General features: G+C 63.3%; 211 protein-coding genes, 16 pseudogenes and 2 riboswitches (1 of these 229 only partly in view). Of the genes and pseudogenes, 155 read left to right on the top strand and 72 right to left on the bottom strand.

Going from position 1 to position 227913, the window contains the following annotated elements:
• Positions 1-778: 778 nt before the first annotated feature.
• The 7 genes and pseudogenes from AUC68_RS13735 to AUC68_RS13765 all read left to right on the top strand — a co-directional run bounded on the left by AUC68_RS13735 (position 779) and on the right by AUC68_RS13765 (position 9339).
• The gene (locus tag AUC68_RS13735; RefSeq protein ID WP_069438193.1) at positions 779-868 is read left to right on the top strand and encodes a potassium-transporting ATPase subunit F; all 90 of its coding nucleotides are present in this window, start codon (positions 779-781) and stop codon (positions 866-868) included.
• Between the two features lie 37 nt (positions 869-905).
• The gene (gene kdpB, locus AUC68_RS13740; protein ID WP_244500535.1) at positions 906-2978 is read left to right on the top strand and encodes a potassium-transporting ATPase subunit KdpB; all 2073 of its coding nucleotides are present in this window, start codon (positions 906-908) and stop codon (positions 2976-2978) included.
• A gap of 122 nt (positions 2979-3100) precedes the next feature.
• Positions 3101-4786 carry a potassium-transporting ATPase subunit KdpA gene (gene kdpA, locus AUC68_RS13745; protein WP_083240753.1) on the top strand — a complete coding sequence of 562 codons (1686 nt, stop codon included), beginning with the start codon at positions 3101-3103 and terminating at the stop codon, positions 4784-4786.
• 20 nt (positions 4787-4806) lie between these two features.
• Positions 4807-5370 carry a potassium-transporting ATPase subunit C gene (locus tag AUC68_RS13750; protein ID WP_069438195.1) on the top strand — a complete coding sequence of 188 codons (564 nt, stop codon included), beginning with the start codon at positions 4807-4809 and terminating at the stop codon, positions 5368-5370.
• A 65-nt stretch (positions 5371-5435) separates the two neighbouring features.
• Positions 5436-8158, top strand: a pseudogene (locus AUC68_RS13755) (DUF4118 domain-containing protein).
• A pseudogene (locus AUC68_RS13760) lies at positions 8155-8841 on the top strand (response regulator). Before AUC68_RS13755 ends, AUC68_RS13760 begins: the two co-directional pseudogenes overlap by 4 nt.
• 51 nt (positions 8842-8892) lie before the next feature.
• Positions 8893-9339 (top strand): PTS sugar transporter subunit IIA, encoded by a 447-nt coding sequence (locus AUC68_RS13765; RefSeq protein ID WP_069438196.1) that lies wholly within the window; start codon positions 8893-8895, stop codon positions 9337-9339.
• Here the strand turns inward: AUC68_RS13765 and AUC68_RS13770 are convergent.
• The 3 genes from AUC68_RS13770 to AUC68_RS13785 form a co-directional block, all read right to left on the bottom strand.
• Positions 9326-9781, bottom strand: coding sequence for a ParB/Srx family N-terminal domain-containing protein (locus AUC68_RS13770; RefSeq protein ID WP_069438197.1), 456 nt, complete (start codon positions 9779-9781; stop codon positions 9326-9328). The two genes, AUC68_RS13765 and AUC68_RS13770, sit on opposite strands and share 14 nt — an antisense overlap.
• A 526-nt stretch (positions 9782-10307) precedes the next feature.
• Positions 10308-11552, bottom strand: a complete 1245-nt coding sequence (locus tag AUC68_RS13775; RefSeq protein ID WP_069438198.1) for a serine hydrolase domain-containing protein — start codon at positions 11550-11552, stop codon at positions 10308-10310.
• Positions 11553-12506: 954 nt separating this feature from the next.
• Positions 12507-12905 (bottom strand): helix-turn-helix domain-containing protein, encoded by a 399-nt coding sequence (locus AUC68_RS13785; RefSeq protein ID WP_069438200.1) that lies wholly within the window; start codon positions 12903-12905, stop codon positions 12507-12509.
• 163 nt (positions 12906-13068) lie between these two features.
• Between AUC68_RS13785 and AUC68_RS18815 the strand changes: the two genes are divergently transcribed.
• Positions 13069-14001 (top strand): helix-turn-helix domain-containing protein, encoded by a 933-nt coding sequence (locus tag AUC68_RS18815; RefSeq protein ID WP_425283237.1) that lies wholly within the window; start codon positions 13069-13071, stop codon positions 13999-14001.
• A gap of 156 nt (positions 14002-14157) precedes the next feature.
• Here the strand turns inward: AUC68_RS18815 and AUC68_RS13795 are convergent, their stop codons facing one another.
• The 3 genes from AUC68_RS13795 to AUC68_RS13805 form a co-directional block, all read right to left on the bottom strand.
• Positions 14158-15147 carry an efflux RND transporter periplasmic adaptor subunit gene (locus AUC68_RS13795; protein ID WP_158008323.1) on the bottom strand — a complete coding sequence of 330 codons (990 nt, stop codon included), beginning with the start codon at positions 15145-15147 and terminating at the stop codon, positions 14158-14160.
• A 58-nt stretch (positions 15148-15205) separates the two neighbouring features.
• Complete coding sequence (locus AUC68_RS13800) at positions 15206-18598, bottom strand: efflux RND transporter permease subunit (RefSeq protein WP_069438202.1); 3393 nt, start codon at positions 18596-18598, stop codon at positions 15206-15208.
• Between the two features lie 362 nt (positions 18599-18960).
• Positions 18961-19854, bottom strand: coding sequence for a LysR family transcriptional regulator (locus tag AUC68_RS13805; RefSeq protein WP_069438203.1), 894 nt, complete (start codon positions 19852-19854; stop codon positions 18961-18963).
• Between the two features lie 135 nt (positions 19855-19989).
• On the opposite strand from AUC68_RS13805, the gene AUC68_RS13810 reads away from it, so the two are divergent.
• The 20 genes and pseudogenes from AUC68_RS13810 to AUC68_RS13905 all read left to right on the top strand — a co-directional run bounded on the left by AUC68_RS13810 (position 19990) and on the right by AUC68_RS13905 (position 46183).
• Complete coding sequence (locus tag AUC68_RS13810; RefSeq protein ID WP_069438204.1) at positions 19990-20865, top strand: SMP-30/gluconolactonase/LRE family protein; 876 nt, start codon at positions 19990-19992, stop codon at positions 20863-20865.
• Between the two features lie 35 nt (positions 20866-20900).
• Entirely contained in the window at positions 20901-22619 is a 1719-nt protein-coding gene (locus tag AUC68_RS13815) for a PQQ-dependent sugar dehydrogenase (protein WP_244500537.1), read from the top strand.
• Positions 22620-22801: 182 nt separating this feature from the next.
• On the top strand, positions 22802-23857 hold the full coding sequence (locus AUC68_RS13820) for an efflux RND transporter periplasmic adaptor subunit (protein ID WP_069438205.1): 1056 nt from the start codon (positions 22802-22804) through the stop codon (positions 23855-23857).
• Between the two features lie 2 nt (positions 23858-23859).
• Positions 23860-26955: an efflux RND transporter permease subunit gene (locus AUC68_RS13825; RefSeq protein ID WP_069438206.1), complete on the top strand. Its 3096-nt coding sequence runs from the start codon at positions 23860-23862 to the stop codon at positions 26953-26955.
• 592 nt (positions 26956-27547) lie between these two features.
• Positions 27548-28015 (top strand): RrF2 family transcriptional regulator, encoded by a 468-nt coding sequence (locus tag AUC68_RS17895; RefSeq protein ID WP_069438445.1) that lies wholly within the window; start codon positions 27548-27550, stop codon positions 28013-28015.
• Positions 28016-28174: 159 nt separating this feature from the next.
• Positions 28175-29197: a sulfate ABC transporter substrate-binding protein gene (locus tag AUC68_RS13835; protein ID WP_083240755.1), complete on the top strand. Its 1023-nt coding sequence runs from the start codon at positions 28175-28177 to the stop codon at positions 29195-29197.
• An 8-nt stretch (positions 29198-29205) separates the two neighbouring features.
• Positions 29206-29961, top strand: a pseudogene (cysT, locus tag AUC68_RS17205) (sulfate ABC transporter permease subunit CysT); the annotation flags it as partial.
• An 84-nt stretch (positions 29962-30045) separates the two neighbouring features.
• Positions 30046-30930 (top strand): sulfate ABC transporter permease subunit CysW, encoded by an 885-nt coding sequence (cysW, locus tag AUC68_RS17210; RefSeq protein ID WP_069438447.1) that lies wholly within the window; start codon positions 30046-30048, stop codon positions 30928-30930.
• A gap of 84 nt (positions 30931-31014) precedes the next feature.
• Positions 31015-32049 (top strand): sulfate/molybdate ABC transporter ATP-binding protein, encoded by a 1035-nt coding sequence (locus AUC68_RS13845; RefSeq protein WP_069438448.1) that lies wholly within the window; start codon positions 31015-31017, stop codon positions 32047-32049.
• A 67-nt stretch (positions 32050-32116) separates the two neighbouring features.
• Positions 32117-33862: an SLC13 family permease gene (locus AUC68_RS13850; RefSeq protein ID WP_069438207.1), complete on the top strand. Its 1746-nt coding sequence runs from the start codon at positions 32117-32119 to the stop codon at positions 33860-33862.
• A gap of 177 nt (positions 33863-34039) precedes the next feature.
• Complete coding sequence (locus tag AUC68_RS13855) at positions 34040-35392, top strand: OprO/OprP family phosphate-selective porin (protein ID WP_083240759.1); 1353 nt, start codon at positions 34040-34042, stop codon at positions 35390-35392.
• 419 nt (positions 35393-35811) lie between these two features.
• Positions 35812-36444 carry an RBBP9/YdeN family alpha/beta hydrolase gene (locus AUC68_RS13860; protein WP_069438209.1) on the top strand — a complete coding sequence of 211 codons (633 nt, stop codon included), beginning with the start codon at positions 35812-35814 and terminating at the stop codon, positions 36442-36444.
• 10 nt (positions 36445-36454) lie between these two features.
• The gene (locus tag AUC68_RS13865) at positions 36455-37465 is read left to right on the top strand and encodes a sulfate ABC transporter substrate-binding protein (RefSeq protein WP_069438449.1); all 1011 of its coding nucleotides are present in this window, start codon (positions 36455-36457) and stop codon (positions 37463-37465) included.
• Between the two features lie 147 nt (positions 37466-37612).
• Positions 37613-37816, top strand: a complete 204-nt coding sequence (locus AUC68_RS13870) for a hypothetical protein (RefSeq protein WP_141701294.1) — start codon at positions 37613-37615, stop codon at positions 37814-37816.
• Positions 37817-38350: 534 nt separating this feature from the next.
• Complete coding sequence (locus tag AUC68_RS13880; RefSeq protein ID WP_069438212.1) at positions 38351-39208, top strand: FAD/NAD(P)-binding protein; 858 nt, start codon at positions 38351-38353, stop codon at positions 39206-39208.
• Positions 39209-39419: 211 nt separating this feature from the next.
• Positions 39420-39737 (top strand): FAD/NAD(P)-binding protein, encoded by a 318-nt coding sequence (locus AUC68_RS16565; RefSeq protein WP_141701295.1) that lies wholly within the window; start codon positions 39420-39422, stop codon positions 39735-39737.
• A 147-nt stretch (positions 39738-39884) separates the two neighbouring features.
• A riboswitch (glycine riboswitch) is annotated at positions 39885-39973 on the top strand.
• 153 nt (positions 39974-40126) lie between these two features.
• Positions 40127-41284: a glycine cleavage system aminomethyltransferase GcvT gene (gcvT, locus tag AUC68_RS13890; protein ID WP_244500538.1), complete on the top strand. Its 1158-nt coding sequence runs from the start codon at positions 40127-40129 to the stop codon at positions 41282-41284.
• An 18-nt stretch (positions 41285-41302) separates the two neighbouring features.
• Positions 41303-41665 carry a glycine cleavage system protein GcvH gene (gene gcvH, locus AUC68_RS13895; RefSeq protein WP_069438214.1) on the top strand — a complete coding sequence of 121 codons (363 nt, stop codon included), beginning with the start codon at positions 41303-41305 and terminating at the stop codon, positions 41663-41665.
• Positions 41666-44529 (top strand): annotated as a pseudogene (gcvP, locus tag AUC68_RS13900) (aminomethyl-transferring glycine dehydrogenase); the annotation flags it as partial.
• A gap of 325 nt (positions 44530-44854) precedes the next feature.
• Positions 44855-46183: a spinster family MFS transporter gene (locus tag AUC68_RS13905; RefSeq protein ID WP_083240760.1), complete on the top strand. Its 1329-nt coding sequence runs from the start codon at positions 44855-44857 to the stop codon at positions 46181-46183.
• On the opposite strand, the gene AUC68_RS13910 is transcribed toward AUC68_RS13905, so the two are convergent.
• On the bottom strand, positions 46160-47050 hold the full coding sequence (locus AUC68_RS13910) for a LysR family transcriptional regulator (protein WP_158008324.1): 891 nt from the start codon (positions 47048-47050) through the stop codon (positions 46160-46162). The genes AUC68_RS13905 and AUC68_RS13910 overlap by 24 nt on opposite strands.
• A 352-nt stretch (positions 47051-47402) precedes the next feature.
• On the opposite strand from AUC68_RS13910, the gene AUC68_RS13915 reads away from it, so the two are divergent.
• Positions 47403-48398, top strand: a complete 996-nt coding sequence (locus tag AUC68_RS13915; RefSeq protein WP_069438217.1) for a hypothetical protein — start codon at positions 47403-47405, stop codon at positions 48396-48398.
• A gap of 166 nt (positions 48399-48564) precedes the next feature.
• On the top strand, positions 48565-51273 hold the full coding sequence (locus AUC68_RS13920) for an autotransporter family protein (protein ID WP_069438218.1): 2709 nt from the start codon (positions 48565-48567) through the stop codon (positions 51271-51273).
• Between the two features lie 132 nt (positions 51274-51405).
• On the opposite strand, the gene AUC68_RS13925 is transcribed toward AUC68_RS13920, so the two are convergent.
• Together AUC68_RS13925 and AUC68_RS13930 are read right to left on the bottom strand one after the other, a co-directional pair.
• Entirely contained in the window at positions 51406-52662 is a 1257-nt protein-coding gene (locus AUC68_RS13925) for a glycosyltransferase (RefSeq protein ID WP_069438219.1), read from the bottom strand.
• Positions 52659-53606 (bottom strand): MGH1-like glycoside hydrolase domain-containing protein, encoded by a 948-nt coding sequence (locus AUC68_RS13930; RefSeq protein ID WP_083240762.1) that lies wholly within the window; start codon positions 53604-53606, stop codon positions 52659-52661. Before AUC68_RS13930 ends, AUC68_RS13925 begins: the two co-directional genes overlap by 4 nt.
• Positions 53607-53947: 341 nt before the next feature.
• Between AUC68_RS13930 and AUC68_RS13935 the strand changes: the two genes are divergently transcribed.
• Positions 53948-54172 carry a hypothetical protein gene (locus AUC68_RS13935; RefSeq protein WP_069438221.1) on the top strand — a complete coding sequence of 75 codons (225 nt, stop codon included), beginning with the start codon at positions 53948-53950 and terminating at the stop codon, positions 54170-54172.
• Positions 54173-54457: 285 nt separating this feature from the next.
• Here AUC68_RS13935 and AUC68_RS13940 read toward each other — a convergent pair whose 3' ends face one another.
• The 3 genes and pseudogenes from AUC68_RS13940 to AUC68_RS18215 all read right to left on the bottom strand — a co-directional run.
• A complete protein-coding gene (locus tag AUC68_RS13940) occupies positions 54458-55189 on the bottom strand; it encodes a c-type cytochrome (protein WP_069438222.1) in 732 nt (243 codons plus the stop codon).
• A 7-nt stretch (positions 55190-55196) separates the two neighbouring features.
• Positions 55197-55628, bottom strand: a complete 432-nt coding sequence (locus AUC68_RS18210; protein WP_425283238.1) for a molybdopterin-binding protein — start codon at positions 55626-55628, stop codon at positions 55197-55199.
• 66 nt (positions 55629-55694) lie between these two features.
• Positions 55695-56506: pseudogene (locus tag AUC68_RS18215) on the bottom strand (molybdopterin-dependent oxidoreductase); the annotation flags it as partial.
• 398 nt (positions 56507-56904) lie between these two features.
• On the opposite strand from AUC68_RS18215, the gene AUC68_RS13950 reads away from it, so the two are divergent.
• Both AUC68_RS13950 and AUC68_RS13955 read left to right on the top strand, forming a co-directional pair.
• Positions 56905-57276 carry a hypothetical protein gene (locus AUC68_RS13950; protein ID WP_069438223.1) on the top strand — a complete coding sequence of 124 codons (372 nt, stop codon included), beginning with the start codon at positions 56905-56907 and terminating at the stop codon, positions 57274-57276.
• Positions 57263-57748, top strand: a complete 486-nt coding sequence (locus AUC68_RS13955; RefSeq protein WP_193407095.1) for a hypothetical protein — start codon at positions 57263-57265, stop codon at positions 57746-57748. The genes AUC68_RS13950 and AUC68_RS13955 overlap by 14 nt, the downstream gene beginning before the upstream one ends.
• Here the strand turns inward: AUC68_RS13955 and metK are convergent.
• The 6 genes and pseudogenes from metK to AUC68_RS13980 form a co-directional block, all read right to left on the bottom strand.
• Positions 57745-58929 (bottom strand): methionine adenosyltransferase, encoded by a 1185-nt coding sequence (gene metK, locus AUC68_RS13960; protein ID WP_244500539.1) that lies wholly within the window; start codon positions 58927-58929, stop codon positions 57745-57747. The genes AUC68_RS13955 and metK overlap by 4 nt on opposite strands.
• 2 nt (positions 58930-58931) lie before the next feature.
• Positions 58932-61589: a cation-translocating P-type ATPase gene (locus tag AUC68_RS13965; RefSeq protein WP_069438224.1), complete on the bottom strand. Its 2658-nt coding sequence runs from the start codon at positions 61587-61589 to the stop codon at positions 58932-58934.
• 220 nt (positions 61590-61809) lie between these two features.
• Positions 61810-61974: pseudogene (locus tag AUC68_RS18460) on the bottom strand (hypothetical protein); the annotation flags it as partial.
• A 309-nt stretch (positions 61975-62283) separates the two neighbouring features.
• Positions 62284-62559 carry a hypothetical protein gene (locus AUC68_RS13970; RefSeq protein ID WP_069438225.1) on the bottom strand — a complete coding sequence of 92 codons (276 nt, stop codon included), beginning with the start codon at positions 62557-62559 and terminating at the stop codon, positions 62284-62286.
• Between the two features lie 92 nt (positions 62560-62651).
• Entirely contained in the window at positions 62652-64154 is a 1503-nt protein-coding gene (locus tag AUC68_RS13975; RefSeq protein ID WP_069438226.1) for an adenylate/guanylate cyclase domain-containing protein, read from the bottom strand.
• Positions 64155-64159: 5 nt separating this feature from the next.
• Entirely contained in the window at positions 64160-64438 is a 279-nt protein-coding gene (locus AUC68_RS13980; protein ID WP_069438227.1) for a hypothetical protein, read from the bottom strand.
• Between the two features lie 262 nt (positions 64439-64700).
• Here AUC68_RS13980 and AUC68_RS13985 point away from each other — a divergent pair, with 262 nt between their 5' ends.
• Positions 64701-65771, top strand: coding sequence for an AI-2E family transporter (locus AUC68_RS13985; RefSeq protein WP_069438228.1), 1071 nt, complete (start codon positions 64701-64703; stop codon positions 65769-65771).
• 32 nt (positions 65772-65803) lie between these two features.
• Here the strand turns inward: AUC68_RS13985 and AUC68_RS13990 are convergent, their stop codons facing one another.
• The 7 genes from AUC68_RS13990 to AUC68_RS14020 form a co-directional block, all read right to left on the bottom strand.
• Positions 65804-66457: an energy-coupling factor ABC transporter ATP-binding protein gene (locus AUC68_RS13990; protein WP_069438229.1), complete on the bottom strand. Its 654-nt coding sequence runs from the start codon at positions 66455-66457 to the stop codon at positions 65804-65806.
• 16 nt (positions 66458-66473) lie between these two features.
• A complete protein-coding gene (gene cbiQ / locus AUC68_RS13995; RefSeq protein ID WP_069438230.1) occupies positions 66474-67259 on the bottom strand; it encodes a cobalt ECF transporter T component CbiQ in 786 nt (261 codons plus the stop codon).
• Between the two features lie 3 nt (positions 67260-67262).
• On the bottom strand, positions 67263-67868 hold the full coding sequence (locus AUC68_RS14000; protein ID WP_069438231.1) for a hypothetical protein: 606 nt from the start codon (positions 67866-67868) through the stop codon (positions 67263-67265).
• Positions 67865-68497 (bottom strand): cobalt transporter CbiM, encoded by a 633-nt coding sequence (gene cbiM, locus AUC68_RS14005; protein ID WP_069438232.1) that lies wholly within the window; start codon positions 68495-68497, stop codon positions 67865-67867. Before cbiM ends, AUC68_RS14000 begins: the two co-directional genes overlap by 4 nt.
• Before the next feature lie 39 nt (positions 68498-68536).
• Positions 68537-69334 carry a DUF4198 domain-containing protein gene (locus AUC68_RS14010; protein ID WP_069438233.1) on the bottom strand — a complete coding sequence of 266 codons (798 nt, stop codon included), beginning with the start codon at positions 69332-69334 and terminating at the stop codon, positions 68537-68539.
• A gap of 173 nt (positions 69335-69507) precedes the next feature.
• Positions 69508-69731: riboswitch (cobalamin riboswitch) on the bottom strand.
• 96 nt (positions 69732-69827) lie between these two features.
• Positions 69828-70592 (bottom strand): precorrin-6A synthase (deacetylating), encoded by a 765-nt coding sequence (gene cobF, locus AUC68_RS14015; RefSeq protein ID WP_069438234.1) that lies wholly within the window; start codon positions 70590-70592, stop codon positions 69828-69830.
• On the bottom strand, positions 70593-71411 hold the full coding sequence (locus AUC68_RS14020) for a cobalamin-binding protein (protein ID WP_069438451.1): 819 nt from the start codon (positions 71409-71411) through the stop codon (positions 70593-70595).
• A gap of 328 nt (positions 71412-71739) precedes the next feature.
• Here AUC68_RS14020 and AUC68_RS14025 point away from each other — a divergent pair, with 328 nt between their 5' ends.
• The 28 genes and pseudogenes from AUC68_RS14025 to AUC68_RS14145 all read left to right on the top strand — a co-directional run bounded on the left by AUC68_RS14025 (position 71740) and on the right by AUC68_RS14145 (position 93512).
• Positions 71740-74169 (top strand): mechanosensitive ion channel domain-containing protein, encoded by a 2430-nt coding sequence (locus AUC68_RS14025; protein ID WP_069438235.1) that lies wholly within the window; start codon positions 71740-71742, stop codon positions 74167-74169.
• 128 nt (positions 74170-74297) lie between these two features.
• The gene (locus AUC68_RS14030) at positions 74298-74996 is read left to right on the top strand and encodes a c-type cytochrome (RefSeq protein ID WP_069438236.1); all 699 of its coding nucleotides are present in this window, start codon (positions 74298-74300) and stop codon (positions 74994-74996) included.
• A 98-nt stretch (positions 74997-75094) separates the two neighbouring features.
• Positions 75095-75427, top strand: a complete 333-nt coding sequence (locus AUC68_RS14035; RefSeq protein WP_069438237.1) for a DUF6156 family protein — start codon at positions 75095-75097, stop codon at positions 75425-75427.
• A complete protein-coding gene (locus AUC68_RS17000) occupies positions 75424-75588 on the top strand; it encodes a hypothetical protein (protein WP_193407096.1) in 165 nt (54 codons plus the stop codon). Before AUC68_RS14035 ends, AUC68_RS17000 begins: the two co-directional genes overlap by 4 nt.
• Before the next feature lie 22 nt (positions 75589-75610).
• Positions 75611-76123, top strand: a complete 513-nt coding sequence (locus AUC68_RS14040; protein WP_244500540.1) for a group II truncated hemoglobin — start codon at positions 75611-75613, stop codon at positions 76121-76123.
• A 12-nt stretch (positions 76124-76135) separates the two neighbouring features.
• Complete coding sequence (modD, locus tag AUC68_RS14045) at positions 76136-77002, top strand: ModD protein (protein ID WP_069438238.1); 867 nt, start codon at positions 76136-76138, stop codon at positions 77000-77002.
• A gap of 342 nt (positions 77003-77344) precedes the next feature.
• Positions 77345-79088, top strand: a pseudogene (nifA, locus tag AUC68_RS14050) (nif-specific transcriptional activator NifA).
• A gap of 277 nt (positions 79089-79365) precedes the next feature.
• A complete protein-coding gene (locus tag AUC68_RS16160) occupies positions 79366-79560 on the top strand; it encodes a 4Fe-4S binding protein (RefSeq protein WP_083240765.1) in 195 nt (64 codons plus the stop codon).
• 33 nt (positions 79561-79593) lie between these two features.
• Positions 79594-80034 (top strand): 4Fe4S-binding leucine-rich repeat protein, encoded by a 441-nt coding sequence (locus AUC68_RS17915; RefSeq protein WP_244500541.1) that lies wholly within the window; start codon positions 79594-79596, stop codon positions 80032-80034.
• A complete protein-coding gene (locus tag AUC68_RS17920; RefSeq protein WP_244500542.1) occupies positions 80031-80333 on the top strand; it encodes a HEAT repeat domain-containing protein in 303 nt (100 codons plus the stop codon). The genes AUC68_RS17915 and AUC68_RS17920 overlap by 4 nt, the downstream gene beginning before the upstream one ends.
• 12 nt (positions 80334-80345) lie before the next feature.
• Positions 80346-81866, top strand: a complete 1521-nt coding sequence (sufB, locus tag AUC68_RS14060) for a Fe-S cluster assembly protein SufB (RefSeq protein ID WP_069438239.1) — start codon at positions 80346-80348, stop codon at positions 81864-81866.
• Positions 81867-81928: 62 nt separating this feature from the next.
• The gene (gene sufC / locus AUC68_RS14065) at positions 81929-82687 is read left to right on the top strand and encodes a Fe-S cluster assembly ATPase SufC (RefSeq protein ID WP_069438240.1); all 759 of its coding nucleotides are present in this window, start codon (positions 81929-81931) and stop codon (positions 82685-82687) included.
• 4 nt (positions 82688-82691) lie between these two features.
• Positions 82692-84035 carry a Fe-S cluster assembly protein SufD gene (gene sufD, locus AUC68_RS14070; RefSeq protein WP_069438241.1) on the top strand — a complete coding sequence of 448 codons (1344 nt, stop codon included), beginning with the start codon at positions 82692-82694 and terminating at the stop codon, positions 84033-84035.
• Positions 84028-85268 (top strand): annotated as a pseudogene (locus tag AUC68_RS14075) (cysteine desulfurase). Before sufD ends, AUC68_RS14075 begins: the two are co-directional and overlap by 8 nt.
• 315 nt (positions 85269-85583) lie before the next feature.
• On the top strand, positions 85584-87092 hold the full coding sequence (gene nifB, locus AUC68_RS14080; protein ID WP_244500562.1) for a nitrogenase cofactor biosynthesis protein NifB: 1509 nt from the start codon (positions 85584-85586) through the stop codon (positions 87090-87092).
• Between the two features lie 107 nt (positions 87093-87199).
• Positions 87200-87421: a 4Fe-4S binding protein gene (locus tag AUC68_RS14085; protein ID WP_069438243.1), complete on the top strand. Its 222-nt coding sequence runs from the start codon at positions 87200-87202 to the stop codon at positions 87419-87421.
• Positions 87422-87432: 11 nt separating this feature from the next.
• Positions 87433-87774, top strand: a complete 342-nt coding sequence (locus tag AUC68_RS14090) for a HesB/IscA family protein (RefSeq protein WP_069438244.1) — start codon at positions 87433-87435, stop codon at positions 87772-87774.
• A 13-nt stretch (positions 87775-87787) separates the two neighbouring features.
• Complete coding sequence (locus AUC68_RS14095; RefSeq protein WP_069438245.1) at positions 87788-88324, top strand: hypothetical protein; 537 nt, start codon at positions 87788-87790, stop codon at positions 88322-88324.
• Complete coding sequence (locus tag AUC68_RS14100; protein WP_069438246.1) at positions 88314-89144, top strand: 4Fe4S-binding leucine-rich repeat protein; 831 nt, start codon at positions 88314-88316, stop codon at positions 89142-89144. The genes AUC68_RS14095 and AUC68_RS14100 overlap by 11 nt, the downstream gene beginning before the upstream one ends.
• Positions 89141-89464: a nitrogen fixation protein NifZ gene (locus AUC68_RS14105; RefSeq protein ID WP_069438247.1), complete on the top strand. Its 324-nt coding sequence runs from the start codon at positions 89141-89143 to the stop codon at positions 89462-89464. The genes AUC68_RS14100 and AUC68_RS14105 overlap by 4 nt, the downstream gene beginning before the upstream one ends.
• 50 nt (positions 89465-89514) lie before the next feature.
• On the top strand, positions 89515-89760 hold the full coding sequence (locus AUC68_RS14110) for a nitrogen fixation protein NifZ (RefSeq protein WP_069438453.1): 246 nt from the start codon (positions 89515-89517) through the stop codon (positions 89758-89760).
• Positions 89761-89795: 35 nt separating this feature from the next.
• Positions 89796-90005: a putative nitrogen fixation protein NifT gene (gene nifT / locus AUC68_RS14115; RefSeq protein ID WP_069438248.1), complete on the top strand. Its 210-nt coding sequence runs from the start codon at positions 89796-89798 to the stop codon at positions 90003-90005.
• Between the two features lie 2 nt (positions 90006-90007).
• Entirely contained in the window at positions 90008-90280 is a 273-nt protein-coding gene (locus AUC68_RS14120; protein WP_069438249.1) for a hypothetical protein, read from the top strand.
• Positions 90277-91428, top strand: coding sequence for a DegT/DnrJ/EryC1/StrS family aminotransferase (locus tag AUC68_RS14125; RefSeq protein ID WP_083240766.1), 1152 nt, complete (start codon positions 90277-90279; stop codon positions 91426-91428). The genes AUC68_RS14120 and AUC68_RS14125 overlap by 4 nt, the downstream gene beginning before the upstream one ends.
• Positions 91429-91443: 15 nt before the next feature.
• The gene (locus AUC68_RS14130) at positions 91444-91749 is read left to right on the top strand and encodes a 2Fe-2S iron-sulfur cluster-binding protein (RefSeq protein ID WP_069438250.1); all 306 of its coding nucleotides are present in this window, start codon (positions 91444-91446) and stop codon (positions 91747-91749) included.
• A gap of 20 nt (positions 91750-91769) precedes the next feature.
• Positions 91770-92063 carry a hypothetical protein gene (locus tag AUC68_RS14135; RefSeq protein WP_342027501.1) on the top strand — a complete coding sequence of 98 codons (294 nt, stop codon included), beginning with the start codon at positions 91770-91772 and terminating at the stop codon, positions 92061-92063.
• Between the two features lie 66 nt (positions 92064-92129).
• Entirely contained in the window at positions 92130-93002 is an 873-nt protein-coding gene (locus AUC68_RS14140) for an SIR2 family protein (RefSeq protein WP_069438251.1), read from the top strand.
• A gap of 18 nt (positions 93003-93020) precedes the next feature.
• Positions 93021-93512: a hypothetical protein gene (locus AUC68_RS14145; protein WP_141701296.1), complete on the top strand. Its 492-nt coding sequence runs from the start codon at positions 93021-93023 to the stop codon at positions 93510-93512.
• Between the two features lie 3 nt (positions 93513-93515).
• On the opposite strand, the gene AUC68_RS14150 is transcribed toward AUC68_RS14145, so the two are convergent.
• Together AUC68_RS14150 and AUC68_RS14155 are read right to left on the bottom strand one after the other, a co-directional pair.
• Positions 93516-93998, bottom strand: a complete 483-nt coding sequence (locus tag AUC68_RS14150) for a hypothetical protein (RefSeq protein WP_083240767.1) — start codon at positions 93996-93998, stop codon at positions 93516-93518.
• Positions 93995-94423, bottom strand: a complete 429-nt coding sequence (locus AUC68_RS14155) for a response regulator (RefSeq protein ID WP_069438253.1) — start codon at positions 94421-94423, stop codon at positions 93995-93997. Before AUC68_RS14155 ends, AUC68_RS14150 begins: the two co-directional genes overlap by 4 nt.
• A 454-nt stretch (positions 94424-94877) precedes the next feature.
• Here AUC68_RS14155 and nifH point away from each other — a divergent pair, with 454 nt between their 5' ends.
• The 25 genes and pseudogenes from nifH to modC all read left to right on the top strand — a co-directional run bounded on the left by nifH (position 94878) and on the right by modC (position 117281).
• Positions 94878-95765, top strand: coding sequence for a nitrogenase iron protein (nifH, locus tag AUC68_RS14160; protein ID WP_069438254.1), 888 nt, complete (start codon positions 94878-94880; stop codon positions 95763-95765).
• Between the two features lie 82 nt (positions 95766-95847).
• Positions 95848-97314 (top strand): nitrogenase molybdenum-iron protein alpha chain, encoded by a 1467-nt coding sequence (gene nifD / locus AUC68_RS14165; protein WP_069438255.1) that lies wholly within the window; start codon positions 95848-95850, stop codon positions 97312-97314.
• Positions 97315-97391: 77 nt separating this feature from the next.
• Complete coding sequence (nifK, locus tag AUC68_RS14170; protein ID WP_069438256.1) at positions 97392-98951, top strand: nitrogenase molybdenum-iron protein subunit beta; 1560 nt, start codon at positions 97392-97394, stop codon at positions 98949-98951.
• Between the two features lie 44 nt (positions 98952-98995).
• Entirely contained in the window at positions 98996-100675 is a 1680-nt protein-coding gene (gene nifE, locus AUC68_RS14175; RefSeq protein WP_069438257.1) for a nitrogenase iron-molybdenum cofactor biosynthesis protein NifE, read from the top strand.
• The gene (gene nifN / locus AUC68_RS14180; protein WP_069438258.1) at positions 100668-102041 is read left to right on the top strand and encodes a nitrogenase iron-molybdenum cofactor biosynthesis protein NifN; all 1374 of its coding nucleotides are present in this window, start codon (positions 100668-100670) and stop codon (positions 102039-102041) included. The genes nifE and nifN overlap by 8 nt, the downstream gene beginning before the upstream one ends.
• Before the next feature lie 46 nt (positions 102042-102087).
• Positions 102088-102498 carry a nitrogen fixation protein NifX gene (gene nifX / locus AUC68_RS14185; protein WP_069438456.1) on the top strand — a complete coding sequence of 137 codons (411 nt, stop codon included), beginning with the start codon at positions 102088-102090 and terminating at the stop codon, positions 102496-102498.
• Positions 102491-102991, top strand: coding sequence for a NifX-associated nitrogen fixation protein (locus AUC68_RS14190; protein WP_083240768.1), 501 nt, complete (start codon positions 102491-102493; stop codon positions 102989-102991). The genes nifX and AUC68_RS14190 overlap by 8 nt, the downstream gene beginning before the upstream one ends.
• 34 nt (positions 102992-103025) lie before the next feature.
• Positions 103026-103232: a CCE_0567 family metalloprotein gene (locus AUC68_RS14195; protein ID WP_069438259.1), complete on the top strand. Its 207-nt coding sequence runs from the start codon at positions 103026-103028 to the stop codon at positions 103230-103232.
• Positions 103233-103272: 40 nt separating this feature from the next.
• Positions 103273-103584 carry a ferredoxin III, nif-specific gene (gene fdxB, locus AUC68_RS14200; protein WP_069438260.1) on the top strand — a complete coding sequence of 104 codons (312 nt, stop codon included), beginning with the start codon at positions 103273-103275 and terminating at the stop codon, positions 103582-103584.
• A gap of 11 nt (positions 103585-103595) precedes the next feature.
• A complete protein-coding gene (locus AUC68_RS14205) occupies positions 103596-104312 on the top strand; it encodes a nitrogen fixation protein NifQ (protein ID WP_069438261.1) in 717 nt (238 codons plus the stop codon).
• Between the two features lie 24 nt (positions 104313-104336).
• Positions 104337-104855: an iron response transcriptional regulator IrrA gene (gene irrA, locus AUC68_RS14210; RefSeq protein WP_083240769.1), complete on the top strand. Its 519-nt coding sequence runs from the start codon at positions 104337-104339 to the stop codon at positions 104853-104855.
• Between the two features lie 160 nt (positions 104856-105015).
• Positions 105016-105336, top strand: coding sequence for a HesB/IscA family protein (locus tag AUC68_RS14215; RefSeq protein ID WP_069438262.1), 321 nt, complete (start codon positions 105016-105018; stop codon positions 105334-105336).
• 25 nt (positions 105337-105361) lie between these two features.
• Positions 105362-106390, top strand: coding sequence for an iron-sulfur cluster assembly scaffold protein (locus AUC68_RS14220; protein ID WP_069438263.1), 1029 nt, complete (start codon positions 105362-105364; stop codon positions 106388-106390).
• A pseudogene (nifS, locus tag AUC68_RS14225) lies at positions 106387-107576 on the top strand (cysteine desulfurase NifS). The gene AUC68_RS14220 and the pseudogene nifS overlap by 4 nt, the downstream one beginning before the upstream one ends.
• Complete coding sequence (gene nifV, locus AUC68_RS14230; RefSeq protein ID WP_083240770.1) at positions 107569-108732, top strand: homocitrate synthase; 1164 nt, start codon at positions 107569-107571, stop codon at positions 108730-108732. The pseudogene nifS and the gene nifV overlap by 8 nt, the downstream one beginning before the upstream one ends.
• Positions 108733-108772: 40 nt before the next feature.
• Positions 108773-109537 carry a serine O-acetyltransferase gene (gene cysE / locus AUC68_RS14235; protein WP_069438459.1) on the top strand — a complete coding sequence of 255 codons (765 nt, stop codon included), beginning with the start codon at positions 108773-108775 and terminating at the stop codon, positions 109535-109537.
• Positions 109524-109868: a nitrogenase stabilizing/protective protein NifW gene (gene nifW / locus AUC68_RS14240; protein ID WP_069438265.1), complete on the top strand. Its 345-nt coding sequence runs from the start codon at positions 109524-109526 to the stop codon at positions 109866-109868. The genes cysE and nifW overlap by 14 nt, the downstream gene beginning before the upstream one ends.
• Before the next feature lie 215 nt (positions 109869-110083).
• On the top strand, positions 110084-110929 hold the full coding sequence (locus tag AUC68_RS14245) for an electron transfer flavoprotein subunit beta/FixA family protein (protein ID WP_069438266.1): 846 nt from the start codon (positions 110084-110086) through the stop codon (positions 110927-110929).
• Positions 110930-110947: 18 nt separating this feature from the next.
• Positions 110948-112075 (top strand): electron transfer flavoprotein subunit alpha/FixB family protein, encoded by a 1128-nt coding sequence (locus tag AUC68_RS14250; RefSeq protein ID WP_069438267.1) that lies wholly within the window; start codon positions 110948-110950, stop codon positions 112073-112075.
• The gene (locus tag AUC68_RS14255) at positions 112072-113379 is read left to right on the top strand and encodes an FAD-dependent oxidoreductase (RefSeq protein ID WP_069438268.1); all 1308 of its coding nucleotides are present in this window, start codon (positions 112072-112074) and stop codon (positions 113377-113379) included. The genes AUC68_RS14250 and AUC68_RS14255 overlap by 4 nt, the downstream gene beginning before the upstream one ends.
• 48 nt (positions 113380-113427) lie before the next feature.
• Positions 113428-113721, top strand: coding sequence for a ferredoxin family protein (locus AUC68_RS14260; protein WP_069438269.1), 294 nt, complete (start codon positions 113428-113430; stop codon positions 113719-113721).
• A 464-nt stretch (positions 113722-114185) separates the two neighbouring features.
• A complete protein-coding gene (bfr, locus tag AUC68_RS14270) occupies positions 114186-114680 on the top strand; it encodes a bacterioferritin (protein WP_069438271.1) in 495 nt (164 codons plus the stop codon).
• 72 nt (positions 114681-114752) lie between these two features.
• Positions 114753-115523, top strand: coding sequence for a molybdate ABC transporter substrate-binding protein (gene modA / locus AUC68_RS14275; RefSeq protein ID WP_069438272.1), 771 nt, complete (start codon positions 114753-114755; stop codon positions 115521-115523).
• Positions 115524-115537: 14 nt separating this feature from the next.
• On the top strand, positions 115538-116206 hold the full coding sequence (modB, locus tag AUC68_RS14280; RefSeq protein ID WP_204377040.1) for a molybdate ABC transporter permease subunit: 669 nt from the start codon (positions 115538-115540) through the stop codon (positions 116204-116206).
• Positions 116203-117281, top strand: a pseudogene (modC, locus tag AUC68_RS16165) (molybdenum ABC transporter ATP-binding protein). Before modB ends, modC begins: the two are co-directional and overlap by 4 nt.
• Before the next feature lie 333 nt (positions 117282-117614).
• On the opposite strand, the pseudogene AUC68_RS16175 reads toward modC, so the two are convergent.
• A pseudogene (locus AUC68_RS16175) lies at positions 117615-118931 on the bottom strand (MFS transporter); the annotation flags it as partial.
• Between the two features lie 143 nt (positions 118932-119074).
• Here AUC68_RS16175 and AUC68_RS14290 point away from each other — a divergent pair.
• Together AUC68_RS14290 and AUC68_RS14295 are read left to right on the top strand one after the other, a co-directional pair.
• Positions 119075-119353 carry a hypothetical protein gene (locus tag AUC68_RS14290; RefSeq protein ID WP_069438274.1) on the top strand — a complete coding sequence of 93 codons (279 nt, stop codon included), beginning with the start codon at positions 119075-119077 and terminating at the stop codon, positions 119351-119353.
• A 488-nt stretch (positions 119354-119841) separates the two neighbouring features.
• Positions 119842-120906 (top strand): LOG family protein, encoded by a 1065-nt coding sequence (locus AUC68_RS14295; protein ID WP_069438275.1) that lies wholly within the window; start codon positions 119842-119844, stop codon positions 120904-120906.
• Here AUC68_RS14295 and AUC68_RS14300 read toward each other — a convergent pair.
• From AUC68_RS14300 to AUC68_RS16180, 3 genes are read right to left on the bottom strand one after another with little or no spacing between them, the layout of a single operon-like run.
• The gene (locus AUC68_RS14300) at positions 120807-121460 is read right to left on the bottom strand and encodes a response regulator transcription factor (RefSeq protein ID WP_069438276.1); all 654 of its coding nucleotides are present in this window, start codon (positions 121458-121460) and stop codon (positions 120807-120809) included. The two genes, AUC68_RS14295 and AUC68_RS14300, sit on opposite strands and share 100 nt — an antisense overlap.
• Positions 121461-122981 carry a histidine kinase gene (locus AUC68_RS14305; protein ID WP_069438277.1) on the bottom strand — a complete coding sequence of 507 codons (1521 nt, stop codon included), beginning with the start codon at positions 122979-122981 and terminating at the stop codon, positions 121461-121463.
• Entirely contained in the window at positions 122974-123525 is a 552-nt protein-coding gene (locus AUC68_RS16180) for a hypothetical protein (RefSeq protein WP_141701297.1), read from the bottom strand. Before AUC68_RS16180 ends, AUC68_RS14305 begins: the two co-directional genes overlap by 8 nt.
• A 553-nt stretch (positions 123526-124078) precedes the next feature.
• On the opposite strand from AUC68_RS16180, the gene AUC68_RS14315 reads away from it, so the two are divergent.
• The 13 genes and pseudogenes from AUC68_RS14315 (at position 124079) to AUC68_RS14375 (ending at position 137002) form a co-directional block, all read left to right on the top strand.
• On the top strand, positions 124079-125986 hold the full coding sequence (locus AUC68_RS14315) for a methanol/ethanol family PQQ-dependent dehydrogenase (RefSeq protein ID WP_069438278.1): 1908 nt from the start codon (positions 124079-124081) through the stop codon (positions 125984-125986).
• 238 nt (positions 125987-126224) lie between these two features.
• Positions 126225-127112, top strand: a complete 888-nt coding sequence (gene moxJ, locus AUC68_RS14320; RefSeq protein ID WP_244500543.1) for a methanol oxidation system protein MoxJ — start codon at positions 126225-126227, stop codon at positions 127110-127112.
• A 149-nt stretch (positions 127113-127261) separates the two neighbouring features.
• Positions 127262-127771, top strand: a complete 510-nt coding sequence (gene moxG, locus AUC68_RS14325; RefSeq protein ID WP_244500544.1) for a cytochrome c(L), periplasmic — start codon at positions 127262-127264, stop codon at positions 127769-127771.
• A gap of 81 nt (positions 127772-127852) precedes the next feature.
• Positions 127853-128149, top strand: a complete 297-nt coding sequence (locus tag AUC68_RS14330; RefSeq protein WP_069438280.1) for a methanol dehydrogenase [cytochrome c] subunit — start codon at positions 127853-127855, stop codon at positions 128147-128149.
• A 168-nt stretch (positions 128150-128317) separates the two neighbouring features.
• The gene (locus AUC68_RS14335) at positions 128318-129376 is read left to right on the top strand and encodes an AAA family ATPase (RefSeq protein WP_069438281.1); all 1059 of its coding nucleotides are present in this window, start codon (positions 128318-128320) and stop codon (positions 129374-129376) included.
• Between the two features lie 94 nt (positions 129377-129470).
• On the top strand, positions 129471-130259 hold the full coding sequence (locus AUC68_RS14340) for a DUF58 domain-containing protein (protein ID WP_244500545.1): 789 nt from the start codon (positions 129471-129473) through the stop codon (positions 130257-130259).
• Between the two features lie 1191 nt (positions 130260-131450).
• Positions 131451-132563, top strand: a pseudogene (locus AUC68_RS18820) (pentapeptide repeat-containing protein); the annotation flags it as partial.
• 257 nt (positions 132564-132820) lie between these two features.
• Entirely contained in the window at positions 132821-132937 is a 117-nt protein-coding gene (locus AUC68_RS18825) for a pentapeptide repeat-containing protein (protein ID WP_483127783.1), read from the top strand.
• Complete coding sequence (locus AUC68_RS14355; RefSeq protein WP_083240774.1) at positions 132934-133551, top strand: hypothetical protein; 618 nt, start codon at positions 132934-132936, stop codon at positions 133549-133551. The genes AUC68_RS18825 and AUC68_RS14355 overlap by 4 nt, the downstream gene beginning before the upstream one ends.
• Complete coding sequence (locus AUC68_RS14360; RefSeq protein WP_069438284.1) at positions 133548-134561, top strand: vWA domain-containing protein; 1014 nt, start codon at positions 133548-133550, stop codon at positions 134559-134561. Before AUC68_RS14355 ends, AUC68_RS14360 begins: the two co-directional genes overlap by 4 nt.
• Positions 134562-134578: 17 nt before the next feature.
• Positions 134579-135091 carry an SRPBCC family protein gene (locus AUC68_RS14365; protein ID WP_244500546.1) on the top strand — a complete coding sequence of 171 codons (513 nt, stop codon included), beginning with the start codon at positions 134579-134581 and terminating at the stop codon, positions 135089-135091.
• Between the two features lie 2 nt (positions 135092-135093).
• The gene (locus AUC68_RS14370; protein WP_083240775.1) at positions 135094-136089 is read left to right on the top strand and encodes a YncE family protein; all 996 of its coding nucleotides are present in this window, start codon (positions 135094-135096) and stop codon (positions 136087-136089) included.
• Positions 136090-136108: 19 nt separating this feature from the next.
• Positions 136109-137002 carry a trypsin-like serine protease gene (locus AUC68_RS14375; protein ID WP_158008325.1) on the top strand — a complete coding sequence of 298 codons (894 nt, stop codon included), beginning with the start codon at positions 136109-136111 and terminating at the stop codon, positions 137000-137002.
• Here AUC68_RS14375 and AUC68_RS16570 read toward each other — a convergent pair.
• Together AUC68_RS16570 and AUC68_RS14380 are read right to left on the bottom strand one after the other, a co-directional pair.
• A complete protein-coding gene (locus AUC68_RS16570) occupies positions 136986-137162 on the bottom strand; it encodes a hypothetical protein (RefSeq protein ID WP_158008326.1) in 177 nt (58 codons plus the stop codon). The two genes, AUC68_RS14375 and AUC68_RS16570, sit on opposite strands and share 17 nt — an antisense overlap.
• The gene (locus tag AUC68_RS14380) at positions 137159-137665 is read right to left on the bottom strand and encodes a hypothetical protein (protein ID WP_141701299.1); all 507 of its coding nucleotides are present in this window, start codon (positions 137663-137665) and stop codon (positions 137159-137161) included. Before AUC68_RS14380 ends, AUC68_RS16570 begins: the two co-directional genes overlap by 4 nt.
• 307 nt (positions 137666-137972) lie before the next feature.
• Here AUC68_RS14380 and AUC68_RS14385 point away from each other — a divergent pair, with 307 nt between their 5' ends.
• The 14 genes from AUC68_RS14385 (at position 137973) to ccoS (ending at position 150426) form a co-directional block, all read left to right on the top strand.
• Positions 137973-138347, top strand: a complete 375-nt coding sequence (locus AUC68_RS14385; RefSeq protein ID WP_141701300.1) for a hypothetical protein — start codon at positions 137973-137975, stop codon at positions 138345-138347.
• 165 nt (positions 138348-138512) lie between these two features.
• Complete coding sequence (locus AUC68_RS14390) at positions 138513-140042, top strand: two-component system sensor histidine kinase NtrB (protein WP_158008327.1); 1530 nt, start codon at positions 138513-138515, stop codon at positions 140040-140042.
• Positions 140042-140668: a response regulator FixJ gene (fixJ, locus tag AUC68_RS14395; RefSeq protein ID WP_069438289.1), complete on the top strand. Its 627-nt coding sequence runs from the start codon at positions 140042-140044 to the stop codon at positions 140666-140668. Before AUC68_RS14390 ends, fixJ begins: the two co-directional genes overlap by 1 nt.
• A 133-nt stretch (positions 140669-140801) precedes the next feature.
• Positions 140802-141203, top strand: coding sequence for a DNA-binding transcriptional response regulator (locus AUC68_RS14400; RefSeq protein ID WP_069438290.1), 402 nt, complete (start codon positions 140802-140804; stop codon positions 141201-141203).
• Between the two features lie 106 nt (positions 141204-141309).
• Positions 141310-141990 (top strand): helix-turn-helix domain-containing protein, encoded by a 681-nt coding sequence (locus tag AUC68_RS14405; protein ID WP_069438291.1) that lies wholly within the window; start codon positions 141310-141312, stop codon positions 141988-141990.
• Positions 141987-142346 carry a c-type cytochrome gene (locus AUC68_RS14410; protein WP_141701301.1) on the top strand — a complete coding sequence of 120 codons (360 nt, stop codon included), beginning with the start codon at positions 141987-141989 and terminating at the stop codon, positions 142344-142346. The genes AUC68_RS14405 and AUC68_RS14410 overlap by 4 nt, the downstream gene beginning before the upstream one ends.
• Positions 142347-142569: 223 nt before the next feature.
• Entirely contained in the window at positions 142570-144243 is a 1674-nt protein-coding gene (gene ccoN, locus AUC68_RS14415) for a cytochrome-c oxidase, cbb3-type subunit I (RefSeq protein WP_083240777.1), read from the top strand.
• 10 nt (positions 144244-144253) lie between these two features.
• Positions 144254-144988 carry a cytochrome-c oxidase, cbb3-type subunit II gene (ccoO, locus tag AUC68_RS14420; protein ID WP_069438293.1) on the top strand — a complete coding sequence of 245 codons (735 nt, stop codon included), beginning with the start codon at positions 144254-144256 and terminating at the stop codon, positions 144986-144988.
• A 10-nt stretch (positions 144989-144998) separates the two neighbouring features.
• On the top strand, positions 144999-145175 hold the full coding sequence (locus AUC68_RS14425; protein WP_069438294.1) for a cbb3-type cytochrome oxidase subunit 3: 177 nt from the start codon (positions 144999-145001) through the stop codon (positions 145173-145175).
• Between the two features lie 3 nt (positions 145176-145178).
• A complete protein-coding gene (ccoP, locus tag AUC68_RS14430; RefSeq protein WP_069438295.1) occupies positions 145179-146045 on the top strand; it encodes a cytochrome-c oxidase, cbb3-type subunit III in 867 nt (288 codons plus the stop codon).
• A 25-nt stretch (positions 146046-146070) separates the two neighbouring features.
• On the top strand, positions 146071-147534 hold the full coding sequence (ccoG, locus tag AUC68_RS14435) for a cytochrome c oxidase accessory protein CcoG (RefSeq protein ID WP_244500547.1): 1464 nt from the start codon (positions 146071-146073) through the stop codon (positions 147532-147534).
• Complete coding sequence (locus AUC68_RS14440) at positions 147531-148034, top strand: FixH family protein (RefSeq protein WP_083240778.1); 504 nt, start codon at positions 147531-147533, stop codon at positions 148032-148034. The genes ccoG and AUC68_RS14440 overlap by 4 nt, the downstream gene beginning before the upstream one ends.
• Positions 148031-150262, top strand: a complete 2232-nt coding sequence (locus AUC68_RS14445; protein WP_083240779.1) for a heavy metal translocating P-type ATPase — start codon at positions 148031-148033, stop codon at positions 150260-150262. The genes AUC68_RS14440 and AUC68_RS14445 overlap by 4 nt, the downstream gene beginning before the upstream one ends.
• On the top strand, positions 150259-150426 hold the full coding sequence (gene ccoS / locus AUC68_RS14450) for a cbb3-type cytochrome oxidase assembly protein CcoS (RefSeq protein ID WP_069438298.1): 168 nt from the start codon (positions 150259-150261) through the stop codon (positions 150424-150426). The genes AUC68_RS14445 and ccoS overlap by 4 nt, the downstream gene beginning before the upstream one ends.
• Positions 150427-150441: 15 nt before the next feature.
• On the opposite strand, the gene AUC68_RS14455 is transcribed toward ccoS, so the two are convergent.
• Positions 150442-151536, bottom strand: a complete 1095-nt coding sequence (locus tag AUC68_RS14455) for an alkane 1-monooxygenase (protein WP_069438299.1) — start codon at positions 151534-151536, stop codon at positions 150442-150444.
• 220 nt (positions 151537-151756) lie between these two features.
• On the opposite strand from AUC68_RS14455, the gene AUC68_RS14460 reads away from it, so the two are divergent.
• Positions 151757-152602 (top strand): SDR family oxidoreductase, encoded by an 846-nt coding sequence (locus AUC68_RS14460; protein WP_069438300.1) that lies wholly within the window; start codon positions 151757-151759, stop codon positions 152600-152602.
• 1 nt (position 152603) lies between these two features.
• Here AUC68_RS14460 and AUC68_RS14465 read toward each other — a convergent pair whose 3' ends face one another.
• Positions 152604-154979, bottom strand: a complete 2376-nt coding sequence (locus AUC68_RS14465; protein WP_083240780.1) for an efflux RND transporter permease subunit — start codon at positions 154977-154979, stop codon at positions 152604-152606.
• Positions 154980-155497: 518 nt separating this feature from the next.
• Between AUC68_RS14465 and AUC68_RS14470 the strand changes: the two genes are divergently transcribed.
• Positions 155498-156154 (top strand): 3-oxoacid CoA-transferase subunit A, encoded by a 657-nt coding sequence (locus AUC68_RS14470; protein WP_069438302.1) that lies wholly within the window; start codon positions 155498-155500, stop codon positions 156152-156154.
• Entirely contained in the window at positions 156151-156804 is a 654-nt protein-coding gene (locus tag AUC68_RS14475) for a 3-oxoacid CoA-transferase subunit B (protein WP_069438303.1), read from the top strand. The genes AUC68_RS14470 and AUC68_RS14475 overlap by 4 nt, the downstream gene beginning before the upstream one ends.
• Before the next feature lie 259 nt (positions 156805-157063).
• On the opposite strand, the gene AUC68_RS14480 is transcribed toward AUC68_RS14475, so the two are convergent.
• A complete protein-coding gene (locus AUC68_RS14480) occupies positions 157064-157750 on the bottom strand; it encodes a hypothetical protein (protein WP_141701302.1) in 687 nt (228 codons plus the stop codon).
• Positions 157751-158112: 362 nt separating this feature from the next.
• Here AUC68_RS14480 and serA point away from each other — a divergent pair, with 362 nt between their 5' ends.
• Positions 158113-159705: a phosphoglycerate dehydrogenase gene (gene serA / locus AUC68_RS14485; RefSeq protein WP_069438305.1), complete on the top strand. Its 1593-nt coding sequence runs from the start codon at positions 158113-158115 to the stop codon at positions 159703-159705.
• 378 nt (positions 159706-160083) lie between these two features.
• Positions 160084-160359 (top strand): HAD family hydrolase, encoded by a 276-nt coding sequence (locus AUC68_RS17215; RefSeq protein ID WP_204377042.1) that lies wholly within the window; start codon positions 160084-160086, stop codon positions 160357-160359.
• 138 nt (positions 160360-160497) lie between these two features.
• Here the strand turns inward: AUC68_RS17215 and AUC68_RS14495 are convergent, their stop codons facing one another.
• Entirely contained in the window at positions 160498-160923 is a 426-nt protein-coding gene (locus AUC68_RS14495) for a hypothetical protein (protein WP_069438306.1), read from the bottom strand.
• Positions 160920-161114, bottom strand: a complete 195-nt coding sequence (locus AUC68_RS16575; protein ID WP_141701303.1) for a hypothetical protein — start codon at positions 161112-161114, stop codon at positions 160920-160922. Before AUC68_RS16575 ends, AUC68_RS14495 begins: the two co-directional genes overlap by 4 nt.
• A gap of 428 nt (positions 161115-161542) precedes the next feature.
• On the opposite strand from AUC68_RS16575, the gene AUC68_RS16185 reads away from it, so the two are divergent.
• On the top strand, positions 161543-162310 hold the full coding sequence (locus AUC68_RS16185; RefSeq protein ID WP_083240781.1) for a TetR/AcrR family transcriptional regulator: 768 nt from the start codon (positions 161543-161545) through the stop codon (positions 162308-162310).
• Here the strand turns inward: AUC68_RS16185 and AUC68_RS14505 are convergent.
• The 5 genes and pseudogenes from AUC68_RS14505 to AUC68_RS14525 all read right to left on the bottom strand — a co-directional run bounded on the left by AUC68_RS14505 (position 162207) and on the right by AUC68_RS14525 (position 165917).
• Positions 162207-163124 (bottom strand): tetratricopeptide repeat protein, encoded by a 918-nt coding sequence (locus AUC68_RS14505; RefSeq protein ID WP_069438308.1) that lies wholly within the window; start codon positions 163122-163124, stop codon positions 162207-162209. The genes AUC68_RS16185 and AUC68_RS14505 overlap by 104 nt on opposite strands.
• A 151-nt stretch (positions 163125-163275) precedes the next feature.
• Positions 163276-163716, bottom strand: a pseudogene (locus AUC68_RS17935) (tetratricopeptide repeat protein); the annotation flags it as partial.
• Entirely contained in the window at positions 163611-164036 is a 426-nt protein-coding gene (locus AUC68_RS17940) for a hypothetical protein (RefSeq protein WP_244500548.1), read from the bottom strand. The pseudogene AUC68_RS17935 and the gene AUC68_RS17940, both read right to left, overlap by 106 nt.
• A 98-nt stretch (positions 164037-164134) precedes the next feature.
• A complete protein-coding gene (locus AUC68_RS14520) occupies positions 164135-165391 on the bottom strand; it encodes a DUF937 domain-containing protein (protein ID WP_069438311.1) in 1257 nt (418 codons plus the stop codon).
• A 31-nt stretch (positions 165392-165422) separates the two neighbouring features.
• Positions 165423-165917: a hypothetical protein gene (locus AUC68_RS14525; protein WP_069438312.1), complete on the bottom strand. Its 495-nt coding sequence runs from the start codon at positions 165915-165917 to the stop codon at positions 165423-165425.
• 271 nt (positions 165918-166188) lie between these two features.
• On the opposite strand from AUC68_RS14525, the gene AUC68_RS14530 reads away from it, so the two are divergent.
• From AUC68_RS14530 to AUC68_RS18830, 4 genes are all read left to right on the top strand, one after another.
• Complete coding sequence (locus tag AUC68_RS14530; RefSeq protein ID WP_083240784.1) at positions 166189-166644, top strand: hypothetical protein; 456 nt, start codon at positions 166189-166191, stop codon at positions 166642-166644.
• Between the two features lie 221 nt (positions 166645-166865).
• Positions 166866-167294: a hypothetical protein gene (locus AUC68_RS14535; RefSeq protein ID WP_141701304.1), complete on the top strand. Its 429-nt coding sequence runs from the start codon at positions 166866-166868 to the stop codon at positions 167292-167294.
• Between the two features lie 8 nt (positions 167295-167302).
• On the top strand, positions 167303-167545 hold the full coding sequence (locus tag AUC68_RS17220) for a L,D-transpeptidase family protein (protein WP_069438314.1): 243 nt from the start codon (positions 167303-167305) through the stop codon (positions 167543-167545).
• On the top strand, positions 167446-168336 hold the full coding sequence (locus AUC68_RS18830) for a L,D-transpeptidase family protein (RefSeq protein ID WP_425283240.1): 891 nt from the start codon (positions 167446-167448) through the stop codon (positions 168334-168336). Before AUC68_RS17220 ends, AUC68_RS18830 begins: the two co-directional genes overlap by 100 nt.
• A 325-nt stretch (positions 168337-168661) precedes the next feature.
• On the opposite strand, the gene AUC68_RS18220 is transcribed toward AUC68_RS18830, so the two are convergent.
• The 3 genes and pseudogenes from AUC68_RS18220 to AUC68_RS18225 form a co-directional block, all read right to left on the bottom strand.
• Positions 168662-169255, bottom strand: a complete 594-nt coding sequence (locus AUC68_RS18220) for a class I adenylate-forming enzyme family protein (protein ID WP_204377045.1) — start codon at positions 169253-169255, stop codon at positions 168662-168664.
• A gap of 74 nt (positions 169256-169329) precedes the next feature.
• Positions 169330-169563, bottom strand: a pseudogene (locus AUC68_RS18835) (AMP-dependent synthetase); the annotation flags it as partial.
• A complete protein-coding gene (locus AUC68_RS18225) occupies positions 169460-170173 on the bottom strand; it encodes an AMP-binding protein (RefSeq protein WP_204377047.1) in 714 nt (237 codons plus the stop codon). The pseudogene AUC68_RS18835 and the gene AUC68_RS18225, both read right to left, overlap by 104 nt.
• Before the next feature lie 165 nt (positions 170174-170338).
• On the opposite strand from AUC68_RS18225, the gene AUC68_RS14560 reads away from it, so the two are divergent.
• Positions 170339-171841, top strand: a complete 1503-nt coding sequence (locus AUC68_RS14560; RefSeq protein WP_204377049.1) for an FMN-binding glutamate synthase family protein — start codon at positions 170339-170341, stop codon at positions 171839-171841.
• Positions 171842-171849: 8 nt separating this feature from the next.
• Here AUC68_RS14560 and glgB read toward each other — a convergent pair whose 3' ends face one another.
• The 4 genes from glgB to pgl all read right to left on the bottom strand — a co-directional run bounded on the left by glgB (position 171850) and on the right by pgl (position 176036).
• A complete protein-coding gene (gene glgB / locus AUC68_RS14565) occupies positions 171850-174027 on the bottom strand; it encodes a 1,4-alpha-glucan branching protein GlgB (RefSeq protein WP_069438469.1) in 2178 nt (725 codons plus the stop codon).
• 162 nt (positions 174028-174189) lie between these two features.
• A complete protein-coding gene (locus tag AUC68_RS14570) occupies positions 174190-174867 on the bottom strand; it encodes a Crp/Fnr family transcriptional regulator (RefSeq protein WP_069438318.1) in 678 nt (225 codons plus the stop codon).
• Positions 174868-174895: 28 nt separating this feature from the next.
• Positions 174896-175198 (bottom strand): DUF4242 domain-containing protein, encoded by a 303-nt coding sequence (locus AUC68_RS14575; protein ID WP_069438319.1) that lies wholly within the window; start codon positions 175196-175198, stop codon positions 174896-174898.
• Positions 175199-175304: 106 nt separating this feature from the next.
• Complete coding sequence (gene pgl, locus AUC68_RS14580; RefSeq protein ID WP_069438320.1) at positions 175305-176036, bottom strand: 6-phosphogluconolactonase; 732 nt, start codon at positions 176034-176036, stop codon at positions 175305-175307.
• 158 nt (positions 176037-176194) lie between these two features.
• On the opposite strand from pgl, the gene rpe reads away from it, so the two are divergent.
• The 4 genes from rpe (at position 176195) to AUC68_RS17005 (ending at position 177859) form a co-directional block, all read left to right on the top strand.
• The gene (rpe, locus tag AUC68_RS14585) at positions 176195-176866 is read left to right on the top strand and encodes a ribulose-phosphate 3-epimerase (protein ID WP_069438321.1); all 672 of its coding nucleotides are present in this window, start codon (positions 176195-176197) and stop codon (positions 176864-176866) included.
• A 229-nt stretch (positions 176867-177095) separates the two neighbouring features.
• A complete protein-coding gene (locus AUC68_RS14590; RefSeq protein WP_069438322.1) occupies positions 177096-177305 on the top strand; it encodes a cold-shock protein in 210 nt (69 codons plus the stop codon).
• A gap of 107 nt (positions 177306-177412) precedes the next feature.
• The gene (locus AUC68_RS16590) at positions 177413-177658 is read left to right on the top strand and encodes a hypothetical protein (protein ID WP_141701306.1); all 246 of its coding nucleotides are present in this window, start codon (positions 177413-177415) and stop codon (positions 177656-177658) included.
• A gap of 30 nt (positions 177659-177688) precedes the next feature.
• On the top strand, positions 177689-177859 hold the full coding sequence (locus AUC68_RS17005) for a hypothetical protein (RefSeq protein WP_193407097.1): 171 nt from the start codon (positions 177689-177691) through the stop codon (positions 177857-177859).
• A 251-nt stretch (positions 177860-178110) separates the two neighbouring features.
• Here AUC68_RS17005 and pgi read toward each other — a convergent pair whose 3' ends face one another.
• The 6 genes from pgi to tkt all read right to left on the bottom strand — a co-directional run bounded on the left by pgi (position 178111) and on the right by tkt (position 186096).
• Positions 178111-179733, bottom strand: a complete 1623-nt coding sequence (gene pgi, locus AUC68_RS14595) for a glucose-6-phosphate isomerase (protein WP_069438323.1) — start codon at positions 179731-179733, stop codon at positions 178111-178113.
• Positions 179734-179747: 14 nt separating this feature from the next.
• Entirely contained in the window at positions 179748-180824 is a 1077-nt protein-coding gene (tal, locus tag AUC68_RS14600) for a transaldolase (protein ID WP_069438324.1), read from the bottom strand.
• The gene (locus tag AUC68_RS14605) at positions 180821-181513 is read right to left on the bottom strand and encodes an HAD family hydrolase (protein ID WP_069438325.1); all 693 of its coding nucleotides are present in this window, start codon (positions 181511-181513) and stop codon (positions 180821-180823) included. The genes tal and AUC68_RS14605 overlap by 4 nt, the downstream gene beginning before the upstream one ends.
• 10 nt (positions 181514-181523) lie before the next feature.
• A complete protein-coding gene (gene zwf / locus AUC68_RS14610; RefSeq protein ID WP_069438326.1) occupies positions 181524-182912 on the bottom strand; it encodes a glucose-6-phosphate dehydrogenase in 1389 nt (462 codons plus the stop codon).
• Positions 182913-182924: 12 nt separating this feature from the next.
• A complete protein-coding gene (gene gnd, locus AUC68_RS14615; RefSeq protein ID WP_069438327.1) occupies positions 182925-183938 on the bottom strand; it encodes a phosphogluconate dehydrogenase (NAD(+)-dependent, decarboxylating) in 1014 nt (337 codons plus the stop codon).
• Positions 183939-184002: 64 nt separating this feature from the next.
• Positions 184003-186096, bottom strand: a complete 2094-nt coding sequence (tkt, locus tag AUC68_RS14620; protein WP_425283241.1) for a transketolase — start codon at positions 186094-186096, stop codon at positions 184003-184005.
• 305 nt (positions 186097-186401) lie between these two features.
• On the opposite strand from tkt, the gene AUC68_RS14625 reads away from it, so the two are divergent.
• The gene (locus AUC68_RS14625; protein ID WP_083240785.1) at positions 186402-188924 is read left to right on the top strand and encodes a plasma-membrane proton-efflux P-type ATPase; all 2523 of its coding nucleotides are present in this window, start codon (positions 186402-186404) and stop codon (positions 188922-188924) included.
• Positions 188925-188953: 29 nt separating this feature from the next.
• On the opposite strand, the gene AUC68_RS14630 is transcribed toward AUC68_RS14625, so the two are convergent.
• Complete coding sequence (locus tag AUC68_RS14630; protein WP_069438328.1) at positions 188954-189454, bottom strand: DUF4405 domain-containing protein; 501 nt, start codon at positions 189452-189454, stop codon at positions 188954-188956.
• Complete coding sequence (locus tag AUC68_RS16865) at positions 189451-189612, bottom strand: hypothetical protein (RefSeq protein ID WP_158008328.1); 162 nt, start codon at positions 189610-189612, stop codon at positions 189451-189453. The genes AUC68_RS14630 and AUC68_RS16865 overlap by 4 nt, the downstream gene beginning before the upstream one ends.
• Positions 189613-189846: 234 nt before the next feature.
• Here AUC68_RS16865 and AUC68_RS14635 point away from each other — a divergent pair, with 234 nt between their 5' ends.
• From AUC68_RS14635 to AUC68_RS14640, 4 genes and pseudogenes are all read left to right on the top strand, one after another.
• Positions 189847-190938 (top strand): efflux RND transporter periplasmic adaptor subunit, encoded by a 1092-nt coding sequence (locus AUC68_RS14635; protein ID WP_244500550.1) that lies wholly within the window; start codon positions 189847-189849, stop codon positions 190936-190938.
• Complete coding sequence (locus AUC68_RS17955) at positions 190938-191141, top strand: permuted SH3 domain-containing protein (protein WP_244500551.1); 204 nt, start codon at positions 190938-190940, stop codon at positions 191139-191141. The genes AUC68_RS14635 and AUC68_RS17955 overlap by 1 nt, the downstream gene beginning before the upstream one ends.
• A pseudogene (locus tag AUC68_RS17960) lies at positions 191141-191659 on the top strand (ABC transporter ATP-binding protein); the annotation flags it as partial. The gene AUC68_RS17955 and the pseudogene AUC68_RS17960, both read left to right, overlap by 1 nt.
• A gap of 183 nt (positions 191660-191842) precedes the next feature.
• Positions 191843-193057, top strand: a complete 1215-nt coding sequence (locus AUC68_RS14640; protein ID WP_244500565.1) for an ABC transporter permease — start codon at positions 191843-191845, stop codon at positions 193055-193057.
• A gap of 4 nt (positions 193058-193061) precedes the next feature.
• Here the strand turns inward: AUC68_RS14640 and AUC68_RS14645 are convergent, their stop codons facing one another.
• Together AUC68_RS14645 and AUC68_RS14655 are read right to left on the bottom strand one after the other, a co-directional pair.
• A complete protein-coding gene (locus AUC68_RS14645) occupies positions 193062-193430 on the bottom strand; it encodes a SpoIIAA family protein (protein WP_069438330.1) in 369 nt (122 codons plus the stop codon).
• A gap of 439 nt (positions 193431-193869) precedes the next feature.
• A complete protein-coding gene (locus AUC68_RS14655; RefSeq protein WP_069438332.1) occupies positions 193870-195141 on the bottom strand; it encodes a cation:proton antiporter in 1272 nt (423 codons plus the stop codon).
• A gap of 410 nt (positions 195142-195551) precedes the next feature.
• Between AUC68_RS14655 and ppa the strand changes: the two genes are divergently transcribed.
• The 6 genes and pseudogenes from ppa to AUC68_RS17970 all read left to right on the top strand — a co-directional run bounded on the left by ppa (position 195552) and on the right by AUC68_RS17970 (position 199584).
• On the top strand, positions 195552-196082 hold the full coding sequence (gene ppa / locus AUC68_RS14660; RefSeq protein ID WP_069438333.1) for an inorganic diphosphatase: 531 nt from the start codon (positions 195552-195554) through the stop codon (positions 196080-196082).
• A gap of 100 nt (positions 196083-196182) precedes the next feature.
• The gene (locus AUC68_RS14665) at positions 196183-196434 is read left to right on the top strand and encodes a DUF6455 family protein (RefSeq protein ID WP_141701307.1); all 252 of its coding nucleotides are present in this window, start codon (positions 196183-196185) and stop codon (positions 196432-196434) included.
• Positions 196435-196678: 244 nt separating this feature from the next.
• Positions 196679-197500: a GGDEF domain-containing protein gene (locus tag AUC68_RS18230; protein WP_069438335.1), complete on the top strand. Its 822-nt coding sequence runs from the start codon at positions 196679-196681 to the stop codon at positions 197498-197500.
• Positions 197497-197886, top strand: a complete 390-nt coding sequence (locus AUC68_RS18235) for a GGDEF domain-containing protein (RefSeq protein WP_069438336.1) — start codon at positions 197497-197499, stop codon at positions 197884-197886. The genes AUC68_RS18230 and AUC68_RS18235 overlap by 4 nt, the downstream gene beginning before the upstream one ends.
• A 140-nt stretch (positions 197887-198026) precedes the next feature.
• Complete coding sequence (locus tag AUC68_RS14680) at positions 198027-198920, top strand: CYTH domain-containing protein (RefSeq protein WP_069438337.1); 894 nt, start codon at positions 198027-198029, stop codon at positions 198918-198920.
• A pseudogene (locus AUC68_RS17970) lies at positions 198878-199584 on the top strand (CHAD domain-containing protein). The gene AUC68_RS14680 and the pseudogene AUC68_RS17970 overlap by 43 nt, the downstream one beginning before the upstream one ends.
• 6 nt (positions 199585-199590) lie before the next feature.
• Here AUC68_RS17970 and AUC68_RS14690 read toward each other — a convergent pair.
• Positions 199591-199959 (bottom strand): HPF/RaiA family ribosome-associated protein, encoded by a 369-nt coding sequence (locus AUC68_RS14690; RefSeq protein ID WP_069438339.1) that lies wholly within the window; start codon positions 199957-199959, stop codon positions 199591-199593.
• A gap of 161 nt (positions 199960-200120) precedes the next feature.
• Here AUC68_RS14690 and AUC68_RS14695 point away from each other — a divergent pair, with 161 nt between their 5' ends.
• On the top strand, positions 200121-200945 hold the full coding sequence (locus tag AUC68_RS14695) for a universal stress protein (protein WP_141701309.1): 825 nt from the start codon (positions 200121-200123) through the stop codon (positions 200943-200945).
• Between the two features lie 167 nt (positions 200946-201112).
• On the opposite strand, the gene AUC68_RS14700 is transcribed toward AUC68_RS14695, so the two are convergent.
• From AUC68_RS14700 to AUC68_RS14710, 3 genes are all read right to left on the bottom strand, one after another.
• Positions 201113-201523, bottom strand: coding sequence for a hypothetical protein (locus AUC68_RS14700; protein WP_069438341.1), 411 nt, complete (start codon positions 201521-201523; stop codon positions 201113-201115).
• Positions 201524-201696: 173 nt separating this feature from the next.
• Positions 201697-202071, bottom strand: a complete 375-nt coding sequence (locus AUC68_RS14705; protein ID WP_141701310.1) for a hypothetical protein — start codon at positions 202069-202071, stop codon at positions 201697-201699.
• Positions 202072-202344: 273 nt separating this feature from the next.
• Positions 202345-202632, bottom strand: coding sequence for a hypothetical protein (locus AUC68_RS14710; protein ID WP_069438343.1), 288 nt, complete (start codon positions 202630-202632; stop codon positions 202345-202347).
• Positions 202633-203205: 573 nt separating this feature from the next.
• Here AUC68_RS14710 and AUC68_RS14715 point away from each other — a divergent pair.
• The 11 genes from AUC68_RS14715 (at position 203206) to AUC68_RS14760 (ending at position 218444) form a co-directional block, all read left to right on the top strand.
• Positions 203206-204642, top strand: coding sequence for an ATP-binding protein (locus AUC68_RS14715; protein ID WP_069438344.1), 1437 nt, complete (start codon positions 203206-203208; stop codon positions 204640-204642).
• Positions 204639-205289 (top strand): response regulator transcription factor, encoded by a 651-nt coding sequence (locus tag AUC68_RS14720; RefSeq protein ID WP_069438345.1) that lies wholly within the window; start codon positions 204639-204641, stop codon positions 205287-205289. Before AUC68_RS14715 ends, AUC68_RS14720 begins: the two co-directional genes overlap by 4 nt.
• Positions 205290-205760: 471 nt before the next feature.
• Entirely contained in the window at positions 205761-207650 is a 1890-nt protein-coding gene (locus AUC68_RS14725; protein WP_069438346.1) for a PQQ-dependent dehydrogenase, methanol/ethanol family, read from the top strand.
• Between the two features lie 714 nt (positions 207651-208364).
• Positions 208365-210254 carry a PQQ-dependent dehydrogenase, methanol/ethanol family gene (locus AUC68_RS14730; protein WP_069438347.1) on the top strand — a complete coding sequence of 630 codons (1890 nt, stop codon included), beginning with the start codon at positions 208365-208367 and terminating at the stop codon, positions 210252-210254.
• Positions 210255-210335: 81 nt separating this feature from the next.
• Positions 210336-210791, top strand: coding sequence for a hypothetical protein (locus AUC68_RS16595; RefSeq protein WP_141701311.1), 456 nt, complete (start codon positions 210336-210338; stop codon positions 210789-210791).
• Positions 210689-212245 (top strand): ankyrin repeat domain-containing protein, encoded by a 1557-nt coding sequence (locus AUC68_RS14735; protein ID WP_069438348.1) that lies wholly within the window; start codon positions 210689-210691, stop codon positions 212243-212245. Before AUC68_RS16595 ends, AUC68_RS14735 begins: the two co-directional genes overlap by 103 nt.
• Positions 212242-213084: a hypothetical protein gene (locus tag AUC68_RS14740; RefSeq protein WP_141701312.1), complete on the top strand. Its 843-nt coding sequence runs from the start codon at positions 212242-212244 to the stop codon at positions 213082-213084. The genes AUC68_RS14735 and AUC68_RS14740 overlap by 4 nt, the downstream gene beginning before the upstream one ends.
• 510 nt (positions 213085-213594) lie before the next feature.
• Positions 213595-214122, top strand: a complete 528-nt coding sequence (locus AUC68_RS14745; protein WP_244500552.1) for a c-type cytochrome — start codon at positions 213595-213597, stop codon at positions 214120-214122.
• A gap of 287 nt (positions 214123-214409) precedes the next feature.
• Positions 214410-216350, top strand: a complete 1941-nt coding sequence (locus tag AUC68_RS14750; protein WP_069438350.1) for an ABC transporter substrate-binding protein — start codon at positions 214410-214412, stop codon at positions 216348-216350.
• A complete protein-coding gene (locus tag AUC68_RS14755) occupies positions 216319-217434 on the top strand; it encodes an ABC transporter substrate-binding protein (RefSeq protein ID WP_158008330.1) in 1116 nt (371 codons plus the stop codon). The genes AUC68_RS14750 and AUC68_RS14755 overlap by 32 nt, the downstream gene beginning before the upstream one ends.
• Positions 217435-217454: 20 nt before the next feature.
• Complete coding sequence (locus AUC68_RS14760) at positions 217455-218444, top strand: PQQ-dependent catabolism-associated beta-propeller protein (RefSeq protein ID WP_069438351.1); 990 nt, start codon at positions 217455-217457, stop codon at positions 218442-218444.
• A 201-nt stretch (positions 218445-218645) separates the two neighbouring features.
• Here the strand turns inward: AUC68_RS14760 and AUC68_RS14765 are convergent, their stop codons facing one another.
• The 8 genes from AUC68_RS14765 to AUC68_RS14800 all read right to left on the bottom strand — a co-directional run bounded on the left by AUC68_RS14765 (position 218646) and on the right by AUC68_RS14800 (position 227238).
• The gene (locus AUC68_RS14765) at positions 218646-218891 is read right to left on the bottom strand and encodes a formate dehydrogenase subunit delta (protein WP_069438352.1); all 246 of its coding nucleotides are present in this window, start codon (positions 218889-218891) and stop codon (positions 218646-218648) included.
• A gap of 41 nt (positions 218892-218932) precedes the next feature.
• Positions 218933-221779 carry a formate dehydrogenase subunit alpha gene (gene fdhF / locus AUC68_RS14770; RefSeq protein WP_069438353.1) on the bottom strand — a complete coding sequence of 949 codons (2847 nt, stop codon included), beginning with the start codon at positions 221777-221779 and terminating at the stop codon, positions 218933-218935.
• Between the two features lie 10 nt (positions 221780-221789).
• Positions 221790-223343 carry a formate dehydrogenase beta subunit gene (locus AUC68_RS14775; protein ID WP_244500553.1) on the bottom strand — a complete coding sequence of 518 codons (1554 nt, stop codon included), beginning with the start codon at positions 223341-223343 and terminating at the stop codon, positions 221790-221792.
• Entirely contained in the window at positions 223340-223813 is a 474-nt protein-coding gene (locus AUC68_RS14780) for a formate dehydrogenase subunit gamma (RefSeq protein ID WP_069438354.1), read from the bottom strand. The genes AUC68_RS14775 and AUC68_RS14780 overlap by 4 nt, the downstream gene beginning before the upstream one ends.
• Positions 223814-223962: 149 nt before the next feature.
• Positions 223963-224895: a LysR family transcriptional regulator gene (locus AUC68_RS14785; protein WP_069438355.1), complete on the bottom strand. Its 933-nt coding sequence runs from the start codon at positions 224893-224895 to the stop codon at positions 223963-223965.
• A 93-nt stretch (positions 224896-224988) separates the two neighbouring features.
• Positions 224989-225450 (bottom strand): c-type cytochrome, encoded by a 462-nt coding sequence (locus AUC68_RS14790; RefSeq protein WP_069438356.1) that lies wholly within the window; start codon positions 225448-225450, stop codon positions 224989-224991.
• A gap of 167 nt (positions 225451-225617) precedes the next feature.
• Complete coding sequence (locus AUC68_RS14795; RefSeq protein WP_204377053.1) at positions 225618-226796, bottom strand: transporter; 1179 nt, start codon at positions 226794-226796, stop codon at positions 225618-225620.
• A gap of 94 nt (positions 226797-226890) precedes the next feature.
• Entirely contained in the window at positions 226891-227238 is a 348-nt protein-coding gene (locus tag AUC68_RS14800) for a DUF2946 family protein (RefSeq protein ID WP_069438357.1), read from the bottom strand.
• A 198-nt stretch (positions 227239-227436) separates the two neighbouring features.
• Here AUC68_RS14800 and glk point away from each other — a divergent pair, with 198 nt between their 5' ends.
• Positions 227437-227913, top strand: partial view of a glucokinase gene (gene glk, locus AUC68_RS14805; RefSeq protein WP_069438475.1) — the start only. Its footprint extends 501 nt past the window's final position; the window shows 477 of its 978 coding nt (coding positions 1-477); its start codon is at positions 227437-227439; the stop codon falls past the right edge of the window.

Consider the following 227913-nt stretch of genomic DNA (forward strand, 5'->3'; position numbering starts at 1 on the left):
CACCAGCGGAGAAGTTCGCCGAGTGTGTTGCGGCGATCGGTTGAATCGGCAGTCAGAAGCGGACATCGGTGAGCGGAGCAGGGAGGGCCGCTCTGCTCTCAGGAGCGGACACGATGAGCGCGGCTGCGACCGACCTAAGCCGACCGCCTCAGAGTCCTCTGTACCACTTGCCTGCTCTCGCAGTTAAGGTCCCTGTTTCCGCTCCGGAATTCCCTGTTTCGTCTGAAAAATTCCCTGATCTGCAGCTTAGGGAATTTTACTATTTCCTGTTGATGCAAAACGGAAAAACCGGTGTCAGGAGGGCAGGGTGGCGCAAGAAGAGCCGAACTTCCCTGTATTTTCCCCTAGATCAGGGAAACGCAATGCAGAGACACGTTCGCTGCTGACTGCCAGCACAGCCACTTGAGTGTGGCCTCTCTGGTTCTCTCCCAAATCTCACAAACACGCGCTGCGAGGCCCGGAGTTTCGCCGCCACCTTGCGGTGGAGTTGTTTTGAGGGAGCGCTGAGCGGGTCTCTCCGGCCCGATGCGAGGCGCTTCCACGGCCCGGCCAAAGGGCCAAGACGGGGGCCACGTCGATGACGGAGCCTTCATCGTCAACAATTCAGCGGCAGACACTCTCTGTTTGGCGCTGAGTTCCCGTGAAAACGGGGCTTCGGCACGTCCCTATACCATTCCTATATCGTCGATCCGCCTTCCACCTCGAAATCCTATGAGACCAGAGACTAGCTTCCGAGCGGTCGCACGTTGCGGCTGAAACTCGCGAAGAGGCAAGCTCGATGGATTTTGACCACTGGCTCGCCGGCATCGTTGCGGCCGGTCTCCTGCTTTATCTCGCTTTCGTCCTGCTCGGTCCCGAGAACTTCTAGGGAAACGATCATGCAATCTTCCCATGTGCGGAAGCGGATGTCCGTTGCTTCCTTGACGGATCCGCAGATCATCGTCCCTGCCGTCGGCTCTGCCTTCGCCAAGCTCGATCCCCGAACGCTCGTCAAGAATCCCGTGATGTTCGTGGTCGAGATCGTCGCCGCGCTGAGTACCGTCTTTCTCCTGCAAGACGTACTGGCGAGGGACGGTCAGGATCTCGGCTTTGCGCTGCAGATCGTCGCCTGGCTCTGGTTCACGATACTGTTCGCCAACTTCGCCGAAGCCGTTGCCGAGGGCAGGGGCAAGGCACAGGCGTCGACTCTTCGGCAGACCCGCGAGGAAACCATCGCCAAGCTGATTGTCGACGAGAAAACGGAGCTGACCGTGCCGACTCCGGCAAGCAAACTCGGTTTGGGTCAGATCGTGTTGGTGGAGGCGGGCGATTTGATTCCGTCGGACGGCGAGGTCGTCGAGGGCGTGGCTTCCGTGAACGAAGCCGCGGTCACCGGAGAATCAGCCCCGGTCGTTCGCGAGGCCGGCGGCGACAGATCCGCCGTGACGGGCGGCACGCTGGTCGTGTCCGACTGGCTGAAGGTACGCATCACCGCGGCGCCGGGTACGACCTTCCTCGACCGCATGATCAGGCTGGTCGAGGCGCCGAGCGCCAGAAGACACCCAACGAAATTGCGCCTCACCGTTCTGCTGGCCGGTCTCACGCTCATCTTCCTCATCGTGGTCGCGACAATTCCGAGCTTCGCCAGCTACGCTGGCGGTACGATTCCGCTCCTCGTCCTCGCCGCGCTGTTCGTTGCGCTGATCCCCACCACCATCGGGGCGCTCTTGTCGGCGATCGGCATCGCCGGCATGGACCGGCTCGTCCGCTTCAACGTGCTGGCCATGTCGGGACGTGCAGTGGAGGCGGCCGGCGACGTGGACACGTTGCTCCTCGACAAGACCGGCACGATTACGCTCGGGAACCGGGAGGCCGCGGAGTTCATCCCCATGAAGGGCGCTTCAGAGCAGGAACTGGCCGACGCTGCCCAGATCGCCTCTCTTGCCGACGAGACGCCCGAGGGAAGGTCCATCGTCGTGCTCGCCAAGGAGAAGTACGGCATCCGCGGCCGCGACATCCATGAACTCGGCGCAACGTTCATCCCGTTCAGCGCGCAAACCAGGATGAGCGGCGTTGACATCGGCGGCTCCTGGATTCGCAAAGGCGCGGTCGATGCGGTGCTTGTTCATCTCGATGCCAGTGGCACGCAGGGCAATCGCAAGAAGACGACCGGTTTGACCGAAGCCGGCCACGAGATCGATGCAATCGCCGAATCGATCTCGAAGTCGGGCGGAACCCCGCTGGCGGTCGCCAAGGACGGCAAGCTGCTGGGCGTGATTCACCTGAAGGACATCGTCAAAGGCGGCATCCGCGAGCGCTTCGCGGAGCTGCGGCGCATGGGCATTCGCACCATCATGATCACCGGTGACAACCCCATGACGGCGGCCGCGATCGCCGCCGAGGCGGGAGTCGACGATTTTCTTGCCCAGGCGACGCCCGAGGACAAGTTGAAGCTGATCCGCGCCGAGCAGGCCAAGGGCAAGCTCGTCGCCATGTGCGGCGACGGCACGAACGATGCGCCGGCGCTGGCGCAATCGGATGTCGGTGTGGCCATGAACACCGGAACGCAAGCGGCGCGCGAGGCCGGGAACATGGTGGACCTCGACTCCAATCCGACCAAGCTCATCGAGATCGTCGAAATCGGAAAGCAGCTCCTGATGACGCGGGGCGCTCTGACGACGTTCTCTATCGCCAACGATGTGGCGAAGTATTTCGCCATCATCCCGGCGATGTTCATTGCTCTGTATCCGCAACTCGACGCGCTGAACGTCATGGGGCTTGCCACCCCCCAGAGCGCAATTCTCTCGGCCATCATCTTCAACGCGCTGATCATTATCGCGCTTATACCGCTGGCGCTAAGAGGCATCTCTTATCGTCCGTTGGGGGCCGCCGCGGTTCTGCGCCGCAATCTGCTGATCTACGGCCTTGGTGGGCTCATCGTGCCGTTCATCGGCATCAAGCTCATCGACGTCCTCGTGACAGCCCTGCACCTAGCCTGACGGAAGGACCGGCTTCGATGACCATCCTCTACCTCGTGCTTGGAATCGGAATCTTCGTGCTTCTTTACCTGATGACCGATGCGGTCGACCGCATCTAGAGCATTCGTCCCGGAGTGTGATCCATGCCTCTCACTGCCATTCTCTTCGTTGTCTTCATCGTCGGCACGGCGATTGCCCTGTCCTGGCCGCTCGGCCGCTACATGAGATGGGCGATGGACCCGGCGCCGGCCGGCGGCGTCGCGGCGCGGTTCACCGGGGCATTCCAATGGACCGGCGGCCGTATTGCGCGGGTGCAGCAAGATTGGAAGCGCTACGTCGTCACCATGCTCATCTTCAACGTGGTGATGTTCATCGTCAGCTTCTCAATCCTGGCGCTCCAGCAATATCTGCCCCTGAACCCAGACGGAAAGGGAGCGATCGACGGCAGCCTCGTCTTCAACACCGCGGCGTCTTTCACCTCCAACACGAACCTCCAGCACTATTCGGGTGAAGTCTCGCTGAGCTATTTTTCGCAGCTTGGCGCGCTCATGTGGTTGCAATTCGTGTCCGCGGCGACGGGCATTGCCGCTCTGGCCGCGCTGGCGAGAGGCCTCGCCGGCCGGGAAAGCGTGGGCAATTTCTTTGTCGACGTCCAGCGTGCCACGTTCCTCGTGCTCTTGCCGGCTGCACTGGTCGTCGCGTCGCTGATGCTGATCGGCGGCATGCCGATGACCTTCCAGGGGGCCGCGCATGTCATGACCCTGGAAGGGGCGGAACAGGTGATCGCCCGAGGTCCGGTGGCGGCATTCCTGACGATCAAGCAGCTGGGGACAAACGGCGGCGGCTTCTTCGGGCCGAACAGCACGCATCCGCTGGAAAATCCGAACTTCTGGACGAATGCGCTGTCGATGATCTCGATCGTCCTGATCCCGATGGCGTGCGTGTGGATGTTCGGCCGGATCGTGGGGCGCCTTCGTCACGCCGCGGTCGTATTCGGGGTGATGCTGGTCTTGCTGCTCGCCAAGATCACCGGCGCCGTCTATTTCGAGTCCGCGCCCACCGCGGCCTTCGCCGACCTTCCCATCACGCAGAATGTCGGCAACCTCGAGGGGAAGGAGATGCGTTTCGGGGCCACGTCCGGCCCGACTTGGGCGGTGCTCACCACCTCGACCAGCAACGGCTCCGTCGGTGCCATGCACGATAGCCTCAACCCGCTCACGGGCGTCATGCCAATGGTCGGCATGTGGCTCAATGCCACCTTCGGCGGCGTGGGCGTCGGCATGATCAACATGTTCCTGTACATCATCGTCGCGGTGTTCATCGCCGGAATGATGGTGGGCCGCTCGCCGGAATATCTCGGCTGGCGGGTCGAATCGCGAGAGGTCAGGCTGGCGATCTTGGCGCTGGTCGCCCACGGTCTTTTCATTCTCGGTGGCACGGCGATCTTCGCCGCCACGCCCTGGGGCACCGAAGCACTCAACAATACGGGGCCGCACGGATTCAGCGAAGTCCTTTACGAGTTCAGCTCGGCCAGCGCCAACACGGATCGGGCTTCGAGGGGTTGGGCGACGACACGGTCCCCTGGAAACGTCTCGACGGGGACGATCATGCTGCTCGCGCGCTTCATTCCGATCATCCTTCCGCTCGCGATCGTCGGCTCGCTCATGACAAAGCGGCGCACGGCCGAATCCGCGGGAACCCTCGGTGTGGACGACGGCACCTTCGCCGCCATGCTTCTTCTGACGATCCTCATCGTCGGTGCTCTGACCTTCTTTCCGGCGGGGACGCTGGGCCCGGTCGCGGAGCATTTCGCATACGCGGTGCGGTAAATCGCCTTGGAGGCAAGCCCATGAATGCTCTTCTCACTAGCTGTCGTCTCGTCATCGCGACCATGCTGATTTGCGTGGCCGGCTACGCGACCGTCATCTGGGGCGTCGGCCATATCCTCACCCCGTGGACGGCCCAGGGTTCACTGATTACGGCGTCTGACGGGACGGTTATCGGCAGCCGCTTGGTCGCGCAGGATTTTACGGAGGCCAAGTACTTCTGGCCGCGTCCGTCCGCCGTGGACTACGACGGGGCGGGCGCTGGAGGGAGCAATAAATCGCCGGCCAGCGCCGACCTCACGGTGCGCGCCAAGGAAATCGTCACCAAATATGGGGCCACCGCGGACAATCCGCTGCCGGCGGAGTTGGCGGCGGCGTCTGGCGCCGGGCTGGATCCGCACATCAGTGTGGACGCCGCCCGGTATCAGGCCGTGCGGGTGGCCAAGGCGCGCCAGCTTCCTCTCCCGGAAGTGCAGACTATAATCGATATGCACGCCTCCTCGCCGGGCGGGTTCTTGACACTGGGCCGCCTCGTCAATGTTCTGGAAATCAATCTCGCGCTCGATCGAGCCAAGGAGGCGCCATGAGCGATCCGGCCGGTCCGGCGGCAAACGCTCGTTGATCCTCTGAGCGCGGAAAGGTCTGGGCGTGAATGCCGGAAGAGCCGCACAATCTCGACGACAGGCCGTCTCCCGACGCACTTCTCGAAAAGGCGAACCGGGAGGAGCGCCGCATCGGCAAACTGAAGGTCTTCATCGGGGCCGCGCCTGGCGTCGGCAAGACCTACGAAATGCTTGTGCAGGCGAGATCGCGAACCAAGGATGGTGACGATCTCGTCGTCGGCGTGTAGAGACCCATGGCCGCAAGGAGACGGAGGCCTTGCTGGAGGGGCTGGAGGTCGTTCCACGCCAGCGTATCGAATACAAAGGGCAGTGGTTCGAAGAGATGGACCTAGACGCCATCCTTGCCCGCAAGCCGAAGATTGCCCTGGTCGACGAGCTCGCGCACACGAATGTCATGGGCAGCCGACATCCCAAGCGCTATCTCGATGTCGAGGAGCTCCTGAGCAACGGCATCGACGTCTACACGACCCTCAACATCCAGCACATTGAGAGCCTCAACGATGTCGTCGCGCAAATTACCGGTGTCCGGGTTCGCGAGACGGTGCCCGACTCAATCCTCGATCGCGCCGACGCCATCGAACTGGTGGACATTACGCCCGATGATTTGATCCAGCGCCTGAGAGAGGGGAAGGTCTACGTGCCCAAGCAGGCGGAGCGTGCGCTGGAGCACTTCTTCTCGCCGGCCAATCTGACGGCCCTTCGCGAATTGGCCTTGCGCCGCACTGCCGAGCGCGTCGACGAGCAACTCCGCACCGAGATGCGGGCACGCGCCATCGCGGGGCCATGGGCCGCGGGCGAACGTCTGCTGCTCTGTGTCAACGAGGATCCGCGCGCGGCCGGGCTGGTCCGTTATACGAAACGCCTGGCCGACAGGTTGCACGCGACATGGAGCGCGCTCTACGTCGAGACGGGACGCAGTCTGCATCTGAGCGAGGAAGAGCGATATCGCGTCGCGGATACGCTTCGTCTTGCGCAGGCACTGGGCGGAGAACCGGTTACCATTCCGGGTGGTCACCGCAGTGTTGCCGACGACGTGCTTGGCTTCTCCCGATCCAACAACATCACTCAGATCATTGTCGGCAAATCCACCCGGTCTTGGTGGTTCGCCCTTCTGCACGGTTCTATCGTCGGCGATCTGGTCCGGCGGTCCGGCGATATCAGTGTGCACGTCATCGCGGGGCACGACCTCGGGCAAGACGCCGTCCCGAAGAGGACCGTCAATGCCGCCGAGCGATCGGAGCCGTTGCCCCCGTGGCCTTACGTCTACGCGCTCGCCGCGGTGGCCATGGCCGTCGCGGTCAGTCAGATGCTGTGGCCGTGGATCGGGCTTCCCAACACCGATCTCGTCTTTCTCACGGCAGTCGTCGGCATTGCGGTTCGCTTCGGCTTGTGGCCATCCCTCTTTGCCAGTGCCATGTCGGCTCTTTGCTACAATTTCTTCTTCACCGAGCCGTACTACACGTTCCAGATCTCGAACCCGCACGAAGTCATCGCGGTTCTCTTCTTCACGGTCGTAGCCATCATCGTGTCCAATGTGGCGGCACGGGCGCGCGCTCTCGCCGTCGCGGCAATGGCGCGCGCACGCACGACGGAATCGCTGTACGCATTCAGCCGCAAGCTCTCCGGGGTCGGCACACTGGACGATGTGCTTTGGGCGACGGTGTACCAGATCGCCATGATGTTGAAATTGCGGGTGGTGCTGCTGCTGCCCGAGAATGGCGTTCTCGCGGTCAAGGCGGGATATCCCCCGGAAGACGTCCTCGACGAGGCGGACATCGCAGCCGCCAAATGGGCCTGGGAGCACGATCGCCCTGCCGGGCGAGGTTCGGATACGCTACCCGGTGCCGAACGATTGTTCCTGCCCATGCGAACCGGACGTGGTGCCATCGGTATCGTGGGGTTGGACGGCGACAAGCCGGGGCCCTTGCTCGCTCCCGACCAAAGGCGATTGATCGATGCGCTCATCGATCAGGCCGCTCTTGCGATCGAGCGCGTGCATCTTGTCGACGACCTCGATCGGGCCGAGCGCCGGGTGGAAGCGGATCGGCTTCGTTCGGCGCTCCTGACCTCCATCTCCCATGACTTGAAGACGCCGCTCGCGGCCATTGTCGGTGCCGCGGGAACACTGAAAGGATTCTCGAGCAAGCTGAATGATCAGGCGCGAGCCGAACTGATCGAGACGGTGATCGAGGAATCGGAGCGTCTCAACAAGTTCATCGCTAATCTTCTGGACATGACGCGGCTCGAGTCCGGAGCGATAAGCCCGAGGACGGCGCGTCACGACGTTGGTGAGATCATCGCCACGGCTCTGGAGCGTGCAAGCGGTGTCCTTGCTGGTCACAATATTGAAACCGACATTGCCGACGACTTGCCCATGCTCGACATCGACCCTGTCCTATTCGAGCAAGCCTTGTTTAATCTTCTCGACAATGCGGCGAAGTACGCCCCACCAAGGACCACGGTTCTTGTCGAGGCGTGGTGCGATGAGAATGTCGTCAAGCTACAGATATACGATCAGGGGGTGGGGATTCCTCCAGAGGAGATCGATCGGATCTTCGAGAAGTTCCATCGCGCCGAGAAGATGGATCAGGTTCGCGCTGGCACAGGGCTGGGCTTGGCGATCTCTCGCGGTTTTATCGAGTCCATGGGTGGGACGTTGACGGCTTCGAATCGTTCGGACCCGCAAGGCGCCGTCTTCACCATCACAATGCCGGTGCCTGAGCCCACAGAGCACCTGGGTACCGCGGCATGACCACGAACCCGCTCAAAGTCTTGGTCGTTGATGATGAGTCTCCAATCCGCAAGTTACTGCGCACGGGATTGAGCACCCAGGGCTATCAAACCCTCGACGCGCAAATGCCAAAGCGGCGTGGAGTTGATGGCAGAGAAGCCGGATCTGGTGATCTTGGATCTCGGGCTTCCCGACATGCAGGGGCTCGATTTGCTCCGGACGATTCGCGCCCAGCGCGAGGATCTACCGGTCGTCGTTCTGTCGAGCCGCGGTGACGAAACGGCAAAGGTCGAAGCGCTCGACTTGGCGCCGACGACTATGTCACCAAGCCATTCGGCATGGAGGAGTTGCTGGCGCGCATGCGGACCGCCCTGCGGCACCAACTTCAGGCGCATGGGGAGCGACCGGTCTTCCAAGTCGACGGCCTGTCGGTGGACCTCGTCCGGCGCGTTGTGAAGGTTTGCGGCACGGAGGTGAAACTGACGCCCAAAGAATACGACCTGCTCCGGGCGATGGTGCAACACGCAGGCAAGGTGTTGACGCACAAGTTCTTGCTGAACGAGCTCTGGTCCGTGCCCATTGACCCGCAATATTTGCGCGTCTACGTGCGGCAACTCAGGCAGAAGATTGAGCCGAATCCGGCGCGCCCACACTACATCATGACCGAGACGGGCGTGGGCTATCGGCTGAGGGCACCTATTTAGCCGCGGATACCCACAGGCGTTTCAACACAGAGCAGACGGATGGCTGGAGCAATGCAGATCGTGGACTTTCTCGCGCCGACCGATGTCGTTCTCGGCGTACGTGCCGCCGATAAACATCAGCTGTTGCGAGAGCTTTCCGCTCAGGCGGCAGCGGGGGCAGGACTCGATCCAGACGAGGTGGCGATGAAGCTCGCCAAACGTGAAGAACTCGGTTCCACGGGCGTCGGAAACGGTGTCGCGCTACCGCACGCACGCATCGCGGGGCTAAAGCTGCCATTCGGGTTCCTCGCACGCCTGCACCAAGCCATTGACTTCGACGCGATCGACGATCAGCCGGTCGATATCGTCTTCTTGCTCTTGTTGCCTGAGACGGAGAACGGTGAGCAACTCAACGCGCTCGCCTGCGCTGCCCGAGCGCTGAGAAAGCCCGAGAGGCTGTATTCCATCAGGAACGCGGTCGATCGCGAGGCCGTCTATGGAGCCATCACGGCGGACTGAGCGATGGCATGTCCGTCGATGCTTCGTGCGCTTGGTCCAATGAGAGGTCGATCTCAGCGAGCGAGAAGCCTGTCAGCGTGACATCGAATTCCATGTCGACGAGAGCCTGAAGCTCGATGGCCAACGTCTCTTTGTCCCAGCCTGCGTTCAGGGCGAGCTTGTTGTCGGCGAGCACGTAGGCACGTCTCTCTGCCGGTGGCAGATGGGATAGTCTCAACGTGGGAACGTCCTTGAGATCAAGTTTCTTGGCGGCAGCCACCCGTCCATGTCCAGCAATGATCTGCCCGTCGTCGCCGATCAGAACCGGGTTGGTAAAGCCGAAGCGCCTGATGCTATCGGCGATTTGCCGGATCTGCCGCCTCGAGTGCCGTCTTGCATTGCCCGGATAGGAGGTGAGAGACGACAGGGACTGAAGCTCAATTTGAACGGTCGGAACGGACACTTACGCAACGCCACACAAATGCGAATCAGCTCGGTGATACATTTAGTGAGAGTGGAGGCCGGTCTACGTGCAAGTTGTATTTGGCCACGGGACGCATTGAGCAGGCCCTTAGCCAACGGCATCTGGCGTCGACAGAAACACCCAGAGATCGGGGCACTTACGCGTGTTTGCCGAGCGAATGTGACTGTGACCGACAGAGGGAATAACAGGGAATTCGGGAGACACGTTCGCCTCTGACTGCCAGCACAGCCACGCAAGTCGTGGCTTTTGCGGTAGACCCAATCTCGACCCGGACCGCACTTGCACCGTTCTTGCCTTGGCGCAGGCGGAGCACGGCTCGACGGTTCAAGGCCAGATCTGCGGCTGCGAAGCTCCAGTGTTCATTGCATTGAGACACTATGGGCGCCTGGCTGGCGGGTCGTGTCACTGACGCCGAAATCCTCTCAGCGACACACCGTGATCTCATCGTCTAGCCATCCGTCTCCGCCATGGCGTGCGAATGCAAAACAGTGCGTGAGTTCGGTACTTAGTTGGCCGCCCGTTTACCGACGATCTGATAGAGCGCGCCAACCGCCTCGCTGAGCTTGTCGGTGCCGTCGGGCGGTTGCGAGTTGGTCTGGACCGTGATCATCAAATTCTCGTCGGCGAACCAGACATACAGCGTCCGGTATCCCAGACTTTCGCCCTCGTAGAACCATTGTGCACCGAGCGGTCCGAGAACTTTCTTGACCAATCCGAGTGCGAAGCCTCCGGGATCGTCGGCCGAGACATCCGCAATCGGCTCCCCGGTTTTCATCGAAACGAGCTTCGTCCACTCGGCCTGCTGCTCCGCCGGCACGGTCTTCCCCGCGAAGATCGCGCGTATCCAGCGATCCACGTCGCGGGGACTGGACACGCCGCCCCCGGCTGACTGCATCCACGAGACGCTGTCTTCGCGTACGTCGCGCCCGATAAGCGGTGCGTTCCAGGTCGTCGTGCAACTGGGCTGATATTCGGCACAGGCCCCGTTTTCGAAATAGCCGTGCGACAGGCGTTGAAGGACCGACGACGGGTAGTGGCTCGGTTCGTAGAACGTCGAGGTGAGTCCATGTGGCGCGATCACGTATTTCTGCACGAGATCGCGAAATGGCGTGCCGGCGGCCTTCTCGGCAATCATGCCTGCGAGAACGTAGTTCGTATTCGAGTAGTGATAGCCCTTTGTCACGGGCAGTTGGTTGGTGGGGCTTGGATAAGCGGCGTCGGCCAGCTCTTTCAGGGTCAGCGTGCGCGTCGGCTCGCTCGCCCACACCTCGGAGATCCACTCCGTCTCGGAGTAGTTGGGAATGCCGCTCGTCATGTTGAGAAGGCGGCGAACCGTGACGTGTCCCCATGCGGGATATTCTGGCAGCCATTTGCCGACCGTATCGTCGAGGGAGAGTTTGTTCGCCGCTTCGAGATTGAGGATCACAGCCGCGGTGAACGACTTCGATGTGCTCCCCATCTGGTAGAGCGTATCCTGGTCGACGGGCTTTGCGCCTGGGGCTCGTCCGATCGTACCGGCGAAGGCTTCAATCGCCGGTCCCGTGGCGCCGAAACTGATATAGGCCGCGATGCCCGTGACCTTTTCGGCCGGGGCGCGCGCCTCCACCCACGTATCGAGCGCCGCTTGAACTCTCGCGACCTGAGTGGGCTCCGGCTCGGCGGCAAGACCAGCCGTCGCAAGAACAAGACCAGCCGTCGCAAGAAGGGTTGCGCACACACTGGCGAGCCAAGCGATCGTCGAAGTCCTCATCTCAACTCTCCCAGCAGCGTCGCATCTCGCGGATTATAATACGTTGAGGGACACGGAGGGGAGACGGGAAGTGGGGCGGGGCGCGTCTGCTCTTCCGTGGTATTCGCACCTCCGCCCCCTCGGGCATGGCCAAGGCGTCGTCCACCTCGACGCAAGAATGTCTGACGGTGCTCTCAATTTTTGCGTGTCGAAGGAGCCATTGAGCCACGAGGAGGATGCCGGTCCTCCGATCGAACAGGGTTGCCTTCGTCCATCGCAGGGCGCGCGCTCCAACCAGCGACGGATCGAGGCCATAGCGTCGAATCCAGCCGCGCCTATTGTCGAGTGGTCAGGGGTTCAGGGGCGGCTCAAGACAGGGCCTAAGCTGTAGCAATTCTGTCATGAGACATATCTATAGGTTGTCTTCGTGACAGTTTGTCCTTTCAAGCTGGAATCCCCCGAGAGCCCCGGCCCCAAGCGACCGGGGCTCGTTTCACTTTGGGTCGCCGTAAGCAGTGTGCCGTAGCGATGCAGCACCGAAACGAATTGCAGCAGCGGGCCGCTACGGAACAGCACAAGTTTTGATTTGTACGACTGCTTCTATGCCTATCTGTGGCAGCAGGAGGGCAACATGCGCGAGCGGATCAGAGAACCAGAGGGAGACCGTAGACGTGGCCAGGCGTGACAAAGATGCTCCGAAAGTACAGGGGACTGCCGATTGGTTTGAGCCAAAGGATGGTGACGCCGGTAGCGCGCCGGCTTCAGGCTCAACAGCCAGGGCAGCCGCACCTAGGAGGACCCTGCTGCGGTTGCTGGATTACGCCATTGAGGAGGGCAGGCGGCACCAACTGACCACCTTCGTTCAACGCCTCGAAGAGGCGGAAATTGCGCTCGTCGAATCCACGGCGATGCGGAGCAACGGCGATGACCAGTCGGAGCCGTCTTCAGACAGACTGAACTAAGCGTGGCTTGCAATCACTGCTTGTTCCGGGCTTTTCGCCGTTCCCTCTCCGCAATGTTCTCGACCACATCCGCGATCGCACGCCGAACGTCCGTATCGTCGACATCGGCGAAGGCGCGAGCCAAACGCACCGCCTGGGCGTTTGAAAGATAGTCTGGGAGCGCGGACTGGCTGTCACCGTCGCTTTCCGTGCCGTCGAACAGCGCTGCTATGGGAGCTGCGAGCAACTGGGCGATTTGCAGGAGCCGGCTGGCTCCAATGCGGTTCGTGCCATTCTCATATTTTTGGACTTGCTGAAATGTCAGCCCAAGCTGATCGGCTAGGGCCGTCTGCGACATGTTCAAGACCAGCCGGCGGGCCCGGATGTTGCGCCCGACAACGGCGTCAGTCTCACAGGCTGATCGCTTGCTCATTTTCCACCCATTCGCTGTCCAATGTGCAGCACCTGTGCTGGGAGCCATATGCTGACACTTGTCATATTCCTATGCGCACGCCATCCTTCTCGGCTTGGCAGGCTGACTATTTCGGCTTAACAGGAGGGCGGATGTCGTGAGAGCGGTCTTTTGCACAAAGGATGTGCACCCACGTGACCGATTCGAGGGGTGGCGGGCGGCCGTATGCGACGCCGTCGTACCGCACAACAGCGTTCCTAGGGAGCATCACAGCTTCACCGGCGATCTCGAAGCTGGATCGGTCGGCTCCCTCGACGTCTGGCGGTTGTCGTGTTCCGCTGTGAACTTCAATCACGAGGATCGACACATCGCCAACACGGCCCCGAATCACCTGTTCGTGTTCCGCCTGACGCACGGACTCCTCGCAGTAGAACAGAACGGTCGGGAAGCCGTTCTCCGTTCAGGGCATTTTGCTTTGATCGATCCGATGATTCCCTACAGCGGTACCTTGGCCGACAACTCGGATCTCTTGGTCCTGAGCGTGCCGCGCGCCGAAGTTGAGGCGCGCATTGGAAGGCGCGCCGATCTTGGTGCGCGGTCCAGTGCCGAGCACGGCAGTCTCGCATCGTCATACTTGACCGCGATGACCGTGCATGAGGGTCAGCTTAGTCCGGTTGCCGAGGACATGGTCGAGAGACAATGCCTGGATCTCGTGGCTCTCGCCGTTTGTGAGATGGCAGGGGCACCCTGCAAGTCCTCGCGAGCCTCGCTAGTCCTACGAATCCGGTCCGCAGTTGAGTCACTGATGAGGAACCCCGGTCTTAGAGTCTCGGATATTGCAACAGCAGCCGGCGTGAGCGTGCGGCACGCCAACGCCGTACTGGCCGCTGAGCAGGGTACCTCGCTCAGCCGGTTACTTGCGACAATGCGCTTGGATCGCTGCAGAAAAGCCCTCGAAAACGCAGCGCTCGCTGAACGCTCCGTGAGCGAGATTGCATACTCCTGGGGGTTTTCGGACCTTACGCATTTCGGTCGAGTGTTTCGGGCAGCTTATGGCGTGCCTCCCAGGACGTATCGCCAATCTTGCAGAGCGGGCACGCACCCCAACGTAGACTGAGGCGCCGAATGTCAGCCGGGTCAGGGCGGCGGCATCGGCTGCCGCACAAAGCCTGGGGCCTGCTACATTCTCCGCGACTGCGAGCCGATAACGTGACAAGGCCCTCTTCACCAGTCAGCCAAGGATGTCGGGAAGGCCCCAGCGCGCTAGCTCGGCTCACCTCACCACGCGCTCTCCCTCCTTCAGTCCACTGAGAACCTCCCTGCGGCCATCATCGGAGAGTTGTCCCGTCGTGACCATACGCTGGCCGATCTGTCCGTCGCTTGCCACGGTCACGAACTCCAGCTGGCCGATGCCCTTCACAGCATCCGCAGGCACAAGAAGCCGGGCGCGTTCACCTGCCGGAACCGCTATGCGGGCAAACATGCCAGCAAGTGCGGCCGTATCGCTCGGCAGGCGAACCTTCACGAGGAGCGTGCGTGCGCCAGGCTCGGCATAGGGGACGATCTCGTCAATTTGCCCCGACAGTGTGTCCTGAAGGGCCGGTATCTCGACCCGCAAGACATCGCCGGTCTTCAGGTTCAACGCCAAAGACTCGCGTACCGGCGCCTCGACGCGCAGCGCCAGGGGGTCGTAGAGCCGCAAAAGCGATTGGCCCGGTGTGGCAGTATCACCGGGTTCCGCCAGCCGGTCGACCACTCGACCTGCGACCGGAGCCAGAATCTCCGTGAAGGACAAAGCCGTCTGCGCCTCGTTGAGGTCTTGCTTCAGGCGATCGACCTGAGCCTCGGCAACCCGCAGATTGGACACCGCTTGATCGAAACGTTGTTGCGTGGAAACCCCACGCTCCAGCAGCTGCTCAGTGCGGGTAAGCTCTTGGCGGGCGAGGTCACGTTGGGCTTCGCCCGCCTTGAGCGCCTCGCGCGCCTGCTGCACGCGGGCCATGAGGTCGCGCGCGTCAAGGGTTACCAGGATATCGCCCTTCGCGACTTCGTCGCCCGCCACGACGTGTACGTCCTCGATCCGTGCCAGGATGCGTGCCGCAACGGTCGTCCGCCGCGCCGACTCGACGGCACCGCTCGCCCACTCGACCGAGGCGCAAGCACCCGCTCCACGACAGCCGTCTTGGCGCCGCTCGGGAGTTCGACGCCGACGGTCTCGATCTCTCCAGGTGGGATCTTCTCCTCGAACCAGCCGGAAAGCCACGCGACAGCGAGCAGAATGCCAACAAGGATAACGAGTCCCGGAACCGCTTTGCGAAGGGTCATTGGGCCATCTCTTTGTTGCCGCCCGCGGGCAGGCCGTGATTGGGTTTGTCGCGATACACCAGGAAATAGGTTACGGGCACGACGAGAAGCGTGAAGGCAGTCGAAACCAGCAAGCCGAAAATCAGCGCCCAGGCAAGGCCGGAGAAGACCGGATCAAGCGTGATCGGCACCGCCGCCAGCATTGCCGTTCCCGCGGTCAGCAGGATCGCTCGAGTCCGCACCGCGCCGGCCTGGAGCAGGGCTTCCCGCAAATTCGTCCCGCGCGCCAGGGCGATATGGAGAAATTCAATCAAGAGGATCGCGTTACGCACTGCGATGCCTGAAACCGCGATCATTCCGATCATCGCGGTCGCCGTAAAGAACGTGGGGTTCAGGTAACTGCCGATCGGACCGCCGCTCAGGGCATTCAACAGCCAGAAGCCGGGCATGATGCCGATCAGCGTCAAGGGGATCGAAATCATCAGGATCAGCGGCATCGCGTAGCTCGCGGTCTGATAGACGAGAATGAGGTAGATGCCGATGAGCGCCACCCCGAAGGCGATACCGAGATCGCGGAAAACGTCGACGGTAATCTTCAACTCGCCTTCTCCGATCCACCGCACTTCGATCCCCGGCGGCAAGGCCCAGGGAAGGCCGCCACCGTTGACGAGGTACGTGCGTCCCAAAAGCGGCCGCGGCTTGCCGCCGGGTTCCGCCGCGTTTGTGCTTCCAAGATCGGAGACCACATCCGCGACGATTGCCGCCGGCGCGCGGCCAACAGACTCGGCATAGACGAACGCGACGGGTTTCAGATCCTTGTGGTAGATCGCCTTCTCGTTCGAAAGCGTGTGAAAAGCGCCCAGTTCACCCAGTCGAACGATGGGAACCGGCGCATCGCGGACGCCGCCGCGTTCGCGTATCTTGGCGATGCCGGCCCGGCCCTTGACTGTCATGCCCCGCAGAGGTGCAAGTCCGGAACGCGTATCGCGAGGCAGCCGCAGGCGGATATTCAACGGTTTCGCCTCGCCCGGCTCATGCATCCGGGCGGCATCGTAACCCGAGAGCGCCATCGTGACCGTCTTGGCGACATCCTCCGCCGCCACGCCCGACAGCGCCGCCTTCTCCTGGTCCACCACGAACAGATAGCGTTCCGAGTCGTCCTCCACGGTCGTGTCCACATCGGAAACGCCCGGCTCGGCGCGCAGCCGTGCTTCCACGGCGCGCGCTGCCTCCCGCACCTTTGCGTAGGGTGTTCCCGGCGCACCGTAGACCTCCGCCGTCACCGTAGCCAATACGGGCGGGCCAGGCGGGACTTCGATGACTTTGATACGCGTCCCTTCAGCGCCGGCGATCCCTTCCAGATCCTTGCGCAGCCTCAGCGCAATCTCGTGTGACTGCATCTCGCGGTCACGCTTGCCCACGAGGTTCACGCGAATGTCCGCCACGTTCGCGCCATTGCGCAAATAGTAGTGTCGAACCAAGCCGTTGAAATCCATCGGCGAGGCAAGTCCGCTGTAGAGCGTGACGTCCGTGACCTCCGGCGCGCGCCGCAGGACTTCCGCCAAGCGCCGGGCGATGGCATCAGTCCGTTCCAGGGTCGTGCCTTCCGGAGGATCGATCAGGACCTGGAGTTCGTTCTTGTTGTCGAAGGGCAGCATTTTGAGCGGGACGGCCCGCATCGCAGCGAGAAACGCCGCCCCGAGGAACAGGGCCAGAGTGAGCGCCAGAAGCGTCCACGTCTTCGCGCGGCTGTCGAGCAATGGTCCGAGCGTCGCGGCGTATGCACGATAGAGCCTTGGGGGAATCTCCGCCCCTTCCTCGGCGTTGCTTTCTCCCGCGGTGCCCTTCAGCATTCTGTACGCGAGCCAGGGCGTTATGGTGATGGCGACCAGCATCGACATGAGCATGGCGACCGGGACGTTAAGCGCCATCGGCCGCATGTAGGGGCCCATCATTCCGGTGATCAGCATCATCGGTAGAAAAGAGACGATGACGGCGAGCGTGGCCATCACGATTGGCGGAAGGACCTCATTGACCGCGGAGCGAACCGCATCCAGTGCGGACTGCCTCCTCATGGCGAGGTGCCGGTGGATGTTCTCCACGCCGACAATGGAGTCGTCGACAACCAGACCAAGCGACAGGATCAACGCGAACAACGTGACGCGGTTGATGGTGTAGCCCGCCCCGTAGTTGATTATCAGAGTCAGGGCAAACGTGATCGGCACCGCCGCTGCGACGACCAGGCCCGCGCGCCATCCCAGACTGTAGGCGATCAGCCCGACCACGATGACGATGGCAACCGTGAGCGCCTCAAGCAGTTCGTTGACTTTGTCATTCGCAGTTTCGCCGTAGTCGCGCGTGATGCGATAGTGCACGCCTTCCGGAAGATGCGTCTTGGCAAGCTCGGCCAGGCGATCCCTTATTCGCTCGGAAACCCAGACCGCATTTGCGCCTTTCTGCTTGGCGATCGCGATGTGCACGGCGGGAAAGAAGTCATCCCCGATGTCGTTGCCGCCGTCCGCGGGACCGAAGCCGATCCAGCTATAGCTCGTCCGCTCCTCCGGCCCGTCAACAACGCGGGCAACGTCCCGCAGAAGTACGGGCGTTCCGTCGACGACGTTGACGACCGTATTCTTCAGCTGTTCCGCGTTGCTGAAGAGCCTGCCCGCGTCAACCGTGAAATTCTGGTCAAGATAGTCGAAGCTGCCCGCCGGCTGGCGCACATTGGAGACACCGAGAGCGTAGGCAACATCGAGTGGAGAGGTGCGCCGCGCAGACAATGAGTCGGGCTGGAGTTCGACCCGAACGACACGGGGCCGGCCTCCGACTATTTCGGTGCGATTCGTATCTTCGATCGCCTGAAGCTCGATCTCCAACTCTTCGGCGATACGCCGGAGCGCATGATCGTCGACTTGATCGGGCCGTTCGCTCCATAAGGTCGCAATGACGATCGGCACATCGTCGATCTCGAGAGGCTTGACGACCCAGCTGGTGACATCGGGAGGGATCGAATCCGTGTTGGAGAAGATCTTGTTGTAGATCTTGACGAGGCTGGCCTCCCGATTTTCCCCGACAAAGAAGCGCACCGTGACGATGGCCCGTCCGGGATACGAGGCCGAGTAAACATGCTCGACACCGTCGATCTGCATGAGGAGCTTCTCAAGCGGCGTCGCGATTTGCCGCTCGATTTCTTCCACCGGCAGGCCGGGGGCGGAGACGACGACGTCGGCCAACGGCACGACGATCTGCGGTTCTTCCTCGCGGGGCGTCAAATAGATGGCGGCGGCGCCGGCAATGAGCGCCACGACGATCAAGAGCGGTGCAAGGTTGGTCCGCAGAAAGAGATCAACGACGCGCGCAAAAAATGACGGAGAATCGCCCTTTGTCGGTTCGGAAGACGGCGCGTCCATGTCGAATCAACAGCACTCCCAGAGCACGTGAACAGCCCGACTCCGGCTGTTCGCCAGTTCCGTTTACAGGACCTAGCTTATTATGCGCTGGGCGGGCAATGCATTGCCAAAGATTCACCTAGGGATTGTCGATGTCATGGGCCTGATTGTCCGAATGTCCGCTTGGGGTCAAAGGCTGACGCAAAATTAGCCCGCGGCACGACGGATTCTTGCCAGAAGCAGTCATCAGGTCCGTGGTCCTGAATGCCTGCTCAACATCAATCCGGGAAATTCGGTCAGGCGACGTCAGTCTTCAGACTTATAGGCAGACAGGCCCATGTAGGCAGACAGGCCCATGTCCCGTCGACGGCCAATCTGCCTGCTCAGTCCCGGTGGCGCAGCGCATCGACCAGCAGGGTAAAGGCCGAGGTGGGTTGCCTGCGGCTTGGGAAATAGATGCGGTATCCGGGCCAAGGCGGGCACCAATCTCCAAGCACCCGTTCCAATCGTCCGTCGGCAAGATGAGCCCGAACCATGTCCTCCGGCACATAGGCGAGACCGAAACCGGCCAGGGCGGCCTCGAGAACGGGGAAGACGCTGTTGAACACAAGTTGCCCGTCCACGCGCACGTTCGTCTCGCGGCCACCTTTCTCGAATTCCCAGGCATAAAGACCGCCGTGGGCGACAAGGCGGAGATTGATGCAGTTATGGTCGACCAGATCATGCGGCCTTGTCGGCCTTCCCCGCCGCGCGAAGTACGACGGCGCACCGACCACCGCGGATCGGAGGTCGGGTCCGATGCGCACCGCGATCATGTCCTTTTCTACCTGTTCTCCGAAGCGAATGCCTGCGTCAAACCGATGGGCGACGATGTCGGTCAGGGCATTGTCGACGGCGATCTCGACCTGGATGTCGGGATAGCTTGGCAAAAAGGCCGAAAGCTTCGGCCATAAGAGCCAGCGGACGGCGTGATCGCTTGCGGTGATGCGAATGGTCCCAGTGGGTTTATCACGAAGCTCACTCAGGGCCTCCAGCTCGGCCTCGATCTCATCGAACCGCGGCCCGGCGGAACGCAATAGGCGCTCTCCTGCTTCCGTCGGCGCGACACTCCGTGTCGTCCGGGTCAGCAGCCGAACGCCAAGTCGTTCCTCGAACGCCCGAATAGTGTGGCTCAACGCCGATTGAGAGACCCCGAGCTTCGCCGCCGCCTTAGTGAAGCTGCGCTCTCGGGCGACGGCGAGGAAAGCCGGAAGGTCGTTGACGTTCTGGCGGCTCATTTATGAATCCATCTCATAAGACTATGCAAATTATACGACCTAATACGAGCCGGGGGCACGGTTTATCTAAGACCGAGAGACGATGCGGTCGCTCGCGCTGCACCCCCGCCAAAATTACCAATCAAGGAGCACTGAATGTCGAGAATCAGGACCCTTCTGCTCGCGGTCACTTTGATGTCCGTGGTGAGCGTTCCTAGCCTCTGCTTGGCTGCCGAATGGAAGGAGGTTTGGCGTACACAAGGCTTGCAGCAGCCCGAGTCCGTCCTGTTCGACCCTGAGCGAAACGTCCTCTACGTGTCCAACATGGTAGGCGGTCCCACGGACAAGGACGGGAACGGCTACATCGCAAAGCTGTCGCCTGACGGAAAAATTCTCGAGGCGGAATGGGTGAAGGGACTGAATGCCCCGAAGGGGATGGCGGTTCGCGGAGACCGGCTCTATGTCGCGGATATCGACCGGCTTGTCGTCATCGACATCGGCAAAGGAGATATCTCCAAAGTCTACGAAGCACCGGACGCCAAGTTCCTCAACGATGTCGCCGTGGACAAAGACGGACGCGTCTTTGTCTCGGGGACGCTCACCAACACGATTTACGCGCTCGATGGCGACACGTTCGGCGTATGGCTGAGCAGTGACGATCTCGCTGGTCCGAACGGGCTCTACGCTGACGACGACAGATTGATCGTGGCGTCTTGGGGCAAAGGCGAGATGATGTCGGCAAAGCCCGACCATCTCAGGACCATCGACCTGAAAAGCAAAGAAATCGCCGCTCTCGGCGATGGCACGCCGATCGGCAATCTCGATGGCCTCGCACCCGACGGCAACGGGGGCTTCCTCGTGACTGACTGGGTGGCCGGCGCTCTGTTCCAGGTCGAACCGTCCGGAAAGGCGGAGAAACTGCTCGATCTCAACCAGGGAACCGCGGATCTCTCTTACCGAAGTGACGAGAAGCTCGTGATGATCCCGTTCATGAAAGACGGCGTTCTCGCCGCGTACCGTCTGGAGCAGTGAATATGATGATGCACACTGACCGAAGCCCAAGAACCATGAGCAGTGTAGCCCTGGGTCTCGCGCTCCTCGTGTCGGGCTGGACGACCGCTCATGCTGAGGATCAGCGTTGTCCTGAGCCCGCAGACATAAGCTTGCCTGAAGGATTTTGCGCGACGATCTTCGCGGACAAGCTTGGTCACGTCCGTCAGCTTGCCGTGTCGCCCGAAGGCGTCGTCTACGCGAATACCTGGAGCGGTGTCTATTACCCGAACGACCCCGCTCCAGAGGGCGGCTTTCTCGTCGCGCTGAAGGACACGAAGGGCACCGGCAACGCCGATGTGATTGAGCGGTTCGGTCCGTCCTCCACGTCCGGGGTCAAGGGCGGTACCGGCATCTGGCTCCACAAGAACTGGCTTTATGCGGAGAGCGACGACCGCGTCGTCCGCTATGAACTGAAAGGTGACGACATAAAGCCGTCAAGTGATCCAGAGACGATCTTGAGCGGCATGCCGCTGACCGGCGACCACCCGATGCATCCCTTCGCCATCGACGATGATGGCAATCTGTTCGTCACAAGCGCTTCGGCAACCAATGTTTGCGAAGTGAGCAACCGCATGCCGCATTCGCCAGGGAACGAGCCCTGTACGGAGCTTGAGACGCGCGGTGGGGTCTGGCGCTACGACGCAAATGAGACAGGACAGGTCTTCTCGCCGAAGGAGCGCTACGCGACCGGCATTCGCAATGCGGAGGGCTACGACTTCGACTCGGCCGGGCGCCTCTATACGACCCAGCACGGCCGGGACCAGCTCCACGAAAACTGGCCGGAGCTCTACTCGCAGGCGCAAGGCTTCGAGCGTCCCGCCGAACAGGTCATGGTCTTGAAGGACGGGGCCAATTACGGCTGGCCCTTCTGCTACTACGATCCGGAGCAGAAGAAGCTTGTGCTTGGGCCCGAATATGGCGGCGACGGCGGCAAGAAGGTGGGTCCGTGCGGTCAGTACGAACCGCCGGTCGCGGTCTTTCCTGCGCATTGGGCGCCCAATGATCTCAATATCTACAAAGGATCGCAATTTCCGAAGGCCTATCACGGCGGTGCCTTCATTGCGTTCCACGGCTCCTGGAACCGGGCGCCGGGTCCCCAGGCCGGATACAATGTCGTGTTCCAGCCGTTCGCCGATGGCGAGCCTTCCGGCGACTACGTGGTCTTCGCGGACGGATTTGCCGGTGAGAGCAAGGAGCCGGGCGGGGCCGCGCATCGCCCGTCAGGGCTTGCGATCGGGCCGGATGGTGCTCTCTATATCGGGGACGACAAAGGTGGCCGCATCTGGCGCGTGACCTACAAGGGCGATCCCGATGCCCAGATTCACGCGGCGCCTGAGCCGCCAGCCGAGGCCGCAGCCTCGTCTGACGGGACCCTCCCGCCAGAGGTCGTGCAGGATGGGATCGCCAATCTTCCGGTGCCGCCCGGAGCGACGCGCGAGCAAATTGCGCTCGGCATGACGATCTTTCACGGCAAGGCTGCGGGAGCGACCTGCGCGGGATGCCACGGCGCCAATGGCATCGGGACACCGGTCGGACCTGACCTGACGGGCGGGACGTGGCTTTGGGGTGACGGCACGGTTCAGGCCATCACCGAAACCATCAGGCACGGCGTGCCGAAGCCGAAGCAACATCCCGGCGCAATGCCTCCTTTTGGCGGCGTTTCTTTGTCGGATGACAATCTCGCTGCGGTTGCCACCTATGTCTGGGCAATCGGGCACGCCAAGCAAGAGTAGTTGAACGAGACAGTCTCGAGGGAACTCACGGATACGAGTTCGACGCAGTGCGCTGCCGAACTTCCCTTCGATACGAAATCATCCGTCGTCCATGTCGCTTGGGCATCGCGGACGCCGAACCCGCAATCGGGCTATTAAATGCCGTAATAGTGGTAAAATATATCGGCTGGTGAGGGATCCAGATGTCGCAGAGCCTTGGTTTTGCAGCGCATTGCATTGTGGCCGCCAGCCTGCTTTTGGCGGCCACGGCCGTGCCGGCCGATGGTGCGGATCAGAGCATCGATGGGGAGGCGGTGAGGGTCGAGGTGGCTGTCGTCGTCGCCGGGCCCCTCAATGAGCAAGTCACTGCCGTCGGCACGCTCCTGTCTGATGAAGCGGTTACGATCAGCTCGGAGATCCCAGGGCGCCTGGAGGCTATTCATTTCGAGGAGGGGCAACCCGTCAAGGAAGGCGCCCCGCTCTTCAGCCTCGACGACTCTGTCTACAAGGCCCAACTGGCCGATGCGGAAGCGAAGCTCAAACTCGCCGAGCAGACCTATCAGCGCACGACCAAGTTGTTCAGCAGCAAATACGCGACGGCCCAATCGGCCGATGAAGCGTCCTCAAATCTCGCGGTGACCAAGGCGGCGGTCGAACTAGCGCGCGTCCAACTTGAGAAGACGAGGATCGTGGCCCCGTTCTCCGGGATCATCGGACTTCGCCATGTCTCTGTCGGTGAATACATCACCGCGGGGCAGGCCCTGGTCAATCTGGAGGCGATCGATCCGGTAAAGGCCGACTTCCGGGTTCCGGAAAGGTTCCTGCCGGCGATCAAGGTCGGACAGAATATCCGGCTCCGAGTCGATGCCTTTCCGAAGGAGACGTTCAACGGTCAAGTCTCCGCCATCGACCCTCGGATCGATGTCTCTGGGCGGAGCTTGCTGGTGCGGGCTAAGGTGCCCAACGCCGAAGAGCGCCTGCGCCCTGGCCTTTTCGCGCGGGTGACGGTGCTGCTCCAAATCAAGGAGGATGCCCTGACCATCCCCGAGCAGGCTATCGTGCCCCAAGGCGACGATCAGTTCGTCTACAAGGTACAGGACGGTAGAGCCGCGCTGACCAAAGTGAGCGTCGGTATGCGCCGCTCCGGCCAGGTCGAGATCCTCGAGGGCCTAAAGGTGGGCGACGAAGTCGTCACCGCCGGCCAGATCAAGCTGCACGACGGGTCACTCGTATCAGTCGTCACCAGCACCGGTGCCTAGGCGTGACGCTTTCAGAACTCTCGATCAAGCGGCCGGTCTTCGCCACGGTTCTCAGTCTTGTACTGGTTCTCGTGGGGCTTGTGTCCTACCAGCGATTGAGCGTCAGAGAATATCCGGCCATCGACCCACCGGTCATTACCGTGGAAACCACATATCCGGGCGCGAGCGCGGCCATTGTCGAGACGCAGGTCACGCAGGTTCTCGAAGATTCACTTGCCGGAATCGAGGGCATCGACTTCATCACCTCGATCAGCCGCCAGGAATCGAGCCAAATCACCGTTACCTTCAAGCTTGATCGCAACCCAGACTATGCCGCGGCGGATATCCGCGACCGGGTCGGGCGCGTGCGCGGCCACCTTCCGGAGGAGATCGAGGAGCCCATCATCCAAAAGCGCGAAGCCGACGCGCGGCCGATCCTCTATCTCGCCTTCTCAAGCACGAACCACTCCGCGCTCGAGATCACCGATTACGCCGATCGTTACGTCAAGGATCAGCTGCAAACGCTGAATGGCGTCGCCGAAGTCAGACTCTTCGGCGATCGCGCCTATTCCATGCGTCTCTGGCTCGATCCCGAGCGCCTCGCCGCATATCAGCTGACCCCGCAGGATGTCGAGAATGCGCTTCGGCGCCAGAACGTCGAAGTGCCTTCGGGCCGTATCGAGAGTCTGCAGCGCGAGTTCACCGTTCTGGCCGAGACGGATCTGCGCACGCCCGAGCAGTTCAACGATCTCATCATCAAAGACGCCAACAGCTATTTGGTGCGCCTGAGGGATGTCGGCATGGCGGAATTGGGACCGCTCGACGAACGCAGGATCGTACGCTTCAACGGAAAGCCGGCGATCGCCGTCGGCGTCATCAAGCAGGCCACGGCAAACCCGCTGGAAGTCTCCGATGCGGTCAACGAGATGCTGCCGACGATTCGGAGTTCGCTTCCGGAGGGCATGCAAGTCCGCGTCGCCCACGACAAGTCCATCTTTATCGCCGAGTCGATCAAGAACGTTTACACCACGATCGGCGAGGCCATCGTTCTTGTCATCCTCATCATCTTCCTGTTCCTGCGCTCTATTCGCGCGACGCTGATCCCGCTCGTGACCATACCGGTCTCTCTGATCGGCGCCTTTGCGCTGATGTATGCGTCCGGCTTCTCCATCAATACATTGACGCTGTTGGCGCTCGTGCTGGCCATTGGCCTCGTCGTGGACGATGCCATCGTCATGCTCGAGAATATCTACCGGCACGTCGAGAACGGCATGCCGCCTGTCAAGGCAGCGCTCCTCGGAAGCCGGGAGATCAGCTTCGCGATCATTGCAATGACGATCACGCTGGCGGCGGTCTACGCGCCGATCGGGTTCATGACCGGCCTCACCGGACGTTTGTTCACGGAGTTTGCCTGGACGCTTGCGGGCGCGGTGATCGTGTCGGGCTTCGTCGCCCTCACGCTCTCTCCGATGATGTGTTCGAAGCTTCTAAAGCAGCAGACTCACCACAATCTCGCCTACCGCATCATCGAGCGCTTTCTGGATGGGGTTTCCCGGCTCTATCGCTCCCTGCTCAAAGGCGCACTCGCGATGCGCCCTCTCGTATTGCTGATTGGTCTGGCCGTTGCCGGTTCGAGCTACTTTCTGTTCGCCAATCTGAAAAGCGAGCTTGCACCGGTCGAAGACGAGGGGAGGATCAACGTGAACTTCCGCGGGCCCGAGGGCGCGACGATCGAGTTCACGGACGAGTATGCTCGCCAGATCGAGGACATAGCTCTTTCCGTGCCAGAGGCGGATCGCGTGTTCGTTGTGTCAGGCAACCCGACGGTGTCTCAGGGCCGCGTCATCCTGCGCGTCAAGCCTTGGGACGAACGCGAGCGTTCCCAGCAGGAGATCGGCAGATCCATCGCACCGGCCGTGTCGGCTGTGACCGGCGTCATTGCGTATCCGAGCAACTCTCCCCCCCTGGGTCAAAGTTCGCGTTCGAAGCCGATCAATTTCGTCATCCAGACGTCCCAACCCTATAGTGAGCTTCAGAAGAACGTCGATGCGCTGCTCGAGCACATCCGGGACTTCCCCGGTCTCGTCGACGTCGAAAGCGACCTAAAGCTCAATTCGCCCCAGCTCGACGTGTCCGTCGACCGCGAGAAGGCAGCCTCAATGGGCATCGAGATCGAAACGCTTGGGCGCACGCTCGAGACCATGCTGGGCGGCCGGCAAGTGACGCGCTTCAAGAGGGAAGGCCAGCAATACGATGTCGTCGTGAAGGTGGCGGATATCGATCGCGAAAACCCCGATGACATGCGTCGGATCTATGTGCGGGGCATGGACGGCGCCATGACGCCGCTGTCGAACCTAATCACCATCAAGGAGACCGTGGCGCCGAAGGAATTGAACCACTTCAACCAGCTTCGCGCCGCCACCATTACAGGGCAACTCGCGCCCGGCTATTCGGTGAGCGATGGATTGGCCTACCTTCAAGAAGCAGCGGACAAGGTGCTGCCGCCGACAGTTCATATCGAATATGCGGGGGAATCGCGCGAGTTCCGCGAGGCAAGCGCGAACATGTACCTCACCTTCATGCTGGCGCTCGCGTTCATCTATCTCGTGCTGGCCGCCCAGTTCGAAAGTTTCACGGACCCTTTGATCATCATGCTGACGGTGCCGCTGTCGGTAACCGGTGCTTTGCTGGCGTTGTGGTGGAGCGGCGGCACGCTGAACATCTACAGCCAAGTCGGGCTCGTCACCCTTATCGGGCTCATAACGAAGCATGGAATTCTCATCGTGGAATTCTCGAACCAGCTTCGAGGTGGGGGGAGCCCCATCCATGAGGCCGTGATTGAGGCGGCAGCCTTGCGGCTTCGGCCGATCCTCATGACGACAGGTGCGATGGTGCTTGGGGCCGTCCCTTTGGCTGTTGCCACGGGCGCTGGCGCGGAGGGGCGCCAGGATATCGGCTGGGTCATCGTGGGCGGTTTGCTCGTGGGTACACTCTTCACGCTGTTTGTGATCCCTGTCGTCTACACGTACTTGTCCCGGCGAGAGTTCATCGAATTCGACGAGACAGCAGGCTCCGCGCACGTCCCGGGGGCGGCGCAACAGCCGGAAGCGGCGGAGTAGGACGGGAAACAGCGGAAGCTTTCTTCCCGGCCGAGTTCCGCTGTGGAGTCAGAAGCAGGCATGACCCACTGCTTCAGTAATGTCCGGTGTTTCGGAGGTTGCGGACATTCACTGAGACGTGAGGGGCGTTTCGCGTTGCTCAGAGAACTTTCCCTGTTCAAGTTCGACCGTTCCCTGTTCCGTCCGGCAGGGAATTTCACTCGCAATCCGTTGGGAGCACTGGCCTTCGGCCCTGCTCGATGGCCGCACTTGGAACTGATTCCCTGTATCTTCCCGGAGATCGGGGAATTGGGCCGCAGGCGACGTCGACACGTTGCTTCTCGACAAGACCGGCGCGATCTTGCTCGGGAACCGGGGGGCCACCGAGTTCCTCCCCGTGGACCCGCCGCCGGCCGGCGGCGTTGCGGCGGGGGCAGGACTCCATCAAGACGAGATGGCTGCCAAGCTTGCCAATCGCGAGGACCTCGAGTCCACAGGCGTTAGGAACGGTGTCGCGCTACCGCACGCACGCATCGCACGCGACGGCGCCCCCTTGCTTTTCGCGGTAAAATCTATTAGCTCAGTAGAGATTATTCGATCTTTACCGCGACCAATGATTTCTCAGAAAGCCAGATACGCGCTCAGAGCTCTCGTGGCGCTGGCACGCGCCGACGATTCCATGATGATCGCGGAGATCGCCGACCAGCAGCAGATCCCGCGCAAGTTCCTCGAACAAATCCTGCTGGACCTCAAACATCAAGGCATTGTGGCGAGCCGCCGGGGCCGGTTCGGCGGTTACGACCTGCTGATGCCCCCGGACCAGATCACCTTTGGCCGGGTCCTGAGGATTGTCGACGGGCCGATCGCGCCGCTGCCATGCTTGAGCCGGATGGCTTATAAGCGTTGCGCGGACTGCAAGACCGAGGCGACGTGCGAGATCCGGAGAGTCTTTGCGCGGGTCGCCGAATCCGCCCGCGATGTCCTGGACCGAGTGACCATCGCAGAAGCCATCGACGGCAATTGGGACGAGAGCTCCCTGGCCGAGCAGCCGGCCGGCGCCGCCGCCGGTAAGCGCGCCTGAGGCCACAGCCCGGCCTTGCCGTTGGGAACCTTTTTCGCCGAGGCGACGTTCCGACGAAATTTCCGTTCTCAGGAAGGAAGCGAAAATGGTCGATCTTCGGCTTGCTAAACTCTACTGACTAGATAGAGTTTTCGGATATTGTGAAACGGAGGCAAGTCCATGAACACATACATCCGCATTTTTGCTACCGCCGCGGCCCTCAGTTTGACCGCTGCGGCCACACCGTCCCTCGCGGACACGACGCTGCTCAACGTGTCCTATGACCCGACACGGGAACTCTACAAAGAGGTGAACGCGCAGTTCGCCAAGGAGTGGAAGGAGAAGACCGGGGAAACCGTGATTATCGAGCAGTCGCACGGCGGATCCGGCAAGCAGGCCCGGGCGGTCATCGACGGTCTCAAGGCGGACGTCTTGACGCTCGCGCTTGAAGGGGACATCGACAAGGTCGCCGAGACCGGGCTCATCGATAAGAATTGGCGATCCCGCCTTGCCAATTCCAGCTCGCCCTATACCTCGACGATCGTCTTTCTGGTCCGCAAGGGCAATCCGAAAGGGATCAAGGATTGGGACGATCTCCTCAACGACGGTGTCGAGGTGATCACGCCGAATCCGAAGACCTCGGGCGGGGCACGTTGGAACTATCTCGCCGCTTGGGCCTACGCCGACGAGAAGTTCGGCCACGACGAGGAGAAGAACAAGGAGTTCATCGGCAAGCTCTATAAGAACGTGCCGGTTCTCGACACCGGTGCACGCGGCTCGACCACGACCTTCGTCCAGCGCGGCATTGGCGACGTGCTTCTGGCTTGGGAGAACGAGGCGTTTCTCGCACTCAACGAACTGGGTGAGGACAAGTTCGAGATCGTCGTTCCGTCGCTCTCGATCAAGGCCGAACCGCCCGTGACCGTCGTCGACAAGAACGTCGATGCCAAGGGCACGCGCAAAATCGCCGAGGCCTATCTCGAGTACCTCTACCGGCCGGAAGTGCAGAAGGCGATCGCCAAGCACTACTACCGTCCCGCCGAGCCCAAATATGCCGATGCGAAAGACCTCGAGCGCTTTCCGGACGTGCAGCTTGTGTCGGTGGACGATCCGCTGTTCGGCGGGTGGAAGGAAGCGCAACCGAAGCACTTCGCTGACGGCGGCATCTTCGACCAGATCTATCAACCCAAATCCACGAACTGAGCGAACACATGGCCACCGTCAACGGCCTTGCGTTGAAGCGGCCGAGCGTCATTCCCGGGTTCGGGTTGGCGCTCGGTTTCGCCTTGACCTATTTGGGCCTGATCGTCCTCATACCGCTCGCGGCCATGGTGCTGAAGGCGGCAACTCTCGGCTTCGCCGGCTTCTGGGACATCGTCGTAAGTCCGCGCACGCTCGCGGCGCTGCGCTTGAGCTTCGTCACGTCTCTGGTCGCAGCCAGCATCAACGCCATCTTTGGCGTCATCATCGCCTGGGTTCTCGTCCGCTACGACTTTCCCGGCAAACGGTTGCTCGACGCGTTCGTCGACCTGCCCTTTGCCCTACCCACCGCCGTTGCCGGCATCGCACTAACGGCGATTTACGCGCCGAACGGCTGGATCGGGAGCTGGCTGGCCCCGCTCGGCATCAAGGTCGCCTACACGCCGCTCGGCATCCTCGTGGCCCTGATCTTCATCGGCCTGCCGTTCGTGGTGCGCACGGTCCAGCCTGTCCTCGAAGAGTTCAGCCGCGAGATCGAAGAGGCGGCCGCGACTCTCGGCGCGCGTCGGGACCAGACGATCGTACGGATCATCCTGCCGGCCCTCGTACCGGCCATCCTCACCGGCTTTGCCCTTGCTCTGGCACGCGCCGTCGGGGAGTACGGATCGGTGATCTTCATCGCCGGCAACATTCCCTATGTGTCGGAGATCGCACCCCTTCTCATCGTCATCCGGCTCGAGGAGTTCGGCTATGCCGAAGCGACCGCTATCGGGACGGCCATGCTGCTGATCTCCTTTGGCCTGCTCCTGTTCATACATTTGGTCCAGCCTGGCGGCGTAGGAGATTCGGCAATGACTGATGTTTCGCTCACGCCAGTGTTGCGGCCCGGAAATCACGGAACGGAAGTGACCACGGAGCGTTGGCCTGTCCGCGCGCTTCTGATTGGCGTTGCCGTGGTGTTCCTCGCGCTGTTTCTCTTGCTGCCGCTCGCGGCAGTCTTTGTCGAAGCGTTCCGGGTTGGGGCAACGGCGTATTTCGACGCCATTACCGAGCCCGATGCGTTGGCTGCCGTCCGGCTCACTCTGCTCGTCGCCGCCATCGCCGTTCCCGCCAATCTCGTGTTCGGTCTTGCCGCCGCGTGGGCCATCGCCAAGTTCGAGTTCCGCGGCAAGAGCTTTCTCAACGCGCTTATCGATCTGCCGTTCTCCGTGTCGCCGGTGATCGCGGGTCTCATCTACGTGCTGCTCTTCGGCGCTCAGGGCTATCTCGGGCCCTATTTGCAGAGTCACGACATACAGATCGTGTTCGCGCTTCCGGGCATCGTTCTCGCGACGATCTTCGTCACCGTTCCCTTCGTCGCACGTGAGCTCGTTCCCTTGATGCAGGAGCAAGGCACACAGGACGAGGAGGCGGCCCTATCGCTCGGCGCCAGCGGCTGGCAGACCTTCTTCAAGGTGACGCTTCCGAACGTACGTTGGGCGTTGCTGTACGGCGTCGTGCTGTGCAACGCGCGTGCCATGGGAGAGTTCGGCGCCGTATCGGTGGTCTCGGGCCACATCCGGGGCAGAACCAACACGATGCCCCTGCATGTCGAGATTCTGTACAACGAGTACAATTTCGCGGCCGCCTTCGCGGTGGCGTCTCTGTTGGCGCTTCTCGCACTGCTCACCCTCACCATCAAAGTTACCTTGGAATGGCGCTACGCCGACCAAATCGCCGCCACTCGCCGGCACTAGGAGACGATCATGGACGCTTGGGCTTCGAAGACATTCGATCAATCGCCACGCCAACGGGGTGGGGACCGTCACGAGGATGCGCCGGTGGATGTAACAGTCGAGAACGTCATCCGCACGTTCGGAACCACGGCGGCACTGCATGGCGTGTCGCTGGATATCCGCGCCGGCGAGTTGATCGCGCTGCTTGGACCGTCGGGATCAGGCAAGACGACGCTACTTCGCATCCTGGCCGGTCTCGATGTGCCGACCTCAGGGCGTGTGCTGTTTGACAGTGCCGATGCGCTGAGTCTGACCGTCCAGGAGCGCAATGTCGGCCTCGTCTTTCAGAGCTACGCGCTCTTCCGGCACATGACCGTCCTGGAGAATGTCGGGTTCGGACTGCAGGTCCGTCCGAGGTCTCGACGGCCCAGTCGCAGCGAGATCAAGAGGCGCGCGCTCGAATTGCTCGATCTCGTGCAACTCTCAGGGCTCGAAAAGCGGTATCCCACGCAGCTGTCGGGCGGCCAGCGCCAGCGCGTGGCGTTCGCCAGGGCGCTTGCCATCGAGCCGCGTGTGCTCCTGCTGGACGAGCCGTTTGGGGCGCTCGACGCCAAGGTTCGCCGGGATTTGAGACGCTGGCTTCGCGAGATCCACGACCGGACCGGCCACACCACGGTCTTCGTCACACATGACCAGGAAGAGGCGCTCGAACTCGCCGACCGCATCGTGGTCCTGAACAATGGCCGGATCGAGCAGGTTGGTACGCCCGACGAGATCTATGACGCGCCGAACTCGCCGTTTGTCTTTTCCTTTATTGGGGAATCGAGCACCCTGCCGGTGCGCGTGAAAGGCGGCAAGGTCTGGTTCGACGATCGGCGCCTTGACCTGCCGGTCCGTGATCTCGCCGACGGGCAGGGTCGGCTCTTCCTGAGACCCCACGACGTCGAGGTCGTCGCAGACGACCGCGATGCCATCACGGGCGTCGTCACAGCGGTCCGGCGTCACGGCGGATCGCGCCGCTTTGAACTTGGGGTTGGCGAGACGCAGGAGCGCATTGAGGTCGAGCTTCCCTCACTGGCCGAGCAGACGGTGGGAAGCAAGATCAGCGTTCTTCCACAGCGATGGCGCATCTATCGGTAGCGGCTGCTGGGCTAATCGCTTCACGGTATCGGGCCCGGAACGCCTTGCCAGGGGAGGGGATCGTCCATTGACCTTTGCCCAATCGGCCACACTCGTTTTGCTGTTGGCTCTGCTGGTTGCCTTTGCGGTCGACCGGTTCCGGATCGAGATTGTGGCCATCGCGGGGTTGGCCGCAGGCATTTTGCTCGGCATCGTACCTTTCGGGAAGGCGTTCAGCGGTTTTGCGAATCCGGCGGTCATCACCGTCGCGGAGATCCTGATGCTCGTCGGGCTGATCTCCCGCTCCTTTCTGATGGACAGAGTGGCCCGGTGGCTGGCCCCGTTCGCGACGTCCGAGCTGTCGACGATCGCACTCGTCTGCGGCCTCGGTGCGGTGACCTCGGCCTTCATGAACAATATCGGAGCCTTGGCGCTCTGGGTGCCGGTAGCCCTGTCGCTTTGCCGGTCGAGCGGCGTGGCACCTGGCAATGTGCTGATACCGCTCTCCTTCGCCACGCTTCTCGGGGGAACCTGCTCGCTCATTGGCACGCCAGCCAATCTTGTCGTCTCCGGCTTTCAGATGGAGGCCATTGGCCAGCCGTTCGCATTCTTTGAGCTGGCCTGGGTCGGCGTTCCCATTACGGCGATTGGCTTGGTTTGGCTCGTATCGGCGGCGCCCCAGTTGCTGGCCGGACGCGGTCTGCGCAAGCCGTCCCAGGATCTGGAACAATCCAGGCAATTCTTCACCGAGCTTCAGGTGGTGGATGGATCGCCTCTTCTGGATTTGTCCATCGCGGAGGCGGAAAGGCAACTTCGCGGCACCATCTATTCCCACCTCCGCGACGGGCATCACCTGTTCGGCAGCCGCAAACATCACCTCATCCGTGCCGGCGACGTGTTGCTGATCGAAGCGGACGCGCAAGCCATCAGCGAAGCAAGCCACTTGCGCAAAGCCGACTTGTCCCTACCGGACGGACCGGAACCGGGGGATGCCTGGGTCGAGGCGATTGTCCTTCCGCACAGCACGATCGTGGGGTCGACCGCGCATACGATGGAGGCGTTCTCCAGCAAAGGAATTCGGATCGTTGCGATGGCGACGCGCCTGCAAAGGATCGAGGGACGATTGGCCGACCTTCAGGCAAGGGTGGGGGACATTCTGCTGCTTCGCGGGGACCCCGAGGCCATTGCGCAGGCCCTGGACGAGACCGACTGCCTCCAGTTGACGCCGAGAACGAACCTGACCGGCAGCAATCAAGGATGGCGAAGTCTCATCGCATTCGCTGGCGCGATCGCGCTCGCCGGGACCAATCTGGTCCCGCCCGAGCTCGCGTTCGGCGCGGCGCTTCTCTTTCTGGCCCTTGGAGGCGATCTCGACTTGCGAGCCGCCGTCAGCGAGCTGAACTGGCCGATCCTCATCATGCTCGCGGCGATGATTCCCATCGGCGATGCCGTCGCATCGACGGGTCTCGCCGACGTCGTTGCACAACGAGCCGTGGCCTCAATCGGATCGACCGATTCCATCGCTCTCATCGCAACCGTCCTCGTCACCGCGCTCGCCATCACGCCGTTCGTGAACAATGTCTCGGCGGCTGTGGCGCTCGCCCCGATCGCGGTGGCCATCGCGCAGACCTCGGGAGTCTCGCCGGAACCTCTCCTTGTTGCCGTTGCCATCGGCGTTTCGCTCGATTTCCTGACTCCCTTCGGCCACCACAACAACACGCTGGTGATGAGCATCGGGAACTACAGGTTCGGCGATTTTCCGCGCGTGGGTCTTCTTCTGACGATCTGCACCGTGATTCCAGCCATCGTCCTGATCCAGTTCGCCTTCGGCTGATGTTTTTGAGGCGGGGGTCCGCCGGCTCCCGCGCTCAAAGAGAGAAATGGTTTTCCACGACACGGCCAACAATTAGAAACCTCGCCGCTTGAATAACACGATAATATCGGTAGAGTTTTAGGACATTAGTCTACCGAACAAGAAAGTATCGTAATTTCAAACTGATGGAGCGGGGATATGAGGCAGGGACTAGAGAGGACGCAGGACCGTTTGTTGACCGGGGAACTCAAGAAATCCGGTCTTTTTTTGTTTGCGGGCGCGAGTGCGCTCGCACTCTTCGTTTCGGCCGTGCCGGCTGCCAACGCCCAGTACGTGACGAAGCAGGAATTCGACGCATACAAGAAGTCGCAGCCTGAAGTGACCTGGAAGGGTGCGCCGCGGATTTCGAGCGAGGACGGCAAATTCCAATTCAAGGTTCGCGGGCGCTTGAACGTCGACTATGACGGCATCGACCAAGACGAATCGATCACCGGCGACCCGGACGTGAGCTCTGTCGAACTGCGGCGTGCGCGTATCGGCGTCGAGGGTGTCGTGTTCTACGACGTGGCCTACAAATTCGAGGTCGATTTCGCCGGCGACAACACGTCCGTGAAGGATGCGTATCTCAGATATACCGGTCTGCCCGTCGACATCACGATCGGTAACTTCAAACCCTATAATTCGCTCGATGAGCTGATAAGCGGAAACTACATCACGTTCATGGAGCGTGCGGCTTTCGTCGAGGCGTTCAGACTCGATCGTCTGATCGGTTTAGGTCTGAGCTACGACGAGAACAAGCACTGGACTCTGTCGGCCGGTGTCTTCGCGACGACGCCGGAAGGCGATCAGACCGAGTTCTACGAAGACGGCACCACGTTCTCGTCACGACTGACGGTTGCCCCTATCAACGAGAAAGGCAAGGTGGTGCATCTCGGTGCGAGTGTCCGCCAACGCGATGCCGCCGGCGATCCGCGCAATGACGCTGAGAATCTCTTCCGATACCGTGCGCGCGGCGCCGACCTACACCTGGCCGACCGCTTTATCGCGACGCCCTATATCGGCGAGTCGGACACGTTCTGGGGCCTGGAAGGCGCGGTTGTACTGGGCTCCTTCTCCCTGCAGGGCGAATATTCGCAAAACAGGGTCGAGGTCGCCCCGGGCATCGCGAACGCGGATCCGACCTATACCGGCTGGTACGTCGGCGCGAATTGGTTTCTGACCGGCGAGTCTCGCCCTTACAAGAACGGCGTGTTCGGGCGCGTAAAGGTCAAGGATCCGGTCTTCGACGGCAGCGGCGGCTGGGGCGCCTGGCAGATCGCCGGCCGGTATGACGTGCTCGACCTATCGGATCAGGCTGACAAAATCACGGCCGGCGGCGTCGTCACCTGCTCGGCGTGCGGCGAGCAGGTGACCTGGCTCCTCGGCGTCAATTGGCATCTCAACGACTACACGCGGCTCATGCTCAATGTGAATCAGTCCGAGATCGACGGGGGCGTGAATGACGGTGCCGAGATCACGGGCGTGGGCATGCGCGCCCAGGTGGATTGGTAGGGTCGCCACCTGCTCTACCAAGCGTCGGCTTCTCTGTCCCTGGCGAGGCTGACAACAAGGGCTGCCCCTAGCGGGCAGCCCTTTCCATTTTGGGGGGGCTCATCGTGTGGGAGGAGGCTGACACGTCGCCGCCAATCTCTGGGTGACGATAGTGCGCTCAGCTACCGGAATGGTCCGCGGCCCCGACCGACCCGCGCCACGTCGCGTTGTCTTCCGGGGATCGTCCGGCAGTCGCAGCAAGCAGTCGAAGCCAACGGGCTGCCGTTCCATCAAATTGAGAAGCCGCGAAAAATAATCTACTAAATCTCTACCGATTTAGTAGTATATACGTCGACGGACACAGCCTGGTCCGCCTAGCCTTCGTGTCAGTCCGGGGGCCGCAGAGCCGGTCCCCTGGCGCAGATCATGAGGAGGACCACATGGCAAAGAAGTTACTGATCCCTGGCCTCGGCGGTTCGGAGCAGGGCCATTGGCAGCAATGGTGGCTGGCATGCGACCCCGCCGCGAGCATTGTCGCGCAGCACGATTGGGCCAATCCTGATGCTTCGGCCTGGGTCGATCGACTCGCAGCCGCAGTGAGCGAAAATCCGGACTCCATTTTGGTCGGACACAGCCTTGGGGCTACGCTCATCCCCCTCCTGGCGCGGGCCCGGCCGCAATTGAACATCCGGGGCGCTCTGATTGTCGCGCCTGCGGATGCGGACGAGAGCGCCGCTCTGCGCGAAATAGCCCCGGGTTTCGCCCCGATTCCCGACGCACGTCTTCCGTTCCCCTCCATCGTCGTCGCCAGCACGAACGATCCCTATCTGCGGATCGAGCGGGCGACGAAGCTCGCAAGGGCCTGGGGCGCGCAACTCGTTCACGCCGGGGAAGGCGGGCACATCAACGCCGCGAGCGGCTATGGGCCGTGGCCACGCGGGTTGGAACTCGCTGCCCGACTGCTTCGGAACGCGCCGCACGTCGCACGCTTCCGCCTCCCGCACGTCAGACAGAAATCGGGTTCCCACGTCGCGCCTATCGAGCGCGATGCGGCACCCCATCCCGCACAATAAGGAGCAGACCATGCAACACCAGCACCTCATCGGCATGGCACTCGCCGCCGCCTTCACCCTCACCACGGTCCAGGCAGCCAAGGCACAAACGTCGATCCTCAATGCGTCGTACGACGTGTCGCGCGAGCTCTACAAGGAGATCAATCCCAACTTCGTAGCTGACTGGAGGGCCAAGACCGGAGAGACGGTGACGGTCGATCAGTCCCATGGCGGGTCGAGCAAGCAAGCGACGTCGGTGCTCCACGGTCTGGAGGCGGACGTAGTGACCATGAACCAAGCCACGGACATCGACATCCTCGCCGAAGGCGATTTGGTTTCGAAGGATTGGCGCGAGAAGTTCCCGAACAACGCATCGCCCTACACCACAATTTCCGTGTTCCTGGTTCGCAAAGGCAATCCGAAGAACATCAAGGACTGGAAAGACCTCATTCGCGACGACGTTCAAGTCATCGTGCCCAATCCAAAGACGTCCGGTAACGGCCGTTACACCTATCTCGCCGCTTGGGGAGACACGTTGCTCAAGGGTGGGACCGAGGCCGATGCGCGGGCATTCGTGACAAAGCTGTTCGAGAATGTGCCGGTTCTCGACGGGGGCGGACGAGGGGCGACCACGACGTTCACCCAGCGCGACATTGGCGACGTGCTGGTGACCTTTGAGAACGAGGCGATTCTCATCGGCAAGGAGCTGGGCTCGGACAAGTTCGACGTGGTCTATCCCTCGACCAGCGTGGAAGCGGCCCCGCCGGTTGCGGTGGTCGATACGGTCGTCGAGAAGCATGGGAGCCGAAAGCTGGCTGAGGGCTATCTGACCTACCTGTACACGCCGGCGGCGCAGGAGGTGATCGCAAAGCAGAACTTCCGGCCGCGCGATCCCGGTGTCGGAAAGAAGTACGCCTCGAAATTTCCCGAGATTGAGACCTTCGATGTCGAACAACTCATCGGGCCATGGAGCGAAGTCAAGAAGACCCACTTCGCGTCCGGAGGCGTGTTCGACGAACTCATCGCACCGAAGGGACAGTGAGTGGGTTGTTGGCGTTGTCCAACTGCGAGGGATGTCTCGATCCTCGCCAACGATGGTTACCACGCCTGCCGTTTGAGTGACTCGTGTGAGGGCAGGCGGGTCGAGTGCGGAATGGAAGCCCATTTTTGTCGGAAAAGGAGAAGCGACATGTTCATTGCAGAGCGTAAGCGACAGCAATCGGAGCTGTGCCGTCGACTGGCCCGGCTGGCGGACGACGGCGAGGTGCAGGCCCGTCTCATTCAGACCGCCCACGATTATCTCGCGGAGGCAGCGTATGGCGGGCCCCGGCTTGGCGATGCGCAGCTGGTAGACGCCCGTGAGCAAGCCACGCTGAACCTTGCCTACGACTAAGGAGCGTTAGGAGCGTGTCATGAAACACTGGTCTCGCGACGAACTCAAACCGGTGGCGCGGGTGGTTTGCTCACAGAGCCTCTCCAAGAGACAACGCCTGTTGAGGTGGGCGTATGCCTTGGAACGCCACAGAGGCAGGCTGCTCCGTACCTTCAGAGGCATTGAACACGAACCGCGGACGCAGCGCCTGAGAGCGCGCATGCGAGACTCGCCTCTGAGCGTGGCGGCTGAAGATCCGGTCCTCTCGTCAGCGGGTCTGCACGGAGACAGCTTTGGCGAAGCTGTACGATTCTTTCGTCTGTCCCATTGGCAGCTTCACGCGTTGGTCTGTGCCTGTCATTTCGGAGAGAGCGTTGCCGCGGAGACGATCGAATTCCGCGTGCGGCGTCTTGCAAATCGGGCAACCAGCCTGGTGGCCGCATTCGCTTTTCTTCTCGCTGCCATTGCGGGTGCGATGTTGCTCTCCGCGGCGATGCCTTCGCACCCGGCTTGGGACCTCGCATACCGGCAATCTCCGCACGGCGGCCCAGACTGATGCAGCATGAAATCAATATTTGCGTGGTCGGTGGGGGCTTCACCGGTGCCGCCGCCGCGATTGCCTGTCTGCGGCACATCGAACGGCCGTTTCGCCTGGTGATAATCGAGCCGACCGGATCTCTTGGGCGTGGCATTGCCTATGGCAGCCACGATCCGATGCACCTTCTTAACGTGCGGGCGAGGGACCTCTCGGTGTGTGCCGATAGGCCCGGGGACTTTTCGACTTGGGCTTTCCGGCATTTGGACCAAGGCGAAGACGACGTGGGGCTGCTGGAAGGCGTGAACCACGCCTTCTTCTCGCGGCAGCTGTTCGGAGAATATGTGCGTCAGCGGCTCAACGAGACAATTGCTCGCCGTCCCGACGTCCAATTCGATATCGTGGCGGCGAGCGCCGTCGCGTGCAGCCGCAAAGGAACGGGATTCCGTATTCGCACGGACCGGGCGGGAACGGTCGAGGCGGACGTGGTCGTCGTTGCTACCGGCTATGGTGCATCCACCGCATCAGGACAGGAGTCGCTACCTCCATTCGGATTCGTGTCCACGGACCAATTCGCCGGCGCACGGTCCATGGTTCTGATCGGCTCGGGCCTGACCATGGTGGACGTGCTGCTCAACGCGCGCCGCGAAGGATTTGCGGGGGAGGCGACGATCCTCTCGCGCCGCGGTCAAATCCCTCGCGAGCACGCGGCCAAGGCGTCGTGCCGAAGGAGATGGCGCTCCCCAAGACGAAGAGCCTTGCCCGGCTCACGGCCTCGATACGCATCGCGTGCGAGGCCGCAGAGGCTTATGGGACGCCTGGCAGGCCGTGATCAATGGACTGCGGCCGACGATTTCGGCCATCTGGCAGGGTCTTGATCCCACAGAACAGTCGCGGTTCCTCCGTCATGTGCGGCCCTTCTGGGATACGCATCGTCACAGGCTCCCGCCGGAGATATACCGCCAGCTTCATCTCGAGTTGGAACAGGGCCGCTCGAGCCTTCTCCGTGCGCGGGTGCTTGGCGTCCAAAGATCGGGGACCGGCTTCGCCGTAAACCTGAGGCGTCACGGCGCGTCTAAGGGCGAGACTTTGACGGCCGATTTGGCCTTCGATTGTAGGGGCCACAAACCGGACATACGCGCGCCGTTCGTCGGCAGTTTGATCGAACAGGGCCTCGCGCGCGCCGACCCGCACAATCTGGGCCTGGCGGTGAATCCGGACGGGCAATTGCTGGGCGCACGGGACATGCCGATGCCCGGACTCTATGCGCTTGGCCCGTTGTGCCAGGGATCGCTTTGGGAAATGACGGCCGTACCCGAGATCGTACGCCAGGTCGACCTCGCGGTCGCAAGTCTCGTCCGTGGTGTCGGTGCGGTCGGGACAGATGGCTTCGGGCTCACAGGATGACATTCAAGCCGGCAATGCCGGCAGAGCCGAATTCTCCACGCAGTGACTGTGCGACAGCGTCTCTCCCGAAAGCGGCTGCCTGCCGAACAATTGGGCATCGCGCGCGGTTGACCTCGTGACCCGGAATCACCATTGTGTAGAAGTCACCGCTGTCTTGCGGAAGAGACCGGCTAACCCCCGCGCCGAAGGAGCAACCGCCCCGGAAACTCTCAGGCAACAAGGACCGCAAGGCATACTGACACTCTGGAAAGCGGTCAGATTTCCGTGACCCACCGAAGAGGAGAAGGCGCCGTATCCCTTTAGGGCATGCGCCGAATCTTTCAGGTTTCGCGACAGAGGGGGCTCTTGCCGGCGGGATTTCGCCGGCGGCGAGTTCATGGAGCCTCTGCATGAGTGTCAACGTCGCCAACGAATCGCCGGCTGCATTGAAGCGAACGCCACTGCACGCGCTGCATTTGGCGCTGGGCGCTCGCATGGCGCCGTTCGCCGGCTACGACATGCCGCTCAACTATGCGGCGGGTGTTCTAAAGGAGCATAGGCATACGCGCGCCGCGGCAAGTCTATTCGACACCTCGCATATGGGTCAGATCCTGGTGCGCGCGAAGTCGGGCGCCCCGGCCGATGCCGCGCAAGCTCTCGAGCGCCTCGTTCCCGCCGACATCGTGGGTTTGGGGCCGGGGCGGCAACGCTACACGTTCTTCACGAATGATCGGGGCGGCATTCTCGATGACCTGATGGTCGCCAACCTCGGCGATCGTTATCTCCTCGTCGTCAATGCCGCCTGCAAAGAGCAGGACCTGGCACTCTTGCGCGACGCGCTTTCGGCGGACTGTGCCATCGAAGCGACGGACCGTGCCTTGATCGCATTGCAGGGACCGAAGGCGGAAGCCGCGCTGGCGCGCCTCGCGCCCGATTGTGCCCGGATGCGTTTCATGGACGTGCGTGAAATGACGATCATGGGCGCCACGTGCGTTGTGTCCCGCTCCGGCTACACCGGCGAGGACGGTTTCGAGATCTCCACGCCGCCGGATGTCGCGCGTGAGATCGCGGAAGGTCTGCTGGAGAACCCGGACGTGGCGCCGGCGGGTCTCGCCGCGCGCGATACGCTGAGGCTCGAAGCCGGATTGTGTCTGTATGGCGCCGACCTCGACGCGGCGACCTCGCCTGTGACGGCCGGCTTGTCTTGGGCCATTTCGCCGGCGCGACGCGAGAAGGGGCAACGGACCGGCGGCTTCCCGGGCGCCGGAGTCATTCTCGGCGAGCTGGCGAAAGGCACGGCCATGCATCGCGTGGGGTTGTTGCCTGAGGCCGCGCCCCTGTCCGCGCCGGAGCACCGCTGTTCGCGGACGAGATCGGGGCGGCGCAAAATCGGTCACGTAACCTCAGGCGGGTTCGGCCCAAGCCTCGATCGGCCCATCGCCATGGCCTACGTCCCCGCCGCGCTTTCAGAGGCCGGCACCCAATTGTTTGCCGAGGTTCGCGGCACGCGGCTGGCGGCCGTTGTCACGCCTCTCCCCTTCGTTGAGCATCGGTACAAACGCGGGTGAGCCCGCAAGGAGGCGATCTTGCTGAAATACACCAAGGATCATGAATGGCTGAAGATCGATGGAGACGTGGCGACGGTGGGCATCACAGCCCACGCGGCGGAGCAACTCGGCGACCTGGTCTTCGTACAACTGCCCGACCTCGGCACCAAGCTCGACATGGGGCAGGAGGCCGCCGTCGTTGAATCGGTCAAGGCCGCCTCGGACGTCTACGCGCCGCTGTCCGGTGAGGTGGTGGAAACCAACCAAGCCATCGTGGATGACCCCTCGATCGTGAACGCCACTCCGGAAGGCGACGGCTGGTTCTACAAGTTGAAGCTCTCGGACTTGGGCGCCATCGACGGTCTCCTGGACGAGGCCGCCTACAAGGAGCTCATCGGCTGAATGGAACACGTCATGGCACCCGGAAGAACGAGTTACGAGCCGTACGACTTCGCCAACCGCCGGCATATCGGGCCCTCTCCGGAGGAGATGGCGGCGATGCTCGAGGTCGTGGGCGCAGGCAACCTCGATGGGCTGATCGCGGAAACCGTGCCGGCGGATCTTCGTCAGTCGGAGCCGCTCGACTTCGGCCGGCCGCTCTCCGAGCGCGGCGCGCTCGATCGCTTGCGCGAGACGGCCAACAAGAACCGTGTCCTGACTTCACTCATCGGCCAGGGTTATCACGGCACGATCATGCCCCCCGCCATCCAACGCAACATCCTCGAAACCCGGCCTGGTACACGGCCTACACGCCCTATCAACCTGAGATCAGTCAGGGGCGGCTCGAGGCGCTGCTCAATTTCCAGACGCTGGTCGCCGACCTGACGGCGCTCGACATCGCCAATGCCTCGCTGCTCGACGAGGCGACGGCCGCAGCCGAGGCCATGGCGCTCGCGCATCGGGTCACGAAGTCGAAAGCGAACGCGTTCTTTGTCGATGCGCAGTGCCTGCCGCAGACCATCGCGGTCCTGGAGACGCGCGCCGAGCCGCTCGGCTGGGAGATCGTCGTCGGCGATCCGTTCAAGGACTTGCGGCCCGAGACCGTTTTTGGCGCACTGTTCCAGTATCCCGGCGTGGAGGGCGCGTTCCACGACTTCTCCGATGTCATTGCCAAATTGCACGAGGCCCAGGCGTTAGCCGTCGTTGCGGCCGATCCGCTCGCGCTCGCACTGCTGAAACCGCCGGGCGAGATGGGCGCCGACATCGCTGTCGGCTCTATGCAGCGATTCGGCATGCCGATGGGCTATGGCGGGCCGCATGCCGCCTATATCGCGGTCAAGGACGCGTATAAGCGTGCGTTGCCCGGGCGTTTGGTGGGCGTCTCGATCGATTCGCGGGGAAACCGCGCCTACCGTTTGGCGCTGCAGACCCGCGAGCAGCACATCCGGCGTCAGAGCGCGACCTCGAACATTTGCACGGCGCAGGTCCTGCCCGCCGTGATTGCCTCCATGTATGCGGTGTTCCATGGCCCGAAGGGCCTCAAGGCAATCGCCGAGCGCGTGCACCGCAAGGCGGCACGTTTGGCCGACGGTCTCGAGCAGCTCGGCTTCAAGGTCAGCCCCGGCGCCTTCTTCGACACCATCACGGTCGAGGTCGGACCCTATCAGGGGCTTGTCATGAAGAATGCCGTCGACAACGGCATCAACCTGCGCAAGGTGGGAACGGATCGCGTTGGCATCACGGTCGACGAGTGCACGCGGCCCGCCACGCTCGAAGCCGTCTGGCGGGCGTTCGGGGGAGACAGGCTGGTCTATTCCGACGACTATCCCGAGTACCGGCTGCCCCGCGCGCTGATCCGCCAGTCCGCCTATCTCTCCCATCCCGTATTCCACATGAACCGGGCCGAAAGCGAAATGACGCGCTACATGCGCCGCCTTGCCGACCGCGACCTGGCGCTGGATCGCGCCATGATCCCGCTCGGCTCGTGCACCATGAAGCTCAACGCCACGGCTGAGATGCAGCCGATCACATGGCCCGAGTTTGCGGAGATTCATCCCTTCGCGCCGGCCGATCAGGCCCTGGGTTACGCCGAGATGATCGCGGACCTCTCGGACAAGCTGTGCCAGATTACCGGCTACGACGCCTTCTCCATGCAGCCCAATTCGGGTGCGCAAGGAGAGTACGCAGGGCTCCTCACGATCCGCGCCTACCACAAGGCCCGTGGTGACGATCATCGGGACGTGTGCTTGATCCCGGCCTCGGCGCACGGGACCAACCCCGCATCGGCCACCCTGTGCGGCTTCAAGGTCGTTGTCGTGGCGACCGACGCGCACGGCAATATCGACCTCGAGGACTTCCGGACCAAGGCGCAAGAAAACGCGGCAAACCTCGCCGCGGCGATGATCACCTATCCCTCGACACATGGCGTGTTCGAAGAAACGCTGCGCGAGATCTGCGACATAGCGCACGCGAACGGGGCACAGGTCTATCTCGACGGCGCGAACATGAATGCTCTCGTGGGTCTCGCACGGCCGGGCGATTTCGGCCCCGATGTCGGCCATCTGAACCTGCATAAGACGTTCTGCATTCCGCATGGCGGCGGCGGCCCGGGCATGGGGCCCATCGGGGTCAAGGCGCACCTGGCGCCGTTCCTGCCGGGCCATCCCGAGACCGGCGGCAATGCCATGACGGTGTCGGCAGCGCCTTACGGCTCTGCCTGCATCCTGGCGATCTCCTGGAGCTACCTCCTGATGATGGGCGGGGCCGGACTGACGCAAGCCACGCGGGTCGCGATCCTGAGCGCGAACTATATCGCTGCGCGGCTGTCGGAGGCGTACGGCGTGCTCTACACGGGCAGCCATGGACGCGTCGCGCATGAATGCATCATCGATACCCGTCCCCTGAACGCGAGCGCGGGCGTGACCGTCGATGACATTGCCAAGCGGCTCATCGACTGCGGCTTCCATCCGCCGACGATGAGCTGGCCGGTGCCGGGCACGTTGATGATCGAGCCGACGGAATCGGAGACCAAGGAGGAACTGGACCGGTTCTGCGACGCCATGCTCGCGATCCGCGAGGAGGCTTCGGCCATTGAGCAAGGCCGATACCATCGCACGGATAATCCTTTGAAGAATGCCCCGCACACGGTCGAAGACCTTATCGGCGAGTGGCAGCGACCCTATTCGCGCGAATGCGCGTGTTTTCCCGCGGGCGCCTTCCGCGTCGACAAATACTGGCCGCCGGTCAATCGCGTCGACAACGTCCACGGCGACCGCCACCTGGTCTGTTCCTGTGCGCCCTTGGCGTCCTATGTCAAAGCCGAGCAGACGGAGGAAGACGCGCTGGTGTCGCAGACTGAGCCGACGCCGTGTGAAACGCGTCCTTTGGTTCTCTTTCCCTCAGATCAGGGATTCGGAAACGAGAGACCTCTTCGCTGGGGTTCCGGCACGGCCAACCGGCCGGGACCGTCTGCGACAAGGCCGTCAAACGCCGCCCCACTGGGCTGTTCAACGAGCCGTCTAGTCGACGGGATAACACGGCACAACGGCGCGGGCGCCCAATGACTTGAAAGTTGTCGCCTTACGAGATGGGTGCCACAAGCGAATTGGGTGTGGTACGAACGGAGCTCCGCCGCGACGCGAGATGACTTAGGTGCCAACCGATACCGCCCCGCCTCCAGCTTGGCTGAACCGTTACCTCGTCGCCTCGCGCCGGTACACGTTGCTCGTTCTCACTGTCTATTTCGTCATCGCCCATCTCGACCGTCAGGTGCTTGCCATTACGCTTGCACCGATCGGACGCGAGTTCGCCTTGAACGACGTGCAGCTCGGCCTGCTCTCGGGGCTCGCTTTCGCGCTTTTCTTTTCGACGCTCGGCCTGCCGCTTGCGCTTGCCGCCACGCGGTACAACCGGCGCAATTTGATCGCCATCACCATCGCCTTGTGGAGCGCCATGACGATGCTGAGCGGGCTCGCACAGAGCTATTGGCAGCTTCTGGCGACGCGGATGGGCGTCGGCGTCGGCGAGGCCGGGGCCCTGCCGGCAAGTCATGCGGTGATCTCGGACCGCTACGGGCCGGGCGAGCGGGCCTCCGCGATGGGCGTGTTCATGTCGGGCGCCAATATCGGCGTCGCGATCGCGTTGCTCGGCGGCGGCTTGATCGCGCAACACTACGGCTGGAGAGCAGCCCTGTTGCTCGCGGGCGTTCCGGGCCTGCTGCTTGCCGCGGTCATCCGGTTGACGGTCCCGGAGCCCACGCAGCGGTTGGGCGCGGGCGAGGCGCCTCCCGTGCCGGGGGTTGCGCTCCTGCGCCAGACGGCGGCGACGATCTGGCACGCGGCGCCAATGCGCCTGATGTTCCTCGCGACTGTCCTGAACACGGTGACCACGTTCGGCATGGTCGCTTGGTTGCCGACTTTCCTGGTGCGCGAGCATGGCATGTCGCTTTCGGCGGTCGGGCTGTATCTTGCCGCCGCAATCGGCGTCGCCGGCGCCATGGGCACCATGTTCGCCGGGCGGCTCGCGGACCGTCTTGCCATGCGCAACGCGGGGTGGATCGCTTGGGTGCCCTGCCTCTTGCTGCTCATCGCCAAGCCGTTCGCTATCGCCGGCCTGCTGGCCACGGGGAAGGCCGGTGCGCTTCTGCTGTTGCTTGTGCCGTGTACGCTGGGCGCGGCCTATATCGCGCCCACCATCGCGGTGCTGCATGGCAGGCTGAATCTCAAGCAGCGTCCCATCGGCTCGGCGCTCTTGTTGTTCGGCATGAACCTGATCGGCATGGGGCTCGGGCCGCTGATCGTCGGCGCCGTCTCGGAAGCCTGGGGCGGGGAGGGCGCAGGTCTCGGCGCGGGACTGATCGCCGTCCAGTTCGCCGGCATCGTCGGCATCGTCGTGTTCGCCCTGGCGGGCGTCGCCATGGAGCGGACGTCGGACGCGGGCGATCCGGTCGCAGAAGAGTCAGGCGTCGTGGAACAGGGCTAGGACCTGCCGCCGCAACCAAACATGGGCCGGATCGAGGTCGAAGTCCTTGTGCCAGACCATGTACCAGTCTTGGTTTGGTAGGTCGAACGGCACGTCGAACAGTTTGAGGTTCAGCTTCGGCGCCAGGTACTCGCCGAGGACGCGCGGCACCGTCGCCACCAGATCCGTTTCGGCGACGATGTAGGGCAAAGACCAGATGCGGGGTGCGGCGCAGACCACGCGCCGGCTCAGGCCGCGCGCCTGAATGGCCTGCTCGATGCGAGTCATCTTACGAAGCCCAGAGTCGATCACGACAAAGCCGGCTTCGCACAGATCCTCGGCCGTGAAGCTCTCCTTCGTCCTGTAGACGGGATGATCGGCACGCACGGCGACACAAATCGGCATCGCGGTGACGAAGGACGATTGGATGTCCTCGTTGTCGATCGCCTCGAGATAGAAGCCGAGATCGACCGTCTTGTCGCACAAGGGCTGCTCGATGCCCGCCGCGAACAGCGGACGCATGACGAAGGTGACATTCGGCGCTTCCCGTGAAGCCGCGTTCAGCAGCGCCGGCATGAGCAGCGGCTCCAGCGCGTCTGGGACGATAACCGAGAATTCGCGCGCGCCGCTGGCCGGATCGAAATCCTCGGCGCGGGAGACCACGCGGTCGATGGAGCGCAAGGCCGTTTGGATGCCCGGCGCCAAGCGCCGTGCCTCCGGCGTCGGCGCCACCCCGTGTCCTTCGCGTTCGAAAAGCGGATCGCCCAGATGATCGCGCAGGCGCCGCAGCGCGTTGGACAGCGCCGGTTGCGTTATTCCAAGCTTCTTCGCCGCGCGGGTGATGCTGGCCTCGGCGTAGATCGCGTCGAAAACCAGCAACAGATTCAAGTCCAGCTTTCTTAAATTCATGGGCTGAATAGACCTCATCACCCCTTTGAATTTCAGTTTGGCCTCTCCACCACTTAGGGTGCTTGAAGATGCGCGGTCAAGCGTGTGGGGGGTGCAGGGTGAAGTCTATTACCGCTGTGAATACATGCGCGGGCGCTGCGCGTCCGGCGGGTGCCCCTGGAACGAATGACGGCTCTCACGCCATCCTTCACCCGGTCCGGAAAGCCTCTCCAGCAAGACCAAATCTGTGGCCTTCCGGCAACAGAAGGCGGAAATAGAGTCCACCACCCGCAATAAGGGCGTCCCTATTGTTGATTGGCTCCACAATGGTTGAAATCCTATCAGTGGCGGAATGGATTTTCCGGCGCTGCCGGGCCCGGTGCGGCGACAGGGGGAACGGATGAGTACGCGTGACCGGCGCAGGCAGTTGCTATTGTCGACGGCGACCCTTCTGGGCGCGCTGACGGGGTACGGCAACCGGGCCTATGCGGCGTGCACTCTCGATACCTTGCCGCCCGGCACATCGACCTATCACTGCTCGGACAGTGCCGCCGTTAACACAACCACGCAGAACATCAACCACGACGACGCCGAGGTCATCACCAACCTCGGCTTCGGCGTGGACACGACCTTGGCTGGCGGCAATGCCATTACGATCACCGGCGACGGCGCCCTCTCCTATACCGACGACCACATGTCGCCGCTGACGGCGGCGGTGACGGGTCTCTATATCAAGTCAACCGGCGACTCCGGCGCCAATTATGGCAGTATCACCGTGAACACCGGGGGAGACATCAGCGGCGGCGCTCGCGGTATCTACACACGCAATGACGGTAGTGGCTTCATCGACATCACCACCACCGGCGACGTCACCGGCGACACCTCGAACGGCATCCACGCGGTCAACGACGATGCCAATGGCACCGACATCACCGTGAACACAGGGGCCGGCACGGTCTATGGCGGCAACAATGGCATCTACGCCCTCAACAAGGGTCAAGGCTTTGTCGAGGTCACCGCCAACGGCAACGTCACCGGTAACAGTACCGGCGTTAGCGGCGGGATCGGCATCCTCGCGCAAAACCTCGATCCCGACAGCACCCACGTCACGGTGACCACGGGTCCGGCACGGTCCACGGCGGCAACAGGGCATCAGCGCTTCCAAGCCGGCACCGGCGACCTCACGGTAAAACGGGCACCGGCACGGTCGAAGGCGGCGACTACGGCATCCACGCCCGCAATCTTGGCCAAGGTTCCGTCGTTGTCACCGCCAACGGCGACGTCACCGGCAACGACCGCGACGGCATCCGCGCGTACAACGGCAGCAACGGCAGCAATATCACGGTGACCACGGGGCCCGGCACGGTCTCTGGCGGCGGCAACGGCATCGGAGCCTATAACAAAGGCACAGGCTCCGTCATGATCGCGTCCAGGGTACGTCGGTCACCGCCGGCACCGTCATCCCCGGTGACGGCATCTCCGCGGACAACTCCGCGGCCGGCACCTACGTTACGGTGAAAACGGGGTCGGGCACGATCAAAGGCAGCCGGAGCGGCATTTACGCCAGGAAGAGCGGCACCGGCGACCTCACGGTGACCACGGGGGCCGGCACGGTCACAGGCGGCGTCTACGGCATCGACGCCCGCAATAAGGGCCAAGGCTCCGTCGTGATCGAGACCGGCGCGGGCATGGTCACCGGCAATAGCGTTGACGGCATCTTCGCTTACAACACCCGATTTGTGGCGGTCGGCGACAACGTCACCGTGACCACGGGGACCGGCGCGGTCCAAGGCCAGCGAAATGGCATCCGCGCCGATAATTGGGGCACGGGCTTTATCGACATCGCCACCACCGGCGACGTCACCAGTAACGCATCGGCTGCCATCTACGCGCTCAACAGCGGCGCCAACAGCACCGACATCACGGTGAAAACGGGACCCGGCACGGTCCAAGGCAGTACAAGGGGCATCGACGCCCGCAATTTCGGCCAAGGCTCCATCAAGATCACCACCGGCGGCGGCGTCACCGGCAACGCCGACGAAGGCATCTATGCGCGAAGTGTCAACGCAGGCGACATCGGGATCACGGTGGCCTCGACCGGCACGGTGACCAGCCTGGGACCGCACGGCGACGACTTCGCCGTCGCCAGTACCGGCGCCTCCACGACCCTGATCGTGTCGGGTACGCTGAAGGGCGGGGGTGGCGGTGCGGTCGAGTTCGATCAGACCAATGCTTATAACGACCGGCTGGAGCTGCGGCCGGGCTTCCAAATCACGACGAACGGCGCCGCCGGCGCCAAGAACACGGTGCTCGCCGGCGACGGCACCGATACGCTGGCCTTCGGCGGCACGGGCGAGGACACTTTCGATCTCGGCGACATCGACGACGGCACGAACACGAAGCAGTTCCGCAGCTTCGAGACCTTCCGGGTCGAGAGCGGCACCTGGAGCTTCTCGGGCACGACGACGGAAGCGTTCTCGCAAACGGGTGGCACCATGAAAGGCACGGGCACGTTCGGCGGCCTGACCGTGACGAATGGCACGCTCGCCCCGGGCAACTCCATCGGCACCATGACCGTGAACGGCAACTTCACGCTGGGGTCGGGGTCGATCTTCGAGGTCGAGGTGAACGCGGCGGGCCAGAGCGATAAGGTTCTGGTGCGGAGCGGCGGCTCGGTGAACCTGACCGGTTCGGTCTTGCGCGTCATGGCCCAGAACGGCAATTACAATCCCACCACGGACTACACGATCATCGACAATGACGGCGCCGACGCGGTGACGGGCACGTTCTCGTCAGTGACGTCCAACTTCGCCTTCCTGACGCCGAGCGTGAACTACAAGGCCGGCGACGGCAACGACGTGGTGCTCACGATGGTCCGCAAGACCACGGGCGGCGGCGGTAATACCGGTGGCGGAACGACCGGCAGTGGCGGCACCAGTGGCAGCGGTGGCACGACAGGTGGCAGTCCCAGTGGCGGCGGCACGAGCAGCGGCGGCACGAGCGGCGGCGGTACGAGCGGCGGCGCGCCCACCTATGTGAGTTTCTGTTCGGTGGCCCAGACCCGGAACCAGTGCAACGTGGCCCATGCGCTCGATGCCTTCCCCACAAGCAACCCGCTGTTCGGGTCGGTCCTGACCCAAACCGTCGCGGGTGCGCGGCAGGCTTTCAACGCGCTCTCGGGCGAGGTGCATGCGACCGTGGCCGGCACGCTTGTGGACGACAGCCGCTATGTGCGCGAGGCGGTGTTGGGGCGTCTGATGCAGGCCGGGCATTCGGGCGAGGCCTTGTCGGCCAGCGGCCCGCAAATGGCCACCTATGACAGCGGGGCCATGATGCTTGGCGGTGCGGACCTATATGACGGCAAGTCTCTGGTGGAGGTGCCAGCGTCCGCGCCGCTCGCCTTTTGGACGCGGGCGTTCGGCGCTTGGGGCGACTTCGACCGCAATGGGAATGCGGCGAGCGCCGGCCGCGATCTCGGCGGATTCGTCTCCGGCATGGACGCGCAACTCTTCGGAACCTGGCGGGTGGGCGTGGCGACGGGCGCCTCGTTCTCCAATGTGAGCGTGGACGACCGCTATAGCGGTGCCGACGTGGACAGCTACCATCTGGGCGGCTATGCGGGCGGCATGGTCGGACCGCTTGCCTTGCGCGGCGGGGGCATGTGGACCTGGAACGAGATCGAGACCTCGCGGGCGGTCCTGTTCCCGAACTTCTATGAGCGCCAGAAGGCCGACTACGACGCCGGCACCGGCCAGATCTTCGGCGAGATCGCCTACCCGACGCAAGTTGCCTCTATCGGTGTCGAGCCCTTCGCCGGTCTCGCCTATGTGTCCGTGGACTCGGACGGCATCCGCGAACGCGGCGGACCGCAGGCCTCACTCCGCGGCTCCTCCTTCGACCAGGACGTGGGCTATACGACCGTGGGCCTGCGCGCGGCGAAGACGCTTAGCTGGGGCGACACTGAGATCACCCCGCATCTCTCGGCCGCGTGGCTCCATGCCTTCGACGGCGTGACGCCCGGCGCAAGCCTCGCCTTCGCCACCACAGGGCTCGGTTTCGAGGTGACCGGCGTACCACTCGCGCAAGACTCGGCGCTTCTGGACGCGGGCGTCGACTTCGCTATCAGCGACAAACTCAGCGCCGGCGTCTCCTATTCCGGCCAATATGCCGACACCGTCGCCGACAACGCCGTCAAGGGCCGCCTCACTTGGCTGTTCAATTAGCGGCACACCGTTCGCTTTGGGTCACAAGCAGCCGGTCGCGGATCCGTCCGAAGTATCCGCAATCCCCTTGATGCGCCTCGTCGCAACGAGGCTGAGTCTTGAGACTGTCAGGAGGGCCCTAGTGTCTCGATCTCAGCCTGTGGAATGGGCCCCGTGGCGGGCCGAAGGGATGGGCGCTGACAGCCCGCGAATCTTGGTCTCGTAGCGCGCCATCAATTGGCGAAACGTGCGATCCCAGGCGAAATGGGTTTCCACGTGACGACGGGCTCGGCGGCCGATCGCTTCCCGTTCCGCCGCCGCCCGGACAATGTTGTCGGCCATGGCCTGGGCATCGTCGACGGGCCCGAGATAGCCGAGGCCCTCCGGCACCCGGTCTATGAGCGCCCCGGCTCTGACGCCGACAACCGGCGCACCCGAGGCCTGCGCCTCGATAACGGAGAGACCAAAGGTTTCGTAAGGGCCCGCGCTCACGTAGATATCCGCCGACGCCATCAAGCGGGCAAGTTCGTTTCGGTCGTGGCAATAGGGGAGCACATGGAGCGAGGGCGTCCGGGTCGCCAGATCGGTCAACGCGTCCCGCAACGGACCTTGGCCAACGATCCAAAGCACGGGCTCAAGATCTTCGGGAAGGCGTTTGAGCGCCTCCACGAGCAAGAGGACCCGCTTTTCGTTCGACAGGCGCCCCACGTAGAGGAGCACCAGACTTTCCGGCTTTGCCCCGTGGGCCGATCGCAGGCTCTCGCTCCGCCGGCAAGGATCGAACAGCTCAAGGTCAACGCCAAGGGGGACGACTTCGGCCTCGTCGATCCCGTACTCGGCGAGCCGCGCGGCTTGTGCCGGCGATGGAGCAATTGCGAGGTCGCACAGCCCGAAGACCGTTGCGATATAGCGCTCGGCGCCAACCTCCGCGATCTGGGTCAGTTGGTTCGCCAGGGTAGCCAAGGTCTCGCTATGGGGCTCGACCCACTCTTTCGACAGGGAACGTAAAGGGGCGTTGACATAGGCATTCGCAACGTCGGTGTGGAAGTAACATCCGATGATGCAGTCAAGTCCGGTGTTTCGCAGTCCTTGCCGGTAGCCCCAGGCAGCCCAGGGCGCGAGGTAGTAACTCCCGAGCTCGACGATGTCGGGAGCGCTTTCCCGCAAGGCCGCCAGAATTTTGTCGGGGCGCACGAAGAGCCGATAGGTGTCTTGCCCGGGCAATAGCGGGCTGGCGATCGAGATGGTGGCTGTTCGCGGGCCCCTTTCGATCCCATCGGATTCGCCCGGTACGATGAGCAGGTGTTCATCGTCCGTGTTCTCGAGAAGATAGCGGCGCTTCTGATCGATATAGGTGCGAATGCCGCCGCTCTCCCGATTGTAGGCAATGGTGATGTCGCAGAATCTCATTGCGAACGTCCCGATCCGATCAACAAGCGTTCACCGGATGCGGCGACGAAGCTATGCCTCTCGCCCTCGCGGCTCCAGACACCGCGTACGCCTCCACCCAGCTCAACCGAGAGCCTTATGTTCAGGTCGAATTGCGGCAGCAACAGCGTCCAGTCCAGCCCGTTCGCCGCTGGCGGAAACCGCGGCGCCATCACCAATCCTTCCGCTTTGCGCTCAAGCCCGAAGAGCACTTCGATCACGAGCGTGTTCACCAGCCCCGACCAACCGACAAAACCGGTCACCGGCTTCGATCCAAGTGTCAGCTGCTTCCAGCGGTTCCCGCGTTTGCGATGCAACTCGACTGTATCGTAGCGTTCGGGGTCGTAGAACTCGTGAAAGTGACCGGTGTGCTCGAAGGTACGGTAGACACCTTCGCAAAGGCGATAGGCGAAATCAGCCGCGACGTCATGGAAACCGTAGCGCTTGAGTCCCTCGATCACCGCGAACGCCGTATTCAGCCAGACAGGTCCTCGCCACATGTCCTTCTCGAATGCCGGGTCGCCGATCGATACGGAGGGAAGTGGAATGACCGTGTTGAAACCGGTGGGATCCATGATGTGCCCGACGAGCCGCTCCGCTTGCGTCCGGTCTGGAATACCCGCCCAAAGGGGCAGGAGCGAAGCGATGGTGCGGCTGCGCACCAGTGTGCGGCTTTCGACATGACGGTCGAAATAGAGACCTTCCTCGGCGTCCCAGAGTTCGTTGTTGACCTTTGCCCGGATGGCATCGGCTTCGTCGTCGAGAGCCGCGGCCTCGTCGTCGCGGCCAATTTGCCGCGCCAGTCCCGCAAGCGCCTCGCATTTGAGAACCATGTAGGCGCAGAGGTCGGGTGCCGCGAGTTTCGTCGTGTCGTCGAGGAGACGTTCGTCGCGCGTGCTGAAACGTGGGGCGTTCTCGCGCCCGATTCATAAGGATGCGCCCAGGCGAAGAGACCGTTTGGCAGGCGCCGATGGTCATTGAGCCAATCCAAATAGCGGCGTAGAGGCTCGTAGGAATGACGGATCCACGGGCTAGACCGTTCAGGGCCGGCCAGACGACAAAGCCTTTCCAAGGACCATGCGACAAGAGGCGGCTGCGTGAAGCTCGAGCGGGCGAAGTCCGAGGTGAAGTGCTGTAGCCGGTCGCCGTGCCGGGCGTCGATGACCGACCGGAGAATGTCCCAGGCAACGTCCATGTCCCACCACTTCCATATTTGGGCAATGAAGGCCGAGTCCCAAAGATAGACGGCGCGAAAGGATGGCGCTGGATGGGCATGCGCGCCGCGGAAGCCTGGCCGGTTGCCCTCAAATTGCTGAACAGGGCGCCATTGACGGCTCCGAAGCCCTCGGACCAGCGCGCGCCGTTCTCCTCCGCGGCCGTGACGGTCAGCTTTGGCGGCAGGTGCGCGACGGATTTGAGGCGCAGCGCGGCCGGGTCGATGGCCGAGAGCGGCGATCTAATGACGAAGATCTTCGACCACAAGAACAAATAGGCGCCGTAAGCGATGAGACTCTGAAGACGCGCAATGGGGCGCCAGACGCGGGCCAAGCCCTGCTTTGAGTAGCGAAGAAAGGCACTTGCAGAGAGCATTTGGGCGGCCGGTGGGGTCCGAGATGGTTTGCGAACGGGGCGTGCTGTCGATCGCCTGAAAGAAAGAGACACGGCTGAGCCCGCTCCAATACCCCGAGCACACTACACGAGACCGCGCAGGTGGTCTCCAGACCCGCGCGGTCTCGCCAGTCGCACCGCAACGTAGCGACAAAGCGGTTTTGGTCCGCTAGCGCTGCGGGAAATTCGGACGGTCCACGCCGTAATTGGCCGCGAGGTAGTCGAGAACGACCGACATGTCCGGTTCCCCAATCGGCGTCATGCCCTGCTCCTCGACCATCCATTCGAGCAAATCGGCCCAATGCTTCCGCGTCTTGCCCTGCTGCGCGACGATCATTTCCGAGTGACAGGCGGTACAATAGGCGAAGGTCTTCTCGACCCCTGGGGCATCGACAAGACCGCCATAGTTCCGGGAACCCCCGGCGGGAGCGGCTGCGGCCACCTCGGCACCGGGCGCGTCCGCGAGCGACAGGGGGCTCGAACTGTTCTGGTTGAGATAGGCGATCAGGTTCGCGCGGTCGCCCGGATTCTTCACGCCGGGAAACACCATCAGGCTCCCCGGAACCGCAGCCTGCGGGTCTTGGAGGAAGGCGTCCAGCCGGTCGACCTGCCAGGTTCCGCCATGGGCGTTGAGGGGTTCGCTGTAGTTGAAGCCTTCGGCATGCGCGACGGGGCGTCCCACGACGCCCCAGAGATTGGGCCCGATCAGCGGGCCGCCGCCGTCCTCGATCGTGTGGCAGGCCCGGCAGGCGGCGAATACCGTTTCGCCTTTGGCAGGATCGGCCGCGGCCAGGGTCTCGCCGAGCGTCTGCGCCTGCGCTGCACCCGGGATGACGAGTGCGAGCAGGACGAGACCGAGGATCGGCGGGACGAGGCGCCCCTCAATGCGATGCAACCTCATGCGGCCCTCACGCCACGCGCACGGAAACCCGGTGCATCGCGTTGTTGAGATAGCCTTTCGGGTTCCAGGCGATGCCGAAGGGCTGGGAGACGCCTTCGCTATCTGTTGCCCGTGACCAGATCTCGTAATAGCCGGCTTGCGGGAACGTCACGGTCTTCTTCCAGTTCTGCCAGGCGCCGAAATTTACGGGCGGTTCAAGCTCCGCCGCCATCCAGGTGGCGCCGAAGTCGATCGAGATCTCGACCTTCTCGATCGTGCGGTCGCCGGACCAGGCATGGCCGCGTACTTCGACTGCATTCCCGGAGAGGTCGGTCTTGGTCGCCGGGTTTGTGATGAGCGACTTGACCGGCATGCGCTCGATAATGGCGAAGTCCTCCTTGGGCACGTCCTGGCCGGGCTCCACCGGATATTTCGGCACGCGGTAGGACGTACCCGTCATTTTCGGACCGTCGTGCACCACGTCGCGCAGCCAGATGCGCGTGAGCCATTTTTGCGAGCACGAACCCGGCCAGCCGGGCACGACCAAACGCAACGGCTGGCCGTTCAGCACGGGCAGCGCCGTGTCGTTCATCTCGAAGGCGATCAACACGTTCTCGGTCATGGCCTTTTCGATCGGAACGCCGCGCGAGATCGGGAGCTTGCTGGCATCGCCCGACAGATGCGCATCGGCGCCTTCATGGGCCGTATAGACGACGCCGGCCTTGCGCCCGCCTTGTTCAGGACATCGGCGAGGCGAACGCCGGTGAAATAGGCGCAGCCGACGGCGCCGTAGGTCCACTGATTGCCGCTCGCCGGGGGATCGAAGAAGGCCCGGCCATTGCCGCCGCATTCGATCACCAGCGCGAGCTTCACCACCTCGAAGTCGTTCTTGAGATCGGCGATCGTCAGTTTCAGGGGATTGTCGACCATCCCGTCGACCGTGAGCTCCCAGCCGTCGGCGCTCGTGTCTTGTGGCACGATGCCGTTGTTGCGCACGAAGAAGTGGTCGTTCGGTGTGATCGGCGAGTCGAGCAGGTGCGGGGGCGTCTCGGCGTTAACCGGCCGGTCGTTGAGAAGGACGAGACCGTCCTTGCCGACGAGGACGTCGTCTTCTGCCAGGGCGACCGGGATGAGGCCGGACGGCATGGAGCGATGAAAGGGGATTGCGGCACCCAGCAAGGCGCCCATTGTGGCCAGTCCCGCGCCGCGCAAAAATCCGCGGCGGTCCGCATGGGACACCCGGCCGAAGACCACGCGATCGGCCTCCTCGGGGTTCTCTTCGAAATAGACGTGGAGCCCCTTTTTCGTGGAGTCAGATAGCGTCGTCGGCCGATTCATTGTGATCCTCCCACGGTGCCTAGTTTTTGATTTTTGTATGACACTTTACGAACTCAGCATGACCCTAGCGTGAACCCTCCGGTTCGACGGATGCAGTCGGCGACCAAGCCAAGTTTTCGGGGCATGCTGAAGGCTCTATGTCTGCCCGCACAAAAGTTGTCGAGAGGGCGTGGCAATTGCTTTGGCCCTTTAGCGAGACCCCGCGCCGCGAGCCCCCATGTCCAAAGCCAGCCCGAGCCGCCGGGCCACGCGTTTAGGGACTGCGACAATGCCGCGCTGGCATTAACCTAAGAAGCGGTATCTCTCGGCTCGGTCTGATATGCGCCAAGAGGCACCTTTTGAACGATCGTAGGCGGCTATAAAGTCAGGCGTCGGCAGTAGCTATCTGGAGTTCGGTCATGTTTCCCTTTGGTTTGGCGGTTGGATTCGTCGCGGGCGCCGCGACTGCAGCTCTCCTCGCGCCGCAGCTCGTTCAGCAGGCGCGCCCTGTGGCCAAAGCCGCATTGAAGACTGCTCTCGCGGCCCTGCATGAGGCGCAAGTGCGCGGCGCGGAGGTTGCCGAGGCGGCGGAGGACCTCTACGCCGAAGTGAGGGCTGAGCTGGATGAGGAGGCCGTCCAAACGGGGCCGTCGGCGCCCGAGACGGAGGCACCTGAGACGGACGTGGCCGAGCCTGCGTTCCCGGCAACGGAGGCGTCCCAAGACGCGGAGCGGTCCCCGAGCACCGAGAGTCCCCCAAGCGCCGAGAGTCCTCCAAGTGCAGCCGCTTGAGTCCCCGTCCATCGAAAGTTCGCTGCCTCAGGCCGAGCTGATCCATGCCATTCCGGGCCGGTGCCGCTTGCGCATTCCGGCGCGGCGCGGCGATGCGGTGTTCTTCGCCGCGATCGCCTCGGGGCTCTCGACGCTTCAGGGCGTGTTGCGGGCCGATGTGACCCCGCTCACGGGCAGCATTGTGATCCACCATGAGCTGCCGCTGGAGCGCATCGCCAAGGCGGCGCGTGACGTGCAGCTCTTCGCCCTGGATCCCACCCGCGTAGGCCGGGTCACCGCGCCAGCCGAGGTGCTTTCGCTGGATCCAAATGTTCTCGCGGCGCTGGGCTTCGGCGCGTTGGCATTGCTGCAGGTGTCCAGAGGCCAGATCTTGCCGCAAGCGGTGACGCTGGCGTGGTACGCGGCCGCGTTGGCGGATTGGCTGCAGCCGCCCGGTCCGATCGAAGAGGCCGGAGGAGACGGGGGCGACTAGGATTCAGTCCCGCAAAGCGTCCACGGCGTCGAGCGCTTCCCATGGCAGATCCAGCTCCGGGCGACCGAAGTGGCCGTAGGTGGCGAGCGGACGGAAAAAACCCCGGTCGCGGACTGGGCCGGCCGGGTCCGCAGGCCGAAGCGTTTGGCGATCGCAGCGGGCCGAAAGTCGAGACAGCGCGTCAAGCGCGCCGCGATTGTCTCGTTGGCGAGGCGTCCGGTGCCAAAGGTCTCGACGTCGATACTCAGCGGTCTCGCCTGCCCGATCGTGTACGCGAGGTGGACCTCGCAGCGGTTCGCGAGGCCAGCGGCAACCACGTTCTTGGCCGCATGACGCGCCGCATAGGTGCCGGTGCGGTCGATGCGCGAGGGGTCCTTTCCCGACAGCGCCGCACCGCTCTGCCGCGCAATCTCGCCATAGGTGTCCACGCCGTTCTTGCGCCCGGTGAGACCGGCATGCCGCGCGGGGCCGCCTGTCTCGTAGCCCATGCCGGTATTGATGCGCACCACGGTGTCGCGGTCGGGCTGGAGTTCGTCACTGTCGAAACATTGCGCGACAAGGCCGCGCAAGAACGCATCGGCGTCGTCGGTCTTGACCTCGTCGGCTTCGGTGACGGTGAGCGAGATCGCATGGATTCGGACCGGCTTGTCGTCATGGTACTCGACCGAGACCTGGCTCTTGCCGTCCGGCGTGAGCCAGTCCACCTCGTCGCGGCGCGCGGTGTCCAACGCGCGGGCCAAGCGGTGTGCAAGGACGATCGGCAATGGCATCAATTCCGGTGTCTCGCGGCACGCGTAGCCGAAGGCATTGGCCTGGTTGTAGGCGGGCCAGTGGTCGATGGCGCCGTCATCCATGTCCGAGAGCGGGGCCTCGCGCATGTCGCGCGGCAACTCCGTGAAGCTCGTCAGGATCGAGCACTTTCTGGCGTCGAAGTCGGGTCCGACATAGCCGGCGTCTCTGATGACGTCGCGGGCCAGGGACGGGATATCCACCACGCTGTCGGCGGTGAAGCGCGCGGCGAGGAAGACGACACCGGTGGCAACCGCACATTCGATCACGACGCGCGCGCGATCATCGTCTCGCAGGAACGCATCGACGGCGGCATCGCTGATCTGGTCGCACAGCTTGTCGGGATGGCCGGCGGTCACCGACTCCGATGTGAAGATCAGGTTCGATGCCATCTTTACGCGGTTCCTTTGGCCTTTGAGGCGTTGCGAGGGGTCGGCTGTTCGAAGTCGCGCAGCACGTGCCCCAAGACATCGTTGGTGACGGTACTGGCTACGGCGATGCCGGCGATCGCGAGCACGTCGCCCATACCAAGCGGTGCAAGCCGCAGGAGCTTGCGGGCGGGCGGGAACAATTGTGCGCCGATCTGGAGCGCAACCGATCCGGCGAGCGTTGCGTAGAGTTTGGGACTGGGCGGACGTTTCCGCTCGGCGGCCAGTCCGAGCGTCTCGGAACGGCAGGAGAGTGCGTGGATCAGTTGAGCGAAGGTCAGGCCATGGAAGGTGATCGTGCTCGCCCGAACGGGGTTCGCAGTTCCCCCAGCGAGGTAGTAGCCGGCCAGGGCCGCCGTACCCATGACCGCGCCCTCTCTTAGGATGTGGCGAAAATCGACGGCACTCAGAATGGGGGCTTGCGGATCGTGTGGCGGCTGGTCCAGCACGTCCCGCTCCGGAGGCTCCAGGCCGAGTGCCAAAGCCGGCGCGGGATCGGAGATCAGGTTCAACCACAGAAGCTGCATCGGCGTCAGCGGTTCACCGCTATTGGTGAGCGCCGCGCCGAGCATCGTGAACGTCTCCGCCGCGTTGGTCGAGACGAGATAGCGCAGCACCTTCCGGATATTGGCGTAGGTGGCGCGGCCGAGCCTTATCGCTTCGATGACACCGGCGAGATCGTCGCCGGCCAGGACGATGTCGGCGACCTCGCGGGCTACGTCGGTGCCTTCGCCGCCCATGGCGATGCCGATATCCGCCGCCTTCAATGCAGGACCGTCGTTGATACCGTCGCCGGTCATCGCCACAATGTGGCCGCCGGCCTGGAGCGCGCGCACGATGTTCAGCTTGTCGACCGGATTTGCGCGGGCAAAGACATGGGGCTGACCCACGAGGGCGGTGAGCAGCTCCGGGTCCATCTTGGCGATCTTGCCGGCCTCCAGCACTTTCAACTCGTCGCCGTGAGCCAGGTCGAGATCCGAGGCGATGGCATAGGCGGTCGGGCTTTGGTCGCCGGTAATCATCACCGCGCGCGCGCCCGCACGGTGGAGCTGGTCCAGGGCCGGCACGACGCTTGGCCGGATCGGATTGGCAAGGCCTGTGAGGCCCAGCCAGACAAGATCTTGTTCGTCATGGGGGTTGCCGCCGGACTCGTTTGCCGCGACGCCGAGCACACGCAAGGCATGACCGGCCATGCGCTCATTGGCTCTCAAGATGCCGGTGCGGACGGCCGCGTCGAGAGGCGCGATGCCCTGACTGGTGCGGTAATGCGTGCAGCGTGCGAGCACCTCGACAGGGTCGCCTTTCACGCATAGGAGCTGCCCGTTGTCGGTCTCGTGCAGCGTGGTCATGCGCTTGCGCCGGTCGCTGCGCGGGGCCGTTGTCAACACGCGTGCGCCGAGGCGCAACTGCGGCACGTCGATTCCAAGGACGATCGCCGCTTCAAGTAGCCCGTTCTCCGTCGGGGTCCCTTCGATGCTGAAGCCATTATCGACGCGCCGCGCGATCGCATCGCTCGACAGAGCGGCGACTTCGAACAGACGGCGGACAATCGCTCGTCTCGTGTCCGGAACCGGTTGGTCGGCGCATCTGATCCCGCCCCCCGCCAATGTCAGGGCAACCCCGTCGGCGTGGATCTCCGCCACGGTCATCCGGTTCTCGGTGAGGGTGCCGGTCTTGTCCAGGCCAATCACGTCCACGGCACCAAGCGTTTCCACTGCGTCGAGCTTGCGCACCAGGATATTGCGCTTGCGCATGTCCTGGATGCCGAGCGCGAGTGTCGTGGTGGCGACGGCCGGCAACCCCTCGGGAAACGCGGCGACAGCCAAGGAGATCGCGCTGCGAATGAGTGGAACGAGCGGTTGGCCACGCATCAAGCCGAGGACGAGAATGCCGCCGCAGATCGCCGTATTGACGATGATCAGCTCACGGCCGACGTCGCCGAGCTGGCGTTCCATCGGTGTCTGGGGCGCGCTGACCGTCCCAAGGATCTCCTGCACCCGGCCGATTTCGGTCCGCATGCCGGTCGCCGTCACCAGGGCGATGCCCGAGCCGCCGGTCACCACCGTGCCGCGGAAGACCGTGTTCCGCCGCCCGGCCAGTTCGGTGTCTTCCGGCAACACGACGTCGGCATTCTTTTGGATCGGCAGGGCCTCGCCGGTCAGCGCCGACTCGTTGACGCTGAGGTCGTCGCTCGAGATCAGGCGAGCGTCCGCCGGGATGAGCGCGCCGCGCTCGAGCAAGATGCGGTCTCCGGGAACGAGATCGGAAGGCGAAACGAGGCTCAGTTGGCCGCCGCGCATCACGCGAACTGGTTGCGGCGCGTAGCGAGACATGCCGACGATCGTATGTTCCGCCTGACGTTCGGTTGCCGTCGCAATGCCAGCGTTGAGCAACACGACGGCGGCGATGATGGCGGCGTCGGCCAACCCTCCCGTCAAGAGCGACAGGGCGGCGGAGCCGCTGAGCAGGGTGATAGGCAGGGTGGTCACTTGCTCGGCCACGAGCGCAGGAAGAGAGCGCGGTTCCAACCGAAGCACGTCGTTGCGCCCATAGGCCGCCAGGCGCTTCCGGACATCGGCGGCCAAGAGGCCGTTCTCCGCATCGGTTGCCAGCCGTTCGACCACGGCAAGGAGCGGGAGCGCATGCCAGGGGGGGGTCGAGGCCTGCGGCGCCGCGGGGTCCGTTCGTGTCGAACAACGGTTGCGGTTCGGCAAAGAGCCCCTCTGGCTGGCGGCCCTCGGTAACGGCGTCGATCATCGCGGCTACGCTGCGGACGGTTGCAGGTGCCCGGAAGGTGACGACGATGGAGCCCGTCAACGGGCTGGCCCTGGCGGAGGTTACGCCGCTCGTGCGCCGAAGCGTCTTCTCGATGGCTTTTGCCAAGACCTCGCGGCGCACGATGGCGCGATTCCGGAACCGGATCCGCCCCGGAACGGCATCGTGCACAATTTCGAGCGGGACGGGTCTATACGCGGTGTCCAACAACGCTGCCTCTCTAGGGGCGAACACAACTCCGGACCGGGCGGATGTCGATCAAACTAAGAGAACCCTCACGAAGAGTTCCTGCGTTGTATCAAAGACCGGCGGTCTCGAGCGACCCTTCTGGTCTGAATTTGCACCGGGTGCCGGCGCGAAAGTCAAGAATGCCGCGACACGGCCCAGCCTGGACGTCGCCACGCACCGTCATGATTTCGTCGTCTGACACAAGACGAACATGAACAGGCTTCCCGGGCGAACTCCGCTTGAGCGCTGGACCGGGCAGCCCCGAACACCCTCGCTCGATCGCGCCACACGTCGCGCGTTCCCGGAGGTGCGACATCATTTCTCAGCGAAAAGCGTGACGCCGTCCCAGTCCTCGGGCGGCGGCATGTTCATCCACGCACGGCATAGCTCACGCAAACGGAGCGATGGCCCGTCTTGCGGGTCGGCAGCCAGAACAGTGTCGAGAAGTTGCACCGCATCGGCGAAGCGGCGTTCGGTCGAGCAGCGGAGCGCCTCCTCGTAAGTCTTGGCCCGTTCGCGCATCCCGTTGGAGACCTGCGGTGCCTCGCCAAGCGACTCGTAGATGTCGATGGCGATGGCTTTGCCTTTCATTCTGACACGATCGATCCGGCGCCAGACGAATTTGGAAGCGGTCGCGGAGACGACCGACTCGGTGGCCAGGATTTCAGTGCCGTAGCGGACATTCAGGCTTCGAGTCGGCTTGCTGTGTTGACGGTGTCGCCGAGCGCCGTGTAGCTGAGCCGCTCGGGTGCGCCGACATTGCCAACGACGGCCGCGCCCGTGCAGAGACCGAAATGCGTCGTCAGCTCGGGCCGGCCTTCTTCGCGCCATCGCTGGTTTTGATCGCTTAGCAGACGCTGGCATTTCAGGACCGCGGACACGGCGTGGACGGCGTGATGATCGAGTGGATCGGGCGCTCCCCAAAACGCGACGATGCCATCGCCGACGATCTTGTCGACCGTGCCGCTCTCGCTCTGCAGGGCCGTGATCATGAGCTGGAAATAGTCCGACATATGACGCGTAAGGTCTTCAGGCCGCATGCTCTCCGCGATCCGGGTGAAGTTCCTGATGTCCGTGAACAGCACCGTAAGGCTTGTGCGTTTGCCGCCAATCATCGCGACCTCACCCCTGCGGACGAGGTCGCGGACAAGGGCAACCGAGACATAGCGTGAGAACGACCGAATGCCCGTCAGCATCTGTGATTGTGCTTCGGCCAGCTGTTTGATTTCCCGAACGCTGGAACGCACCGCAGGTGCGTCGGCCAGGTTCAGATCACGGATCTTTGCACTCTGCTCGGCAAGGGCTTCCAGCGGCCGGCTGAAGTGACGGGCAACGATGCCGGCCAGCAACAGCGCCAAGAGCACGGCCGCGGTCGAAACCGCCAGCACCGTGTAGCGCTGGCGCTCCGCCTCGCCCAAGAAGTCACTCTCCGGAACCGCGATGCCAATCCACAACGCCTGATCGTGCAGGTCGAATTTCCGAAACCCGCTCCACCAAGCACCGCCGTCGCTCCTGAAACTGAAGACGCCTTGTTGATCGTCGCCCCTGTCTCGCCATGCCGATACCGCGTCCCCGACAACCGTGAGGCCCAAGTCCTCGGGCGTCAGAAGAGTGGCGGCCTGATCGGAATCGGCTTGATTGGAGGCCTTGCGCAGAATTTCGCGTATCTCGTCGGAATTGGTCCAGCGGGCATCGGCCGGGAGACCGACCAACGATCCATCGTCATGGACCACAAACGCTGTTCCGTTCGGGCTTGGACGGAGGCTCGATGTGAAATCGGACAGGTCTCGAAGAAGCAGGTCGAAGGCAACAAGTCTGATCTGTCCGGAGGCGGGGTCGCGCCATTTCTGGGATACGGTGAGCCCGGCATCTTTGGTGATGAAGAAATAGTAGGGGGACGTCCAATGGATCTCCTCGAGATCCGCGCCGGTATAGAAGGGACGGCGTCGAGGATCGTAATCCCGTGCATCGTCGGGTAGCGGCTCTCCGGAGTGGAGCTGTAGATCGCGGGTCCACCGAACGACATAGCCCGCCGCCGGACCTTTATCGGCCCAGACGAGGCGGTTGTACCATTCGTAGTCGTCGCCCCCACGCAAATCGCGGAACAAGAGATACTCCAGGCCGTCATCCCGAATGAGCATCATCGAGGTGATCTGCCGATGTTGATCGAGCAGGGGGATGTACATCGCGTTCAGGCGCTGCAGGTCCGCGCGCCGTCATAGTCAAGAATTCCGGCCTCCCACCACGCTCTGGAGATATTCAAGAATTCTTCGATCGAGCCGAAGAAGTGGCCCATCTCGGACTGCACTTGATCTGCGGATTGATCGATGTAGCGCTGCGACAGGTCACGCATGGTTCGCCGGGCGCCAATATCCACGACGATCAGAATCGAAGCGGATATCAAGAAGACGAGCGCCAAAAGCATCATCAGCAGCGCACTGCGCGTGCTGATCGGCCTGGGAGAAATCATGATCTGGCGTGGGTGGTGGGCATAGCCGACGAAACCATAAGGCGGTCTCGTTGTCGAACCTGCTGTTGGGGCGGATGCCGGCCCGCCGGCGCAGAAAAATCACGCCCTGATATGGTTGCACAAGGAGTGCTAGATTTGAGCCGACTCGCAGGGGGTGGAAGCACAAGGGTCACGGTGCTGGCGCTCGGCCGTCCTGACGCGCCCCTTCGATACAAGGCGTATGCGCGCAAGGCTTCCAAGAGCAGGAGGGCAGATAGGGGATATGGACACGCTGTCGAAGATGGTGCGGGTGTTCTTGCTGATCGCCCTGGTCCTCTTCTTTCTCACCTATGGCGCCAGCGTTCTTCTGCCATTGGCGGTTGCACTCCTATTGTGGTTCTTTATCAACGCTCTATCGGACGCGTACCGGCGTGTGGCGACCCCTGTTTTCCAAATGCCGCCGCTGCTCGCGCTCCTTTTGGCCTCAGCGACGATCCTTGCCGCCAGTCTCATCGTCATCGACTTGGTGGTCGCCAATGTCGCCGCGATGGGACAGCAAAGAGCCAATGTCGACGCTGCGCTCACCGTTCTGACGCAGAAGGCGGCGCAACTCCTCGGCGTTGAGAGTCAAGAAGTCGTCGATCACGTCTTGGCATTCATCCAGCTGGATCCGCTCGTCAGCAACATAGTCGCGGGAATGGCCAGCCTGGCGAGTCAGTTCACGGTCGTGTTTCTTTACGTCGTCTTTCTTCTCATCGAGCAACGGTACTTCGACCTGAAACTGCGCGCGATCGTTCCGAATGAAGAGAAACGAGCGCGTCTCCAGGCAATCCTGCAGCGGATCGCGGAAGACGTGCAGGGCTACCTATGGATCATGACAATCGTCAGTGCGTTGACGGCCGTACTGTCCTACGGCGTGATGGTTCTGGTTGGCCTCGAACAGGCATTCTTCTGGGCATTCCTCATCTTCATCTTGAATTTCATTCCCACCATCGGGTCGATCATCGGAACGGCGTTGCCGGCACTCTATGCCCTGTTGCAGTTCCAGAGACTTGCGCCGTTCCTCACGGTGCTTATCGCCGTCGGTGCCATTCAATTCGTCGTCGGCAACATGATTCAACCGAGGTTGGCAGCGCGACGTCTCAATCTCAGCCAGTTTGTCGTCGTCTTGTCGCTCTTCGCTTGGGGAGCCATATGGGGCGTCGTGGGCATGTTCCTTGCCGTGCCGATCACGGCGATCATGATGCTGGTGCTTGCCAACTTCGAGTCCACGCGGCCAATCGCAATGATCATGTCCGAGTCGGGAAGCATCGACCCGCCGGATCGCCAAAGCGGGAAAGCGAAGCCTCACTAAGGGCCGGCCAGCATGCCGCGACGCCCGCGAGACTAACCGGGTACGATTTCACCGTCCGCGAGCCGGACCGCGCGCGACCCGATGCGCTCGCGGAACTGCGTATCGTGAGACACCACGATCATCGCTTGGGGCAGCGAGAGCAGAATCTCGATCAGCCGTGCCTCGTTGTCTTCATCGAGGGCGTTGGTCGGCTCGTCGAGGAGAAGAACCTTCGGCTCCATGGCCAACACCGCCGCCAGGGTCACCAGACGTTTCTCTCCGCCCGAGAGCTTATGGGTGATGCGATCTCTGAAACCGCCGAGGTCGAGCGAGCTCAAGACACGATCGACGATGTCCATCGCCTCGTCCTTGCTCTTGCCGAGGTTGAGCGGACCGAAGGCGACGTCTTCGGCCACTGTCGGGCAGAACAGCTGATCGTCGGGGTCCTGGAAGACCAGTCCCGCAAGGCGGCGCACCGCCAGGAAGTCGGCCTCGATGCGGCGCTCCTGACCGAAGGCAACGACGCGCCCCCGGCTCGGGCGCAGCAGGCCGACGACAATGTGCAGCAGCGTGCTCTTGCCTGCACCGTTGTGCCCCACGACGCAGACGCGTTCCTTGCCGTCGAGGCGAAGCGAAGCGCCTTTGAGGACGGGAGGGCATGCCGGGTAGGCGAAATGAATGTCGGTCAGCTCGATCAGCGATGACATGTGGACCGCGTTCGCGTCAGACGAGAAACTGCAACGCGAGCAGCGCCGCGAGGACGCCACCGAAACCGAGCGCGAAATAGACGTCCGATCCCGTGTAGGCGAGGTCGCCCAACAGCGGGATGCCGCCGGAGAAGCCCCGGCACTTCATGGCACCGAGAATCCGTTCGGACCGCTCCACCGCCCGGACCAGCATCATACCGATCAAATAGCCGAGGGATTGGTAGGTGTGCCGGTTGTTTCCCGGCCGGAACCCGCGCGCCTTCATGGCCACGCGCAAACGCAAATACTCCTGTTGGAGCACGTCGACATAGCGGACCATGAACATCAGCAGGTAGACCAGCGCTTCGGGCATCTTCAGGCGGTAAAGGGCGTGACCCAGCCGGACAGGCTCCACCGATCCGACCAGCGCCATCAAAGTCAGAATGATCGCATTGGCCTTCAGCCCGATCTCGACAGCTTGCCGCAGACCCTGCCACGTCGCGGGGAAGCCGAAGACTGTGAACATCTCATCGCCCGGCACGGTGAAGGGCAGCAGCAAGAGCATGAAGACAATGAAACTGTCCATCGTGACCATACGCCTCAGCGTGGAGCGCGTGGGCAACCGGGCCATCAGCATCAGGGCAAGCCCGAACAGCAGCGCACCGGTGAGGATGCGGAGGTCGTGAAGACTGACCACGACGACGGCGAAGGCGATCGCCGCCAGGATCCGGGTCCGGGGATCGATTTCGTTGATAAGGGTCCTGTCCTCTGGGGCGCCGGTGTCCAGGAGTGTCGGGCGCCCGGACCCGACCACATGTCCCACAGGCTAAACCTCCGCCATCTTGCGGCGTGCCGCGATGTAGAAGCCGAGCCCGAACAGGCCGAAGATGTAGCCGATGCCGCCGAGGATGTTCTGAAGGTCGTTCTTCTCCTTGTAGGCATCGATATCGCGGCGAAGCGGGATGATCTGCTTCTGCACCGCGCGGGTGAGCAACGCCAACTGCGCTTTCGTCAGCGTCTCGGCTTGGCCGCTCCCCTTGGGTTCTGCGTCTGGAGTTGTTTTTGTCTCAGCCGTTGCCGGTGCATCCGAAGCAGCGGTCTCGGCACCGGCACTGTCCGGCAACTCATCGGCCTCCATGCGGACCGTTGCCACGTGTCCGGAACCGAGATTGGACTTGAACACGTGCGCGACGGGCTTTGTCGGGCGGAAGGTGAAGAAGCCTTCTTCGTCGGTCATGGTCTCGCCGAGCTTGGTTCCGTCCTCGTCGAAGACCTCGACAAGCTCGTTCGGCGCCATGTCGCCGTTGGAGAACCCGATCTCGCCCTCGATCACATCGCCGCTGGCATAGACGGAGGCGATGACTTTGTGCGCGAGTGCTGAATGCACCGGCATTAGAAAAAGGAGGATGAGCGCAAGGCGAAGGGACCTCATGAAGAAACTCCTTGTGATGGGGATTGGGTAAAGCTCTCGAACAGTTCTGGCTTCACCTTTCGCGCAAGGTAGACGGCCGCGGCCGTGATCAGCGCCTCGATGATCATCACGGGGATATGCGCGAAGAAGGTGAGCTTGGCCGCTGCCAGGAATTCGTCGCCGGTGAGCGCCAAGGCGAGGGCCACGCAGCCCGCAGTCAGGGCGATCGCGAGGCCGCCGCCGATCCCGCCCCAGATGGCGGCCACGGTGGGCGAGCCAGACCCGATGCCGCGCCGGCAGATACAGTAGACGAGCACGGCGGGCAGGGCGATGTTGACCGTGTTGACGCCGAGCACGGTGATCCCGCCGAAGCCGAAGAACACGGCTTGCAGGAGCAGCGCGATAAAGAGGGCCGGGAAGGCAGCCCAGCCGAGCACCAGCCCGGCCAGGCCGTTCATGATCAGATGGACGCTGGAGGGCCCGATCGGCACATGCACGAGGGACGCCACGAAGAAGGTTGCGCTGAGCACACCCGCGGCGGGCATCTTCTCCGCCGGCAGGGATTTCAGCCCCAACGCGATGCCGCCGGCGGCGAGAACCGCGCCGCCGATCAAGACTTCGTTCGATAGAGCACCGTCGACGATGTGCATGGGTCCCTCCAGGTCTTGGGGTCGGTGTCGTGGGTCTGCCTACTTCACGTCGTAGGCACGGACCCACAGGACCGCGTCCTGCGAGAGTTCCTTACCCTCGTGCTCCTTGGTGTTGCCCGAGCCGAGCGCGGCGAAGCCCCAGAAGCCGGCTTTGGGAACGCCGAACGTGAAGTAGCCGTCGTCATCGCTGACGGCGACGAGCGCACCGCCGGGCATCGGCGAGGCGGTCGGGTCTTTCGGCTTGTCCTCCTCCATGGAGGGCTCGGCCGCCATGTACTCGACCTCGATCTCGACACCGGGCACGGGCTTGCCGTCGGCCATCACCCGGCCCGTGAAGGTCGATCCGGCCACGATGTTGGTCGGCTTGTTGAGCGGAATGATTTCCGTTGCAAGGCCTTGCGGCTCCATCCAGTCCGTGGGGACTTCGTTGAGGTTGAGATAGCTCTTGGCGATCTGCTGGATATAGATGTCCTCGCTCTCCTCGTAATAGGGGGCCGGGACGGCGACGAGCACATAGTCGCCCGAGCGCTTGATCGGAACGGATGCGTTGTAGGCGGTCGCGGCGTTCTCGGCGCCCTCGAACTTGATCTGTTTCAGCGTGTTCTTGAGGTCGATCTTCTTGCCGCGGTTGATGGCGTAGAATTCGAGGGGCTCGTCCATGTCCATCACGTGGCCGTTCTCGAAAGGATGCCAGAAGATCAGCTTGACCGGCACGTCACCGGCCTTGGTCAAATTGACCTCCGGCGTATAGACGAGTTGGAAATGGGCCGCCGCGGCGAGCGGCGCGAGAAGCGCGGCAACGCCAATGGCAGCGGATAGTCCGTTGCGAAGTTTCATAGGTCGTCTCTCCCAAGCAGCCCGTGCGGAACGCGCCGCATCGGGCATGAGGAAAGGACGATCGGGGAAGTGGCGGTGTCATGAGCGGGAACGGAAGATCGGCCACCGGACACCCGCTCAACCGCCAGACGCTCACCCCGGCGTCCGGTTGCGGTAAGACACCGGGCAAGAGCCGGCGTCGGATGTCAGCGGCAGGTCTCCTGGCTCACGGATCGTCGCATCGGCTATGCCTTCCCAGGGTCGAGTATCCCCAGTGGCTTGGTCTAGCCGTGCTCACCGTTCACAGTTGCGGGGGCAGCCACGGGATTGTCTCCTCGATCCGATCGAGGAAGAACGCACCGTGTTCCCTCTTAGTCCCGGCCGATGACGACCGGGAACCGTTGACGCTTAGAAAGGGCCGCATATTTGCGACCGTGTCAATAGCGAGGGAAGGAGGATGGAAGCTTTGCCGCGGCGACGGGAAATCTTCCCGTCGGAGCAACGGCCGGGCCTTTCAATGCCCTTCCGGCTTGCGCAGGAGATAGGTGTCCATGATCCAGCCCTTCTTGGCGCGGGCCTCCCGCCTGACACGTTCGATGTCGTCGAGCACGTCGCGCAGCCGTCCGGAAACAAGGATCTCGTCGTCGGTGCCAAGATAAGCGCCCCAGAAGATCTCCATATCACCATCAACGGTCTTGTAAGCGGCTTGTCCGTCGAGCATCACGATGACGCTGTCCGCATTGTCGGGGAAGCCTTCCTGGAGCTTGCGCCCGGTCGTGATCATGATGGGTTCGCCGATGCGGTTGATGGGAATCTTGTGTGCCGCGGCCAAGGCCTGGACACTGCTGATGCCGGGAATGACCTCGTAGTCGAGCTCGAAATCTCCGCGTGCGCGAAGCCTCTCCAAGATGCGCAGGATGCTGTCGTAGAGGCTCGGGTCGCCCCAGGCGAGAAAGGCGCCGCACTCTCCCTCTTGCAATTGATCCGCCAGCAATCGTCCGTAGACGTCTTCGACTGCATCGTGCCAATCGCTGACGCCCTTGCGGTAATTTGCGTTCGCACTGTCGCGAACGGGATTGTCGAAGCCGACAATCCTGTAGTCCGCGTTTATGGCAAATCGTGCGATGATCTCCCGTCTGAGGCGCGCGAGGTCGCTCTTCTCGGCGCCCTTGTCGGGGACAAAAAAGACGCGGACCTGATTGAGGGCATCGATGGCCTGCACGGTCATGTAGTCCGGGCTTCCCGCTCCAATGCCGATGACGAAAACGTTTCGCTTCATTCAGGTTCCTGGCCCCGACTTAGGTGCGCCTGCACGTGATTCGTTTCCGAGTGCCGTCAAGATCGCATCGAGACCATCGGTCAGTGCCGCGGGCCCGGGTTGGAGAATCAACGGCGATTTGATTTCGATGATGCGGTTGTTTCGCACGGCCGGGATAGCATGCCACCCCGCGCGCTGCTTGATCTTTTCGGGCACGACCTTCTTGCCGCACCATGAGGCGAGGATGACGTCCGGGGCCGCACCGATGACCTCTCGCGACGAGACGATTCGATCCTTGGCGGCCTTTTGCGCCCTGAGCGCCGGAAACACGTCGTCCCCGCCGGCGATCTCGATCAGCTCGGACACCCAGCCGATGCCGCTGATCATGGGGTCGTCCCATTCCTCGAAATATACCCGCGGCCTGCTAGCCGCCGGGGCCGCTTTCGCGACCTCGTCGAGACGGCGCTCATAGTGCAGGGCGAGCCGCTCCGCCTTGTCCGTGGCACCGGTCAGCGCGCCGACCATCCGGATCATCGCCAGGATTCCCGCAACGTCACGGTGATTGAAGGCGTGGACCGCGACGCCCGCCTTGATCAACGCCGCGGCGATCTCGGCTTGAAGATCCGAGAAGATCAGGACCAAGTCCGGGTCGAGCGCGAGGATTTTCGGGATATCCGCCGACGTGAAGGCCGAGACCCGCGGCTTTTCGCGGCGCACTTGCCGCGGCCGTACGGCGTAGCCCGAGACGCCGACGATCCGGTCCTCCTCGCCGAGGAGATAGAGCGTCTCGACCGTCTCCTCGGTCAGGCAAACGATTCGCTCCGGTGGATAGCGGCGCATGTCAGGCACGCGCGTCCGCGTCTTGCCGCCCCGTGAATGCATTGTCCGCAAATCTCCCAGTTCACGGCGGCTTGCACGTGTCCGCTGTTGGTCCCGAGCGGACATCCGGTCCGAAGGGTCCGCTTGTCCACGTCTGGGCCGACGCTGACATGGAAACCCGGCTCAAATCCAGGGGGGACCCCGTTGGGCGGGGTCGCCCTCTGCCGTCAATCTTCCTCATTGTCGTGGCTGATCTCTCGCCGATCGGACTAGGTTGCGGAAATTAAACGACGTTCTTCCGGGAACGGGGCATTGAGGAGACGTGACGACGGTGCCAAGCTCTAAGCCAATGTTGAAAAATGCTCGGATTCTTGCGGTTTTGGGCCTCGTCCTTGGACTGGCGGCCATCCCGGGGGTGACGGCCAGTCCGCTCGCCCATGCCCAAGACGCGCTGGCGCAGGATTCGCCGTCGGCCCTGGAGGCCGAAACGGGCGCGGCCGGTCCCGCCGTTCAGGCTTTCAAGCAAGCGCTCGACGAATGGCAGGGCGAAATCAACGCCACGGAGCAGGAAATCGCCAATCCGTCGACGACGGGCGAGGAGCTACGGGCCATCCCGGACCGGCTCGAAGACCTGCGCGAGGACATCGCCAAGAAGCGCACCGGGCTCAAGCCCAAGTTGAGCGACAGTCGCGAGCGGCTGGGAAAGCTCGGTCCTCCGCCCAAAGAGGGAGCGCCGCGGGAAAGCGACGAGATCGCCGCGCAGCGTAGGCGCCTCGAGAACGAGGTCGCCGACCTCGACGGCAAGCTTAAGCAGGCCGACGTCCTGTTCGTGCGCGCCGGTCAGCTGATCGACCAGGCAAACGCTGCCCGCCGCGGTCGTTTCACTGAGTCGCTGTTTCGACCGGTCCCCAATTTCTATTCCTCCGTTCTCCCGGCGGCCTTCGCCACCGTGCCGCAACAGGTCACCCGCATCCTCAAAGCGGCCGAAGACTGGGTTGCGTTGGCTTGGAGCAAAGGGGCCGTCGTCGTCATTCTCTTATTGTTTGTACCGCTCGCCGCGGCCCGTTTGACGAGCCGGTTCATCGGCCGGCTGACGTCCCGCGGGGCAATCCCGGAGACAGAGCAGGACCCCAGCATGCAGGCCCGCGGCGTCGCCGCCATCACCGGCTCGCTTTGGACCTGTCTGCCCGTATGGGCGGCACTCGCCGCCTTCTATCTCATTGCGAGCTCGGCGGGACTGGCCGTTCCCGGCATGGACGGCTTTCTGGCGCAGGCGCTGCTGGCAATCGCCTGGGCCGTGCTGCTTGCCTGTCTCGTTCGCGAGACGCTTGTCCCACGGGCGAGCAGCTGGAGGCTCGTTCCCGCGACCGACGCCGTCGCGCGGCGCGTGGCCTATTTGCTTTGGGCCCTCATCGCCGTCTGGCTACTGGACAGGCTGTTCGTATTGAAAGACCTGATCGTGTTCACACCCTATCAGGTCTCGATCCTAAGATCGGCAATGCTCGCCGGCCTGTGCGGGCTCCTCCTGATCGGAATCTTGTGGACCGTCCACGGCGGACCGATGATGCGCAAGGCCGCGCTCAGCGGCTGGCGGGGCTGGCTCTTCTCCATCGTGGCCGGGCTGACCGGCGTCATTCTCCTTGCGATGCTGCTCGGCTACGTGTCCCTGGCCCACTTCATCGGGAGCCACATCGTCTCGACCGCCGGCGTGCTGTGGATCATGTATCTGATGCATCTTGCCGCCGAGTCCATTTCGAGCGCCAGCGTAATCTCCGGCCAGACCATCGACGATAGCGTGGAAGAAGACGAGGACATGGGGGCGCCCTCGCTTCTGACAATGCGGATCATCGGCAGTCTGCTTCTCGACATCGCCATCCTCGCGGTCGGCATCACGATCCTCTTGCTGCTGTGGCGATTCGACTGGGTGGAAGTCAAGGGCTGGATCCAGGCAGCCTTTTTCGGCTTCGAGTTCGGTCCGTTGCGGATTTCGCTGCAGACCGTCCTCGTGGCGCTCGGCGTGTTTGTACTGGGCCTGGCCCTGACGCGGTTCGTGCAGCGCTGGTTGACGGGGCGCGTATTTGCCGGCCGGCGAACCGACTCGGGCGTGCACGAATCCGTTCGGATCGGCATTGGATATCTGGGATTCGTGTTGGCCGCTCTCGCGGGCATCTCTGTTCTCGGCTTCGACTTCTCCAATATCGCCATCGTCGCCGGCGCGCTGTCGGTGGGCATCGGCTTCGGCCTGCAGAGCATCTTCAACAACTTCGTGTCCGGCCTCATCCTCCTTGCCGAACGGCCGATCAAGATCGGCGACTACATCAAGGTCGGCGACCAGGAGGGAACGGTCAAGAAGATCAGCGTACGCTCGACGGAGATCGAAACGATTCACCGGCAGTCCGTCATTATCCCGAATGCAACCCTCATCACCGACCCGGTCAGCAACTGGATGCACCTCGACAAGAGTTGCCGGGTCGATCTTGCGGTGGGCGTCGACTACGGCACGGATATGGAGCTCCTGCGTTCGACGCTTCTCGGCGTGGCGAAAGCCCATCGCGGCGTTCTCAAGCATCCGCCGGCCGTCGTGCACTTTGCCGGTTTCGGCGACAGCTCGCTCGACTTCGAGCTGCGTGTCTTCCTCCGCGACGTGCGCCAGCGGATCACGACGAGCAGCGAGTTGCGCTTCGCGATCCTGGAAGCCTTGCGGAACGCCGGCATCACCATACCGTTCCCGCAGCGGGACGTGCATGTGGTTGGAGGTCCGCCAGTCGACGAGGCCTAGCCTATCGGCGAGGTGACCCCGGCAATGTGCCCGCTGTGTTGGCCGTGTTTGATCTGCGATAAGGTCTCGCACAACCGGGGTGGCTACGATAAATCTTGGTAAAGAGTTTGCCGAAAAGGACAGCATCCATGCCGCGCTCGGCCGTCTTGCTCGTTTTGATCGGTCTGCTTGCTGCGCTTCCGCTCAGGGCGTTCGGGGAGGACGCGCCGCCGGACGAAAACGGCGCGCCGCAGCCCGCGCCCAAAGCGCGACCGCCTGTCCTGGACTGGAATCTGCGCAATTTCGATCCGGACCAGCGGCAACGTATGCTGCGCTTTTCGACGTTTGCGAACGGGGACATCCCGGAAGAATATGTGAACGCCGAAAACACGGTGGGCTATACGGTCAGCGCTATCGCGCACGGCGGGCAGCTCTACGCCACGCATTGCAGCGAGTGTCACGGCGAACTGGGACTTGGCAACGGGGATCTTGCCTTTGCGCTCAAGCCCTCGCCCGCGATGCTGGCCTATCTGGTGGGCCAGCCCGTCGCCGTGGATCAATATCTCCTGTGGAGCATCGCCGAGGGCGGCAAGCGCTTCGGCACGGCCATGCCAGCGTTCAAAGATCGGCTCACGCGTAAACAGATCTTCGAGATCGTCGCCTATTTGCGTGCGGGCTTTCCCGACCTGGACGATTCGCCCGCACCACGCCGTGGTCCGGGCCCGCCGAGACGGATGCGCCGGACGAGCGGACTCACGACATCGACTGAGCGGCGCGATGACGCCCAACGCCGATTCACGGCCAGGTGCCGAGGCAATTTCGAAGGGGAAGTCTTGCTCGCTCTCTAGGCAGGGAACTTGCATCGCTCTGGCCCGGCGGGCCAGACGTGTCGCGTTTCCGACACGAGGCAGCCCTGCGCGGAAGACAAGACGGGAAAGGGAGGCCCATGCCGTTGGCCGAATCTCAAGACGGTGCGAGCGACTGGCGCTATTTCGCGACCTATAGCGGCGTCAAGCTGCCCTTGCGCCTCGTCACGCCCATCGAGGCGGCGGCGCTGACGAACCGGAACACGTTCATCCGGGCGCGGTTCGATCCTGCGGGACGGCTCCTGGAATGCGAGAAGGTCGTCTATGGCGAGGTCGAGTTGACCCATCGCTATGAGTATGACGCAAGCGGCGCCTTGAAGCAGGCGGAGGTCACCATGCTGGACGAGGAGACGCGGGTTCTGCGCTTCGACGATGAGACGCCGGCCAAGGCGGCAGCGGAGGACGCGCCATGACCGTGGGACAGCTCTTGAAGGCCCTGTCGGCGATGCCCGAAAACGCCGTGGTCTTGGTCGAGGAGGACAACGGTCTGGCGCGTGTGGGCGCGGTCGAGCGGCTTGCGGGCACCAATGGAATGCCCGACGAGGTCCTGCTCATCCCCGATATGAGCGAGTGAGCCCGGAGGAGAGTAAAGACGGATGACCAGGATGACCCATCAATGCCAGGCGGTCTCGGCGCAAGCCGCCGCCGATGCCGAGTCTGAACGAGAGACCCGCGAACGGGCTCCGGCGACACTGTTCGCGCGCATCGGCGGTGCGGACGGCGTCGCCCGGCTGGTCGAGACCTTCTACGGCCGCATGGATACGCTTCCCGAAGCGCGGACGATCCGGGACATGCATGCGCCCGACCTCTCGGCGACCAAGGAGGTGCTGCGGCGCTATCTCGGCGAATGGATGGGCGGTCCGAAGCTCTACTCCGCTGAGCGCGGCCACCCGCGGCTGCGCAGCCGTCACATCCGCTTTAGGATCGGCAAGGCGGAGCGCGACGCTTGGCTCACCTGTATGCGCCAGGCGCTGGACGAAACCGTCGCGGACGCGGCCTTGCGGGATGAACTGTATGAAGCGATGGCGAAACTCGCGAACTGGATGCGGAACGACCCGGGCAATCCGCACGATGTCCAGCATCATGGTGCGCAGCATCGCGGACGCTGAGGGGCCGGCATCATGACCGCGTTTGCACCACGTCCCGTCCTGTCGCCCGAAGCCCACTGGGCCTTGCTCGCGGACGACGCGCCGCACGGGGATCTGACGACCGAAAGCCTCGGCATCGGCGAAGCCGCAGGCAAGATCCGCTTCGCCGCGCGGCAGGACATGACCGTCGCCGGGCTCGAAGATGCCGCTGCGCTTCTGTCGCTTGCCGGGGTTGCAGTCAGTCCGACGACCCGTTCGGGCGATCGGGCCGCGCCGGGCACGGTGCTCCTGGAGGGGGAGGGGCCGGCGTCGGCGTTGCACCGCGCCTGGAAAGTCAGTCAGACCTTTCTCGAAATCTGGTCGGGCGTCGCGACGGGCGCGCAAGCCTTGACCGATGCGGCGAGGGCCGTCCGTCCGGATGCCATCGTCGCCTGCACCCGCAAGAATGTTCCCGGCACAAAAAGGATGGCCGCCGCAGCGGTCCATGCGGGCGGCGCCGTCATGCATCGCCTGGGACTGTCCGAGACATTGCTCGTGTTTCCCGAGCACCGTGCCTTCCTTCCGGATGAGGATCTGGCCTTGCTGGCGAAGAGGCTGAAAGTCGCCGCGCCGGAGAAGAAATGCGTGATCGAGGTCCTGTCGGTCGATGAGGGAATCGCCGCCGCGCGCGCCGGGTTCGATGTGATCCAGACGGAGAAGTTCCGGCCCGGAGACGTGGGCGAGCTCGCCCGGTGCCTCGATACCGTTGCGCCGCGCCCGATTCTTGCAGCGGCCGGCGGCATCACGCCTGAGAATGCGGGAGATTATGTGCATGCCGGCGCGGACGTGCTGGTCAGTTCCTGGCCCTATACGGCGCGCCCGGCGGACATTGCCGTGGCGATCGAGCCTTCAGGGTCCTGACTGTCCTGCAATAACCGACATGCATGCGGCGAATTGCTGCACCTGCGAAAAGATGTGCGCAAACAATAGGCGATCGGCGCTGCGTCTTAACCCTGGTTCTGTGATCCAGATCAGAAACCGCAGAGCAATGTGACCGAATGTGCGGGGTCCTTGCCACAAAGACCCATGTCAGGCAGCAGAGCGACCAAATCTATAGCACCACCGGCCAGAACCTTAGGCACGACAACAGGGCAGGTCTGGCCCAAGATAAGAGCAATTCCAAAACACATGAGAGACGGGGATTGAGAGCGCAGGACCCCGAGACGGCAAAATGCACGCCCCCGTCGGAGTCGAGAAATCGCCATGACGCACCACCCGGTTCGCATTGAATCCCATAGGGCTTCGATGAGTGAAATCGCACTCATCGGAATCTACGAAATCTCCAAGATTCTCAACAAACCCAACCGGCTTGAGACGACGCTTTCCAATGTCGTCAGCCTGCTGTCGTCGTTCATGCAGATGCGCCATGGCGTGATCTCGCTGTTGTCCGACGACGATATTCCGGACATCACGGTCGGCGCCGGTTGGAACGAAGGGTCCGATGAACGCTATCGCGCGCGCCTGCCGGAACGGGCGATCGGGCAGATCGTGACCACGTCCATTCCGCTCGTGGTCGAGAACATCGCCAGCAACCCGCTCTTCATCCGCCGCGACATTGAACTTCTGGGGGGTGGTGACGGAACCAAGGTGTCGTTCATCGGGGTGCCCATTCGCGTCGATACGCGCGTGGTCGGAACACTGACGATCGATCGCCCTTGGGACTCCTCGCGGTCCATCCGTCTGGACGCCGATGTGCGTTTCCTCACGATGGTTGCCAATCTTATCGGCCAGACGGTCCAGCTTCAGCGCGTGATCTTCCGCGATCGCGAACGCCTCATTGCCGAGAGCCACCGGCTGCAGAAAGAGCTCATGGAGCTCAAGCCGACGAAGAGCAGGTCCACGAAAAAGAAGATGCCGATCGAGGGCATTGTCGGCGACAGCGCCGTAATCCGTTCCCTGCTGGATAAGGTGTCGATCGTCGCCAAGTCGCATTCGACCGTGCTGTTGCGCGGCGAATCGGGAACCGGCAAGGAGCTCATCGCCAAGGCAATCCATGAGCTGTCGCCGCGTTCCAAGGGACCCTTCGTCAAGATGAACTGTGCCGCGCTTCCCGAATCCGTTCTGGAGTCGGAACTGTTCGGCCATGAGAAGGGCGCCTTCACCGGTGCCGTCAATGCCCGCAAAGGCCGTTTCGAACTGGCCGACGGGGGAACCTTGTTTCTGGACGAGATTGGCGAGATCTCGCCGGCGTTCCAGGCCAAACTCCTCCGCGTGCTGCAGGAACAGGAGTTCGAACGCGTCGGTGGAAATCAGACGCTTAAGGTCAATGTGCGGGTCATCGCGGCCACGAACAAGAATCTGGAAGAGGCGGTCGTTCGCAAGGAGTTCCGCGCCGACCTCTATTACCGCATCAGCGTCGTACCCTTGATGCTTCCGCCCTTGCGCCAGCGCAAGACCGACATCCCACTTCTCGCAGAAGAGTTTCTGGCGCGATTCAACAAGGAGAACGAGCGCGAACTGTCATTCGGAAGCGGGGCGCTGGACGTCCTCACAGCCTGCTATTTTCCGGGCAATGTGCGCGAACTCGAAAATTGCGTTCGCAGAACCGCGACGCTGACTCAAGCCCCCGTGATCTCCGCGGACGACTTCGCCTGCCGCCACAACGAATGTCTGTCGGCAACGCTTTGGGCAACCTCCGACGACGATTCCGTCCGCGCCAGGCCGGAGATTCCTTTGCCGGTCGTATCAGCGGCCGTGTCTCCTGCGCGTCCCGCGCCCGTGGAGCCGGGCCCCGACTGTCGCGACGTTGTCGCAGAGAGCGGTGCAGGCGTCCTCGCGGCCACCGAGGGTTTCGGGTCCGAGGAGCCCATGTCCGAGCGCGAACGCTACGTCGATGCGATGGAACGTTCGGGATGGGTTCAAGCCAAGCGCCCGTTTGCTCGGACTTACGCCGCGCCAGGTGGGATACGCCCTGAAGAAGTACGGCATCGAGATCAAGCGCTTCTGACAAGGCCTGTCGGGGTTCCGACATTGTTTGGGGTCTGACAGGCGCAGCGTGCGCGGGCGTTTTTGAAAATCATTATAATTCAAAAGATTGGCGACTGGCATGGGGCTTGAAAGAAGCTCGATGTCCGGCTCGTGCGTGAGCCCTGTATTGCGACTGTCGTGCCGTCCCGCGTGCTCACGGCCGTTCGCTCATCGCGGGCCGGACTCGTTCTTCGGCCGGTGCTTCGACGGTTGGCGTCGCAAGACCGAGCTGTAACCGAAGGAAGGAACCAGGAGCCATGGCCTACAAGATTGTCGCCTCTCAATGCACGGTTTGCAGTGCTTGCGAGTTCGAGTGCCCGAATGCCGCGATCTCGTTGAAGAATGACATGTATGTCATCGACCCCAATCTGTGTACGGAGTGCGAAGGCCAGTACGACACGCCGCAATGCGCCGCGGTATGCCCTGTCGAAGATACCTGCGTGCCAGCCTAAGGCCTCGACAAGGTGGTCTCCGGCAGCAGCAATATGGCGGAATCCGATCCGGTCGACTGGGAAGGCCGGCCGGTCTCTTGCCGCGACTGCCCGCACGAATTGATCCGTGCGGAAGAACGTTGCGATCTCGGGCGCATCTGTGTTCGCGACCGGCGCGCCCGCCGCATCGACCGCTTTTTTGCCGCGAACCCGCAAGAGGCCGACAAGTACCTGGATCACCCGTATTTCGAGGCGCGCGTTCTGGCCGCGAAATACGCAAGCATTTTCTTGCTGCCGCGCCTGTTGCATGACCCCGAACCCGATGTGCGGGCCATGGTCGCGCACAGGCTGCCGGTCAACCGCGTGCAGCAGCTGCGGAACGATCCGGATCGAAAGGTGCGGATGGTCGTGACGCAACGGGTCGAAGGCGAAGCCTCGTCTCGATGTTCCAGGACCCTGACTACTGGATCCGGGTTGTCGCGGCGCGGCGCGTGACGCCCGATGTTCTTCCCATCGCCATGAACGATGCCGACCCCCAAGTGCGCCGCGAAGTGGCGCGCCGCATCAAACCGGAGTTCCTTCCGGGCATGATGCACGATCCCGACACGCTGGTGCGCGTGACCGTGGCCGAAAGGTTGGAGCCGCAGCAACTGACGCCGCTGGTGGCGGACGAAGATTTGCGCGTGCGTTTCGTCGTGGCCGAGCGCGGTATGGCGGAAGCGTTGTCAAAACTCATCGACGATCCCGATCCCGAAGTGCGCCGCGTCGCGCGGCAACGATACGAGCAGGAATAAGCGGAGGTCATCATGGCGGCAGTCCAAGAAACCGTCGAACAAGTGCGTCAGATCGACGTCGATCAGTACAAATACGGTTTCGTCACCAATATCGAATCCGAAAAGGCTCCCAAGGGCCTGTCCGAAGATATCATCCGGTTCATCTCCGCGAAGAAGAACGAGCCGGAATGGATGCTCGATTGGCGTCTCGAGGCGTATCGGCGTTGGAAGACGATGCAGGAGCCGTCTTGGGCGCGGGTAGACTATCCGCCCATCGATTTTCAGGATCTCTATTACTATTCGGAACCCAAGAAGAAGCCGGCGCTGAAATCGCTGGACGAGGTCGATCCCGAGATCCTCGCGACCTACGAGAAGCTCGGCATTCCCCTGAAAGAGCAGAAGATGCTCGCCGGCGTCGTGAGCGACGAAGGGGAGGACGCAGGCGGGGACGAGGCCGCGTCCGGCCAGCCCAGAGCCAGGGTCGCCGTCGATGCCGTGTTCGACAGCGTTTCGGTCGCGACCACGTTCAAGGAAGAGCTGGCCAAGGCGGGCGTCATTTTCTGCCCCATCTCCGAAGCGCTGCGAGAGCATCCGGACTTGGTGCGGAAATATCTCGGAACGGTCGTCCCCACGACGGACAACTTCTACGCGACGCTGAACTCGGCGGTCTTTTCCGACGGGTCCTTCGTGTACGTGCCCGAAGGCGTGCGCTGCCCCATGGAGCTGTCCACCTATTTCCGCATCAACGAGGCCCAGACCGGACAGTTCGAGCGGACCCTGATCATCGCCGACAAGGGCTCGTATGTGAGCTACCTCGAGGGCTGCACGGCGCCCATGCGCGACGAGAACCAGCTTCATGCGGCGGTTGTGGAACTGGTCGCGCTCGACGATGCGGAAATCAAATATTCGACGGTCCAGAACTGGTATCCGGGCGATGCGGACGGCAAGGGCGGCATCTACAACTTCGTGACGAAGCGTGGCGATTGCCGTGGCAGGAATTCGAAGATCTCGTGGACGCAGGTCGAAACCGGTTCCGCGATTACCTGGAAGTATCCCTCTTGCGTTCTGCGCGGGGAGAATAGCCGGGGCGAGTTCTACTCGATCGCGATCTCGAACGGCCGTCAGCAAGTCGATAGCGGTACCAAGATGATCCATCTCGGCAAGAACACGTCGAGCCGGATCATCTCCAAGGGAATTTCCGCGGGCCGCTCCCAGAACACGTATCGCGGCCTCGTCTCGGCGCATCGCAAGGCGTCGGCCGCGCGGAACTTCACCTGTTGCGATTCCCTGCTGATCGGCAATGAGTGCGGGGCGCACACGGTTCCGTACATTGAAGCGAAGAATGCGTCGGCGACATTCGAGCACGAGGCGACCACCTCGAAGATCTCCGACGACCAGCTGTTCTATTGCTTGCAACGCGGCCTCTCCGAGGAGGAGGCGGTGGCGTTGATCGTCAATGGCTTCGTGCGCGACGTGCTCCAGCAACTGCCGATGGAGTTCGCGGTCGAGGCCCAGAAGCTGATTTCAATCAGCCTTGAAGGGAGTGTCGGCTAGGGGCGTCCCGCGCCGCGATGGATGGCTGAGATGGAACTTACGGTGAAGGAAGGACGTGCACGATGACACCCCTTTTGGAAGTCAAGAATCTCCACGCGGAGATCGACGGCAAGAAGATCTTGAACGGTCTCGATCTCGTCGTGAACAAGGGCGAGGTCCACGCCATCATGGGACCGAACGGCGCCGGCAAGTCGACGCTTTCCTACGTACTCGCCGGCCGCGACGGCTACGAGGTGACGGAAGGCGACGTTCTCCTCAACGGCGAGAGCATGCTGGAAATGGAACCGTCGGAGCGAGCCTGCAAAGGCGTGTTCCTTGCGTTCCAATATCCCATGGAGATTCCCGGCGTCGCGACGATGACCTTCCTGCGGGCGGCGCTCAATGCGCAGCGCAAGACGCGCGGCGAGCCGGAACTGTCCTCGCCGGACGCGATCCGCAAGGTGAAGGACGTCGCCGGCCAGCTGGGGATCAACATGGACATGCTGAAGCGCCCCGTGAACGTGGGTTTCTCCGGCGGTGAAAAGAAGCGCGCCGAAACCATGCAGATGGCCTTGCTGGAGCCAAAGCTATGTCTCCTGGACGAAACCGATTCGGGGTTGGACATCGATGCGCTCAAGGTCGTCTCCGAAGGCGTCAATCGTCTGCGTTCTCCGGAGCGCGGCTTCGTCGTCATCACCCACTACCAGCGCCTGCTCGATCACATCGTGCCGGACATCGTGCATGTGATGTCGGCCGGCAAAATCGTGCGGACGGGCGGAAAAGAGCTCGCGCACGAACTCGAAGCCTCGGGCTATGCCCAGTACCAGCAGGAGGCCGCGTAGTCCGATGGGCGAGAACGTCACCGCGAACAGGACCCCGGCAGAGATCGGCCTCGCCGAGGCGTTTGCCCAACTTGACGGGAAGCTGCCGGGAAACAGCGACGTGAAGGCCAAGCGCGAAGAGGCGTTCGCCCGCTTCGGCAGCGTGGGGCTGCCGCATCGCCGGGTCGAGGCGTGGCACTATACCGATCTGAAATCGCTGCAGCGCGAGGCGCTTCCTCTTGCCGCCCCGCCGTCCGCCGAAGCCAAGACCGCGGCGTGGAACGCGCAAACCTTGTTTGCTGGCCTCGGCGCCCGCCGTCTCGTCATTATCGATGGGACCGTCGTACCGGCGCTGTCGGACATGGACGGGCTGGAACCCGGACTGACCGTCTCGACGATGGCTGCGGCGCTGTCCGAAGGCGATCCGTTCGTCGCCTCTCATCTCGGCACCGGTCGCCCCGTCGATGACCCGGCTGTTGAACTCAATACGGCCTTCATGGGGGACGGCGTCGTCATCCGCGTTGCCGAAGGAGCCGTTATTGAACGGCCGATCCATCTCGTGTTCGTGGCCACGGGAGACGTCCCGGCCTCGACCTTCGTCCGCTCGCTGGTTGTGGTCGGGAACGGTGCGAAGCTGACGCTGGCCGAGAGCCACCAGGCCTTGGGCGCGGCGGCCTATCAGCCGAATATCGGCCTCGAACTCGTGGTCGGGGACGACGCGCAAGTGGACTACGTGAAGTGCTTGCGGGAGAGCACGGCCTCGCAGCACCTGGCGAGCTTCATGACCGCGCTCGGTGCGCGTGCGGTCTTCAACCATTTCTCGCTGACCACGGGCGGTGCTGTCGTCCGCAATCAGCTGTTCTTGAAGCTGAATGGCGAAGGCGCGTGCGTCGACATTCGCGGCGCCAATCTTTTGCGCGGCAATCAGCATGCCGACACCACGCTCGTCGCCGATCATCTGGCGCCGGGTTGCCAGGCCCGCGAGGTGTTCAAGTCCGTTCTCGCGGACGAGAGCAGGGGCATCTTTCAGGGCAAGATTTCCGTTGCCCCCGACGCGCAGAAGACCGACGCCAAGATGATGGCCCAAGCGCTGCTCTTGTCGGAGACCGCGGAGTTCGACTCGAAGCCCGAGCTCGAGATCTTCGCAGACGACGTGCAGTGCGGTCACGGCACGACCGCCGGCGCGCTCGACGAGGATCTGCGCTTCTATCTCATGGCCCGGGGGATTCCCGCGGACGAGGCCGAGTCGCTGCTGATCCAGGCGTTCGTCGGCGAGACCCTCGAAAATATCGCCCACGAGAGCTTGAAGTCGGTCTTGATGAGCGCCGTGGCCGATTGGCTGCAAGCGGGAGGCGCAAGCCATGCATGAGGCAGTGAAGAACGGCGCCTATGACGTCGCGCGGGTGCGCAAGGACTTTCCGATTCTCGACCTCGAAATCGAAGGAAAGCCGCTGATCTATTTCGATAACGCGGCCTCCGCGCAGAAGCCGACCGCGGTCCTCGACCGGGTGCAGACCGCCTACACGTCCGAATACGCCAACGTCCATCGCGGCCTGCATCATCTGTCCAATGTCGCGACCGAGGCCTACGAGGGCGCGCGGACCCGTGTGGCGCAATTCCTCAACGCGGAGCGAAACGAGGAAATCGTCTTCACCCGCAACGCGACCGAAGCGATCAATCTCGTTGCTTCGACCTTTGGCCGCGACTGCATCATGCCTGGCGATGAAATTGTGCTCTCGATCATGGAGCACCACGCCAATATCGTACCGTGGCACTTCCTGCGCGAGCATTACGGCGCGGTCCTCAAATGGGCGCCGGTGGACGACGAAGGCAATTTCCTGATCGACGAGTTCGAGAAGCTTCTCACCGATCGCACCAAGATGGTCGCGATCACGCAGATGTCGAACGTCTTGGGAACGGTCGTTCCGGTCAAGGAGGTGACGCGTATCGCGCACGCGCGGGGCATTCCCGTTCTCGTCGACGGCGCGCAAGGCTCCGTCCATCTCGATGTGGACGTGCAGGACATCGACTGCGACTTCTATGTCATCACGGGACACAAGCTCTACGGTCCGACGGGAATCGGGGCGCTCTACGGGAAGTACGAGCACCTCGCCGCGATGGCCCCCTTCAACGGGGCGGGCGAGATGATCCGCGAAGTGTTCCAGGAGACGGTGACTTACGGAGAGCCGCCCCACAAATTCGAAGCCGGAACGCCGCCGATCGTGCAGGCCATCGGTCTTCACGCGGCTCTCGACTATATCGACTCGATCGGCAAGTCGCGTATCCGCGCCCATGAAGCCGAGCTGCTTCGCTACGCGCAAGACCGCCTCCGCGAGATAAACTCCTTGCGCATCATCGGCAACGCCGAGGACAAGGGCGCCATCATCTCCTTCGAAATGAAGGAGGGCCATCCGCACGACTATGCAACCCTGATCAACAAGTCCGGGGTCGCCGTACGCGCGGGCACCCACTGTGCCATGCCGCTCCTCGAACGCTTCGGCGTCGCGGCCACCTGCCGGGCCTCCTTCGGCCTCTACAACACGAGGCCGAAGTGGATGCCTTCGTGACCGCGCTCGGCCGCGTCCAGGCGCTGTTCGCCTAGCGACGTCTAATCAACGATCAGCCGCCGCCAACGCGTTGTGACGCCTATGACAATGTCGTCTTTCGCACAGCACGGTTTCGAACGGCGCTTGGCGATGTCGGCATCGCGACAGCGGGCGTTTTCGAAAAACTTGATCTCGATCAAGGGTCTAAGGGGTGACCGAGGGCTGGCACGCGAGTTGCGTAGACTCTTTCTAGACGTGCGCGGCGCGCCGTGTGGGGCACGAGGCCCTAGGTCACCCGGATCAGCGAGGACCCGAACATGGAAGGATTGATCGAGCAGCCCGAGGCCGAAACGGCGGAAGCCACGACGGCCATGGACGACATCATGCAGAAGATGGCCGAGCACAAAGGGTGCGGCACAAGCGGCGGAAGCGGCAAGGCAAGCTGCGGGAGCGGGGCCGGCGAAACCGATCTGCCCCCGGAAATCTGGGAGAAGGTCAAGAACCATCCCTGTTACAGCGAAGAGGCCCACCATCACTACGCGCGCATGCATGTGGCGGTCGCCCCTGCCTGTAACATTCAATGCAATTACTGCAATCGCAAATACGATTGTGCGAACGAGTCACGCCCGGGCGTGGTCAGCGAACGCCTGACGCCGGAGCAGGCGACCAAGAAGGTCCTGGCCGTGGCCTCCACGATTCCGCAGATGACGGTGCTCGGCATCGCCGGTCCTGGAGATGCCCTGGCGAACCCCGCTAAGACCTTCAAGACCTTCGAGATGATCATGGAGACCGCTCCGGACATCAAGCTGTGTCTGTCGACGAACGGTTTGGCGCTGCCGGACTATGTCGACGAAATCGCGAAGTACAACGTCGACCACGTCACGATCACCATCAACATGGTCGACCCCGAGGTCGGCGCAAAGATCTATCCGTGGATCTTCTGGGAGCACAAGCGCGTCACCGGTGTCGAAGCTTCGAGGATCCTGAGCGAGCGTCAGCTCAAGGGGCTCGAGATGCTCTCGGAGCGGGGCATTCTCTGCAAGGTCAACTCGGTGATGATCCCGGGCATCAACGACGAGCATCTCGTCGAGGTGAACAAGGCCGTGAAATCCCGCGGCGCGTTCCTGCACAACATCATGCCGCTGATCTCCGCACCCGAGCATGGCACCGTTTTCGGCCTCAACGGCCAGCGCGGGCCCTCGGCCCAGGAGCTGAAGGCGCTTCAGGACGCCTGCGAAGGCGAGATGAACATGATGCGGCACTGCCGTCAGTGCCGGGCCGACGCCGTGGGCCTTCTGGGCGAGGACCGCAGCGCTGAGTTCACCACCGAGAAGATCATGGAGATGGACGTCCAGTACGACCTCTCCTCGCGTCAGGCCTATCAGGCCAAGGTGGAAGAAGAGCGGCAGGCCACAGTCTCCGCGAAGAAGGAAGAGCTCGAGTCGCTCGCCGGTGAGTTCACCGATATCAAGATCCTCGTCGCCGTCGCCACCAAGGGCGGGGGCCGCATCAACGAGCACTTCGGCCACGCCAAGGAGTTCCAGGTCTACGAGCTCTCGACGGAAGGGGCCAAATTCGTCGGCCACCGCCGCGTCGATCTCTACTGCCAGGGCGGCTACGGCGAGGAAGACGCGCTCGAGACTGTCATCCGCGCGATCCAGGATTGCACGGCTGTGTTCGTATCGAAGATCGGCGGTTGTCCCAAGAACGATCTCATCAAGGCGGGCATCGACCCGGTCGACCAATACGCGCTCGAGTTCATCGAGAAGTCGGCCATCGCCTACTTCAAGGACTACCTCGCGAAGGTGAAGAGCGGCGAGATCGAGCATAGCGAACGTGCCGACGCCACCATTCGGCAAGGAGCTTACATCGCCGCATGACCACGGGACGATGAGGCGCGGGGCGGCGCAGGTTGTACGGAGCCGGCCGCCCCGCATTTTCCCGACGGCCGGATCGGCGTCCAACCGAGAAGAGGAAGCCAAGAACAATGTCATACAAGATTGTCGCTTCGCAGTGCACAGGCTGCTCCGCCTGCGAGCCGGAATGCCCGAACGTCGCCATCACGGAGAAGAACGGCACGTTCATCATCGACCCCGAGAAATGCACGGAATGCATCGGCTATTTCGACACGCCCCAATGCGTCGCGGTCTGTCCCGTCGATGACACCTGCGTCATCGACAATGCGGTCCCGCGCTATCAGGCGGCGTAAGGAGGAAAACCATGAGCTTTACCGTTACGCCCGCCGCCGAGAAATTTATCCGACGGCTGCTGATGTTCGACGGCGGCCCCGGTAGTGCGCTGCGCCTTGCCGTGAGTCCGGGCGGGTGCTCCGGCCTTGCGGCCGAGTTCGACGTGGAGACCACTCCCCGCGAAGGCGACAAGCTCGTCGAGGTCGGCGGTCTCCGCTTCTTTCTGCCGGCGGAGAGCCGGCTGCTTCTGGAAGGCGTGACCATCGACTTCTCCGAAACGCCGACCGAGAGCGGCTTCGTCTTCCACGACCCCAAGGCCTCCTCCTGCGGCTGTTCGACCGAAGAGCCGGCCGAGAGCGTGGCGGGAGAGTAGGCAGGGCATGGATATGGCGGCGGTTCAGACCGGAGAGATCGCGGACTTCGCCTTGGACGTGACGGCGGCCGAGGCCGTGCTGGGCGGAGGCCTGCCCGCCAAGGCGGAGCAGCATTTGAACCTGGCCGGTCTTGCCTATCAGGACGATGCGCTGGCCGAGCAACATTTGCGCGAGGCGCAAAGCCTGGCACCGGAGCATGTGGCGGTCCTGATCGGGCTCTACCGCTTCTACTTCTACAAGGGCCGATTGGCCGATGCGCTGGGTGTCGCGGAAATCTGTCTCGACAAGGCGGCCCGGGCCAACGACCTCCCGCTCGATTGGCGGCGGGTGCGTCCCGGAGACGCAGACTTTTCGAGCTTCGAGGCGATCCTGCCGCGCTTCTACCTCTTCACGCTCAAGGGTTGCGCCTATTTGCATATGCGCCTTGGCGATACGGCCATGGGGCGCGAGATCGTCGCGAAGCTGCTTGAGCTCGATCCGAGCGACAAGCTCGGCGCTCATGTCCTGTTGGGGGTGCTAGACCGGATGGACCAGGGCGATGACGACTGACATCAAAGAGACCCTGGACTGGCAGGGCAACGAGATCGATTGTGAGGCATGCGCATATGAGGGGCTGCGCGGCGAGGACAAGTGCAAGCCTGGGAAGGCGTGCGTCGAAGACCGCTATGCCCGCCGTATCGATCGCTTCTTCGAGACAAATCCTTCGCTGGCGGACGGCTTTCTCGCGCACCCATACTTCGAGCTGCGCGCGGTCGCGGCCAAGTACGCGACGGTCTTCAGGCTCCCGCCCTTGCTGAAGGATCCGGAAGAGACCGTCCGCTGGACCGCGGTGAAGCGGCTGCCCTACCGGTACCTTCTCGAGCTCAGAACCGATCCGCATCGTGAGGTGCGCATTCGCATCGCGTTGACGCTGAAGGGGGATGATCTCCCGTCCATGATGTACGACCCGGACTACTACGTTCGCACGGTCGTCGCCCGCCGGATCGATCCGAAATTTCTGCCGTCGATGATTCACGATACGGAAGCGGCGGTGCGCCGCGTCGTCGTCAGCCGCGTCGACGAGCGCTGGCTGATGCAGATGGCCAACGACGCGGAGCCAAGTGTTCGCCTCGAAGCCGCGCGGAGATTGACGCCCCATCAGCTTGTTCTCCTGCGCCGCGATCCGGACTGGCGCGTGCGCTTCCACGTCGCGAGCAATATCGAGGGCGAGCCGCTCGCGGCGATGAAGGACGATAGCGATCCCGTCGTCCGGCAACTCGTCTATGCGCGGCTCGCGCGTCCGAACGCCGGCGCCGTGACCGAGGACGAGGCCGCGGAAATCCTGGAGCACGAAATTCTGGAGAGCGAAATTCTGGAGGGCACGTCATGACGAATATCAGCCGTGACAGCAGCGTCGTCGAGATCAACGATCCGCCGGCCTTCGCCTATGGCGAACGCGTTTTCTCCAAACGGACGATCCGCAACGACGGGACGTTTCCCGGAAAAGACATCGGCGAGGTTTTGGCGAAGAAGGGCGAGGAGGGATACGTCACCTCCATCGGCACCTTCCTGCAGCAGTTCTACATTTACGGCGTGGAGTTCGTGGAGACGGGCTACCGGGTCGGCATGAAGAGAAAAGAACTCGAGTCCGTCGACAATCCGCCCGAGCCGCCGAAGCCCAAGAAGCCGAAAACGGAAGGTGCAGCATGAGCGACGAGACCGAACAGACGGAACCGGCCGCAACGGAAGCGCGCGCCCCGATCATCGAGCCGCGGCTCCCGAAATTCGATTGGGGCCAACGCGTCCAGGCGATCGCCGACCTCGTCAACGACGGCAGCTACCCGGACAAGGCGCCCAACGCGCTGCTTGTCCGCGCGGGCGAGAAGGGCGAGGTCGTCCAGGTGGGCCGCCACGAGGAATCGAACACACCCGTTTATCTCGTCGAGTTTTCGCCCGACCGCGTGGTCGGCTGCCTCGAAGAGGAGATCATGCTGCTCGAGGCATGAGGCAACCTAGTCAACCAAACCAGGAGAGACAGCCCGTGAAAGTCATGATCCGGAGAAACTACGAAGGCGAACTATCGGCTTACGTCGCCAAGAAAGATCTTGAAGAGCCGATCGTCGCCATGGAGAAGCCCGACATGTGGGGCGGCAAGGTGACGCTGGCCAATGGCTGGGAGCTTCAGCTGCCCGCTATGGAACCGGACACGACGTTGCCGATCACGGTCGACGCACGGCGGCTCAGTCAATAGCCATGGCGCTCGCTCCCGACGACATCACGGCAATCGAGGGCCTGCTCGGCGGCGCCGAGGGCGAGCCGGGCGCGGTCGAAGCCGTGCGCGCGCAATTTCCCAGTCTGTCGATGACGCGTTGCGATCAGTCCGATGTCGATGCGGAGGATCCCTTCCGGGAGTATCCGGCATTCAACCTCTATCTCGTGGATGGCAGCGATCATTGCTGGCATTTGACGGGCGACCCGTCGGTGGCCACAGGCATCGTCATCGCGAAGAAGCGGGTGGGGCCATGAAGACAACCGCGATTCCCCTGTCCGATCCCGACATCACCACCGCCGAACTCGAGGCGCTCAACGCCGTCTTGTCGTCGCCGCGCCTGTCGGCGGGACCGGCGGTCGAGGCGTTCGAGGCCGCCTTCGCAGACTATACGGGCCGGAAATACGCTGTGGCGACGTCGAGCGGACGGCTCGCGATGCTGCTCGCGCTCTACGCGCATGGCGTGGGCCCCGGCCAGGAGGTGATCGCCTCGCCCTTTTCCTGGCGCGAAACGGCGGCCGCGATCGCGCATACAGGCGCCAACACGCTCTTTGTCGACATCGATTACTGGTCGGGCACCATCGTGCCGGACAAGGTTTCCAAGGCGGTCAACGCGAGCACCTATGCCATCGTCGCCGCCAATACCAACGGCCACCCGGCGGCGTGGTCGGAGTTGCGGGAGATCGCCCAAGAATACGGGTTGGTTCTCATCGAGGATTCCACGGAGGCCATCGGCTCCGTCTACAAGGGCAAGAAGGTCGGCAGCTTCGGCGATTGCGCGGTGTTCGATTTCTCCCAGCCCGGCCCGCTCGTTTGCGGCGAGGGCGGCATGGTCGTGACCGACGACCCCGACATTGCTGCCGCGCTCCGCCGCTATCGTTCCCATGCCCCCGATGAGCGGAGTTCCGTCGTGATCGGCGGCACGCCGGCCTTCGGCGCCACGATGAGCGATCTCAGCGCGGCGCTCGGTCTGGCCCAACTCAACCGCATCGAGGAGATCCTCGAACGGCGCAAGCGGATCGAGCATTGGTATGCGAAGTCGGTGCAGTCCTTCGAGGGAATCAAGCCGCCTTATATCGGACCCGATGTCGACGAAGTGCACTGGTTCCTGTTCCTGGTCCATCTCGGCACGCGCTTCACGCGTTCGAGTTGCGAGGCCATTGTCGAGGACCTGCGGACCGAGAATGTCGAAGCGGCTATCTACAGCAGCCCGATGCATCTGCAGCGCTACTATCTCGACAAGGGCTACCGCAAAGGCGATTTCTTCGTGACCGAGAAGGTCGCCGACCGCGCCGTGGCCCTGCCGTTTCATATCCACCTAACCGAAGAGCAGATCTCCTTCCTCGTTTCCACGATGAAGGACGCGTCCATCAATGTGGGCGCGGGAGCTGCCATTTATCTGTGAGAAGAGGACTGGGCAATGCCAACACTAACGATCATGCCGTCAGGCAAAACGATTGAGGCCAACGAAGGGGCGAGCGTGCTCGAAACCTTGCTCGGGGCCGGGGAGCCGATCGGCCACAAATGCGACGGCAAGGCCGAATGCGGCTCGTGCCACATCTTCGTGCAGGAGGGCCGGAAGGGTATCTCCCGGATGACCCCTGAAGAGAATGCCAAGCTCGATACGATTGTCGGTGTCGGCTCCAAGTCGCGTCTGGCTTGCCAGATCCGGCTCGGTTCGGAGCCGGTGACGGTCGAACTGCTTGGTGAGTTTTCGGGACTGTAGAAGCAAAGGAGCACAGAGCTATGGCTGACGAAGAGACAGCGGCCAAGGAAGAGACGGCGGCCGAAGAAGACGCCAAGGCCACAGAGGAAGCAGCGGCTCCGGAGCCGTCCGTAACCATGATCCATGTGCGGTTCTCGGCCGACGGTAGCGTCACCGAGATCGGCGAGCGGCCAACGAGCGTGACGCCGCAGGACTGGTTCAACCGTTTGAGCGACAAGGCGGGCACCCGGTACCAGGCGCTCTCTGGCGGACGGGGCATTTTCCGCCTGCCGCCCGAGGACGTCGAAGCGCTCAAGACCATGACCGCGAACTAGAAAGGCGGACGCTATGTCGGCTGAACTGATCGATGAAATCCGCGCGCCTTCGGCGAGGGCCTCGCGATCCCGTATCTTGGGCCGGGCGTTCTGGCGCTTGCGGGCGAGGCGTGCACTGTCCCTGCGTCTCCCGATGCGCTGGTCGCCCGGCTGACGGAGAAGGCCAGCGTGCCGCACAAGATTCGCAACAACCTCACCGCGGCGGCGCAATTCATCGAGAATTTCAAGCATCGCAACACGGTGAAGGCCGCGATGACCGAGGCCTTCACCAACGCCATGCAGCCGACAGCCTTTCACCGTTATCTGGCGCAGATGCCGAAGCTCCCGCTGATGGTGCATGCTTGGTACGACGATCTTCCCGGCAAGGCGCTGGCGGCCCGGACGGAATCCTGGGGCATCGCGCAGGGCATCAGCCAGAGCGAGCATTTCGGCAACTGGGTTCACTACTTCGAATCCGATGCGACGCTGTTGCCAAATCCCCCGGAAAGCAGGTTCAGCGTCGATAGCTGCGCCCCAGCCGTGGCGCCGGACGAGGCCAAACGCTGGAAGACGCTCCTCTACGAACCGCTCGGTTCGATTGCACCGGCCGAAAACTATCTCGTGTCGGACACGGACTTCGTGGAGGTGCTGACGGAAATCGATATCCAGACACCGATCCCCGAGCCCGTGCGCGATATTCGCAAAGGCCGGCATTTTCTCTTTCTCGGCTGCCGGTTCGGCAAGCAGCTCGATCGCCTCTGGGCACGGCAGGTTTCCAAGCGGTCATCCGAGTTCCATTGGGCCGTTCTGCCCGGCGAGCTCACGAAGAACGAACTTCGCTTCCTCGAAGAAAAGAACATCAAGCGGATCGACATGCCGCTCGAGGACTTTGCGGACGCGCTCATGGGAGGCGAGCCCGAGGCGAAAACCCAACAACCCGAGATGGCGCTCGGCGCCTGATCCTTCGGAGATGAGACCATGAGACTGGCAGAAGCGTTTTCGTCGGCGACGCGCGACGAACTGAAGGCGGCCCTGGATGGGGGATCGCTCGTCATCTACTCCACGGGCCGCCCCCCGCTGCCCGACCACGACGTGACGCGGAGCGGCAAGCTGGCCACGTTCACCTTTGCCTCGCCGGCCTTCGGTGCGGAGCCGAGCGGCGAGGAGGGGGATGCCGAGGTCGCCCCGGCATTCGCCGAAACATCGGTGGAAGCGGAAAATGTCGGCACGCCGAGCTTCGCGCGGGCCTTCACCGCCGACGGCACGGTGGTCGCGGATTTCTCAGTCGGTCCCGGCAAGACCGAGATCAAGCTCTCGGAGGTCTCGGCTATGGGCGGGTATCCGATTTCCGTGACGGCCATGCGCATGCCGCTTCCGGCCGAAGAGATCAGCTGGGACAAGACCGCGTTCGGCCATGTCTATATGACCAGCGGCGACGACCCCCGCAGAAAGATGTCGGTCCGCGGCTAGGACTCAGAGCCCGTTGGCCAGGTCCGCGATAACCGGCCAGCCGACGGTGCCGGCCGGATCGAGCGTCGCCAGATGCTCCAGGATCGCGCGCGCCCGTTCGCCTTCGCCGCGCCGCAGATAGATGAACGCGAGGGCCTTCAGCGTATAGAGCGCGAAGCGGCCCGCGCCGTCGGGAACGGGAACCTGCGGGGTCCACATGCACCAGGCTTCGGGCCAGCCGGCTTGACGGGCGGCTTCGCGCGTGCCGCGTTCGGCGATCGTCCTGGCCTCGTCGAGGCTGCCTTGATAGGTGTGGATCTTGTAGAGGCAATAATACACCGGCAGCGAGTCCGGCGCCGCTTCCAGCGCTTGCCGGAACATCCGGTCGGCGGCCGGCTTGTCGTTCCGATAGGCGACAACGCCTTCCTGCAGCAACGCATCGACGGCGTCGGGCAGGGGGCCAAAATCGATTCCGTCGCTGTCGGCGAGCGCACCCGCCATGCTCATTTCAGCATATCCAGCGGAACCATCGGCAGCTCGCGCCGTCCGAGGACAACGTCGACCTTGAAGCGCACACCCTCGATCGTGAGAGGCTTGGGAATAACGCCCGCGGCACCTGCCGCGAGGCCGGCCTTTGCCGTCGGGTTGTCTGCGCTCTCCGCAATCAGAACGACTTGGGCGCTGGGAAGCTTGGCCTTGATGTCGCCCAGCACGTCTGCGCCGTGTTGTTCGACAATGTCCTGACCGAGCAGGACGAGGTCCGGCTTCCAGTCGCGCCCCTTGTCATAGGCCTGATCGAGATTGGCCAGCTCATGGGTCTCGTTCTCGTCGTGCAGCATGAATTGCAGGGCCGCGCGAACGATCTCGTCGTCCACCACGACGAAGATCCTTTTGTTTTCGACGGACCGGGCCGTCTCGACGCCGATTTGCATGTCGTCTCCCGCACCGATTGTTGGTGGGTGAGTCCAAGCAATTTTCGTACCGGTGCAAGGGCTCGCAAGCGCGCCTGGGCAAAGTCCTTGGCGGCCAAGGCCCTCCCTTGGAGACCGCGACGGTGGCGGCGCCCCCCGTTGTTCCAATCCCTACAGACAAAGATGGCGATATGCGCCGATCCGCCGGCGATGTCGGGTTCTGTACACGCCCCCGATGGGGCGGTCTTGGACGCTTAAGTAGCTGACTTAGAGGCGTTATTGGAATTATTCGGCGTTTGGCACACCCGTTGCACCAGTGATCCGTGCAAGGCGAGTGGTTGCTGGCAAAGCGGCCCGGAGCAAAGTCCGCAAGCTGCGCGCCGCGCGACAGAGTCATTGGAGACGACAGGCTATCCCGGAACCGGTGCGGGTGCATCGGGCAAACGGCAAACGCTTACGAAGGAGATTATCGACCATGTCACTGCGGCAAATCGCATTCTACGGCAAAGGTGGTATCGGCAAGTCCACGACTTCCCAGAACACCCTCGCCGCTCTGGCCGAGATGGGCCACAAGATTCTGATCGTTGGTTGCGATCCGAAGGCCGACTCGACCCGCTTGATCCTGCACGCCAAAGCGCAGGACACGATCCTCAGCCTCGCCGCTCAAGAGGGCAGCGTTGAGGACCTCGAGATCGAGGACGTCATGAAGATCGGCTACCAGGACATCAAGTGCGTCGAGTCCGGCGGTCCTGAGCCGGGTGTCGGCTGCGCCGGCCGCGGCGTTATCACCTCGATCAACTTCCTGGGAGAAAACGGCGCCTACGAGGACATCGACTATGTGTCCTACGACGTGCTCGGCGACGTGGTGTGCGGCGGCTTCGCCATGCCCATTCGCGAGAACAAGGCCCAGGAAATCTACATCGTCATGTCCGGTGAGATGATGGCCATGTACGCGGCCAACAACATTTCCAAGGGCATTCTGAAATATGCCAACTCCGGCGGTGTGCGTCTCGGCGGTCTCGTCTGCAACGAGCGTCAGACGGACAAGGAGCTTGAGCTGGCCGAAACCCTGGCCAAGCGTCTCGGCACCGAGCTGATCTACTTCGTGCCGCGCGATAACATCGTGCAGCACGCGGAACTGCGCCGCATGACCGTTATCGAGTATGCGCCGGAGTCGCAGCAGGCCGAGCACTACCGGAACCTGGCGAAGAAGATCCACGCCAATGCCGGTAACGGCATCATCCCGACGCCGATCACGATGGACGAGCTTGAGGACATCCTCATGTCTCACGGCATCATGAAGCAGGTGGACGAAAGCCAGGTCGGCATGACCGCCGCCGAGCTCGAAGCAGCGAGCGCCTAACCAGCAGACCAACGTACCGGTCCCTCCGCGCGAGGAGGGACCGGTGCCCCGATCAACTTTCTAGACGAGATGAGGTAGCGCCATGAGCTTGGCGACAGCTGAGAAGCTTGAAGACATCAAAGCGAGAAACAAGGAACTGGTCGACGAGGTCTTGGAGGCTTACCCCGCGAAAGCGAAGAAGAAGCGCGCCAAGCACCTCAACCAGTTCGATGAAGGAAAGCCCGACTGCGGCGTCAAGTCGAACGTCAAGTCGATCCCGGGCGTCATGACCATTCGCGGTTGCGCCTATGCCGGTTCCAAGGGCGTGGTGTGGGGTCCGATCAAGGACATGATCCATATCAGCCACGGTCCGGTCGGCTGCGGACAGTATTCCTGGGCGGCCCGCCGCAACTACTATATCGGCACGACCGGCATCGACACCTTCGTGACGATGCAGTTCACCTCCGATTTCCAGGAAAAGGACATCGTCTTCGGCGGCGACAAGAAGCTCGCCAAGATCATGGACGAGATCCAGGATTTGTTCCCCCTCAACAAAGGCATCACGGTTCAGTCCGAGTGCCCGATCGGTTTGATCGGCGACGACATCGAGGCCGTCTCTAAGGCGAAGTCCAAGGAGTACGACGGCAAGACGATCGTTCCGGTCCGTTGTGAAGGGTTCCGCGGTGTGTCCCAGTCCTTGGGCCACCATATCGCCAACGACGCCGTTCGCGATTGGGTGTTCGACAAGGCGGGGGACAAGCCGGCCAAGTTTGAATCGACCCCTTACGACGTTGCGATCATCGGCGACTACAACATTGGTGGCGACGCGTGGTCCTCACGCATCCTGCTGGAGGAAATGGGCCTGCGGGTGATCGCCCAGTGGTCCGGCGACGGTTCGATCGCCGAACTCGAAGCCACGCCCAAGGCGAAGCTGAACGTCCTGCATTGCTACCGGTCGATGAACTACATCTCCCGGCACATGGAGGAGAAGTTCGGGATCCCGTGGGTCGAGTACAACTTCTTCGGCCCCTGCAAGATCGCCGAGAGCCTGCGCAAGATCGCCAGCCACTTCGACGACAAGATCAAGGAAGGCGCCGAGCGCGTCATCGCCAAGTACCAGGCGCTGATGGATGACGTGATCGCCAAGTACCGCCCGCGTCTCGAAGGCAAGAAAGTCATGCTGTTCGTTGGCGGCTTGCGCCCGCGGCACGTGATCGGCGCCTACGAGGATCTCGGCATGGAAGTCGTCGGGACGGGCTACGAGTTCGGCCATAACGACGACTATCAGCGGACCACTCACTACGTGAAGGACGGCACGCTGATCTATGACGACGTCACGGGCTACGAGTTCGAGAAGTTCGTCGAGAAGATCGAGCCCGATCTCGTCGGGTCCGGCATCAAGGAGAAGTATGTCTTCCAGAAAATGGGTGTGCCGTTCCGGCAGATGCACTCCTGGGACTATTCGGGCCCCTATCACGGCTACGACGGCTTCGCCATCTTCGCCCGCGATATGGACATGGCCATCAACGCTCCCGTTTGGAAGTTGGCCCAGACCCCTTGGAAGAACTGAACCGAATTAGCCTCTCCCGCTCCGGCCTGGACCGGAGCGGGAGACCCTAACAGCGCTTGAGCGCAAGGACAGATGTTATGACCCAGAACGCTGATAACGTCCTTGACCACTTCGACCTGTTCCGGCAGCCCGAATACACGGAGATGCTGAAGAACAAGAAGGCGAACTTCGAGGACCCCCATCCCGACGATGAGGTCGAGAAAATCCGCGAGTGGACGAAGACGCCTGAATATCAGGAGAAGAACTTCGCCCGCGAGGCTTTGACGGTCAATCCGGCCAAGGCCTGCCAGCCGCTCGGCGCCGTATTCGCGGCCGTCGGCTTCGAAGGCACGATCCCCTTCGTGCACGGGAGCCAAGGTTGCGTGGCCTACTATCGCAGCCATTTCTCGCGCCACTTCAAGGAGCCGAGTTCTTGCGTATCGTCTTCCATGACGGAAGATGCCGCGGTCTTCGGTGGCCTCAACAACATGGTCGACGGACTGGCGAATACCTATTCGCTCTATCAGCCGAAGATGATCTCGGTGTCCACGACCTGCATGGCCGAGGTGATCGGCGACGACCTCAACGCCTTCATCAAGAATGCGAAGGAGAAGGGCTCCGTCCCCGAGGAATTCGACGTGCCGTTCGCGCACACGCCGGCCTTCGTCGGCAGCCACGTCACCGGTTACGACAACGTTATGAAGGGCATTTTCGAGCACTTCTGGGACGGCAAGGCCGGCACCACCGAGAAGCTCGAGCGCAAGCCCAATAACAGCATCAACTTCATCGGCGGGTTCGACGGCTACACGGTCGGCAATCTGCGCGAGATCAAGCGGATCTTCGACGTAATGGGTGTCGAGTACACCATCCTCGGCGACAACAGCGATGTGTGGGACACGCCCACCGACGGCGAGTTCCGCATGTATGACGGCGGCACCACGCTCGAGGAAGCGGCCGAGGCTCTCCATGCGAAGGCGACGATCTCCATGCAGGAATACTGCACGGAGAAGACGCTGCCCTTCATCGAGGGGCACGGCCATGAGGTCGCGGCCTTCAACCACCCGGTCGGCGTCTCGGCGACGGACAAGTTCCTGATGGAAGTCTCCCGCCTGACGGGCAAGGAGATCCCCGAGGAGCTGGCCAAGGAACGCGGCCGTCTGGTGGACGCCATCGGTGACTCGTCCGCCCACATCCACGGCAAGAAGTTCGCGATCTACGGCGATCCGGACCTGTGCCTCGGTCTCGCCGGCTTCCTTCTGGAGCTCGGTGCCGAGCCCACGCACATCCTGGCCACCAACGGCAGCAAGGGATGGGCGAAGAAGGTGCAGGCGCTGCTCGACAGCTCGCCTTATGGCGCGAACTGCCATGTGTATGCGGGCAAGGACCTGTGGCACATGCGGTCGCTGCTCTTCACCGAGCCGGTGGATTTCCTGATCGGCAACACCTACGGCAAGTATCTCGAGCGCGATACGGGCACGCCCCTGATCCGCATCGGCTTCCCGGTGTTCGACCGGCATCACCACCATCGCCGGCCCGTTTGGGGCTACCAGGGTGGCATGAATGTTCTGATCACGATTCTCGACAAAATCTTCGACGAGATCGACCGGAACACCAACGTTCCCGCCAAGACCGACTTCAGTTTCGACATCATCCGCTAACGGAGCGAGTTAGACGCAACTGAAACGGTGAAGGAAAAACAACGATGAGCTCTTTGGCGAACAAGGTACAGGACGTCTTCAACGAACCTGGTTGTGCCAAAAATCAGGGCAAGTCGGATAAGGAACGCAAGAAGGGCTGCACCAAGCAGCTCCAGCCTGGAGGCGCAGCCGGCGGCTGCGCCTTCGACGGCGCCAAGATCGCGCTTCAGCCCATCACCGATGTCGCGCATTTGGTGCACGGGCCAATCGCCTGTGAAGGCAATTCGTGGGACAATAGAGGCGCGAAATCGTCCGGTTCGCGCCTCTACCGCACGAGCTTCACGACCGACATCAACGAGACCGACGTGGTCTTCGGCGGCGAGAAGCATCTCTTCAAATCCATCAAGGAAATTCTCGACAAATACGACCCGCCGGCCGTGTTCGTGTACCAGACCTGCGTGCCTGCCATGATCGGCGACGACATTGGCGCGGTCTGCAAGGCGGCGACGGAGAAATTCGGCAAGCCGGTCGTGCCGGTGATCTCGCCGGGCTTTGTCGGACCGAAGAACCTCGGCAACAAGCTCGCGGGCGAGGCGCTTCTCGATCATGTGATCGGCACCGGAGAGCCGGAATACACGACGCCCTACGACATCAACATCATCGGCGAATACAACCTCGCCGGCGAGCTGTGGCAGGTGAAGCCGCTGCTGGACGAGCTCGGCATCCGCATCCTGTCCTGCATTTCGGGCGATGCGAAATATCACGAGGTCGCCAGCTCGCACCGGGCGAAGGCGGCGATGATGGTCTGCTCTAAGGCGATGATCAACATCGCCCGGAAGATGGAGGAGCGCTACGACATTCCCTTCTTCGAGGGCTCGTTCTACGGCATCGGCGACATGAGCGACTCGCTGCGCGAGATCGCCCGCCTGCTCATCGAGAAGGGAGCCGATCCCGAACTCATGGACCGCACCGAGGCCGTGATCGAACGCGAAGAGGCGCGGGCCTGGGAACGCATCGCGCCCTACAAAGAGCGACTCACAGGCAAGAAAGTTCTTCTCATCACCGGCGGCGTCAAATCCTGGTCCGTGGTGGCCGCGCTTCAAGAGGCCGGCATGGAACTGGTCGGCACATCCGTGAAGAAGTCCACCAAGGAGGACAAGGACAAGATCAAGGAGCTCATGGGGCAGGACGCCCACATGATCGAAGACATGACGCCGCGCGAGATGTTCAAGATGCTGAGCGACGCGCAGGCCGACATCATGCTCTCCGGCGGCCGGTCGCAGTTCATCGCGCTCAAGGCCAAGATGCCCTGGCTCGACATCAACCAGGAGCGCCATCACGCCTTTGCGGGCTACGAGGGCATGGTCGATCTCGTCCGCGAGATCGACAAGGCCCTCTCCAATCCGATCTGGGACCAGGTGCGTAAGCCCGCACCCTGGGACGACGGGCAAGAAAGCTGGGAAGCCCGCGCGCTTGCGGAAGCCGAAGCGGAAGCCGCGGCCATCGCTGCCGACCCTGTGCTCGCCGAGGAGATGCGGCGCTCGACCCAGATCTGCAACTGCAAGACGGTCGACACCGGCACGATCGAAGACGCCATCAAGGCCGATCACCTGACCACCGTCAAGGAGGTCACGGCCGCCACCAATGCCGGCGGCGGCTGTACCGGCTGTCACGAGCGGATCGCCGGGATTCTCTCCGCGCTCGCCGCGACCAAAGCCGAGGCGCGTGAGGCAGACCATGGCTGAGGTTCGCAACTCCAAGAAGGCCTGCACGGTCAACGCCCTCAAGATGAGCCAGCCCATCGGCGGCGCGCTCGCCTTCATGGGGCTCAACGGCGCCATGCCGCTGCTGCATGGCAGTCAGGGATGCACCTCGTTCGGATTGGTGCTGTTCGTGCGTCACTTCCGCGAGGCCATCCCCATGCAGACCACGGCGATGAGCGAGGTCGCGACCGTGCTGGGCGGGCTCGAAAACGTGGAACAGGCGATCGTCAACATCGCCAAGCGGGCCAAGCCGGAAGTCATCGGCATTTGCTCCACAGGCGTCACCGAGACCAAGGGCGACGACGTGGACGGCTACATCAAGCTCATTCGCGACAAGCACCCGGAGCTCGACGACATCGCCATCGTCTATGTCTCGACGCCGGACTTCAAGGACGCGTTTCAGGATGGCTGGGCGCGCACCGTCACGCGGATCGTCGACGAACTCGTCGAGACCGCGGCGCCCGAGGCACCGCGTACCCAAAAGCGCATCAATGTGCTGCCGGGCTGCCATTTGACCCCTGGGGACCTCTACGAAATCCGCGACATCGTCGAGTCCTTCGGGTTGGAACCGGTCTTCCTCCCCGACCTGTCCGGGTCCGTCGACGGCCGTATTCCGGACGAGTTCACGCCGACGACCCTTGGCGGGATTTCCGTCAAGGAGGTCGCAACGCTCGGAACCTCGGCCTGGACGATCGCCGTCGGCGAACAGATGCGGGCGGCGGCCGAAGCTCTCGAGAAGAAAGCCGGCGTGCCCTTCACGCTTTACGACCGGCTGACGGGGCTTGCGCCCAACGACGATCTCATTGCGCTTCTGGCACGCTTGAGCGGCCGGCCCGTGCCGGAGAAATGGCGGCGCCAACGCAGCCAGCTCGTGGACGCCATGCTCGACGGGCACTTCTTCTTCGGCAACAAGCGGATCGCCATCGGCGCGAGCCCGGACCTGCTTTGGTCCGTGTCATCCTTCTTGACCGAGATGGGCTGCAACATCGAAGCGGCGGTGACGACCACCCATGGCCCGCTGCTCGGCCAGATCGAAACGGACGAGGTCCTGATCGGGGATCTCGAAGATCTCGAAGAGCGCGCGGAAGGCTGCGACCTTCTCATCACCCATAGCCACGGGCGCCAGGCCGCCGAACGGCTCGGCATTCCTTTCTTCCGCATGGGGCTTCCCATGTTCGATCGTCTCGGTGCCGCCCATCAGACCACGGTGGGCTACCGCGGCACGCGCGATCTCGTCTTCGAGATCGGCAACATCTTCATAGCCAACGCGCACGAGCCCGATACGGAAACGTGGCGCCAGACCGCAGAGGTTTCGGATGACACCGGTTCGGCGTTTGCGGCTCATTGAGAGGAGGTCGAGACTAGCCATGGAAGCGACGAAAGAGACGGGCACCTTGAAGGTTGCGTTCTCGACGCAGGATCTGAAGCACGTCGATGCGCATTTCGGTTGGGCCAAGAATATCGCCATCCACGAAATCTCGGCGGACGGCCATCGCTTCATCGAGGCGATCCAGTTCGACGGCGACCTTCAGGAAGACGGGAACGAGGACAAGCTCCTTCCCAAGATCGAAGCGATCAAGGACTGCGCCATTCTCTATGTCGCCGCGATCGGCGGCTCGGGCGCGGCGCGCGTGGTCGCCAACAATATCCACCCGATCAAGGTCACGCAGTCGGAGGAGATCGACATGCTCCTCGACAAGCTGTGCGGCGTCCTGCAGGGCACGCCGCCGCCTTGGCTGCGCAAGGCGCTGCTCAAGGGCAAGGAACGGACATTCGATTTCGAAGAAGAGGTGCAACATGGCTGAAGCCGCAGAAGCGATTGCCGAGACCGGGGAAGCGGCGGTTCCGCCCGAGCAAACGATCCCGACGGACTCGCCGTTCTTTCAAGAGCTCATCAAGCAATGGCGCGCGCAGGACACCCATGGCGCCTGGGAGAACAAGACCGACCTCGAACTGCTCGAGCCCTATGTGCTGGACAAGGAGAAGCGCAAGCAGATCCCGATCATGGGGGACCCGGACCCGGAGACGCTGTGGCGGCTCGAGCTCTACTACAACGCCATCGGGCTCGCCATCGAACGTCAGACCGGAATCATGGTCTCGCCGATGATGAAGATGCACCACGAAGGCTTCGGCCGGATGATCCTGGCCGCCGGCCGTCTGATCGTCATCAACAAGCACCTGCGGGACGTGCACCGTTTCGGTTTCCCGAGCTTCGAGAAGCTTGCATCCGAGGGCGACAAGGCCGTGGCCTCCGCCGTGGAAATGATCGGCAAGTTTCCCGACGTCGCGAACTACTAGGGACCGGTAACCCGAAAGGAGAAAGGAATTCGTCATGTCCGACGTCGAGGAACTCAAGGCCAAGATCAAGAAGCTGTCGTCCCGCGCGGTGACGCAGAAGATGAATCTGCACGACCTCGCCGAGGATCTGCCCATCGATTGGACGAACATCATGTCGGTGGCGCAGCAGGCCTACGACGCCTACGAGGCGCTCGAGGCCGCCCGCAAGGAGTTGAAAGAGCAGGAGGCGCTCGCCTCGTAGCGGGCGAGGGCGTCGGAAGGCTGAAGGAAAGGGCAAACGAATGTTCACGAGGCGCGACGGCAAGCCCTGGGAACCGACCTATCTCACGGCGATCAATGCGGAGACCTGCATCGGCTGTGGCCGGTGTCACAAGGTTTGCGGCCGGGATGTGATGAATCTTCAGGGCATGACCGAGGACGGCGAGCTTGTCCCCTTCGACCCGGAAGACGATGACGGCGACGACTACGATCGTCTCGTCATGGTGATGGAAAATCCGGGGAACTGCATCGGCTGCTCCGCGTGTAATCGCGTGTGCCCGAAGGATTGTCAGAGTTTCACTGCCGCAAGCGAGCTTGAGTCCGCGGCGGCCTGAGGACGAGAAACGTGACCAAGCCCGTTATCCTACCCGATGGACTGAACATCTCGGCGGACGGCCCTTGGCCCCCGCTCAAGGGCAAGGACAGCAATGCCGCGGGTCTCGGCATCGCGACCTATCGCATGCTGACCCGCCGCGATCCGAGCGATCTGTGGACGGTCGAAGACGAGAGCTTCGATGCGCATGTCTTCGCCTCGATCCTGGCCGTGTCCGCGACCGAGGAGGGGCAGGTGGCGAGCCAGGCCGGGCTGACCGCATCCGACCTCGACCGCCTGCTCTGGCGCTGGTTCTCCCATGCCGTGCCCTTGGCGCCAGCCTGGTATCCGGACGGCAAGGTGCAAGACGAAGACGAGATTGCGATGGTGCGGGAGCTTCTGCTCGCCAACAGGTCGAGCGAGGGGGAGACCGGCCGGCTGCTCGCGCAGATGATTGCGCGGCGCTGCATGGAGCCGAGCCACCTTTGGGAGGATCTCGGTCTGCGCGACCGCGCCGAATTGCTCCGCCTGCTCGAGCGTCATTTCGCGCCGCTCGCCGCGGGCAATACGCAGAATATGCGCTGGAAGCGCTTCTTCTACCGCAAGCTCTGCGAGGGTGAGGGCTTCACCCTGTGTAGTACGCCGGTGTGCTCGGACTGCAACGAATTCGATCTCTGCTTTGGCGAGGAGACCGGCGAGAGCCGGCTCGCGGCCGCCCGCCGCGCCGAAGATCTCGGCGATGCGACATAAGAAAGAATCCGAGGGGCGATATTGATGGTGCCACCAGACCTCAAACAGTTCTCTGTCGACGAAACCTCGGCGGAGGAGTCGCGTCCAGGGGCAGCCTTGCGCGCCGGGCTGTCTGGCTGCCCCTGGCGTGATTATGAGGAGATGTTGCGCGCCGTCAATCTCCGGCCGACCCGGCAGCGCATCGCGCTCGGCTGGCTGCTGTTCTCCAAGGGCGGGCGTCACATTACTGCCGAGATGCTCCACGACGAAGCCGTGCGCGCGAAGATCCACGTCTCGCTCGCCACGGTTTACAATACGCTGAACCAGTTCACGGAGGTGGGCCTCCTGCGGCAAGTCGGCGTGGACGGCACCAAGTCCTTTTTCGATACCAATCCGGCGGACCACGACCACTTCTTCGTCAGTGGCGAGGGCGCTCTGTTCGACATCCCCCATGGCGAGGTCGAGTTCGGCAAGCTCCCTGTCGCGCCGGATGGATTCGAGATCGACCGGGTTGACGTGGTGGTGCGCTTGCGCCGGAAGACCGGCGCCTCCGCGAAGTCGTAGCCGGACCGCGTCGCTTATCCGACGCGTGTCATGAACCCGACAATCCGACGCGCTGAAAAATCACGTAGAATCAATGAATTAGAGACTGGCACGGGGATTGCTCCTTCTATCGTCAAGAGACATGACGTGTGTCTGAAGACATGACTTGGAGGTGCCGTCAATGATCAACCTGACCCCGGAAGCCGCGACCGCCGTAAAGGGCGCAATGGAGCGCGCTGGGAAGGTCGGTGCGGGTTTCCGCATCATGGTGGAGACCGGTGGCTGCGCCGGCCACAAATATCTCGTGGGTCTCGATACCGAACCTCGCGACGATGATGCCGTATTCGAGTCCTCGGGCGTCAAAGTCTTTGTCGATCCCGACTCCCAACCGCTCCTCGCGGGCATGACCGTCGGTTTCGTCGACAGCCTGCAAGGGTCCGGGTTCGTGTTCGAGAATCCCAACGCGGCCTCGCAGTGTTCCTGCGGCAAGTCTTTCGGCTGACCTTTCGAATCGGCGAGGAGGGCGCATGTGGCAGTGCTCCGATAAAGTTCAGGATCATTTTCTCAACCCGCGGAACGTCGGTGCGTTGGAGCAGCCGGACGCGGAAGGACAAGCGGGCACGATCGCCTATGGCGATGCGCTGAAGATCGCCATAAAGGTCAATCGGGACTCGGGCGTCATCACCGATGCGCGTTTCAAGTCTTTCGGGTGTGGCGTCTCGATCGCCGCAGCATCCGCACTCACGGAAATCATCATTGGACGGACGATTGACGAGGCGAGCGCCGTCTCGGATGCTGAAATCGTCGATTATCTCGGCGGCTTGCCCGAGGACAAGATGTACTGCGCCGTGCTCGGTCACGAGGCCCTGCAAACGGCAATCGCGCATTATCGCGGCGAGAACGACGCCGCGGACTCCTCGGAGAGGATCTGCAAGTGCTTCCCCGCGCGCAAAGCCTTTCTCGAACGCATTATCCGCACGAACAAGCTGACATCGCCGGGCCAGGTCACGAACTACACCAAGGTCAGCGGCGGGTGCCAGAGCTGCAAGAGACCGATCGAGGAACTGCTCGCGGCGGTCAATGCGGACATGGTGGAAGAGGGCGTGCTGGATGCAGCGAAGGCCTACCATGCGCCGGTCAAGGCCACGCCCTTCATGCCCGCAAAGTTCCAGATGAATGGCAACGGCGCACCGCCGAGGCCCAACGGCGTCACGGAGGCGAACGGCAAGAGCATTGGACCCGGCGTGCCACGGCCGAATGCGGCGCCGTCCGTGGGCGGGGAAGCGCAGCCGACGCCGCAGGGCCTGGCGGCCTTCGCCAAACTCAAGCCCGAGGAACGGATCGAGGTCGTGAGCAAGGCCATCGACGAGCTGCGTCCCTACCTCAAGGCCGATGGGGGCGACTGCGAGCTGGTCGAGGTCAAGGAGAACACCGCCTTCGTGAAGCTGTCCGGCGCCTGCATGGGCTGCCAGATGGCCTCGGTGACATTGTCGGGCGTGCAGCAGCGACTGATCGAGAAGACCGGAATGCCCTTACGCGTGGTGCCCGTGCAATGACCATCTATCTCGACCACAACGCCACGACCCGCGTCGATCCCGACGTTCTCGAGACCATGCTGCCGTTCTCACCGAGACCTACGGCAATCCGTCCTCGAAGCACGGGCCGGGCGAGGCGGCCGCGATGGCCGTACAGAAAGCGCGCCGTCAGGTTCAGGCCCTGCTTGGTGCGGACCAGGCGAGCGAGATCATGTTCAATTCCGGCGGCACGGAGAGCGTCAACAGCGCGATCATATCCGCCTTGGAGAGCGCGCCGTTGCGACGCGAGATGATCGTCAGCGCGATCGAGCATTCCGCCGTGCGGACGCTGGCTGATTGGCTCGCCAAGAACAAGGGCATTCGCGTTCACACGATCCCCGTCGACAGGAATGGCCGCATCGATGTCGTCGCCTACAAGGAGGCGTTGTCCGAGCGGGTGGCGGTCGTGTCCATGATGTGGGCGAACAACGAAACCGGCACGATCCTGCCCGTGGTGGAACTTGCGGAAATGGCCAAGGAGGTCGGCGCGACCTTCCATACCGACGCCGTTCAAGCGGTGGGCAAGATTCCGATCGATTTGAAGTCCACCCAGATCGACATGCTCTCCCTGTCGGGTCACAAGCTGCATGCCCCGAAAGGCATCGGCGCACTCTATTTGCGCAAGGGCTTGCGCTTCCGCCCGCAGATCAAAGGCGGCCATCAGGAACGCGGGCGACGGGCCGGCACCGAGAACGTGCCGGGCATCGTAGCGTTGGGGAGGGCCGCCGAACTCGCGGGCGAGCGTATGGCGGACGACGCCGCCTATCTGACGGCGCTCCGGGGTCGGCTCGAAGCGGGTTTGCGCGAAATTCCCAACGCCAGCATCGTTGCGTTCGAGAACGACCGTCTGCCGAACACGACCAGCGTCGTCTTCGACTATATCGAGAGCGAAAGCATTCTCCTGTTGCTCGACAAGGAGGGCATCGCCGCTTCGTCCGGCTCCGCCTGTTCGTCGGGCTCGTTCGAACCGTCCCATGTGCTGCAAGCGATGAACGTTCCGGAGACGGCGCTGCGCGGGGCGGTCCGGTTCTCGCTGTCGCGCCAAAACACGGAAGCGGAGATCGATCGCGTTCTCGAAGTGCTGCCGGGCATCGTTGCGAAGCTCCGGGAGATTTCTCCGTTCGGAGAGGGCGCGGATGCAGCCTCGCAGGAGAACGCCTATGCGTAAGCAGTCCACGAGCCCGATCCCCGTCGTTCTCAACGATACGACCTTGCGCGATGGCGAGCAGGCGCCGGGCGTCGCCTTCAGCCTTGCAGAAAAGCTTGAGATCGCCACCGCGCTCGCCGAGGCCGGTGTCCCGGAAATCGAAGTCGGCACGCCGGCCATGGGCCGAAAGGAGATTGCCGCCATCCGCGCGGTCGTCGAGGCGGACTTGCCCGCCACGCCCATCGCGTGGTGCCGCATGAGCTTCGACGACGTTGACGCGGCGCTCGCCGCGGCCGTGCCGATGGTCAATCTGTCGCTTCCCGTCTCCGACATTCAGATCGCCGCCAAACTTCGGGGCGGACGCCAGGACGCGCTGGACAGGCTCGTGCAGGTCGTGGGCTATGCACGCGAAAACGGATTGGAGGTCGCCGTCGGCGGCGAGGATTCGTCCCGCGCCGACCCGTCCTTCCTGATCGAGGTGGTCAAGGCGGCGGAACAGGCCGGCGCACGACGGTTCCGGATTGCCGACACGCTGAGCGTACTGGAGCCCTTCGCCGCCCATGCCTTGGTTGCGGCGCTGCGCGCCGAAACCGCATTGGAACTCGAAATCCACGCCCATGACGACCTTGGGCTTGCGACAGCCAATACGCTGGCGGCGATCAGGGCCGGCGCCACGCATGCCTCGGTCACGGTCATCGGTCTCGGCGAGCGGGCGGGCAATGCACCGCTGGAAGAGGTCGCCGTCAGCCTCCACCACCTCTATGGCTGCGACACCGCCGTCGACATGACGGCGCTTGGACCCATCGCCTCCCTGGTCTCGGCGGCCGCCGTTCGTCCAATTCCGCCCAACAAGGCGATCGTCGGCGATCATGTGTTCACCCACGAGTCGGGCATTCATGTGGATGGCCTTCTGAAGGACGCGCGGACCTATCAGTCTCTGGACCCGGCGACGCTGGGGCGCGCCCACTCCATCGTCTTGGGTAAGCATTCGGGATTTGCGGCGCTTGCGGCGTCCCTTTCGAATCTCAACCTGTCGGCCACGGTAATCGAGTTGCGCGCGATCCTGGAGCGCGTGCGCGAGCAGGCGGCCGCGACCAAGAACCCCGTGACCGCCGAGGCCCTCACCGAGATCTGGAAAGAGATCCATCGTGAGGCCGTGTTGGAAGTCGCGATGTGAGGCAGACGTGACCGAGAGCGCAGACGTAACCGAAGCCGGCTTGGATGCTCCCACCGAGGCGGAAGCCGTCCGGGAGAAGACAGCGGCAACGCCGTCGCTTCTCCAACTGCTCCGCGAGGACCTTCATTGCGTCCGCTTGCGCGATCCCGCGGCCCGTGGCGAACTCGAAAGCCTGCTGACCTATCCGGGCGTCCATGCCGTGATCTGGCATCGCCTGTCGAATCGTTTGTGGAGACGGGGCTGGCGCTTTCCGGCCCGGTTCCTCTCCTGGCTCGGCCGCTTCCTGACAAACGTCGACATCCATCCGGGCGCGACCATCGGGCGGCGTTTCTTCATCGATCACGGCGCTGGCGTCGTCATCGGCGAAACGGCCGAAATCGGTGACGACGTGACGCTCTATCACGGCGTTACCCTTGGCGGCACCACCTGGTCTCCGGGCAAGCGCCACCCGACGCTCAAGGATGATGTGGTGGTCGGCGCGGGCGCGAAGATTCTCGGACCCATCACCGTCGGCCGGGGAACCCGCGTCGGCGCCAACTCCGTCGTCATCGACGATGTTCCCGGCGATGTCACGGTGGTCGGGATTCCGGCCAAGGTCGTGCACCCGGACGGCGCCGGCAGGAAGAGCGGCCGCATCGACCTGAACCATCATTTCATGCCTGATCCCGTGAGCGCGGCGCTCGCCCACATCATCGATCGTGTCGACTTTGTCGAAGCCCGGCTCGGGCTCTTGCAACGGCATGTTCGCGAAGGCCGATTCGAAGAACGCGCGACCGAAAGGAGCAAAGCCCATGACGACGCCTGATGAGACCGTGCTCGACAAGTTGCACGAGGCTTCGGCCGCGGAGGAGTTCTTCGACATTCTCGGTGTCGCGTACGACCCGAAGGTCGTGAACGTGGCCAGGCTCCACATTCTCAGGAGAATGGCGGAATATCTCGCAAGCGAGGATATTGAAGGCATCCCGGCCACCGTCGCCGAGGCACGCTGCAAGGCGGTGCTCGAGCGCGCCTACGAAGACTTCGTGCGGTCTTCGCCGATCGATGAGCGGGTTTTCAAGGTGCATAAAGAGGCCATCCAGCCGAAGGCGGAGCCAGAGGCACCTGCGAACTTCGTATCCCTCGATTCCCTGAAATGACGCCTCGCCGCCGGACCGCGGCAGCGCCTCTGTCGCGTTCCCGACACGCCCGTTCGTCGGGCGCCCGCGAACGCTATGTCGGGTTTCGAACGGCATGGCGTGCATCCGAACTAAGTCATTGGAAATACGTTTCTATTTCGGGCGGACCCGGCTTGGCACGCCGCTTGCTCCTTCAATCTGCAAGGCCGCACGCCTCTCGCTAGGAGCAGATCCAGATGCACATCGTCGTTTGCATAAAGCAGGTTCCGGACTCGGCGCAGATCCGTGTTCATCCGGTGACCAACACGATCATGCGCCAGGGCGTGCCCACGATCATCAATCCCTACGACCTGTTTGCGGTCGAAGAGGCCTTGCGCCTGCGTGACGTCCATGGCGGCGAGGTCACGGTTTTGACCATGGGGCCCGCCTCCGCCGAGGACTCCTTGCGGCGTGTCCTGACATTCGGCGCCGATCGCGCGGTGCTCCTCACCGATCGCTTCTTCGCAGGATCCGATACGCTGGCGACGACATTCGCGCTGGCCACGGCCATTCGGAAGATTGGCGAGACGTTCGGCGCGCCCGACATCGTCTTCACCGGCAAGCAGACCATCGATGGCGACACCGCCCAGGTCGGCCCGGGTATCGCCAAGCGACTCGACTTCCGCCAGCTCACCTACGTCTCCAAGCTCGTATCCGCCGATCCCGACGCCAAGGAGATCGTCGTCGAGCGCCGGTCCGAGGCCGGTGTCCAAGTCTTGAAGAGCAAGCTGCCGGTTCTCGTCACCATGCTCGAAGGAACCAACGAGATGCGGCGCGGAACGCTGGAAGAGGCCATCGCCGCCACCCGCGCCGAGATCGTCACATGGAGTGCCGCGGATGCCGGCGTCGAGGACATGCAGAAATGCGGTCTTCGCGGTTCTCCGACCATCGTCAAGAAGGTCTTCGCGCCGAGCGCCCGTTCGGAAAAGGCGGCGTTCGTCGAGGCCGAGGATCAGACGCCCGCGGAAGCGCTTGTGGAAGCGATCTTCGAGCGGCAGCCCGCGCTGCAAGAAGATCTCGCCGCGCTTGCGGGCGGATACTGAGCGGAAGGAGCCCGACGCATGGCCGAAGCCCCGAAAGCACCTTCGAAGCAGCCTCCAGCCGGGGGACGCGCGGCGTCGAAGAAGGAACTGCCGGAGCACTTCAAGTCGTACAAGCACGTCTGGGTGTTCGTCGAGCAAGAGCGCGGCCAAGCCCATCCCGTGTCCTGGGAACTTCTGGGTGAAGGCCGGAAGCTTGCCGACAAGCTGAAGGTCGATCTGGCTGCCGTGGTCTTGGGGCCCGAGGGCGAGGCGACGCAGCACGTGATCGGCGAAGCGTTCAACTATGGCGCCGACCTCGCCTATCTCGTCGCCGACCCGCTCCTCGAGGACTACCGGAACGAGCCCTACACCAAGGCCCTGACGGATCTCGTCAACACCTACCAGCCGGAGATCCTGCTTCTCGGCGCGACCACGCTCGGGCGCGACCTTGCCGGCTCCGTGGCCACGACCCTCCTGACCGGCCTGACCGCGGACAGTACGGAACTCGACGTCGACGAGGACGGATCGCTCGCGGCCACGCGGCCGACCTTCGGCGGTTCGCTTCTGTGCACGATCTACACGCTCAACTACCGGCCGCAAATGGCCACGGTCCGCCCCCGCGTGATGGCGATGCCGGAGCGCGTCGAGCGGCCCGTCGGCAAGGTCATCACCCATCCGTTGGGGCTGGTGGAGGACGACATCGTCACCAAGGTGCTGGACTTCCTTCCGGCGCGTGACTCCTCCAAATCGAATCTGGCCTATGCCGATGTCGTCGTGGCCGGTGGCCTCGGGCTGGGCTCGCCGGAGAATTTCCAGCTGATCCGGCAACTCGCGACGACGCTTGGAGCCGAATATGGCTGTTCGCGTCCCCTCGTGCAGAAGGGATGGGTGCCCAGCGACCGCCAGATCGGGCAGACGGGCAAGACCATCCGGCCCAAGCTCTACATCGCGGCGGGTATTTCCGGCGCCATTCAGCACCGGGTCGGGGTCGAAGGCTCCGATCTCATCGTCGCGATCAACACCGACAAGAACGCGCCCATCTTCGACTTTGCCCATGTGGGCCTGGTCACCGATGCGATCAGCCTGTTGCCGGCACTGACCGAGGCGTTCCGCAAGCGGCTGTCGCCTCACAACCGCGACAAGCTGGCGAGTAGGAGAGCGAGATGATCGACGAAAGGTTCGATGCGATCGTTGTCGGGGCCGGAATGGCCGGAAACGCGGCGGCATACACGCTGGCCGAGCGCGGGCTCAAAGTGCTGCAGCTCGAACGCGGCGAATATTCGGGCGCCAAGAACGTGCAAGGCGCCATTCTCTATTCCGACATGCTGGAGAAGATCATCCCGAACTTCCGCGAGGATGCGCCGCTCGAGCGGCATCTGGTCGAGCAGCGCTTCTGGATGATGGACGATCGTTCCCATACCGGCATGCAGTACCGGTCGGACGACTTCAACGAGGAGAAGCCGAACCGCTACACCATCATCCGCACCCAGTTCGACAAGTGGTTTTCCCAGAAGGTGCGCGACGCCGGCGCGCTGGTCATTTGCGAGACGACGGTCACGAGTCTCGTGCAGAACGGGGAAGGAAAGGTCATCGGTGTCCGCACGGATCGCAAGGACGGCGAGGTGCACGCCGATGTCGTGGTGCTGGCCGAAGGCGTCAGCGGGCTGCTGGGTACGCGGGCAGGGCTTCGCGAGCGTCCCGAAGCCGACAAGGTCGCGCTCGCGTCAAGGAAATGCCATTTCCTGCCGAGCGAGACGATCGAGGCCCGGTTCAATCTCAAAGGCGATGAAGGTGTCGTCATCGAGGCCGCGGGCACGATCTCCCAAGGCATGACCGGCATGGGCTTCATCTACACGAACAAGGAATGCATCTCGCTCGGGATCGGCTGTCTCGTGTCGGATTTTCAGGAAACGGGCCAGACGCCATACGATCTCATCGAGCGCTTCAAGATGCATCCCTCTGTCGCACCGCTCATCGCCGGCTCGGAAGTGAAGGAATATTCGGCCCATCTCATTCCCGAGGGCGGCTACAACGCCATCCCGCAACTCTATGGCGACGGCTGGGTCATGGTGGGCGACGCCGCTCAGCTTAATAACGCGATCCATCGCGAAGGCTCCAACCTTGCAATGACGTCGGGCCGCTTGGCGGCCGAGGCGATCTTCCAGGTCAAGTCGCGCCGCGACCCCATGACCGCGGAGAACCTCTCGCTCTACAAGAAGATGATCGACGACTCCTTCGTGATGAAGGACCTGAAGAAGTACAAGGACATGCCGGCCCTGCTGCATACGCAGTCCAAGAATTTCTTCCTCACCTATCCGCAGCTCGTTTCGAAGGCGATGCAGGACTTCCTGCGTGTGGACGGGACGCCGAAGATCCAGAAGGAAAAGGCTAGCCTGAAATCTTTTGTATCCGCGCGCTCATGGTGGGGGCTGGCCGGCGATGCGGTCCGTCTCGCCCGGGCGTGGCGCTAACGTGAGTCGATGCAACGCGTAACAACGACCTAACCGGAGGTACCGAAAATGACTGATCTTTCCGTGAGAGTGGAAGATAAGCTCTACCAGAATCGCTACCAGGTTGACTCGGGCAAGGTGCACATCAAGGTGCGCGAGCACGACAAGCCCAGCGGCCCGCTTCGCGCCTTGCTGACGGCCTGTCCGGCCCGTTGCTACGAGTTGAACGACAAGGGCCAAGTCGAGATCACGGCGGACGGCTGCATCGAATGCGGGACCTGCCGGATCATCGGCGAGGCGTCCGGCGACATCGAGTGGAACTACCCGCGCGGCGGCTACGGCATTTCTTTCAAGTTCGGCTAGCCTCGAAGGAGAGGGGGCACAATGTCTCGCCATCCAAGGTTGGCGCCGCCCCACGCGCCTATTCGGAGAGCCGGTTGATCGCGAAGCTCTCTGAGGTTGAGGCTCCGCAAGCCGATCTTTGCCGCCCCTCGCGTCTCGCCGGCGCCGGGAAGAGCATGATGGTGTGTTCTTGCCACACGATCTGCGAGAGCGACATCCATGACGTCGTTTCGTTACTGCGCACGAACGATCCCGCCGTGGTCCTCACGGCTGGGTTGATATGCCGCACGCTTGGCAAGCGCCCGCAATGCGGAAACTGCCTTCCTCAAGTGATCAAGATCATACTCGGTCTCGACGACGACGAGGATAGTCCGGATACTTTGATCTCATGCAGGGTGTCTTGCGACGATGCGTGCATGTTGGACCAACCGGGCGGTCGTCCCGGACAAGCCAACGAACCAACAACGATGAGGACGTAGCACGGCATGAAAGGCAACCCACGCATCATCGACTATTTGAACAGGGCCTTGACCAGCGAGCTCACGGCCGTGAACCAGTACTGGCTGCACTACCGGCTGCTCGACGACTGGGGCTACAAGAAGCTCGCCCAGAAGGAGCGCGAGGAATCGATCGAGGAGATGCATCACGCCGACAGGTTCGCGACACGCATTATCTTCCTCGAAGGCTTTCCGAACATGCAGAAGCTCGATCCGCTCATGATCGGGCAGAACGTCAAGGAAATCCTCGAATGCGATCTTAAAGCGGAATATGGCGCGCGCGCCCTTTATATGGAGGCTCGCGCCGCCTGCCGCGAAGAAGAAGACTATGTGAGCATGCTGTTGTTCGAGGATATTCTGAAGGACGAGGAGGGGCATATCGACCATCTCGAGACCCAGCTCGGCCTCCTGAACGACATCGGCGCGCAGAATTACGGTCAGCTCAATGCCGAGTCTGCCGATAACGTGGACGGTGGCGATTAGGGCGGCTGCTGCCGGTTCCCCGGGGTGCCAGCCATCTCTCTTGCCATTGCCCATGTTTAAGAAAGGAGCGCAATGGCACACGCCATCTTGAGATTTTGTGTCGGCCTCGCGATGGCGAGCCTGGCATGTCTGTCCGCCGAGCCCGTCCGCGCGGGCGAGGCGACTGTCGCCGTCGCAGCGAACTTCACCCTGGCCGCAAAGCGCATCGGTGCGGCCTTCGAGGCAGAGACGGGGCATCGCGTCGTCTTCAGCTTCGGCTCGACGGGGCAGCTCTTCACGCAGATCGCCCATGAGGCGCCGTTTGACGCGTTCCTGGCCGCCGATACCGCTCGCCCCGAGCGGGCCGAGACGGAGGGACTCGGTGTTCCGGGGACACGCTTCACCTATGCGATTGGGGTGCTCGTCCTGTGGAGCGCCGATTCCGATCTGATCGATGGATCGCCCTCCGTCTTGTCGGACCCCAAGCTTGCCCATGTCGCGATCGCGAACCCTGTCACGGCGCCCTATGGCGCTGCGGCGATCGAGACCATGACCAAACTCGGCGTGCTTCAGGACGTCAAACCGCGCCTCGTCGAAGGAAAGTCTGTCGGCCAGACCTATCAGTTCGTGGCCACCGGCAACGCGCCGGTCGGCTTCGTGGCGCTTTCGCAGGTTTCGGAAGACCCGTCCGGCTCGCGCTGGGTCGTGCCCGGCGACATGCATGATCCTCTACGGCAAGACGCAATTCTCCTGGCGCATGGCCGTGACAATGCCGCCGCCAAGGCGTTTCTGGAGTTTCTGCGAAGCGCCAAAGCGCTCAAGATAATCGAGGGACTAGGGTATGTTGTGCCGGACAAGGACTGAAGGAGGGCGCAGTCATGTTCGACTCGGCGATGATCGAGACGATCGTGCTCACGTTGCAGCTCGCGGCGGTGACGACGGCCGTTCTGCTTGTCGTCGGCATTCCGCTGGCGTGGTGGCTCGCGCGGAGTAAGGCCTGGGGCAAGGAAATCGTCGCGGTTCTCGTGTCTCTCCCGATCGTGTTGCCCCCCACGGTGCTCGGATTTTACCTGCTCATCGCCATGGGGCCGCACAGCCCCTTGACCGCGCTGGTGGGGCACACACTGCCCTTCACGTTCGAAGGGCTCGTGGTGGGATCGACACTCTATTCTCTGCCCTTCGTCGTGAACCCCATCCGCAATGCGTTCGAAGCGATGAGCGAGCGGCACTGGGAAGCCGCGGCGACGTTGCGGGCACGCCCGCTGGACGCCTTTTTCAATGTCGCCCTGCCGCTCGCGAGTCCCGGCATTCTGACCGGCGCCATACTGGGTTTCGCCCACACTATGGGCGAGTTCGGCGTCGTGCTGATGATCGGCGGCAGCATTCCCGGCGAGACCAAGGTTCTCTCGATCGCCATCTTCGAGTTCGTCGAGACCTTGGAATGGGGCAAGGCCCATCTTCTTGCGGGCGTGATGCTCCTGATGTCGTTTGCCGTGATTCTGGCAATGCGCTCCATCGAGTCGCGTTTCAAGAGCGAGCTCCCGTGATCGAAGCGCGCTTCTCCGGTCAACAGGGCAGTTTCCGGCTCGACGCCGAGTTCACCGCACCGGGCCAAGGTGTGACGGGCCTGTTCGGTCCTCGGGATGCGGCAAGACGACGGTGCTGCGCTGTGTGGCGGGGCTGACGCGTTTCGAAAAGGGCAGGTTGGTCGTCGATGGCGAGGTTTGGCAATCGGACCGCCGCTTCGTTCCCGTGCACCGGCGCGCGCTCGGCTACGTCTTTCAAGAGGCGAGCCTGTTTCCGCACCTTTCGGTCCGGGGCAATCTCGAGTTTGGGCAGAAGCGCGTGAAAGGAGACGCGCGCACGATCAGCTTCGACGACGTGGTCGAACTGCTCGGGATCGCGCGGCTGTTCGATCGCCCGACGGCCCATTTGTCGGGGGGCGAGCGTCAGCGCGTGGCTATCGGCCGGGCGCTCCTCTCGCAGCCGCGCCTTCTCCTGATGGACGAGCCTCTTTCGGCCCTCGACCGGCTGGGGCGCGAAGAGATCCTGCCCTATCTGGAACGGCTGCATAACGCCTTGTCGATTCCGGTCCTTTATGTCAGCCACGACATTGGCGAGATCGAACGGCTCGCGGACAGCCTGGTCCTCATGGAGCACGGGACCGTGCGGGCGGCGGGCCCCATCGCCGAATTGCTGGCCGATCCGTCCCTGCCGATGGTGCGCATGCCCGAGCCTGCGGCGGTTCTCGATGGAACCGTCAAGGCGTACGACCCGGGCTACGGTCTTGCCACGGTCGACGTGCCGGGCGGCACGCTCCTCGTGGCCGGCGAACTGGGGCCGACGGGAACGATCCGGCGGTTGCGGATCGCCGCCAGTGACGTGAGCCTTAGCCGCGAAGGGGTGACGGACACGACCATCTTGAACGCGCTGCCGGTCCGCATCGATTCTGTCGCCCCCGTTGGCGAGACGCAGATGACGGTCCGGCTCAAACTCGGAGCCGATGGAACCGGGGCGCCGCTCCTCAGCCGGGTGTCGCGCCTGTCCTGGGACCGGCTCGGATTTCAGCCGGGCGAGACCGTCGTGGCGCAGATCAAAGCCGTCGCGCTTGCCAAGGCCTAGCCGTCGGGGTTGGGTGTCAGCGTTTGGCGGGTTCGGCCGGATCAGCACGGCGCAGACGAGGGCACCGAGCAGCGCCATGAACATCATCAAGATCATGACACCGGAAAAGCCGTTGTCGAACGCATCCAGCATGGCACCTTGGAGCTTGTCTAGGTCCGTGTGCGGAACCTTGGCCATGGCACGTTCAATCTGACTTTCGGACCCATGAACGAGCGTGACCTTGAGGGCGTCCAGGTCGGACGTCTGGGATGCAAGGCTACCGACGGCCGGGTCGAGAATGTTGCGTTTGATCTGCGATACGACCACGCCGCCGAGGGCCGTTCCCGTGGCAAGACCGGCATACAGGGCCGTCGTGAGGACGCCCGATCCTTGACCCGCATGCGCGTCGGGCAGGGCGCCTAGCCCCAGGCGCGGCTGCAGCGCCAGGTTGAAGCCGACGCCCACGCCGAGGATCGCGAGCGGCCACCAGACCGCGCCGTAAGGCGTTTGATGGTCGATGTTGTGCATCACCCAGTAGCCTGCGGCCAAGATCAACATGCCCGCCACGAGCGGAATCCGGTACCTGCCGGCGGCTATCAGCCGGGGCAGCACCAGCGAGATCACGAACATCGCCCCTGTGAAGGGAAGGAGGGCGAGGCCGGCCTGCGCGGCGCTGAGATTCATGCCGTTGGGTGCTTGCAGGAACAGGTTCGTGAAATACAGCACGCCGATCTGGGTCACGCCGTTCAAGAACATGCCGATGGTCGCCGCGGCGTAGTCCAGATGCCGCAGGAAGCCCAATTCGATCAGGGGTTCGGCGGTGTGGAGTTCACGCCAAAGGAAGCCGGCACCGGCGGCTGCGGTCAGTGTGAACAGGGCGAGCGTCTGAAGAGAGGTCCAGCCGAGGAGCTGGCCGCTTGTGAGGCCGTAGAGGAACGCGGCCAGCACCACGAAGAGGAGCGCGATGCCGGGAAAGTCTATCCGCTTATCGGCATTGGGTGTATGCGGGACGAGACCCGCGCGAGCGACCCTAAAGCACAGGAACGCGGCAGCCGCCAGGATGACCACATCGAGGCCAAAGATCGCGCGCCAGCTGACGATGTCGGTCAGCGTGCCGCCGATGAGCGGTCCGAGAGCGAAGCCGAGAGCCATGGTCGCGGCCCAAACACCATGTGCGGACGCGCGCTTGTCGGGGGGCGCCGAGACGCTGATCAGCGCCACGGAGGTCGCCATCAGAGTGGCCACGCCCAATCCTTGAAAGCCGCGGCCCGCGAGCAGGATCACCGCATCGCCCGACAGGGCGATCGTGATCGAGCCGAGCCCGAACAGGCCAAGCCCGATGGCGAACATGCGAGTCAGGCCGAACGTGTCGCCGAAATGCCCCATGGCCGCGAGTGTCGCCGCCGCCGCGAGCATATAGAGGTTGATCACCCATTGGAGCGTGTCGACGTCGAGATCGAGGCTCGACTTGATGGCCGGCAGGGCCGTCATGACCGCGGTTGTGTTGTAGGCCACCGCGAAGGTGCCCGCACAGCCGCCGCGACCACCAGCCAGAACCCACCCTGGCTCCCCGCCTCGCGGCTCGTGTCTCTCATGAAGCCCCTCGCACCGATCCGACCCGCGCCCCGTCCAGCATACAGTGCCGGATATCCCGCGTCGCAACTGCGACACGGTCAATGTGGTCGATAGCGGCCGCGACGTCCACAGAGCGGTGTCCGCTGCATCGAGGACTCCGGTTCTCTTTTGATTGGCGTCAATGCGGTATGCTGGCCTAAGGATAGGTCAGACCAACTCAAATCCGGGATCGCCGCAGCATGGGACGTTTCATCATCTTTGCTTTGACCGTTTGTCTCGCGGGCGCGGCGCAATTAAGTGCCGCGAATGCCTCCGCGTATAGCGAGGCGGTGCGGAAATATTGCCGGGCCGACTATAAGAAGTATTGCGGTGAGTACGGGCTCGAAACGAACGCCTTGCGAAACTGCATGGATCGCAACGGCGACAAGCTGTCAGATGCTTGCGTGCGGGCGCTGGTACAGTCCGGCGAAGTCAGCCAGCGAGAGGTCGACCGGCGCCGCAAGAAAAAGACGCGTTGAGGCCGGCGAGTGCCGGCTGCGCTGCGATGAAATGGCCTATGCCGTTTCGCGGCGAAGCCCCTGGGAGGAGCAGTCATGAAAATGAATAGATGGGGGTTCGGCTTTGTCACGGCAGCCCTTCTGACGCTGATGAGCGCCGGCGCAGGGTTTGCTGCCGATTGGACCGGCCAATACCTCACAGAGGATTCCAAGGGCAACGCCTTCACCATCGTCCTCGGAGACGACGGCAACGCCACGGGCGAGAAGCAGGGCCATGCGATGGAGGGAAGCTGGTCGGACTCCGGCGATGGGGCCGTGATCAAATGGACGACCGGCTGGACGACCAAGCTCACCAAGGACGGCGACGATTATAAGAGACCGCGTTCCGTCCCGGGACGCCCATGTCCGGGAAACCCGCCAGCGCGGTTGCTGCCAAGAAGGTCGACTAGCACACGAGAGGGCCCCGCCGTGGGGCGCTTTTCCGCCAACCGGGCCGCGGCCTATCGCAGATGTCCAAGCAGCACGACGCTCGCCGCAACGAAGAGAAGGCCCTATGGGCCCGGATCGCCGAGGGGTCGGAGCCCGGGCGGGAACGGGTGCTGCGCGAGCTGTTGGCCGTGGAGCAGGCTGAAGGGCTGGAAGGCGACGACGCGCGCCCCTTGCGGCTCGCACAGGAGTTCCTGGAGGCCGATCTCATGCTGTCCGACGCCGGGATCGTCTCCACCATCGTCGTATTCGGCAGTCACCTTATCCTCTCGCCCGAGGACGCCGAGGCCGCCGTGAGGCGGGCCGAGAGCGCCGAGAGCCTGGCCGTCGCGGAGCAGCAGCTGAACCTCTCCGCCTGGTACGCCGAGGCGCGGCGGTTCGCAACGATCGTGTCGGAACGGGGCGGGGCACGCGCGGCCAGCGGCGCGCGGCGCAACGTCGTGGTCACGGGCGGCGGACCGGGCATCATGGAGGCCGCGAACCGGGGCGCCATGGACGCCGGGGCCCCTAGCGTCGGATTGAACATCGACCTGCCCGAGGAACAACCGGCCAATCCGTACACGACGCCGGAACTGACGTTCCACTTCCGCTACTTCGCCATTCGGAAGATGCATTTCGCCATGCGCGCCAATGCGTTGACGATTTTTCCGGGCGGGCTCGGCACCCTCGACGAGCTGTTCGAGGTGCTGACCCTGAAGCAGACGCAGAAGATGGCACCGATCCCCGTGCTCTTGTTTTCTCGCGCGTACTGGCAGGCGGTCTTGAATTTCGACGCCTGGTGGCGTTTGGTACAATTCGGCCCGAGGACGCCGCGTTGCTGGAGTTCGTCGACACGGCCGAAGAGGCGTGGGCCCGGCTGGTCCAGCACGGCCTGGAAACCCCCAAGCCCCTTCGCGAGCCGTAAGGCAGTCGCGCGTCTTGTGCGAGCCCCGCACATCGCCAGACAGCCGCGCCGTCGCGGCGCCGCGCGGTCTACGTCCAATGGAGCTTATTGCTTAAGCGTCTTGCCGGGCATCGAGGGCAGGTTCTCGATCGCAAGCCGCATGAGCTCGGGCAGGGATTGCACCCGCAACTTGGTCTTCAACTGACTGCAGGTATTCGCAATCGTCTTGTAGCTGACATGCAGGTCCGAGGCGATCTGCGCGTAGGATTTTCCTTCCGCCAGCAACGACAGGATCTGCAGCTCTCGCTCGGTGATCGCGTGCAAGGGGTTCTTGGTGTGTCCGCGGGCCTCCATGAACGCGATGTTGGAAGCCAGTTCGTGGCTGAGATACGGCACGCCGTTGCGGATCGCCTCGAAGGCTTTGACGATTTCGTCGCCTGACGTGTCCTTGAGGATGTAGCCGTTCGCTCCGAGTTTCAGCGCTTGCGACACGATGAAGGGATCGCTGTGCATGCTGAACACGAGAACGGGCGTCCGATTGTCGTGAAGACGCAGGCGCCGAATGAAGGAGAGCCCTCCGAGCGCGCCCGTACGCATTGCCAGATCGACGATGATCACGTCTGGCTTCTTGCTACGGTAGAGTTGAAACCCTTCCGCCAGACTTTCCGTCTGCACGATCTTCTTGGCGCCAGCGTATTTCAGAAGTTGCCGACAGCCTTCCAGCACGATGGGGTGGTCGTCAATTACGAGAACCTGCATTTATGAAACCTCGATATCTTCGAATGTCGCGGGCGCGGAGGCCCTCGCCTTGGCCCGCGCCGCGGTGATTGGAATGACGATCTCCAGCAACGTTCCTTTCGAGGACACGCTCTGGATATCCCAGCTGCCGGAGAGCGCGCGGACTCTCTCGCGCATGGCCGTCAGTCCGAAGCCGAGTGGCGTGTTCGGCGACAGGCCACGGCCGTCATCCTGAATGAGAAGCTGAAGCACTCTGGCGCCCCGCTTCAGACGCTTGTCGAAAAGGTCGACCCGAATGGCGCTGGCTCCGCCGTGGCGGATCGCGTTGGTCACGCCTTCCTGAATGCAGCGATAGATCGTCAGGTCGATGGCCTCGCCGTAGCGCTCGCCCCGGGTTCGCAAGGAGCAGGTGATGTCCACGTCCACGTAGCGGCGCTGCATTTCGCTGATGAGGTCGCGCGCCAATTCGGACAAGGCCACATGGCCGACCGCGACGGGGCGCAGCTTCTTCAGCATAACTCTGTTCATCTGCTTGAGCCGGTTGGTGATCGTCAGGATCTCGGTCATATGCTCGTCAATCTCCGCGGCCGGGGCGCCGCGCTGCTCCTTGGCGAGCCGTTGCGCCGACATGGCGTTGGCCATGATCCCGAACAGGCAGGGGCTCGCCTCGTCATGGAGCTCGTTGGCGATTTCGCGCCGTTCGTCTTCTTGGATGGTGAGCACCTGACCGTAGAGCCGCCCGTTCTCCGCACGGGTGCGTCCAAGGGTCTCCGCGAGCCGGTTGAAGCTCGATGTCATGTCACTCAGTTCCTTGACGCGCGGCGGTGTGAGGCGCGTGCCGTAGTCCCCGTCCTCGAGCCTGGAAAGCCCGCCGGCAACGTTGGCCATCGGGTCGAGCAGGCGCCCGAGCACGACATAGAGCGTCGCAAGGACCAGCAGGTCGATAACACCGACGACGGGCCCCAACGACGACAGGTCCGCCCAGACTTCGGCGATCTCGTCCGAGGGCTCGCCGGCGATTACGACGGTGCCGAGATCCCAGATTCGCGGGCCGTCGATCGCCGGCATCTCGATCATGACAACCGAGCCGGCGATCCTGTTCGAAAGGACGACATTGACCGTCTGCGGCGCGACCTCGGGTGCGATCAGGGCTTCAAACCAGTGTGGCGCGGGCGGCGGCAAGTCAGGGGCGCGCGACGTGTTCGGCGCCGGCGACAGCTGCACGAGATCACCGCTTGCGTCGGCCATGTAGATGCGCACGTGACGAAGCTTGCCGATGCGCAGGCGGCTCGAAAGTTGGTTCACCTTCTTGGAAAGATCTGCAGGGCGTACATCCGGCGACAGCGATTGGATGGCGACGCGCACGAAGTTCTTGGCAAGCTCGACGGAGGCCTCCATCTCGACCTTTGTCGCCTCGCGCGCATTGGCGACGAAGATGATTCCGATGACGGCGAGCGCAATGATATTGATGACGCCGATCACAATCATGAGCTGGATACGGATGGTTCTGTCGTACCAGATGGCGTTCAAGATGCTAGCCATGGTGCCGGTCGCTCCCAAGCATATGAAGGCTGAGACCTCCCAAGCGCTCCACGGCGTCGTCGCGATCGAAACCCTGCTGGCGAAGAATGAAGTATTGCTGGCACAGCGTGCCGAACCCTTGGAGGGCGCCGGGCTTGGCCGCGATGGGGACGAGGGCGGCGATGATGTCCGAGGCGTTCTCGTGGATGCCTTGCTCCGCGAGCATGTTCTCGACTTGGACCGCGCGGTTGGCGATCATGCGTGGCTCGTCGCCGAAACGGTGCGCGGCCAAGCCGAGTTCCTTTCGGGTAGCTTCGACCCGTGGATCGTTCTGGGGGAGCTCGGTTTTCGCGGCGCGGCTGGCGAGCCATTGCGCCGGGGAAATGGGGGAGCCCGTGTCCAGCCAGGTCATCTCGGCATAGACGGAGCCCCCTTCGTCCTGCGGGGCCGGCGTCAGCGTGCTCGTTTCGGATGCGTCGTCGCAGCCAGCGAGGCTGAGCGCCATCAGCACAACCGGAAAAAGGCGGGAACGCCGCGAGGGACGGGCGATGAGGGAAAGGGGCATGGCATGGGCAGCTCTTGGTTGTTCGGCAAGATGCCCGGACTGCACGCTCTTTCTTCGCTCGGTCTCCATGGCATCTACTCGGTAGCAATAATGTCACCAAGTTTCTTGCTACCGTTGCCCAATCCGTCTGCTCGGTCTTCCCGAAAAACTACCTCGCGGCGACCTTTCGGCGTGCGAATTCCCCAAACGCAACCGGGATAAAACGCACGACCGACCAGGCACTAATCCATGCATTTACGGTGAAGTAGCGCCCTCCGGTTTCGAGCAATGCTCCAGACGGGTTTCTGGGAATAGGCCCAAAGACGTTCCGACGAGCGTCGCCATAGACTTCGTTCACCGCTAGGGACGGCAGCATCCTGTCTTTGCAGGCTGTTCGCCTCTCCTGACATGGCCAGACTTCGACGCTTGGCTTGGCGGCTGTGTGAGGCTCAGACGGCATTGTTCGCTTGAGGAGCCGATGCACAGGAACCGAGCGGAGAAGACGAGGACCTCCGATCAAGAGGGCTCTCGGACTTCTTCGTCATAATGGGAGCGAAAACGCGAGGGTTCGCATATGAGGAGACTTCACAGTATTGGTGGGTATGTGTCGGCGTCATGCGTCGCGCTGGCCCTGGGTGGCCTTCTAACCGGGGCCGCCAACGCCAACGATCGCCTGATCGAGATGGCGAAGAATCCAGAAAACTACGTCATGCCGGGTCTCGACTACACGGCGGACAACTATAGTGAGATGGATCAGATCACCGCGGAGAACGTTAAGGACCTCCGTGTCGCTTGGACCTTCTCCACGGGTCTGCTGAATGGTCACGAAGGCACGCCGCTCGTGGTCGACGGCGTGATGTACGTCAACAGTTCTTTCCCGAACAACGTCTATGCGCTGGACCTGAAGAATCCGGGCAAGATCAAGTGGCAGTACAAGCCGAAGCAGGATCCCGCGGCCCGTGCCGTGGCATGCTGCGATCTCGTGAACCGCGGCCTGGCTTATTGGCCGAGCGACGACGCGAGCAAGACGCCCAACCTGATCTTCTCGAACCAGCTCGACGGCCACGTTGTGGCGCTGAACGCCGAAACGGGCGAGATGTACTGGAAGGTCGAGAACGCCGACATCAAGGTCGGTTCGACCCTTACCGTGGCGCCGTATGTCGTCAAGGATCTGGTCATCATCGGATCGTCGGGCGCTGAGCTCGGCGTGCGTGGCGTCACCACCGCCTACAACGTCAAGACGGCGGAGATGGTGTGGCGTCGGTTTGCGACCGGTCCCGACGACGAGATCGGCATCGGCGACGACTTCAACAAGGCCAATCCCCAGTATGGTCAGAAAGGTCTCGGCCTTGCGACTTGGGAAGACGATGCCTGGAAGATCGGCGGCGGCACCAACTGGGGTTGGTATGCCTACGATCCGTCCCTGGACCTGATCTACTACGCTCGGGCAACCCCTCGCCCGTGGAACGAGACGATGCGTCCGGGCGACAACAAGTGGACCATGACCATCATGGCCCGCAACGCCGACGACGGTATGCTCAAGTGGGGCTACCAGAAGACCCCGCATGACGAGTGGGACTACGCCGGCGTCAACGTGATGATGCTCTCCGATCAGAAAATCGACGGTAAGGACCTGAAGCTGGTCACCCACCCGGACCGGAACGGCATCATCTACACGCTGAACCGCGTGAACGGCGATCTTGTCCGTGCCGACTTCCTGGACGACACCGTCAACGTTTGGACGCATGTCGACATGAAGACGGGTATCCCGGTGCGTAACCCGGAATACGGCACGCGCATGGAGCACAAGGGCAAGGATATCTGCCCGTCGGCCATGGGCTACCACGACCAAGCCCACGACTCGTACGATCCGGAGCGGGGTCTCTTCTACCTCGCCATCAACCACATCTGCATGGATTGGGAGCCCTTTATGCTTCCCTATCGCGCCGGCCAGTTCTTTGTCGGTGCCACCCTGTCGATGTACCCGGGTCCGAAGGGCGACCGTGCCAACTATCTTGGTCTCGGTCAGGTCAAGGCCTACAGCGCGCCTGATGGCAAGTACAAGTGGTCGGTCATGGAGCGCTTCGCCGCTTGGGGCGGTACGCTCGCGACCAAGGGCGGTGTGATGTTCTACCCGACCCTGGATGGCTACTTCAAAGCCCGCAACTCCGACACCGGCGAGCTTCTGTGGAAGTTCAAGATGCCGTCTGGCGGTATCGGCTATCCGATGACCTACGAGCACAACGGCACGCAGTATGTCGCAGTGTACTACGGCGTCGGCGGCTGGCCGGGTGTTGGTCTGGTGTTCGACCTCCAGGATCCGACGGCGGGTCTCGGTGCCGTGGGTGCGTTCCGCAACCTGCAGAACTGGACCCAGCAGGGCGGTGGCCTCTTGGTCTTCTCGCTCGACGGCAAAGGCCCGTACAGCGAGGACGTGAATCTCGACGAGTACTCGAACGAGATCGTCACGGACGGAACCTAGTCAGACGAACGGTTCTGCCAGGCCGCGATTTCGCGGCCTGGCAGGGCTTCGCCTCCCCCGTAACTACCGTGGGATGCGGGACGTCCGGTGACCGGGACGCAAGGTGGGCATCTCCGCCACAACCTCCGAGCAAGACTGCCAAGAGTGTTGCGTCGTGATGCCCCCATCATCGTCCCATCGATGCGCCGGTTCTCGCTCTCCCCAAAACGAGAACGACACGTCTGCAAGGACAAGAACGATGGACAAGATAACGAAACTCTTCGGCAAAGCACTTTTGGCAAGTGTCGCCGTCTGCGCTCTCCTGACCAGCCCTGCACATGCGGCCGACGATGCCGATGGGACCGCGCAGGACATGTTGCGGGTCTGCGCCGGCGCCAAGGAGAATCCCTATTCCACGAAGGACGAAAAAGGCTTCGAGAACCGCATTGCAAAAGCGCTCGGCGAGGTCATGGGCAAGAAGGTGGTCTTTGCCTGGGAAGACAAGCCCGCGATCTATGTGGTGCGCGACCAACTGGACAAGAACAATTGCGATCTGGTGGTCGGCGTCGACACGGGCGATCCGCGCCTGCTCACGACGACGCCCTATTACCGCGCCGGTTATGTCTTCGTGCAGCCGGCGGACTCCGAGCTTGAAATCGAGGCGTTTGACAGCCCCGATCTCGCGCGGGCCAACAATGTCGGTTACGAGCCCGGCGGTCCAGCCGAAGTGATGATGGTGAAGCACGGCCTCTTCAGCAAGAACTTCAACTACGTGAAGTCGCTGACGAACTACAAGAGCTCGCGCAACCAGTTCCTGCGCATCGATCCCGCGCTGATGGTGAGCAATGTCCTGGACGGCAAGTCCGATGTCGCCATTGCGTTCGCGCCATCGGTGGCGCGCTACGTCAAGGAATCGGGCGGCAAGCTCAAAATGACGCCGGTGCCGGACAAGAATTTCCGCTTCGACGGCGAGCCGGTCCTGTTTCACTTCGATCAATCGATGGGCGTGCGCAAGGACGATAAGGAGTTCTTCGAGGAAGTCGAAGAGGCGCTGAAAAAGGCCAAGCCGGAGATCATCGAGATTCTCACCGATGAAGGCATTCCGGTCGAGGAGCCGACACAGCCGCCCGCAGGAACGAAGTCCTAGGATAACGAAGTCCTAGGATGTTGAACGCGGGCGTCTGGGCGCCCGCATGAAGAAGACTCGAGAAAGAAGATTTGAGAAGGAAGCGAAACGTAATGAGGCAGGGTTTTAAGGTTGCAGCTGTTGTGGCAGCGCTTTCGTTGATTCCGCTGATGGCTCTCGCCCAACAGATTCAACTTGTCCACACCATCACCGGAATGCCGCTCGATCTCAGTCTTTCTCCAGAGAATGGCCGAGATACGCCCGCCGTGAAGGAATCTTCTGAGACCGGCGTCAATCCCTACAACGGAGTCGAGAGCTGCATGCATGAGGCCGAGGAGGTGTACCTGACGGCGTGTTCGGGATGCCACGGTCATATCGGCGAAGGCAAGCTTGGCCCAGGTCTCAACGACGACTACTGGACCTATCCGAAGAACCAGACCGACAAAGGCCTGTTCGAGACGATCTATGGCGGTGCCCGGAGCATGATGGGACCGCAGGCGTCCGCCAGAACAATGGACGAGATCCTGTTGGTGATCGCCTGGATTCGTCATCTGTACAAAGGGGACGTCGAGGGTGCCGTCTGGCTCACCGACGAGCAGAAGGCGAACTTCGTTGCCTTCGACCCCGATCACCACAAGCCCGAAGCGGAAGAATTGGAATGCGAGATTCCCGCGCAGTGACCGCATAAAGAGCGGCCGGCGCGGAGAAGAAGACGGGAACACCGTCGGTAAAGTAGCGACTGAGCACGGAGGAACTGACCCATGACGACGATACTACGCATTACAGGCGCGGCGCTCGCAGGCGCTCTTGCGCTTGCCGTGACGGCTGGAGGCGCTCTGGCCTATGACGGCACCAACTGCAAGGCCCCCGGCAATTGCTGGGAGCCCAAGCCCGGCTACCCCGAGAAGGTCGCTGGATCGAAATACGACCCGAAGCACGATCCGAAGGAGCTCGCCAAGCAGGGTGACTCCATGAAGGAAATGGAAGCGCGCAACGCGAAGCGTTCCGAGAACTTCAAGAAGACCGGCACGTGGGTTTACGACGTTTCCAAGCTCTAGCTCTGTCTTGCTTCTCCCAGAGCTAACCCTCGGAACAGGGTGTCCATCACTGTTTTTCGGGGGCGGGGTGCAGCCTAGAGCTGCACCCCCTTTTGTCTTCGACAACTCGGACGTCACGCGGCGCGCCAGCGAAAGCCTTGCCGCACAGCGGAAGAGAGGGGCATTGCCATGGCACGTCTTGCAGGTTCGCACGCCAACCCCGTCAACCGGGACCAGACGATCGATCTCGCCAACTGGCGCGACCGGGCGCGGGCCTTCGAGGACGTGTTGCGGAACACCATCATCGGTCAGGACCGCGTTCTGCGTCTGCTGACGATCGCCATTTTCGCGCGCGGCCATGTGTTGCTGGAAGGCGATGTCGGCGTCGGCAAGACCACATTGTTGCGAGCGGCGACGCGCGCTCTAGGCGGCGCCTTCGAGCGGGTCGAGGGGACGATCGACCTCATGCCCGCGGACCTCATCTATCACACCTACCTCGCCGAGGACGGGCGGCCGCGCGTCGACCCGGGCCCGGTCCTGCGTCATGGCGAGGATCTGACGGTCTTCTTCTTCAACGAGATCAACCGCGCCCGTCCGCAGGTCCACTCGCTGTTGCTCCGCCTCATGGCCGAGCGGAGCGTCACCGCGTTCAACCGCGAATATCATTTCCCGCATCTGCTCGTCTTTGCGGATCGCAATAGGATCGAGCGCGAAGAGACCTTCGAATTGCCAGCGGCGGCGCGCGACCGCTTCTTCATGGAGATCTCCATGGAGACTCCGAAAGACAGAGAGATCCGGCGTGCGCTCGCCTTCGACCGCCGCTTCTACGACGCGGACGCGCTGGTGCAATCGGTCACCGAGGATGTTCTCGACCACCAGCTTCTGAACGAGGTTGCGCACGCCATCCAAGGGCGCGTCCAGGCCAGCGAGACGCTGGAGAAATACACGCTGGATCTGTGGTCCGCGGTCCGCGACCCGGTCTCAGTCGGGATCGAGATCGGCGGCGTCGATATGTCCCGGCTGGTACAGGGCGGCGCGTCTCCGCGCGGGATCGCTTATCTGGTGCGCGCGGCGCGCGTCGAGGCGTGGCTCAATGGGCGCGACATGGTGGTCCCGGAAGACATCCGTGCCGTGTTCGCGGAAGTCATGTCGCATCGTGTCTTTCTCGATCCCATTTACGAACTCCGCCGGGAGGCCCTGGTCGATGCCTTGTTCGCGGAGGTCTTTGCGAAGGTGCCCGCGCCATGAGCGAGGCTTCTCACGAAGCCGCATCTGCCATCGACGTGCCTTACCGGTTGGCCTGGCGCGCTGCCGGCGTCGTATCGGCGCCCATGAAGGGAAGATGGAGGGGGCCGGGGGCCTGTTTCAGGACCACGATCTTCTCATTCGCGCCCGGGATCCGCGCCGGATCGACCTGCGCGTCTCGCTGCGCGACCCGTTCGGCAATCTCTATGCAAAACGGTTCGCGCAACGCAGCGCGGTCACGCTCTACGCCCTGGTGGATCTGTCGGCTTCCATGGGGTTCGCCGGGCAGGCGCGCAAGGTCGATGTGGCCGCGGATCTGTGTGCGGCACTGGCCGCGTCCGCCCGGCGCATTGGCGATTCCTTCGGTCTTATCGGCGCGAACCGCCGCATTGTCCCCGACTGCTTCTGGCCCGCCACAAGCTCGCGCGGCGCCGAAGCAGAGATGCTGACCAATCTGCGCGGTTTCGATCCGACGGCGCAGGGCGATCTCGGCGACAGCGCGGAGGGGCTCATCGATGCAGCCGCGATCATCGCCGGGCGGCGAAAGCTGGTGTTCGTCATCTCGGACTTCTTCATGCCCGATCAGGTGATCGAGTCCGTCTTCGAAGCCCTGTCGGAGCACGACGTGATTCCGATCGTGCTGCGCGATCCCCGGGAGTGGAACAGCTGCCGCGCTACGGCCTCGTCTCGCTTGCCGATCTGGAGACCGGCCGCAGACGCTTATGTGATGCGGCCCGCGCTGCGGGCGGCGCTGATCGCCGACAACGCGGCGCGCGGCGCGCGGCTGCGCGCTCTTGCCATGCGCTATGGAAGGCCGCCCTTCGAAGTCGTGGGCCGGATCGATTGGGACAGATTCGGCGCCTATCTGATGGGGGAGGTGGGATGATCGCGCTCCTGATCGCCCTGCTGGTGTCGACACCGGCCCTTGCGGCCGACGAGCCGGCCTCGCCCATCGTGTCCGTCAGCACGATCGAGCCGCGCGGCTTCGGCTATTTCGTCGGGGACCTTCTGACGCGCGACGTCGACGTGGTAGTTGCCGAGCCCTATGTCCTCGAAAGGGCCTCGGAGCCAAAGCCGGGGCGGCTGTCCTACTGGCTCGATCTTCGCGCGGTCGACGTGTCCGAACGGCGTGAGCGCGGTGCAACCGGTTATCGCGTCAAACTCGTCTATCAGACCCTTTACGTGCCCCTGTCGCCCACCGTGCGGGAGTTGCCCGCGCTTGAACTGCGTTTCACCGATGGCGACAAGACCGTGGCGGCCAAGGTGCCGGCGTCGAGATTCGTCATGGCGCCGTTGCGCGAGGTCATTCCGGAGGTGCCCGCGGAAGGACCGGAAGGCTATCTGAGACCGGATGCGGCGCCGCAGCCGATCTCCACGCGCCGCGACCGCCTTCTGTTTGCCGCGGGCCTCGGCCTCACCGTCCTGGCTCTCATCGGCCTCGCCTACGATCGCGCCTGGTGGCCGTTCCGCAGCCGGCCCAGCCGTCCGTTTGCGCGCGCGGCCCGCCGGTTGCGGTCGCTGGCGCGCTCGTCAAGCGACGACGCCTATCGCGAGGGCCTGCTCGATCTGCACCGGGCCTTTGATGCCTCGGCCGGCCGCCGCGTGCTCGCCGAGGACGTCAGCGGATTTCTGGAAAGCCATGCCGTGTTCCGGCCCCAGGAGCGCGAGATCGGACGTTTCTTCGCCGCCTCTCGCCAAGCCTTCTTTGCCAACGATATCGGCGGTGCCGAGACGGCGATGCCGTTGCCGGCGTGGCCGCACTCGGGACGGAACTCAGTGCCGCCGAAAGGAGGGCCGCATGAATTTCGCAGTGAGCCACCCGTATGTTCTGTTCCTGCTTCCGCTCGCCATCCTGCCGCTTCTGACGATGGCGCAGGAGGCCGATCCCTATCCGTCCTTGGGCGCCGCGAAACCCGATCCGCTGTCGCAGGCTGTGGACCTTGCCTTGCGCGTCCTGGGCAGCCTCGCCGTGGCCGCGCTCGTGCTCGGTCTCGCAGGATTGCATATCAGGGGGCAGAGCATCGAACGGACGGGCGAGGGCGCCAGCATCGTCCTGCTGTTCGACCGCTCGGCGAGTATGAACGACACCTTCGCCGGACAAGCCCCGACGCGCAGCGGCGAGGAATCGAAATCGGCCGCGGCGCGGCGGTTCCTGAAACAATTCGTCGAGACCCGCGAACACGATCGTTTCGGCGTCGCGGCCTTCTCGACTGCGCCCATGTTCGTCTTGCCGTTGTCCGACCACAAGGATGCGACCGTCGCCGCCATCGACGCCATCGTGCAGCCGGGGCTTGCGCTCACCAATGTCGGCAAGGGGCTCGCCATAGCGCTCTCCCTGCACGACACGGACATCGTCTCGACTCGGGATACGGATTCAGGGGTGTCCAACCGCGCCATCGTGCTCGTGTCCGACGGCGCCGCCGTGATCGACCGGAAGATGCAGCAGAAGCTGGAAGCTGCCTTTCTGAAGCGCCCCGTGAACCTGTATTGGATTTTCCTGAGGACTGAAGGATCGCGGGGAATCTTCCAGGCGCCGGACCCCAACAAACCGGACACACCGCGGGCGATGCCGGAGCGCCATCTCAACCTCTTCTTCGAAAATCTCAAGATTCCCTACAAGGCGTTCGAGGTGGAGAACCCCTCTGCCGTCGGAGAAGCCATCGCCACCATCGACAAGCTCGAGCGGCGCCCCATGCGCTACCTTGAGCGTATTCCCCAGAAGGACCTGTCGGGCCTCGCGTATGGGATCGCCACCGGTGCCCTGCTTCTTCTGGTTCTCGCCAGGCTCGCGGAGACCAGAGTCTCGCAGCCGGCTGCGCGTCGGCCAACGCTCCTGCGCGTGGGCCTCGGGCTTGTGCTCTGCGCCACAAGCCTCGTTGGCACCTCGCAAGATCCGGCGCGTGGCGCCGAAGTCACGCGCGAGCAGCTCTTGGCTGTTTTGGAGGCCTATGGCGAGGAACGGCCCGACCTCTCGCGCCGGGACCTGACCGGTATCGACCTCTCCGGCATCGATTTCAAGAAGGCGGACTTGTTCGCGGCGAACCTGAGCGGTTCGGCGGTGCAGGGCGCAAGCTTTGCCGGCGCCAACCTCAACCGCATGGTCGCGGAAGGTGCGGATTTCTCCGACGCGAATTTCGACGGTGCGAGCATGTTCGCCGTGGTCATGAACGGTTCGGACCTGACGGGTGCCAATCTTTCCAACACCCGCATCATCGGCCAGCTGATCAAGGCGCGCATGGACAAGGTCAAGATGGTCGATGCCGATCTCGGCGCCGACCCCGCCAACCAGGGCATGGTGCCGGTGCGCCTCGACATGTCCGGCGCAAGCTCGAAGGGGCCGATCTCACGGGCTCGAACCTCGTCCATGTCGTCCTCTCTTACGCAAATCTGCGCGATGCCATCCTGGTCAAGACGCGGTTCAATTGGGCCAAGCTGCCCGGCGCCCAGCTGGACGGGGCCGACGTCACAGGTGCGGATTTTTCCAACGCCGATCTCGAGGGCGCCACGGTGTCCGGGCTGAAGGGCGTTGAGACCGCGACGGGCTTCCCGGAGGACGTACGATGACCGGGGCGCGGCACGCGGCTCCCGGGCCCGGACCGCTGAGCCGGACCCTCGGCGCGCTGTATCGCGCGCGCATCGTGTTCGTGTGGCTCTTGCTTGCCACGGGGCTCGCCCTCGCAATCGCATCCGGATGGAAATGGTACGCGGGCTGGCACGACAACCGGACCATCCGCGCGCTGGGCGCGGGAGAGAATGTCGAGATCGCGCCGGACAAGGCCTCGCCGGCGGTTCTGTTCGCCCGCGCACATTATCTTCTAAAGCGCGACAGGGTCGGCGAGGCGCAAGTGCTGCTCGATCAGGCGAATTTCCGCGCCGACGACAAGACACGCGTGGCCATGCTCTACGACGACGGCAACGCGCGCTTGCGGGCCACCTTCGTCGCGATCGAACAGGGCAAGTTCGATAAGGCGACATCGCTCGTCAATCTCGCCAAGGCCGACTACATCCAAGCGTTGCGGCTCGAACCGCGCGCCTGGGATGTCAAATACAACATGGATGTGGCGGCGCGACTGGTGCGGGATTTGCCCAATATCGCACCCAGCGAAGAAGACATGCAGCAGGAGCCGCGCAAGGACCTCTGGAGCGATCTGCCCGGCGTTCCGCGAGGCGCGCCATGAGCCGCCGCCTGGCCGTCCCGCCCGCGCTCGGCGCGTTGCGCTTCTGGCTTCTTGCGGCCGCGTTCGCGCTCGCCGCCGCCACGCTGCTCCTGCCGCGCGTGACGCTGACCCGCAAGGCCTACGATGCGATGGCCTTCGTGGACGTGACGGCGAGTATGAACACGCGCGATGCCGTGGTTCGCGGCCGTCCGGCCAGCCGGATGGATCTGGTCAAGGATCGTTTGACGGCGCTCGTCGCGCAGTTGCCGTGCCAGTCCAAGCTTGGGCTTGGCATCTTCACCGCCCGGCGCGTCTTCGTGTTGTTCGAGCCCATCGAGGTCTGCGAGAACTTCTCGAGTATCGATTCGGCGATCCGCGCCCTCGACTGGCGCATGGCGTGGGAAGGCGACAGCTACGTCACGCTCGGCATTCATGATGCCCTGGCCGTCGTGAAACCACTCGATGCGACGTTGCTCTTCTTCACGGACGGCCACGAGGCGCCGCCGCTGCCGTGGACGGGCCTTCCTGCGTTCGAGGGTGAGGCGGGTGAGGTGCCCGGCCTTCTGGTCGCGTCGGCGGGCAAGACGCTCGTGCCGCTACCGAAGTTCGACGACGCGGGGCGCGAAATCGGGACGATGAGCGCGACCGATGTCCTGCAGGAAAATCGCTCGGGAGCACCGCCGCCGGATGCGTCGTCGCGTCCTGGCTGGCACCCGAAATGGGCGCCGTTTGGCGACATGCTGGTCGACAACAGCGAGCACATGACCTCCGTGAAGGAGGATCATTTGAAAGAGATCGCGACCCAGACCGGGCTCACCTACGCCCATCTGCAGAGTTCCGGCGCCTTGCTCCGGGACCTCACGGCGGTCGCGCAACCGCGCGACGTTCGGGTCGCGGCGGACATTCGTCCCTATCCGGCGGGGCTGGCGTTCCTGCTGCTCATCGTTCTCTACGGCGTCTTGCCGTTGCGCGAGCGTATCGGGCGCCGCCGCCACCAACCGAAACCAGCACTGAAAGAGGTTCTCCCATGAGGTTGTTTCGAACTGCCATGCTCCAAGTTCTTCTTGTCCTTGGGGCTGCGTCGGCGGGCGCGCACGGCCCGACGCCGCAAAAGGTCGAAGAGAGCATTGCCGTCGCCGCCCCGCCGGAAAAGGTTTGGGCCGTCGTCAAGAATTTCGACAGCCTGGTCTCGTGGAACCCCCTTGTCGAAACCAGCATGGGCACCGGCGGCAACGAGCCCGGCGCGGAACGAGTCGTGGTCCTGCGGTCGGGCGGGCAACTCAAGGACAGTCTGGACGAATATCTCGAGGACGAGATGTCCTATTCCTACCGGCTCGACACGCCGGACGTCGACGCCTTTCCCGTCAGCTTCTACTCGTCCACGCTGGCCGTGAAGCCGGGCGCGGACGGCGGCAGCGAGGTGACCTGGGACGCGCGTCTTTATCGCGCCGACACCGGCAACTTCCCGTCCGAGACGCAGAACGACCAGGCCGCCATCGACGCGGTCACCAAGTTCTACAGGGCGGGTCTGGAGGAGCTTAAGAAGAAGGCGGAGCAGTAAGGATGATCGCGGCCCCGCGCGGTGTCGCCGGACGCTTTGGCGCGCTGGCTGTCGCGGCCGCGATCCTCGCCGCCCTCATCTCCGCTGCCTTGTCGGCACACACGCAAGCGGCTGCGCCACGCCTCTTCGTCACCAATCAAGCGGCGGGTCAGGTGGTGGTGATCGACACCGCAACCCATGAGCAACTGGCAACCGTCGAACTCGCCCCGGGGCCGGCGGTCATCGCTGCATCGCCTGACGGCCGGACTCTCTACGTCACCCATCCCGAGATCGGAAAGATCGACGTGCTGGACGCGCGCGCGCCGGACCGGCCGCGCAGCCTGTCTGTCGCGGGCACGCCCTTCGGGATCGCCGTCGGCGAAAGAGGGCGCCTCTTCGTCAGCGATTGGAACCGGGATCTCTTGTCGGTCATCGACAGCGCAACGGGCAAGACCGTTGCCGAGATTGCGGTTGGGCGCGCGCCCGCGCACGTGGCTCTCGACCCGAGGCTTCGGCGCGCCTATGTCGCAAACCGGGAGGACGACTCGATCACCGTGGTCGACATGGACCGCCTGACGGCGGTCGCCACGGTCAAGGTCGGCAAGGCGCCGTTTGCGCTTGCGGTCTCGCCCACAGGCGACCGCGTCTACGTGGCCAACGTCCGGAGCGGAGACGTCTCGGTTGTCGATGCCGCCTCGCTGGAAATCCGTAACACCGTCCGGACCGGTTCGATGCCCTACGGCGTCGCGGTCTCGCCGACCGGCGCGCGGGTCTTCGTGGCGAACCAGCAATCGGGAACGGTCAAGATGCTGGACGCGGCGTCCCTCGAGGCGCTCCAGCGCACCAAGGTGGGGAAATACCCCGAAACCGTCGCCATCCTGCCCGACGGCCGGCGGCTCTACGTGGTCAACTGGATGGCGGGAGACATCTCGGTCCTGGACGGCGAAACGGGACGGGAGGTGAAGCGCATTCCCGTGGGCGAGGGCATCCGCGGACTTGCCGTCGCGGCTTCGGACTAGGGTCGGGCCGATGCCGCGCGTGCCGACAACCGTGTCCGGATGGCCGTTCTTGGTTCTTCTCGTCGCGCTCGCCTTCCCGAACAGCGCGGCGCAGACGCTACCCCGCGGCATCGAGGATCGGAGCGAACGCTTTCCATTCGTCGTGGAGATCGCCCAGTACGGCCGCATGATCTGCTCGGGCACGGTGCTCTATCCCCGCGTCGTGGTGACGTCGGCCCATTGTCTGCAACAGGTGACGCGGGCCCTGGGGCGCCGCTTCTATGTGGACGCTTATCTGCAGCCCAAGGAACTCTTCGTGCACGTGGTCATGAAAGGCCGCATGCGGTCCTTCGCGGTGGCGTCGGTCGAGATCGCGCCCGGCTGGCTTGGGGGAGAGAAGAGCCAGTCGAGCAGCGCGCGGCTTCCTCACGACCTGGCATTGCTGGTGACGGCGGCACCGATCGCCGTCGACTTGCCGCGTGCCGTCTCGGACACCGATCCCGCATCGCTGCCGCGTCCGTCCACGGTGAAGACGGGACGGCCGGGCGTGCTGGTGGCCTTTGGCGGCACGCGCTGTCTGGCGCCGGGAGACTGCGACGACGCGGGCGTTCGCCGCTATCTGCCTGTCACGTTGAAAGACGCCGCCGATTGCTTCAAGACCCGCCTCGATCGCGACGCTGGCTTGCCGGAGACCATATGGTGCATGGACGAGACCGTCCTGCCTGGCGACAGCGGCGGCGCCTTGCTGATTGAGGATGAGGACGAAGCGTTGCGCTATGTGGGCGTGATCTCGGCCCAGCGCGGTCTGCCGCCCGAGCTGGCCACCGTGTCCGGACGCCGCCAGAGTGCCGCGACGGCGCTTTCAGCAAATCTCGATTTCATAGAAGAAACCGCGCGGTCTCTTGGATACGGACGCGCTAGTTCGGATCCATGAGAGGGGCGAGCTTGTCCTTCATGGCGACGATCATCTCGTAATTCTCCTTGGAGGGCTCGAGGCGCTTCAGCGTCGCCGCCACCTTCCGGTAGATCTCGATCGTCTGCTCTTTCTGCTCCGGGGTCAGGTTTGGATTGCGCTCCGCATGCTCCACGTTCAAGCGCAGGGCCTTGTCCGTGGCGCCGGGCGTCTTGCCTTGCGCGAGGAAGATGTAGCCGCGGACCACGGTGCCGGCGGTGTCGGACCAATCCTGGAGGTCCTTGAATCCGTGTGCTTGGCGACAGCCTCGAGGGCCGCGCGCTTCTCGGCGGACATGGCGTCGAGGTCCGATGCGGCGCTGCCGGGAGCCGGCGGCTGCTCCGGCATCTCCGTCCCGGGAAATTTCGCACCCGTCTCCCGGATCTTCGGAAAGGAGGCGATCAGCCGGGTCACCATGTCCTCCGTGAGGTCGACCTGGCGCACCGACGCGGTCATCGCCTCGAGCTGCGCGGGGTCGAAGCCACCTTCCGCCAGCCCTTGGGCTTGCACTTTGTCTTGCCCGGTATCCTGCACCTTGTCTTGCGCTTTGGCAGGGCTAAAGCCCGCAAGGCTCAGGCTTACGGCCATGCTCAAGCAGAGAAGGTCGAGGGCCAGGATACGAATGACCGGGATGCGAAGGGACATGGGGGAGACTTTCATGAGACGGGGGTACAAACGACCTCCTGTAGACGATCCCGGGTCCCGATAGCGATGCCATGTCTGGCAATTCTGTCCCTGGATAAATGCCTGTGACAGATGGCCTCAACTCTCTCCCGAAAGGAGGTAATCCGGACAGAAACCAGGGCGAAAGCGCACAAAACCTGGCAAGAAGAGTCGCCAAATCAGAGTGGCAAACTTTCCTACCAACCCCCATGATGTTCTTGACCCGCCTCCAGGCAATGTTGACACTTTTGCATCAACGCAAATCCGGAAGAACCAGGACGGGTCATCCATGCAGGCAAGATATCTCTTAGTTGCGTTGGCGGGCATCCTGGCGGCCGCACCTGCGGTCGCGGGCGGTGCCGGCTCTCCCCAAAAGATCAACGCGATGTTGTGCGATACCGAGGCACAGGCCATTGCCCTGGCCTCGGCGCTTTCGACGGGCAAGACCGAGCCCTTGGCGATCAATGCCGTGAACAAGACCGCGGGTTCCGAGGTGTGCGGCCGCTTCATCGGCTATGCCGTTGTGGAGGTCGAAAAGACCAAGAATCAAGACGGTTCGTTGTTCATGCTCGCCGGGCTTCGCTTCGCCGAGGACGGACGCTTGGGGTGGACAGCCTCTTGGGTGACCCCGTTCGACGGGCTCAGCGTCGCGCGCGGCATCTAGCGTTTGGGCACGACGGTGCCCGCGCATCCCTGATGGGCGCCTCTCGCCCACGCGCGGCCATCAGGCTGCGGACGGGTTGAACCGCCGGTGCGCCGGCAAGGGACTGTCACGCCCAGCCTAGGACTGGCGTGTGAAGATGATACTGTCCTTGCGATGCATGGACCCTTGGCCAATAAGCGGCCCCGCAACGCCATCGAGCGGTTGCGGCGCGCAATTCTCGATCCGGCGACAAGCGCGGTTCACTATGGTGTCGCCGTAGCTGCTGTCGTTGGCATGGCGTGCCTCGCCTGGGGGCTCTATCCCTGGCTTGAAGGGCGCGCCTCCTTTCTCATCTTTATTCCCGGTCTGGCGATCGCGGCCGGTTTCGGCGGGTTCGGCCCCGGTCTCCTGGCAACGCTTCTTTCCGCGGCGATCGGCTTCGCCCTCGTTCCGCCAAGCGACGTCACCCTCCCGGCCTTGGCCGAGGTCGGCGTGTTCACGGGCGTCGGACTCGGCATTGCCTGGTTGGGCGAACTACTGCGCCGCACGCGTCTGCGCAGCCGCCGCAGCGCCAAGGCGGTCCGCTCGCGCGAGGCGCATCTGCGCTCGATCCTGGACACCGTTCCCGACGCGACCGTGGTGATCGACGAGACCGGCATGATCCGGTCCTTCAGCGCGGCGGCAGAGCGGCTCTTCGGCCACCGGGAAGTCGATGTCGCCGGGAAGAACGTGGCGGTGTTGATGCCCTCGCCGTTCCGTGAGGAGCACGACGCCTATATCTCTCGCTATATCAGCACCGGCGAGAAGCGGATCATCGGTTTCGACCGCGTGGTGACGGGGGAGCGCAAGGACGGGTCCACATTCCCCATGAAGCTCGAGGTCGCGGAGATGCGATCCGGCGAGCAGCGATTCTTTACCGGGTTCATCCGTGACCTGACGGAACGCCAGAGAACCGAAAAGCAGTTGCAGGATCTGCAGACGGAGCTGGCGCGGCTGTCGCGCCTGACCGCCATGGGCGAGATGGCCTCGACCCTTGCGCATGAGGTCAACCAGCCCCTGACCGCGATTTCCAACTATCTGCAAGGGTGCAACCGGCTGCTGGAGTCCATCGAGGGCGATAAGGTCCCCATGGTGCGCGAGGCGCTCGCGGCCACGACCAAGCAAACGCTGCGGGCCGGCGAGATCATCCGCCAACTCCGCGATTTCGTGACCCACCACGAGACCGCACGGGATCCCGCGGACATCAACGATCTCGTGGAGGAAGCCAGCGCGCTGGCGCTGATCGGCGCGCCGGACGAGGGCGTGAAGCCGAGCTTTCTGTTCGACACCTCTCTTCCCGACGTGAAAGTCGTCAAGGTCCAGGTTCAACAGGTTCTGCTGAACCTGATGCGCAATGCCATCGAAGCAATGGAAGGGTGCGACCCGAAAGTCCTATTGGTGTCCACGGCGCGGTCTTCCACGGATAAGAACGACGCCGGCGAGCCGATGGTGCAGATCACGGTCGCGGACACCGGGAGCGGCATCTCCGAGGAGATCGCCGACCAGCTGTTTCAGCCCTTTGTGACCACCAAGCCTAATGGCATGGGGGTGGGGCTGTCGATCTCCAAGCGCCTGGTGGAAACCCATGGAGGGCGCCTGTGGGTCGAACCGAACCCCGGGGGCGGCACGGTCTTCCGGTTCACGCTGGAGCCCGTCAGAAGCGAGGACAGGGCCTGATGCCCGTCAATCCCGTCGTGCACATCGTCGACGACGACGAGGCGGTGCGTCAGTCCTTGGCGTTCATGCTCGGTTCGGCGGGGTTTCCCGTCCGGCTCTACGAGTCGGCCCAACTGTTCCTGGAGGCTGTCGATCCGATGCAATGCGGCTGCTTGATCACGGATGTCCGCATGCCGGACATGACGGGCATCGAGCTCCTTGGGCGGATCAAGGACAAGATACCGTTCCTGCCTGCGATCGTCATCACCGGTCATGGCGACATTCCGCTCGCCGTCGAGGCCATGAAGGCCGGCGCGGTGGACTTCATCGAAAAGCCCTTTGATGAAGAAGTGCTGCTCAAGGCGGTCGAAGCGGCGCTTGAAAGGGCGACCGGCGAGGGCGCCGACCAGATGCAGGAGGTCTTGAGCCGGCTTGCAAGCCTGTCCGAGCGCGAGCGTCAGGTCCTCGAGGGGCTGGTGGCGGGGCAGGCCAATAAAGTGATTGCCGCCGCGTACGGCATCAGTCCGCGAACGGTCGAGGTCTATCGCGCGAATGTCATGTCCAAGATGCAGGCGAACAGTCTGCCGGACTTGGTACGCATGGCCCTTCTGGCCCATATCGGACCGCCTGCCGGCGCCTCCGAATAGGGCTGCGCGCGCGCCGCTTCCGCCCCCTTTGCCGTTTGACGTGGCTCAAGGTCGCACGCCCCGCATCACATAGACTTTTCAAGTGGCTGTGGTGAACCGCGGGGGCGACGGCCGATGTTTGGGGAAGAAACAAATGAGTCATGCCGGCACCGTGCTGATTGCCGTTCGCGACGGCACGCTTGCGGATAGTCTAAGGTTTTCGTTGGAGCTCGAGGGCTATGAGACACGTTTCTGCGACGAGCATGCACTCTCTCCGATCCTGCGGGCACCAAGCCGCCACGGCACCTGCGTGGTGTTGGACCAGGACGTCTTTTCGCGGGTCGCGGAAGCTGGCGAATCGGAGCTTCCTTGCAATCCCTGTGTCCCGGTCATCCTCATGGTGTCCCAGAAAACCGAGCAGCTCCTTGCCAAAGCCAAGTCAGGCGGGGTCACGAAGGTTCTGGAAAAGCCGATCCTTGGCGGGGTCATGTTGGAGACGATCCGGCAAGTGATTGAAAAGAATGGGCGTTCGGGCGGGCCCCTCCTGCCGTCCTAGGCCGTATCGGCCTACGTAGTTTCCCTTAGGGAACAGGCCCGAATTTTGATCGAGCGCAAAAATCTCTATCTCTGACGTCAGTCAAATTAACCTTTCGGGGGTTATCATGCTGACGCCGAATCCCGTGCTCGACTTCCCGCAGACACAAACGTCGCCGACGTCGGCGCTCCTGGCGCATGCTCGAGACGACGACGACCTTCAGACATCGAGCGTTCCGATCAACTTCGCCCGCAACAGCGAGATTTTCGCCGAGGGCGAGGGGGCCGGATATGTATACAAAATCGTTTCCGGCGTGGTTCGCGTGTCGAAGTTGCTGCCTGACGGGCGCCGGCAGATCAGCGCGTTTCATCTTCCCGGTGACATGTTCGGTTTCGAAGTGGACGACGTGCATCACGTGTCCGCCGAGGCGATCGGGCCCGTCAAGGTTCTTGCCTATAAATGGCAGAGCCTGCTGAGCGCGACGTCCTCGCGCGGCTTCGTGCATGAGCTGCTCAACCGCACCATGATCGGGCTGCGGCAGACTCAGGATCATCTGCTGCTTCTTGGCCGCAAGAATGCGCTGGAGCGGCTCGCGGCGTTCCTGATCGAGATGGCGCGCCGGACTGGCTCGGACCGCTCGCTGCATCTTGCAATGCCGCGCCATGACATCGCCGACTATCTCGGCCTCACGCTGGAGACCGTTTCGAGGATGTTCGCCGAACTGAAAGAGGCAGGCATCATCAAGCTCGAATCGGCCCGGCAGGTATCGGTGCTCGACATGTCCAAGCTCGAGGCCATGGCGACATGAGGCCGTTCTGCCACGGACTATCGCTTGCTGCCAGTGCGCTCTTGGCGTTCGTGCTCATTCTCGGGCTGGGCTCGGCCGCGCGGACCGAGGGAGCGGTGACGAGTCTGCCGGACCCCGCGCGCGGCAAGGCGCTGGCCGAGCGTCTTTGCACCAACTGTCATCTGGTTTCCGATCGGCAGACCAAAGCCGTTGCGGACGTTCCAAGCTTTGCCGCGATCGCCAATAAGCCGGACCAAACCGAAGGCGCGGTCATGGCCCGGATCGTCATGCCCATGCACCCGATGCCGGTGATTCCGATCACCAAGCCCGAACTTGAGGATGTCTCGGCCTACATCATGAGCCTGCGCGGAGAGTAGGCAGCGGCCGGATCAATCAAACTTTGCGATAGATCGCCCAAGCTTGCGCTGGATCAAGGTAGGAGGTGGGCGGCCAGCGTGTAACAGCGCTATAATGAGCCCGCGCGGATTGACGCGGACAGGATGAGATTGCCGTCGGAGGCTCGGGGCTGCCGGTCGACAATGAAGTCAAGACCTGGGCAAGGCTTGAGTGGGCAAGGCTTGAGATTGAGGGGTTGGACACATGGCCGCAACATCGCAGCGGGATGAGTGGAAAGCGCTTGGGGACATTCTCGCGATTGGGGCCGCCGCGTTCCTGGTTATTCTAGGCCTCGTCCTGGCGGTGGCCGGCGCGGACCTGGTCATGAAGTTTCATGGCTGTCTCCTGCTCGGCGCCTCGGGCCTTGCACTTCTGTATATGCTCGCGCAGTTCGTGGAGAGCCGCGAACCGGCCGATACGAGCGGCTACGCGGACGGTGTCATCCGCGCCGGCGTGATCGCTACGGTCTTCTGGGGAGTTGCCGGCTTTCTGGTGGGCGACATCATCGCCTGGCAGCTCGCTTTCCCGGTTCTGAACTTCGACTTGCCCTGGACGAATTTCGGGCGCTTGCGTCCGCTCCACACCTCGGCGGTCATCTTTGCCTTCGGCGGTAACGCGCTCATCGCCACGTCGTTCTACGTGGTGCAGCGGACCTGCCGCGCGCGCCTCGCGGGCAAATGGTCGCCCTGGTTCGTGTTCTGGGGCTATCAGCTCTTCATCGTGTTGGCGGCCACCGGCTATCTGTTGGGCGTCACGCAGAGCAAGGAATACGCCGAGCCGGAGTGGTACGTCGATCTCTGGCTGACGGCCGTTTGGGTCGTCTACTTCCTTGTCTTTGTCGCCACCATCGCAAAGCGGAAAGAGCCCCACGTCTACGTGGCGAACTGGTTCTACCTGGCCTTCATCGTCACCATCGCCATGTTGCACATCGTCAACAATCTGGCGGTGCCGGTGTCGCTGCTGGGCACGAAGAGCTACGTCCTGTACTCGGGCGTCCAGGACGCCATGACCCAGTGGTGGTACGGCCACAACGCGGTCGGCTTTTTCCTGACGGCCGGCTTCCTCGGCATGATGTACTACTTCGTGCCGAAACGCGCCGAGCGGCCCATCTACTCGTATCGCCTCTCGGTCGTCCATTTCTGGTCGCTGATCTTCATCTATATCTGGGCGGGTCCGCATCACCTGCACTACACGGCGCTGCCGGATTGGGCCCAGACGCTGGGCATGACCTTCTCGATCATCCTGTGGATGCCCTCTTGGGGCGGCATGATCAACGGCCTCATGACGCTGTCCGGCGCTTGGGACAAACTTCGGACCGATCCGGTCATCCGCATGCTGATCGTCGCCGTCGCCTTCTACGGCATGTCGACCTTCGAAGGCCCGCTGATGAGCATCAAGTCGGTGAACTCCCTGTCGCACTACACCGACTGGACCATCGGCCATGTGCATTCCGGTGCGCTGGGCTGGGTTGCCTATATCAGCTTTGGCGCGCTGTATTGCCTCGTGCCGTGGCTGTGGCACCGCAAGGCGCTCTACTCGCAGCGTCTGGTCGAATGGCATTTCTGGGTCTCGACGCTCGGCATCGTGCTCTACATCACCTCCATGTGGGTGTCGGGCATCCTGCAAGGGCTGATGTGGCGGGCCTACGATTCTCTCGGCTTCCTCGAATACTCCTTCGTGGAGACGGTCGAGGCCATGCACCCGTTCTATGTCATCCGGGCCATTGGCGGGCTGCTCTTCGTCATTGGGGCTCTGTTGATGGCCTACAATCTGTGGCGCACGGCGCGTGGCGATCAGCCCGTCGATGCGACCGATCAACCGTCTGTCGCTGCGGCTCCTGAGTTCCGGCCTGGCGAATACACGGCGCCGGCGGAATAGGGAGGGGCCAATGAGCTGGGGAAAGCACGACATCCTAGAGAAAAGCCCGATGCTGATGCTGATCGGCATCCTGATCGTGGTGAGCATTGGTGGGCTGATCGAGATCGCGCCGTTGTTCTGGCTGAGTTCGACGGTGGAAAAAGTGCAAGGCATGCGGCCCTATTCGCCGCTCGAATTGGCCGGCCGCAATATCTATGTCCGCGAGGGCTGCTATCTGTGCCACAGCCAGATGATCCGCTCTCTCAGGGATGAGGTCGAGCGCTACGGCCACTATAGTCTGGCTGCGGAGAGCATGTACGACCATCCCTTCCAGTGGGGCTCCAAGCGCACCGGGCCGGACCTCGCGCGCGTCGGCGGAAAGTACTCCGACGAATGGCACCGCGCGCACATGATCGACCCTCGTTCGGTCGTCCCGGAGTCGGTCATGCCGGGCTATCCGTTCCTGGCGAAGCGTGAGCTGGACTATGACGATATCGCAGATCAGCTGAAGACGAACGCGGTTGTCGGCGTGCCGTACACCGACGAGATGGTCGAGGCGGCGAAGGCGGATCTTGAAGCGCAAGCCGGCAAGGACGGCGCCGACGTGGCGGCACTCCTGGCGCGCTATCCGAAGGCGCAGGCGCGTTCGTTCGACGGCAACCCGGATGAGATCACCGAATTGGACGCCTTGATTGCGTATATGCAGATGCTTGGAACGCTGGTCGACTTCGCCAGTTTCGACGAAGCCGGCCCCAATCTGAGGTGAGGACCGGACGATGGAATACGAACAAGTCGCTTCGATAAGCCAAGTCGCCGCACTCATTTTCTTCATCGTGCTGTTCGCCGGTGTCGTTCTGTACGCGTTTTGGCCCGGCAACAAGAAGCGCTTCGACGAGGCGGCAAGACTGCCTCTGGAAGACGACCCAGAGTCCGACAACGAGAAAGACAGCTGAGCCATGGCCAAGAAGGACGCCAACACTCCGGAGGAGGTCGGGACCACCGGTCACGAATGGGACGGTATCGAGGAGCTGAACAAGCCCCTGCCCAAATGGTGGCTTTACGTCTTCTATGCCTGCATCGTCTGGGCCATTGGCTATTGGCTCGTCTATCCCGCCTGGCCGACCGTTTCGTCCTATTCGAAAGGTTTCATGGGCTATAGCCAGCGCGGGCAGGTCGCCAAGGACGTGGCCGCCTCGCAGGCGGACAAGGCGGTCTTCCGCGACAAGATCGCTGCGGCCGACATGGAGGCGATCAAGGCCGACCCGGAGCTCTTCAACTTCGCGCTCGCCGGCGGTCAGGCGGCCTTCGGCGACAACTGCGCGCCCTGCCATGGCCGTGGCGCGCAAGGCGCCTTCGGCTATCCGAACCTGCGCGACGACGCATGGCTATGGGGCGGCACGCTCGACGCCATCCATCAGACCATTCAGCATGGCATCCGCGCGGAGGATTCGGCCACGCGCATGAGCATGATGCCCGCGTTCGGCAAGCTTGGGATGCTGAACCGCGACCAGGTCGCCGATACGGCGGAATATGTCATGTCGCTCTCGGGGAATTCGGACGACGCGGAGGCGGCCGCGCGGGGCAAGGAGGTCTTCATGACCAATTGCGTGGCCTGTCATGGACCCGACGGCACCGGAAACAAGGCGCTTGGCGCCCCGAATCTGACGGACGAGCTCTGGCTGTACGGCGGCGACAAGGAAACCATCGTCGAGACGATTACAAATAGCCGTGGGGGCATCATGCCCGCTTGGGCAGGACGCTTGGATCCGGCAACGATCAAGGAACTTGCGATCTACGTGCATTCCTTGGGTGGCGGACAATAACGTCCGGCGGTAGCTTGAGATGAAGATGGCAAATGTCGAGTTGGGCGGCGGCGGCGCGTCCTCCTCAGGAGAGGGGGGGCAGCTCTACGCGGGCCGCGAGAAGATCTACCCGAAGGAGGCCCACGGCCAGTTCAGGACGATCAAATGGATCGTCATGGCGGTCACGCTCGGCATCTACTATCTGCTGCCTTTCGTGCGCTGGGACCGCGGACCGTACCTGCCGGACCAGGCCGTTCTGATCGACCTGCCTGCGCGGCGGTTCTACTTCTTCTTTCTCGAGATTTGGCCGCAGGAATTCTACTACGTCACCGGCCTGCTGGTGCTGGCGGCCCTCGCGCTGTTCCTCGTGACGTCCGTGGCGGGGCGCGTCTGGTGCGGCTACACCTGTCCGCAGACCGTTTGGACGGATCTGATGATCGCCGTGGAGCGCTTTTGGCAAGGTGACCGCAATGCGCGCCTGAAGCTCGACAAGCATCCTTGGTCGTTCGAAACGCTCCGGAAGAAGGGCGCCACGCATCTGACCTGGCTGGCGATTGCGATCGCCACGGGCGGTGCCTGGGTCTTCTACTTCGCGGATGCGCCGACCCTGGCCAGGCAGCTCGTGACGTTCGAAGCACCGGCGGCGGCCTATTTCTTCATCGGCCTGTTCACGCTCACGACCTATGTGTTGGGTGGAATCGCGCGCGAGCAGGTGTGCATCTATATGTGCCCCTGGCCGCGCATTCAGGGCGCGATGTTCGATCGCGATTCTCTCCTGATTTCCTACCGGGCCTGGCGTGGCGAGCCCCACGGGCCGCACAAGGCCGGCCAGTCTTGGGAGGGCCGGGGCGACTGTATCGACTGCCACCAATGCGTCGCGGTGTGTCCGACCGGTATCGACATCCGCGACGGCGCGCAGCTTGAGTGCATCCAATGTGCGCTGTGCATCGATGCCTGCGACGAAATCATGGATAAGGTCGGCAGACCCCGGGGCCTCATCGCCTACGATACGATCCGCAACCTCGATGCCGGCGCGGAAAGTGCCGAGCCGCTGCGGCTACTTCGTCCCCGTGTCCTGCTCTACGCAGGGGCCATTGCGCTTGTTGGGCTTATCATGGTTGTCGCGCTCATGATGCGTCCCGACCTTGATGTGAACGTCCTGCACGATCGCAACCCGCTCTACGTGAAGCTCTCCGACGGCGGCGTGCGCAACGGCTACGAGGTCAAGATTCTGAACAAGCAGTATGTCCCGCGCGCCTTCAAACTGAGCGTCGATGGGCTGCCGGACGCCAGCGTGCAGATGATCGGCCATGAGGGCGGCATCGTTCCGGTCCCGCCGGACAAGCTGCAAGCGGTCAAGCTCTACGTCACCTTGGATAAGGCGGGTGTGCGCGCACTCCCCGAACAGGCGACACCCTTCAAATTCGTGGTGACGAATATCGCGACGGGTGAACGCACCGAGCACAACGCGACCTTCCAGGGACCGCCCAAGGGCGGCCCGGCACGATGATGGCGGCCGCACCTCTCCCGCGGGGAATTACGGGACGCCATGTGCTGATCGGCCTCATCGTCTTCTTCGGCATCATGTTCGCGGCCAACGGATTGCTCGTCTACTACGCCGTGTCCACGTTCAGCGGCGGCGACCGCCCGAATCCCTATCGCAGTGGCCTCAACTACAACGAGACCATTGCCGAGGCCGAGCAGCAGGCCGCTCTCGGCTGGTCCACGGAGGCCGACTACGACCGGGGCGCCGGCCGGCTGACCTTGCGCTTCACCGATCCGTCCGCGGCGCCTGTCACGGGGCTCTCCCTGTCGGGGACGCTGGTTCGTCCGGCTGTCGGAAGCGACGACCGCGCCGTCACCTTTCGGGAATGGGCCGAAGGCGTGTACGTGTCCGATGTCGCGCTCGGCCCGGGCAATTGGGTGTTGAACGTCGAGTCGTCCGAACAGGAGGGCGGAGCACCGGTCTATCGCCTGAAGAAGCGATTGATCGTCGCCGAAGGGTCATGACGGAGGCCCAAACCGCACCCTACAAAAACGCGGCGCCGTTCAAGGGCACCGCATCCCACAAAGACTCCGACCCGCATGCGCGCAAGAGTGCCTCGGCCGGCCCCGCTACCATGACGCTCGCGGTGGAGGACATGCATTGCGGCGGCTGCCTGCGGTCCGTCGAGCGCGCGGCCATGCGCGTGCCCGGCGTCGCGAGCGCGCGGGCCTCTCTTGCCGCGAAGCGGGTGACCGTGACCTACGACCCCGCCGAGACCGGCGAGGCCGATGTCATGGCCGCGCTGGACCGGGTCGGGTTCGAGGCCGCCCCGCTCGAGGCGTCCAAGCAGGATCGCGGGGACCAGCGCCAGAGATATCTGCTCCGGCGCGTTGCGGTGGCCGGCTTCGCCGCCATGAACATCATGCTCATCTCCATCGCCGTTTGGTCCGGAGAGGGAGGCGACATGGATCCGGCGCTGGCGCAGATGTTCCGCTGGCTGTCGGCACTGATCGCCCTGCCGACGATCATCTATGCGGGCGAGCCGTTCTTCGTATCGGCCGTTTCGGCATTGAAAGGCCGGCGCCTCAATATGGATGTGCCGATCTCGCTTGCGATCATCCTGGCGACGGGGATGAGCGTCTACCAGACCATGCACGCGAGCGAGCAGGTCTATTTCGACGCCGCCGTCACGCTTCTCTTTTTCCTGTTGATCGGCCGCTATCTGGACGAAGCCTTGCGTGTCCGAGCGCGCGGCGAGGCCCAGAATCTCCTGAGCCTGCAAAGCGGCATCGCGACCGTCGTTGGCGAGGACGGCAGCCAGTCCAAGGTCCCCGCCAATGCGTTGCGGCCGGGCGACCGGATCCTTGTCGCCGTCGGAGAGCGCGTGGGTGCCGACGGTGTCGTCGCGCGTGGAAGCGGTGACGTCGATCAGAGCCTGATTACCGGCGAGACGATGCCCGCGGCGGTTCGGGAGGGAACGCAAATCTACGCGGGTACGCTGAACCTGACGCGGAGCCTCGAGATCGAGGTGACCGCGGCGGACGAGGCCACGCTGCTCGCCGAGATCAGCCGTCTGATGATGGCGGCGGAACAGGGCAAGGCCCGCTATCGCGTGCTCGCCGACCGCGCGGCGCAGATCTACGCACCCGCCGTGCACGGCCTCGGGCTTGCGACCTTTGTCGGCTGGCTGGCGTTCGGCGCGTCCTGGCAGACCGCGCTCACCTACGCCATCGCCGTGCTGATCATCACGTGCCCGTGCGCGCTCGCCCTTGCGGTCCCCGTGGTTCAGATCGCCGCCGCCTCGCGGCTGTTCAAGCGCGGCGTGATGGTCAAGGTCCCCGACGGGCTCGAGCGCATCGCGGAGGTCGATGCGGTTGTTTTCGACAAGACCGGCACGTTGACCCTGGGCGAACCCCGGCTTCTGGACGCCGAGACCGTGCCGGGCGCCGCTCTCGCCGCCGCCGCAAAGCTCGCGAGCGGGAGCCGTCATCCGTTCTCCCGGGCCCTCGTGGCCGCCGCCGAGGAGCGGTTCGGGAGCGTCGAAATCGCCAGGGACGTCGAGGAGACGCCGGGCGAGGGGCTTCTCGCCCGGACGGACTACGGTGAGGAACGTTTGGGCTCCGCCGCTTGGTGCGGCGTCGAGAATGCATCGGGGCAAACCGCCGAAGTCTGGTATCGGCGTGGCGAAGACGCCCCGGTCTGTTTCCGCTTTGCGGACCGGTTGCGCGCCGATGCGGCTGAAGCCGTCTCCGCGCTGAAGGACCGTGGCCTTGCCGTCGCACTTCTATCCGGAGACCGGGAGGCGGTGGTTGCGCGTACGGCCCAGGACGCCGGCATCGATGTGTTCCAGGGCGGGCTGAAACCGGCGGACAAGATCGCCTGGCTTGAAGATCGCGCGAACGAGGGCCGCAAGGTGCTGATGGTGGGCGACGGCTTGAACGATGCGCCCGCGCTCGCGGCCGCCCATGCTTCCATGTCGCCGGCGACGGCCGCCGATATCAGTCAGCGGGCTGCGGACTTCATCTTCCAGGGACGTGCGTTGTCCCCCGTGGTGGAGGCCGTCGAGACGGGGTGCCGCGCCCGGAGCATGGCGTTCCAGAATTTCGGCGTCGCCTGGGTCTATAATGCGATCTGCGTTCCGCTCGCGATGGCGGGATTCGTGACGCCGTTGATCGCGGCCATCGTGATGTCGAGTTCGTCTATTCTGGTGACCCTCAACGCGACGCGGCTCGCGGGAGGTAAACGCCCATGACCGCTCTTGCCTGGCTCGTTCCGGCGGCCCTCATTCTTGGCGGCCTTGGCCTCGGCGCCTTTCTATGGGCCTTGCGCTCCGGTCAGTTCGAGGACATGGACGGCGCCGCCTATCGCGCGCTGGAGGACGAGCCCCCGGACGACGACGACGCCCCGCGGCGCTAAGGCCGCGCTTGACCGCTAGATGTTGTCCCAACCTCGGGCGCGGATGATCTCGAGTTCCGCCTCGCTCGCGAAGCGCGCATCCCAATCGACAAGCAGCGGCCGCATCACGTGGCGCCACAGCGGGGGCACGAGCGCGAACGTCGCCATGGTCTGGTAGCCGTACGGCAGCATCGGCACATCCTCGGCGGTATCCAAGCGCCAGAACGGCTTGGTGGCGAACATGTGATGGTCCGAGTGCCGGGGCAGATTGTAGTGCAAGACGTTCGAGAGCCGGCGGTAGCAGTCCCAGCTATGCCGCGGCCGGATGGGCGCATTGTCGGCGCGCACGATACCGTAATGCTGCACGTAGTTGATCAGCTCGTGGAAGAACCGCCCGAGCAGGGCGGCCAGCCCGAACAGCAGGAGGGCGAAGGGCCCTCCGATCAGCGCCACGACGGCGATGATGGCAAGCGGCGCCGCCAGAGCCTGAATGAATCTGTTGTGAAGAGACCAGACGGGCAGCCCCTTGCGGCGAAGCCGCTCGGCCTCGACCGCCGCGGCCTGGGCATACTGTCCGTAGACGGCGCGTCCCAGGAAGGCTACGAGCCGCTCTCCACGGCGCGCGGTCGAGGCCTCGTCATAGCTGCCCACGCGCCGGTGATGCACATGGACGTGGTAGATGACGAAGGACGTGTTGAGGGTAAAGCCGAGCAACACGTGAGCGACGGCTTGCGGGATCCAGCCCTGCCGGTGGGTGAGTTCGTGGCCAACCGTGGCGCCGACAAGAGCGAAGAGATAGCCGGCGACCCAGATGGCGCCGATGGTCTGCAGCGGCCGCTCCGTGAAGCTGGCCTCTCTTGCGTACAGTGCGAGCGTCACCCCCAGGAGGCACATCAACGGCAGCGCGAGATAGAGATTGACGTTGTAGAAGGTCCGCGCCCTGTCTCCCAACCTGTCCCAATCGTCGCCACTCACCTCGTCGGCGAACGACCCGAACACCATGATCAGAATGATGACGGCAAACGGCATCCATCCGCCGACGAGGAGGGATATGGAGCCCAGCAGAAGCAGAACGTTGGCCGAGGCGTATTGCCCGGCTGCAAGGATGCCGGATCCCCACGTCCGGCGCATCTTCGCCTCGTTAGTCGACGAAACCACGACGCTTCTCTTCGTGCAGTATTGCCTTTGTCAGTGCCAACGGGCCCTATGCTACATATCTGGTCGCCGGGGAAAAGCCATAGTTTGACATCTGACAGATTGAGTTTGGATTGCGGAAATTTCGATGCCGGGCGGCTGTGTGTGACACGCGCAGCAGGCTGACACGACGATGATGCGACGGGCACGGAGTCAAATGAGAACGGTACTGATCACGGGGACGTCTACGGGCATTGGCCGGGTTACGGCCAAGGTCTTGGCGTCAAAGGGCTGGCATGTCTTCGCCACCATGCGGAATCTCGAAAAGAAGGGGCCGCTGGAGACGATGCTGGGCGAAAACGGCGGCCCCGGCCGCGTGACGTTCGTGGCGCTGGACGTGACCGATCCGGTTTCGATCGAGGCGGCGGTGGTGGACATTTTGTCTCAGACCGGCGGCACGCTCGATGCCGTCGTGCACAACGCGGGCGTCGCCATCGCCGGGGCCCATGAAGACCTGCCCGACGCCGAGATCAGGCGCGTCATGGAAACGAACTTCTTCGGGGTGCTCGGGCTGACCCGCGCGCTGCTGCCCACATTCCGCGAACAAAAGCATGGCCGGATCGTCTGTATTTCCAGCCAATCGGCCTTTGCGGGCCAGCCGACCAATTCGATCTATTGCGCATCCAAATGGGCCTTGGAGGGCTGGGCGGAGTCTATCGCCTATGAGCTGGACCCGTTCGGCATCGACGTCATTCTGGTCGAGCCGGGCCCGTACAAGACCGAGATTTGGCAGGGCACCGAGCGGGTCACGCCGCCGGGCGGCCCCTATACCAATTGGGTCCGGCTGGTGATGCGCGGCGCCGATGCCCATGCGGAAAAGCATGCGCGCGATCCGCAAGAGGTGGCTCTCGTCGTCGCCAAGGCGCTGGAGACGCCCCATCCGAGGTTCCGCTATCCGGTCGGCTTCTTTGCCAAGCTGGATTTCTTCCTGCGCGGAAAAGTGCCGAGCCGTATGATCCGGAGAGGCACCACGCGCTATCTCGGCATTCCGCGCACGCGCTGACCTAGGTGCTTTCGGTCTTAGGCTCGTCGGAGCCGGCCGGTTCGGTCTCGGGGGCTTCCGTCTTCACCTTGCTCTTGCCGGTCCAGCGCGAGGGCCAGTAGCGTTCCATGGTGGACATGACCGCGGGCAGGAACAGGAGCGCGCCGATCACCGCCGAGGTGAGCACGATCACGACAATGGTTCCGTACAGCGCCACCGTGGGCAACCGGCTCAACATGGTGGTGCCGATACCGCCGGCGATGAGCACCGTGGCCATGATGACGACGGGCCCCACATCCATTGTGGTCTTCTTGAGGGCGGCCGCCACGGAGTCGAGGCTTTCGCGCTCCAGGCGGTAGCGGGTGAGATAGTGGATCGTCGCGTCGACGGCGATACCGAACCCGACCGCGAAGGCCACAAGGCTGGTGAACTCGAGGCCGCCCTCCACGAGATGCAGATAGGCCCCGCCCATCGCGATTGGAAAGAGATTCGGCAGAACGCTGGCGAGGCCCGCCCGCAGCGAGCGCATGCCCACACCGATCAGGACCAGAATGAGGCCGATCGCCGTGATCAGGCTGATGTTGAGCTGCTTGATCATCTCGTGGCTCGCCGCCGACGACACCGGCACGATGCCGGTGACGGCAATCTTGAGTCCCGGATTCTTTGCCTCGACCTTCTGCATCTTGCGCTCGACCTTGTCGAGGATCGGGGTCATCTGGTCGGACGTCATGGCGTGGAACTGCGCCGAGATGCGGATGGCGTTTTCTTTCAGCGCCACGAAGCTTGCGGCGAAGTCCCGCGTATTCTTCGCTTCCAGGAAACCGATCAGCCGGTCTTCGCCGACATCGCCGCCGCCGAGCCATTCCTCGACCGTGTGGAGCGAGGTGACGGCCCCGAAGGCGGGCTCGTCGTCGAGGATCTTGTGGACCTCGCGAATGATCTCGATCGTCTTGTACGACTTCAGAGCGTGGTCCTTGGGAAAGTACAAGAGCACTTCGAGCGTGCTCGCGCCCGCAAGCTTGCTGTCGTAGGCCTGGATTGCCTTCAACGCCGTACTTTGCGGCGGCATGTTGTTGGCATAGCTGTATTGCGGCTCGTTCAAGACATGGAGCCAAAGGCCACCAACCGTCAGCAACAGCCCGACCAGGGCGATGGCCCTCGGGTATGACGTGACGGCGTCCGCCGCCTTGGCGCAAAGGCCGTCGATGCCCTTCCGGAAAATATCGGTCTGTTGCGTTTTGCCGTGGACCTTTTTGGCGAAGCCCCGCAGGAGCAGTACCGACAGGGCCGGGACCATCAACAACGTGAGGATCAGCGACATGGCGGTGCCGGACGCCGTTGTGATGCCGAAGTGAGCGATGAACGAATGCGGCATCCAGATCAACGACGACATCGCCAGAGCCGTCGTCAGAGAGGTCAGCACGCAGGCCGGCCCGACACGCCTGACGGCTCCGTCGATCGCGGTCTCCAGGGAGTCGCCGCGCTCGAGCCCGCGGCGGATCGAGAACAGCAGATGCAGGCAGTTGGACAGCACGATGACGAGGATGATCGTCGGCGCGATCCCCGTCAGCAGATTGATGTCCTGGCCGAACAGCCACATGCCGCCGCGAAGCCAGGCCACGGCGATGATGGCGGGAACGACGGCGATGATGATGAGCGGAACGCTCCTCAGGAAAATCCAGCAGACGATGATGCCGATTCCGATCGCGTAGAGGCCGAAACTGCGCTGGTCGCGCGAAAGTCCCGACAGGATCTCGTCGCGGATCACCGCAAGCCCGGTCAGGCGCGCGGTCACGTTGGTTCCGGCCAAGGTCTCTTGCGTGGTCTTTCCGATCTCGGCGACAAGCGCGCGTTCCGCCGCTTGCCCTTCCGTGTCCTCGGCCAATTGCTCGAGCGTGAGCGCGAAGACCGCGATGGTCCAGTCGTCGTCCAGGAGCTTGCCGTGGACCAGCGGGTGATCGGTTATCTCTTTTCGTGCGGCCGCGTTGCCTTGGAGTTTCGAGAGGTCTTCCGGAAAGACAGGCTGCGGCTCGGTGTCTTCATCCTCGGGCGCCGTGACCGCGGTGAACATGGACAGTACGCCCGTAACCCCGTCGATCTTCAGCAGGTTGTCGCGAAGCGTCCGCAGCGCTTCCAGATCCTTCGTGTCGAACGGAGTCTCGGATTCGGTGACGATCTGAAGGTCTGGCTGGCTGGCCGGAAAGCGCTCATTGAGGAGGTCGAGCTGTACGAACGCCGGATCGTCCGAGCGGAAGATTTCGCGGACGTCGCTGGAAAAGCGATTATGGGTGGCGCCGAAAATTGCGAACGGCGTGATCACCGCGACGACGAGGAGGCATATCCAAGGATACCGCAGAGAAACGAGCCCGAGCTTCTCTATTCCAAAACCAGCCGTCATCTACAGTCTTCCTCCCAGCAGTGCGCCACGAATCCAGTCTACTTCCGCTACCCAGCGCGAACCATTGGCAACGACCTGTAGCCCTAATTGATGGGCTTGAACAGGTGCCATCTGCGACACCACAGCGCGGCCCTGTCCGTGCACGGTCTTGATTCAGCTACTCATTCGGCGGTTTCCGGCACCTTGTGTTCGCGCGCGACGGGCGCCTGAATCGCCAAGGCATTCCAGAGGCGCCGGAAGCCGTCATCTTCGGCGCAGCGGCACCATTGTTATTCTCCTTGCCATGGGTCCGACGAAGCCCACGCCGTTCTGCACCCTGGTCTGTGCGCCATTGCAGGGCCAAGTGGCCCGTGGCCGATTGGCCGCATCGCCTCCCAAAACGTCAGTCTGCGGCGTCACGGCGCACTCAAATGTGGCGCACCGGCTCGTTACACTCAGTGCTGGCGGCCGAGCGATGTCATGTCACCGGGGTGACACGGGCAGGGCACATCTTTGGCCGCGCAACGGGGGAGATTGGCATGAGGGAAGCAATTTCGGCCGCCGCCGCCGCGGAGCTGATTCCGGACGGGTCGACCTTGCTGATCGGCGGCTTCATGGGCGTCGGCTCCCCGCTCAGGATGATCGACGCGCTCATCGAAGCCGGGCGGAAGGATCTGACGGTCGTCGCCAACGATACGGCGATGCCGGGGAGGGCGATCGGCAAGCTCGTGAGCGTCGGCGCCATCCGCAAGGCGATCGTCAGTCATATCGGTCTCAATCCCGAAACCCAGGCCCAAATGATTTCCGGCGAGATGGAGGTCGAACTGGTTCCGCAAGGGACGCTGGTCGAACGGATCCGGGCCGGCGGCGTCGGTCTTGGCGGCGTCCTCACCGCGACGGGCATCGGCACGCCGGTCGAGGAGGGGAAGCAGAAGGTCGAGGTGAACGGCAAGTCCTACCTCCTGGAGCTCCCCATCAAGGGCGATTTCGCTCTGCTTGCGGCCAACCGGGCCGACTATGTGGGCAATCTGGAATTCTCTCTGACGGCCCATAACTTCAATCCGGTCATGGCCTTGGCGGCCGAGACCGTCATCGCCGAGCCAACAAGCATTGTCCCCATCGGCGTCATCCCGCCCGACGCGGTGAAGACGCCCGGTGTTCTGATCGACCACCTGATTGAGAGGGCTCCCGTATGAATCCGAAGGAACGCATTGCGCGCCGCGTCGCGCTCGAGGTCCAGCCGGGCTCGCTGGTGAATCTCGGTATCGGCTTGCCGAGCATGGTCGCGAACTATCTTCCCGAGCACGTCGATGTCTTCTTCCAGGCGGAGAACGGCGTGATCGGTCTTGGCGCCCGCCCGCCGGAGGGGATGGAGGATCCGAACCTCACCGATGCCGGTGGCGGTTTCGTCACCGCGGTTCCGGGCGCGGCCTCGATCGATTCGGCCATGTCGTTCGGGATCATTCGCGGCGGCCATCTCGACATGACGGTGCTGGGCGGCCTGCAGGTCGACCAGCGCGGCTATCTGGCGAACTGGATGGTTCCCGGCAAGATGGTGCCGGGCATGGGCGGGGCGATGGACCTGGTGGCCGGCGCCAAGCGTGTGGTGGTGGCGATGGTGCACACGGCCAAGGGAACGCCCAAGATCGTGCCTGAATGTGCCTTGCCGCTGACCGCCGAGCGCCGTGTCAGCCTGATCGTGACGGAAATGGCCGTGATCGAGCCGACGGAGAAGGGGCTCGTTCTGCGCGAGGTCGCCTCGGATTCCAGCGTGGACGACGTCCTGGCGGCAACGTCCGCCGAGCTGATCGTGGACGAACCGCCGGCGGAGATGACGCTCGCTTAGACGTTCGCGACCGCGTTCTGCCTGTACGCCTCTTGCGCGTTCGTGCCGCGTCAGCGTCTCTTCCAGGCGTTGATCGCGAATGCGATGAGGACGGCGAGGATCACGCCGATCCCCACGGCGCCTAGGACACCCCAAAGCGTGACGGTTTCGCCCTGCATGTCATCATCTCCCGTGAAATGCGCTTTGCTCGCCCGATGCGGGCAACGCGCACGAGACTACGCCATTCTCCCGGTCACGATGAAGGGCCGGTTTTGAGGATCTAACGCGCCGGACCGAGCGCCCAAACACGCTGGGGCTGTTTGCCGCGTCCCTTGAGACGGGCAAAGAGGCCGCGATTGCGCGTGACGGGTTGGGCTTCGCGCGCGCCGACGTGAGGCCGGGCCGCACGCTGGGGGGCGCTCGTCCGCGCAAAGAGGCCACGCCGTTGCTGCGGCGGCCGCGCGGCCGCGATGCGGTCGATGACCGGTTCGGTGACCCTCGGCTTTGCCCGGGCATTGCGGTGGTCCGCGGTCGCGACGGTCATGGCGTGGGGTTTCTTTGCCTCGGCGGGTTTGTCGGACGCCACAGCCGGTTTGGCCGCCTGCGCTGTCGCGGCAAGTGCGGCCGTCTCGACATAACCGTCGGATGTCCAGCCCTGGTCCTTGGCGGCCGCATCGGCCGGGTCCTTGAAGCCATTGCTCTGCCCAAGAAGCCAGAGTTCGGTCTTGGGACCATATTTATGGAAGTCTTCGTTGGTGGCGGTCTGCGTCGGTCCACCGTCCGTGCGCGCACGCACGCCAACGCCGTCCCGGAGCGACCCGAGCGTCGGCCCCCAGGACGTCAGAAGGGGCTTGTCATTTTGGGTAAGGGTTTCGTTCGCGCTGAAAGCCGTTTCCGGCTGGGGCGGCGTGGTCAGCCCATAGGCGATAGCGACCAAGAAACCGACGAATAGCAAAAATCGTATCATGGCCAGATCTCCAAACCTGGCCCCCCGTGTTTCGTAAATGGGGGAGCGCACCTGACGTTTCAACCGGCCGCACTGGATTCCCTGGGGACGCGTTGTCTCACCCTGGTTTCGGATGCCGAAGCCGAAACGATGCGGGAGACTAGCGCCGGCGCGTGGCGGCCGCCTCCTCTTCCTGTTTCCTTGGTTAGCTCCGTTGGTTAGCAGCCGTGGTTAAGGCCGCCCGGCATGCGGGGCGGGGGGTCCGCGCCCGGAACGGGGGGATTGGGGGCGTGGCGAACGGACCCCCTTGCGGACGGCGCCAAGACTGGCGATCTTGCGCTGCAGCAAATTGCGAGTTTCCCAGACCGTCGAAGGGTAGCCGAATGAGTGCACTGTACAACGTGCTGATCGCCGATCCGATCCATGCCGCGGGCCGCGACATTCTCGAGAAGGACGCGCGCATCCAGGCAGATCTCGATACGGGGCTGGAAGAAGAGGCGTTGGTCGCGCGCATCCCCCACTACGACGCGTTGATCGTCCGCTCGAAAACCCGCGTCACCCGGCCGGTGATCGAGGCGGCGACCCGGCTGCGCGCCGTGGGGCGCGCGGGGATCGGTGTCGACAATATCGACATCCCGGCCGCCACCGAGCGCGGCATCGTGGTGTTCAACACGCCCGATGCCAACGCCACGACCACGGCCGAGCTCTCCATCGCCCATCTACTGTCGCTGAGCCGCAACCTGCCCCAGGCGGACCGCGCCGTGCGGGCCGGCGAGTGGAAACCGGCGCGCTATTCCGGCGTCGAGCTTTCCGGGAAGACCATCGGCGTCGTCGGCTTCGGGACGATCGGGCGGCTGGTCGCGCAGCGCTGCGCGGCCCTGAAGATGCGCGTCCTCGCCTACGATCCGTTCGTGGCGCCCGAGATCATGGCCGAACATGGAGCCCAGGGCGCCGAACTCGAGGCCCTGCTCTCCGCGGCCGACTATGTGACGCTGCATTGCCCTCTGAGCGACAAGACGCGCCATCTGCTCGACGGGCCGCGCCTCGCCGCCATGAAACCCGGTGCCCGCATCGTCAATTGCGCGCGGGGCGGCCTCATCGACGAGGCGGCCCTGTTCGATGCCTTGCAGAGCGGCCACATCGCCGGCGCGGCGCTCGATGTCTACGAGACCGAGCCGCCGTCGTCGTCGCCGCTCCTTGGCCTGGACAGCGTGGTCCTGACTCCTCACCTGGGGGCCTCCACGGAGGAGGCGCAACAGGCCGTGAGCCTTCGGATCGCCGAGGACATGGTCAAGTTTCTGACCACGGGCGCAGCGGAGACGGCGGTCAATCTCCCGCGCGTCACCTCCGACCAGCTCACGCAGACAGTGCCGTATCAGAAATTGGCCTATGCGCTTGGCCGTCTCGTGGGATCCTTGTGCGAGGCTCCGATCTCGCGATTGGACGTGCACCTGTTCGGACGGGTGGCCGAGCTCGATTCCCGGCCCATCACGGCGGAGGCGCTGGTCGGGCTGCTGAGCCAGCGCATGACGGGGCGCGTCAACCGCGTGAACGCGGGCCACCTCGCCAAGGCGCAAGGCATCGAGGTGACGGAGTCGAAAACCGAGGAGGCGCGGGACTCGTGTCGTTGGTGGAGATATCGGCGGATTTCGACGGACCAGACGGTCACCGTGGCCGGCACGTTGCTCGGCGGGAGCCGCGCCCGGCTCGTCCGTATCGACGACTACGAGGTAGAGGCCGTGCCGGAAGGGAACTTCATCTTCACCCGCCATCAGGATCAGCCGGGCGTCGTCAGCGCCTTAGGCAGCATCCTGGGACGGGAAAACGTCAATATCTCGCGTATGCAAGTCGGCGTGGGCGGGGATCCCAATACGGCCATTGCGCTGATCAGCACCTCGGCCCACCTGTCGCCGTCGGCCATGGACGAGATCCGGTCTCTGCCCCCGATCGAGCAGGCCGTGGACTTCGAGCTGTGACACCGTCGGCCGCAGGCTTCGACATCGTTTGTTTCGACTGCGACAGCACGCTGAGCCGGGTCGAAGGCATCGACGAACTGGCGCGCCGCGCCGGTGTGGAGCGGGAGGTTGCGCCGCTCACCGAGGCGGCCATGGCGGGCGAATTGGCGCTCGATGCGGTGTACGGCCGGCGCCTCGATCTGGTGCGCCCGGACCGGGTATCACTCGACTGGCTGGCGGGTCTCTACGTGGACGAGATGGTGCCGGGCGCGGTCGAGGCGTGGAGAGGCTGCGCGGCGCCGGGAAGGACGTGCACATTGTCAGCGGGGGCTTACGGCAAGCATCCTGCCTCTGGCCGAGCGGCTCGGCGTCGACATCCGGAACGTTCACGCTGTCGACGTGGTCCTCGCGACGGACGGGTCCTACGCGGATTTCGACCGTGGCTCCCCCCTGACCCGTCCGGGCGGCAAGGCCCAAATCTGCCGCGCATTGAGCGAACCCGGGCGGACGGTCGCGCTGGTCGGCGACGGCGCCACGGACCTGGAGGCACGCGGCGCCGGTGTCTTCGTCGTCGGCTTTGGCGGGGTGGTCGTCCGGGGCAACGTCGTCGCCGGCGCCGACGTTTTCGTCCCCGGTCCGGCATTGACGGCGGTTCTCGGCCCGTTGCTCCCGTAGAGGCCGCCGCAGGCACGCGCGGCGCCAGGGCCGCTGATATTTGCGGCTCAGGCAAAGGGAGGGAGGCACCGTTCGGTACCTCCCGTCGCTAGGGCGCAGCGTCCGCCGTTGGATACGCTCCTCCGGCGGACCGGCCGGCTAGCCTTTGAGCGCCTCGTTGAAGTTCTTCGCTGCCGTCTCGATCGACTTTGAAAAGGCATCGCGCGACTGATCGAGCGCCTGGCTCATGGCGCTCCAGGAGGACTGTCCGGCCTTGGTCAGCTGATCGACTTTGGCCGCGAGGTCGGCCTGCGCCTTCTTGGCGTCGGCCTGAAGCTGGGCAACCTGCGCTTCGGCTTGCTTCTTGTTCTGGTCGTGCACGTCGTTCAGACGTTCCATATAGGCGTTGACCGTGTCCTGCCAGGCTTGGACTTGCGCTTGGGCGCGCGCCTGGAAGGTGGCGTGCTGATCCTGGGCCATCTGAGCCCATTTCTCGGAATCGCTTTGGAACTTGCTCCAGAGCGCGTCCATGTTGGCCTTGGCCTCTGCGACCGAGGCTTCACCTTGCGCCTGAGCGGTCTTCACGTTGGACTGCCCTGTTCGATCCATTGATTCAGCTGGGCAATGGCCTGCTCGGCTTGCTCGCGCGTCTTGGAATCGAGCTTGTCCAGATTGGCCTGCAAGGCTCCCGCATTGGCCGCCATCTCGTCGAGGCGTGCTTTCGCCCAGTCGACAAAAACATTCACGCTGCTTTGTAGGGGGGATTGGTCGCTCATCTCTCAAGCCTCACTTGCTTCGCGTTTCCGATCGATCTTGAAGTGTTGTTTGGTCCTGCGGTCGCCTTACGAAAGTCGCGCGCCGATAGTGACAAGGCCGTGCGTGATCGCTTCAGCGGTAGCAGATTCCCATTACGGCTATGTGGTGATCGCCGCCCGGGCCGGACAGGGTATCAAGGCGCCGCTTGCGAAAAAGTTTCGCTGCAGGGGCAAGTTTTAGCCGGCGTCCGGCCCGCGGGGAGACGCCCGCGCGGGGGTCCACCCGCCGTCCCGTGCCGTCGTTGTTTGGCAATGATCACCAGAATATTGGCATATTGAATTGCATACCATTCACTACATTATTGCCGTACATACATTTTGGCACCCTGCTTGTGGTCCCTATACTGAATCTCGAATGCGCCGGCGATGGACTTGGACCAGGAGGCAACATGTTGAATCGACCGAGGGAATCGGGACCGCGTTTCCATCGTGAGGCTTGGCTTGCCGCCGCGCTCGATGTCCTTGCCGAGGAGGGGCAGGCGAAGCTGCGCATCGACAAGCTCGCGGGCGATCTGGGCGTGACCAAAGGCAGCTTCTACCACCACTTCGACGGCCGCGACGATTTCGTACAGCAGCTTCTGGACTACTGGTCGCGGACTTATTCGGACCGGGTCATCAAGGAGATCAGCGCCTTGCGGGTTTCCCCGCGGGAGCGCGTGCTGGAAGTGATGCGCTTCGTCGAGCGGGAGCGCCTGGACCGATACGACATCGCGTTCCACAGTTGGGCGGCCCAGGAGCCGTCAGTGGCCGAGGTGGTCAGCAAGGTCGATGCGGAGCGACACGCGTTTTGCCGGTCGCTGTTCGCGGAGATGGGGTTCGAGGGGGCGGAACTGGAGTTCCGTACGCACGCGTTTCTCGCCTATCACGTCGGCAAGAACACGATCTTCGTGCCGGAGGCGCAAGCGATCTCGAGGCGCGGCTCAAATGGGCGGAAGGGTTCTTCGGCAATCCGTGCCTGCCGGGCGACGTTTGCATACCCGCGAGCGCCGAGGCGGACACCTAGGCGCCCCGTAGATGCCTGCCAGTGGATCTATCTGACGCCCCGGCGGCGGTTCACTGTTTCCTGCAGAATTTCTTGTCGAGCTTGCAGGCGGTATTCAGGTCCTGCACCGCCTCATCCCGGTCGCCGCGCTTCGCGTGGGCAACACCGCGATTGAAATAGGACACCGCCGCGTGGTCGGGCGCCAGCGCGATGGCCTTGGTGAAATCCGCGATGGCAGCGTCAATCTCCCCCAACTTGCCGTAATGGCCGCCCCGGAAGAAGTAGCGGGACGCGGCAAGTTCTTTTGCTTTCGTCTCATCCGGATCGTCGGAGCCGATCTCGATGAGCCGCGTGCAAGCCTCGACCGCGTCCTTGTGCGGGGCCGTCTTCGCGCCCATGCACAGAGCCACATCCTTGCCGATGCGGATATTTCGGTTTTCCGTCTTCTCTTTCGTCTTGCGTAGGGCCTGATCCTCGATGGCCTCGGCCCGAGCGGCAAAAATTTTGGCCATGCAGTGCATGTTTTCGGACTCGGTTTTTCCGCCGGGTTGGCCGCAGGTCTTTTCGAATTCCGATAGCGTCACCGCGGAAAATCCGATGCCGCCGAGTGCGTCCTTCGGAGTCTCGTCCGGTGCGAGGATCAGCGTCCAGAAATTCCATTGAGCCCCGCGGCCTTCCGCGCCCATGGGGTTGGCCGGGAGCGGGGTGAAGATGTTGATGGCGGCGGATTCCGTCACGCCGAGTGCGGTGACCACGATGCCGAAGGCGCAGTCGTTGATGAGTTTCAACTCATATTTTCTGTCGGACTCTTTGGTGCCCGGCGCCTTGTCCAGCGATGTCTTGAGACAATCGTTCGCGCTGCGGTCCGCCTGGCGCGCCGCCTTCTCTTTCACGGTGCGAAGATAGGCGATCTGCTTGTCGTAGCGCGTGCCGCCGGAAAGCTTGGCCGCGGCTTCGTAGTCGGAAAGGGCTTTGGCGAACTGGCCCATCTCCGCATGGACGGAGCTCGATTGGCGAGGTAGCTCGCGTCCTTGGGCTTCAAACGTATGGCGGCATCGAAGTCCGCGATCGCCGCGTCATAGTCTTGGTTGTCCGCGTAGAGGTTGCCGCGATTGCCGTAGGCGCGGCGAAGTCGGGATCGAGTTTGATCGCCTTTGTGTAGTCCGCGAGGGCGTCGTCGGTACGCCCGCGCAAGGCGAGCACGCGGCCGCGATTAAAATAGGTCGTTCCATCGCCCGGCATGACTTTGACGGCCTTATCGAGCTCGCCGAGTGCCTTGTCCAAGTCCTTCAACTTTTCGTAGACGACGGATTTGTGGATGTGGGCGTTCTGAGGCTGGAACAGGCCGTTCGTCGCAAGGGCCGTATCGAAATCGGCAAGGGCCTTTTCATAGGCACCCATATCCGCGTGAACCCGGCCGAGGCCATAATAGGCATAGGCCTTGACCCGGGCGTTGGTGGCGCCGGCGGCGACGGTCAGGTCCTTGAGTGCGGCGTCATTGTCACCCAGGCGCGATAGGCATCGCCGCGATTGTAGTAGTAGGCGGGATCGGTCTCGCCGGCTTCGATGAGTGCGGTGCAGGCCTTGACCGTCGCGACCCCGCCGTCCGTATCGGCACATTGGTCTTCATCGTCGGCTTGCTTAGCGGCCGAGCGCTCACTCGATTTGCCAGCCGGTTCCTCGAAGAGCTCCTTCATGGACTCCGTCGCCGGGATCGTCTGCTCGAATTGGCCGTCCTTCTTGTCCTTGGAGAGCGCGTCTTCGAGGGCGTTGGCGTCGACGGGGGCGAGATCGAACTCCGAAAATTCCTTTTGGGTCGATGTCTGGCCGTCTTCGGCGCTGGCCGCTGGCGTGATCAGCAGACCGGCGGCAAGGCACGACGCTGCGAATATGTGTTGCAAGGGCGCCGACAACAGGCGACCCGTCCGGAAAGCGGCCATGTTCGATCTCTCAAGACGCAATCGGCAATTGTAGCGATCACTATGATGGTGCGTACGCGTCAGTGCAATGACAGTGTACGGCACCGCCATTGCCGGGTGGGCACGAAGAGCTGTGCCGCGCGTGGCGCAAAGGCGTGACGGTGGTGCGAATCCGTCATACCGCAGGCGACCCGTCGCGGACGGTCAATCCGCCTGAGGCGGCACCGCCCCGAACCGTCCGAAGATCTCCTCGAGGCTCTCGGCCTGATGCTCGGCCAGGTCCGTGCCGTGTTCGAGCGCGTCGCCGAACACCATGCGCCCGCACCATCGGCCGGGGCCATCAGCGATTGACGGACCGATGCGCGCTGTCCGAGGGCGCCGCCCAGAACCTCTTTCAGGATTTCGCCGAAGATGCCGCCGCCTTGCGTCTGCGGCTGACCGCCGCCCGAAGGGGCCTGTTGACCGGGAAAGGTCGCCCCGCCCGGGCCGACGATCACGGGTTTCACCCGCCCCTCCTGGATTGCCTTGCCGAGCTCTTTGAGGATCTCCGCGAAAACGTCGCCGCCCGGCGTGCCTGGCCCGCTCGGAAAGGTCTGGTCGCCGCCCGACGCCGGTGGCTGTGGAACCGGTTGCGATTGCGGGGCCCCGCCGGGCAGCTCCGGCGTGGCGTCGGGGAGCGGAAACTTCGGAGGGTCCATATCGGTGCGAGCCTGGCGGCCGTCGCCGATGGAATCCAGGATATCGCCGATCGGCGGCACGGGGCTTTGTCCCGGCTGAGAGGGGGCCGACGAGGCGCCGCCCTGTTGGAAGATCTCGCGGAAGATGTCGAAGATGCCGCCGCCGCCCGGTTCGGGACTTGGCTGCCGCGGCGCGGGTTGATGCGGCACAGGCTGTTGCGGTGCTGGGGCAGCCTCTCCAGAGCCGCCGCGCATCAAGCCGGACAGAAGCATCCCGACAAGGACCGGCAGGATCTTCTCGAGGATCGCGCCGCCGACACCGGAGAGTTGCTGTGCATGGGCTGCGATGGCCCGGCTGGCCTCCGGCGAACCGAAAAGATTACGCATGACCGCGCTACCGGCGGCAACGCCCTCTGGAGAGAGCGCGACGTCCGGGTCTTCGTACATGGCGTAGAGACCAGGCTGCCGGCCGGCCACGTCGAAGAGTTCGCCTAAGCCTTCTGGCGTCGCCGTGGAGCGCTTGAGGCCGAGGGAGATGGCCGGCAGAAGGGCCGCGACGGCGGACCCGGCCTGCTCCGGGGTCAGGTCGTAGGCACGCGCGATTAGGGTCATGGCATCGCCGTGCTGAGAGCGCGCGAGAATGTCTTGCAAAGTCGCCATGCCGGTCTTCCTTTCGAGCGTTGCTCCTGGCTCAGGTGTTCAAGGTTTTCTGAATCTCGGTCAGGGTCGCCTTTTCCGCATCGCTTGACCTTGACCCCGCCGAACCCGAGAAATCCGCCTTCCTTGGAGCCTCGGCCACTTTCAGGCTGATCTCCTCGAGCCAGGCCTTGAACGCCGGCGCATCGTCAGGGGCTTTAGCATCGAGGATTCCGGCGACCTCCGCCAGCGCGGCGAGGGCCCTGGACACAACGTCATCTGGCGTGGCCCCGGCGAAGCGGGCCTGCAACGCCCCTTTGATCTCGTCCCGCCCGTCCGCGGTTTCGAAATCCGCGACGACCGCCTTGACCAAGGGATTGGCCCCGGGGTCGGACTTGGCGGCGACGAGCGCCGCCCCGCTTGCGAACGACTCCTTGAGCATACCCCAAAGTCCGCTGGGATCGGCCGCGGTGATCGCCATGCCGGCGATGGTGGGGCTCATGAGGACTTGGGTCCATTCCACTGGGGTGAAGTCCTGCTTGCTGGTCATCGGCGCCTCCTCACGAATGCATAGATAGCATCGACCCGCCTGCATGCGATGTCCGACCGGTGCGCTCACGCGACGTAAAAGGCGGCGGCCCTTCTGCCATGGCCGAATACTTTACCGCATGGTTCGCGACAGTGCGGCACCGCTCGGCAATCAAATTGGCACACTAATGCCTCGCAGTGGCACTTTATGACAAGGAGAGCCTTGCAATCTAGCGTACGTGATAACACGTATCGGTTATTCCAGACAGGCAACGGGCATCAAAGGGGGATGTATGCGTGGTGTTCAGTTCGGCAGCGGTGTGAAGCCAACCCTGTTGGCGGCAGCGGTGATTGCCGCGGGCGCGATGTCTGCCGGTGAGACCTCGGCGAAAGCCAGCGGCGAGACGATCGGGATCGAGCTCAACAAGCTGAGCGACGAGGGGGCCAGTTGCCAAGCCTATTTCGTATTCGACAATCAAGGCGGTGCCGACTACGGCAAGCTGAAGCTCGACCTCGTGGTGTTCAACGCCGACGATGTCATTGAGCGCCGCTTCGCCATGGAGGTCGCGCCGCTCGACGCCAAGAAGCGCACCGTGAAGCTGTTCGAGATGAAGAAGATGTCCTGCGACAAGATCGGAAGTTTCCTGATCAACGGTGTTCTGGAGTGCAAGCAGGGCACCAAGACCAGAAGCGATTGCGTCCAGCGTCTCGTGCCCTCGAGCCGCGTCGACGTGAAGTTAACGAAATAGAGCGATGTAGAAATCTGGGTTCGCGTCACGTTGCTGTAACCCGTTTCTACGAAAAAGAGTTAGAAGGCCAACCGAATAGACTGCCACGAGGAATTTTCATGTGGGCCGCCCGCTTCTGCACCGTAGCAGTACTCCTTTCCCCGGCATTCGTCCTTTGTCCGGCCGCCGCTGAGCCCGCGCTTCCGGACCCCAGCGGGGTCCTCGATGCTGCGATTTCCAAGATGCGTCCGGATCAGCTGATTGCGACGGCCCCGACCGACATGGTCGCGGCGACGTCGCTCTACGGCGAGGACGCGGCGGAGTCTTCGGCCGATGCGCCCTTCGCAAATGAGCTCATGGAAAATGAGCCCATGAAAGATGGAGCCTCGGAGGATGAGGGGCACGTCGCAGATTTCCCCGATGCGCTCCCGCTCATGAGGCCGATCGTGGCCGCCGATGGGCTTGAGACCGCGGTGCCTGAGAGACAGGAAATGGCGGCGCTCCATCTCCCGGAGGCGACGCCGCTCGAAGTCTCCGTCGCGGAGCCTGCACTGCTGACGGCTCCGCCTCTCAAGGCGACGGCTCTCAATTCGACCGTCATAGACGAGCCGCTGAGGGAACTGGCGCCTCCGGCGACACCCTTGAGGATCAGAGCCCGTCTGGAGAGCTGATCGAGCCCTTGGAGATCCCATCCACGAATCTTACCGGCCAGACTCTCGTCGACCCGCTGACACTCATCGTATCGCTGGAGGATCAGCGCCTCGATGTGTACCGCGGTCTTGAGCGCATCGAGACGACGCGCGTATCGAGCGGCATGCGTGGATACCAGACCCTGACGGGCGTCTTCGGTATTTTGCAGAAGAAGCCGGAACACTTCTCCAACCTGTACACGCCGCACCCATGCCGTGGATGCAGCGTCTGACGCGGTCAGGGACCGCGCTGCATGCCGGCGCCGTGCCGAACCGCCCGGCGTCTCACGGCTGCGTGCGGATGCCGTACTCGTTCGCACCGAAACTCTTCCGCATGACGGAGGTTGGCGGAAAGGTTGCGATGATGACGGGCCCCATGGTCAAGCCCCAGCGGATCAAGAGCCCGACCCTCGTCCTGCCGGCGTCGCCGGACGAGTCGGACGACGTGGCGGCTGAGGACAGCGTCGATGCGGGTCTTCGCGCAGGCGTCCTGGCGGCGGTCCTGGCGCCCGGCGCCAAGCTTGCGGATACGGAAGACGCCGCGAACGAGAACGATAGGCCCTGGCACATCCTGGTGACCCGTCGCGAAGAGCGGGATATCGCGATCGGCTCGCAGCAAGCTCTCGCGGCACTGGGATACCTGGATCCCCAGGACAATTTCGTCGGCTATCTCGGGGATGGCACGAAGAGGGCGATCCGGGCTTCGAGAAAGATCACGGCCTGCGGCCGCGCGGGCAGTTCACCGAGGAGGTCGCCGCGAAGATCTACGAAGCCGCAGGCAAGGGGCCGCTGCCGGACGCTTATCTCTTCTTACGGAAGGGTTTCAGCCGGGTGGCGCACGCTCCGGTGCAACTCCGCGATCCCAGCAAGCCGCTTGGAACGCATCTGTTCACCTATGTGCGGCCGAGCGACGGCGGCGAGGCCGGCTGGGTTGGCATCAGCCTCGAGGGCGAGGACTCCAAGAGCGTGCTCGACAGGATCACCATCCCTGACGACATGCAGGACCGGATCTCCGAGGGCCTGACATCGGGCGCCTCGTTCATCGTCGCCGATATCGGCAAGCACTCGTCGGTTCTTCCCGAGGGCGACGATTTCATCGTGCGCACCAATGACTCGGCCGCCTCGAACGTGGTCGCCGAGAAGGCCAAGGCCACGAAGCGCAAATATGCCGAGCCAAAACGGCGTGCCGCGCCCAAGAAGCGCGTTGCCCGCACGCAAACGCAGCGTCAACGGACGGCGGTGAAGCCAGGTCGACCGTCAGTCGTAAGGTCTCTGCTCCGCGCGGATTCAGGCTCTTCGGGCGCCGCTAGCCGGCGGTTTGCCAACCGAGCCGTGCCCTAACTCTGGCTTTACATCTTCTCGTAGCGCTCGCGCAGGTGCCGTCTCAGCAGTTTGCCGTTCGGCCCCTTGGGCAAGCTCTCGACTTCGGCGTAGAGGCGCGGGCATTTGTAGCGCGCGAGCTTTTCCGCCGCGTGCCGCTCCAGATCGGCGTGCTGGACAGGCCCTTTGGGCACGTAGAATGCGGCGATCACGGTCGTGTCCGCCTTGACCAGGACTTCCACCGCCGCGCTTTCGGCGATGTCCGGATGGGCGTTGAGCACGTTCTCGACTTCCAAGGGCGACACGCGAATACCGCCGGCATTCATCATGTCGTCGGCGCGCCCGAGATAGGTGAGCGCGCCGTCCTCGGCCATGCTCACAAGGTCGCCTGTGAGAAACCACTCGCCGTCGAAACGGGCCTCGGTCTCCGCCTCCGCGCCCCAGTAGTACAGCATCAGGCCGGGGTCCCGCCGCGAAACGCTCAACACACCCGGCTCGCCGCAGGCCACCGGTCCGTCCTCGCCCAGTACCGCCAGGCGGCGGCCCAGTTGCGGAAAGCCCAGCGTTCCGGCGGGCGCGGGGTGTCGGGGACTGCCTGAGACGAATGTGGAGCATTCGGACATGCCGAAGGCTCGAAGATCGGCGTGTCGGTCGCCGTTTCCCATGCGGCCCGGATCGCGTCGGGCAGCTTCTCGCCTGCCGAAAGCCCGTGCCGCAACGCGCGACACCGGCCCGGCGGGGTCCTCAGGAGCTGCCGGTAGACCCCGGGGGAGGCGGCAAACAGGGTGGCGCCGTGCGCCTCGATGAGCGCGCCCAACTCGTCCGGCCTAACCCCGTTCGCAGGGACGAGCGCGGTCGCACCCCGCGACCACGGATCCAGCAAGCCCGTTCCCAGCGTATAGGTCCAGTTGAACGATCCCGCATGCAGCAGCCGGTCGTGCTCGGTGAGGCGTACCAGCGTCCCACATCATCTGCCGCGCCCAGATCGCCCGGTGCGCGTGGGTCACCGCGCGGGGGCTGCCCGACGTGCCGGACGTATAGACGATGTAGCCGGGACGATCCGGATCGCCCATGGCATAAGCGGCGGGCGGTAGGCTGTACAAGGCCCGGAAGGCGCCGGCGCCCAGAACGGGGCAGGGCGGATTGGCCGGCACGGCGATTCCGTCTCCGGCCACGATCAGCCCGGGCGAGACGTCCTCCACGATCCGGGCGACCTCGTCCTCCGTCAGCAGCGCGGACGTCGGCACGGGGATGAGATCGGCGGCGAGCGCGGCCAGATAGCAGATCGGAAACTCGACGCTGTTGCCGAGCCGCATGAGCAGCCGGTCGCCGGGGCCGAGCCCCTGCTGCTTGAGCCCCGTCGCGGCACCCCGCACCGCCGCTTCCAGCGCCCCGTAGCTCCAGGCTTCGACGCCATCTGGCGCAACCACCGAAAGCGCGGTCTTGTGGGCGAGCCGTCCCGCATGCGCGAGAACGTAGGCGGTCAGATTGAAGGGAGCGGGGCAGGGCGGCGGGGCCCCCTGATCGAACAGTGCGGTCATACCGCGCCTGCTACGATGTCCGCATCGTGGTTGCAAGTATGGCCGGCCCGTAAAGCGAACGTGATGTCTTTTGTGATGACGCGGACGGACGAACCGCCCAAGTGATATTCAGCCGAGTCATAACGGGCCAACATACCGCGCGCACTCTCGCTGGGAGGAACGACCATGTCAGACCTAGGCGCCGTCTCGCACGTCACGATGGACGGGTTGAACTTCCTGTCGACGCTGTTCATCTTCGTCATCGGGCTCGTCGCGCTGTTCGTCATCGGGGTCTTTCTGGTCGACGTCATCCAGACCAAGGATGCGGTGCGGCGGAACTTCCCCGTGCTCGGCCACTTCCGCTATGTGTTCTCGAAGCTCGGCGAATTTTTCCGCCAATACTTCTTCGCCATGGACCGCGAGGAAATGCCGTTCAACCGCGCCGAACGGGAATGGGTCTACGCCTCGTCCGCCGGCCACGACAATACGGTCGCGTTCGGTTCGACCAAGAACCTGACGCCCGTGGGCACGGTGATCTTCGTGAACTGCCCGTTCCCCACGCTGAGCGAGGACTCGGTCCCGCCGCCGCCGATCACCTTCGGGCCCGAGTGCGACAATCCTTATGTGACCGATTCCATCATCAATATCTCCGGCATGAGCTTTGGCGCGCTCTCGCAGCCGGCCGTCCGTGCGCTGTCGAAAGGCGCGAAGCTGGCGAACTGCTGGATGAACACGGGCGAGGGCGGCTTGTCGCCTTATCACCTGAGCGGCGGTTGCGATATCGTCTTCCAGATCGGGACGGCGAAGTATGGCGTCCGCGATGCGGATGGCGGTCTCGATCTGAACAAGCTGCGTGCCGTGGCCGAACGCCCGCAAGTCAAGATGTTCGAGCTCAAGATGAGCCAGGGCGCCAAGCCCGGTAAGGGCGGTATCCTGCCGGCGGTGAAAGTCACGCCGGAGATCGCTGAGATCAGAGGCATTCCCGTGCACGAAGCCTCGATCTCGCCGAACGGCCATCCGGAAATTCGCAACGTGCCGCAGCTGGTCGACATGATCGAACGCGTGCGCGACACCGCCCGCAAGCCCATCGGCTTCAAGGCCGTAATCGGCGCTTACGGGTGGCTCGATGCGCTTTGCGAGGAAATCAAGAAGCGCGGTGTCGGGTCCGCCCCGGATTTCATCACCATCGATTCCGGCGATGGCGGTACCGGCGCGGCGCCCATGCCGCTCATGGACAATGTGGGCCTGCCGGTCAAAGAGGCCCTGCCCATGGTCGCCGACGTCCTGATCCGCCACGGCTTGCGCGACCGCATCCGGCTGATCGCATCGGGCAAGCTCGTGACGCCGGCCGAGGCCGCCTGGGCCTATTGCGCGGGCGCCGACGTGGTCGTGTCCGCGCGCGGGTTCATGTTCTCGCTCGGCTGCATTCAGGCGCTGAAGTGCAACAAGAACACCTGCCCCACCGGCATCACCACGCACGATGCGCGGCTGCAGCGCGGCCTCGATCCCGAAGACAAGGCGGTCCGGGTCATGAACTATGTGGAGCGCTTGCGCTACGACGTGGGCGCCATTGCCCATTCCTGCGGTGTGCCGCATCCGCGCGCTCTGAAGCGCTTCCACTGCCGCATCGTCCAGCACAACGGGCGATCGGTGCCGCTCGACGAGCTTTACCCGCCGGTCGCCGCCTAGCCGGACGCTCAGTCTTCGGGCGTGAGGATGACCGTCGCGAGGGGTGGCAGGGTCAGATCCAACGAGAACGGGCGTCCGTGACGAGACACCTTGTCGGCTTTGACCTCACCGAGATTGCCTTTACCCGAGCCGCCATAGTCGCGCGAGTCCGTGTTGAGCCGTTCAATCCAACGTCCGCCCATGGGCACGCCCACCCGGTAGTTCTCGCGGGGGACCGGCGTGAAGTTGCAGACGACGAGCGCCGGCGCATCGCCGTCTTCCCCGAAGCGCAGAAAGGAGATCACGCTCGCTTCGTTGTCGCTCGTGTCGACCCAATCGAATCCGCGTGGCTCCGTATCGTAGACATGCAAGGCCGGCATTGCGCGATAGAGCCGGTTGAGGTCCCCGATGAGTTTCTGCACGCCGCGATGCAGGCCGTCCGCGAGCAAGTGCCAGTCGAGGCTCTTGTCGTGGTTCCACTCGGCCTCCTGCGCGAACTCGCCGCCCATGAAGAGGAGCTTCTTACCCGGGTGTCCCCACATGAAGCCGAAATAAGCGCGCAGGTTCGCGAATTTCTGCCAGCGGTCGCCGGGCATCTTGTTGAGCAACGAGCCTTTGCCGTGCACCACCTCGTCATGGGAGAGCGGCAGCACGAAGTTCTCGGAGAACGCATAGAGCAGGCCGAAGGTGAGCTTGTCCTGATGATGGCTCCGATGAATCGGCTCGGTCTGCATATAGACCAGCGTGTCGTGCATCCAGCCCATGTTCCATTTGAAGCCGAAGCCGAGCCCGCCCACATAGGTCGGCCGGGAGACGCCGGGCCAGGCGGTCGACTCCTCCGCCACGGTCGTGGCGCCGGGCTGCTCGGCGAACACCAGCTCGTTCAAGCGCTTGATGAAGGCGATCGCCTCCAGGTTCTCGTTGCCGCCGTATTTGTTGGGGACCCACTCGCCGTTCTCGCGGCTGTAGTCGAGATAGAGCATGGACGCGACCGCATCCACGCGCAGGCCGTCGATCCCGAAACGCTCCATCCAGAACAGCGCGTTGGCCAAGAGGAAGTTCAACACCTCCCGGCGGCCGTAATTGTAGATCAGCGTGTTCCAGTCCTTGTGGAAGCCGAGCCGCGGGTCCTCGTGCTCGTATAGCGCCGTGCCGTCGAAGCGGCCGAGCCCATGGGCGTCCGTCGGGAAGTGGGCCGAGACCCAGTCCACCATCACGCCGATGCCCGCCGCGTGAAACCTTGCCACGAAGTCTGCGAAGTCCTCGGGCGTGCCGAAGCGCGAGGTGGGCGCGAACAGGCCGATGGGCTGATAGCCCCATGAGCCGTCGAACGGAAACTCGCTCACCGGCATCAGCTCGATATGGGTGAAACCCAGATCCTGCACATAGGGAATGAGCTTGTCGGCGAGCTCGGCGTAGCTCAGATAGCGATTGCCCGGTCCGCGCATCCAGGAGCCGAGATGGACCTCGTAGATCGAGATCGGCGCATGAATGGTGTGGGCCGCCTGCCGGTTTGCGTGCCAGGGCGTATCGGTCGGCGCGCGTTCGGGAAGGCCGTGCACGATCGACGCGGTCGCGGGCGGGTGCTCCTGTTGGAACCCGAACGGGTCCGCCTTGAGAGGCAGGAGTTCGTTCCCGGGTCCGAGGATTTCGTATTTGTACAGCGCGCCGGCTTCGAGGCCCGGCACGAAGATCTCCCAGACGCCCGCCTCGGGGCGCTTGCGCATGACATGGCGGCGGCCGTCCCACTCGTTGAACGGCCCGACCACGCTGACGCGACTGGCATTCGGCGCCCAGACCGCGAACGCGACCCCGTCCACGCCCTCGTGCCGGATGAGATGGGCCCCGAGCTTCTCGTAGAGCCGCAAATGCGTGCCTTCGGCCAAGAGATGCAGGTCGAGTTCGCCGAGGATCGGTCCGAAACGGTAGGAATCGTCGATCTCTTTCGTCGTGCCGCCACGCTCGATGCGCTTGAGATAGGCGCTCGTGAAGGTCATGGGCACTTTGGCCCCGAACAGGCCTTCCGCGTGCAGGCGGGTGAGGGGGATCTCCTCGCCCGTCTCCGGATCGAAGACCGTCACGGACTGCACATCCGGCAGGAAGGCGCGGACCGAGGCGCCCTCGCGGTTCCGTTTCAGTCCGAGGACCGCATAGGGATCGCCGTGCTCGCCGCGCACGATGGCGTCCATCTCGGCCTGGCTGGGCATCCAGCTCTTGCGCGGCAGAGGATCCTTCGGGGTCGGGGCAAGTCGCGTCACGGTCAAGTCCTTCGCGGGTCAGGTGCTTTGGGGAATGGGTCCATCTGGAAAAGGAAACGATGACGATACTGCGGCACGCGTGACTTTTTCGGCCGAAATGCTGTCGATCGTCTATCCCGCCGTTTCCGTGAGCCTGTCCTTCAGGCGCCCAGGATCGCGCAAGGCGATACGGCGCGGGCGCGAGTCGATCAAGTCCTGATTGGCGAGATTCCGCAAGAGACGCGACACCACCTCCCGGCTGGTTCCAAGATGGCGGGCGAGTTCTTCCTGTGACAGTTCGACGATCGCGGTGTCGCCGGCTTTGGCGAGCAGCAGTGCGATGAGCCGTTCCTCCTGGGGCAGCCGCATGCGTTGCTCGAGAAGCTGGAGAAGTCCGAATACCCGCCCCGAGAGTTGATCGAATAGGAAGCGCTGGGCGGCGGGCTCGTGCGAAAACAGGTCCCGGAACACGCCGCCGGGGATGGCCAGGAAATCGGCGCCATCCGCATCGGCCGAAGCGAAGGCCGGGTAGGGGATCTCCGCGAAAAGGCTGTTCAGAGCCAGGATGCAGCTCTGGCCCGGTTCGATCCAGTAGAGCGTGCCTTCCCGGCCGTCCGCCTCGATGTAGTAGACGCGGATTGCGCCACGCCGAACGAGATACACGCCATCGACCGCATCGCCGGGCCGGAGAAGGTCCGTTCCCGGCGCTACGGTCTTGGACGCAATCGAACGGAGAAGGCGGTCCTGGGCCGTCGGCGCCATGGCGCCGACAAAAGGAAACGCGGCTGAGACATCGTCCTGTGCGGTCATCCGCCCCTTTTAGTCGCAAACCGCCCCGTCAGGCCACCCGCGCGAAGAACATGTCGCCAGGCGTGACCGTGCTCACCTCGGTGATCTCGTCGAACGGGAGGCCGACCTTTTCGTGCACGCGCCGTACGGCGTCCGCGTCTGGCGCCATGTTGAGGCAGAACGCGCGCCCCGCCTCGAACCCGACATGCAATCGAAGGCTCACGACGCCTTCTTCCTCGCAGGCGGCTTCGTATTTGTCATAGAAGCCCGCGAAGTCTTCCTTCGAGATGCCTTTCGGAAACGTGCCGTTGGCCTGGTCGTGCGTATCGATGAAGAATTTCATCTTTTGCATGGGTCTTGCTCCTTGTCAGATCGGCGCTCTTTGCGCCGTCCTCTTCGAAGCACGTGCCGCGGCCCGGTTCGGAACAAATGTTACGGCGTGCCGGCCGCGCCGCGCCTCATGCCCAGCGTCCGGCGGCGGCGCGGTCGGCGAACCACAGCACCTCCCCATGCGCCCGGATATGGGAGGCGGGGAAGCTGTCGTCGCCGGAGAGAATCTTGTCCAGAATCTCGCGCTTGCCTTCGCCGGAAACGAGAAAGGCGACGATCTCGCTGGCATTGATCGCCGGGTAGGTGAGGGTGACGCGTTCTTCCCACGCGGCCCTTGGGCACGGGCGCACCCAGCGGTCGCGCACCTGCAAGACCGGCTCGTGGGGGAGGAGCGAGGCCGTGTGGCCGTCGTCGCCGAGGCCGAGCAGCGTGATGTTGAGCAAGGGCTTGCCGGGCTGAAGCGTGTCGGCGCCGTAGAGGCCCTGCAGCATTGCTTCGTAGTCGTGTGCGGCCTTGTCGAGTGTCACCCCCTCGGTCCTGACGGGATGCACATTCTCCGGCGGCACGGGCACGTGGTCGAGGAAGGCCGCCCGCGCCATGCCGTAATTGCTGGCAGGGTCCGATGGCGGCACGAAGCGCTCGTCGCCCAGCACCCAATGGACCCGGTCCCAGGGCATCGCCGATTTCGCCGGCTCCTGCGCCAGACGCTCATAGAGCGGCTTGGGCGTGTTGCCGCCGGACAGGGCCACGATCGTGCGCTCCGAGCGGGCCGCGGCGTGCGCACACAGAAACGTGGCGCCCTTGTGCGCGAGATCGGCCGCGTCCTCGCAAATCCGCAATGTCCCAAATGCCGGTGCCATCGCGTCTTCCTCGTTTCGTTCCAGGATCGGGACACGATAGGGGCAGAAAGTGACGACCCTCGCAACCGTGCGCGGGAAAGAATAGGGCCCGGCACTTCGACTCGGGCTAGGGTGAGGGCCGGCCCGAGCCCGTTAATGGGCCCATCGATAAGTCCGCCATGAGCAACGACATCGTCATCGCCGCGTCGATCTTGTCCGCCGACTTCGCCAGGCTCGGCGAAGAGGTCCGGGCCGTGGACGAAGCCGGGGCCGACTGGATCCATATCGACATCATGGACGGGCACTTCGTGCCCAACATCACCATGGGGCCCAATGTGGTGCGGGCGATCCGTCCGTACACGAAGAAGCCGTTCGACGTGCATCTCATGATCGCGCCCTGCGATCCGTTCATCGAAGCCTTCGCGGACGCCGGTGCGGACATGATCACCGTCCATGTGCACGCCGGGCCCCATCTCGACCGGTCGCTCCAGCTCATTCGAAGCCTCGGCGTGCGGCCGGGCGTCAGTCTCACGCCGTCCACGCCCGAAAGCGCGATCGCCTACGTGCTCGACAAGGTCGACCACGTGCTGGTGATGACGGTCAATCCCGGCTTCGGCGGACAGTCGTTCATCCCCGGACAGCTCCGCAAGATCCGCGCGATCAGACAGATGATCAGTGACCGCCCGATCCATCTCGAGGTTGACGGCGGCATCCATGTGCAGACCGCGCCCCTCGTCGCGGAGGCGGGCGCCAACGCCCTCGTATCCGGCTCCGGCGTGTTCGACGGCGGCGATTACGCGGCGAACATCAGGGCCCTCCGCGACGCGGCCATGTCGGCCGGTGCCGCGTGAGCGTCGGCTTTTGGCCCAATGCAGCCGTTGCATGAGGTGACCCTGCTCACGACACCTTGTGGTTTTCACCGAATGCGCCTATATGAAGTAATCGACATTTGGCCGGACAATTGGCCGTAGCGCACAAGCGCGCGTTTCAGACCCTCCCAAACATCGACAATCTCGCTTCGAGTCGCGCTTCCGCGCGTCTCCAGGCACGACTGCATACACTTCGACGAAAGGAACCCCGATGAATACGGGAACCGTTAAGTTTTATAACTCCAATCGTGGCTTCGGCTTTATTGCGCCCGCCGACGGCGGCAATGACGTGTTCGTACATGCCACTGCGCTGGAGCGCGCCGGCATCACGCACCTGACCGAAGGTCAGAGCGTTACGTTCGACACTGAGGTCGATCGCCGCAGCGGCAAGACCGCTGTGAGCACCATTGAGGCCGCGTAGTCTTTTCGGACTAACGCCTCAATGAATTAGAGCCGTCCCTTCGGGGGCGGCTTGTTAGCTTTGCACGAACGTGTCCATTGGATGCTGAACCGACGCAGAGGCCCGACATGAGAACGTCACTTACCGCGCGCATGTCAGCAGGCAAGCGCAGTGCCGAACTGGTTCGCAGCCAAAGCCAGCAGCGCCATAACAACCTGATGCGCGATCAAGAACGGGAACGCGAAGCAACCGCCAAAAAGACCGCTCGCTTACGCGAACTTCGACTGGCAAAGGAAGCCGCCGATAGGGAAGAGGCAGCACTCAAGCCCGCGCCTGTCAAACGCCCCAGACCGCGCCGATCGAAGCAAACGTGATCGCAGCCTCAGACCAACACCGAGGTGCCGATGGCTAAGCCGAACTACAATTTCCAGAAGGCCGAGCGAGAGCGGGCAAAAAATCGGAAGAAGCAGGAAAAGCTCAAGCGGCTCGAGGACGAGACGGCCAAGCGTCAAGCGGAGCGCGATGATGAGAGCGATCCGGATTCGCCTGCCCCTGCTGATGCATGTGAACGCTAACCGGAAATAGCAGCCGGTCGCATCGATCCCAGCCTGAGCGGGGCCCGGATGGGTGGAACGCCTGCCCGCCCGTTCAACGAGTGGGCACGCGAGATTGCGGCAGTGAAGCGGCTCGGCAAGAAAACGCGGCCCTTGGCCGGATAGCGCGTCTGGCGAATGGGTAACCTGTCGGCTTCTAGCACTAAGCAGATGAATGGCGTCAGCCGGCACCAGGACGAGCAAGCCCGACGAAGCGAAACGCGCGTCAAAACCTAGAACTTATGCGCCCGGTAGCGTTCGATCAGTGCGTTGGTCGAGGAGTCGTGGCTGAGCTTCGGCGCCTCTTTCGCCTCCAGCTCCGGAATGATGCGGTTGGCCAGCACCTTGCCGAGCTCCACGCCCCATTGATCGAACGAGTCGATGTTCCATACAGCGCCTTGGGTGAACACGCTGTGCTCGTAAAGCGCCACGAGCCGGCCCAGCGTCTTCGGATCGAGCCTGTCGGCGAGGATCATGTTGGTGGGGCGGTTGCCTTCGGTCACGCGGAACGGCGTTTGCGCGGCGGACGAGCCTTCCGCCGTCAGTTCCGTCGCGGTCTTCCCGAATGCGAGCGCCTCGGCCTGCGCGAACAGGTTCGCCATCAACAGATCGTGGTGATGCGCGAGCGGGCTCAAAGGCGTGAGAAAGCCGATGAAGTCGCACGGGATCAGCTTCGTGCCCTGATGGATGAGCTGATAGAAGGAGTGCTGTCCGTCCGTGCCCGGCTCGCCCCAGATGATCGGGCCCGTCTGCAGGTCCACATGCTTGCCGGCCATGTCCACATGCTTGCCGTTGCTCTCCATCTGCAACTGCTGGAGATAGGCCGGGAAGCGCTTCATGTGCTCCGAGTAGGGCAGCACCGCGAGCGTCTGCGCGCCGAAGAAATTGTTGTACCAGACCGTCAGTAGGCCCATCAGCATCGGCAGGTTCTTCTCCACCGGCGCGGTGCGGAAATGCTCGTCCATCTCGTGGAACCCGGCAAGCATGTCGCGGAACCCGTCCGGCCCGACCGCGATCATGGTGGAGAGGCCAATGGCCGAGTCCATGGAGTAGCGGCCGCCGACCCAGTCCCAGAACTCGAACATGTTGGCGGTGTCGATGCCGAACTTCTCGACGCCCTCGGTGTTGGTGGAGTTCGCCACGAAATGCTTGGCGACGGCATCCTCCGAGCCGAGCCGTTCGACCGCCCAGGCGCGCGCCGTCGCCGCGTTGGTCATGGTCTCGAGCGTGGTGAAGGTCTTCGAGGAGACGATGAACAGCGTCTCTTCCGCATCGAGATCGCGCGTGGCTTCGTCGAAGCAGGCCCCGTCCACGTTGGAGACAAAGCGAAAGGTCATGTCGCGGTCCGAGTAGGGGCGCAGCGCCAGATAGGCCATCTCGGGCCCGAGATAGGATCCGCCGATGCCGATATTGATCACGTTCTTGATGCGCTTGCCCGTGTGGCCGACCCAGGTCCCGTCGCGCACCTTGTCGGCAAACGCCGCCATGCGGTCGAGCACGCCATGCACGTCCGGGACGACGTCGTGTCCGTCCGTTTCGATCACTTCGCCGGTCGGCGCGCGCAGGGCCACGTGCAGCACGGCGCGATCCTCCGAGACGTTGATCTTGTCGCCCCGGAACATGGCGTCGCGCCGCTCGGCGACTTTCCGCTCCTTGGCGAGATCGGCCAGGAGCGCGACCGTCTCCTCGGTGATGCGCTGCTTGGAATAGTCGAGCGTCAGCCCGGCGCCCTCGACGGTGAATTTCGCCGCGCGCCCCGAGTCCTCCGCGAACAGATCGCGCAGATGCGCATCCTTGATCTTGTCGTGGTGCGCGGCCAGGGCCTGCCAGGCAGGCGTATCGGTGACGTTGGACATGTGACTAGCCTCCCTCAGCCGAGCGCCTTGCTCTTGGTTTCGATGGACTGCAACAGATCCTGCCAGGACTTCACGAAGGAAGCCGCGCCGTCCTTCTGCAGTTGCGCCGCAAGGCCGGAGATGGAAATGCCCGCCTTCTCGAACGCAGCGAGAACGTCTTCGCAATCGCCGCCATCGGGCGACAGGACCCCGCTGAGCTTGCCGTGATCGCCGAAGGCAAGCAGCGTCTTGTCGGGCATGGTGTTGACCGTATTGGGTGCCGCGAGCGCCTCCACATAGAGCGTGTCCGGCGCAGACGGGTCCTTGGTGCTGGTGGACGCGAACAGCAGGCGCTGCGGCCGCGCGCCAAGTGACTCGAGCTGCTGCCAACGGTCGCTGTCCAGGAGCGTTCGGTATTCGCGATAAGCCCGATGGGCAACCGCGATTCCGAGCCTGTCTTTCAGCTCGGCGGGCACCGTGTCCAACACCGCCTTGTCCCAGCGGCTGATAAAGATCGAGGCGACGGAGCGGACATCCGGTGAGAGCCCCTCGGCCACGCGCCGCTCCAGCCCCTTCATATAGGCGTCGGCGGCGTTCACGCAGTGCTCGGCGGAGAACAACAGCGTCACGTTGACCGACACGCCCGAATAGATCGCTTCCTCGATCGCGGGCAGGCCTTCCTTGGTCCCCGGGATCTTGATGAAGAGGTTCGGCTTGTGCGCGCGTTCGAACAGACGCTTGGCCTCGGAGACCGTCGCGTCCGTGTCGTAGGCGAGCAGGGGCGAGACTTCGAGCGAGACGTAGCCGTCGACGGTCGCGGTCCGCTCGTGGACGGGCCGGAACATGTCCGCCGCGCGGGACAAATCCTGCAAGGCCAGTTCGAAGAACAGCGCTTCGCCCGAATAGCCCCCCTTGAATAGACGTTTCACCTCGCCGTCGTAACTGTCGCTCTTCGAGATGGCGTTGTCGAAGATCGTCGGGTTCGAGGTGAGGCCCGTCACGGAGAACTCGTCGATATATTTCTTGAGCGTGCCGCTATCGAGCATGTCGCGGGTGATGTCGTCGATCCACAGGCTTTGACCGAGATCGTGCAGGGCTTTCGTGGGCTTCACGGGTCTATCTCCTCCTTAGGCCGGCCGATCCGACCGAAGTCGTGCATCATCAAATCGGCGATGCGGGCGATTTCGATATCCGCCGGCGGCAAATCCTTCAGTTTGTCCGGATCGTTGGCGTAGTGACCTTGGCGCGGGAACACGGTCGTGACCGTGTCGCCCCAGGCGCGCTTGACCGCGTCGAGCACGCTCAGCTTGTCGTCGATCAGCACATAGTGAGCGGCGGGAAAAGCCCGCTGCACGGCGTCCAGTTCGGTTTCCTTGTGTACGTAGTTGAGGACGCGCCCGCCGAACGAATCGACCAGCCCGGCCCGCTCCAGCTTGTGCGGCTGGTAGACGCCGTCGCCGTCGGTGAGGATCACCGGCAGGCCCCATTGGCTGACATGGCGCACGGCCGCCAGCGCGTCGGGATAGAGCCGCTCGGCGAACGGGTAGTCGATGACCCAGGTCGCGAGGTTCACGACGCGCATGTCCTCGATATGGGCGAGGCGAAACCGCTCCAGCGTGCCGAGGAAATCCGCATAGCCGTGCTTGTCGCGCTGTTCCTCGTAGAGCGCCCAAAGTTCGTGCTGCGCGCCGTCGCCGAACGTCGCCGCAACATAGTCGCCGAGATCCGACTTCATGCGGTCGTTGTCCAGCAACGTGTCGTCCACGTCGAACAGAAAGACGATCTCGCGCGGTTCGGACATGGGGTCTCGGCTATTTCGGGCTGGGGTTGAGCCAGCGTCCGTCGGCCCCGAAGAGCTGCTCGGCTTCGCTCGGTCCCCAGGTGCCTTGGTCGTAGCTGTAGACCGGCGTGACGTTGTCGAGAATGTTCCCGACGATGCGCCACTCCGCATCCACGATGTCCTCCCGGGTAAAGAGGTCGGCGATACCCTCCATGGCGTCACCCAGAAGCCGCTGGTAAGGAGGCCGGTCCACGCCCGGCTGCCGGGTCAGGATCAGTTCCACGTCGTCGCCGATCATGCGGTCGCCCGGCACCTTGACGCGCGTGCCGAGTGCGATTGCCACGTCCGGCTGAATCCGGAACCGCATATGGCCGCAGCCGATGGCCTTGATCTCGCCGAACGTCTCCCGCGGTGGCCGTTTGAACTCCACCACGGCCTCGGCCACGCTGACCGGCAGACACTTGCCCGTGCGAATGAAGATCGGCACGCCCTCCCAGCGCCAGCTGTCGATATAGAGCTTGGCCGCCGCGTAGGTCTCCACCGTCGAGCCCGGCTTGACCCCGGGGACGCTCTGATAGCCCTTGTACTGGCCGCGCACGAGATGGTTCGCATCCAGCGGACGCACGGACTTGAGAAGGCTCGCCTTGCGGTCGCGCAGCGCCTCGTGCTCCTGGCCGGTGGGCGGGTCCATGGTGAGCGAGGCGAGAATCTGCAGCATGTGGTTCTGCAGCACGTCGCGGATGGCGCCCGCGCTGTCGTAGAACGAGCCGCGGTCCTGCACGCCGAAATTCTCGGCCATGGTGATCTGGATGCTGCGCACATAGTTGCGGTTCCAGAGCGGCTCGAAGATCGAGTTCGCGAACCGTGTGTACAGAATGTTCTGCACCGGTTCCTTGCCGAGATAGTGGTCGATCCGGAAGATGTTCTTCTCGGAAAAATACTTGTCGAGAATCTGGCTGAGCTCGTCCGCCGATTCCCGGTCGCGTCCGAACGGTTTCTCGACCACGAGCCGTGCATTCTCCGCGCAGCCGGAATGCGCGAGCTGGCCGGCGACTTCGGAAAACAGGAACGGCGGGATGGCCAGATAGTGCAGGGGGCTCTTCGCATCGCCCAACTCCTTGCGCAGCTGTGCGAAGACCTTCGGGTCGGCATAGTCGCCCGACACGTAATGCAGCAGGCTTAAGAGCTTCTTGAACGCATCGCTCTTGATGTCGCCGCCATGGGTCTTGACGCTTTCCTCGGCGCGCTTCTTGAACTCATCGAGCGACCAGCCCGTCCGCGCGACCCCGATAATGGGAATGTCCAGTCCCTCGTCGCGCACGAGGCCGAGAAGGGCGGGGAAGATCTGCTTAAACGCGAGATCGCCGCTGGCGCCGAAGAAGACGAACGCGTCGGAATGCGTTTGATTCGGAATTCCCATGGCGTTGTCTACCTAGTCCTTCTTTTCGAGATGGCCGCCGAATTCGAAGCGCATGGCCGACATCAGCTTGTCGGCGAACTCGGCGTTGCCGCGCGAGGCGAAGCGCGAGAACAGCGCCGATGAGATGACGGGCGCGGGCACGCCTTCGTCGATGGCGGCGAGCAAGGTCCAGCGGCCTTCGCCGGAGTCCGACACGCGGCCTTCGAAATTGGCGAGGTCCGGGCTCTTGCGCAGGGCGCTTGCGGTCAGGTCCAGAAGCCACGACCCGATCACGCTGCCGCGCCGCCAGACTTCCGCGACCTCGGGCAGGTTGATGTCGTACTGATAATATTCCGGGTTGCGGAGCGGCGTCGTCTCGGCGTCCGTGGTGCGCTCCGTCTTGCCGATATTGCCGTGGTGCAGAATGTTCAGGCCTTCGGCATACGCGGCCATGATCCCGTATTCGATGCCGTTATGCACCATCTTCACGTAATGGCCCGCGCCGTTCGGTCCGCAATGGAGGTAGCCGTTCTCGGCCGGTGAGGCCTCGCCCGTGGCGCCCTGCGTGCGGGGCGCTTCGCCGACGCCTGGCGCCAAGGTCTTGAAGATGGGATCGAGACGGGCAACCACCTCGTCCTCGCCGCCGATCATCATGCAATAGCCGCGTTCGAGACCCCACACGCCGCCGCTGACGCCGACATCCACGTAATGAATGCCCTTGTCCTTCAGTTCGCCGGCCCGGCGGATGTCGTCGTGGTAGTAGGAGTTGCCGCCGTCGATGACGATGTCGCCCGCCTCCAGCAGCGGGACCAGTTCGGCGATGACCGCATCCACGGCGCCGGCCGGCACCATCATCCACACGGCGCGGGGCTTATCGAGGCCGTTCACGAACGTCTCCAAATCGGTCGAGCCCTTGGCGCCCTTGTCGATCAGTCCCTGCACCGCCTCGGCGTGGGTGTCGAAGACGTGGCAATCGTGTCCCGCCTTCATGGCGCGAACGACCATGTTGGCGCCCATCCGGCCGAGGCCGATCATGCCGAGTTGCATTGTCTGTCTCCTCGATTCGCAACTTCAAAACCAAGCGCCCCGGTCGGGTGGCGCGCGACAGTCACTATCGTCCCAATGTCCTCTTCGCGGCCTCGGCGACCTTCTCCGGCGTGAAGCCGAAATGCTCCGAAACGACCTTGAGCGGCGCCGACAAGCCGAACGTGTTCATGCCGAGCACGATGCCCCCGGCGCCCGCGTACCGGTCCCAGCCGAGCGGAGAGGCTTCCTCGACCGTGACCCTGGCAGCGATCTCCGGCGGCAGCACCGCGTTCCGGTAGTCTTCCGGCTGCTCCTCGAACAATTCGCGGCAGGGCATCGACACGACGCGCGCGGCGATGTTGTCTTTCGCCAGCAGGTCGCGCGCGGCGACGCACAGCGCGACTTCGCTGCCCGTTCCGATCAGGATCACGTCGGGCTTGCCGTCCGGCGCATCGGCCAGCACGTAGGCGCCTTTCGCCACGCCCGAAGCGGGCGCATAGGTGCTGCGGTCGAAAATCGGCACCGCCTGCCGGGTCAGGACGAGGGCGACGGGCCGGTTCTTGTGCGGCAGGACGAGGCGATAGGCTTCCGCCGTTTCGTTCGCGTCCGCCGGCCGGATGACCACGAGGCCCGGCATGGCCCGCAACGAGGCCAGTTGCTCGACCGGCTGATGGGTCGGGCCGTCCTGGCCGAGGCTGATGGAATCGTGGGTCCAGATGTGGAGCACGGGAAGATCCATCAGCGAGGCGAGGCGGATGGCGCCGCGCGCATAGTCCGTGAAGATGAGGTAGCAGGAATCGTAGGCGCGCAGGCCCGACAGCACCATGCCATTGACCAGGGCACACATGGCGTGCTCGCGAATGCCGTAGCGCAGGTTGTTGCCGCTATAGTCGCCGAGTTCGCCGTAAGGCTGGAACTCGCCCGCATCGGGATAGTCGAGGATGACTTTGGTGCTGCCCGCCACGTCCGCCGCGCCGCCGACGATCCAGGGCACCTTCGCGGCGATCGCGTTCAGCACCTTGCCGGAGGCTTCGCGCGTGGCGATGCCGGTGGCGTCCGCGTCGAACGTGGGAATGTCGGCGTCCCAGCCTTCGGGGAGGTCGCGGCCGCCGATCAGCGCGATCTGCTTGGCCTCGTCGGGATGGGCGCGTCCGTATTCGGCGAACAGCGCGTCCCACTTGGCGCGCGCGTCCGCGCCGCGGCGTCCCATGTGCGACGCGAAATGCTTGCGCACACCCTCGGGCACCACGAAGACCTTGTCGGGGTCGAAGCCGAGAAACTCCTTGGTGCGGCGCACCTCCTCCGGGCCCAGCGGTTCGCCATGGGCCGATGGCGTGTCGTGCTTCTCGGGCGAACCGTAGCCGATATGGCTGTGCACGACGATGATCGTCGGCGCATCGTCCGTGGCCAGAAATTCGTTCAAGGCGCCGGCGAGCGCTTCAATGTCGTTCGCGTCCTCGACCTGGACGACGTGCCAGCCATAGGCTTCGAAGCGTTTGGCCACATCCTCTGTGAAGGTGATGTTCGTGTGACCGTCAATAGTCACGTTGTTGTTGTCGAAGATCCAGCACAGGTTCGACAGCTTGAGATGTCCGGCGACGGAGGCCGCCTCGCTGCCGACGCCCTCCATGAGGCATCCTTCGCCGCATAGGGCGTAGACATTGTAATCGAAGAGCTCGAAGTCGGGCTTGTTGTAGGTGGCGGCCAGCCATTTGCCGGCCATGGCCATGCCGACGCTGGTGGCGATGCCTTGGCCCAGCGGGCCGGTGGTGGATTCCACGCCGGTCGTCCAGCCATATTCAGGGTGCCCCGGGCAGCGGCTGCCGTCCTCGCGGAAGCTCTCGATATCGGCGAGGGTGACGGCGTCCCCGTCTTGTTTCTGGTAGGCCGTGTCCGCCGCTTTGATTCCTGCGAGATGAATCAGGCTGTACAGCAGCATCGAGGCGTGGCCGGACGACAGCACGAAGCGGTCGCGGTTGATCCAGTGCGGGGTCTTCGGGTCGTAGCGCAGAAACTGCTGCCACAGCGTATAGGCGACCGGCGCGGCATCCATGGCCGTTCCCGGATGTCCGGAGTTCGCCTTCTGAATGGCGTCGATCGAGAGGGTCCGGATCGTATTGATCGCGAGCTCGTCGATCTTGTCTTGCGTCTGCGCCACCGCCACCGAACCTCCCGGAATTCCCGTGCCTTCGTCGTTAGGAGCCCAAAGGCTTGCGCCAAAATCACAAACGCGGATGACACGCGGGTGAAGCCCACAGTCACCGCCCGTTCCAAGTCTTTGCGCCGATGACGGCCCCGAGACGACCGGAGCCGATACGCACAGTGTCCGCCAATGGCGTTTCGATCAAGTCTTAGAACTGACGTATGAGTTTTGTACGCGATTAATTTGCATAAGGCGGCAGGAAGCCTGGAGCGTGGTAAGCGGATCGCGCATCATGGCGCTTCTTCGGTCGATCAGGCAGGCTTGGACCAGAGGGATGCCCAATGGCTGACGCGACATCCGGCGCCAACACGCATTTGGAAACGACGCAATCGGGAAAGACGCAACCGGACCTGTCGAAACTCGACCTCGGCAAGCTCGAGACGGCGCTCGGTACCGCGCCTAAGACGGGGCTGACCGGGGCCGAAGCGGAGAAGCGCCTGGCGCAATACGGCCCCAACGAGATCGCCGAGAAGTCCACCAGCCCGATCCTGAAGTTCCTGTCCTATTTCTGGGGGCCGATCCCCTGGATGATCGAAGCCGCCGCCATCCTTTCCGGTATCGTTCATCATTGGTCTGACTTCATCATCATCATGGTGCTGCTCCTGGCCAACGCCATTGTCGGCTTCTGGGAGGAGTTCCAGGCCGGCAACGCCATCGCTGCGCTGAAAGCCAAGCTTGCGCCCCATGCGCGGGTGAAGCGCGGCGGCGCCTGGTCCGACATGCCCGCGCGCCTCCTCGTGCCGGGCGACATCGTCCGTTTGCGCCTCGGCGACATCGTTCCGGCCGATTCCCGCTCGCTCGGCCCCGACGCCGTCGAGGTCGACCAAGCCGCGCTGACCGGCGAGTCGCTGCCCGTCTCGAAGGGAACCGGCGAGGTCCTCTATTCGGGCGCCATTTTGCGCCAGGGCGAGACGGATGCGCTCGTTTACGCCACGGGCGGCGACACGTTCTTCGGCAAGACCGCCGCGCTCGTGCAGGAGGCCCACACGACGAGCCACTTCCAGAAAGCGGTGATGAAGATCGGCGACTATCTGATCGTCATCGCCATCGCGCTGGTTACGCTGATTTTCGCGGTCGCCCTGTTCCGGGGCGACGCCGTGATGGAGACGCTGCAATTCGCGCTTGTCCTGACGGTCGCGGCCATCCCCGTGGCCATGCCGGCCGTGCTCTCCGTGACCATGGCCGTCGGCGCGCGGCGGCTTGCGGCCCGTCAGGCCATCGTCAGCCGGCTCGCGGCCATCGAGGAACTCGCGGGTGTCGACGTTCTGTGCTCGGACAAGACGGGCACGCTGACCCAGAACAAGCTCACCCTCGGCGATCCCATCTCCGTCGGGGGCGCCAGCCAGGACGATCTGGTGTTGGATGGCGCGCTCGCCTCCCGGGCCGAGGATCAGGACACGATCGACATGGCGGTCATCGACGGCGTGAAGGACAAGGCCGCGCTCGGGGCCTTTTCCGTCACCCACTATCAGCCTTTCGACCCCGTCCACAAACGCACCGAGGCCACGGTCACGGACAAGGCCGGCAACGCCTTCAAAGTCACCAAGGGCGCGGTCCAGGTGGTCCTGGCCCTGTCGAAGAATGCGGACGCCGTCAAAGCCGATGTCGACAAGGCGACCGAAGCGCTGGCGAAGCGCGGCTACCGCGCGCTCGGCGTGGCGAAGGCCTCGGGCGATGGGGACTGGGAGTTCCTCGGCGTGCTGCCGCTCTACGATCCGCCGCGCCCGTCGTCCAAGGACATGATCGCGCAAGCCGAGGCGCTCGGCATCGACGTGAAGATGATCACGGGCGACCAGCTTGCCATCGCCAAGGAGATCGCGAGCCAGCTCGGGCTCGGCACGGATATTCTCGATGCCAGCCAGTTCGGCGACACCAAGGCCCATGAGACCTCCAAGCTCGACCACGACATCGAGACGGCGGACGGCTTCGCGCAAGTGTTCCCCGAGCACAAATTCCACATCATCGACGTGTTGCAGAAGCACGGTCACATCGTCGGCATGACGGGCGACGGCGTGAACGACGCGCCGTCGCTCAAGAAGGCCGATTGCGGCATCGCCGTGTCGGGCGCCACCGACGCGGCGCGCGCGGCCGCGGCGATCGTGCTGCTGACGCCGGGGCTCACCGTGATTGTCGATGCGGTCAAGGAAGCGCGTAAGATCTTCCAGCGCATGAACAGCTACGCGATCTATCGCATCGCCGAGACGATCCGCGTGCTGCTGTTCATGACGCTCTCGATCATCGTCTTCAACTTCTACCCGGTCACCGCGATCATGATCGTCCTGCTCGCTCTCCTGAACGACGGCGCGATCCTGTCCATCGCCTATGACAACGTGAAGCCGTCGCCGAAACCGGAGGCGTGGAATATGCGGCGCGTTCTGGGCGTTTCGACCTTGCTCGGTCTCGCCGGCGTCGCCGCGTCCTTCGGCATGTTCTATATCGGCGAGGAAGTGCTGAAGCTGGACCGGGAAGTGGTCCAGACGCTGATGTATCTGAAGCTCTCGGTGGCGGGACACCTCAACATCTTCGTCACGCGCACGCGCGGGCCGTTCTGGTCCATCGCGCCGGCAAAGATCCTGCTGATCGCCGTGTTCGGGACCCAGGCCCTGGCAACGATCATCGCGGTCTCGGGACTGTTGATGCCGGCCATCTCCTGGAAGCTCGCGGGCATGGTGTGGGGCTATGCGATCCTTTGGTTCCTGCTCAACGACCGCGTGAAGCTCCTGGCCTATCGCATCTTCGATCCCGACCCCAACACGAAGCCGGTGATCGATCAGCGCAAGACGGCCATGGCAGCGGCGGCGTAGACACCGAACCGGTCGACCGGTGGCGCTTGTTATTGACGCTTGGCCTGGAGGACGGTCATCAGCGCGGCCATTGGGGGCCGGCCGGATTCGGCCGCGATCTCCGAGATGCTGAGATCGGTCGAGCCGACGACGAAGCCTTTCTGTTCGAGGACGTTGGCCATGCTCTCGGGCGCCATGTCAAGGACGCGCCCGAGATCGTCGAGATTGGCCTTCTGTAGGGACTGGAACAGGATCGGCATCGGGTTCTCGTGCCCCGAAAGCGCGGCTGGGACAATGAAGGCCGCGGCCGCGAGGCCCGCGAGAGCGACCGGCACGACGATCGTCCGGCGCCGGATATAAGTCATCATCCCGCCCCAGTTGCGGACGATGTGCAGGCCGATGGCCACCACGAACAGGACCGCGAGCCATTCGTGCATTTCTTTGACGAGATCCTCTCCGACACCGAAAAACATCGCGAGGCCGGAACCGGCCACCACGAGGAACAGAGCTGCGGAGACCGCGGTGATATACTTCTTCAAGGTTTCGTTCATCTCATCCTTCTCGCGCTGTGATGCGTTTGCTTCGAAGCGCCTTCCGCCCAGGTCCGGCGCGTCCGCTGCCAGATCGGAGAGAGGATCGGCCAAAGCACGCCGATCGTCAGCGCGGCGGCGAAGACGCGCAGGGCGGCAACCATGAACTCGATCTGCATCGTCGGTCTCCCCGATTTGCATGGCGAGACTAGGGGCCGATCATTGCCGGGATGGGGCCGGTGCGTTTCGGAACGTTGCCGAGCTGCGATTTTTGTGTCGAAACATTGCTGCGTGCCGAGGGGCTTGGTTTTGTTACAAATTTTTCCTGCGGCCCACGTCCCGGCGAGTTATTTTGACGTTCGTCAACTGAGGGCGCGGTGCCCATATGTAAGGTCTGGACTGCAGAGAACGCCATGAACGAAGTCGTGCCGTCAGAGAAGATCACGCCCGACGAGACGCGGGCCGAACTCGAGGCCGTCCTGGGCGCCGGCAAATCCGCGTCACGGTTTCGGCTATTGAAACCGCTCTTGCTGGTGGGGCTCGCTGCCGGAGCTGCCGCGCTGGCCTATATGTTTTTCGGCGGCGGCGGCTCCGCCGACGGCACGCGCTACGTCACCGAGTCCGTCACGCGCGGCGACCTGACGGTAACCGTGACCGCCACGGGCACGGTTCAGCCGACCAACGACGTCGAGATTTCATCCGAGTTGTCGGGCATCGTGCGCAACGTGCTCGTCGACTACAACAGTCCCGTCACCACGGGCCAGACGCTGGCCGAGCTCGACACCGACAAACTCCAATCCGCGGTGGACAGTTCGCGGGCAAAGCTCCAAGCCGCCCAAGCGAAGGTCAGCGAGGCTGAAGCGAGCGTGTTGGAAGCGCGGCTCGACCATGAGCGCAAGGCCAGGCTGGCCGAGCGTCACGCCGGTTCGATTCTGGATTTGGAGGTGGCCGAGGCCAAGCTCAAGCGGGCCCTGGCCACCGAGGAGAGCGCCAAGGCCGATGTCGCCGCGGCGAGCGCCGACCTTGCCCAGGCCGAGACCGATCTGGAGAAGGCGCTGATCCGTTCGCCCATCACCGGCGTCGTGTTGAGCCGCAATGTGGAGCCGGGGCAGACCGTGGCCTCGTCGCTCCAGGCGCCCATTCTGTTCACCATCGCTGAGGACCTCACCAAGATGGAGGTGCAGGTCGACGTGGACGAAGCCGATGTCGGCAAGGTGCATGAAGGGCAGAACGCCCATTTCAGCGTCGACGCCTATCCCGGCAAGAAGTTCGACGCGCAGATTCGCGAGCTCCGCTACGGCTCGGAAGTGGTCCAGGGTGTCGTGACCTACAAGGCCGTGCTGACCACCGATAACACCGAGCTGCTGCTGCGGCCCGGCATGACGGCCACCGCCGAGATCATCGTGGCGGAGGTGGATAACGCGCTGACCGTGCCCAACGCGCCTTGCGCTTTTCTCCGCCCAGCAGCGAACCGGTCGACCAACGTAGTTTTCTGCAGAAGCTGATGCCCGGACCGCCGCGTTTGCGCAAACCCAGCACTGCGGCGGACGCCACGGGCCCCGACAGGACGGTGTGGACCTTGCGTAACGGCGTCCCGGAGGCGGTCTCCATCACGACGGGTGCGACCGACGGCAAACGCACCGAGATCGTCGAGGGCGCGCTCGCGCCCGGACAAGCGGTCGTCGTGGACATGGAGAGCGCGCGGTAATGTCGCCGCCAGCCCCCCGCCCGCTGATCGAACTGCGCAACGTCACCAAGGTCTACGGACAAGGCGAGGCGGAGGTTCGCGCGCTCGACGGCGTCGACTTGACGATCGGCCAGGGCGAGTTCACCGCCGTTATGGGCCCGTCCGGGTCGGGGAAGTCGACTGCGATGAATATCATCGGCTGTCTCGATCAGCCGACCAGCGGCAGCTATCTCTTCAACGGCGTCGAGGTCGGGCGCCTCGACCGCAAGCAGCGCGCGCTTCTGCGCCGCCATTATCTCGGCTTCGTGTTCCAGGGGTTCAACCTGCTCGCCCGCACCTCGGCGGTGGAGAATGTCGAGCTGCCGCTCATCTATCGCGGCATGCGCCAGGCGGAGCGCCGTCCGCTGGCGATGGAAGCTTTGGACCGGGTGGGCCTTGGGGGTCGGGCCGCCCACACGCCTGCGGAGCTCTCCGGCGGACAGCAGCAACGCGTCGCCATCGCCCGCGCCATCGTCACGAAGCCCGCCGTTCTGCTGGCGGATGAGCCGACGGGAAATCTCGACACCAAGACCAGCGAGGAGATCATGGAGCTCCTGGTCGATCTCAACCGATCCCAGAACATCACCGTCCTCATGGTCACCCACGAGCCCGAGATGGTCGCCTATGCCAGCCGGGTCGTGCACTTTCTCGATGGGCGTATTGCGAGCGACTCGCGCGTTCAGGTGGCGGCCTGTTCTACGGAAACCTTGAAACTGGCGGTGCAGGCGATCCGGCGCAATGCCTTACGCTCGTTCCTGACCCCGCTCGGCATCATGATTGGCGTCAGCGCCGTCATCGCCATGGTGACGATCGGCAACGGCACGACCGCCAAGGTCAAGGAAGAGATGGCCAAGCTCGGCACCAATGTCCTGTTCGTCCGTCCGGGCCAATGGGGGCCGGGGCGTTCGAGCTCGACGGCGAAACCGTTCAACGCCCGCGACGTGGCGGCGATGCGCGAACAACTGCGCGGCATCCGCGCCGTCGCGCCGCTGGGACAGCAATCAGTCACGGTCGTCTACGGGAACGAGAGCCGGAGCACGGGCACGATCGGAACCGACGCGAGCTATATGATCGCGCAGGATTGGGACATCGCCCAAGGGCGTAATTTCCTCGAAAGCGAGACGCGCAGCGGACAGGCCGTGTGCATTCTCGGCGACACGGTGCGCAAGGAGCTCTTCGGCAGCGTCGATCCGCTCGGCAAACGCATTCGCCTGAGCAATGTGTCCTGCCAGGTGATCGGTGTTCTCGAGCCCAAGGGCGAATCCGGATTCGGCAACGACCGCGACGATGTCGTCCTGATCCCCTTGCGCACCTATCAACGCCGGATCGCCGGCAATTCGGACATCGGCCGGATCACGATCTCGGCTCAAGACGGGGTGGATACGTCCAAGGTTCAAGCGGATATCGAGCGTCTGCTCCGGGAGCGGCGCGGAATCTCCGCCGGCGAAGAGGACGATTTTCGCGTCGCCGACATGAAGCAGATCGCCGATACCCAGACGGCCACCACCGGTGTGCTCACGACGCTGCTCGGCGCCGTGGCGGGCGTCAGCCTGCTGGTGGGCGGTATCGGCATCATGAACATCATGCTCGTCTCTGTCACCGAGCGCACGCGCGAGATCGGCATTCGCCTGGCCATTGGCGCGCAAGAGAGCCAGGTCCTGATGCAGTTCCTGGTCGAGGCGGTGGTCCTATCGCTCCTCGGCGGCACCATCGGCGTCGCGCTCGGTCTCGGGCTCGCGAGCGCCGCTTCGGCGGGCATGCAAATCCCCTTCGTGTTCGATCCGGGGATCGTGCTGATCGCCTTTGCCTTCTCGGCTTTGATCGGCGTGGTGTTCGGCTATTTTCCGGCGCGCCGCGCGGCGCAGCTCGATCCCATCGACGCGCTCCGCCACGAGTAGCAGCTCACGCCGCTTGCGTGATCCAGAGCCGCGCCTGGGCCGCATCGGCGAGCGGATAGACGCGGATCGTGGCGGGCATGAACACGCCGAAGATCTTCACCGACGCCGAGATCCAATCGATGTCGGTGATGACGGCGATGCGCTCCCATTTGGAGAAGTGCTCCATGCCGGTCTTGAAGTCTTCCCACGCCGCGCCCGCATCGTAGCCGGTGAAGTCGGGCGCGACCTCGTACAGCATACGGACTTTATCGTGCTCCTGGAGTGCCTTGTCCACCGCGGGGATCAGCACGTCGTCGTAGTCCTTTTTCGACACGTCGCCGTGGCAGGCAATCGCCACGACATTACTGGGAAAGCCTTTGAGAAGTTCGATCATGCGCCGCTCCCTATCATTGAATCGACAACCCTCGAGGAACCTTGCCTCATGGTGCCTTGCCTCAAGGAGCTTTGGAAACGCACGCTTCGGCGTCCGTGTTCCATGCACAGCCGAAACTGCTGGTGTTGCAGGTCGATTCGCCCTGGTGAGAGGCGCAAGGGTCCACCGCCGGCGCAGGCCCGTCGAGGCAGCCTTTGCCGTTTGCGGCATCGTACCAGCAGTCCGGCCGCGCCGCGCACTGGGCGGAATCGCGGACAGCGCTGCAACGGACGGTGTCCATGTCCGGTTCCGCGGCGAAGGCGCCTGTCGAAATCAGGGCCGCCAAAGCAAGGCCGGAAGCAATGAAGCCAGAGCGCATAGGTCCTCCATTTGAATTTTGTTGGGGCGTCCGTTCCTGGTTTTAGCCGAAACGAACGGGCGGTGAACAGTCCCGGCGCTGCTATTCGTCAGTCCGCTTGGTCTCCGGCGCGAAACGCCGGACCACGGCCGGAAGCGTCAGGCTCTGGACCACAAGCGAGAATAGGACGACCGCGTAGGTCGCGGCTAGAATTTGCGGGCGCGAATCGATATGCGGAATCGTCAGGGCCAGGGCCACGCAGACGCCGCCCCGCACGCCGCCCCAGGTGAGGATGGGAACGGTGCCCTTCACGTAGTGCTGCTTGAACCCGACAAAGGCCATGGGCAGCGCCACCGCGAAGAAGCGGGCGGCGAGAACGATCGGAATGGCGGCGAGCGCGAGCGGCAGGAGCGACACGTCGAACTGGACCACGATCACCTCCAGTCCGATCAAGAGGAACAGGATCGCGTTGAGGACCTCGTCCACCAGGCCCCAGAACGCATAGATGTAGCGCTCCGTATCGCCGTCCATCGCCAGCCTGCGGCCGCGATTGCCGATAAGGACACCGGCCACGACCACGGCGATCGGGCCGCTGAACCCGTGGACCTGCGCGAAGGAATAGGTGCCCGTCACGAGGGCGAGCAGGATCAGGATCTCGGTCGGATAGTCCTTGATGCTCCGGAGGCCGAGATAGGCCAGATAGCCGGCGAACAGACCGAGCGCAGCGCCACCCAAAGCTTCGACGAAGAACAGTTCCGCGATCCGGCCGAAGTCGATGCCGCTGTCGCCCGCCCCGCTCACGGCGGCGCTGAGCAGGACGGTAAAGAGCACCACGCTGACGCCGTCGTTGAACAAGGACTCCCCGGCCATGTCCATCTCCAGCGTCTTGTCGACCTTGGCCTGTTTCAGCACGTTCAGCACCGCGACGGGGTCCGTCGGGCTGATCAGGGCGCCGAAGACGAGCGCCCAGGCGAAAGGGATGGGCTGGGGAAGAACCTGGGACGCCCCCCAGATGAGGCCGCCCACCAGCACCGTGGAGATGATGACGCCCAGCGTCGCCATGGCCCCGACGGTCCAGGCCCGCTCGCGCAGCAAGGACAGGTCGATCTGGATCGCGCCGGCGAACAGGAGGAAGGCGAGCATCCCGTGCAGCAGGGCATAGGAGAAATCCATCGTGCGCAGATGGCCCTCGATCTGGCCGAACAAGGCGATCTGCGGCACGGCGACCTCGAGGGCGATCAGGATGAGCGAGGCGCAGATCCCCATCGCCATGATCCCGACCGTGTTGGGCAGGCGCAGATAGCGCTGGTTGATCCAGGCGAAAAGCGCCGTGATCACCAGGAGCCTGGCGATGAACTCGTAGATTGTCGGCACGTCGCGCGGTCCGGTGCTGTTGCAAGGCTTGAGGGGAGGTTACGGGCCCCGGCAGTCGGGGAAAATAGGCGGCGTCCTACTTTTGGCTTCTAGACCCGCGGGCCCGGTCCAGGGTAAGCGATGGGGCGAAGAGACGAGATTCTCACAGATCGGGCTGCCGATTTCATGACGCTCGCGACCTCATTTCGGTGCCATTTGGGCATGGTGCGCAAGACCCTCCACGAAGAGCGCCGGAGAGGGTGCGACTCGTTATCAGGTTTCCCGATATGGCCCTGGCAACCCGGTCGGGACGTGATATCAGCATGCCGAATTCATTCGCCGGCATAGGGAGGGGCGTCGCCCCGCGCACTGGGCCTGCCGCCGGCAGTCTCGGCACCGGTTGCTGCAAGAGCTGAGGAGGCTGAGTTTTCATGGATATCCCGCACATTTCGGTTGGCGACAATCCGCCCCACGAAGTCAATGTGATCATCGAAATTCCGCAAGGCGGATCGCCGGTGAAATACGAAGTCGACAAGAAGTCCGGCGCGCTCTTCGTCGATCGCTTCCTGCACACGGCCATGTTCTATCCGGCCAACTACGGGTTCATCCCGCACACGCTGTCGGAAGACGGCGATCCGGTGGACTGTATCGTGATCACGCCGACGCCGGTCGCCTCGGGCGCTGTCATCCGCGCACGGCCCGTCGGCGCGCTGCTGATGGAAGACGAAGCCGGGATCGACGAGAAGATCATCGCCGTCCCGATCGACGAACTGCATCCCTACTACAAGCGCGTGACGAGCTACCGCGATCTTCCCGAAATTCTCGTCGAGCAGATCGGGCACTTCTTCGAGCACTACAAGGACCTGGAGCCCGGCAAATGGGTGAAGGTCGTGCGTTGGGCCGAGGTCGGCGAGGCCGGAGAGCTCATTCGCGCCGGCATCGAGCGGAACGGACAATCTTGAGGCACCCGAAGCGCTTGATCCAGCTCAAGGCTCTCTCGTCCCAACCGGCGTTCAGTGAAGCCACGCGCGAAAACAATCCGCGCGGCCCAAGGGAACGCCCATGACCGACCAAAGACCAGACCTCGCCGATTTCCATCGACAGGTCCTCATGGAGGACATGATGGAAACAGTCGGCGTGGCCCATTTCGACGTCGTCGACCTAGACGGCGGCAAGTCCTACGTTCGCGCGCGCGTCAATTGCCACGCCTGCCGGAGCAAGGACGAGTGCCGCAAATGGCTCGCCGGCAACGCCGAAGGCGAACCGCAGTCCTTCTGCCCGAACGCGAACCTGTTTCAGGTGGTGAAGGGCTAGGACGGAAGGCTCGGAGCGACGCGCCGAAGCGTCAAACGCACCGTCTGCCTCGCGCCGGCGCGCGGTCTTCTAGCGCGCGGTCCTTCCAATTCTCCGAAAACTTTCGTCCCGCGGAAACCACGCGGTGATGTCGCACCGCTAGGACTCCTCGCGGGCAGACGAATCTCGCAGAGCGCACAAGCATGCATCTCGATTTGGTAACGATGTCGGCCGCCGATATAGCGGTGGCGCGGTCTTGGCTGGGATGTTGATCCTGACCTGGGGTCGCGACGGCTGGTCGCTGGAGACAGCGCCGTGCTTCGTCGGATCCTGGGGCATCGCGATCATCGTCTTCAGTGCCGGAGGCGCCGCGATGCTCGCCTCGGCGCTGATGGGAAGCGCCGGCGGGATCGTGCTCGGCGCCAGTCTCGTCGTTCTGGCAAGCGCATTGAGCTGGGACGCCGCGCGCCGCTTCGCGGGACGGGCTTCGTCACGGATCGGGATTGTGCTCGGTCCGGCCGGTTTTCTCCTCCTCGTCTACACGGGACTGGCATCGTCGCTGGACGAGCGCTTCGTCGCCGCTTGCTCGCTCCTCGCCGCTTATGGCGTTGCCACGGGACTGGAGCTCAGGCGGATGCCGGATGCCTCCCAGTCCTGGCCTGCCATCGCTCTGCTGTTCCTCGGCAGCGGGTCCTATCTCCTTTGGATCCCGGTTGCCGTCGCCTCGCCGCTGGGAACCGTCACCGCCGCACTGAACAACGATTGGCTCCCCTTTGTGGTGCTCGCCGCGACGTTGCTGCGCGTCGCCCTGGCGTTCGTGGTCCTATCCATGGCGAAGGAGCGCGACGAGGAGCAGCAGCGGCGCTATGCGCTCACGGACAGTCTCACCGGATTGCCGAATCGAAGGGCCTTGTTCGAAGTGGCGGATTCGGTAGTGCAACGCCGAGTTCATGGCGGCGGGACCCCGGTCTCGCTTTTGATTATCGATCTCGATTGCTTCAAGGAAACGAACGATACGTTCGGACATACGGTCGGAGACGAGGTCCTACGCCTCTTCGCCAAGATCGCGACCCGGACCTCAAGGTGACCAATGTCGTTGGCCGTCTGGGCGGCGAGGAGTTCGCGGCCATCCTCCCGGGTGTCGATGCCGAAATGGCCGTCGAAGAGGCCGAAGCTCTGCGCGAGGCGTTCGCGAAGGAGGCGGAATTCGTGAACGGCCTTCCGGTTGGCGCGACTCTGAGCATCGGTGTCGCCGCCGACAACCAAGTCGACCCCGGCCTGACCAGCCTGTTTCGTCGGGCCGACGCGGCGCTCTACGCCGCCAAGAGTGCGGGACGGAACCGCGTGGTCTTCATCGGCGCGGACGACTGCACGGCGTTGCCTGCGCTGCCGGGCACGGTCCGCACCTCTCCCACGCGTGTGGACGATGAGCCAGTCTATCTGATGCAGTGCAAACAGGTCCCGTCCATGTGACGCGCACACGGGGCGAGCCGGACGCGGGTCGGTCACGATAGGGCCGCCGACGAGATGTACCTTCCATTTCCGCAAGGCTAGAATGGTGGTGCTGGACGCCGCGGGCAAAGCGTGCCGCCAGATCGTGTTGGGAGGAGACCGTGTCCGCAGAGGCACCGGAGAGTGAGGCCAAGGAGATCGAGCTCAAGCTCGTCTTCGACCCCGAGCAGGCCGCGGCCTTGTGTGCGCATCCTCTCTTCGAGGCGGGCAGCGACACCGCTGTGGGTCCGCGCGTCCTCGAAAGGAAGGAGCGCGCGCTCATCTCCATCTATTACGACACGCCGGACGATGTTTTGCGCAAAGCGGGCGTATTCCTGCGCGTGCGCAACACCGGCGCGGGCTTTGTCCAGACGATCAAGACCGCGCGCGCCGAGAGCGAGTTTCTGGAGCGGCGCGAGTGGGAATGCAAACTGCCGTCGGATGCCTTCGATCTATCCAGGGCGGAAGGGACCGCGCTCGCACCACTTCTAAGCGATGCGGTACGGGCGGCGCTCGGGCCACGGTTCGAAACCCGGTTCGCGCGGCAAACTTACCTCATCGACGACGACGGGACCTTGGTCGAGGTCGCCGTCGATCAAGGCGACATCGTCGCGGGGGACAAGAGCACCCGGGTCTGCGAGCTCGAGCTGGAGCTCAAATCCGGGAAAAGCGCCGCGTTGTTTTCGCTGGCGAAGCGTTTGGCCGAAACCGTGCCGTTGACCCTGAGCGTGAAGACCAAGGCGGAGCGCGGGTTCGATCTGCTCGACGGCGGCGAGCCCGAGTTCGAAAAGGCCCTGCCTGTTGAAATCGCGCCGGACGAGACCTGTGCGGACGCTTTCCGCATCGCCGCGCGCAACTGCCTGCGCCAGGTGCTGGTGAACCTGCCGGGTACGCGCGCCGGCCGTGCCGAGTCGCTGCATCAGATGCGCGTCGGCTCCGGCGCTTGCGGGCGGCGGTCACGCTCTTTGGTGACGTGGTCGACGGTCCCCACCGGGCGCAAGTCGCCACGGAGTTGAAATGGATCGCCGGTCAGCTCGGACCCGCCCGCGATCTCGACGTGTTCATCTCGGACATCGTCGAGCCCCATCGCGCGGACTATCCGGACGATCCGGGCTGGAAGGCCGTCGAGGGACGCGTTCGCGCGCCCGGGAGGAGGCGTACAAGGCCGCCGTTGCGGCGACGGGCTCGGCGCGCTTCCGCCTCGCGTTGCTGGACGTCGGCGCCTGGATCGAGTTCGGCGATTGGACGGAGGACGGCAATCGCCTGGCCCGGGCGCCTGTCGAGGGCTACGCGTCGGCGAAACTTTCGCAACTGCGCCGCAGTGTCGTGAAGAACGGGAAGGACCTCCATAAGCTCAGCGTGCCCAAACGCCACCGGCTGCGCATTCTTGCAAAGCGTATGCGCTACGGAAGCGAGTTTTTCGGCGCGACGTTTCCGGGAAAGCGGAGCGCCAAGCGGTGCCAGAAATCGCTCGCGGCGCTCGAGGAGCTTCAGGATTCGCTTGGCATGCTGAACGATATCGCCAACCGGCAGACCCTTTTCGATCTCGGCGAGGACGGTCCCGACCCGGCGACGCTGCCCATGCCGAAGGTCGGCCCGACCGAAGAGAAGTCGCTGATGAAGACGGCGAGGAACGCCTATGCGCGCTTCGCCAAAGTCGGACCGTTTTGGAGGGCGTAGCCGCCGTTATTCCGCCGGTGGCGGGGTGGTCGCGTTGTGGTTCTTCACGTCCCCGCGCATGCGCCGCGCGTGGTCTTCCAGTCGCCGTCCGGCAGCGTTGAACGCATCCCGCACGGCGACATAGACGTCCTCATGCGCGTGGTCGAGCGGCTTGGCCCGGTCCACGACCAGGTCCTTGCCGGGAACGCTGAGGTCGATGTGAACGCTATAGAGCTTGCCCTTGTGTTGGTGCCTGTGCGGCGCTTCGACGACAACGCTGCAACCGATGATGCGGTTGTAGAGTCGGCCGAGTTTGGCCGCTTTCTCACGGATTCGAGTCTCGACTGCAGGGGACGGATCCATGTTGCGGAAGCTGATATCCAAGGGAAAGTCCATAAAGTGCCTCCTAACTGCGTCTCAATTTCGCAAACAGCGTCCGTTATTCTGCGCCAAAATGTGGAGAAAAGGCGAGTGCCTTCTTTGCGTTGCGTCAAGGCGCCCCGGCGGGCCATAAGAGAGCCTGAAGGACGGACGAGACAGGTTCTGGGAGGCGTTTCATGAAACCGACAAGAGTACTGCTTCCCATCAACGCAAAAGGGACGACTTCGGCCTGTGCGGACGTGGCTTTCGGCCTCGCCCGGCGCTTCGAAGCCGAACTCGAAGTTCTGCATCCCTGTCCTCCGCCCTCCCAGCGGTTGCCTTACGCGACGGAGCTCAGCCCGATTTATTTCGAGGCCTATCTGGACGTCTCTCGAAAACAGGTCGCGTACGAGGAAAAAGAGGCCATCGCCTGGTTCGAGAAGGCCTCGGCCAATTGGGGCGAGGTGGAGTCGCAATTGCTCACCGTCGAGGCCTGGTCGGGCCCGCCGTGGCCCAACGGGCCAAGACCGCGGATTGCGTGCTGCCGACCGTCACCGCGGCGGACGACGAGATGTTCGACGAAGGCGCGGGATGCCGCGCTGTTCTCATCGGGCCGGCCGGTGCTGTTCGTTCCCGACGAGGCGAGCGGTCATGTCGGGGAGACCGTCGTCATTGCCTGGAAGGACTCGGTCGAGTCGGCGCGCGCGGTCGCGGCCGCTGGCCCGTTTCTCGATGGCGCGCGGCGCGTCCGTCTGATCAGTCTCATCGAGGAAGGCGAACCCGAGGACGAGACGGCCGTGGCGATGGCCAACTATCTGACCGCGGCCTGCCTTCCGGTCGAGTTGAAATCCGTCGAGCTCGGCGACCGGGAGGTCGGCGATGCGATTCTCGAGGAAGCCGGTTCCGGTGTGCTGCTCGTCATGGGCGGCTACGGCCGCTGGCGCTGGCACGAATGGATCTTCGGCGGCGCCACGGACCACGTCCTCCGGCACACCGACGTGGCCGTCCTGATGAGCCACTAGCCTGATGAGCCACTTGGGCGCATCCAGCCGCCCACCGGGCACGAAAAAGGGCGCGCGCGCCCTTCGGCATCGCGCACCCCAAGTCTTCTTAAGATCAAGTCTTCTTAAGACCGAGAAGGGGAGGGCCGTCTACTGGCCGTCCTCGCCCATGCCCATGGCGTCCTTGGTCATGTCCTTGCCCATGTCCACTGCGGCGTCGGAACCTTCCTTCGCCATGCCGGCCGCGCCTTCGACCAGCGCTTCGATATGCCGCCGGCCGCGTCGCCCATGCCCGTGGCGTCCTTGGTCATTTCCTTGCCCATGTCGACGGCGCCACGGCCTGCCTCCTTGGCCATGTCGGCGGCGCCTTCGACGGCACTCTCGGCAGCGCTCGTCGCGCCTTCGACGGCCTCTTCCGTCACGTCTCCAGCCGCGTCCGTGGCCTCGCCGGCGGCTTTGCCGGCGTCATCGGCTGCATCGTCGCCGAGGCCCAGGGCACCCTTGATGCTGTCGAACCAGCTCTCCTCGGCGTGCGCCGTGCCGAGCCCCAACCCGATCGTCAAAGCCAGCACGATGCAGGCGTTCTTGGCAATATTCATTTGTTTTCGTCTCCCTGTTGTGAGGTCCCGTTGTGCCATTAGGGCTGACAATCCCGTTCAGTCGCACCTGTAGGGTGTGTGTGTGCCCGATGGCATCACACACCCCGGTTGCGCTTTGCAAGGTGAATCGGCGCGCTAGTTGCCGCCGACCACGCCTTCGACGGCACCCTTGGTCACCTTTGCGGCACCACCGACGATATCGGCGCGCCTCCAACCACGTTCTTGCCGGCCTTGACCGCGCCTTCGCCAACGCCCTTGGCAACGCCGACCGTGCCTTTCACGGCGCTCTTACCCATGTCGCCGGCACCCTTGACCGGAGCCGAGGGGATTTCCGCGGCGCCCTTGGCCATGCCGCCGACACCCTCGACGGCGCTCTTGCCCGCATCCACGGCGCCTTCGCCGGCACCCTTGGCCGCGCCGACCGTGCCTTGCGCCGCGCCGTCGGTTATTTCCTCAGCGCCTTCCTTCACGTCGCCGGCCTGTGCGGCGGTAACGCCCAAGACGAGCATCAGGGTCGCCGCCGCGCTGGTGATTTTCATACGAGTCATTGGTTTTCGCTCCTGTTGTGGCAGGCCATCAGGGGCCAGTTCTGCCGTCTGGTTCCACCCGGCTCCATAGGGGAACCGGAGACGCTCTTTCCGCCGGGGCCGCTTGCGACGTCAACGCGTCACACTGTGTTCCGGCGGAATTGTCGCGGGACCTACGCCGAGAAAACGGCGAAATGGCGCTTGGGTTCCGAGCGCCTGGCGTACGCCGCAAAAAAAGGGAGCGGGTCCTGGACCCGCTCCCATCATGTCTTGGGGCTCAGGGGTGCCGTACGGCTAGTTCATGTCCTTGACGGTAGCGGCGTCGGCCTTGACCTCGCCCTTCGCACAAGCCGCGCTGAACTCGTCGGCATCGATCATGGCGTCCTTGTTGCTGTCGACCATCGTGAAGTTCAGCACATAGTCGGTGGCCTTGTCCTTCGAGAGCGTTTCTCCGTCCGGGGAAGCCATGCTCCAGGCCCGCTTGCAGGCGTCTGCATCCATCTTGTCGTCGGCATGGGCAGCGGCGAGGCCAAGTCCGAAGGTCAGAGCAATCGCCGAGCACGTCAGTTTCACGAGCGTCATTGGTCGTACTCCTCTCTAGATAGGCTCAGGACCTCACAGGCCCTGCGGCCCGGTTGAAAATTCTGCATTGTTATCGTTGTCGTGGCGTCATAGGCGCCTCGACCACCCGGACGATGGCGTCGGATTCATTAAGAGACGTTAACGGCCCGGTTCGCCTTGCGCGTGGACAACGATTGGCCTTTGCGAGAGTTCCCTGAAATTCCGGGAAATTCGGAATCGCCCCAAGGGAAGCCTTGAGGGAACTGCAAGGACGCCGCTGGGACGCCGGGGTAGGTCTGAAGCGCCACCGAACCGGACAAACCGCGCCTCCGACATCGTTTTTCCCGGTCTTTGCCGGGATAATTCGGTAATGCTATTACCACGATTGGCATTGCTATTTGGCGACTTCGGGCGTGGACTGCGTTTGGCCTAACCGTGGAATCCCAATGCCTTACGCAATGCGCCCGCGGTAGAGCGCGATGTCCGGCATATGTTTGCATAGACGTGGCCGATGAGTGCAGGCGTGCCCGATGACAAGCGACCCAGGTTCATTGCCTGCCTGCAAGGTCCGTTCGCTTTGGAGACGTTCTGAGAGTGCTGCAGAAGCTCTGGTACGATCAGCCCGTTCGCACGCAACTCATTGTTGTCGTGGCGACAATCAATCTTATTGCGGCCCTGATCGCGGGCGCCGTGGCGATTTACAACACCCGTACGGCGACTAAGGTTGAAATGGATGCTTCGCTCGAAGTGGCCGAGCGTTTCGTCGACGTGACGCTCAGGGACCTTGCCGCGCAAGGCAAACTCGACACTCTCGACGATGAGTTGCCGCCGTTGTTGCGGCACTTGCGCCACGTCCGGATCATGTTCATGAGCAATTCTGGCCAGTTGGCGATCATTTCGCCCAAAGGGGAGGCCGGCGGGGTCAACCCATCGCACGCCCCCGAATGGTTCGTGTCGCTCGTCCATCCCGAGGTGGCACAGCGGAAGGTACGGCTGCTGCCCGACGGGTCGCATCCCGTCATCATTCTCGGGGAACCGTCGGACGAAATCACCGAGGCCTGGCAGGACTTCCTGTCGCTCGCCGTGATCTGGATCGCAATCAACACGATCGTGCTCGTGGTGCTCTATATTGTCCTCGGGCGTATCCTCAATCCGATAGCGAGCTTGTCCAGAGGCATGCATCAGCTCGAAGGTGGCGAGTACGGAGCCCGGGTTCCGGGTTCGAAGGTCAAGGAACTGGCCGTCATCACGGATCGGTTCAACACGCTCGCGAGTGCGCTCGACGTGACCCGAAAAGAGAACGAGGATCTTTACCGCCAGCTCATCAACGTTCAGGAAGCCGAGCGCCGCGAGATCGCCAACGAGCTTCACGACGAGGCGGGGCCTTGCCTTTTTGGCATCGCCGCGAATGCCTCGTCGATCCAGACCACGGCCGGCCAGTTGTCGGGCGAGCGTGCCGCGAGAATTGCCAACCGCGCCGGTGAAATTCTGTCGATCGCCGAGCGCCTGAAAGCCATGAATCGGGCGCTTCTGAAGAAGCTGCGCCCGGGTCCGCTCGGCCAGGTCAAACTGGCCGATCTCATCGTCGAGCTCACCGCAGGCCTCCAGGGCCGGCACCCCGATACGCAGGTTCACACAACCGTGCGGTCAATCGAGAAGTCCTACGGGGAGCCGGTCGACCTTGCGGTCTACCGCTGTATCCAGGAAGCGATCACCAATGCGATTCGCCACGGTCACGCGGAGAACGTCTACGTGGACCTCGACCAGCGGCACCGGGCAAATGGACGTGGTGGCGACCATAAGGAAGTTTGGCTGACGGTCTCGGACGACGGAAAAGGTATGCCAAAGGTCTCCAAGGGCTTCGGGCTCACAACCATGACGGAGCGCGTGCGGTCGGTCGGCGGTGAGTGCACCATCGAGAGCGTACCGTTCAAGGGCACGACCGTCAGGGTCGAAATTCCAATCAAGCAGACAAGAAAACAAACGACCGCGCGCGCGCAGGCGCCTCAATCGGTCAGGGAGCTAACATGACTAGAGTGCTTGTCATCGACGATCATCCGATCGTTCTGCAAGGAACCCAGCAATTGCTGGAGGATGTCGGCGTGAAACACGTTCATCAGGCGCAGAGCCTGGCGGACGGCTTTCGCGCCTACCGCACCCAGAAGCCGGACGCAATCATCGTCGATCTTGCCATGCATAGCGGCTCGCTCGGAGGCTTGTCCTTCATCCGGCGATTGCGGTTGCACGATCAGAACACGCCGATCTTGGTCTTCACCATGCACTCCGATCCCGTGATCGTTTCGCGTGCCCTCGAAGTCGGGGCCACGGGCTACGTCCTCAAGGACACGCCGCCCGAGGAGGTGCAGACCGCGTTTCAGCGCGTGCGTGAGAATCGTCCCTATCTCAGCCACGACCTCGCCTCGGAGGTCGCCTTCATGGAGGCGCGCGGCACGACGAATCCTCTGCGCCGCATGACCGTCCGCGAGTTGCAGACGCTCGCGCTTGTCGCGGAAGGCAAGCCCTACGGCGTCATCGCCGAGCATTTGCATGTGAGCTACAAGACCGTGGCGAACACCTGTACGCAGCTGAAAGCAAAACTCGGCGTGCGGACGCTGCCCGAGCTGATGCGCATCGCCATTCAGCATCTTCCGGCGGCTAACGGAAAGATGCAGCGCTAAGCACGTCCTACGTCTCCCATTCCGCCATGTGCGTCTTCGCACCGTGCCGATGAGTCGTATGCCAATGTTCGTTCCAGCAAACGGCAGACGCGCGGAATAGTGTGTCATCTCCCGCAGACTGATTTGCAAAGTTGCAGGTGCAAATTGGCAACCTGTGCGCTGCAATCTTCCAATCACTATGGCGAAAGTGGTCCCGGCATTCTGCGCTAACTTGGAAGTCGCGAATGCGCGAGATGACATGAGAGATATCGTGAATGGGTAGCCGGCCAAGCGCCGCTCCGCCCGTTTCGATCCTCCCAAGTCCTTCAAGCCGGCATTCCGAATTTGGGGCCGGGGAAGGCACGACGATTGCTTGAATGACATCCAGTTCACGCAAGTGTTTCTCGGGCTATCGAATGCTTGGTCTCTTCGAGAAGAGTCTCTTCGAGACGAATTCTCTTCGAGCCGAGTAGCTAGGGAGAGGAGAAAGACATGAAATTCAAGTTTGGTGTCCTGACCGGCACGATCGTCGCGGTGACGATGGGCCTTGCAGGTCAGGCGTCGGCTATGAATACCGACGAAGAGCAACTGAAGCGCATGGCCGATCCCGATCAGTGGCCCGCCCCTGGTCGTGATTTTTCGCTGACGCGTCACAGCGCTCTTTCGGACATCAACACCGACAATATCAACAAGCTGCAGATGGCCTGGATGCAGGGCTCCAATGCCCTTCGCGGTCACGAAGGCCAGCCGCTCGTGATCAAGGACGTGGGCGGCAAGACCATGCTGTTCATGATTTCGGGTTGTCCGTCCATGGCCAACTGTAACGTGGTTCAGGGTCTGGATCTGACGGACTCCGACAATCCGAAGCAGGTTTGGTCCTATGTGAAGAAGACCGATCGTGACGAGTCGGCCGTGCCGCGCGCTTGCTGCGACACCGTCAACCGCGGCGGCTCCTATGCCGACGGCAAGTTCGTGTTCGGCACGCTCGATGGCTTCCTCATTGCCCTCGATGCTCAGACCGGCAAGGAAGTCTGGGTCGTGAAATGGGCCTATCCCGAGAAGGGCGAGACCATCACGCCGGCGCCCTTGATCGCCGACAACAAGGTGTTCATCGGCTTCGGCGGCAGTGAGTTCGCCGCGCGCGGCCGTGTCGGCGCCTTCAATCTGTCGGACGGTTCCGAGGCTTGGGTGTGCCATACGACGGGTTCCGACAAGGACGTGTGCCTGACGCCGGACACCAACAAGGCCAATCCGCATTACGGTCAGGCTGGCGAGGATCTTGGTATCAAGACCTTCCCCGGCGAGGACTGGAAGATCGGCGGCGGCACGGCGTGGGGCTGGTACTCCTACGATCCGGACACGAAACTGGTTTACTATTCGACCGCCAATCCCGGTCTGTGGAGCCCGCAATATCGTTGCCCGGGCAAGACCCACGAAGAGTGCAACACCGGCGCGTTCGACAACAAGTGGACGCTTAGCATGTTCGCTCGGAAGATCGAGACCGGTGAGGCCGTCTGGGTGTACCAGATCACGCCTTTCGATCAGTGGGACTATGACGGCATCAACGAGAACATCATCACCGAGATGGAAGTCGACGGTAAGAAGCGGAAGGTGCTCTCCCACTTCGACCGCAACGGCTTCGCTTATGTGTGGGATGCCGCCGACGGCACGCTTCTCCGCGCCACGAAATACGTGACCGTGGATTGGGCCGAGAAGATCGACCTGAAGACCGGCCGTCCGATCAAGGTACGTGACCACTCGCCGCTCGAAGTTGGCCGCAACGTCTCTGCCTGCCCGTCCGCGATGGGTGGTAAGGACCAGCAGCCCGCGTCCGTCGATCCGAAGGAGCCGAACCTCTTCTATGTGCCGACAAACAACTGGTGCATGGAACTGGAACCCCAGGAGCGCACGCACACGAACCAGGGCACGGTCTATGTGTTCGCGAACGTGTACATGTATCCTGAGAAACCCGGCACCACCGGCAAGATCAAGAAGTACGACGTCCTGACGGGTAAGACGGTCTGGGAGATTCCGGATCCGTTTCCGAACTGGAGCGGCACGATGGTCACCGACGGTGGTCTGATGTTCTACGGTTCGCTTGGCGGCGACTTCCGCGCGGTCGATCGGAGTTCCGGCAAGATCCTGTGGAGCCGCAAGCTGGGGTCGGGCATCATCGGCAACCCGATCACCTGGAAGACCGGCGGCAAGCAGTATGTCGGCGTGTACTCCGGCATCGGCGGGTGGATCGGTCTTCCGGTCACCGCTGGTCTGGACCTGAACGACAAGTTCGGCGCCATCGGTGCCACGGCCATGACCAAGGCCGCCGGCCTGCAGCATGTCCCGCAGGGCGGTACACTGAACGTCTTCCGCGTCTACGACTGACGCTGACAGGCTCTTGAAACGAATGGCGCTCGATGCCCACGCGGCATCGGGCGCTTCTTCGTTTCGGGACGGCCTCAGAATGAGAGGGGAGGGCCGCGCCCGGGCGCCTGCGCCCAGCCCGTGCCGCGGATCGGCTCTTCTGAAGATCGGCTCTTGCCGAAGATCCTGGGCGCCCTGAGGCCAAGATGGTCGTCGGAGAACGGCGCGGGGCATGCTTGGGTGCACCGGTCTTGCGGGTCCCGGATCGCGGGCCGGCGCCGAAATCGCTGCCTCCGTGCCTCGCCGCCGGGCTGTGGTGCAGCGCAACAAATGAAAAACCCATTTGGCAGATTTCGTTGCCAAGGCCACATTTCACTTGCAATGGCATTACATTTGGCAATTATGGGGATGTTGCTCGGCAATGAGTGAGAAGCGAAGTTCCACAGTTAAGAACGGATACAACGTGACTTACAAAGCGTCGGGCTCAATTTCCTCGTGAGGTGTCAACGCGTCTTGTGTTCATCGGAGAACCCGCAGCCAGGAGCGGGCGCGAGGCGGTTTTTTGCTTCTGCGTTTTTCTGGCAGCCTCCAATTTCCACAAACACGATGACAGCTTGGAATTTTGCCTAAGGGCTCGGAGACCTTGAGCGCCGCTCAAGGCTGCGGGAACCGAGGCACACAGAATTACTCAGAGTTCGTTTTGGTGAACTGAGTAGCTAGGGAGAGGAGAAAGATATGAAACTCAAGTATGGTGTCCTGACTGGCACCATCGTCGCGGTGACGATGGGTCTTGCTGGCCAGGCGTCGGCTATGAATACCGACGAGGAGCAGCTGAAGCGTATGGCTGATCCCGACCAGTGGCCTGCCCCTGGTCGTGACTTTGCTTTGACGCGTCACAGCACGCTCTCTGACATTACGACCGACAATGTGAACAAGCTGCAGATGTCTTGGGCCCAGGGCACGAACGCCCTTCGCGGTCACGAGGGTCAGCCGCTTGTGATCAAGGACGTCGGCGGCAAGACCATGCTGTTCATGGTTTCGGGTTGCCCGTCCATGGCCAACTGTAACGTGGTTCAGGCTCTCGATCTTTCGGATCCTGACAATCCGAAGCAGGTCTGGTCGTATGTGAAGAAGACCGACCGTGACGAGTCGGCTGTGCCGCGCGCTTGTTGCGACACCGTCAACCGTGGCGGCTCCTATGCCGATGGCAAGTTCGTGTATGGCACGCTCGACGGGTTCGTGATTGCCCTCGATGGCCAGACCGGCAAGGAAGTCTGGGTCGTCAAGTACGCTTACCCTGAGAAGGGTGAAACCATTACCCCCGCTCCGTTGATCGCCGACAACAAGGTGTTCATGGGCTTTGGTGGTGATGAGTTCGCCGCTCGTGGCCGCGTTGCCGCCTTCAATCTGTCGGACGGTTCCGAGGCTTGGGTTTGCCACAGCACGGGTTCCGACAAGGACGTGTGCCTGACGCCTGAGACCAACAAGGCCAACCCCCAATTCGGTCAGGCTGGTGAGGATCTTGGTATCAAGACCTTCCCCGGTGAGGACTACAAGATTGGTGGTGGTGCTGCTTGGGGTTGGTATTCCTATGACCCCGAGCTGAAGCTGGTCTACTACTCGACCGGTAACCCCGGCCTGTGGAGCCCTTCTTATCGTTGCCCCGATAAGACCCATGAGGAGTGCAACACTGGTGAGTTCGACAACAAGTGGTCGATGACGATCTTCGCTCGCAAGATCGAAAACGGCGACGCTGTCTGGGCTTATCAGATGACTCCGTTCGACCAGTGGGACTATGACGGCATCAACGAGAACTTCCTTACCGACATGGATATCGACGGTAAGAAGGTGAAGGCCCTCACTCACTTTGACCGTAACGGCTTTGCCTATGTCATGGACCGTACCGACGGCACGCTTCTCCGCGCCACGAAGTACGTCACCACGGACTGGGCCGAGAAGGTCGACATGAAGACCGGCCGTCCGATCAAGGTTCGTGACCACTCGCCGCTCGAAGTTGGCCGCAACGTCTCTGCCTGCCCGTCTGCTATGGGTGGCAAGGACCAGCAGCCTGGTTCGGTCGATCCGAAGGAGCCGAACCTCTTCTACATGCCCACCAACAACTGGTGCATGGAGCTGGAGCCTCAGGAGCGCACGCACACGAACCAGGGCACGGTCTACGTGTTCGCGAACGTGTACATGTATCCTGAGAAGCCCGGCACCACCGGCAAGATCAAGAAGTACGACGTCCTGAGCGGCAAGACCGTTTGGGAGATCCCGGATCCGTATCCGAACTGGGGTGGTACGATGGTCACCGACGGTGGTCTGATGTTCTACGGCTCGCTTGGTGGCGACTTCCGCGCGGTCGACCGGAGTTCCGGTAAGGTCCTGTGGAGCCGCAAGCTGGGTTCGGGCATCATCGGCAACCCGGTCACGTACAAGGTCGGTGGCAAGCAGTACGTTGGTGTCTATTCGGGCATCGGCGGCTGGATTGGCCTCCCGGTCACCGCTGGTCTGGACCTGAACGACAAGTTCGGCGCCATCGGTGCTACCGCCATGACCAAGGCCGCTGGCCTGCAGCATATCCCGCAGGGCGGTACGCTGAACGTCTTCCGCATTTACGAGTAAGTCTCTCGTAAACGTGTAGATTAATGGCGCCCGATGCCCTTGTGGCATCGGGCGCCTCTTCCTTATATATCTCGGGACGATATGGACCCCCACGGCGGGTACGCCTGGCGGGAAAACCTCCCGCAGACCGGCCCGCCTTACCAGTTGAGGCGATTGCCCGTGTTAATCCGTTTTTCCACCATCACCGCGACGATTGCCGTCGCAGCGCTCTCTATCGGCATTGTTTCCGCCCATGCCGACGACAAGACCCCGATCCGGCGCGATCTGAACAAGACCTACGAGGAGCTTACGCCGAGCGAGCACATCGCGATTCGTGCCGCCGCAAAGGCCGCCTACAAGGGTAAGAAGCTCAAGACCCTCAATATCTGCGCCGACCCCGGCAACATGCCGCTCTCGAACATTCAAAGAGAGGCTTCCAGAACAAGATTGCCAAATTGCTGGCCGACGCGACCGGCGCCGAGATCAAATATCATTGGCAGCCCTTCATCGAACGCGGTCTCACCCGCTCGACCTTCGACGAGCGCCTTTGCGACGTGATGTTCGACATTCCGAGGACCTATGAGCGGCTCCTCACGACCGAGCCGATCTACAAGACCCCGTACGTCTTGGTGTACCGGAACGACGAAGGGTTGAAGCTGTCGGGCCTGGACGATCCCAAGCTGAAGGATCTGACCATCGGCGTGTTCCAGACATCGGGCGTGCGCCTGGCGCTCACGAAGCGCGGCATCATCGACAACGTGAAGCTGCAGCTTCAGACCCATGACGGCGATCTCGTTCCGGAGAATCAGCCTTGGTATGTGATCCAGAAGATGCTGGACGGCGAGGTGGACGTCGCCTCGGTCTTCGGGCCGTTCGCGGGCTGGGTCAAGACGATGAAGAACGAGCCGATCGACATCGTGCCGATCAACCTGGACGACGATACGGTGCCGATGGAATTCGAAATGTCCCTCGGCGTGCGGAAGACCGACGTCTTCCTCAAATACCTGCTCGAATGGGCCATGGACGACCACGCCGAGGAAATTGCGGCGATCCTGAACGAATTTGGCGTCCCGCTGGTCCAGTGCAGCAAGTGCTATGTCCCGGGCGATCTGCCGGCCCATGGCAGCTACATCAAGCTCGCGGATCAGAAGTTCGAAGCGCGCCCGGATCTGGCGTCTCCCGATCAGGTGGTGACCCAGGAGAAGCTTGAAGGCTGGCTCGAAGAGGGCGCCGACCCGAATCAGGAATTGAGCAATGCCCTGCTGTCCGGAGACAAGGATCGGATCAAGTTCCTGGTCTCCAAGGGTGCCGACGTCAACAAGCCCGATCTCCAGGGCTGGACGCCCCTGACGGCCGCGGCCCGCCAGCGCCGGAACGAGACGATCGATCTTCTGGTGGAACTGGGCGCCGATCCCAGCAAGGCCGACGGCAACGGGTTGACCCCGTTGGCGGCCGCGCTGATGCGCGATCACGTACCCTCGATCACGGCGCTGATCGAGCATGGTGCGAACGTGGAGGAGCCTGGCCAGGAGGATTACCGGCCACTCGCTCTGGCCCTTGCGGAAAAGAAGTATGAATCCGCGAAGGCGCTGATGGCCGGCAACGCCGATGTCAGCGTGCCCTCTGGCAGCCAGGGTCTGACCCCGCTCATGATCGTGGCGGCCCAAACGGGCCCGGCGGAAGGGTCGATCTTCCTGCCCGGCAGCGCCCGGCCGACGGACATTGCCAAGGCCTTGGTGGACGCCGGCGCGGACGTGGATGCGCAGGCGGCGAACGGCATGACCGCGCTGATGATCGCGGCCGCGAACAACAGTGCGCCGATGATCGGCCTGCTGATGGATGCCGGCGCCGATCCGAGCCTGAAAAACGCGCAAGGCCAGACGGCGGAGGATGTCGCCAATCTCAACGACAACAAGGAAGCGTCTCAGGCCATCCGGGTCCTGTCCTTGTCGCGGGCGAGCGTTCCCAAACAGGCGGGCAGCAGCAGCAGCGGCGAGACCGCGAAGCAATGATGACCTGGGTTGCACAGGGACTGAATAAATGGGGGGCCGCGGCAATCGCCGTGGCCTTCTGTTTAGGTGCGGCCAGTCCAGGAACGGCGGCGGACTACCCGGACTTCGACGATGCCTCGGTGACCGCGCGGACCGAAGAGGTCATCAAGGAGCGTTCGCAGGATGGGGTGTTCGTCTTTCACGATCCCAAGCTCAACCAGGACCTCAACCTCGTCTACGAGAAGATGCGGGTCGTGCGCGGCATGAAGGGATATGGCTGGTTCGCCAACGCGATCTTCCACGACGAGGACGAGCCGAAGAAACAATACGCGATCGACTTCTGGTTCAAGCCCCAGCGCGACGGCGACAGCCTCGATCTGATCGATATCCGCGTCCAGAAGGGCCCCAAGCGCGATGGCGACGGTTACATCATGGTCACGCGTTTGCCCGTGGCTTGGTGGTGGTTGCCCGTGCAGGAGCATCCAGGCGACATGGAAGTCGTGCGGGCGTGGCATGTGATGAGCGCGATCCACAATTACATCGCCGAGAACAAGAACGAGGACGGGGCACTCGAGCTGACCGACGAGAAGACCGGAGAGACGATCCCGCTCGAGTTCGTCGAGATGCACCAGCCGGTCCGTTATCTGAAGAAGGACGGCCACTATTTCGCGTGCACCGATTTCCGGCGCGCGGGCAGCAAGGACGAGTACTACGACGTCGACTTTTGGGTGGACGAGAAGACCGGCCGGCTGACGGTCACCGACGCGAAGATCCACAAAGTGCCCGTGAAGGAAGACGGTGTTTGGATCCAGGTGCCGCGCTATACGTTCGAGGACATGGACTTCGAGATCACCCAGTAGGCAGCCTTCGCCCAAGGCCGGCAGGGCAGGGGCGTCCCCGGGGCGCAGCGGTTTGCCGCACATCGCTGCCTCTTGCGCTTCCCGTCATTTCGACTATGACGTTTGCAAAACGGCCAAAGTGCCCAAAAAAGCAAAGAACAAATTCCTATTGTTCCTAAGCTAGAGATGGCGCCCCGCCGAAAGGGGCGGCGGAGGACAACGCCATTACGACCGTGGCGAAGAAGCGAACGGGCCGCGCCGTAAGCGGCGCGGCTGGGCAGAACGGGGCCGTTGGGGCAAGGGCGTTTCGTCCCGCTCCGGGCAGCCTCTGGCATGCTCGAATGCCGCGTAAGCCCTCTGCCAGCAGGCGAATTTCCGACTTTTTTCTGACTCAATCGCCTTCGAAGCGTTAGTGTTGCTCGGCATGCCCTCAGGCGAAGGCATGGCACCTCAACGCCAGAGGAAGGTCGGACCGGACTTTGATTTCGATAGGCTCAACCAAAACTGAAACTAGGGTAAGGAAGACGTACCGTGCGCAAGATTATCACTGGAGTACTGACAGTTGCCTTCGTGGGCGCCATGAGCGCGTTCGCGTTGGGCGCCAAGGCGGAAGAGTGCTGTGCCAAGGACGACAAGACCCCGCCGCTGGAGCTCATTGAGAAGACCCCGATTGGCGGTCTGCACAACCCCTACAATGACGACGTGACGGGCATGGAAGAGGTCGGCCACAAGAAATACCTTTCCTACAGCTGCAATGGCTGCCATGGCGGCGGCGGCGGCGGCGGCATGTGCCCGCCCCTGACGAACGATACCTTCGTGTATGGCGCTGACGACGACACGCTGTTCCGCCTGATCGCGCTGGGCTCCGACGAGCTGCAGAAGGACGGTTACACGCGCGTCCGCAAAGAGATCGTGACGGGGCCGATGCCGCCGTTCGGCAACATCATCAAGACCTCCGACGAACTGTGGCGAGTCATCGCCTTCATCCGCGCCAAGAATCCGAGCTCCATGAAGGACGTGTCCAACCCGGCGCAGACGCCCGGTGGCGCCGCCGAGTAACAAGGCTCAAAACTCTTTCACCAAGACGAGATTGAAAGGCCGCCACTCCCTCGGGACGGCGGCCTTTCTGCATCCTGAAACCTTGGTAATGTTTTTGCCAACATCTGGAAGGCAGTTGGCGAAATCCATATACTCTGCGTCGGAATTCCGTGTCAGCACACGGGCAATTGTCCTGCCGCATTTGGCAGGTCAGATTGCCGAACGTGAGCGGGCGCGGAACAGGAGTCAGACGCGACGGAGCGCGCTTGAGAATGCTCCGCGCTGGATTGGGAACGCCAAGGAAAGTGATGCAACTGTTGCGCTCGAAATTTCCAGCCTTGATCGGTGTGTGTTTGCTCGCTGGCGTCGCCACGCCGGTGCCTGCTGCCGCGGAGGAGACGGCCGAGACGCCGTCCGCGGAGACACCGGCCCCGGACGCTCCGTCTTCGAGGGCCCCGGCGGCAAAGCCTGCCGCCGCGACCAAGAAGACCGCCGCCCCCGCCGCCGATAAGAAGTTGTTGCGGATCGTCTATCTCGGCAAGGAGTACGACGAGCCGCTCCCGCTCTCCTACGCGGAGAAGGAGATCACCGACAAAGGCATTCAAGGCGCGCGCCTCATGCTGAAAGAGGCCAATCAAGCCGGCAATTTCGTCGGCTATGCCTTTGAGATGGACGAGGTCATCGTGCCCGAGGACGGGGACGTCGTCGCCAAGGCCAAGGAGAGGCTGGCCGCGGGCGATCGCTTTTTTATCGCCGACCTGGAGCCCGACGATCTCTTGGCCGTGGCCGACCTGCCGGAGGCCAAGGACGCGCTCTTCATGAACATCCGCTCCAGTGCCACGAAGCTGCGTCAGGAGGAGTGCCGCCAGAACGTCTTCCACATCATTCCCGACTACGCGATGCGCGCGGACGCCATTGCCCAATATCTGATCTGGAAGAAGTGGCCCAAATGGTACGTCGTGCGCCGCGATACGCCGGAGGATCAGGATTACGTTGCGCAAGTGGAGCGCTCCGCCAAGCGGTTTGGCGGCAAGGTCGTGGAGGATCATCTGTACGATCTGCCGCCCGGCGCCCGGAACCTCGATTCCGGTCACCAGCAAATTCAACAGCAGATGGCGCAGGAGACCGAACGCGCGCCCGAGCATGACGTCGTTTGGGCGATCAACAGCGACGACGATTTCGGCGACTACCTGATGTATCGCACCACGTTGCCGCGACCCGTGGTCGGTACCCAAGGGCTTCAGGCGACCGCGTGGGACAAGTCCTATACGGAGTCCGGCGGCATGCATTTTCAGAACGCCATTCCGAAGCTTGCCAATCGCGCGCCGGTGGAACGCGACTACACGGCCTGGCTGGGTTTCCGGTCGCTGGCCGACGCGGCGATGAAGTCGGGCACGGTCGATCCCAAGGGCGTGAAGGACTACATGCTCTCCGATCAGTTCCGGCTCGAAGCGTTCAAGGGGCAGGCCCTGAGCTTCCGGCCATGGGATCACCAGATGCGGCAACCGGTCATCCTTGGCGGCGCACGCGCGTGCCTGTCACGACGTCGCCGCAGGAAGGCTTCCTGCACCCGACCAACATCACCGACACGCTCGGTTTCGATCAGCCCGAATCCAAGTGCAAGTTCTAAACGCGATCTCCGGCTAAGGGGATCCGGTGATGCGCGCGGCGTGTTCCCGCCGGCGCTATGGCGGCTGCCCATCTTGCAGCACTCGCGCCAAGGACCGAAGACCAAGTTCCTGAGCGGCGCTGCTCGCTTGGGAATGGCGGCCTTTCCGCGTCCTGCAACAGTGGCAACAAAGATTGCCACCACTTGGCATTGGTCGGACGAAGCCCCTGTACCATTTTGGGAACTGAGCCTTCGCTCTTGGCGGAACAATGCTCCAAGCGGGTGGACAATTGATCCGTCCGTGCGGTGCGCATTGTCGAGGGCGAGACGGCCCGAGACCGAAGGGCGCGAAAAGCCCTCTGACAACAACAACCAAACTTGGAAACGTTCGAGACATGAAACTGAGTTTACGTGTTTCCCCGCCGCCGCGTGCCCTCTGCTCTGGGATGGCGATCGCGGCCTTCCTTTTCTCATCGATAGCGATTGGATCTTTGCCGGCAGGCGCCGAAGACGCGGAGGCGCCGGCGGAAGCCAAGACGCCGCCGGAACCCAAGTCCAAGAGCGCTGCGCCGGCCGCGGCCATGCCGGGTGTCAAAGAGAAGAAGCTGATGCGCGTCTTCTACCTCGGCAAGAAATATGAAGAGCCGCTCCCGCTCTCCTATGCCGAAGCAGTCATCGAGGACAAAGGCATCCAAGGGGCCCGTCTTGCCGAGAAGGACGCCAACAAGGCCGGCTCCTTCCTCGGCAATACCTTCGAGCTGGAGGAGGGCGTCGTTCCCGAAGACGGCGATGTGGTGGCGAAGGCCAAGGAGGCGCTGGCAGCCGGTCAACGCTTCTTCCTCACCGACCTCGAGCCCGACGATCTGCTGGCCGTGGCCGATCTGCCCGAGGCCGAGGACGCCATCTTCATGAATATCCGCTCCAGCGCCACGAAGCTGCGCCAGGAGGAGTGCCGCCAGAACGTCTTCCATATCGCGCCCGACTATGCCCAGCGCGCGGACGCCATTGCCCAGTACATGATCTGGAAGAAATGGCCGCGCTGGTTCCTGATCCGGCGCGACACCGTGGAGGATCAGGACTATGCTGAGCAGGTGAAGCGGGCGGCGGGCCGGTTCGGCGGCAAGGTGGTCGAGGACCATCTCTACAACCTGCCCCCGGGTGCCCGGAACCTGGACTCGGGCCACCAGCAAATCCAGAAGCAAATGGCCGAGGAAACCCAACGTGCGCCCGAGCACGACGTCGTCTGGGTCGTCAACAGCGACGACGATTTCGGCGACTACCTGGCCTACCGCACCTATAGCCCGCGGCCCGTCGTCGGCACGCAAGGCCTGCAGGCGCTTGCCTGGGACCCGTCCTACACCGAATATGGCGCGATGCGGTTCCAGAACGCGCTTCCCAAGCTGGCGAACCGGAACCCCGTCGAGCGGGACTATCTGGCGTGGATCGCCTTCCGCTCCCTGTCAGACACCCTGAAGAACACCGGGAGCGTGGATCCGGAAGAAGTGAAAGCCTATATGCTCTCGGACGATTTCAAGCTCGCCGCCTACAAGGGGCAAGCCATGAACTTCCGGGACTGGGACCACCAGCTTCGCCAGCCTATTATCCTTGGTGGCGGTCCGCGTGTTCCCGTCTCGACGTCGCCGCAGGAGGGCTTCCTGCATCCAAAATACGTGACCGACACGCTTGGTTTTGATAAGCCTGAATCCAAATGCAAGTTCAAATAAGCATACGTAAAGGGACGCTCATGAAACGCACCAACCTTGCCATTACTTGCGCGACGACCCTGTTTTTGGGCGCCGCGGGTGTAGCCCATGCTGAGACGATCTTCGTCTCCAACGAGAAGGACAATACGATCACGGTCCTGGACGGCGACACGATGGAGGTGATTAAGACGATCGAGACGGCGCGGCGTCCGCGCGGCATCATTCTGGGCCCGGACTTCAAGGAATTGTTCGTGGCCGCCGGCGATGGCGACATCATCGATGTCATCGACACCAACACCCTGGAGATCACGCGGCAGCTCGAGAGCGGTCCCGATCCGGAGCTGATGGACGTCGACCCGGATGGCAAGATCATCTACATCGCCAACGAAGACGACAGCATGGTCACCATCATGGACGTCGCCAGCGGCGACGTGCTGGCCGAAGTGCCGGTGGGCGTCGAGCCCGAAGGCATGGCCGTGAGCCCGGACAACAAGTACACCGCGGCCACCTCCGAGAGCACGAGCATGGCGCATATCATCGAGAATGCGTCCCAGCAGCTCGTGGCCAATGTCCTGGTCGACTCCCGGCCGCGCGAGGCCAAGTGGACCAAGGACGGCAAGGAGCTGTGGGTCTCCTCGGAGGTCGGCGGTACGGTCGCCGTGATCGACCCGGAGACTTGGGAGATCACTAAGAAGATCACCTTCGAGGTCCCCGGCGTCCGCCCCGAGCAGCTTCAGCCGGTCGGCATGGACTTCGTGAAGGACGGCACGCTGATGATGGTGCCGCTTGGGCCGTCGAACCGCGTGGCGGTCATCGACACCGCCAAGAAGGAGGTCGTCGACTATATCCTGGTCGGACAGCGTCCCTGGCACGGTGAGCCGAGCGCCGACGGCAAGAGCTACTACGTCGCCAACGGCCTGACCAACGACATGACCATCATCGACCTCGACTCGCTGAAGGCAACGAAGTCCGTCCCCGTGGGACGTCTTCCCTGGGGCGTCGCCGTGATGCCCGGCAAGCCTGGCGCGTAGAGGCTTACGCCCAACAGATTAGAAACGCTGTGAGCGGCCGTCCCATCGCCTGGGGCGGCCGTTTTCTCATGGCGGCGTTTGCCACCATGCTGGCGCGACGCTGCGCAGGCACCGCAACGCTGGATGAGGGAAGGGGTGGTACCGCCCGTCTCGGCGGACCGATAAGGAGACCGCCGGCTCGGGGCCCTAGCGCCCGGCGCGCTAGGTGCCCTGGAAGCTCGTTTCCGCTGGGTTCTTGACTTCCTTCAGGTGAAGGATCGCCTCTTTCACGTACGGGTCGAGCCCGTCTCCGCCTTGATCGATATAGGCGAAGATCGCCTCGCGCATGCGCGGGTCCCAGAACTTCTTGATATGACTAGCAATTCCCGGAACGATTTCGTCCTTCTTCTGATACTGGAAGAACTTACCGATCTGGTTCGCCATGTAGACGAGATTTTCGGGCTTCATGAACGCAAGGCTTTCCGTTGTGCGTGGCGAGGCGCGGACGACTACTCCGCTGCCACCAAAGGTTCGGCGATACGGCGTGCCGCCTTCGACAGCTCCTCATACTCTTCCTGCCACTCGGACGGCCCGTTGCTCGGCGCGACCTGAACGGCCGTGACCTTGTATTCGGGGCAGTTCGTAGCCCAGTCGGAGTACTCGGTCGTCACCACGTTCACCTGCGTCGTCGGATGGTGGAACGTGGTGTAGACCACGCCCGGCGCCACACGCTCGGTGATCAGCGCCCGCAAGCTCGTCTCGCCGGCCCGGCTCGTGATCTTCACGAAGTCGCCGTCGCGGACACCGCGGGTCTCGGCGTCGAAGGGATGGATCTCCAGCCGGTCCTCTTCGTGCCAGACCACGTTCTCGGTGCGCCGCGTCTGCGCGCCGACATTGTATTGGGACAGGATGCGGCCCGTGGTGAGAAGCAGCGGGAAGCGCGGGCCCGTCTTCTCGTCGGTCGCCACGTATTCGGTGACGACGAACTTGCCCTTGCCGCGCGTGAAGGTCTCGGTGTGCATGATCGGGGTGCCTTCCGGCGCCTCGTCGTTGCAGGGCCACTGCACCGAACCCAGCTCGTCGAGCTTCTCGTAGGAGACGCCCGTGAAGGTCGGGGTCAGGCGTGCGATCTCGTCCATGATCTGGGACGGATGATCGTAGTGCATGGGGTAGCCCAGCGCATTGGACAGCATCTGGGTGATCTCCCAGTCCTCGTAGCCGTTCATCGGCGCCATCACCTTACGCACGCGCTGGATACGGCGCTCCGCGTTGGTGAAGGTGCCGTTCTTCTCGAGGAAGGTCGAACCCGGCAGGAACACGTGAGCGTAGTTGGCGGTCTCGACCAGGAACAGATCCTGCACCACCACGCATTCCATCGCGGCAAGCCCCGCGGCCATGTGCTGGGTGTTGGGATCGGACTGCAGGATGTCCTCGCCCTGAATGTAGATGCCCTTGAACGACCCATCCAGCGCGGCATCGATCATGTTGGGAATGCGCAGGCCCGGCTCGTTGAGGAGCGGACGGCCCCAAAGCGACTCGAACAGCTCCAGCGTCGCGGTTTCGGACACGTGCCGGTAACCGGGCAGTTCGTGCGGGAAGGAGCCCATGTCGCAGGAGCCCTGCACATTGTTCTGACCGCGCAAGGGATTCACGCCCACGCCCTTGCGGCCGATATTGCCGGTCGCCATGGCGAGGTTGGCGATGGCCATGACCGTGGTCGAGCCTTGGCTGTGCTCGGTGACGCCGAGGCCGTAATAGATGGCCGCGTTGCCGCCCGTCGCGTAGAGCCGCGCGGCCTTGCGGATAAGGTCTGCGGGAACGCCCGACAGTTTCTCGACTTCTTCTGGCGCGTGACGCGGGTCGGCGACGAAGCGGGCCCAGTCCTCGAACTCGTCCCACTCGCAGCGCTCGCGGACGAATTGCTCGTTCACCAGGCCCTCGGTGACGATGACATGTGCCAGCGAGGTGAGCACGGCGACGTTCGTGCCGGGCCTCAAGGGCAGATGGTAATTGGCCTTCACGTTCGGCGACTCGACCAGGTCGATCCTGCGGGGATCGACGACGATCAGCTTCGCGCCCTCGCGCAGGCGCTTCTTCATGCGCGAGGCGAAGACCGGATGGCCGTCGGTCGGGTTCGCCCCGATCACCAGGATCACGTCGGTGTCCTCGACGGAGTCGAAGTCCTGGGTGCCGGCGCTCTCGCCGTAGGTGGTCTTCAGGCCGTATCCCGTCGGCGAGTGGCATACGCGGGCGCAGGTATCGACATTGTTGTTGCCGAACCCGGCGCGGATCAGCTTCTGCACCAGGAAGGTCTCTTCATTGGTGCAGCGGGACGAGGTGATGCCGCCGATCGAGCTCTGGCCGTATTTGGCCTGGATGCGCTTGAACTCCGACACGGTGTGCTGGATGGCTTCTTCCCAGGAGACCTCCCGCCACGGATCGGTGATCTTCTCGCGGATCATCGGTTTGGTGATGCGGTCCTTGTGGTGCGCGTAGCCATAGGCGAAGCGGCCCTTCACGCAGGAATGGCCGCGATTGGCCTTGCCTTCCTTTTGCGGGATCATGCGCACCAGCTCATCGCCGCGCATCTCGGCCCGGAAGGAGCAGCCCACGCCGCAATAGGCACAGGTCGTCACGGTGGCCGTGTCGGGCGTGCCGATCTCGATCACCGATTTCTCGTTCAGCGTCGCCGTCGGGCAGGCCTGGACACAGGCGCCGCAGGACACGCATTCGGAGTCCAGGAAGCTCTCTTCCATCGAAGGCGACACCACCGACCCGAAGCCGCGATTGGCGATCGTCAGGGCGAAGGTGCCTTGCACCTCCTCGCAGGCGCGCACGCAGCGCGAGCACACGATGCACTTGGCGGGTTCGTAGGTGAAATAGGGGTTCGAGGCGTCGATGCCCGGATTCGGGTGCTTCTTACCGTCATAACCGTAGCGCACGTCGCGCAGGCCCACGGCGCCCGCCATGTCCTGCAATTCGCAATCGCCATTGGCCGAGCAGGTGAGGCAGTCCAGCGGATGCTCGGAGATATAGAGCTCCATCACGCCTTTGCGGAGCCGCTTCAAGCGGTCCGTCTGCGTCTTGACCACCATGCCCTCGCCGACCGGCGTGGTGCAGGAGGCCGGCGTTCCGTTGCGGCCCTCGATCTCGATGAGGCAGAGCCGGCAGGAGCCGAACGAGTCCAGCATGTCCGTGGCGCAGAGTTTGGGGATCTGCGTGCCGAGCTCCATCGCCGCGCGCATGATGGAGGTTCCCTCCGGAACGGTTACTTCGGTTCCGTCGATGGTCAGGGTGACAAGCTTCTCTGACTTCGATTGGGGGGTTCCGTAGTCGATTTCCGGGTTCAAAGGCATCGGATATTCCTCACTCAGCGGCCTCGAGGCGCTTCTTGTCGGCGCCGAAATCTTCGGGGAAATGGGTTAAGGCGCTCATCACGGGATAGGGGGCAAACCCTCCGAGCGCGCAGAGGGAGCCAAGCTTCATCGTATTGCAGAGATCTTCCAGGATCTCCAAGTTTTCCGCCCGGTCCTCGTCGGCGACGATCTTGTCGATCACCTCCATGCCGCGGGCCGAACCGATCCGGCAGGGCGTGCACTTGCCGCACGATTCGATGGCGCAGAACTCCATGGCGAAATGCGCCTGCTTGGCCATGTCGACCGTGTCGTCGAACACGACCACGCCAGCGTGGCCGATCAGCCCGTCGCGCGCTGCGAAGGCTTCGTAGTCGAACGGCGTGTCGAACAGGTCGCGCGGGAAATAGGCGCCGAGCGGGCCGCCGACCTGAACCGCGCGTACCGGACGGCCCGAATAGGTGCCGCCGCCGATGTCGTCCACGAGTTCGCCGAGCGTAATGCCGAAGGCCGTCTCGTAGAGGCCGCCATGCTTGATGTTGCCGGCGAGCTGGATTCGCATCGTGCCGCGAGAACGGCCCATGCCGAAGTCATGATAATACTGACCGCCCTTGTCCATGATGATCGGCACGGTCGCGAGCGACAGCACGTTGTTGATGATGGTGGGCTGGCCGAACAGGCCGACATGAGCGGGAAGCGGCGGCTTGGCGCGCACTTCGCCCCGCTTGCCTTCGAGGCTGTCGAGCAGCGAGGTCTCCTCGCCGCAGACATAGCGCCCCGCCGTCGCGGACCTCCATGTCGAAGGCGTAGCCCGAGCCCGCCACGTTGTCGCCGAGAGGCCCGCGTTGCGCGCCGCATCGATCGCCGCGCGCAGGGCGACGCTGGCATGGGGATACTCGGAGCGCAGGTAGATGTAGCCGTAGGTCGCGCCCACGGCGATGCCGGCGATGGTCATGCCCTCGATCAGCACGAAGGGATCGCCTTCCATGATCATGCGGTCCGCGAAGGTGCCGCTGTCGCCCTCGTCGGCGTTGCAGACGATGTATTTCTGCTGGGGCGGGCAATCGGCGACCGTGCGCCACTTGATTCCGGTGGGGAAGCCGGCGCCGCCGCGGCCGCGCAGGCCGGAGGCCAGAACCTCCTCGATAATGCCGTCGGGGCCCACTTCGAGGGCCTTCTTGAGGCCCGCGTAACCGCCATGGGCCTGGTAATCCTCCAGGGACCGCGGATCGGTCGTGCCGACCCGGGCGAAGGTGAGGCGCGTCTGGTTCTTGAACCAGGGATAGTCGTCCACGACACCGATGCATTTCTTGTGCGGCTTGCCCTCGAGCATGCCGGCATCGATCAAATCGTCGACCTTGGAGGCCCGCACCGGGCCGTAGCCCACGCGGCCCTGGTCGGTTTCGACCTCGACCAGCGGCTCCAGCCAATACATGCCGCGCGATCCGTTCCGCACGATCTCAAGGTCCAGGCCGCGCTCCTTGGCCTCTTTCTCGAAGCGCTTGACGACGGCTTCCGCGCCGAGAGCCAGCGCGCCGGAATCGCGGGAAATATAGATGCGAGTCACGACTGGGCCTCCTTGAGCAGCTCGTCGAGCCGCTCCTCGTCAAGGCCTGCGTAGACGTCCTTGTCCAGCATCACAGCCGGAGACGAATGGCAAAGCCCCAAGCAATAAACGGGCTCCAGGGTCACGCGGGCGTCGGCTGTGGTCCCGCCCATCTCGACCCCGAGCTTCTCTTTGGCGCGGCTCTCCAGCGCACGCACGCCGGCGGCCTGACAGGACTCCGCAAGGCATATCTTGAGAGTGCGGCGTCCGGGCGGTTCGCGCCGGAAGTCGTGGTAAAATGTCACGCAGCCATGCACTTCGGCCCGTGTGATATTGAGGGCGTCGGCAATCAAGGGTTCCGCGTCCAGCGGGACGCACCCGAAGACCTCCTGCAGCGCATGGAGGATCGGTAGTGTCGCGCCTCTTTGATCCTGATGCTCCGCGATGATTTCTACCGCGCGCTCAGGGTTCCATGTTTCGTATTTTGGCATTGCCCAGCAACGTTTTTTGAGCCATGTCCAAGATGGACATATCCCCATATGAAATCAATAAAGGAAGTCCGTTGGGGGATCGGGATTCCTGATTGAGCTCATGGGTATAGCCGTCCGCGATGCAGTTGTCCCGGTGGTTTTCTCAATCGCTAGACCTCGAGGGTCTCGGGCGGCGTTTTCACCGCGGCAATGCCCTCCAGGACGGGCGCCAGCTGCTTGGCCTCCACCACGAGGGCATTTATCAGCGGAGTCAGCGGGTTGCGGTGTGGTACCACCAACCCGATCGAGTGTGTGACAACCGGATCGACGATCGGGATGGCACGCACGTTCTTGGTGACCCCCAGCACCTCCGCCAGCCGCGCCGGCATGACGCTCGTCCATTTTCCGGTGCGGACATGGGCAATGAGGACGATGACCGAGTCCGATTCCAGCCTCGGGACGATATCGACGCCCGCCTCGTGCAGTTGAGCATCGATGATCCGGCGATTCTGCATGTCGGGCGTCAGGAGGCAGAGGGGCATGTGGCCGACCTCCTGCCAGGTGACGCTCTCCCGGTCCGCCAACGGGCCCTCGCTTGAAGCGAGCAGGCGGTAGTACTCGGTGTAGAGCGGAACGGACTGCACGCGGCCCAACGGTTCGTTGTCCAGATAGGTCAGGCCGGCGTCCACCTCGAGATTTTCCAGCATGCTCAAGACCTCGATCGAGGTCCGGGAGTGAATGGTGAAGCGCACGTCCGGATGATGGGCCTGGTAGGGCGTGGTCAGCATGGCCACGATGGGCAGGGCCGTCGGGATCGCTGCGATCCGCAAATGTCCCGCAAGACCATGCTTGAGAGCGTCGATTTCCTGCCGCATGGCCCGTGTGTCGGATACGATCCGCCGGGCCCAGTCCAGCACGCGCTCTCCCTCGGGCGTGAACCCGCGAAAGCGCGACCCGCGTTCGACCAGAAGCACGCCGAGCGTGTCCTCCAGCTGCTTGATTCCGGCGGAAAACGTGGGTTGGCTCACGCCGCAGCTTTCCGCGGCGTGCCCAAAATGCCGCTCCCGCGAGAGCGTGATGAGAAACTCGAGCTTATCGATCATGCCGTGCCGGGGGCGGGCCCCAATTCTCGTTCCGCAGCCAAGGCCGATAGTGGGGCCAGCACGCCGTCACAGCAACCTTTGAAGTGGCTTGCCCTACTTCTTCTTCTTTTCGGCCCGGAACGTCTTGTGGCAGGTCTTGCAGGCATCGACCACGCCCTTGAATTTGGCCTGCCATTCCGGCGCGTCGCCCTCCAACGCGGTCTTCAGCGCCGCGGCCGCCGTTTCCAGCCCCTCCGCATCGCCGGTGAACTTGTCCCATTGGGTCCAGATTTCAGGCTTGGCTTCGCTCGGGTGTCCGACCGTGCCTTCCGGAAAGAGCTCGGGGATCTTGGCCGCCGTGGTCTCGATCTCCGCTGCCGCGGCGGCTGCCTTTGCCGCGTCGAACGGCACCTTGCCCTTGGCCATGTCGCCGAGGACCTTCATTGCGTCCTTCTGGGTGTCCATCACGTCCATGCGTTCCTTGACGACGCCCGTCGCTTCCTCGTGGGCCGCGAGCGCGAAGGGCAGGAACACCAAAGAGAAAACCGCAACGATTTGAGCCAGCTTCGAAATCATGAATCACTCCCGAGCAAGTGTAAGGGTTGGCGACGGTCCCAGCGAACACGCACGCCGGGTAAGCGTCACCCAAAAAGGGTCCCTGAGACTCCCACTCGCCAGACTAGGGAAAGTGAAGGGTCTCAGGAAGATTGCACGACGTCACGCCTGTGTGATCGGGACCCGTATCAGCAGTCCCCGAGCGTCTTCTGCCAGCCCACCGTGAAGGTGTAGTCGGTCTCCAATTGCGGACCGTTGAGCCGCTGGTAGAAGGGCACGCCGAACTCCGCCGCGAGGCGGTGGCCGCACGTGATGCCCTTCTGGCCGATCAGGTTGACGCCGAGCAGAAGGTCCGCCCGGTCCCCGCCATAGAAGTCGGGATTGGCGGTCTGCACGGGCGCCACGATGTCGAGGTCTATGCCGTCGATTTCTCCGAGGCTTTGATACGCTACCCGGAGCGATGTGCTGACCCAGGGAGCCCATTCATAGGCGGCCCAACCGGTCGCCTGGTGCAGATTGCCCAGCCGGTAGCCCTCGGCGTTCTCGTCTTCCAGGCGGAAATTGCCCCGGTACTGGGCCCCGAACGACAGATTGCCCGTGCGGGTCGTGTAGACGATCCCCGGCAGCAGGTCCCACGTGCCCGACCCGAGCTGCATGGCATAGGGCAGGCGCACGATCGGCGTCGCACCCATCGGGGTCAGGATGCGGCCCTTTTCAGTGATGGACCCGGTCGGCGCGCTGAGGCTCATGAGCAGGTTCAAATGCTGCTCGCTGTCCTCGGTCTTCGAGTCGTAAAGACCGATGATGCCGCCGAACGACAGATCGCCGACGCCGTCGGTGCTGGTACTGAACCGGCCGAGCTGCGTCGTTCCCATGCCGCCCTTGTAGGTGATGTGAGTCATGTCCTTGTCGATATAGGGCAGCATCACGTTGAGCGTCACCCGGTCCGTCAGACCGTACATGGCCCCGAACATGTTCATGTTCATGTTCATTTCGGTCGGGACCACCCGCAGCGTCGGGGGCTGCATGGGCAGACCGGCGAACCGGTTCGGTACGGTCGTCACGATCTTGTCGGGCGAGACATCGTCCAAGCCGATCTTGTTCCCTTCCATCCACATATTCATGTAGCGGTAGGAGAGCATGAGCTCGCCTTGATGGTGGCGGTGGTCGCCCATGACGCCGATCGGGCCGTGGGCATCGGCGCGCGGAGCATGTTTGAACGTGCCGTCCTCGTAGATCATGTCGTAGCTGGTGCCGGCGGGCAGGGTGGAATCGGCTGCCGCGGTGAAGGCCAGCGTCTGAACGGCGGTGGCCGCGGCGAGCGCCAGCCACGTATGGCGCTTTCGCGCGTGAGCGTGGTCGAACATTGTTTCGAAGTCCTCTGTTGAATCGATGCGATCCAGTGGCCCCGGCACAGGGCCCCCTTAGGGGCCGGTGCAACGGCGCTGGAAAATCAAGTCGTCAGAGGAGGGTGGGCGGGCCGCGGCTCTTGGTGTGTTTGGCAACCTGCCGGACCGCGCCCTCGTTCATCGCCCAGGTGGCGATGCGGACGCGTTCGGCGTCGATCATGGCGGTGACCGGCGCGGCGGCCAGCGCGACCATGAAGGCCGCATAGCCCTTACAGAACGGGCATTTCTTCTGCGGGGTGTCGGGGGTGTCCGGGCGGTGCCCGGCGTCCTGCATGGCCGCGCCCCGGTGGCAGGACATTTCGAAGGTCAGGCCGTCGTCGCCGAACGCGAACGCCGTCGCCTGCGACACGACGTGGCCGGGCACCAGCGCCGTAAACAGCAAAACGCCCAGGAGCGCCAAGGCGCCCGCAAATCGGCGAGTCCTATGGAAATCCCCCAATCCCATGCCGCATTATTAATCATATCCTAACGTGGGGAAAAGGCATAAGAGCGGGGGAACATCTCGCGGGCCCGCGCTAAAAGGACTAGCGCGGCGTGCCGCGATCGCCGTTTCCACGACCCCGATCTCAATTCGCAGACGTCTCGAGTGCCCAACGCCATGACGAAGACCAGCCCGACGCACGCTCTTGTCGCCGATATCGGCGGCACCAACGCGCGCTTCGCCATCGCCGATCTGGCCACGCTCAAGCTGGCGGACATCCGGACCTTTCCGACGGCCGAGCACGCCACCCTCGCGGCTGCCATGCGGGCCTATCTCAAGGACGCGCCGGAGAAAATTGCGCATGCGGGCCTCGCCGTGGCAGCGCCGTTGCGGGAAGACACCGTCAAGTTCACGAACGCGGTCTGGACCTTCAAGCAAAGCACGCTCGCCCAAGAGGCGGGGCTCGACGCCGCCTATGTGTTCAACGACTTCGAGGCGCAGCCTTACGCGCTTCCCGTTCTGGGTGACGACGAACTCCACGCGCTTGGCGGCGGGGCAGCTGTAGATCGGGCCCCCAAAGTCGTGCTCGGGCCCGGGACGGGCCTCGGCGTTGCGGGCCTCGTCTGGTCGCCGTCCGGCTGGGTGCCGGTACCG

Origin of the sequence: Methyloceanibacter methanicus, from assembly GCF_001723285.1 — a bacterium.
GTDB classification, from domain to species: Bacteria; Pseudomonadota; Alphaproteobacteria; order Rhizobiales; family Methyloligellaceae; genus Methyloceanibacter; species Methyloceanibacter methanicus.

Excerpts from the sequence above, each read along its gene's own strand:
- AUC68_RS13735 (WP_069438193.1), top strand. The coding sequence starts at position 779 with ATGGATTTTGACCACTGGCTCGCCGGCATCGTTGCGGCCGGTCTCCTG.
- kdpB (WP_244500535.1), top strand. The coding sequence starts at position 906 with ATGTCCGTTGCTTCCTTGACGGATCCGCAGATCATCGTCCCTGCCGTC.
- kdpA (WP_083240753.1), top strand. The coding sequence starts at position 3,101 with ATGCCTCTCACTGCCATTCTCTTCGTTGTCTTCATCGTCGGCACGGCG.
- AUC68_RS13750 (WP_069438195.1), top strand. The coding sequence starts at position 4,807 with ATGAATGCTCTTCTCACTAGCTGTCGTCTCGTCATCGCGACCATGCTG.
- AUC68_RS13765 (WP_069438196.1), top strand. The coding sequence starts at position 8,893 with ATGCAGATCGTGGACTTTCTCGCGCCGACCGATGTCGTTCTCGGCGTA.
- AUC68_RS13775 (WP_069438198.1), bottom strand. The coding sequence starts at position 11,552 with ATGAGGACTTCGACGATCGCTTGGCTCGCCAGTGTGTGCGCAACCCTT.
- AUC68_RS13785 (WP_069438200.1), bottom strand. The coding sequence starts at position 12,905 with ATGAGCAAGCGATCAGCCTGTGAGACTGACGCCGTTGTCGGGCGCAAC.
- AUC68_RS13800 (WP_069438202.1), bottom strand. The coding sequence starts at position 18,598 with ATGGACGCGCCGTCTTCCGAACCGACAAAGGGCGATTCTCCGTCATTT.
- AUC68_RS13805 (WP_069438203.1), bottom strand. The coding sequence starts at position 19,854 with ATGAGCCGCCAGAACGTCAACGACCTTCCGGCTTTCCTCGCCGTCGCC.
- AUC68_RS13810 (WP_069438204.1), top strand. The coding sequence starts at position 19,990 with ATGTCGAGAATCAGGACCCTTCTGCTCGCGGTCACTTTGATGTCCGTG.
- AUC68_RS13815 (WP_244500537.1), top strand. The coding sequence starts at position 20,901 with ATGAGCAGTGTAGCCCTGGGTCTCGCGCTCCTCGTGTCGGGCTGGACG.
- AUC68_RS13820 (WP_069438205.1), top strand. The coding sequence starts at position 22,802 with ATGTCGCAGAGCCTTGGTTTTGCAGCGCATTGCATTGTGGCCGCCAGC.
- AUC68_RS17895 (WP_069438445.1), top strand. The coding sequence starts at position 27,548 with ATGATTTCTCAGAAAGCCAGATACGCGCTCAGAGCTCTCGTGGCGCTG.
- AUC68_RS13835 (WP_083240755.1), top strand. The coding sequence starts at position 28,175 with ATGAACACATACATCCGCATTTTTGCTACCGCCGCGGCCCTCAGTTTG.
- cysW (WP_069438447.1), top strand. The coding sequence starts at position 30,046 with ATGACTGATGTTTCGCTCACGCCAGTGTTGCGGCCCGGAAATCACGGA.
- AUC68_RS13855 (WP_083240759.1), top strand. The coding sequence starts at position 34,040 with ATGAGGCAGGGACTAGAGAGGACGCAGGACCGTTTGTTGACCGGGGAA.
- AUC68_RS13860 (WP_069438209.1), top strand. The coding sequence starts at position 35,812 with ATGGCAAAGAAGTTACTGATCCCTGGCCTCGGCGGTTCGGAGCAGGGC.
- AUC68_RS13865 (WP_069438449.1), top strand. The coding sequence starts at position 36,455 with ATGCAACACCAGCACCTCATCGGCATGGCACTCGCCGCCGCCTTCACC.
- AUC68_RS13870 (WP_141701294.1), top strand. The coding sequence starts at position 37,613 with ATGTTCATTGCAGAGCGTAAGCGACAGCAATCGGAGCTGTGCCGTCGA.
- AUC68_RS13880 (WP_069438212.1), top strand. The coding sequence starts at position 38,351 with ATGCAGCATGAAATCAATATTTGCGTGGTCGGTGGGGGCTTCACCGGT.
- gcvT (WP_244500538.1), top strand. The coding sequence starts at position 40,127 with ATGAGTGTCAACGTCGCCAACGAATCGCCGGCTGCATTGAAGCGAACG.
- AUC68_RS13915 (WP_069438217.1), top strand. The coding sequence starts at position 47,403 with ATGGATTTTCCGGCGCTGCCGGGCCCGGTGCGGCGACAGGGGGAACGG.
- AUC68_RS13925 (WP_069438219.1), bottom strand. The coding sequence starts at position 52,662 with ATGAGATTCTGCGACATCACCATTGCCTACAATCGGGAGAGCGGCGGC.
- AUC68_RS13935 (WP_069438221.1), top strand. The coding sequence starts at position 53,948 with ATGGGCATGCGCGCCGCGGAAGCCTGGCCGGTTGCCCTCAAATTGCTG.
- AUC68_RS13940 (WP_069438222.1), bottom strand. The coding sequence starts at position 55,189 with ATGAGGTTGCATCGCATTGAGGGGCGCCTCGTCCCGCCGATCCTCGGT.
- AUC68_RS18210 (WP_425283238.1), bottom strand. The coding sequence starts at position 55,628 with ATGACGGGTACGTCCTACCGCGTGCCGAAATATCCGGTGGAGCCCGGC.
- AUC68_RS13950 (WP_069438223.1), top strand. The coding sequence starts at position 56,905 with ATGTTTCCCTTTGGTTTGGCGGTTGGATTCGTCGCGGGCGCCGCGACT.
- metK (WP_244500539.1), bottom strand. The coding sequence starts at position 58,929 with ATGGCATCGAACCTGATCTTCACATCGGAGTCGGTGACCGCCGGCCAT.
- AUC68_RS13970 (WP_069438225.1), bottom strand. The coding sequence starts at position 62,559 with ATGAAAGGCAAAGCCATCGCCATCGACATCTACGAGTCGCTTGGCGAG.
- AUC68_RS13975 (WP_069438226.1), bottom strand. The coding sequence starts at position 64,154 with ATGTACATCCCCCTGCTCGATCAACATCGGCAGATCACCTCGATGATG.
- AUC68_RS13980 (WP_069438227.1), bottom strand. The coding sequence starts at position 64,438 with ATGATTTCTCCCAGGCCGATCAGCACGCGCAGTGCGCTGCTGATGATG.
- AUC68_RS13985 (WP_069438228.1), top strand. The coding sequence starts at position 64,701 with ATGGACACGCTGTCGAAGATGGTGCGGGTGTTCTTGCTGATCGCCCTG.
- AUC68_RS13990 (WP_069438229.1), bottom strand. The coding sequence starts at position 66,457 with ATGTCATCGCTGATCGAGCTGACCGACATTCATTTCGCCTACCCGGCA.
- AUC68_RS14000 (WP_069438231.1), bottom strand. The coding sequence starts at position 67,868 with ATGAGGTCCCTTCGCCTTGCGCTCATCCTCCTTTTTCTAATGCCGGTG.
- cbiM (WP_069438232.1), bottom strand. The coding sequence starts at position 68,497 with ATGCACATCGTCGACGGTGCTCTATCGAACGAAGTCTTGATCGGCGGC.
- AUC68_RS14010 (WP_069438233.1), bottom strand. The coding sequence starts at position 69,334 with ATGAAACTTCGCAACGGACTATCCGCTGCCATTGGCGTTGCCGCGCTT.
- cobF (WP_069438234.1), bottom strand. The coding sequence starts at position 70,592 with ATGAAGCGAAACGTTTTCGTCATCGGCATTGGAGCGGGAAGCCCGGAC.
- AUC68_RS14020 (WP_069438451.1), bottom strand. The coding sequence starts at position 71,411 with ATGCGCCGCTATCCACCGGAGCGAATCGTTTGCCTGACCGAGGAGACG.
- AUC68_RS14025 (WP_069438235.1), top strand. The coding sequence starts at position 71,740 with ATGTTGAAAAATGCTCGGATTCTTGCGGTTTTGGGCCTCGTCCTTGGA.
- AUC68_RS14030 (WP_069438236.1), top strand. The coding sequence starts at position 74,298 with ATGCCGCGCTCGGCCGTCTTGCTCGTTTTGATCGGTCTGCTTGCTGCG.
- AUC68_RS14035 (WP_069438237.1), top strand. The coding sequence starts at position 75,095 with ATGCCGTTGGCCGAATCTCAAGACGGTGCGAGCGACTGGCGCTATTTC.
- AUC68_RS17000 (WP_193407096.1), top strand. The coding sequence starts at position 75,424 with ATGACCGTGGGACAGCTCTTGAAGGCCCTGTCGGCGATGCCCGAAAAC.
- AUC68_RS14040 (WP_244500540.1), top strand. The coding sequence starts at position 75,611 with ATGACCAGGATGACCCATCAATGCCAGGCGGTCTCGGCGCAAGCCGCC.
- modD (WP_069438238.1), top strand. The coding sequence starts at position 76,136 with ATGACCGCGTTTGCACCACGTCCCGTCCTGTCGCCCGAAGCCCACTGG.
- AUC68_RS16160 (WP_083240765.1), top strand. The coding sequence starts at position 79,366 with ATGGCCTACAAGATTGTCGCCTCTCAATGCACGGTTTGCAGTGCTTGC.
- AUC68_RS17915 (WP_244500541.1), top strand. The coding sequence starts at position 79,594 with ATGGCGGAATCCGATCCGGTCGACTGGGAAGGCCGGCCGGTCTCTTGC.
- sufB (WP_069438239.1), top strand. The coding sequence starts at position 80,346 with ATGGCGGCAGTCCAAGAAACCGTCGAACAAGTGCGTCAGATCGACGTC.
- sufC (WP_069438240.1), top strand. The coding sequence starts at position 81,929 with ATGACACCCCTTTTGGAAGTCAAGAATCTCCACGCGGAGATCGACGGC.
- sufD (WP_069438241.1), top strand. The coding sequence starts at position 82,692 with ATGGGCGAGAACGTCACCGCGAACAGGACCCCGGCAGAGATCGGCCTC.
- nifB (WP_244500562.1), top strand. The coding sequence starts at position 85,584 with ATGGACGACATCATGCAGAAGATGGCCGAGCACAAAGGGTGCGGCACA.
- AUC68_RS14085 (WP_069438243.1), top strand. The coding sequence starts at position 87,200 with ATGTCATACAAGATTGTCGCTTCGCAGTGCACAGGCTGCTCCGCCTGC.
- AUC68_RS14090 (WP_069438244.1), top strand. The coding sequence starts at position 87,433 with ATGAGCTTTACCGTTACGCCCGCCGCCGAGAAATTTATCCGACGGCTG.
- AUC68_RS14095 (WP_069438245.1), top strand. The coding sequence starts at position 87,788 with ATGGCGGCGGTTCAGACCGGAGAGATCGCGGACTTCGCCTTGGACGTG.
- AUC68_RS14100 (WP_069438246.1), top strand. The coding sequence starts at position 88,314 with ATGACGACTGACATCAAAGAGACCCTGGACTGGCAGGGCAACGAGATC.
- AUC68_RS14105 (WP_069438247.1), top strand. The coding sequence starts at position 89,141 with ATGACGAATATCAGCCGTGACAGCAGCGTCGTCGAGATCAACGATCCG.
- AUC68_RS14120 (WP_069438249.1), top strand. The coding sequence starts at position 90,008 with ATGGCGCTCGCTCCCGACGACATCACGGCAATCGAGGGCCTGCTCGGC.
- AUC68_RS14125 (WP_083240766.1), top strand. The coding sequence starts at position 90,277 with ATGAAGACAACCGCGATTCCCCTGTCCGATCCCGACATCACCACCGCC.
- AUC68_RS14130 (WP_069438250.1), top strand. The coding sequence starts at position 91,444 with ATGCCAACACTAACGATCATGCCGTCAGGCAAAACGATTGAGGCCAAC.
- AUC68_RS14135 (WP_342027501.1), top strand. The coding sequence starts at position 91,770 with ATGGCTGACGAAGAGACAGCGGCCAAGGAAGAGACGGCGGCCGAAGAA.
- AUC68_RS14145 (WP_141701296.1), top strand. The coding sequence starts at position 93,021 with ATGAGACTGGCAGAAGCGTTTTCGTCGGCGACGCGCGACGAACTGAAG.
- AUC68_RS14150 (WP_083240767.1), bottom strand. The coding sequence starts at position 93,998 with ATGAGCATGGCGGGTGCGCTCGCCGACAGCGACGGAATCGATTTTGGC.
- AUC68_RS14155 (WP_069438253.1), bottom strand. The coding sequence starts at position 94,423 with ATGCAAATCGGCGTCGAGACGGCCCGGTCCGTCGAAAACAAAAGGATC.
- nifH (WP_069438254.1), top strand. The coding sequence starts at position 94,878 with ATGTCACTGCGGCAAATCGCATTCTACGGCAAAGGTGGTATCGGCAAG.
- nifD (WP_069438255.1), top strand. The coding sequence starts at position 95,848 with ATGAGCTTGGCGACAGCTGAGAAGCTTGAAGACATCAAAGCGAGAAAC.
- nifK (WP_069438256.1), top strand. The coding sequence starts at position 97,392 with ATGACCCAGAACGCTGATAACGTCCTTGACCACTTCGACCTGTTCCGG.
- nifE (WP_069438257.1), top strand. The coding sequence starts at position 98,996 with ATGAGCTCTTTGGCGAACAAGGTACAGGACGTCTTCAACGAACCTGGT.
- nifN (WP_069438258.1), top strand. The coding sequence starts at position 100,668 with ATGGCTGAGGTTCGCAACTCCAAGAAGGCCTGCACGGTCAACGCCCTC.
- AUC68_RS14190 (WP_083240768.1), top strand. The coding sequence starts at position 102,491 with ATGGCTGAAGCCGCAGAAGCGATTGCCGAGACCGGGGAAGCGGCGGTT.
- AUC68_RS14195 (WP_069438259.1), top strand. The coding sequence starts at position 103,026 with ATGTCCGACGTCGAGGAACTCAAGGCCAAGATCAAGAAGCTGTCGTCC.
- fdxB (WP_069438260.1), top strand. The coding sequence starts at position 103,273 with ATGTTCACGAGGCGCGACGGCAAGCCCTGGGAACCGACCTATCTCACG.
- irrA (WP_083240769.1), top strand. The coding sequence starts at position 104,337 with ATGGTGCCACCAGACCTCAAACAGTTCTCTGTCGACGAAACCTCGGCG.
- AUC68_RS14215 (WP_069438262.1), top strand. The coding sequence starts at position 105,016 with ATGATCAACCTGACCCCGGAAGCCGCGACCGCCGTAAAGGGCGCAATG.
- AUC68_RS14220 (WP_069438263.1), top strand. The coding sequence starts at position 105,362 with ATGTGGCAGTGCTCCGATAAAGTTCAGGATCATTTTCTCAACCCGCGG.
- nifV (WP_083240770.1), top strand. The coding sequence starts at position 107,569 with ATGCGTAAGCAGTCCACGAGCCCGATCCCCGTCGTTCTCAACGATACG.
- nifW (WP_069438265.1), top strand. The coding sequence starts at position 109,524 with ATGACGACGCCTGATGAGACCGTGCTCGACAAGTTGCACGAGGCTTCG.
- AUC68_RS14245 (WP_069438266.1), top strand. The coding sequence starts at position 110,084 with ATGCACATCGTCGTTTGCATAAAGCAGGTTCCGGACTCGGCGCAGATC.
- AUC68_RS14250 (WP_069438267.1), top strand. The coding sequence starts at position 110,948 with ATGGCCGAAGCCCCGAAAGCACCTTCGAAGCAGCCTCCAGCCGGGGGA.
- AUC68_RS14255 (WP_069438268.1), top strand. The coding sequence starts at position 112,072 with ATGATCGACGAAAGGTTCGATGCGATCGTTGTCGGGGCCGGAATGGCC.
- AUC68_RS14260 (WP_069438269.1), top strand. The coding sequence starts at position 113,428 with ATGACTGATCTTTCCGTGAGAGTGGAAGATAAGCTCTACCAGAATCGC.
- bfr (WP_069438271.1), top strand. The coding sequence starts at position 114,186 with ATGAAAGGCAACCCACGCATCATCGACTATTTGAACAGGGCCTTGACC.
- modA (WP_069438272.1), top strand. The coding sequence starts at position 114,753 with ATGGCACACGCCATCTTGAGATTTTGTGTCGGCCTCGCGATGGCGAGC.
- modB (WP_204377040.1), top strand. The coding sequence starts at position 115,538 with ATGTTCGACTCGGCGATGATCGAGACGATCGTGCTCACGTTGCAGCTC.
- AUC68_RS14290 (WP_069438274.1), top strand. The coding sequence starts at position 119,075 with ATGGGACGTTTCATCATCTTTGCTTTGACCGTTTGTCTCGCGGGCGCG.
- AUC68_RS14295 (WP_069438275.1), top strand. The coding sequence starts at position 119,842 with ATGTCCAAGCAGCACGACGCTCGCCGCAACGAAGAGAAGGCCCTATGG.
- AUC68_RS14300 (WP_069438276.1), bottom strand. The coding sequence starts at position 121,460 with ATGCAGGTTCTCGTAATTGACGACCACCCCATCGTGCTGGAAGGCTGT.
- AUC68_RS14305 (WP_069438277.1), bottom strand. The coding sequence starts at position 122,981 with ATGGCTAGCATCTTGAACGCCATCTGGTACGACAGAACCATCCGTATC.
- AUC68_RS16180 (WP_141701297.1), bottom strand. The coding sequence starts at position 123,525 with ATGCCCCTTTCCCTCATCGCCCGTCCCTCGCGGCGTTCCCGCCTTTTT.
- AUC68_RS14315 (WP_069438278.1), top strand. The coding sequence starts at position 124,079 with ATGAGGAGACTTCACAGTATTGGTGGGTATGTGTCGGCGTCATGCGTC.
- moxJ (WP_244500543.1), top strand. The coding sequence starts at position 126,225 with ATGGACAAGATAACGAAACTCTTCGGCAAAGCACTTTTGGCAAGTGTC.
- moxG (WP_244500544.1), top strand. The coding sequence starts at position 127,262 with ATGGCTCTCGCCCAACAGATTCAACTTGTCCACACCATCACCGGAATG.
- AUC68_RS14330 (WP_069438280.1), top strand. The coding sequence starts at position 127,853 with ATGACGACGATACTACGCATTACAGGCGCGGCGCTCGCAGGCGCTCTT.
- AUC68_RS14335 (WP_069438281.1), top strand. The coding sequence starts at position 128,318 with ATGGCACGTCTTGCAGGTTCGCACGCCAACCCCGTCAACCGGGACCAG.
- AUC68_RS14340 (WP_244500545.1), top strand. The coding sequence starts at position 129,471 with ATGGAGGGGGCCGGGGGCCTGTTTCAGGACCACGATCTTCTCATTCGC.
- AUC68_RS14355 (WP_083240774.1), top strand. The coding sequence starts at position 132,934 with ATGACCGGGGCGCGGCACGCGGCTCCCGGGCCCGGACCGCTGAGCCGG.
- AUC68_RS14360 (WP_069438284.1), top strand. The coding sequence starts at position 133,548 with ATGAGCCGCCGCCTGGCCGTCCCGCCCGCGCTCGGCGCGTTGCGCTTC.
- AUC68_RS14365 (WP_244500546.1), top strand. The coding sequence starts at position 134,579 with ATGCTCCAAGTTCTTCTTGTCCTTGGGGCTGCGTCGGCGGGCGCGCAC.
- AUC68_RS14370 (WP_083240775.1), top strand. The coding sequence starts at position 135,094 with ATGATCGCGGCCCCGCGCGGTGTCGCCGGACGCTTTGGCGCGCTGGCT.
- AUC68_RS14380 (WP_141701299.1), bottom strand. The coding sequence starts at position 137,665 with ATGTCCCTTCGCATCCCGGTCATTCGTATCCTGGCCCTCGACCTTCTC.
- AUC68_RS14385 (WP_141701300.1), top strand. The coding sequence starts at position 137,973 with ATGCAGGCAAGATATCTCTTAGTTGCGTTGGCGGGCATCCTGGCGGCC.
- fixJ (WP_069438289.1), top strand. The coding sequence starts at position 140,042 with ATGCCCGTCAATCCCGTCGTGCACATCGTCGACGACGACGAGGCGGTG.
- AUC68_RS14400 (WP_069438290.1), top strand. The coding sequence starts at position 140,802 with ATGAGTCATGCCGGCACCGTGCTGATTGCCGTTCGCGACGGCACGCTT.
- AUC68_RS14405 (WP_069438291.1), top strand. The coding sequence starts at position 141,310 with ATGCTGACGCCGAATCCCGTGCTCGACTTCCCGCAGACACAAACGTCG.
- AUC68_RS14410 (WP_141701301.1), top strand. The coding sequence starts at position 141,987 with ATGAGGCCGTTCTGCCACGGACTATCGCTTGCTGCCAGTGCGCTCTTG.
- ccoN (WP_083240777.1), top strand. The coding sequence starts at position 142,570 with ATGGCCGCAACATCGCAGCGGGATGAGTGGAAAGCGCTTGGGGACATT.
- ccoO (WP_069438293.1), top strand. The coding sequence starts at position 144,254 with ATGAGCTGGGGAAAGCACGACATCCTAGAGAAAAGCCCGATGCTGATG.
- AUC68_RS14425 (WP_069438294.1), top strand. The coding sequence starts at position 144,999 with ATGGAATACGAACAAGTCGCTTCGATAAGCCAAGTCGCCGCACTCATT.
- ccoP (WP_069438295.1), top strand. The coding sequence starts at position 145,179 with ATGGCCAAGAAGGACGCCAACACTCCGGAGGAGGTCGGGACCACCGGT.
- ccoG (WP_244500547.1), top strand. The coding sequence starts at position 146,071 with ATGGCAAATGTCGAGTTGGGCGGCGGCGGCGCGTCCTCCTCAGGAGAG.
- AUC68_RS14440 (WP_083240778.1), top strand. The coding sequence starts at position 147,531 with ATGATGGCGGCCGCACCTCTCCCGCGGGGAATTACGGGACGCCATGTG.
- AUC68_RS14445 (WP_083240779.1), top strand. The coding sequence starts at position 148,031 with ATGACGGAGGCCCAAACCGCACCCTACAAAAACGCGGCGCCGTTCAAG.
- ccoS (WP_069438298.1), top strand. The coding sequence starts at position 150,259 with ATGACCGCTCTTGCCTGGCTCGTTCCGGCGGCCCTCATTCTTGGCGGC.
- AUC68_RS14455 (WP_069438299.1), bottom strand. The coding sequence starts at position 151,536 with ATGCGCCGGACGTGGGGATCCGGCATCCTTGCAGCCGGGCAATACGCC.
- AUC68_RS14460 (WP_069438300.1), top strand. The coding sequence starts at position 151,757 with ATGAGAACGGTACTGATCACGGGGACGTCTACGGGCATTGGCCGGGTT.
- AUC68_RS14465 (WP_083240780.1), bottom strand. The coding sequence starts at position 154,979 with ATGACGGCTGGTTTTGGAATAGAGAAGCTCGGGCTCGTTTCTCTGCGG.
- AUC68_RS14470 (WP_069438302.1), top strand. The coding sequence starts at position 155,498 with ATGAGGGAAGCAATTTCGGCCGCCGCCGCCGCGGAGCTGATTCCGGAC.
- AUC68_RS14475 (WP_069438303.1), top strand. The coding sequence starts at position 156,151 with ATGAATCCGAAGGAACGCATTGCGCGCCGCGTCGCGCTCGAGGTCCAG.
- AUC68_RS14480 (WP_141701302.1), bottom strand. The coding sequence starts at position 157,750 with ATGATACGATTTTTGCTATTCGTCGGTTTCTTGGTCGCTATCGCCTAT.
- serA (WP_069438305.1), top strand. The coding sequence starts at position 158,113 with ATGAGTGCACTGTACAACGTGCTGATCGCCGATCCGATCCATGCCGCG.
- AUC68_RS16575 (WP_141701303.1), bottom strand. The coding sequence starts at position 161,114 with ATGAGCGACCAATCCCCCCTACAAAGCAGCGTGAATGTTTTTGTCGAC.
- AUC68_RS16185 (WP_083240781.1), top strand. The coding sequence starts at position 161,543 with ATGTTGAATCGACCGAGGGAATCGGGACCGCGTTTCCATCGTGAGGCT.
- AUC68_RS14505 (WP_069438308.1), bottom strand. The coding sequence starts at position 163,124 with ATGGGCCAGTTCGCCAAAGCCCTTTCCGACTACGAAGCCGCGGCCAAG.
- AUC68_RS14520 (WP_069438311.1), bottom strand. The coding sequence starts at position 165,391 with ATGGCGACTTTGCAAGACATTCTCGCGCGCTCTCAGCACGGCGATGCC.
- AUC68_RS14525 (WP_069438312.1), bottom strand. The coding sequence starts at position 165,917 with ATGACCAGCAAGCAGGACTTCACCCCAGTGGAATGGACCCAAGTCCTC.
- AUC68_RS14530 (WP_083240784.1), top strand. The coding sequence starts at position 166,189 with ATGCGTGGTGTTCAGTTCGGCAGCGGTGTGAAGCCAACCCTGTTGGCG.
- AUC68_RS14535 (WP_141701304.1), top strand. The coding sequence starts at position 166,866 with ATGCGTCCGGATCAGCTGATTGCGACGGCCCCGACCGACATGGTCGCG.
- AUC68_RS18220 (WP_204377045.1), bottom strand. The coding sequence starts at position 169,255 with ATGTCCGAATGCTCCACATTCGTCTCAGGCAGTCCCCGACACCCCGCG.
- AUC68_RS18225 (WP_204377047.1), bottom strand. The coding sequence starts at position 170,173 with ATGACCGCACTGTTCGATCAGGGGGCCCCGCCGCCCTGCCCCGCTCCC.
- AUC68_RS14560 (WP_204377049.1), top strand. The coding sequence starts at position 170,339 with ATGTCAGACCTAGGCGCCGTCTCGCACGTCACGATGGACGGGTTGAAC.
- glgB (WP_069438469.1), bottom strand. The coding sequence starts at position 174,027 with ATGCCCAGCCAGGCCGAGATGGACGCCATCGTGCGCGGCGAGCACGGC.
- AUC68_RS14570 (WP_069438318.1), bottom strand. The coding sequence starts at position 174,867 with ATGACCGCACAGGACGATGTCTCAGCCGCGTTTCCTTTTGTCGGCGCC.
- AUC68_RS14575 (WP_069438319.1), bottom strand. The coding sequence starts at position 175,198 with ATGCAAAAGATGAAATTCTTCATCGATACGCACGACCAGGCCAACGGC.
- pgl (WP_069438320.1), bottom strand. The coding sequence starts at position 176,036 with ATGGCACCGGCATTTGGGACATTGCGGATTTGCGAGGACGCGGCCGAT.
- rpe (WP_069438321.1), top strand. The coding sequence starts at position 176,195 with ATGAGCAACGACATCGTCATCGCCGCGTCGATCTTGTCCGCCGACTTC.
- AUC68_RS14590 (WP_069438322.1), top strand. The coding sequence starts at position 177,096 with ATGAATACGGGAACCGTTAAGTTTTATAACTCCAATCGTGGCTTCGGC.
- AUC68_RS16590 (WP_141701306.1), top strand. The coding sequence starts at position 177,413 with ATGAGAACGTCACTTACCGCGCGCATGTCAGCAGGCAAGCGCAGTGCC.
- AUC68_RS17005 (WP_193407097.1), top strand. The coding sequence starts at position 177,689 with ATGGCTAAGCCGAACTACAATTTCCAGAAGGCCGAGCGAGAGCGGGCA.
- pgi (WP_069438323.1), bottom strand. The coding sequence starts at position 179,733 with ATGTCCAACGTCACCGATACGCCTGCCTGGCAGGCCCTGGCCGCGCAC.
- AUC68_RS14605 (WP_069438325.1), bottom strand. The coding sequence starts at position 181,513 with ATGTCCGAACCGCGCGAGATCGTCTTTCTGTTCGACGTGGACGACACG.
- zwf (WP_069438326.1), bottom strand. The coding sequence starts at position 182,912 with ATGGGAATTCCGAATCAAACGCATTCCGACGCGTTCGTCTTCTTCGGC.
- gnd (WP_069438327.1), bottom strand. The coding sequence starts at position 183,938 with ATGCAACTCGGCATGATCGGCCTCGGCCGGATGGGCGCCAACATGGTC.
- AUC68_RS14625 (WP_083240785.1), top strand. The coding sequence starts at position 186,402 with ATGGCTGACGCGACATCCGGCGCCAACACGCATTTGGAAACGACGCAA.
- AUC68_RS14630 (WP_069438328.1), bottom strand. The coding sequence starts at position 189,454 with ATGAACGAAACCTTGAAGAAGTATATCACCGCGGTCTCCGCAGCTCTG.
- AUC68_RS16865 (WP_158008328.1), bottom strand. The coding sequence starts at position 189,612 with ATGCAGATCGAGTTCATGGTTGCCGCCCTGCGCGTCTTCGCCGCCGCG.
- AUC68_RS14635 (WP_244500550.1), top strand. The coding sequence starts at position 189,847 with ATGAACGAAGTCGTGCCGTCAGAGAAGATCACGCCCGACGAGACGCGG.
- AUC68_RS17955 (WP_244500551.1), top strand. The coding sequence starts at position 190,938 with ATGCCCGGACCGCCGCGTTTGCGCAAACCCAGCACTGCGGCGGACGCC.
- AUC68_RS14645 (WP_069438330.1), bottom strand. The coding sequence starts at position 193,430 with ATGATCGAACTTCTCAAAGGCTTTCCCAGTAATGTCGTGGCGATTGCC.
- ppa (WP_069438333.1), top strand. The coding sequence starts at position 195,552 with ATGGATATCCCGCACATTTCGGTTGGCGACAATCCGCCCCACGAAGTC.
- AUC68_RS14665 (WP_141701307.1), top strand. The coding sequence starts at position 196,183 with ATGACCGACCAAAGACCAGACCTCGCCGATTTCCATCGACAGGTCCTC.
- AUC68_RS18230 (WP_069438335.1), top strand. The coding sequence starts at position 196,679 with ATGTTGATCCTGACCTGGGGTCGCGACGGCTGGTCGCTGGAGACAGCG.
- AUC68_RS14690 (WP_069438339.1), bottom strand. The coding sequence starts at position 199,959 with ATGGACTTTCCCTTGGATATCAGCTTCCGCAACATGGATCCGTCCCCT.
- AUC68_RS14695 (WP_141701309.1), top strand. The coding sequence starts at position 200,121 with ATGAAACCGACAAGAGTACTGCTTCCCATCAACGCAAAAGGGACGACT.
- AUC68_RS14700 (WP_069438341.1), bottom strand. The coding sequence starts at position 201,523 with ATGAATATTGCCAAGAACGCCTGCATCGTGCTGGCTTTGACGATCGGG.
- AUC68_RS14705 (WP_141701310.1), bottom strand. The coding sequence starts at position 202,071 with ATGACTCGTATGAAAATCACCAGCGCGGCGGCGACCCTGATGCTCGTC.
- AUC68_RS14710 (WP_069438343.1), bottom strand. The coding sequence starts at position 202,632 with ATGACGCTCGTGAAACTGACGTGCTCGGCGATTGCTCTGACCTTCGGA.
- AUC68_RS14720 (WP_069438345.1), top strand. The coding sequence starts at position 204,639 with ATGACTAGAGTGCTTGTCATCGACGATCATCCGATCGTTCTGCAAGGA.
- AUC68_RS14725 (WP_069438346.1), top strand. The coding sequence starts at position 205,761 with ATGAAATTCAAGTTTGGTGTCCTGACCGGCACGATCGTCGCGGTGACG.
- AUC68_RS14730 (WP_069438347.1), top strand. The coding sequence starts at position 208,365 with ATGAAACTCAAGTATGGTGTCCTGACTGGCACCATCGTCGCGGTGACG.
- AUC68_RS16595 (WP_141701311.1), top strand. The coding sequence starts at position 210,336 with ATGGACCCCCACGGCGGGTACGCCTGGCGGGAAAACCTCCCGCAGACC.
- AUC68_RS14740 (WP_141701312.1), top strand. The coding sequence starts at position 212,242 with ATGATGACCTGGGTTGCACAGGGACTGAATAAATGGGGGGCCGCGGCA.
- AUC68_RS14750 (WP_069438350.1), top strand. The coding sequence starts at position 214,410 with ATGCAACTGTTGCGCTCGAAATTTCCAGCCTTGATCGGTGTGTGTTTG.
- AUC68_RS14755 (WP_158008330.1), top strand. The coding sequence starts at position 216,319 with ATGCGCGTCTTCTACCTCGGCAAGAAATATGAAGAGCCGCTCCCGCTC.
- AUC68_RS14760 (WP_069438351.1), top strand. The coding sequence starts at position 217,455 with ATGAAACGCACCAACCTTGCCATTACTTGCGCGACGACCCTGTTTTTG.
- AUC68_RS14765 (WP_069438352.1), bottom strand. The coding sequence starts at position 218,891 with ATGAAGCCCGAAAATCTCGTCTACATGGCGAACCAGATCGGTAAGTTC.
- fdhF (WP_069438353.1), bottom strand. The coding sequence starts at position 221,779 with ATGCCTTTGAACCCGGAAATCGACTACGGAACCCCCCAATCGAAGTCA.
- AUC68_RS14780 (WP_069438354.1), bottom strand. The coding sequence starts at position 223,813 with ATGCCAAAATACGAAACATGGAACCCTGAGCGCGCGGTAGAAATCATC.
- AUC68_RS14785 (WP_069438355.1), bottom strand. The coding sequence starts at position 224,895 with ATGATCGATAAGCTCGAGTTTCTCATCACGCTCTCGCGGGAGCGGCAT.
- AUC68_RS14790 (WP_069438356.1), bottom strand. The coding sequence starts at position 225,450 with ATGATTTCGAAGCTGGCTCAAATCGTTGCGGTTTTCTCTTTGGTGTTC.
- AUC68_RS14795 (WP_204377053.1), bottom strand. The coding sequence starts at position 226,796 with ATGTTCGACCACGCTCACGCGCGAAAGCGCCATACGTGGCTGGCGCTC.